Raw genomic sequence first — 215,296 nt, 5'->3', positions numbered from 1 at the left:
CAATAGCTTCCCGAAGGAAATGGAGCGGAAAACGAGACTCGAACTCGCGACCCCCACCTTGGCAAGGTGATGCTCTACCACTGAGCTACTTCCGCATGACGACTTGTTAAGTATATCACATCGGGATTGATATGTCAACGCTGTATTCCGGCGGGCCTTGCGCCCGTCACAGTACTTGATTATAATACCATGACGTCAGAGATTTGTCAAGAAAAAAATGCTGGCCGCATATGCGGTCAGCATTTTTTCTGTAGGGGACGCCTAGAGGGCGTCCCGCCATGGCAGCGGAATCAGGCGGGCCGCCCTTTGGGATGGCCCCTATGATGAACGGCGAACGATAAACGATAAACGACGAACGAACTACGAAATATCTTCCGCCTGTCCGATGAAGCCGCGGACTACGTTGGGGATGGTCAGGTCTTTCGTACCAGCCCCGTAAGCTACGGTATCATAAACGAAATCTTTCGGGCGGACGCCGGCATGGGCCAGGACTTTCACTAAGGCCGCGCCGGTCGGCGTGACCAGTTCTCCTTTGATGTCCGTAGCGTACCAGGGAATCCCGGCCAGGAGTTCCGCCGTTGCCGGTGCCGGTACGGGCATGATACCGTGCGCGCAGCGGACAAAGCCGCTTCCCGCATGGATAGGCGATGCGGCAACCTGTTCGATGCCCAAATACTTCAAGCACCACACCGTACCGACGATGTCCAGGATGCAGTCGATAGCGCCGACTTCATGGAAATGGATCTGGTCGACCGGCACGCCGTGTACCTTGGCTTCGGCTTCAGCCAGGGCCTGGAAGACGGCCAGGCTCTTGGCCTTGATATCTTCATCGATAGGGGCGCTTTCGATGATCTTCGTGATTTCCGGCAGGCCCCGGTGCTGATGGTGGTGATGATGGCCTGTCGTATCGACGAGGTGGCCCTGCCCTTCATCATGATGCTCAGGGTGTTCATGATGGGCGTGTTCATGGCCGTCATGGTCATGATGATGGTGATGTTCGTGGCCATGACCTTCTGATTCGAGGAGAACATTATAATAGATAGATTGGATTCCCAGCTTATTGACGCTGCGGCATACGAGATCATAACCCGTCAGATTCAGCGAAGCCATGGCCTGTTTAAAGGCTTCAAAGGGTACGCCGGCCTGGATGAGCATACCGATGAACATGTTGCCGCTGATGCCGGAAAAACAATCAAGATATAAAGTTTTCATGGAAATCACTCCTCACTTTAAATTTTCATTCATCATCTGGACCGATGCGTCGAGCATGGTCAGTCCCATGGCCGAACCCATGCCCTGGTCGAGGTTCTGGTCCATTTCGACAAAAGGCTTGAGGCCCAGCTTTTTCATCTGCATCTGATGGACCGGTTCCAGATAACGGGCCGAAGCACAGACATAATCATCGATTGTCGGGCATAAGGCGCGGGCGATGAGGACGGCCGAACCCGTAACAGCATTGTCGAAGATGACGAGCAGCTTACGTTGGGCCGCCGAAAGGATGAAGCCGACCATGGCAGCGATGTCCGGAGCCCCGGCGCGGCGCAGGAGGTCCAGCGGATCGGACGCATCGAAGTGGCGCTGGTCGATGATTTGCTTTAATTTCTCTAATTTCTGACCAGACTTCATGTGTTCCGGCAATTCTTCCAGCTGATCCCGGAAAAAGACAGCCGTCAAAATGAAAGCCGTCAGCAAGCCCCGTTCGCCGAGGTTCCCCAAGCCTACAGCCGTATAGCCTTCATCGGCCAGATTCTGGCCGATCTGGAGGCCGCTGAAAAGGGCATCCATCATTTCATCTTCGCTCATGGCATCCTGGCGGGCCCAAAAATGGCTCCCGTGCATGACTTTGAGGTCCTGGACGCCTTGGGATTCGGGAATGTCTTCTTCCAGTCCCATGTCGAGGAGCATGACGCCGGCGCCGATGCGGTGAGCCACCTTATTGATGGGTCCCCGGCCCGTAGCGATTTCCAGGGCATCGGCCTTGCTGTTCTTGCCGTTAGTCTTGTTTTCCCCGCCATCGACAGCATGGTCGGCAGCAAAGACGACGACGGCTTTCTGCAATTTTTCCGGATGCAGCGTCCCTTGGACGCCGGCGATACGGCCGGCCAGGTAGGACAACTTGCTGTCCTGACGAATCGTCAAGCTGGCCAGGCGCTGGTAGCACTCTGCCGTCTTCGCCAAATCCATCGGTTCGATGGCACTGATGATTTGTTCTAATACTTGATCCATAATCCCCTCCGTAAAAGAGTTGAAAAGGAGCTGTCGCAATAAGACAGCTCCTTTTCGAGTTTGTAGTTTATAGTTTTTAGTTCTTTTACTGCAAACTACAAGCTCTATTCTACAAACTATATCTTATATAAAATTCATTATACACGAAAATGTCCAGCATATAAAGTATTATAACGAACGGCCAAATTCGTCTGCATCCATGATGGCCTTTTTGAAGACCTCTTTGGTCATCGGTTCAGGGACGCAGGTCCATTCGGTCAGGGCCGGTGCAGCATCGACGATGGAGTCGACTTCGTCGGCTTTGATGTCGAGGTCAGCCAGGGTCGTCGGATACTGGCACTTCTTATAGAGAGCCGCTACTTGGTCGCGCAGTTCGAACTGCTTGTCGTATGTCAGCAGGACCAGGACGCCAAAGGCGACGATTTCGCCATGGAGATGACCTTCGACGACTTGCGGCAGGACTGTCGAAGCATTGTAGAACATGTGGGCCAGGGACGAATTGTAGTAGTACTCACTACCACCGGTCGTGCAGTTAGAGACGAGGCCCGTACTGATGATAATGTCCAGGACGACCTGCTGCAGGGCATAGGTGATTTTATTGGCCTTGAAATCGTCCAAAGCCTGTTCGCCATACTGCAAGAGCGGTGCCGTGCAAGCCTTGCCGATAGCCCGGCCGAGGAGGACCGTGTGGAAATGTTCAGCTGCACGGCTGGCCAATTCCGATTCACATTCCTTACTCATGGCGTCGCCAATACCAGCCCAGAAGAATTTAAACGGCGAATCGGCAATGATGGCCATATTGATGAAGGTATGGACCGGCGGCTGATCGAGATAATAGTAGCCAGCAAAGGATTTATCGGCCTTGTACATGACTGCCAGGGCTGTCGACGGCGCACAGTTGGAAGCCAATGTCGGGAAGGCAAATAAAGCCTTATCGGCCCGGTCGGCTACGACTTTACACGTATCGATAGCACGGCCGCCGCCGACGCCAAAGATGAGGTCTGCATCCTGGACGGCCTGTTCACGGAGCAGGCGGTCGACGTGTTCATAGGTAGCATCGTCGCCATACCAGAGCACGCCGAGGACTTGCAGATCCGTCTTTGCAATGGCATCGAGGAGCGGCTGTTTGGCTTTTTCCAGGGCCGTCTTGCCGCCGATGATGACGACTTTCTTACCAAAATGCCGGGTAATCTTGCCGATGGCATCATAAGCATGGACGCCAATGGTAAAAGCTGGCAGAACCAGAGTATAGTCAGATTGAGACATGATAAAAACCTCCTGTGATAATGGAAAAAGATGAGTTCAAATGCTATGGTTATTATAGCATTGTCCACTGTCCGTGGCTAGGGTAAAAGGTTTAACTTTTCGATTCGCAATGCCTATGAAAAATCGCTATGTCGGTATTTGTTTATATGACTTTTAGTAATTAAATACATCATTTAGTATGTAAACTAAACATTCATCTCTATATATAGTACGAAAACGCTTACTATAACAAATCGTAATTTAATAATGCATTTTGAGTTATAGTAAATCAGTATACTATGCTGGGTGTACATCTTGCAATTCAGAGAAAGTGCTCTATAATAAGGGAGCGTAATGTAGTGTATACCATTTCCAAGCATTGTACATCGGTATCATTTTGTTTCATACGGAAAGGGTTGCACGCATACTATTTCTCAAAGGAGGTTCTTTTTGTATGAACGGTTTGTATCTCGTTATTATTTCAGCCTTAGTGTTCGTACTGGCTTACCGTTTTTACGGTGCGTTCATCGCTGCCAAAGTCTTGACGCTGAACCAGTACAAAGTCACACCGGCCTTCCGCTTTGAAGACGGTCACGACTACGTACCGACCAACAAGTACGTCGTCTTCGGCCATCACTTCGCCGCTATCGCCGGTGCGGGCCCGCTCGTAGGCCCGGTCATCGCCGCCCAGTTCGGTTATCTGCCCGGCGCCTTATGGATTCTCATCGGTGGTGTCCTCGCCGGTGCTGTCCATGACATGGTCATCCTCTTCTGCTCCATGCGTTACGATGGTAAATCCATCGCCGAAATCGCAAAAGCACAGATTGGCCAGAAGACAGGCGTTGCTACTTCCTTCGCCGTCCTCTTCCTGAATATCCTCTGCATGGCTGGTATGGCCGTCGTTATCGCCAACGCCCTGGCTAACAGCCCGTGGGGTACTTTCACCATCGGCATGACCATTCCTATCGCTATCTTCATCGGCCTCTACATGCAGTTCCTGCGTCCTGGCAAGATCAAGGAAGGCACCATCATCGGCGTCGTCCTCACCTTGCTGGCTGTCGTCGCTGGTCCTGCCGTCCAGGCTTCGCCGACGCTGGCTCCGCTGTTCACGATCAGCCACAACGGCATTTGCATCGCCTTGATCATCTACGGTTTCATCGCAGCTGCCCTTCCGGTATGGCTGCTCCTGGCTCCGCGTGATTACCTCTCTACGTACATGAAAATCGGTACTATCGGTGCCCTGGCTCTGGGCATCCTCGTCGTAGGCCCGCAGATCCAGATGCCGGCAACGACGCAGTTCTGCGCTGGCGGCGGCCCGGTTATCACTGGTGCAGTCCTTCCGTACATCTTCGTTACCATTGCCTGCGGTGCTATTTCTGGTTTCCATTCCATGATTTCCACCGGCACGACGCCGAAGATGCTCATGAACGAACGCTCCATCCTGCCTGTCGGCTATGGTGCTATGGTTACTGAATCTTTCGTTGCTATGATGGCCTTAATTGCAGCCTGCGCCCTCGTACCGAACGATTACTTCGCTATCAACTCGTCGGCTGCACACTTCCAGGCCTTGGGCATCCAGGTCGTCGACCTGCCGCATTTGAACGAAATGGTCGGTGAAAACGTTGCTCATCGTCCGGGCGGTGCTGTTTCCCTGGCTGTCGGCATGGCTTACATCTTCTCGAACCTGCCTGGCCTCGACCACCTCATGAACTACTGGTATCACTTCTGCATCATGTTTGAAGCCCTGTTCATCATGACCATCATCGATGCTGGTACCCGTGTCGGCCGTTACATGCTCCAGGAACTCGTCGGCCATGTATGGCCGAAATTCGGCGACCCGAACTGGAAACCCGGTGCTATCCTCGCATCGGCTTTGATCTGCGCAGCATGGGGTTACCTCGTACTGAACGGCAACTTGTCCACGATTTGGCCGATTTTCGGTGTATCCAACCAGCTGTTGGCTATCATCGCCCTCTCCATTTCGTCGGTTGTCATCTGCTCCATGGGCAAAGCCCGCTACCTATGGGTTACTGGCCTTCCCTGGATTTTCCTGGTCGTCATGATTTTCTGGGCCGACTTCCTGAACATCTTTGAAATCTACCTTCCGAAAGGTGAATGGACGATGTTCACAGTCTCCATCATCATGGCTGTCCTGGTCATCATCGTAGCTATCGGTGCTATCCGTAGATGCATCTACCTGGCTAAGACCGTACCGGCCAGCTACGATACGACAGAAACTGTCGAAGCAGAAGAACTTAAACATCTCCAGGAACTCGTTAAAACGGATAAAGCCGCTCAGCGTTTCCAGGAACTGACGATTGCTCATCACTAAGAGCGAGTATAAAAAGGCTTGTCGCGTATGCGGCAAGCCTTTTTTAGTGGCTAGTGGCTAGTGGCTAGCGGTTCGTGCGAGAGCCCCTACGAACCACGAATCACGAGCCACTTTCAATAATGCATAAAGTGCATTATTGCCCATTGATAATATATTCAAAATTCCCTTTACGCAAGGAAAATAGCTATTTTATAACGTTTCATTATATTTATTATGAATTTTATTCATGCTATTTATGTAATCTTTACTATAAGTAACTTGAATTTTCCCTTCCTTTGTCCTATAGTAAATGTATAAGTACAGTGTATACTTTATTTCTCGTGCGATACACAATTCATATTATACCCATAAGGAATAAGTATAGCTTCGGATCCGTGGGAAGTAGAGTAACCCTACACACAATTTTATAAAGGAGGGATTGTTTTATGAATGGTTTGTATTTAGTTATCATCTCTGCATTAGTATTCGTACTGGCCTACCGTTTCTATGGCGCTTTCATTGCCGCCAAAGTCTTGACGGTCAACCAGTACAAGGTCACACCGGCCTTCCGCTTCGAAGACGGTCACGACTACGTGCCGACCAATAAGTACGTCGTCTTCGGCCATCACTTCGCCGCTATCGCCGGTGCCGGCCCGCTCGTAGGCCCGGTCATTGCCGCTCAGTTCGGTTATCTGCCCGGCGCCTTATGGATTCTCATCGGTGGGGTCCTCGCCGGTGCCGTCCACGACATGGTCATCCTCTTCTGCTCCATGCGTTATGATGGCAAGTCCATCGCTGAAATCGCAAAAGCCCAAATCGGTGACAAAACTGGTCTGGCAACGTCCTTTGCCGTCTTGTTCCTCAACATCCTGGCCATGGCCGGCATGGCCGTCGTCATCGTCAACGCCCTGCACGACAGCCCTTGGGGTACATTTACGATCGGCATGACCATCCCTATCGCCATCTTCATCGGCCTCTACATGCAGTTCCTGCGTCCTGGCCGCATTAAAGAAGGCACCATCATCGGTGTCGCCCTGACTTTGCTGGCCGTCGTCCTTGGCCCGGCCGTCCAGGCTTCGCCGACGCTGGCACCGCTGTTTACGATCAGCGCCAAAGGCATTTCCATCGCCCTCATCATTTACGGCTTCGTAGCTGCCGCCCTTCCGGTATGGCTGCTCCTGGCTCCCCGTGATTATCTTTCGACATACATGAAGATTGGTACCATCGGCGCCCTGGCCATCGGCATCATCATCGTCGGCCCGACAGTCCAGATGCCGGCTATCACCCAGTTCTGCGCTGGCGGCGGCCCGGTCATCACCGGCCCTGTCCTGCCGTATATCTTCATCACCATCGCCTGCGGTGCTGTTTCCGGCTTCCACTGCATGATTTCTACCGGCACGACGCCGAAGATGCTCATGAACGAACGCTCCATCCTGCCTGTTGGCTACGGCGCTATGCTGACGGAATCCTTCGTCGGCATGATGGCTCTGATCGCAGCCTGCTCGCTCGTACCGAACGACTATTTCGCTATCAACTCGTCGGCTGAACATTTCCAGGCCCTGGGCATCCAGGTCGTCGACCTGCCCCAGCTGAATGCCATGGTCGGTGAAAACGTCGCCCATCGTCCTGGCGGTGCCGTTTCCCTGGCTGTCGGCATGGCCTTCATCTTCTCCAACATCCCCGGCCTCGACCACCTCATGAACTACTGGTATCACTTCTGCATCATGTTTGAAGCCCTGTTCATCATGACCATCATCGATGCGGGTACCCGTGTTGGCCGTTACATGCTCCAGGAACTCATTGGCCGCGTATGGCCGAAGTTCGGCGATCCCCATTGGCTGCCTGGCGCTATCATCGCATCGGCTCTGATTTCCGGCGCATGGGGTTACATCGTCCTCCAAGGGAACTTGTCCACTATCTGGCCTATCTTCGGGGTATCCAACCAGCTGCTGGCCATCATCACCCTGGCTATCTCGACAGTTGTCATCTGCTCCATGGGTAAAGCCCGCTTTGCCTGGGTCACGGTTATCCCCTGGGTTTTCCTGACCGTCGTTATCTTCTGGGCTGATTACCTCAACATGTTCAACATCTACCTGCCCAAGCAGGAATGGCTTCTCTTCATCGTATCGGCCATCATGGCCCTCTTGGTCATCATCGTCAGCATCTCCTCTATCAGAAGATGCCTGTACCTGGCTAAGACCGTACCGCCTAGCTACGATACAACTGAAACCGTAGAAGCAGAAGAACTGAAACACCTGGAAGAACTCATCAAGACCGACCCGGTCGCCAAACGCTTCAAAGAACTTACAGTAGATCATCATTAGAAAAAAGGCTTGTCGCACAGCGGCAAGCCCTTTTTGAGTTTGAAGTTTGAAGTTGAAAGTTTGATGTGGAGGGGACAAAATTTAAAAGCCATCGCCTCAAACATCATACATCAAACCTCAAACATTTAAGAAAAAGGGCCCCTGCATGATGGCAGAAGCCTTCGTGCGACAACCCCTTTTTAGGTTGTTCGTTGTTCGTGGCTAGGGGCTAGGGGTTAGGGGCTGACTGCTGACTGCTAATCCCTAACTGCTAAAACGTCTTACCTAATCATTTAACGTTTAACCTGTTTTATTTTTAAAATTTTATTGCAATATGTCTTGACATCGGTCTCCAAATTGCGTACAATGTGTTCAAGCTTCAAGGAACAAGCCGTGAAGCGAAATATTTGTAAATCTAATGACGAGAGAAAGTAGTCTGGACCATTGCTTTCCAGAGAGCTGGCGGCCGGTGCGAGCCAGTACGGTGATACAGATGAAGCTCCTCTCCGAAGATCGACGCTGAACTTTATTAGGCGCCGACGGCATTTCACCGTTACCAGAAACGCGTATGTTGGTACGTTGTAGAGAGTCCGGCTGCAGTAATGCACCGGGAATCAGGGTGGTATCGCGGAATTATACTCCGTCCCTTACAGAAGGGGCGGAGTTTTTTTGTTGGCCTCTTTTGACAAATCTCTAAATCCCAACGATAAAATTTTTATTTTATTCCAAAGGAGATATGTTATCATGGCAAAAGTATTTTATGATCAGGATGTAAACTGGGATGTAATGAAAGGCAAAAAAGTCGCAATCATCGGTTATGGCAGCCAGGGCCATGCCCATGCGTTGAACCTCAAAGACAGCGGCATCGACGTCGTCGTCGGCTTGTATGAAGGCAGCAAATCCATCGCTAAAGCCAAAGAAGCCGGCCTTGAAGTTAAATCCGTTCCTGAAGCTGTAAAAGACGCAGATATCACGATGATCTTGATTCCGGACGAAAAACAGGCTGACGTCTATGCAAAAGAAATCGCTCCGAACTTGAAAGACGGCAGCGCTCTTGCTTTTGCTCACGGCTTCAACGTTCACTTCAAACAGATCGTTCCTCCTTCCACAGTCGACGTCTTCATGGTCGCTCCGAAAGGCCCGGGCCACCTCGTTCGCCGTACTTTCACAGAAGGCGGCGGTGTTCCTGACGTATTCGCTGTCGAACAGGACGCTACGGGCAAAGCTTTCGATATCGCTTTGGCTTACGCCCGCGGCATCGGCGGCACGCGTGCCGGCGTCATCCAGACGACCTTCCAGGAAGAAACGGAAACAGACCTCTTCGGTGAACAGGCAGTCCTCTGCGGCGGCATCTGCCAGTTGATCACCAACGGTTTCGAAACCCTCTGCGAAGCTGGTTATCAGCCGGAAATCGCTTACTTTGAAACCTTCCATGAAATGAAATTGATCGTCGACCTCATGTATGAAGGCGGCATGGCCAAGATGCGCAAATCCATCAGCGACACGGCTGAATACGGCGACTACACCGCTGGTCCGCGCGTCATCACACAGGATTCCAAGAAAGCCATGAAAGACGTCTTGACCGACATCCAGACCGGTGCTTTCGCTAAAGATTGGCTCCTGGAAAACAAAGCCGGCGGCCGCGCTCACTTCCTCGCTATGCGCCGTCAGCACGCTGAACATCCGATTGAAAAAGTCGGCGCTAAACTCCGCGACATGATGCCGTGGCTCCACAACAACGACCAGAACGACTAAGACATAGTTTGAAGTTTGATGTTTGGAGTTTGAAGTAAGTTTCAACATCAAACTTCAAGCATCAAACTCAAGAATATAATTGATAGTAATTAACTTTTCTGCAAGTATGAGTAAGGCTAGAGGTGAATGATGATGAGAATGACAGGTGCAAGGGCTGTGTTGGAATGTTTGAAGCGGGAAGGCGTCGACGTCGTCTTCGGCTATCCCGGAGGGGCTATCCTGCCGCTATACGAAGAAATGTATAAAGACAACTTCCGGCACATCCTTACCGGTCATGAACAAGGTGCGGTCCACGCTGCCGACGGTTACGCCCGCGTTACCGGCCGACCCGGCGTCTGCATCGCCACCTCCGGGCCTGGGATCTGCAACATGGTTACAGGCATTGCCACAGCCAATATGGATTCTATCCCCATGGTCATCATCAGCGGCCAGGTCCCAACGGGCCTCATCGGCCGCGACTCCTTCCAGGAAGCGGATATTTCCGGCATTACGTCGCCCATTACCAAGCACAATTACCTGGTAAAGAATGCCGCTTCTATCCCGCGTGTCCTGAAAGAAGCCTTTTACATTGCGTCGACAGGCCGTCCCGGACCTGTCCTCATCGACATCGCCAAGGATGCCCTGGAAGCAGAAATCGACTTCGAGTATCCCGACACGGTCCACCTGCCCGGATACAGAGTAGAAAGCAAAGGGCAGACCTATGACATAGACCGGGCCGTCGCCATAATCCGCAACAGCCAGAAACCGGTCTTCCTCGTCGGCGGCGGCGTCATCTTGTCGGAAACGACGAAGTATCTCGAAGACATCGTCGATACGACAAAGATTCCCGTCGTCACGACCCTCATGGGCAAAGGAGCCCTGCCAGACTCCCATCCGCTCCACTTGGGGATGGGCGGTATGCACGGCGCTTACGCATCGAACAAAGCCATTTCCGGCTGCGACCTGCTCATCGCTTTAGGCGCCCGCTTTGACGAACGCCTGACCAGCCGGGCCGATACGTTCGCCCCCAATGCCCAGATCATCCATTTTGAAATCGATGATGTCGAAATCGACAAGATCATCGACATCGACTTAGGCGTCAAAGGCGACCTCCGCTGGTCCCTGCCTATTTTCGCTCAGAAATTGAAAGAAGGCTCCTTCGATTACGAAACGGCCTTCTCTGAATGGCGTCAGCACGTCCTGACCCTGAAGAAAGACCACCCCTTCGCGACGCCGCCGCGTCCAGGCTGCATTTCACCCCAGTCAATTTTCGCCGCCGTCCGGGCCATTACCCGCGATGACGACACCGTAGCCATTACCGACGTCGGCCAGCATCAGATGTGGGCCGCCCAATTCTTCACGACAGACGAGCCGAAGCACTTCATCACTTCTGGCGGACTGGGCACGATGGGCTTCGGCCTGCCAGCTGCGGCAGGAGCTAAAGTCGCCTGTCCTGACAAAACAGTTGTCCTCTTTTCCGGTGACGGCAGCATCCTCATGAATTGCCAGGAATTTGCGACGTTATCCCAGTACGACATCGACGTCAAGGTCATCGTCTTGCACAACGATACGCTGGGCATGATCGTCCAGCTCCAGGACTTCTTCTACGACCAGCATTATTCCCAATGCCGGCTCAATAAGAAAAAGGATTTGCCTATGCTCGCCGAATCGATGGGGGTCAAAGGGTACCACATTGAAAAACAGGATGAGTTAATCCCCATCCTGACCGAGGCTTTCGCCCACCAGGGGCCGGCCTTGATCGATATCCGCATCTCTAAGGACGAACGGGTCTACCCGACCGTTCCTAGCGGCAAAGCACTGAGTGACATGATTTTAGGAGGTGACGCCTGATGAGAAAACAGCATCTGGCTATTTTGTCCGACAACAAACCGGGCGTATTGACACATATTGCCGGCCTGATCAGCCGTAAGGCCATCAACATCGAATCGTTGACCGTCGGTTATACGGAAGAACCGGATGTGTCACGCTTCAACATCGTCATCAGCATCGAAGACGACAAAGAATTGAAGCAGACCATCAGCCAGCTGGCCAAGCTCATCGACGTCATCAAGATCATCAACCTCGATGAAGCGCCTTTCATCAGCTACGAACTGGCCATGATCAAGGTCCGCTACGACACGCCGCAGGTCCGCGACGAACTGGCGAGCCTGGCCAATCTGTTCCACGCCAAAGTCGTCGACGTAAACTTGAATTCACTCATCCTCCGCGTCACAGGGCGTGAAGACCACGTCAATGCCCTCATCAAGGTCTTGACTCCTTATGAAATATTAGAAATCGCCCGGACCGGGACCATTTCCCTCTCACGAGGACTCGTCCCCGTCAAGGCGATGTGAAAAAAGAGGCTGCCGCATCTGCGGCAGCTTTTTTTGTGAATACTATCACCTATCTTGATGCCTATATGGTATAATTATCGTATATCATTATAACTCCAAGAGGTGTCTGTCTATGGATTTCGCTGCGGCAATGGTACTCGCTGGAATGATATCCTTTGTACCGCCTACGATTGTGCTTTATCTGGCTTTGAGCCCGGCCCTGTCAAAGCAGGAACGCCGCTATACGGCCTGGTCCTTCGCTATTATTTTGATACTCGAAACGATTCTTTATCTCTATTTCTTTCATATCGGCATGTTCAAAATGGAGTGGCTCTCTTTCAAGAAGATGCTGCTTACCTACTGGCCGCCGCTTCTTTTGGCGACTTTTATCATTTCTCAGCCTTATTTCTACCAGAATCTCTTTGTTGCCGGCATGGAGGGCCTGTATATTTCCTTTCTCCACACGACATGTATGAGCGTGACCATGGTTTTCATCACGAAAGGCGAATTCCTGGACTACTGCGTCCTCTATTTATTCGCCTATTCCCTCGTCTACGTGATTTCGGCACCGCTGCTGCTGAAGTTCTTCCGGGACCTCTTCTTTAAATATCGGACTTTCTCGATGCTGGCCTTCTGGAAATACGCCGCCTGGATACCGATTTTGATCAGCACCTATTCCGCCGTCCTCGCCCTGCGCCCGGGCCCCCTGCCGGAAGACAACATGATTTCCCGTGTCTTCCAGGCCCTTTCGGGTATCTTCATGGCCGTCATCATGTATACCGGCACGCGCCAGATGTCCCATCAGGTCCATACCCAACAGAAATCGCATCTTCTGGGCGCCCAGATGGAAGCCCTCAGCGACTACACGGGCCTTTTACAGGAAATGCAGAAGCGCATGTCCATCTTCCGCCACGACAGCCGCCATCAGCTGCGCCTCCTTTCGGAACTGATCCAGCAGGGCGACGACGAGGCAGCCCTGACCTTCCTCGATACGCTGCATACGGAGCTCCAGGAAACACAGCTGCAGAAGTGGACGAAGAATAAATTCATCAATACTGCCGTCTCGCCGGGACTGGAACGGATGCGCCGCGCAGGCTTTGACGTCACGGTCAGCCTGCCCTTACCGCAAAGCCTGCCTTTTGAAATCGATTTGGGCAGCCTCATGGCCAAAGCCATCCAGATTTTAGAACAGGCCCTGGAAAAGCAGCCCGAAAATCACCGCATTTTCTTTATGGGCAGCCACCGAACGCACGACAGCCTGATTATCATCGTCAAACACTGGATTGCCGAAGACGATGCTGCCGAGGATACCGACTTCCTGCGGTACGAGCCGTATGGCCAGATTGTCCCGGCCCTCAATGCTTTTTCTACAGCTTACGACGCATCCTTCCGCTACGACCTGAAAGAACACATGGTCAGCCTGTACTTGACCATTCCTTATTCTGACTGAGAGGAGGTGCCCGACGCCCATGCTTTATGATATTATGACGGTCATTATCATTACCTTGTCGATTATGCCGCCGGCCATGCTGCAGTACTATGCCTTCGAACCGCTGCTGACAGAACGGAAAAAGCGCCTCGTCCTGGGTGGCTATGCCGTTATTTTACTCGCAGAGCTTTTCTTTTTGCTCTATATGATTCCCTTCGGCCCGTGGAGCCACAGCTACAGCTTTTATAAAAAGCTCTTCACCGTCATCTGGATTCCCCACTTCATCTGGGCCGTCGCCGTCATCCGGCCCTTTCTCTTCCGTCATCTCTACGTCTTTTCCGTGCGCGCGACGCTGACGATTTTCATCCATACCGTACTGGCCCTCCTCTTGCTGGCCTTTTTCCAGGATGAAAGCCGCCCTGTCCTCTCACGTATCATCTATCCGGCACAGTTCTTTTTCTATACCCTCTGCTTCACGGCGGCCATCCCCTGGCTGCGCCGCTATTTTAATGAAATCTTCGTCAAATACTATGAGATCAGTACGCATAAATATTGGAAATACGTTTCTCTCCTGCCCCTTTTCCTGATTCTCGACATGTACCTCACCATGGCGACGTCGGACATCCTGATGATGGACAAAATGCTCCTGCCCCGTACCTTCCTGATGCTGGCCCTGATTCTCCTCGCCTTCAGCATCCGCGCCGGCTTCCGCCAGGCAGACATCCTCATCAAAAACTACGAACGCAGCAACACGATGACCGCCCAGATTCAGACCAGCCGTGCCTATACGCGTTCTCTCCTCCAGTCGCAGGAAGAAATGAAAGAAATCTATAAAAAGCGCAATGGTCTCCTGGAAGAGCTGCGGGTCCTCATCGCTTCCCATGAACGCCAAAAAGCGCTGCACCTGATTGAAGACATCGGTACCGCGCTCAATAAGACGAAACGCCGCCAGTACTGCCAGAACACGCTGGTCAATGCCGCCCTGGCAACGTATCTTACCAGAGCCGAGGAGCTGAAGATTCCCGTCACGGCCCACATCGTCGTGCCTCAGGAAAGAGCCGGCCTCAGCTTGGACATGTCCATCGTCCTTTCGAACCTCATCGAAAATGCCATTCACGCCAGTGAAAAACAGCCGAAAGGCCAGCAGGCCATTTCCCTGCTCACCCTTTACCAGGGCGACATCCTCAGCGTCCTCGTCAAGAACCGCTACGACGGCAAGTCATCCTCGACGACCAGGGCCTGCCCGTAACCAAAGCGAAAGGCCACGGCATCGGCATGAAATCCCTCGACCACTTCCGTCAGACCTACGACGCCAGCGTCCTCTGCACCTACGAAGACGGCTGGTTCTCAACCTACATCCGCGTGCCCTGGGGCGGCGCAGCATGAAAAATTTCTCTGCCATCGGGCAATCCATTTTATCATGTCGTTTGTCGTGAAGGTTTGATTTTTGTAGGGGCGACCGTGTGGGGCGCCCGCGCGAATCTCGTGAATAGCCTCATCCTGTATTTGCGCGAAATTTCGACGAACGCCAAACGAACTACGAAACGCCTACACCCCCGTCCCGTCGAAGGCGGGGATGAAAGCCTCGCTGGCGCTGTCCTTTTCCTGGACGAATCCATCTTCGATGCCGCTGTCGAAAAGGTACTGTTCCGCCTCATCGTACTCTTCGTCCGTCAGGCGCCGATTGATTTCCGGATAGTCCCCAGCCCGACCACAGGGCACGTACTGGCGCATCAAACTGAACAAGACCTGGCCGTCAGCGAAATGGTCCCGCACCCAGTCGATGACAGCTTTTGTATTGTCCAGGCAGCCCGGCAAAATGAGGTGACGGATGACGACGCCCTTCTGGAGGATGCCGTCGTCGTCCATTTCATACGGGCCGACCTGGTCGTACATGTGCAGGATAGCTTCTGTTGCGACCTGGGGATAATCTTCAGCCGCACTGTAGCGCTTAGCCAGGGCCGGATCGAGGTATTTCAAATCGGGCAGATAAATCTGGACCTTGCCCTTGAAAGCGTCGATGGTCGCCGTCGTTTCATAGCCGCCGCAGTTATAGACAACAGGCACGGGCAGGGGCTCTGCCAGACTTTCGAGGATGGCCTTCTTGTACGGCGTCGGCGTAACGAGGTTGATGTTATGGGCGCCCTTTTCGATGAGCTCGCCGTAGATATCCCGCAGGCGCGCCGCCGTAATCGGCACGCCCGTACCGCCCATGGAAATCGTCGTATTCTGGCAAAAACAGCAGCGCAGATTGCAGCCTGTAAAAAAGACGGCTCCCGAACCGCGGGAACCGCTGATGCACGGCTCTTCCCACTCATGCAGGGCCGCCCGGGCCACAACAGGCTGGAGCGGACTGTGGCAAAAACCGGGCAGTACCTGTCCTTCCTGCCGCACTTCTGCCCGCACGACGCCGCACTGGCGCGGACAGTCATTACAAATATATTCCATTTGATTTCCCTCCTGCAAGAAGTTATTTGACGAAAAACAAAATTACAAGTATAATTAAGTCAAAAATAAAAAAGGCGTGCTGACAAACGGTCGCTTCCTCATTTCACGGAATAACCGCCAAAGTTTGGAGAGCTGGGGCGGTTATTTTTTAACGACCGCCTGCCGTTCAGCAACGCCTTACGTTGATTATAACACTATCGTTACAAAAAAGTCCAACATGCATTTATGTTGGGCTTTTTCATTTTTATAACAATTTCCCAGGATTCAAGATACATTTAGGATCCCAAGCTTTTTTCAGGGCCTTCATCAATTCCAGGGCCACGGGGTCTGTGTATTTGGCGAAGAGGGCTTTGCGGGACTGGCCGATGCCGTGTTCACCGGAGATGGCGCCGCCCATTTCGTAGACAGCCGCGCAGGCCTGGTCTTCGAAAGCTGTGATTTTTGCCTTTTCATCGGCTTCGTCGGCAAAGCCCCGGCGCAGGACGTCGAGGTGGATATTGCCGTCGCCGGCGTGGCTGACGCCACGGAAGACGACGCCCGTCTGCGCGCCGATAGCTTTCAGCGACTGCAGAAGGTCTTCCAGCTTATCCGGCGGCACGACGAAATCTTCCATGGCCGCTACCGGGCATTCCGCTGCCGACGCTTCCGTAAAGGCCTTTCTCGCCTTCCAGACCTTGTCGGCATCGGCCATGAAGACTTCCACGGCACCGAGGCTGCGGCAGAGTTCATCAGCCGTGACGCAGTCTTCATCGAGGGTATCTTCGTTCTTGCCATCGAGCTGGATAATCATATAGGCGCCGCCCTCTGGACAGGGCTGCTTTTCCTTGAGCCAGTCCTGGACGACGGCGATGACGTCATAATCCATAAATTCCAGGCACGTCGGCGTGATACCGGCTTTCGGCAGGGCCGTGACCAGGGAAAGGGCCTTTGCAGGCGCCGGGAAGACAGCCAGGAGATTGGCCGTGCACGGCGGCAAAGGCACGAGTTTCAGCGTCAGCTTGGTGATGATGCCCAGCGTCCCTTCGGAACCGATGACGATTTTTTCCAAAGGATAACCGGCAGTCATCTTGTGCAAGCGCTTGCCGAGATGGGCGATTTTCCCTGTCGGCGTGACGACTTCGATGGCATAGATTTGATCCCGCGTCGTCCCGTATTTGACGGCCCGGTTGCCGCCGGCATTGGTCGCCCCGTTGCCGCCGATACAGCAGCAGTCGCCGCTGCAAGGGTCGCCGGCATAGAGCATTCCCCGCTTGCGGGCTTCTTCCTGGATGACAGCCGTAATGACACCGGCTTCGACAGTCATATACATGGCGTCTTCATTGATTTCCAAGATGCGGTCCATCCGTTCCGTACTGACCATGATGCCGCCGCGGCTATCGGCAACGGCACCGCCTTCCAGGCCCGTCCCGGTCCCCCTGGGAATGAGGGGGATGACAACGTCATTGGCCAGGCGGACTACGGCCGCCAGTTCTTCTGTCGTCGCCGGCAAGACGACGACATCGGGCAGACAAGGCTGGCCCGTCCCTTCATCCTGACCGTAGGGAATCCGTTTATCCCTTTCGGTCCAGACATATTTCTCACCGGCAATCTGCTGCAAAGCCGCTACGACTTCCGGCGTTACCTGATTATACTCCATGATACACTTCTTTCTCAGGCATCCTGCCCGAAGATAAATTTAAGATACGATTCTTGGAACTGGCGGTATTTCCGCTTGGCTAAGGGAATCTTATGCCCCTGGATCTCGATATATTCGCTCTTGATGAGGCGAATCGCCGACTGATTGACGACGTAGCCTTTCCCGGGCGATACGAACTGGCCCGGTGCCATGGATTCCAGCATATCCAGGATAGCGGCCAAGGGCTGCCGCGTTTCCAGGACGGAATGGTCCGCCGTATAGACTTTCTGGATATGGCCTTCGCTTTCGATATAGAGGATGGCATTGATTTCTTCCACTTGAATGCCGCCGCCGACGAGGCGGAACACCATCTTGCCGCTGTGGCGCTGGCGGAGGCTGTCCATGACCCGGTCCATGGCTTGCGCAAAGGCCTCCTGTGTAAAGGGCTTGACCAGGTAGTGGGCAGCCCGGACGGCAAAGGCTTCGACAGCAAATTCTTCGCTCGTCGATAAAAAGACGATTTCTGCGCGGCTCTTTTGCTTCCGCATCTCTGCAGCAATATCCGTCCCCAACAAACCGGGCATACAGATATCCAGCAGAACAATGTCGAAATTCCCCTTTTTTTCAAAAGCATCGACGAAATCCATGGCGTTCTCATAAGTAAAAACCTCTATCGGTTCTCGTTTATCCTGGAAATACAGCTGAACTGCCTTCCGGATAAGTTCCAATTGTTCCCGTAAATCATCACAAATCGCAATTCGTACCATCATGACGCCTCCTTTCAATAAACGAGTGTTCTACAAGTTTATTATATCATCACATTTGCCTCAAGCCGTCCGATATGTCACGAAACAGCGCATTTTTGACGCGTAATGGCGTCCGCCAGCATATGCATGAATCCCGTTATCACCGATTGGCGTGAACGGGCTCGCCACGTGCGAGCCCCTTTTGTGGTTCGTTTGGCGTGGTTCGTTTGCCGAAAATTCTCACAGCTGCAAGAAAAATGATATTTTCATACAGCAGATTATTAAAAAATTTAAACCTTCACGGCAAACAAATCACGAACCACGGCAAACCACGTGAAAAAAGGGATTGTGCATGACGGCAAAAGCCTTCGTGCGACAATCCCTTCCCCACACTACAGCACGATGCCCCGCAGGAGCGGCACGATCGTGAACTGATATAATTTCAAAAAGCCGAAGACGCAGATCCCGATGGAAGCCCCGACGATGGCACCGTTGATACGGATCCAGGCCAGGTCTTCACCGACCTTGCTTTCCAGGAACTGATTGAACCGTTTCTTGTCGAAACTGGACAGGACGTCGCGGACGGCGACGGCGATGAGGGAATGTTCATGTTCCAGGATGACGTTACAGGCACGGCGTATCTGTTCATCGAGCCAATCCTTGATTTCCGGGTAGGACCGGCAGTATTCCAGGTAATGGATGAACTGTTCTTCCAGCAAGTCCTTCAGCTCTTCCTTGCCCTTGTCGCCTTTGGTGAAATAATCCTTGGCCGAATTTTGCGTCGCCGTCAGCCACTGCTCGATAGGCAGGGAGTCGACGAACTGGTCCTGCCAGTTCTGGACGCCAAAGACCAGCTGACCGTTCATGGAGTAGAGGAAGAGTTCCAACTTGCGGCACAGCCATTCGCGCTGTTCCCCTTCAGCCTGTTCCCACTGGTCGAGCCATTCGACGATGCCCAGCTTGATATCGCGGGCAATTTTGTGGGTGTCGACGATGCCCAGGACCTTGGTCAGGGTGAGGCTGGACATGGACGAATGTTGTGATTCTTCACGCCACTGGATGATGAGCTTTTCCAAAAGGCTGTCGAAGTCGTCACTGTTGACCAGTTCCCGCACGAGACCGATGGCATCGTTGAACATGTGGCTGTTCGGATCTTCCAGGAGGGAAATGAGGCGGTCCTGGAAAAAGCTGACCAGAGGCTGCTGTTTCAAGTACTTGCGGATATGCGAGGCAATGGACGCCTGTGTGCCGCCCTTCTGGGCATAGCGGTAAGCCCGCTGCGCCACTTCATAGAGGACACTGCGGAACTTTTCCCGGCCGTTCGGGCCGCGCAACCAGCCGACGAGCTTGTCGATGAAAGAAATCTGATAGAGCTTATCCTGCCACATATTGGGCTGGAGCAGTTTTTCCGAAATGATTTTCGTCATGCTGTCGATGATTTCATCGCGGTGACGATAGAGCAGTTCCGTATGATACGGGAAACCCAGTGGTTTTTCAAAGAGTGCCGTAACGGCGAACCAGTCGGCGATACTGCCGATGAGGGCCGATTGGATGACGAAGAACAGCAATTCTTCCCAAACCGAGACATCATGCGTATACCACCAGAGGAAAATGGCGATGAAGCAGACGAAGGACAGGCCTAAAATCGTATTGGCACGCTGTCTGTATGTCATAAGATAGCCCCTCCCTTCACGGCGTACATGACCAGGTAAATGACGGCGCCCAGGATGGCCCCGACGAGCGAACCGTTGACGCGGATCATCTGCAGGTCATACCAGACACTGTTTTCCAGCTGTTCCGCTAAATAATTGCCATCGTATTTCAGGATTTCCTGTTCTGCCGTCTTGCCGAACCAGACCTGGAGGCGTTTCAATTCACGGGCTGCAAAGGCCAGGGCCTGACGGTTCATCTGTTCTACCTGATCCGGGCTTTCACGCCACGATTCCAGCTTGTTGATGACGTAATTGGCAGCCACCTTGCAGACCCGCTTCTGACGGTCCGGGTCCTGGACGTAGCGCTGCCAGGCTTCCTTGGTGTCAGGCCGCGTGACCAGGCTGTTGTACATACGGTTCTTATAGCTGTCGATGCGCTGGCGCCATTCTTCGTTAAATTCGATTTTATCCGTCTGTTTCCATAAATAGCGCAACGCCTGCTGGCGCTGGAGGGAATTTTCTTCCTTGGCTTCTGCCAAAAGGCCCAGGCATTTATCCTGCAAGAGGCCGGCGACGTGGTCCGGCTGGAAGACTTCCATCTTCAAGGCCGCTTTGATGGCCCAGCCGAGGAGGATATTGTGTTTGGCGTACTGGCGCAGGGATGCTTCGTAGATTTCACCGACATAGCGCTTCATCGTTTCGCTGCGCACGAGTTCTTCCAGGTTGAGGATCATGAAATCGAGGAAATCCTTCCCCGATTCGCCGCGCAGGCCGATTTTGATAGCCTTGCTCATGATCGGCGCCAAGTCGACTTTCTCGATAGCCTGGCCGCCGATGCCGGCAAAGGCCTTGACGACGGTCTTCATGTCGATCGTATACAAGAACGTATTGAGTATCTGACCGAAGACGCGTTCTGCCGACTGGAACCCTTTTTCCGTATGGAGATAGTCCAGCGTCGCTCCCAGGATGGGATGATGCTTGAGGACATTGTACATATTGGAAACGGTCAGGATTTCATATTCGATCATATGCCGGGCCATTTCAGCAATGCGTTCCTTACTGTTCGGGATGAGGGCCGTCTTAAAGGAGATGCCCAGCGGACGGCGGAACAAGGCCGTTACGGCATACCAGTCTGCCAGGCCGCCGATGAGGGCTGCCCCGGCCAGATGGGTCAGCAGCCCGCCGACAAAAAAGTCTTGGAAGGGGTAGGCCAGAAGCAGGATGACTGCCGCCGTAATCAGGATATAATTGGCAATCTGGCTGCGTCTGCCCCCATTTATATTACTCGCCATAACTCCTCCTTACTGCCCATCGATGATGACATCGTCGCCATCATGCTGGGGAATCCACAAGGGTACGTCGGGATAGGCCTGTTTGAAGGCAGATGACGGTGTCCAGGGCGTCCCGAAATAATGCATGGGAATGAGGCATTTTGTGACGGAAACGTCTTTGAGGAAACCCGTGACGCCCCATTCACGGGCGCCTTCCAGGCGGGCGTCGACAGGGAAAAAGACGATGTCGAAAGTCTGCCCGGCAAGGTGCTTCATTTCGCGGTCGAAGTTTCCCTTGGCTTCGGCATTGTTTTCATCCGTATCGCCGAGCCAGTGCCACCAGTTCAAGTCGCCGGCATGGAAAATCTTCAAGCCGTCCGTTTCCACCAGGAAAGACCCACCTTCATCGGTCGACCCGTACTGAGTCACTGTCGTATCGCCCAATTCCAGCGTGTCATACAGCTTCATGGCATGGAACTTGTCGGCAGGAATCTCCTTCAGATGCACATCTTCATTGACGATGTACTGGGCGCCGCCAAACTGGCCGATGCTGCGATTGAAATGATCTTCATGCCAATGGCTGACAAAGAACCACAATGGCTTCCTGCCGACTTGGCTATAAGCTTTGACCGTTCCCGATGGATCCTTGTAATAATCAAAGACCAGCACTTTGGAATCGGTTTCGACGGCAAAGCCGCTGTGATTCAAAAAAGTAATCTGTACACTCATATAGTAACCCCCTTATCGGATGTTTAATGGCTATTGCATACTTTTTATTATACCATATATGCGTCATCCGTGTACATGCCGGGAAGGGCTCGTGGTTCGTGGCTAGAGGCGATGGCTTTAAATTTAAAAACATCCACATCAAACTTTCAACTTCCTACTCAAAAAGGAGCTGTCGCGATGCGACAGCTCCTTTTTACTTTCCCTCTGCGATCAGCCCTGATGGAATTCTACGCCCATAGCGCCTTTCGGATGTTTCCAGCTCTTTACGCCTTTGCCGCCGGAAATGACACGGCACGTACCACATTCGAGGCAGCCTTCGTGACTGAAGACCAGTTTGCCGTCATCATAGTGATACAGGTTGGCCGGACATGCCATGACTAAGCGTTTGATTTCTGCTTCGTCATGATAATCTTCGTTGATCAAGATATGGGATTCGTGTTCATCGGTCACGAACTTATCGAAACCCAGTTTATCGTCTACACTCATCTTTGCCATCTTACATCGCCTCCCAAGCTTTCTTACCTAAATCGAAGAGATTAGCCAAGCCGCCGTTGTTTGCCAAAACTGTCAGAGCAATCATAGGCAGAGCGACCGGTGCGCCGCCGTCTACTTTGTAGACCATGCCGGCAAATTCGTCGGCCATCTTCGGGAAATCGTTGAAGATAATGTGATCTTCCAAGAGGCCCGGCAGGTTCTGATACTGTTTCATGAGCTTCATGATGAAGCTTTCTTCTAACAAGGTCTTGTAAATCGAGAGGCTTTCAGCCGAGAAGTCGTTGCGGTTCTTCGCTTTGATGACGGCTTCGCCAGCCAGACGGCCCGATTCGATAGCCAGGTCCATGCCGCGGACAGTGTAGCCCAGGTTAACGACCATCGCAGCCGCATCGCCAGCGACGAGAACGCCGTCGCGGACGAGTTCCGGCATCATCTTGAGGCCGCCTTCGGTGACGAGGTGAGCCGAATATTCTTTCAGTTTCCCGCCTTTGAGGAAAGGAGCGATTGCCGGATGAGCTTTCATGCGTTCAACCATATCCGGTACGCTGACATCGACGCGGCCGATATCGCTGATGGTCGTAACGATGCCCAGGGACAGGCTGTCTTTGTTGGTGTAAATGAAGCCGCCGCCGAGGTTGCCGCCCGTCGGGTCGCCAGCCATCATCCAGGCTGCGCCGTCATTGCCGGTCAGGCCGAAACGTTCGTTGATGACGTCTTCACCGAGTTCGATGACTTCTTTGACGCCGACAGCAACGTCTTTCTGTTCCAGTTCCTGTTTCATGCCGATTTGCTGTGCCAGCAGGGAGTTGACGCCATCGGCCAGGATGACGACATCAGCGTCAAATTCTTCGCCGCCTGTCATGACGCCGACGACTTTGCCGTCTTCGACGACGAGTTCATCGACGAGGAAGCCTTCCGTCAGCATAACGCCGGCTTCTTCAGCTTTATCAGCCAACCATTTATCGAATTTGGAACGCAGTACCGAATAGGACGGATATTTGAGGTTTTCCAGTTTATCCGAACCATACTGGAAGCTCAGTGCACCGCCTTCAGTCATGAGCGACAAGCGTTCCTGCGTAATCTTACGTTCAATCGGAGCTTCTGCTGCGAAATTCGGAATCAATTTTTCCAAGCTGTGTCCATAGAGACGGCCGCCGCTGGAGTTTTTGGAACCGCAGAACTTACCGCGCTCCACCATCATAACATCCAAACCAGCTCTGGCCATTGTCAAGGCTGCAGCAGAACCAGCTAAACCGCCGCCAACCACGATGGCATCAAATTTTTCTTCACTACTCATGTTCTTACCCTCCTTAACCATACGGTTTGCTATCTTAAATTTCCGTTCGTATCTATCGTAACGTCATTGTAAGTCTTTTCATATATCCTTCATTCGACCGCAGGCTTCTTCCCCTTGTGGAGCACGCAGGCCCCGAATAAGCGGCTTTTCATCTGCCTGTCAATCAATCCGGCTTGTCCAAACAAGTCCAGGAGCTCCTTCTTCCTGAGAAAATCCTGTGTCGACCGCCACAGCCAGGTGTATTCCTGCCGATGGCGGAAGCCACCGCCCAGGAGGGGCATGACATACCGGAAGTACACCGAATAAAAGGGCCGGATGACCAGAGAATCGGGGACAAAGGAGTCGAGACAATATACCCAGCCGCCGGGAACGACGACGCGGGCCATTTCCTGCAGGACGCGCAGGTAGTCCGAGGTGTTGCGAAGCCCGAAGGAGATACAGGCTGCCGAAAAGGTATTATCCTCAAAAGGCAGGTTCATGGCATCGCCTTCCTGCCAGACAACGTTCGCCAGCGGCGTGCCTTTTTTACGGGCTACGTCGAGCATAGCCGGGGAAAAGTCAAGGCCTGTGACCTTGAGATCCGGCCGGTGCGCTGCCAGGGAAATAGCGATGTCCCCAGTGCCACTGCACACATCCAGGACACGGCTGCCTTTCGCTGCCTGCTCACAGACAGCTTCGATGAGGCAGTCCTTCCAACGACTTTCCATGCCAAGACTGATGCGGCCATTGGCGCTGTCATAGGTCTGGGAAATCTGCTGGAATACACGATATACCTTCTCCCGTTTTGAAAGCTCAGCCAAAGGTACCACCTCCGAAGAGGACCATCGCGAGTGCTAACAGATAGGCACCGTTGCCAAAGAGGTTGGCAGTGATGATGCCTTTCATCTGTTTCACCCGCCCCTGCGGTTCCAGAGGCGACTGAAGCAGATTGACAAAGGTATGTCGGGCAAACACGATAAAGAAAGCCGGGCTGATGAGGCCCCACCAACCGATATACCATACGGGCAGGAGGCAGATGAGTGCCATCCAGATCCATGCGGCAGCCCGGTACAGGCGGACAGCCTTATTCCTTCCCAAGAGTGCCGGTAAGGTCCGGCGCTTGGCCTGCCTGTCCTTTTCAATATCACTCGTATTATTGGTCATCATGATGAGACCGATACTGATGATGAAGGGCAGAGCCGCAGGCAAAACGGAAAAATCGAAGGTACTGCTTACGGCGGCGACAATTCCCATAGGGATGAGGCCGCCCATGACAAAGCCCGAAACGAACTCGCCAATCGGCAGATAGGATATCGGCAGGATACCACCGGAATAGGTCCATACGGCGATGGCTCCGATGACGCCGATGATCAGCGGCGCCGGTCCGGCTGTGACCAGTGCCGGCAAGGCCAGGAGACCGGCTGCAACTAAGTAGCCAAGTCCCAAAGCCAATGCCTGTCCAGGCTTGATGTTTTCATAAACCAGGACGGCGTCGCTCACCTCGACGTTGTCGTCGGCAGTGTCCGTGCCTTTTACAAAATCAAAATAATCATTCAGCGTATTGACGGCGGACTGCATGAAGACGCAGGCCCAAAAGAGGGTGATGGCCAGCGTCCCCGTAAGGGGGTAGCCCTTCAGGAGGCAATACAGTTCACCGAATACGGCGGGATATACAGAAGCCAGCCAGGTGTGCGGTGCAGCCAGGCGAACGGCCAGCTTAGGTGTCAAACAACGTTGCTGTTCCATTCACACGGCCCCCAGCTTACGTACGATCTTGCCGAGCTGCAGGGAAATATCACTTGACGGCAGGGCTTCGAGGATGTCCTCAGCCCGCTTCTGGTAGGTGTGGATCTGGTTCCACGCGCCTTCCAGGCCGCCCAGGGCTGCGACGATTTCTTCCATGCGGCAGATATCCGCATGAGTCAGCGTCCCTTCGGCGCTCCGTTCCATATAGGGGTGGAGGAGCCGGCGGCCGCCGGGCTGTTCCCGTGCCAAGAGGACCGGCAGGGTATAGATTCCTTCGCGGAAATCCTGGTGGGCTTTCTTGCCAATCATCGAACTATCGGGTACGAAGTCGAGGAGGTCGTCGCGCATCTGGAACATATAGCCCAGACATTCGCCGAAGGACTCGAGCATCCGCGATACCCGTTCGTCACAACCGCTTTCCATGGCACCGATGCGGCAGCAGGCGCGGAACAAGGCGACGGTCTTGCCGTGGATGTTCTGCAGATATTGGTCAATAGTGACGTCCTCTTTATAGCGGCACATGGCCTGGCCGATTTCGCCGGCACACATTTCCTCTACAGCCTGGGCGATGACCATACCTGCCCGGTTCAATCCCTCGCGCATCAAGTAGAAGGTGATGCGGCTCATCAGGAAATCGCCGGCATAGACGGCTGCGTTCTTCCCGTACTTGCTCTGCACCGACGGCTTGCCGCGCCGGACCGGTGCATCGTCGACAATATCGTCATGGATCAGTGAGGCCAGATGGGTCATTTCCACTACGGCCGCCAGTTTATACAACCGCTCCCGCACATCGTCGCGGTCTGTTCCGAACGAGCCGGCCATCAGTACCAGGCGGGGACGAATCATCTTCCCCTGCGAAGAGGCTGCATCATCGAGGACGGCCCCCGTGGCCGTACCTCCAAAGGGATGCTTTGTATATAATTTTATATACTCTTTCACTCTGCGGACCTGGTCATCGCTGATACCGGCAAACAATTTGGGCATAAACTTCCGGGCGCTGGTTTCTAAGAGTGTCTGTTTTATCATCATGCTCTATTTACCTTTCCGGCCAACGTTATTGCCTATTTTTTTTCGCGTTTTTCAACGACGATCTGTGCTGTGTGTTTAACCTGAATATTGTTCAAGCCGCGAGCATCGAGGCCGCCACGGATCTGGAGCAAGCAGCCCGGGCAGTCGACAGCGACGACATCTGCGCCGGAAGCGACGATGTTGTTAATCTTTTCTTCGAGGATCGGAGCCGACATTTCAGGGAATTTAACGGAGTAAGAACCACCGAAGCCGCAGCATTTATCGCAATCGTGCATTTCGATGAGTTCGACGCCCTTGGTAGCTTTCAAGAGTTCACGCTGTTCCTTGGTGACGCCGAGGTAACGGTTCAAGTGGCAGGAGTCGTGATAGGTGACCTTCATCGGTACGCCATCGCCGGTATCCGGCAAGCCGCCGAGCATGGAAACGAGTTTGCAGAAGTCGAAGGTCTTGCTGCGGAGTTCTTCCGCTTTCTTGAGCATTTCCGGATCGTCCTTGAAGAAGTCGACGTAATCGCGGAGTGCATGCGTACAAGTCGGGCAAGCCGATACGATGTAATCGTATTTTTCAGCTTCCATAGCGTTCAAGTTCAATTCAGCAGCTTTCTTGGCGTTTTCAACATCGCCCATATAGGTAGCCGGAGCACCGCAGCAGGCCTGGCCAAGCGGCATTTCTACGATATAGCCAGCCATGTTGAGGGCTTTGACGACGTCCGTTGCAATGTCGACATAGACGAAGTCGAGGAGGCAGCCCGTGAAGATAGCGATCTTGCCCTTCGGGTTAGGAACGTCCTGTTTGATTGTCGGCAGGATGTCGCGGAACGGCTGCGGAGCAATGCTCGGCAGGCTGCGGCCTGCTGTCAGACCGGACAAGAACATCGGCAGATGACGGATCATCGGCTGACCTTTAGTAATCATGCCCTGAGCCACCGAAGCGATACGCAGCATGGAGTGGAAGAGGTGACGGTCAGCAACCGTATCGAGACAGAATTTATGGACCGGATTGAGGCCATCTTCCTGAGCGAATTTCGTACGTAATTTCAGGATCATGCCGGCAATATCGAGTTTGCCGCCGCAGACCGTGTTACACGTACCGCACTGGAGGCAGATGTTCTGGATATCTTTACCGCGTTCACGGCTGTTGAGGAAGCTCGTGAGCAGCGTGCCGATACCGCCGGTGTAAATGGAGCCGCCATATACGTGGCCGCCGACGAGGCGGAAGGCCGGACATACATTCAGGCAGGCTGCGCAGCGGATGCAGCAGAAGATATCTTTGTAATCTTCACTGGCCATGATCTTACGGCGTTCCGGCGTATCGAGGATGATCATGTGGAAGTTCTTGTCTTCCTTGGTATCCTTTTCCGGATCCGTAACGACTTTCGTAGCGCCCGTGTAGAAGGAAAGGTATGCCGTGATGTTCTGGGCTGTACCGTTACGAGGCAGTACTTTGAAGATGTAGCGGATATCGCTCATCTTAGCGACGAATTTTTCAATACCAAAGATATATAAGTGCGTTTTCGGAAGGGTTGCGACCATACGGCCGTTGCCTTCATTCGTCATGGTAATGACTGTACCCGTTTCAGCGACAGCGACGTTGGCACCGGAAACACCCATTTCAGCGCTGAGGAATTTCGGGCGCATGACGCGGCGGGACGTTTTGACTTCTTTCGTGATGACCGGTTCTTCCGGCTGTTTCGTATACGATTCAAAGAGGTCAGCAACGTCTTCTTTAGAATAATGGATAGCCGGCATAACCATGTGGGACGGCGTATCACCAGCAATAGAGTTGATGAATTCACCTAAGTCCGTTTCCTGAGCCGTAATGCCAGCTTTTTCATAGTTCTGGTTGAAGTGCATTTCTTCTGATGCCATGGATTTCGACTTAACGCAAAGTTTGACGTTATTGTCTTTTGCCAGTTTCAAAGCATAGTCCATAGCTTCTTCCGGAGAATGGGCAACGAATACATGAGCCCCGTTGGCTTCCGCATTCTTGATGAATTCGGCCATGACTTCATCCAGATGGTCACGAGCATAAGATTTGACTTCATGGACTTTATCACGAAGTGCTTCAAAGTCATATCCTTTGTAAACTTTCGCACGGTTGCCAGGATAGGCCGTCGTAAACTTCTTCAACGCCTTCTGCAAAGGCGCGTTATCCATGGCGCGCTCGATTTCTTGCTTCAGTAATTCGTTAGACATGTGCTGTTCCCTCCCTTACTCATCTTCTACGACGATGACCGAATACTGACGCGGGCCATGAACCCCTACAGTACCGACGCATTCGATATCAGCTGTCCGGCTCGGGCCGGTGATGATACCAGCGAATTTCGGGAACGGCTTCGTTTCGGCCATGATGTCGATCATGTCATCGAAAGTATCGACGATCTTAGAAAGTTTGACGATGCCGACATAGACGTCCGATACCGTTTCAACGATACGACAGTCGATGTCGTCCTTCATCTGGACAATAGAGCCCAAGTTAGCGATGCCGTAATCGGCTTCGGTAACGCCGCCTTTATCGTCCGGGGCATTCTTGCGGAAGTGATCCGTATCCACTTTGATGCCTGCGGCTTTCAATGCGTCTACAGCGCCGATTTCTTTCAGGAGCGGCGTTTCAACGAGGGCAACTTCATGTGTGTCCTTGTCCTGGAAAATTTTGGTGAGAGTGGCAGCAACGTCTGCTTTTTTGGCGATATAACTTTCGCCGTTGACGCTGGTCAACCCTTTCTGGAATGTTTCATACAATTCTGTCTTTTCCATTTTCACACCTCTTTACTTATAAATTACAACTACAACGAATACTATGAAGTAAAGTATTTACCATAAGTATACCATTTCATGCGTAAAGTGCAATAAGTATAGAAAAATGAGTAATACAAAATGAGAAACCTTGAATATGTACCTATGCTTTTTAGTTATATATCTATTCATTGCTAATATGGTATTCTTTTAGTACTCTATGCTTTTTATAGATAAAATTTTTATAAAAACGGCTTATTACCGCCATATACTTTATTCAACTACACTAAAGCATGTGTTTTTGTAATGATATTTTTATATTTTTAAAATTACATTTAATCATATTAAGCTCATTTTGTGTTATACCATGCCATTGATTGGAGCGAATACAGTTCATATCTACCAAACATGGATATTGTATGCAGACAAATTTAATCAAAAATGATGAGTCTTTATGTATCAACAACCAACAAAACTCCCACTGCTACAAACTACAAACTGCAAATGCCCTTATATAGATATATAAAGAAAGCGATTCTAACGGCCTTTTTGAATAAGATACCAATTTTGTCATCTTTTTAGGATCTTTCTATTGACAAACGTCCTGTGAAGGGGTATCATGTGTTCAACACGAAAACAGAAATGCAATGACCAAAACAAGTACACACAGGATAACGGCACAGAGAGTAAGGGCCATCGGCTGAAAGCCCCTATCGAAGTTGAATGTGATGGAATGCCTTTGGGAGCAGGATGATTGAACGCCAGTAGGTCATCCCGGTTGCCGCCGTTACGGGCATTGAGTGGCAGTCTAAGGACTGCAATCAGAGTGGAACCACGGACCACCGTCTCTGTATGACGGCAGGTCTTTTTTATTTACTTTTTTCACATCACAGGAGGGCGCTACGCCATGTTCAAATCACTTCGCAACGACATTCGCGTCATCAAGGACCGCGATCCAGCCGCTAAGAATACGCTGGAAGTCTTGCTTTGCTATTCCGGCCTTCATGCCATCTGGGCCCATCGCCTGGCCCACTTCTTCTACAAGCATCAGTGGTTTGTCACGGCCCGCATCATTTCCACCATTTCCCGCTTCTTCACGGGCATCGAGATCCATCCCGGCGCCCAGATTGGCGAAGGCCTGTTCATTGACCATGGCATGGGCATCGTCATCGGAGAAACGACGGTCATCGGCAACAACGTTTCCCTCTATCAGGGCGTGACCCTCGGCGGGACGGGTAAGGAAAAAGGCAAACGCCATCCGACCATCGGCGACTACGTCGTCGTCGCCTGCGGTGCCAAAGTCCTCGGTTCCTTTACCGTCGGCGAAGGCGCAAAAATCGGCGCCGGTTCCGTCGTCCTCAAAGAAGTGCCGCCGTACTCGACAGTCGTCGGCATCCCGGGCCGCGTCGTCGTCCAGCAGGGCAAACGCATCAAAGCCAGCCACAGCGAACGCGACGTCGACCTCAATCACAACCGCCTACCCGATCCCATCGAAGACCAAATCATTGCCTTGCAGCATCAGGTAGCCATCCTGCAGCGCCGCGTGGAAATGATGGACCAGCAGCATGATGAACGCTGCATCGGCAAAATGAGGCCTTTGAAATAACCAAATTCGTTGTCACCCCTATACGGAAATGAAAAATCCAGTATAGGCGTACATAAAATCTATACCAAATTGGTATACCTTGCTATATTTTCAATATATTTTGCATTCATCGGGGGATGAATCATAGGAAAAGGAGAGATTCTCATGAGCAAAATCTACACATCTATGTTACAGTTGATCGGCAACACACCGTTATTGAAACCGGAACGTTACAACAACGCCGCTGGCGTCGCTGCTAACCTCTTAGTCAAACTCGACGCTTTCAACCCGGCTGGCTCTGCCAAAGACCGTATCGCCAAAGCCATGATCGAAGACGCTGAAAAGAAAGGCATCCTCAAAGAAGGCTCGGTCATCATCGAACCGACCAGCGGCAACACCGGCATCGGCCTGGCTGCCGTCGCAGCTGCCAAAGGTTACCGCGCTATCTTCACCATGCCGGAAACCATGTCTATCGAACGCCGCAACCTCATCTCCGCTTATGGCGCTGAAATCGTCCTGACACCAGGCAAGACCGGCATGAAAGGCGCCGTCGACAAAGCCAACGAATTGGCTAAAGAAATCCCCGATTCCTTCATTCCCGGCCAGTTTACCAACCCCGTCAATCCGGAAATCCATCGCCTGACGACAGGCCCGGAAATCTACGAAGATACAGACGGCGCTGTCGACATCTTCTTAGCCGGTGTCGGCACAGGCGGTACCCTCTCCGGCGTCGGCCAGTACCTCAAAGAAAAGAAACCGTCTGTCCAGATCATCGCTATCGAACCGAAAGATTCGCCGCTCCTCTCCGAAGGCCATGCCGGCCCGCATAAACTCCAGGGCATCGGCGCCAACTTCGTACCGGAAACCTTGGACACCAAGATTTACGACGAAGTCTTCACGGTCACGACAGAACAGGCTTATGAAACAGCTCAGAAATTCACCGAATCCGAAGGCCTCCTCATCGGTATCTCCGGCGGGGCTGCCCTCTATGCCGCTTCGGAAGTCGCAAAACGTCCGGAAAACGCCGGCAAGACCATCGTAGCCTTCCTGCCGGATAACGGCGACCGTTACCTCACGACGCCGGGCTTCATCCAGCAGAAAACAAAATAAACAAACCATTTTCCAACCAATACCAAAAAAAGGACATGCCGCCATGCGACATGTCCTTTTTTAGCAGTTAGCAGTTAGCTGCGTAGGGGCCGTCCCAGAGGGCGGCCCACTGTGAGATTTTACCATAGCCCATTCGATATAGTGCTGATTATTTTAGCAACGAAGCGATAAATCAAGCAAATACTACTTCGTACTGCAAACATTATACTACAAACTCGAAAAGGAGGCTGCTATAAGGCAGCCTCCTTTTCGGTATATGTAAGAGGGAATATATTGGTACCTATTATTCTTTGCCCATATCGCGGCTGGCCACGATATCTACGCCGAGACCCAGGATATCTTTGACGATGACGTCGCCTGTATGGACCGGGGCTTTGACTTCGACGCTGCGCAATGCTTCGGCACAGTCGAGGATCTTGCCTTTCGGCAGGGTCGTCTTGGATACGACCGGCAGGAGCGGCAGTTCGCCGCCTTCGATGCGGACCGTCGAGGTCAGCATGCGCTGCGGGTCCGTCAGTTCCTGATGGGCATATTTTTCACCGCGCGGGCACGTATTGCCGGTAACGCTGGTAATTTTACCGTCTTCCAGGGTAACCGTAAGCAAGCAGCCCAGCGGGCAGTTGATGCAGTTCAGTTGTTTCGTTTCTACACTCATGTTATGCTTCCTCCTTTACGGAAACGGTCCAATCCGCATGATGGCCTTTGGCTTTTTCAGCCGGTACGTTGACGGCGATCATTTCACTCGGTTTGGCGACGGGGAGGACTTTCGTCAGCAGCGTATCGTCACCGCTCTTGACCGTAAGGCGGACTTTCTTCATCGGTTTGCGGACACGCATGAACAAACGGATCGTTTCGCCGTCTGCCGTAGCGCGGACATGCTGGGGAACGCAGGTGCGGACTTCGTCGATAGCTTCGACTTTTACGTCAGCTACGTTTTCCGGCAGCTGTTCCTGAGCCTTGAGGGCCGCATATTTGCCGGCGATTTCAGCTTCTTCCGATACGAAGTCTACCAGGTCATGGACATGGACGACGTTACCGGCTGCGAAGATGCCAGGGATGCTCGTTTCACGATGCTGGTCGACGATAGGACCATTGGTGAGCGGATGCATAGCCAGCCCTAAGCCGCGGGACAATTCATTTTCCGGGATCAGGCCGACAGACAAGAGCAGCGTATCGCAGTCGATATCGAATTCCGTGCCCGGAATCGGTTTCATATGGTCGTCGACTTTGGCTGCCGTAATGCCATTGACCCGGTCTTTGCCGTGGATGGCCGTAATGGTGTGGGACAGATATAAAGGAATATCATAGTCATACAGACATTGTACCATATTACGGGTCAAGCCGTTCGAGAAGGGGCAGATTTCCAGGACAGCCTGGACTTTGCAGCCTTCGAGGGTCATACGGCGGGCCATGATGAGGCCGATGTCGCCACTGCCGAGGATGACGATTTTCTTGCCCGGCAGATAGCCTTCCATGTTGACCATGCGCTGTGCTGCGCCGGCCGTGAAGACGCCAGCCGGACGGTAGCCGGGGATGCGGATGGCACCGCGCGTCCGTTCACGACAGCCCATGGTAAGGATAATCGTCTTGCCCTGGACTTTCATCAAGCCGTGTGCCGGGCTGACAGCCGTAACGGTCTTGTCGGAATTGACGCTGAGGACCATGGTGTCGACGAGGATTTCGATTTCCGGTTTATCTTTGACCAAGTCATAGCAGCGCTGTGCATAGCCCGGGCCCGTCAGTTCTTCTTTGAAGTGATGGAGGCCGAAGCCGTTGTGGATGCACTGCTGGAGGATGCCGCCAGCTTCGCGGTCACGTTCGAGGACGAGGATTTTTTTAGCGCCATTCTGCCAAGCGCTGTAGGCAGCGGATAAGCCTGCCGGGCCGCCGCCAACGATGATAATATCATAAAGTTGTTCACCCATTATGCTTTACCTCCGCTTTCTTTATCATAGAACATATAAGAATTACGCATTTCTTTCCGTACTTCCGTAACGGGGATGTTCAATTCACGGGACAAGATCTGTGTAACACGCGGTCCGCAGAAGCCACCCTGGCAGCGGCCCATGCCGGCACGGGTGCGGCGTTTGACACCATCGACGGTGCGGGCGCCGACGGGACGATGGATAGCATCGACGATTTCGCCTTCCGTAATCGTTTCGCAACGGCAGATGACGCGGCCATAGCGGGGATCCTTGGCGATGAGGGCTTTCTGATCTGCTTCAGCCATCATGCGGAAGCAGGGCTGAGCCGGACGGCCTTTCTTGTAATCGGTCTTGGCCGCAGCACCGGTTTCAGCGACGATGCCGTCGACGAGGTACTTGGCAATAGCCGGAGCTGAAGTCAGGCCCGGCGACTGGATGCCGGCAGCCTGGATGAGGCCTTTCGTCTTTTCCGACGGGCCGAGGATGAAGTCACCTGTGCTGGATACGGCGCGGACGCCGGCAAATTCCGTAATCGTAGCGCCGACGGGGATGTTCGGAACCAGGCGGCGGGCTTTGTCCAGGATGTCGTCCATACCCGGAATGGTAACAGCCGTGTCGTCTTTTTCACTGTCCGGCATATCCTGGGCGTTCGGGCCGACGAAGACGTTGCCGTGAGTCGTCGCACAGACCAGGATACCTTTGCCCATTTTCGTCGGTGTCGGGAAAATCGGCGAGTAGACCAGATCTTTCTGAGCCGTCTTATCAAAGAGGATGTATTCACCACGGCGCGGATGGATCTGGAAGGAATCATCCCCGGCGAGGCGGCTGATTTCGTCGGCGTGGACACCGGCGGCATTGATGACGTATTTCGTTTCGATAGTGCCCTTATCCGTTTCGACAGCTTTGACAGCGCCATCTTCTACGGTGATACCCGTAACCTGACATTCACGGATGACTTCGGCACCGTTGATGACAGCGTTTTCCGCAAAGGCCAGGGCCAATCCGAAAGGCCAGCAGATACCGGCAGTTGGAGCCCAGAGTGCGCCTTTGATGTCTTTGCTGACATTCGGTTCTTCTTTGCGCATTTCATCGCCGCTGATGATTTTCAGTCCCGGAACGCCGTTGGCATTGCCCCGTTCGAGGAGTTCTTGGAGGACGGCCATCTGTTCATCATCGAGAGCGGCTACATACGAGCCAGACCAGCGGATGTCCAGATCCAATTCGTCTTTCAAATCATGATACATCGCATTGCCTGCGACGTTCATGCGGGCTTTCATACTGCCCGTAGGCGCATCGAAACCTGCGTGAAGGATGGCACTGTTGGCCTTTGTCGTGCCGGCAGCCAGTTCCGGTTCCTGTTCAACCAGGACTGCACGAAGATTGTACTTCGCCAATTCGTGCAAAATGGCTGTGCCGGTAATACCGCCGCCAATTACGACGACATCTGCTTGTTTTGTCATGTTCACAACCTCTTTCTCTGTAAATACCAAGTATCACTATCTTTGATGCCCTTATTATATAAGTTTGTGAAAATAATTGCAAGTCTATTTTTACATATTTTCACATTGTCAACTTATACAATTTTTTCATGGGAAAATATAGAAATATTACCTTTAATGAACGATGAAATTATGTTCAAAATAAATAAGCAAATTTGTAAATCGAGGTAAAGGAGAGGGCTTGCCGAAAAATGACAAGCCCTTTCCTAAAACCATATATAAATAGATTAGAAGACATTCAAAGCCATCGCCACGACGTAGGCAGCAAAGGCACCAGCCAGCGGAGCCAAGACAGGGATCCAGGCATAAGCCCAGTCCGAGCCGCCTTTGCCGGCAATCGGCAGGATAGCATGGGCAATACGGGGACCCAGGTCTCGAGCCGGGTTCATGGCGTACCCGGTAGGACCGCCAAGACTCATGCCCAGAGCCCAGATGAGGATACCGACGATGTACGGCCCAAGGCCAGCAGGCATTGCACCGACTTTATTGGAGAAGATCATCCAGATGACGAACATCAGGAAGAACGTCGCAATAAATTCGCAAAGGAAGTTGGCCGGATAGTTACGGATAGCCGGAGCCGTGCAGAAGATACCGAGTTTTGCCGATTTATCTTCCGTTTCAGCCCAGTGCGGCAGGTATGCCAGCCAGACAATAGCTGCGCCGAGGATACCGCCCAGGATCTGAGCGATGGACGTAGCGAAGAACTGAGGCACCGAATAAATCCCGATCAGGGTCTTGCCCAAGGTAACAGCCGGGTTCAGGTCGCCCTGCGGAGCGCCCAAGGTCGTTGCCGTGTAAACGCCGAGGGTTACGGCAAAACCCCAGGCTGCGGTGATGCAGATCCAGCCGCCATTCTGGCCTTTCGATTTGGTCAGCGTGTTGCAGGCGCAGACGCCGGCCCCAAAGACGATGAGGACCATCGTCCCGAGAAACTCTCCTAATAAGTTGTCAAACATCATGATGCTAGCACCTCTCTCTTAGTCTTCATCGCTGAGCCAGTGCATTGCATGCTTGACAGCTTTGCGCCAGCCTTTGTAGTAACCTGCTGCTTTTTCCGGTTCCATGGTCGGTTCAAAACGGTTCTGGAGTTTCCAGCTCGATACGAGTTCTTCTTTAGAATCCCAGACGCCGACAGCCAGACCAGCCAGATAAGCGGCACCGAGAGCCGTCGTTTCGATGACCTGAGGACGGTCGACAGGAACGCCGAGGATATCGGCCTGGAACTGCATGAGCATGTTGTTGGCAACGGCACCGCCGTCGACTTTGAGGGCAGCCAGTTTGATGCCCGAGTCCGCTTCCATGGCGCCGAGGACGTCTTTCGTCTGGTAAGCCATAGAATCGAGGGTAGCCCGGACGATGTGTGACTTCTTGGTGCCGCGGGTGATGCCGATGATCAAGCCGCGGGCATCCATATCCCAGTAGGGAGCGCCGAGGCCGACGAAAGCCGGTACGACATAGACGCCGTCCGAATCGGGAACGCGTTTAGCGACCCATTCCGAATCGGGAGCCGTATCGATGAGGCGCAGGCCGTCGCGGAGCCACTGGATGGCCGAACCGGCGACGAAGATGGAACCTTCCAGGGCATATTCGACTTTGCCGTCGAGGCCCCAGGCGATGGTCGTAACCAGGCCGTTCTTGGAAGGAATCGGTGTCGTGCCCGTATTCATGAGCATGAAGCAGCCTGTACCATAGGTATTCTTAGCCATACCCGGTTCATAGCAGGTCTGGCCGAAGAGGGCTGCCTGCTGGTCACCAGCGATACCGGCGATGTTGACCGGACCGCCGAGGATGGCCGGATCCGTGCAGCCATAGACTTCACTGGACGGGCGTACTTCCGGGAGCATGCATTTAGGAACGGTTAAATATTCAAGAAGCTGGTCGTCCCACTTCAGTTCTTTGATGTTGAACATAAGTGTACGCGACGCATTGGAGTAGTCTGTGATGTGGACCTGGCCGCCTGTCAGTTTCCAGACCAGCCAGCAGTCGATGGTCCCGAAGAGGAGGTCGCCTTTTTCAGCTTTTTCCCGGGCGCCTTCGACGTTGTCCAAGATCCATTTGACTTTCGTGCCCGAGAAATAAGCGTCGATGACCAAGCCCGTCTTGTCACGGAATTCATCGACCAGGCCGCGGGCCTTGAGGTCTTCGCAAATCGGGGCGGTCTGACGGGACTGCCAGACGATGGCGTTGTACACGGGGTCGCCCGTGTTCTTATCCCAGACGACTGTCGTTTCACGCTGGTTGGTGATGCCGATGGCCGAGATTTCACTGGCTGTCATATTGGCCTGTGCCAAGGCTTCGCGCATGACTTCGACCATGCTGTGGAAAATTTCATTGGCATCGTGTTCGACCCAGCCCGGTTTCGGGAAATACTGGGTGAATTCCTTCTGGCTGACGCTGACGATATGCGATTCATTATCGAAAATAATAGCACGATTACTCGTGGTGCCGGCGTCCAAGGCCATAACATACTGCTTCTCTTGCATAATAAAATTGCTCCTTTCGTCAATGACACTGATATTTTCTTTCGCTACCTGCATAGAGGATTTTCCGTAGGTTCATCATACATCAGACGGCACATTTTTTCAACAAAATATTAACATATTTTCACATTACGTATAGTCGTTGTGAAGGCTATAATTTTTATGCAAAATATAGTATACATAAAAAGTCATATTTGCAGATTGCTTTGCATTTTGCCTTGCATTTACCTGAACAAAAATGCGATAATGAAAAAGAATATATTTGTATTCGCTACTACTTTTTCGTCAGAGGATTATATAAATTTACCATTTTATCTTAAGGATGGATTTGTATGCAACATAATAAGAATAAACTAGCCATCAGCGCAGCCAAATTATATTATCAGTCAGGCTTTAGCCAAGCCGATATCGCCAAGGAATTGCAGCTGTCCCGACCGTCCGTTTCCCGGCTCTTGCAGTACGCCAAGGACATGGGTTTCGTGCGCATCGAAATCTTCGACCCCATCGAAGACCAGGGCCAGCTGGCCCAAAAAGTGGCCTCGGCCTACGGGCTGCGCCAGGTCTGCATCGCCAACGCACCCATCGAAGATGAAGAAGAAGTCAAGAAATATATCGGCCAGCGCGGCGCAGCCTATATCAATGAAATCATCCAGGACGGCGACATCATCGGCGTCGGCTGGGGCACAACCCTCCACAGCCTGTCCCATCAGCTCATCCCCCACCCCCTGAAGGGCGCCCAAATCGTCCAGCTCGAAGGGGGCATCACCCTTTCAACGAGCGAAACCTACGCCAATGAAATCCTGGAAAAATTCGCCAAGAACTACGAAACTATCGCCCAGTACCTGCCCCTGCCGGTCCTCTTCGACTCCAAAGAAGTCAAGGAAATGGTCTACCGCGACCGCCACATCAAGCGCGTCCTGGAACTGGGGCGCAATGCCAACATCGCCATCTTCAGCGTCGGTACAGTCCGCGACAACGCCCTATTCTTCCGCCTGGGCTATGCCGATACCCAAGAAAAAGCCTACCTCAAGAGCCACGCCGTCGGCGACATCTGCTCCCGCTTCTTCGACAAAGACGGCAACATCTCCAGCCAGGAATTGAATGACCGCACCGTCGGCATCGCCCTGGATGACCTGCGCAACAAAGAATACAGCATCCTCCTCTCCGGCGGCGAAGGCAAAATCGCCAGCATCCGCGCCGCCCTGAAAGGCGGCTACGCCAACGTCCTCATCACCGACCAGTTCACAGCCAAGCGCTTGCTGGAGGAGGTGTAAAAAAACGCTGTCGCATAATGCGACAGCGTCTTTTTAGTGGTTAGTTGTTAGTGGCTAGGGGTTAGTGGATGGTTTTAAATTTAAAAGTAGGGGCGCCACAGGGTTATCGGCCCGCTTACGAACCACGAACCACTGGAAAGGGCGTCAGCCCTTTCCCTCACTCCCAGGCACTATCGGGTAATTCCGTGATGCTGGCCCAGGCGTTATTGATGGCGGCGGCCATCATTTTTTTGCCCGGTGGGTCGAGATGGAGGCCGTCCAGAGCCAGTTCGGTCTTGAGTTCGCCGTGGCTGTCAGCCATGCCCGGCGTGATGTCGATGTGGACCTGCGTGTCGATGTAGTCGTTGACTTCGGCAATGGCGCTGCGCCAGTCATCGGCCGTATCCTGGTCGAAGGCGGCCTTGATGTTCTGCGGGTTAAGCGGCGGAATGGTCAGGAAAACCGGTTTGATGCCGTGGCTCAGGCATTTTTTCTTCAGCGTCCGTAAATCAGCAATGACTTCGCCTGCCGGCACGCCGGCCCGGAGGCTGTTGGAGCCGATGAGGATGATGACATACGAGGGCTTGAAAGGCAGGACATCGCGGTCGAAGCGTTCGACGCCCATGGCGCTCGTGTCACCGCTCTGAGCCAGGTTGATCGTCGGGAACATGAGATACGAAGCGTAGCTGAAATCCCAGTCCGTCGGCGAATAAGAAATACTGCCACCGCCATGGCTGATACTGTCGCCGAAGATAGCGACGACGCCCTGTTCGGCAGCCGGATCCAGTTCGAAAGGCAGGGCATCGGAATAGCCGCCGATGGGATTCCCCGCCCCGTCCAGGGCCAGGACGCGCCAGTAGAACGGCTTGTCGCCCATGCGGGCCTTCTGGTCATACTGCTGAGCATACTGAGGCGTATAACTGTCGATGCGATGGATTGACGGTGCCGTGCCGTTCGGGTCTTCCGGCAGGTCGTTGAGGATTTCCACCTCATACTTGGCCGCCCCGGGTACGGCAATCCAGTCGTAGACCGGGTAGAGCAGGGTCTGTCCCGGTCCCTGGTTGAAAAAGGACAAGGGCGTCGGCTTTTCCGTAAAAGGCTGGAAAATATCGACATGTACTTCTTCGACATCCGAGAACTCACTGACGGGACGCCCCTTCAAATCGAGGCCGCGGACGCGCCAGTAAAAGACCTGTCCCAGGAAAGTATCGGGCAAATCCAGTTCCAGTCCTGTCGTATAGGCCTTCTGGTCATCCATGAACGGTTCATAAGACGTACTGGGTTTCCCGTCCGCGTCCTTTTCTTCTTCCTTCTTCAATATCTGCACGTCATACATGACAGCCCCGTCGACACGGCTCCAGCGCAGGATGGGATGGGCATCGGCCGGATCCGTCGCCGGATAATGAAGAGTGACCTGCGGTTTTTCCCGCAAGGCTGGCACGTCATCGCCATCAGTCGTCGCATGCTGCCGCGCTTCTTCCAGGGCCACATCGACGCCATGAGAGTCCGTCGACTGGCGGGCACCGGCGAGGATGCCGACGCCCAGGGTCAAGGCCATGAGGGCCGTGACAAAAGCTATTTGTTTACGCATTTTTCTCCTTCTTCTGTTTCTTATAGCCATACTTATGGGTCCAGGCTTTATTCTGCTTCTGGATTTCCTTCTTGTTCAGCATGGCCGGTTTGGCTTCCAGGGCCGACTGGATATTCTTGACGATGACCGGCTGGTTATCGCCGTCGGCACAGGTCATGACGCGCAAGCCGTTGACGTAGACGTCATCGCCGCGGGACGACACCTTCCACGACGGCTGCTTCTTGTTCATCGCTTCGGTGACGACTTTATCGTCTTTCGTCGCTTCGCCGTAGACATCGTGCGTAGCCCGGGCCAGATTGCCGGCGACCAGGAAAGCCCGACGCCGTGACGAATAGGTTCCGGACACGGCCGGCGTAACAACAGGCTGTGCGTTGACATATACCGTGTTGCCGCCGACCTGGACGTGGTTGCCTGACCACAAGCTCATGCGTCCGGCCAGCTTTTCGATACGGCTCGACATCTGCGGATGGTTGTTCGGGCTGATGATGCGTTTGAAACCTTCCTGCCACAATTCGCCATACTGTTCATAGACGTACTGCATGGACGAAGCGGCGCCACCGACATTATATGCCGTGTTCTTGAAGACATTGAAGCCCGTCGCATCAGCCTGTTTTTCCTGGTCCATAGTGACAAATTCATTGTCGATGTAATTGACGGCTACACTGCCCAAGAGGATGTCCAGGACATCGGCATTGCCGCCGAGGGACACGTCGACGAGGGTCGAAATACCGATACTCTTGAGGACGCCGTTGATGGCATGGCGTTTTTCACCGTGCTGCATTTCATGGCACAGCGTAAAGGCCAGTTCGTCATCATTGAGGGCATCGAGCATCCCCTTATTGACGGAAATGACGCCGCCGATCGTTTCAAAGGCGTTCAAATCCGTCGAGGGATTGGCATAGACATCGTAATTGCGCTTAATCAGGCCCGTCGCCACGAGATTGCGCTGGATATTTTCCAGGCGGTCGCTGTAGGCTTCATTATTGACGACGCCCGTCTTGGCCTGGGTATTGGCCAGCATCTGTTTCTGGTTATTGTTGTCCATCTGGAGCAGCTGCTGTTTTGCCAGGACCATCGTCGCGGCCCCGTAAAGCAAGATCTGCGCCGTCGAAGCGGCCGAAGCCATCGCTGCCGGTGCGATACAGAGGGATAAACTGGCAACGATTGTCGTCAGCCATTTTTTCCATAGTTTCATTTCGATCATCCTTCCTCATCCGTTACGGAAAGCTGTTCCCGGCAGAGCTTCTCCTTCTTCTTTCTCGTCCACTGCTTGATCTGCCATTCCCAATGCATCGCTTCGTGTTTTGTAGGAAAACCCTGGCACCAGGCCAGGGTCACAGGGCGACGGGAACGGGTATACTTGGCCCCTCTGCCGTCATTGTGCGCTGCCACCCGTTTGGCTACATCCAGCGTCCAGCCCGTATATAAAGACTGGTCGGCACAGCGCACCATATACGTATAATACAACATGAAGCACTTAGGCTTCCGTTACGATTTTCACCGTGTTCAAGACGACATCTTCCAGGGGTTTATCTGCAAAATTCGTTTTGACTCTGCTGATACCTTCGACGACATCGTAATCTTTGACGACCTTGCCGAAAATCGAATGATGGTTCTGGAGCCACGGCGTCGGGACAACAGTCACAAAGAACTGAGAGCTGCCCGTATTGGGGCCGGCATTGGCCATAGCCAGGATACCGGGTTCGCTGAAATCAAGGCCCGGACCAAATTCATCAGGGATCGTCTGCTTCGAGCCGCCGCAGCCCGTACCCGTCGGGTCGCCGCCTTGGATCATGAAATCGGCAATGATGCGATGGAAAATCGTGCCATCATAAAAACCGGATTTTGCCAAATTGACAAAATTTTCGACCGTAATCGGAGCTTTGTCCGCAAAAAGTTCAACCGTAAAATCGCCGCGGTTCGTCTGGAACACAGCATAAGTTTTATTGTCTGCCATAGTAAAAGCCTCCCATTTGCATATAATAAGATTAGTATACGTTTATATTACCGTAGAATAGGCAATTCCGCAAGTAGTTAGGGCGCTAAAGCGCCCCAATCGGGGCCTCCGTAGGGGCCGTCCTAAGCCTTTTTGACCCATCGGGTGCCGACCAACGGAAGGCGCAAGACGGTCGCCAAAACGGACAGCAGAGGCTGGACGCCTTGACAGGACGTCCCCTACGAAATCGCATACAGGCGAAAAAAAAAGAGGCTGTCGCATTGGACAGCCTCTTTTGAGTTTAAATCTCTCTTCTACAAACTATAAACTACGGCCTCTTATCCCAAAATCTTTTTGAGGTCAGCTTCCGGCGTGCTGGTCGGAGTGATGTTGAAGTTTTCTACCAAGTAGTTGAGGACATTCTTGGAGACGAAGGCCGGCAGTGTTGGTCCGAGGTAGATGTTCTTGATACCCAAGGAGAGGAGGGTCAAGAGGATGCAGACAGCCTTCTGTTCGTACCAGGAGAGAACCATGGACAAAGGCAGGTCGTTGACGCCGCAATCGAAGGCTTTTGCCAAAGCGACAGCTACCTGGATAGCGCTGTAAGCGTCGTTGCACTGGCCCATATCCATGATGCGCGGCAAGCCGCCGATGGTGCCGAGGTCGAGGTCATTGAAGCGGTATTTGCCGCAAGCCAAGGTGAGGACAACCGTATCAGCCGGGGTCTGTTTAACAAATTCCGTGTAGTAGTTACGGCCCGGACGAGCGCCGTCGCAACCGCCGACGAGGAAGAAGTGTTTGATAGCGCCAGCTTTGACAGCATCGATGACTTTGTCAGCTACGGAGAGAACGGTACCATGACCGAAACCTGTCGTTACCGTGCTGCCGCCGTTGATGCCGGTGAAGTGCTGGTCTTCGCTGTAGCCGCCGAGTTCCAGCGCTTTTTCGATGACCGGTGTGAAGTCTTTGTCTTCGCCGATGTGAGTTACGCCGTCAAAGGAAACGACTTCCGTCGTGAAGACGCGGTCGATGTAGGATTTGCGAGGCGGCATGAGGCAGTTCGTCGTGAACAGGAAAGCACCGGGAACGCCATCAAATTCTTTCTGCTGGTTCTGCCAAGCCGTGCCGAAGTTGCCCTTGAGGTGTTTGTATTTTTTCAATTCCGGATATGCATGGGCCGGGAGCATTTCACCATGAGTGTAAATGTTGATGCCTTTGCCTTCTGTCTGTTTAAGGAGGAGTTCCAAATCTTTCAGGTCGTGGCCAGTAACGACGATGAACGGGCCTTTTTCAACAGTCAAAGGAACCGTCGTCGGAACCGGTGTACCATAAGTAGTCGTGTTGGCTTCATCGAGGAGGGCCATGCAGGTCAAGTTGACTTTGCCTGTTTCCATGACAATCGGGAGAAGTTCATCCATGCCCCAGTCTTCGCCGATAGCCGATAAGCCTTTGACAAAGAAGGAATCGACTTCTTCACTCGATTTGCCGAGCATGAGAGCGTGGTAAGCATAAGCAGCCATGCCGCGCATGCCGAAGAGGATGAGCGATTTGAGGGAACGGATATCTTCGTCAGCGTTCCACATCTGGTTCATGTCGTAGTCAGCTGCGGGAGTGGACGAAAGAGCAGCGGCTTCAGCATGGACTTTATCGACCATAGCCTGGGTCGTCGTCGTATTGAAGTTGACGTTGGTAATGGTCGTGAACATGCCTTCGAGGATGGTACGATAGGTCTTAGCCGTCGGAGCGGCAGTCTGACAGGTACGGGCCAAGCCGACGAGAGCGCCGGTCAAAACATCCTGCAAGCCAGCTTCAACAGCCGATTTGCCACAAACGCCGGCACAACCGGTACAGCCAGTACCCATAGCGGTCTGTTCACACTGGAAACAAAACATCTGTTTTTCTTTTGTCATGGGGAAAACCTCCTATATTATGGACATATAAATGAATGGGTGATTCAAAATTCGCAGCTCTTATCGAGTACACGTAAAGTATAACAAAAAGAAAGGAATATTTCTGTTGCATTTACAACCAAAAGAGAAATTAGTGGCTCGTGGTTCGTGATTCGTGGCTCGTAAAAGCCTGCCATTATACTCGAATGGGCTGTAATGAAATCTCACAACGGGACTCACAAGGCTCCCTTTATAGGGGAGCTGGCCGCCAAAGGCGGTCTGAGAGGTTAAAGGTCGGCCCCTACGCATACTACGCACAAGGCCGTTGGCCGTGTTTTTTTGCGGCCTGCCTCCCAAAATCCACATTATCACATCAAACATCACGCATCAAACATCAAACATCAAAAGGCCCCGCATGATGGCCGGAACCTTCACGCGAAGCCTTCTGGATGGCACTATTTCTTGCCAAGTGCCTGCTGAATCATTTCGCCTTGCTGGGCTACGAGAGCTTCCAGTTTAGCAATCTTTTCGTCTTGTTCTTTCATCTTAGCATCCTGTGCTTTCAGGAGTTCATCTTGTTCTTTAATCTTCTTGGCCATGACCGTCTTGGACGTCGTGATACCGCTGCCACCGCTGCCGAGTTTGAAGCTGACACCGGCGTTGATCATATTTTCACCGCCGCCGAAGCTGCCACCGATGCTGAACATGGTGTTTTCGTTCGGACGATAGTAGGTACCGATAGCGACGGCATTAGCGCCAGCATAGTTGCCGTAACCAGCTGCGAAGTCCCACTTGTTGTCCGGGTCAAAGTCGAGCGGGTGGAGGGCTGCCAGCGCGGCTGCACCAGCACCGACGCGGTTGATGCGGCTGTCCAGCTTGTTGAGCGAATGGCTCAGGCTGTTGATGTTTTCCGCATTGGCAATGACGGCCTGGTTCGTGTTGTAGAGCTGACCGCCATTGACGGCATCTGTCGACGTTTCGGAGATATCTCCTTCAGCCAGGTTGATGATCTTCTGGCTGTTCATGTCGATACCGCTGCTATTGATGGTCGGACCATTGTTGACGGTAATATTTTCAACATTGGTGATGCTCTTACCATTCATGTCGATACCAGTATTATTAATGGTCGGTCCACCATTGTTGATAGTAACACTATCAACTTGAATATCCGGTTTCAGGGAAACGGATATGGTATCCATGCTGCCTGCTCCAGTAACGTTAGCTTTCGTCGAGATATTCGTACCATCACCAGCAATCTTAATAGTTTCACCATTTACGACACTGGCAGCCTGGTTATCATCAGCTTCAAGCTTGATATCTTCCGGAATACTTTCAATTTTCATAGGTTTACCGGTATCTGTTGTCGTTTCTGGAGCAACTTCATTAGATTCTGCCCGATACATGAGGTCCATGACTTTGAACTTCTTAGCGCCCGACGAACCGGATTCGGAACCACTTTCTGTCGAAGTGCTGTCACCTGTCGAAACCGTTACTTTGCCTTGGTTATTGGTAACGCCTTCAATATTAACATTGATTGTGTACTGGTTACCCGTCTTAGCGACACTGATGCCATCACCAGCCTTGATGGAAACTTGCGAATCGCGGATAGCCGATTTGAGCTGACCGACGTTGACTGCATCCATATCATCTTTCCCAGCTAAGACATTGGTGATTTTATGTTTATTGGCATTGATACCACTGGCACTGATATAGGTCGAACCGTCAATTGTGAGAGCATTTGCCGTCAGGGACAAGTTACCGACCTGGAGAAGTCCATCTGTCAATGTCGTATTTTTACCGACTTTGACGCTGCCTTTATTAGCTTCATTCTTGGTTAGGTCGAGATTATCACTGAGGGAGAACGAGAGATTTGCGCCAGCATTGCTGATGATCAGATTGTCATTGCTGCTGGAGAAGTCTACCGTGCCGTCCGGAGCGATGTTGGTCTTGCTAGCTTCTTTACCGTTAGTCGTCAGATTCCAGCCTTTGCCAGCCGTTTCGATAGCTTCGCCAGCTTTGCCTGCAACTTCCTTCAGCTGTTCTTCCGTAGCTGCCCGGCCACTGCCGTTTGCAAAACCGGTGTAATCCGTCGTTTTATTGGTCAAGCCAGTAATCGTAGCCGTTCCGCTACCACCGTTGACCAAGACACTGCCGATACGAGCCGTCGAACCGTTGATGATCGTCTGGTTACCCGTACCACCATCGACTGTAATCGTAGCTCCATCGATTCTCGTTTCATTGGTCAAGCCATTCTTAGCCTGCGAAACCGTCAAGCCGCTGTTGTTGAAAGCCAGCTGGGCTCCGCCCGATTTAGCACTGATGGAACCATCGGAACCGTTGAGCTTAATGGCATTGTCGCCGAGAACGACATCTGTTGCCAAGCCTACGGTATACGTGCTGCTGCCATCATCTGCTTTCGCTTCGTCGACAGTGATATTCTTGCCGTTAGTGACCGTCGTCTTTGCGGCTGCCGCTTTGCTGTCGACTTCTTTCAGCTGTTCTTCCGTTGCGGCCCGGCCACTGCCGTTTGCAAAGCCGGTGTAATCCGTCGTTTTATTGGTCAAGCCAGTAATCGTAGCCGTTCCGCTACCACCGTTAACCAAGACATTACCAATTCGGGCCGTCGAGCCTTTAATCGTTGTCTGGTTACCGATACCGCCGTCGACCGTAATCTCAGCTCCATTGATTCTCGTTTCATTAGTCAAGCCATTCTTAGCCTGGGAAACCGTCAAGCCGTTGTTGTTGAAAGACAACCTCGCGCCGCCCGATTTAGCACTGATGGAGCCATCGGAGCCATTGAGCTTAATGGCATTGTCGCCAAGAACGACATCTTTTGCCAAGCCTACGGTATACGTGCTGCTGCCATCATCTGCTTTCGCTTCGTTGACAGTAATGTTCTTGCCGTTAGTAACCGTCGTCTTTGCTGCAGTCGCTTTGCTGTTGACTTCTTTCAACTGTTCTTCCGTTGCTGCCCGGCCAGATGTTGCAAAACCCGCGTACTTCGTCGTTTTATTGGTCAGGCCACTAATCGTAGCTGTTCCACCACCGCCGTTGACTAGGACGCTGCCGATACTAGCCATCGAACCTTTGATAGTTGTCTGGTTACCGATACCACCGTCGACCGTAATCTCAGCTCCATTGATTCTCGTTTCATTAGTCACGCCATTCTTGGCCTGGGAAACCGTCAAGCCGTTGTTGTTGAAAGACAACCTCGCGCCGCCCGATTTAGCACTGATGGAGCCATCGGAGCCATTGAGCTGAATCGTATCGCCCAAGTTGACATCTTTATTGAGATTGACTTTGTATTCCACAGGTCCATTATCTGTCGTCGAAGTTTCAACGGCCGTGTTCGTCCCACCAATAACTTTCACAGCATTTTTAGCAATATTCTTGATAACGGTATTTCCTTTATTGGTGATATTCGACAGATCCGACTTGGCGATGCCCGTAATCTTGGCCGTGCCATCAATTGTATTGCCATTGCCATCGACGTAGGTCATGGTAACGGAACCATCATTACCTACCGTATAGGTATCGGCTTTGATATGGACATCTTCGCCTTTAGCGATGTTTTGAATCTTTGTTACTGCCGTGTTCGTGATATTGGTGAGGTCCGTATCTGCCAACCCAGTAGCTTCAAATTTAATCTGACCATCTGTTCCGGTAACGGTAATATGGTCACTTCCAACAAAGTTGACTTTCTGATTGACAGCATTGACGTCCTTACCGCCAGCCTGGGCAGTCCAGCTGACATCCGGTTTAATCGTGTAATCGACACCATTAATCGTCAGTCCTGTTGTAGCATCAGTTGACCCAATGGCGCTGACTTTCGAGCCTGTCGTAAAGGTCTTAGAAACTTCTTGTCCATTCGTCGTGTTGGAAATACGGACATAGGTGTCCTTACCACCTGTGCCGCCACCATTAGTAATGGTCAACGTTCCATCGACAGCAGGATTGCTCGTACCATCACCATTACGCATGAGGGAAATGGTTGCCGAAGAATCGTTCGTGCTCATATCTACGGACTTAATATCGTTATGATAGAGGGCAAAGTCATTGTCCCGCAAGACGTTGAGGTCTTTCTGGTATTCGGCTACCCGATAGGTATCCATCGTAGCGCCAGCGTCATTGACTTCAGCGCCCCAATAGCTGTAATAGCTGCCATCAGATTTCTTGACAGTCATCAAGACTTCATTATTTTTACCAAAGACTGTTCCTGTATAGACTTCTGATTCCGAAGCGTTGATGAAGACACCGATTTCCCCATCAATGACATAGATATTGCTATAATCGACAACTTTTCCATTATACGTATATGCGCTAAGGGTAGCGTTCCAAGCTAATTTAGAGCCAGCATCCGTAGTTCTGACAAAGCCCCTAGGCTTGCCACTAGAAACTAAGTCAGCATACCCGTTGCGATAATTCGAAGCGTCGACAACGCCTTTCCAACTGGAGTCTTTGACGATGTAATTCCATTTGCCGTTAACCTCTGTTCCATCAGAATTGCTCACACCAGCATAGGTTCCAGCATTGACTTGCTGCAACGTTTCGCCAACATTGGTCGTCACATTCGTTTGGACATGAGTCGAAGTAACGCTTTCTAAGATATCCGACGGTTTGGCATTTGCATCATCTGTCCAGCTGACATCAGCCCGGCGGCCATTGTCCGACAAGGACGTATAAGGCTGGCCGTCGACTATGGTCAGCGAATAGCCGTTGCGGACCCAATAGATAATAGGCTGATTATATTTATCCTTCATACCACTGTCAACCGTATCGTAGTTTTTTCCATTAAAAGTAGTATGCCATTGACCATTCTGGTATTCAGCTCTTGAATCGCCATCATCAGGACTAGAGAACCTCAATGCGACGTATTGATTCTTTGCCGTTACAGCTCCCGTGCCATCCGCCGCATACGCCGGGACCACTCCGCTTCCTAAAGCCGTCATCCCGCAGAGCGCTAGTACGGTCAAAGTAACTTTCAAACTCGAAGACTTGCCATTCGATGCGCTATGTCTGCCCGATTTCGAGCTAATCAGTTCGGATCCGACTACGTAACAATTGCGAACTGTATTCCATACTACCTTGTAAATCTTATTCATAAATGTTCGCCTCCTTTTTTTCAGCTCCAGAATATTTTACCGTAAAAATGCTTTAATTATTTTTTATTTGTATAGACAATTGTCTTTCTCACTTATAATATAATTAATATGATATAAAATTGTTTCGCTAAATGTTATACTTCCACATGTTCTTTAATAATGTTTGATAAAAACATCAGTTTTAATAACTTCATCCCTTTCTATTTTAGGTTTACATTTTTACATTTCATACATTCGTTATATGGGTTTCTTATCTACTTGCATTATACGATATAAAACGAGGGGATAAGACAAACTTGTCCTAAAATGACGTTTTTTTGTCGCAAGTGGTCATTTTTGTAATTAAAAGATAATGACACTCAAGTACATGGGTAAAAAAGCCGTTCATCGTTCATCGAATCGGGGACCTGACGGTCCCGCCGGTCGCCTCAGACTCAGATGCCGCTGCGCGGCGTCAAACTCAAACTGAAGACATCGCCTCGAGTAACCCTCGGCTCGTGAAAAAATAGTGGCTCGTTGTTCGTGGTTCGTAAAAGCCTGCCATTATACTCGGATAGGCTGTGGTCGAACATCACATCGGGCCGCCCTTTGGGCGTCCCCTACGCATACGGCCACAGGCCGTGTTTTTTTTTGTGCCCTGTGACTGCGTTCATTCCCATTGCCTGACTGCGATTTCGTAGGGGACGTCCCGGAGGATATTCCGGAGGGCGTCCCGCTACGCGCTGAGGGTTTCCCGAAGCGTCGTTGTTAATTTGAGCCTGTCGCGGCGGAACGCCGCATCTGAGTCCGAGGAAAGGCCGTGGTTCGTTGTTCTTAGCTCGTGGCTCGTAAAAGCCTGCTATTATTCTCAGATAAGTTATGGCCAAATATCTCTAGCGGGCTCGCCACGTGCGAGTCCCTACAATATATACCAGAATAGGCTGTGGCAGAATTTCGCAGCGGGCTGCCCCCATCGGGACAGCCCCTACGCACAAGGCCGTTGGCCGTGTATTTTTTTGTGACCTGTGTCCGCGTTCATCCCCATCGCCTGTATGCGATTTCGTAGGGGACGTCCCGGAGGATATTCCGGAGGGCGTCCCGCTACGCGCTGAGGGTTTCCCGAAGCGTCGTTGTTAGTTTGAGTCTGTCGCCGCGTAGCGGCATCTGAGTCCGAGGAAAAGCAGTGGCTCGTTGTTCGTGGCTCGTAAAAACATACCACCATAATCGGATAGGTGTGGCCGAATCTCGCAGCGGGCCGCCCTGCCCGGGACGGCCCCTACGCATGCGGCCGCTGGCCGTATATTTTTTTGCGACCTGCGACCGGCGTCCTTTCATCGTTCTTCGTCCAATTCCCACTGCAAAGGATTATTTTCAATGTATTCCATTATGCGGAACAAATCGGCTTCATTGCGGACTACGTGTTCATAAAATCCACGCTGCCATAAAGAGGAACCATATTTCCGGGATATACGTCCTTTCAATAAGTTGATGAATTGCGACAAACTCATGTCACTGCGATTTTTATTTCCTTGGAGGGCAACGACGAGGTGTACATGATTCGGCATGATAACATATTGAATGATGGAAACAGCATCATATTGATTTCCCATGTCGCATATCGTGCGATTAACGATATGGCCTGCCAAGGTAAATTTTATTTTTTGATTTTCCAACCGGCCTAATATATGAGCTTTGCCTTTGGTACAAATGGTGACAAAATAAAGACCGTTGTTCGTATAATCGTAAGTTGATAATCGTAAAGGTTTCCGCTTCGGCAGCATTACATCACATCCTTTTTTGTTTTTATCATAAAACGAGAATATGAAATAACGATGAGAAACAAATATTTAATCATGAAAATTAATGAGAAAACGATAAGAAAATCCACATCGCCTGGCTGCGATACCGTAGGGGACGCCCAAAGGGCGTCCCGCTACGCGCTGAGGGCTTCCCGAAGCGTCGTTGTCAGTTTGAGTCTGTCGCCGCGGAACGCCGCATCCGTAGGGGACGCCCAAAGGGCGTCCCGCTACGCGCTGGGGGGGCTTCCCGAAGCGTCGTTGTTAGTTTGAGTCTGTCGCCGCGTAGCGGCATCTGAGTCCGAGGAAAAACCGTGGCTTGTTGTTCGTGGCTCGCAAAAGCCTGCCATTATACTCGAATAGGCTATAGCCAAATCTCGCAGCGGGCCGCCCTGCCCGGGACGGCCCCTACGACCGCGGCATATAGCCGCGTAATTTTTCATCGCCTGTATGCGATACCGTAGGGGACGGCCAAAGGGCGTCCCGCTACGCGCTGAGGGTTTCCCGAAGCGTCGTTGTTAGTTTGAGTCTGTCGCCGCGTAGCGGCATCTGAGTCCGAGGAAAAGCAGTGGCTCGTGGTTCGTGGCTCGCAAAAGCCTACCATTATACCAGAATAAGGCTATGGCCGAATATCACAGCGGGACGCCTTTCAGGACGTCCCCTACAAAACCCCGCTTGGGGCATTTTTAACATCGAAAAAGGCTGTCACAGAGTGACAGCCTTTTTCTGTATTGGTATTGGATTGGAAAGCGGATTAATGATTCGCCGGATGGCCTTCCTGAGCAGCTTGTTCAGCCGGTGCAACAGCGCCCGGGACGGGAGCTGCGCCGAGCTGACCGCGGCGAGCCTGGGAGATGATGCTGTGGTTATAGCCATAGCCGAAGTAAATGGCCAGGCCTAACAAGAGCCATACGACGAAGCGGATCTGTGTAACCAGGGGCAGCATGTAAATGAGAACACCGCAGAAGGCGATAGCCAGGAGCGGAACCAAGGGAACGAGCGGACATTTGAAAGCGCGTTCCTGATTCGGGTTCTTCTTGCGAAGGACGATGACCGCAGCCGAAACGATGATGAAGGCACAGAGCGTGCCGATATTGGTCATTTCAGCGACGATGTTGATGGGCAGGAAGCCGGCCGTAATGGCGGTAACGACGCAGACCAGCAGGGAGCTGCGGGCCGGAGTCTTATATTTCGGATGGACATGACCGAAGAATTTCGGAAGCAATCCATCACGGGACATAACGAAGAGGACACGGCTCTGGCCAAAACTCATGACCAGGAGGACCGAAGTGAGGCCGCAAATAGCGCCGACGGAAATGGCTGCAGCGCCCCAATGATAGCCGACGGCCTGGAGAGCGAAAGCAACCGGAGCCGCTGTCGTCTTAAATTCGAGGTACGGAACCATCCCGGTGAGGACAGCCGATACGGCGATGTACAGGACCGTGCAGATGATGAGCGACAAGATGATGCCGCGGGGCAAATCTTTCTGCGGATTCTTGACTTCTTCAGCCGCCGTAGAAACAGCATCGAAACCGATGTAAGCGAAGAAGATGATGGATGCGCCGGCAAAGACACCCGACCAGCCATAAGGCATGAAGGGAACCCAGTTGGCTGCATCGACATGGCTGAAGCCTAAAGCCAGGAACAAGGCGACGACAGCTAATTTGATGGCAACGATGATGTTGTTGACAGTTGCACTCTGGCGGACGCCGTGAATGTTGATGAAGGCGATGACACAGAGGATGAGGACAGCCGGCAAGTTGACGATACCACCGTCATACGGAGCCAGTGTCAAAGCTTTCGGCAGGACGATGCCCAAATTGGTCAGGATATTATTGAAATACCCGGACCAGCCAATGGCGACGGCTGATACAGCAAAGGCGTACTCTAGTATCAGGTCCCAGCCGATGACCCAGGCCCAAAATTCACCGAGAGCGACATACCCATAGGTATAGGCACTGCCGGCAACTGGGACCATGGCGGCAAATTCAGCATAACAAAGGGCGGCACAGCCGCAGGCCAACGCTGCAATGATAAATGAAATGATGAGTGCAGGACCGGAATAGTTGGCAGCGGCAACGCCAGTCAGGACAAAGATGCCTGTACCGACGATAGCGCCGATACCGAGCATAGTCAGGCCAAAAGTACCGAGGACGCGGTTCATACCGCCGTCTTGTTTCGTTTCCGAAATAAACTCACTGATACTTTTGGTTCTAAAGATGTGTTTCGTCATAGAACCTCTCCCCTTATGATTGTAAAGTATCGTTGACTCCCCTATGGATTGACGGAATAATCTGCCGGTCAATCGTTCAACTGCCTTTTATTATACTCGTTCATTTTAATTTGTAAAGCTTTTATCGTTATTTAATTATATTTTTATATTTAAATTTAAAAATAACAAAAATATATTCAATTCAAAAGTTCGTCTAAAATATAATATTAATACACTTTAATCATAGTTATTTTAATCCTTGTTTATTTAAAAAGATTAAATCTTTCTGGTAATCTATATCAAATAATTCATCCGTCTTCTTTGGCCGATAAACCCAGGTCTGGGGACTGCGCAGGAATTGGCGCCCGCCAGTATCACCGTGCAACCGAAGCAATTCCGGCCCATAAATACGGCGGAAAATAGCGGGACTGCAACGGCGTTCGCCGTTATGCATACAGCCCAAAGGTGCACCCGAGGCCAGGAACTGCCGGAGAAAATCGGTAACCGTCTCTGACGTCAGCAAGGGTTGGTCGGCTGGAAAAAAGGCCCAGGCGCCGGCGTCATGACAGGCTTCGACAGCACAGCGCAGCGATGCCGCCATGCCTTCACCGGCCTGGTCGTTCCACACGACGTCGATGCCCTGATCCCGGCAGGCCGAGGCAATGGCCGCATGGGCTGTCACGACGGTCACCTGGCAATCGATGCCGGAACATGGCAAAAAAGCCTGTGCCGCCTGACACAGACTTTTCATTCCATACGTATATAAAGGGCGGCCATGAACGAGTATTTCTAATTTATGGCCGCCAAAGCGCCGGCCAAAGCCGGACGCCATCAAGATCAATGCTATCTTCATTTCGATTCCCTCATTTCTGCTGGATACGCCGTCAGTTTCCCCGGCCGGGACAGCTTCTTCAAGATCCGCTTCCCTGCCTGGCACAGTGCCTCGTCATCGGCCTGGTTGAGGACGACGGTCGTCTTGTCTTTCCAGTCTCCGATACGGGCCAGGCAGCCGGCTTCCACGATATAGGCCAGGAGGCGTTCGGTCACGACCGTTTCCGGATCCAGATTCAAGAGCTCCCAGCGGAAACAGACGTCCCGGACCGGTCGGCCCAGGGCAGACAGCCCGGCCAAGCAGTGCACTTCGCAGGTATTGGCTGGAATGACCGGCTCATGGGGTCCCATGACCTTCAGGGGCAGGCGCCGCGATCCGTCCCCTTCGACGAGGACGACGTCAGCTGCCGTGCATAAACGAAAGTAAACGTCGTCTCCAGGCCAGGTAATTTTCCCATCCGCTCCGTCCTGCCCGACGACGACGATGCCGTCGCGCTGCCACGGGTCCTGCCACCCTGCTGGCAAATCAGCCGGGACAAACCATCGGTCCGGCCGCATCATATGGGTCGTCGTCACGACAGCCACGCGCCGGCCTGCCTCCTGTTCCTGCCGGGCCCGGCTGTAAATCGACGTGGTCTTACCGCCAGCCCCGATATACGTATAGACCGCTGCCGTCATGGCTTGTGGTAGCGGCTCTTTTCTCGGCCTTCCCGCTTGGCCCGGATGGCAATGAGTTCCGCCGCGATACTGATGGCGATTTCTGCCGGTGTCACGGCCGAAATGGCCAGGCCGATCGGCGCGTGGCAGGCGTCGATTTCTGCGGCCGTAAATCCGTCGGCCAGGAGCTTTTCTTTGACAAAGGCCAGTTTACGGCGGCTGCCGATGACGCCGAGGTAATAGGGCTTGATAGCCAGCATCTGGCGCTGGACATCGTAGTCGCCGACATGGCCGCGGGTCATGATGCAAACATAATCGTCCGGCGTCACGCCCAGGTCTGCCGGAAGGGCCTCATAATCGGCCTCATAGACGGCTTCTGCTTGCGGGAATAAGGCCGGGTCGGCAAATTCAGCCCGGTCATCGACGACGGTGCAGGAAAAGCCGATACTGGCCAGGACCGGGACCAGGGCCTGGGAAACGTGCCCGCCGCCGAAGATGAAGACCCGCCCCGGATAGGCCAGAGGTTCACTATACCAGCGGCGCTGGCCGTCGCCGGCCATGCCGGCTACGTTCTGCCGGCACCAGGCGGCATCGACAGCCTGCAAGGAGCCCATCTGGCCGCAGCCTTGTACAGCCCCTTCCCGTACCAGGGCCATGCCCCATTGCCTTTCATCGCTGACATCGAGAGCCAGCCACGACGCCGTCTGCTGGCGCAGGGCCTGAAGGATGACTGACAGCAGGTCCAGCAGCCCCGGTTCAGCCGGGTCGAGATATTGGCAGAACACAGTCAATTCGCCGCCGCAGGCCGCGTTGATGTCTTCTTCGTCGTTGGGATGGAGGATGAGGCGGCGGAAAGCCGATTGCTGCTGGGCCAGGCATTGTTTCCCGGCCTGGATGGCCAAGTATTCCTGATAGCCGCCGCCGACGGTACCGGCCGTCGTCCCGTCAGCAAAGACGGCCTGATGGCTGCCGATGCCCCGCGGCGTCGACCCTTGGCTGGCGACGACGGTCAGCAGGACAGCCGGCTGGCCGGCCTGTAATTCATGATAAAGTCGGTCAAATAAAGTTTCCATAAATATCACCTGTATAAGAGTAAAATATCTTCGCCCCTGACAGATAACCGATCCGGCAGGACAGCCGGCCGTTCCGGTTTGGCAAAGCGCCACCAGAGAGCCTGTGCCCCCGCCGTCTGACCGGCATAGCGGAACTTGACGATCCATTCAAAGGGCTGTTCGATTTCTTCAGTCACGACGATGGGCCGGGCATTTTCGCCGTCACCGCCGTGAAAAGCATGGCCGCGGATGCCGATAGCGCAGAGGTCGTCGCCAACGGGCCGTCCCGTCTGTAAGGTCACCTGCCACGACGGGACAAAGACCGTATCCGCCCCAGCCTTGCGGGCTGCTGCGATGTTCTTGCATCCCGTCAGGACCGCCGCCGCCCGAGACTTGGGGTCGGCAAAGAGCTCCTTCGTCGGCGCACAGGCTGATACGCAGCCGTCATCGAGGACGGCAATGGCCTGACAGAGCTGATAGGCCTCATCGCGGCTGTGCGTTACCAGGACGACGTCTTTCGGGAATTGCTGTAATAAGTCCTTGAGTTCGGTCATGACTTTTTCTTTTAAATAACTGTCCAGGGCGCTGAACGGTTCATCCAGGAGCAGGATGTCCGGTTCATTGACCAAGATGCGGGCCAGGGCGACGCGCTGCTGCTGGCCGCCGGATAACTCAGCCGGTTTCTGCCTTTCCAGTCCCGTCAGCCGCAGTCGTTCCATCATATCCCGGACCTGCTGGCGGGCTTCTCCTTTCGGCGACGCCGTACGGACACCACAGCGGATATTTTCTTCGACGGTCATATTGGGAAATAAGGCATAGTGCTGAAACAGATAGCCCACGCGCCGCTGCGGGACAGGGACGTTGACCTGCCGTTCGCTGTCGAAAAAAGTCCGCGTCCCGACGACGATTTTCCCGGCATCAGGCCTTTCGATGCCGGCAATACACTGCAAGGTCTTACTCTTGCCGCAGCCCGAAGCGCCGAGAAGGCCGAGGATGCCACCTTGATGGCGAAGCTGCACGTCGAGGGAAAAAGACCCCCAGCGTTTATGGATATCCAGTTCGATCATGCCAGGTGTCTCCTTTCGCGGCTGCGCTTTTCAAAGAGATTGACTGTCAGCAGGACGACGGCACTGATAGCGAGGTTCACCAGGACCCAGATGAAGGCGCTGTACTCGTCATTGGTCCGCCATAACTGGTAGACCGTCGTCGAAATAGTCGCCGTATTCTTGGGAATATAGCCGATGAGCATACTCGTCGCCCCGTATTCACCCAAAGCCCGGGCAAAGGCCAGGACCGTCCCGGCGATAATGCCCTGCTTGCAGTAGGGCAGGCGGATGCGCCAGAAAATGAACGTATCCGACAGGCCTAGGGTCTTACCGCTCCAGGCCAGGGTTTCATCGAAACTCTCAAAGGCCCCGCGGGCCGTGCGGTACATGAGGGGAAAGGCGACGACAGCCGACGCCAGGACGCCGCCATACCAGGTCATGACGAAGCGGATGCCCACGTCGTTGAGAAAGATGCCGACCGGGTGCTTCAAGCCAAAGACCAGGAGCAGCAGCCAGCCGCAGACCGTCGGCGGCAGGACCAGGGGCAACGTCAGGACGACATCGAAGAGCCCCTTGAGGACCCGCGGCAGGCGGGCGACGTAATATGCCAGGGCAAGACCGCTAAAGAAGACGAGGACGCAGGAAATAGCGGCAATTCGCAGGCTGTTCCAGAGAGGATACCAGTCCATAAGCAGCCATCCTTAGCCGACGGGGCTGAAGCCGACGCGCTGGAAAACCGTCATGGCTTCTTGGCCCTTGAGGTAATCGAGGAAAGACTGCGCTTCCTGCGGATGCTTGCTGTTCTTCATGACGGCCGCCGGATAAATGACCTGGCCGCACATGGCTTTCGTCGCTTCGTCGACGGGTTTCAATTTGGCACTGAAAGCATCGGTCGCATAGATGACGCCGCAGTCGGCACTGCCCTCGCGGACCTGGGTCGTCACTTCTTTGACATTCGAGCCATACGTGATGTGGCCGGCCTGGGCGATGTCCTGTTCATCGAGATGGTAGAACTTCAAGATTTTCTGTGTATACTGGCCGACAGGGACATCGCTGTTACCCATGACCAGGCGGATAGAGCCGTCCTTCAATTTCGCTGCCATATCGGCAAAATCCTGGATACCCTTGGGATTGCCTTCTGGCGTCACCAGGACGACTTTATTTTCCAAGAGGTCGACGCGGCTGCCGTCCTTGACGAAGTCCAGCTTGTCCGGATTGGCATTGGCGTCTTTCGAGGCGTCGAGCTGGTTCATCTGCTTCTGGGCTGCCGAGATGAAGAGGTCGCAGTCGGCGCCGTTCTGGATCTGCGTCTTCAATGTCCCCGACGAATCGAAGTTAAAGGAAATTTCCACATCCGGATGTTCTTTCTGATACTGGTCAGCAATCTGGTTCATCGTTTCTGTCATGCTGGCCGCCGCAAAGACCGTCAGATGGACTTTATCGCCGTTCCCGCCAGCCTTGTCGCTCTTCTTATCCGGCCCGCAGCCGGCCAGGGCAAAGGCCAGGGTCCCGGCCAAGACCGCTGTGACTACTTTTTTCCACGTCATCATCATGCATCTCCTTTACGCAAAGTAAACTAGTTTATCTATATTTACTTGCGACCGCAATCCCGGACTTCACCGCGCAGCAAATCGAGGCCATGAGGAATCGTATCGAGGAAGACATCCATACATTCCTGGCAGGCCTTGGGGCTGCCGGGCAGGTTGATGATCAGGGTCTTCTTGCGGATGACGCTGACAGCCCGGGACAACATGGCCCGCGGCGTAATCTTCATGGAAGCCGCCCGGATAGCTTCGGCAATGCCCGGTGCCTGGCGGTCGGCAACGGCCAGCGTCGCTTCGGGCGTGACGTCGCGATGGCCAAAGCCCGTACCGCCTGTCGTCAAGATGAGGTCGGCCTGGCGCTGGTCGGCCAGTCGACAGAATTGTTGTTCTAGCGGCCCTTTGCCATCGGGCAGGAGAATCTGTTCAATGACTTCAAAACCAGCCTGTTCCAACCGCTGGGCAATCAGGGGACCGCTAGTATCCTTCCGCAATCCTTTACTGCCTTTATCCGACAAGGTGATGACAGCAGCCTGATAAGGCCGTTTCCCCTTTCGCTGCACTTCGACCATCCTGTCGCCAGGGCGGATGATACCGCCTTCGAGGACGCGGGCAAAAACGCCTTCTCTCGGCATGATGCAGTCGCCGACAGCTTCATAGACGGCACAGTGATTATGACATTCTTTGCCGATCTGAGTGATTTCCAAGAGGACATCCCCACAGCGAAGCAGTGTCCCGACAGGGAGGGACGAAAAATGGAAGCCGTCGACGACGAGATTTTCGCCAAAAGCACCGAATTCCACGTTACCGCCGCGGCGGCGAAAAGCTTCGATACATTCCAAACCGAGCAGGCTGACCTGGCGGTGCCAGTGTTCCGCATGCGCATCGCCTTCGATGCCCCAGTTTACTACGAATTTACCTTCTGGCACAGCCTGTTTGGCAATGCCGCGAATCGTACTGATACAAACAGCATGGACTTTTCCCATTTTTTATCCTCCGATCTGATTCATCGTTTTATGTTCACTAATATGATTCTTTTCAGCAAAACAATGCTTCGCCGGTTTTTCGTAAATAGCGCCGGCTATGGCCCGCTGCAATTCCTGAAAAATAAGATTTTCACGTTGGCCGCTGCGGACAATAGCCCGCAAATCGACGCCGTCGTCATAGCAAAGACAAGGTTTCAAAAAGCCCGTACTCGTCAGGCGCAGGCGGTTACAGGACGAGCAGAAACCATGTGTATTGGCGGCAATGAAGCCGATACGGCCTTGCAGATACCGGCTCTGGTAATACGAAGCCGGCCCATTGCCCCGCCGTTCTCCCGTCGCGGCCAAATCAGGATAGGCCCGGACCAGAAGGGACAAGGCTTCGGCTTCCGATATGCCGTCCAAGGTCGTCCCGAAGCCGATGGGCATGAGTTCGATGAAACGCACATCGATAGGATATGTTCGGGCTAGTTCCGCCAATGGCAAAATCTGATTCCGCGTTTCCGCCAGCAAGACGGCGTTTACTTTGATGTTTACACGCTGAGATATGGCTTCTTTCAAAGCTTGTAATAGGACAGACAAATTTCCGCCGCCTGTTAAGCAAGCGTACTGGCTTGCATCGAGAGTATCTATGCTGACATTGATGCCATCAATGCCGAAGCGTACCAAATCGGGCAGCACTGCCGATAAGAGAAGGCCATTTGTCGTCATGGTGACGGAACGGACACCGTCCATGTCTTTAAGAGACTGCATAAAAGATACGGCCCCCTTCCGCACCAGCGGTTCACCACCAGTAATCTTGAAACGGTCGATGCCCAAAGCCAGAGCCGCCCGGCAGATGAGCATCATTTCTTCATAGCGCAGGACCGCGTCATGGCCGACACTGTCCAAGGCTTCGGGCATGCAGTAACGGCAGCGGAGATTGCAACGGTCCGTCAGGGACAAGCGCAGGTAGTCGATGGTCCGCCCCCACTTATCCTTCATGGTGCTCCCCTCCATCATATTGGAAATGACCGCTCTTGCCGCCGATTTTTTCGACGAGGTGGATACCCTTGATACACATGCGTTTATCGACGGCCTTGCACATATCGTAGACCGTCAGCAAGGCCACGGATACACCCGTCAGGGCTTCCATTTCGACGCCCGTCTTGCCATCGCATTTGACTGTACACCGGCCTTCGATTTCCGAGGTGTCATCATAGAACATAAATTCGACGCCGCATTTAGTCAAATTCAGGATATGGCAGAGTGGAATAAGATCGCTCGTCCGCTTAGCTCCCATGATACCGGCAATGCGGGCCACGCCGAGGACGTCGCCCTTTTTCATGGCGCCGGCTTTGACGGCTTCATAACAGTCACGGCTCATGGCGATACGGCCGCAGGCCACAGCCGTCCGGGCCGTTATCGCCTTGCCGCTGACGTCGACCATGACGGCATCACCCTTACTGTCGATATGAGTAAACTTGTTCACCAGACCACCTACTTTCCAAAACCGCAATTCGGGAAGGTACAGACGGGGCAATTCAGGCACAGGCCGCCTTCACCGAGACCGGCCAGGTCTTCTGCCGTTACCGGGACGTCGGCTATGAGTGACGGCAGGACGAGGTCGAAAATCGTCCGCTTGGCGTACATGACACAGCCCGGCAGGCCGACGATGGGGCGGCCGTCGCCGGCATAAGCCAGGAGGAACATGGCTCCCGGCAGGACCGGAGCGCCGTAGGAAACCATGCAGGCACCGGTATTCTTGATGGCCAGCGGCGTCTGGTCATCGGGGTCGACGCTCATGCCACCGGTACAAAAGACCATATCCATGCCCTGAGCCAGCATATCCTGGATAGCCGCCGTAATGGCCGCCGGGTCATCGGCCAAGGTCGTGTGCATGGCCATGACGGCCCCGTATTCAGCCAGCTTGCTTTCGATGACCGGCGTAAACGTATCTTCAATGCGGCCGTGAAAGACTTCATTACCCGTCGTGACGACGCCGGCCTTTTTTTGACCGAAGGGATGGACGTCCAGGAGCGGTGCCGGACCGGCCGCTTCCTTAGCCGCTGCCATCTTATCCTTCTTGATGACCAGGGGAATGATGCGCGTACCGGCCAGTTTATCGCCCTTACGGACCGGGAAGCCGCCATGGCGGGTGGCAATCATCATTTCTCCCAAAGAATTGACGGCTTTCAACCCGTCGCGCCGGATGGTCAGGACGCCGTCGCAATCGGCGATGAGTTCGATTTTCCCTTCTTTCGGCTCACTGCCATGCATATTCGTCCCCAGGCAGATATCGCGCAGGATGGCCGCGGCTTCATCTTCATGGAGCAAGGTATCGTCTTTTTCCCAGATGTAGACGTGGTCCTTTCCGACAGACAACAGGACCGGGATATCTTCCTTAGTAATCACATGGCCCTTGCGGAAGACCGGGCCTTTGGTGACGCCGCGGATGATCTGGGTAATATCGTGACAGAGGACATGACCGACAGCCTCTTCGGTTTTCATCATTTTCATAACTATCTATCCTTCCATTGTTTGTAATTTCTGCAGTTCATCGTCATTGAACCACTGCTGGAACTGACGGTCTGCCATGGCGTGCAGGGCTTCATCCATCTGTTCATACCGGGCCAGGATGATCTCAGCCTGCCGAGTCAGGACCGACCGGCCGCCGTCTTTGCCGCCGACATAACGGCGGATGAGGGGAAATCCCCAGATGGCCTCGGCATTACGCATGATCGTCCAGGCCTTGGAGTACGACATCGCCATTTCCCGGGCTGCCCCCTGCAGGGAACCGTGACGGCGGACACCGTCCAGCAGTTCTGCCACGCCGGGGCCAAAAGCCCGCTTATCCCCCAGGAGACACAGCGTCACCTTGCAGTGCAGCTTCTCTTTGGCCATAACCCCACCTCCTTCAAGCGTTATTCGTATCTGAAAATAACGATTGTACTTAAACTTATTATACATGAAAATTTGTTAGCTGGCCATACTTTTTTTGTAATTGTATATCCGTCAGTACTCATCATGTTATAATGTACTTATTATGTGTAAAGGATGTGATAGGATGTCAAAAACACGTCGTTCCCCGTCACTGGGCCTAATTGTCCTGGCTGGCGGCCTCAGCACCCGGATGGGCCGCGATAAGGCAGGCCTTCCCTGGCATGACACGGATTTGCTGACAGACCTGCTCCTGCGCAGCCAGGCCTATCCTTTTTCAGAACGCATCATCGCCATCAATCGGCCTTATACACCGCATGAGCTGCCTGCGAAATTAGTCCGCACGGTCCATCTCGTCGCGGACAGTTATCCCGGCTGCGGCCCCTTAGGCGGCCTGGAAGCCGCTTTGCACAGTGGTACCAGCGAGTTCTACCTGGTCCTCTCTGTCGACCTTCCCTTTTACAACTTTGCCCCCGTCCCGGACCTGGTCAAGTTACTGCGGCACCAGCCTGACCTGCTGGCTGTCATTCCCAGGACCGAAAACAAGCAGGACCAGCCCTTGGCCGCCTTATACAGCCGCCAGCTCCTGCCGGCCGTCGCGGACCATCTGCAAAAGGGCGAATACCGCTTACGCCGCCTCTACCAGGCCGTGCCGGCAGCCTACGTGGATGAATCCTTCCGGCCTGCCTTATACCTCAACATCAATACGCCCGAAGCTTATGAAGCCGCCAAAGGGCGCGATGCCAACAGTTGCCGCCAAGTCCCGGTCGTCACCCTGACAGCCCCGGACTCCGGCGACGGCAAGACGACAGCCGCCACGGCAGCCATTGCTGAATTGACGCGGCGCAGCTACCAGGTCGCCTATATCAAGAGCACCCACCATATCGTCACCCGCCAAAAGATTGGGTCCGACACGGACCGGGCCCAAAAAGCCGGCGCCGTCTCGGTCTGTCTCTGCGGCCCGGCCGATGTCCCCGAAGGCCTGTCGAAAGAAGACTATATCCTCGCCCTGTCCCAGCAGCAGCTGGCCGACCTGGTCCTCGTCGAAAGCCGCAGCCACGGACCATTCCCGCGGATTGACGTGACCCAGGCCGACACCGGGACACTGGTCGATGACATCTTATTCCTCACGGGCTACCGTTCGTCGGCGATATAATCGTTTTGTTCTTTTCTTCCTTGCACCTCCACAAAAGAAGTCCTACACTGAGACTAGTAAAGTATATCTTATCCGTGGTATACTAAAAATCTCCAGTTTATTTTTAAGTGAGGTGTTACTATGTGTGCCTATAAAAAAATAGACACCGTCTGTCCCTACTGTGGCACAGGCTGCGTCATCACCTGCACGGTCGACACGGAAGAGAACCGGGTCATCGAAGCCAAAGGCTCGCCGCGCGGTGTCAACAACGAAGGCCGTCTCTGCCTGAAAGGGCTGTACGGCTGGGACTACCTGAACGACCCTCAGATCCTGACTAAGCGGATCCGTAAACCGATGATCCGCAAAAACGGCAAGGGTACGCCCCTCGTCGAAGTATCCTGGCAGGAAGCCATCGAATACGCTGCGACCCGCCTCAAGGCAATCATCAAGGAATACGGCCCGGATGCCGTCATGGGCGCCGGTTCGGCCCGCGGTCCCGGCAATGAGGCCGCCTATATTACCCAGAAATTCATGCGCGCCGTCGTCGGCACGAACAATGTCGACCACTGCGCCCGCATTTGACACGCTCCATCGGTTACCGGACTCGGTGAGTCCGTCGGTGAAGGTGCTATGTCTTTCAGCGTTCCCGAACTCGAAGATGCAGAAGTCATTTTCGATATCGGCTATAACGCGCCGGTCTCGCATCCCCTCGTTGCCCGCCATATCGTCCGGGCCAAGAAGAAGGGCTGCAAGATCATCTGTGTCGATCCGCGCCTAACAGAAACAGGGCGCATCGCCACCATTTATCTGCCTATCAAGGGCGGCACGAACATGCTCTTCCTCAACGCCATGGCCCATGTCATCGTCACGGAAGACCTGGTCGACCACGATTTCATCGAAAAGCATACGACAGGCTTTGCCGACTATGCCAAAGAAGTGGCCCAGGAAAAATACGCTCCGGAAGCCGTCGCTGCGGCAACCCATCTCGACCCCGGCGACATCCGCCGGGCTGCGCGCCTGTTCGCCTCGTCCAAGCACACCATGACCCTCTGGGGCATGGGCATCACCCAGTTCTCACAAGGCGTCGAATGTGTCATCGCCTGCTCCAACCTGAGCCTCATGACCGGCAACTACGGTCATTACGCCACCGGCGTCGGCCCCGTCCGCGGCCAGAACAACGTCCAGGGAACCTGCGATATGGGCGTCCTGCCCAACCAGTATCCCGGCTATCAGGATGTGACCGACGACGCGATCCGCCATAAATTCGAAAGGGCCTGGGGCGTCTCCCTGCCGGCCCATGTCGGCCTGCCCTTGACCTACGTACCGGATAAAGTCCTGCGCGAACCGGACCCGAAAAAACGGATCCATGCCTATTACATCATCGGCGAAGACCCGGCCCAGTCCGACCCGGACCTGCCGGAAATCCGCCGCACCTTGTCGGCCATCGACCTGGTCATCGTCCAGGATATCTTCTTCAACAAGACCTGCGAATATGCCGACGTCGTTTTCCCGGCCACGGCCTGGGGCGAACACAACGGCGTATACACGGCCTGCGACCGCCGCTTCCAGCGTGTCCGAAAGCTCATCGAACCTCAGCCGGGCTGCAAGACGGACTGGGAAATCCTCTGCCTCATGGCAACGGCCATGGGCTATCCCATGCACTATGACAACACCGAACAGATTTGGGATGAAATGCGCTCCCTGTGCCCGAAATTCGCCGGCGCCAGCTATGAAAAAATGGTCGAGAACCACGGCGTCCAGTGGCCCTGTACGGAAGACAGCCCGGACGACACGGGGACGCAGTATCTCCATAAAGACGCCCAGTTCGCCACGGCTGACGGCAAAGGCCATTTCTACTACTATCCCTGGACCCCGGCCAAAGAGCTGGAAAGTCCCGAATACCCCCTGTCCCTGTCGACAGTCCGCGAAGTCGGCCACTACTCCGTCCGTACCATGACCGGCAACTGCCGCCTCCTGGCCGATTTGGCCGATGAACCGGGCTACATCCAGATGAACCCGGAAGACTGCCAGGAACTGGGCATCGCCAACGGCGACCTGGTCCGCGTCGTCTCCAAGCGGGGCCATACCATCACCCGCTGCCAGGAAACAGACCGCGTATCCAAGGGGGCTACGTATATGACCTACCAGTGGTGGATCGGCGCTTGCAATGAACTGACGTCAGCAGCCCTGGACCCGAAGAGCCATACGCCGGAATTTAAATACTGTGCCTGCCGCGTCGAAAAAATCGACGACCAGAAACAGGCCGAACGCGATGTAAAAGCGCAATACGCCGCCATCCGCGCCCGCATGGGCATTGAAGTAAAGGAGGTGTAAACGATGTTTAAACACGTCAAGACAGACCCGGAACTCTGCATCGGCTGCAAGACCTGCATGGCCGCCTGTGTGGCCAGCCATACGGGCAAGGCCCTGTTCGCCCTCAAGCCGAAGAGCTTCGACTTCACACCGCGGGTCCATGTCGTTTACACGTCGAAGGTCACCAAAGCCGTCCAGTGCCAGCAATGCCCGAAGCCGCGCTGCATGGAAGCCTGCCCCTTCCATTGCATCTCCCTGGGGCCGGACTCGGTCGTCATCGACGAAGATGCCTGCCGGGGCTGCGGGAAATGTTCCCGTGCCTGCCCCTTCCAGGCCATCAACATGACCAAGATCTACCACGGTGACACCAAAGGCCGCCCCTTCCGCATCGTCGCTTATAAATGCGACCTCTGCGCCAACACAGAAACGGGAGAACCGGCCTGCATCCCCGCCTGCCCGACGGAAGCCCTGAGTCTCTTCGACCCGGCTGTCGTCGCCGCCCAGCGGGCTAAATTGAAGGCACAAAAAGAAGCCGCCAAAACGCAGGCAGCTTATGAAAAAGCATTGAAAAAAGGAAAGCCATAACCATGGAAATCGTTACGATTACCGAAGCAAGGCGCCGTCTCGACGGCGCCTTGCCTTCCTATAAAGCGAAAATCGAATACGTTACACCGGACCAGGCCCTGGGCCGCATCACAGCCCGGGACATTACGGCGGCCCATGCCTATCCGCCGTACCGCAAATCGCCTTTCGACGGCTACGCCATCCATAGTCATGAAGGAACCACCTATGAAGTCGTGGCCACTATCGGCGCCGGCATCGTCTACGAAGGCCCCGTCGCCGCCGGACAGGCTGTACGCCTCATGACGGGCTGCGCCGTCCCCGGCGACTGCGATACGGTCATCCCCCAGGAATACGTCGATCGCCGCGGGACCCGTATAGAAGTGACAGAAACCATAAAACCCGGCAGCAACATCATCCCTGTAGGCGAAGAATGTAAGCCCGGCGCCATCATCATCCCGGCTGGGACCAAGCTCACAGCCGGCGCCCTGTCCGTCGCCGTGGGCCTGGGAAATGACCGGCTTCCCGTCTATGCCAAACCAGAGGTCCTCTTCCTGACCTCCGGCAGGGAACTGGTCATGCCCGGAGAAGTGCGGCACGACGGCCAGATTTACAACTCCAATGCCTATCTTTTCCGGTCTTTACTGGAACAGTACGGCGCAGCCGTCACCTTCTATCACGTATCCGACGGCCCGGATGACCTGGCCGATGAAATAGCTGCCGTCCGCCGCCTGGCTCAGGGCAAGGACCTCATCGTCAGCACTGGCGGCGTTTCCGTCGGTCTCTATGACACGATGCCCCAGATTTACCAAGACCTCGGTGCCGTCCAGCTTTACAACCGCATCACCATGCGGCCCGGCTCGGCCTCTTACGGCGGCGTCATCGACGATAATGGCCATAGGACACTCATTCTCGGCCTGTCCGGCAATCCGTCGGCCTCGTTCAACGCCTTCCACCTATTGGCCGTGCCCATCCTGCGCCGCCTCAATGGCGAAAGGGCCTGCGAATTTCCCCGAATTACCTGCCGCCTGGGCGACGCGATTCACAAGCAGAACCCTGTCGACCGCTTCGTCCAAGGTCTCCTGACCTACGAACAGGGTCAGCCCGTCTTTACGCCCAATACGACCTTGACGTCCAGCGCCCTGCTTGGCCTCGCCCATACCAATGCCTTGGCATACATAAAAAAAGGAACGCCGACCCTCACGGCCGGCGCCACGGTAGAAGCGCTGTTACTGGAATAATCGTAGGTCCTTCGTCATAACTTCCGACTATACACAGGATTCGCAGAAAACCCACACCAGTACCGACCAATCTATACCCACGATTCTGCGGGTCGCCCGCTATGCGCTGAGGGTCCCCCGAAGCGGCATTGTCAATTTGAGTCTAAAGGCGCGCAGCGCCATCTGAATCCGAAATGGCGTCGATGCAGCGGCGAGCCCGTTGCGCAAGCTAGTCCCTAGCGCCCCCCTTATCCTACATCACGATTCGTTCCTTATGGGCGAAAACCTTAAATGAATCCGGCCGCAAGCCGCAGGCCAGGGTAATCCCGTACTGCTTGGCCAGGGACACGCCCAGGCTCGTCGGCAAGGCCCGCGATGCCAGGAAGCGAACGCCCATGCCGTGGACCTTTTCGATGACCGATTGAGGAACGCGGCCACTGAAGACCAGGACGGCCTGGCTGACATCGATGTGCTGTAACTCGACGAAGCCCCGCAGGCGGTCGAGGACGTTGTGGCGGCCAATATCCTCCGTATAGATGAGGACCTCGTCGCCCTGGACCAAAGCCCCTTCGTGGACGCCGTGCGAAGCATGATGGGCCGTCGACAAGCTATCCAGGAGGCCGCCATAAGAACAGAGCCGGTTCGCCGTAATCGGCACAAAGGGGGCCTTTTCGGGAACCGATGAGGCTCCCGCTTCCGTCGTGACCCAGGCAGCCTCATCGTGCAGGCAGACATGGACCAGCTTACGGCCAGCCGGGACTTTCCCTTCAGCCAGGCAGTAGCCGGCGGCCAGGATATCCACATCTTCCGGCGAAGACACGAGGGTACTGATGCGCTGCCCGTCAAGGTAGAGCGGCGTCATCACTTCGACGGCAATAGACTGCTTCCTTTCCACAGCACCTTGATGATAGTCGATATAGGGTAATTCCCGACACGACGAAAAATGCAAGTCTTTCTTATTGAAATCCATCAAAAATCCTCCCTGCCCATCCAGAGCAGTGCCGTCAGGACAGCGCCGCCGAGGCTGCGGGCTTTGTCAGAAATAGTGAAACAATTATCCCGTTCATCATCCCGCGGGTCGATGTCGGCCATCTTAAAGCCCTGGGGCACGTAATAACCGTTGCGTATCAAACCTCGGACAAACCCCGTCAGCGACGCCGGGACAGCGATTCCCATCGTCTCCGTTACCGTAGTCCCAACAGGAATTGCTTCTTTTGTCAGGATAGCCATAGGCTGTCCTTTTTTTACTTTGTCGCCGATGTGGACCAGGCCGTACACGAAACCAGCTTGGGGACTGTGAATGACGCGCTCCTTGCCGTAGCCGGCAATCAATCCGGGTATCCCCGTATTGGCAATGGCCGTTCCCTGCCAGAGGATGCGCCCCAGCTGATGGCCCCGTTTCGTTTCAATGACGGCATCGACATCGACACCAGCCGTGAATCCTGGGCCTAAGGCAACCGTATGAGGAGCCATTTGACGACTCGTTCCGAGATTCTTCTTAGCCAGGATGGCATCGACGACGGCCCAAGGCTTTAAAGTCGCAATCGATGTCCCCGAAGGATCCACGATGAGGGGAATGTCATCAGCCTCCCACACGGCCTGGACCTCAGCCAGCGACTGACAGCAACGGCACGTCAGATTCTCGACAGTAGCCGTACCATCATAGACGGCTTCACAGAGCGCTACCTGACGCCGGATAGCCGACGGCCGCTCCACTTCCAGCAACAGCAGACGGAACCCAGCCTCATACAAAGACTGGGCCACGCCCGTCGCCAGATCCCCGGCGCCGCGGATAATGACAAGTTTCTCTCTCATAAGACCACCTTTCCACATCAAACATCAAACATCAAACATCAAACATCAAACATCAAACATCTCTATTATAGTACAACTGCTTATACAAAAGACAGCTTTCATTTCTTTTTCCGGCTATACGGCGTCCCTTCTAAGGGCAATGTCGTCTGGAACTGGCCGTTCCATTTGTAGTAGGCCCCGGCTACGGCCGGAGCGGTAGGGATGGACGTGATTTCACCGACGCCGATGGCGCCGTAAGCTACGTCGACGCCTTCTTTTTCGATGGCGATGGCTTCGACATCCGGGGCTTTATCGGCCCGGAACAAGCCCAAGGTCCCAAATTTCGCCGTCGGTTTGCAGTGGTCCAGGGGATATTGTTCCGTCAAGGCATAGCCGCAACCCATAATGGTGCCACCTTCAATCTGACCTTCCAGGCTCTTACGGTTAACGACGCGGCCCACGTCGTGAGCGGCGACCATCTTGCGAATGGTCCCGTCTTCGTTGAGGATGCAGACATGGGTGGCGTAGCCGTAGGCGACATGCGATACGGGATGGGGGACGTCAGCGCCCATCTTGTCGGTCTTGCCCAGGTATTCGCCGACGTATTCCCGACCGTTGAGGACATCCAGGTCGCTCCGGTTGAAGCGGACGGCTGCCGTCGCCGGCGATTCTTTTTCTACCGTTACGCCTTCCAGGTAATCACTGGCATGACTCGTTTCTTCGTAAGGCAGACCCTTGGCGGCAAAGAGGTCGCGCCGCAGCTGGACGGCGGCCCGCCGGGCAGCTTCCCCGGTCAGTGTCGTCTGCCGCGACCCTGATGTCGTACCGGCATCGGGAGCCGTCGCCGTATTGGGCATGTGCCATTTGATATCTTCAATGGGAAGGCCAGCTGCCTGGGATACCATCTGGACTAGGACCGTGCCAACGCCTTGGCCGATACAGGAAGCCGATGAATAGATGTGGACCATATCGTCCTTGATGACCAGGCGGCAGCGGCCATAGTCGGGCAGGCCGACGCCGACGCCGGAGTTCTTCAAGGCACAGGCGATGCCGACATAGGGACCGCTGTGATAATATACATCTTTGACGGCGTCCAGTGTTTCGGCTAAGCCTGTCGACGGATCGGCAATCTGGCCATTGGGCAAAACCTGGCCAGGACGGATGGCATTGCGGTAGCGGATTTCCCAGGGGTCGATGCCGACGAGTTCCGCCAGTTTATTTAAGTTTAATTCCGTCGCAAAAATAGTCTGAGTGACGCCAAAGCCGCGGAAAGCCCCGGCTGGCGGATTGTTGGTATAAACAGCTTTGCCGTCGATATCGATGGTCTGGTAATTATACGGCCCAGCGGCATGAGTACAAGCCCGCTGGAGGACAGGCCCGCCCAAGGAAGCATAGGCCCCGTTGTCGGTCACGGCGACGAGCTTCATGGCCGTCAGTTTCCCCTTTTCATCACACGCCGTCGTCAGGTCCATACTGAACTGATGGCGTTTGGGATGGATGAGGATGCTTTCCTGCCGTGTCAACTTTACTTTACATATTCGTTTACATACATAGGCGACGAGGGCTGCCAAATGCTGGACTGTCACATCTTCCCGGCCGCCGAAGCCGCCGCCGACGAAACAATTCTCGACGATGACTTTGTCTTCTGGAAGGCCCAGCATAAGCGCCGTTTCCCGGCGCGTATCGTAAATGCCCTGATCCGACGAATAGATGAAGACACCGTCATCAAAGGGCATGGCGACGGCACATTCTGGTTCTAGGAAAGCGTGTTCCGTCCACGGCGTCTCAAAGTGATGCGTCACTTTATATTTCGAGGCCGCAATGACAGCGTCGGCATCGCCGCGGACCAGGTGTTCATGGGCCAGGATATTCGTACCGGCCGACGGATGGACCAGCGGAGCCCCTTCTTTCAAAGCGTCGGCGGCACAGGTCAGGGCCGGCAGTTCTTCATATTCGATGTCGACGAGTTTCTTGGCCTGTTCCAGGATTTCCGGCGTTTCCGCAGCCACCAGGGCAATGGCGTCGCCCAGGAAGTGCGTCGTCGAGCCCACAGGGATGAGCGTATCCCAATCGGTCTTCAAGTGGCCGACTTTGACAGAACCCGGGATGTCATCGGCCGTCAGGACACAGACGACACCGGGCAGGGCCTTGGCCTTTTCTGTATGGATAGCCTTGACGACAGCCAGCGGATAGGCGCTGCGGACGGCACTGCCATAACACATACCGGGCAAATCGACGGCATCCAGGTCATCCGTATACTTGCCGATACCCAGGACCTTGGCTTTGACATTGATGCGCTGGCAAGGATCGCCGACACCGCGGTAGCCGCCGCGGACCGGGATTGCCTGGCCTGTGCGCAGCAAGTCCGCAGCCATAGCGATGGCGTCGATAATTTTCTTATAACCCGTACAGCGACAAATATTGTTGCGGATAGCCGCGGCGATTTCCAGCCGCGACGGCGCCGGGTTGGCGTCGATGAGGGCCTTGCCGCACATGACCATGCCGGGGATGCAGAAGCCGCACTGGACGGCGCCGGCTTCGCCAAAAGCATAGACGAAGACATCCTTTTCCCGCTGGGACAGGCCTTCGACAGTCAACACGTGTTTACCAGTCATGCGGCTGACCTTCTGGACACAGGTCTTGGTCGCCTTGCCGTCGATGACGACGGTACAAGTCCCGCAAGCCCCTTCACTGCAGCCATCCTTGACGGATTTCAGGCGCAGGTCGTTGCGCAGGACGTCGATGAGTTTCCGGTCCCCATCGGCCTCTATTTCACGGTTGTTTACCCATAGTTTACATAATTCACTCATAATGCCACCTTCCTAATGATCAAGATTATCTTTCATCGCGGGCCGATGCAACAGGGTTCCATAGCCGCGTTTTCCACAGAATTGGTTGTCTTTTGCAATGATTTCACCGCGAAGCATAGTCAGCCGGATCGTTGCCCGGACGGTCATGCCTTCATATGGCGAATAGCCGCAGGTCGTGTGCAGGTTCTCTTTGGCAAAGGTCCGTTCCCCTTTCGGGTCGATGAGGACGAGGTCGGCATCGCTGCCGGGCAGCAGCGTCCCTTTGCGCGGGTACAGGCCAAAAATTTTCGCCACATTGGCACTGGTGACTTGGACGAACTGTTCCAGGGTCAGCCTCCCTTTCAGGACGCCTTCGCTGAACAACAAGGGCATCCGTTCTTCGACGCCGGATACACCGCCGGGACACTGGCGGAAATCACTGACATTCTCCTGTTTTTCAGCTATCGTAAAGGGACAGTGGTCCGTCGCCACCGTCTGTACAGTCCCCTCTGCCAGGGCCTGCCATAAGGCCCGGTTGTCTTCTTCTTTCCGCAGCGGCGGTGCCAGCATATATTTGATGCCTTCCAGGGGGCCGCCCTGGCGGAATTTATCTTCTGTCAACACTAAGTATTGCGGACACGTTTCACTGTAAATATGGCGCTGCCCCTGGCGCCGGGCCAGGCGTATCTGGTCCAGGCTCTCATGGGCCGACGTGTGGACGATATAGACCGGTGCATCGCCGCAAGCCCGGGCCGCTGCCAGGACATTGGCAACGGCTGAGGCTTCGGCTGCGTTAGGCCGCGTCCTGGCCTGTCCGATAGGCTGCAAATCCTGTGGCCCCAGGGAATCCCGCAGGGCGTTGGTAATACCGTCGCTTTCGGCATGGACCGTAAGCAGTCCGCCATGCTTCTTGATGACCGGCAGGAGCTGCATCAATTCTCTTTCACCGACAGGATAGCCATACGTCGTATAGGCCTTGAAGCTGGGAAACCCTTCGTCGATGAGCTGGCCCAATTCTCGCAGGACCTGATCATCGACGTGCTGGATGACGCCATGGAAGCTATAGTCGACCGGACAGGGTGCCGCCAATTTTTTATACTGTTCAAAAGGATAGCGCAGGGAACAGCCGGCCGGCCCAAAGGCCATATGGTCCAGGATGGTCGTCGTGCCGCCGCAGGCCGCCGCAACGCCGCCGCTGTAAAAGTCATCACAGGCGCGATACTTCGGCGATTGCTGCAAGGCCATATGGGTATGAGCATCGATGCCGCCAGGGCAGACATAGAGGCCATCGGCGTCGATGACTTTTTCATGGCCATTGTGGACAGCCTTTCCCAGGGCCTGAATCTTTCCCTCCCTGACGGTGACGTCAGCCCGGAAATGTTCCCCTTCCAGGCAGACCGTCCCGTTTTTGATGACGTAATCCATGGTTTCCCCTTCTTTCTCTATTCAATCAGCAAATAGCCGTAATCGCGGCAGACCGTTTCCATAAAGGTCCGGATATCTTCTGGTATGGCTTCATCAGCCGTCCCTAAGGTCGTCGACCGGATTTCCCCATCCAGGCGGACCTTGCAGAAGCCGCTGACCTTGTCGATGACGACAAAGCCCTGATTATCACTGTGTTCCAGGTCCTCTTCGTTGGCAAAGAGGGTGAATTTATCTTTATACGGCGCACCGCCCCAGGGACAGAAAGTCCGGCAGTTGCCACATTCATTGCACATATAGTCGACATGGAGGATCTGGGCCTGCATATGGACCGGTACGGCAATAGCCACATTGGCCCGGTTCGGGCAGACTTCCACACAGGCTTCACAGACGCTGTCGCAATGGAGGCAGCGGCCGTCACAACCCGTTTCCGGCGCCGCTTCCAGGAGGCCCCGGCGAGAGTAAACGTCGTTTACATCGGCTGGAATCAGGGTATCGACACTGGTCAGCTGTCCCAAAATGGCTTCCGCCGCCTTTTGGCCGTCGGCGATACATTCGACGACAGACGTAGTCTTGCCGTAATGGCCGTCGCCGATGATCGTCAGCCCGTCGATGGCACTGGCCGGAGTATCACCGATTTTCCCTTTGACGCCGCAGGCTGCCAGGATGACGTCATACCCCTGAAGTTCATCGAGAGAGGCAATCGCCTTGCCGACGACGAGGTGGACGCCCATCTTTTCAATAAGGGCCACATCGCGGTCGATAGCTTCCGGCGAAATCTGGCCTTTCTTTTCACATAAGAAGGTCCGCACCAGGCCGCCCGGTTCATCGTTCTTATCGAAGACGGTCACATCGAAACCGCCGCGGGCCAGGAAATATGCAGCCGACAGGCCGGCAGGACCGGCACCGATGACGGCGGCTTTCTTCCCATTAGACGGCGCAGCCTGCAAGGCCGTCATGACATCGGCATAGCCTTTTTCAGCGGCAATCAGTTTATTGCGCCGGATTTCGACAGGGTCATCGCAGAAATTGCGCGTGCAGCTGTTCATGCAGGTATGGTAGCAGACGGTCCCCGTCGTAAAGGGCAGGGGGTTCTTTTCCAGGATGATCTGCAGCGCCTGGTCATATTTCCCGGCTGCGACGAGGTCCATATAAGCCGGGATATCCTGATGGATGGGGCAGGTCTGGCTGCACGGAGCCATGAAGCAGTCCATCATGGGCAGAGCCCGGTCGTTCTTGCGCTGCTGGGTCTTGGGATCCAGGCGGGTATAGTGGGCATCGCCTTTCGCCTTGGTCAATAAGGCATTCAGGGCATCGACGTTTACACGAGTAAACGACTGACCCATCTTTCCTTCAAAACACTGTGCCAGCTGGGCAAAGCGTTCATAGCCGCCCGGTTTGAGCAGCGTTGTCGCCACCGTGACCGGCCAGATACCCGTCTGGACGATATCGCCGATATTGTGGGCATCGGCACCGCCGCTATAGGAAATCGGCAGGGTCCCGCCAAAGGCTTCGCTCAGTTTTTTGGCCACGTTCATGGCCAGGAAGAACAGGGGCTTGCCGGACATATACATTTCCGTCCCCGGCAATTCATGGCGCGTAATGTCGACGGGGAAGGTATTGGTCAATTTTACGCCAAATACCAGGTCTTCCGCCCGACCGGCTTCCTGTAGGCGCTTGAGCATGGGCACGGCGTCTTCATACTGCAAGTCGGCCTTGAAATGGCTGTCGTCAAAGACCATATGGCCGTAGCCAAGGTCATCCATGCAGTGGCGGACGAAGTCATACCCCAGTAAGGTCGGATTGCATTTGACGAAAGTATTGAGGTGTTTTTCCTTCAGTAAATAGCGGGCGATCCGTTCGATTTCATCGGGCGGACAGCCATGCATGGTCGAGACGGTGACAGAATTGCAGATAGCTGCCGGAATGGCTTCGACGTCTTCGCGGCGGAGCTTCTGGAAGCGGTCCAGATGGGCCAGGAGCCAAGCCTTGCAGTCGGCAAAGGCAGCCGTATGGGACGCATCTTTCAGATTTTCGATGAACGAATCGATCTTCGCCGTCTGGATACCGGCCAGGTCGTAGCCGACGGACATATTGAACTGCATCCCGTCCGGACTCCCTAAGCCGTATTCGACGGCCATGACGTGGACCAGGAACCAGGCCTTGATATATTCTTCCAGGGCCTTCGGTACGGTCAGCTCCGTCGACCATTCGACGTTATAACATTCATCGTCGGCTTTGATGCACGGCTTGGGGACGGGCAGGTCTTCACCGTCGATTTTCTGGACCGTCTTCAGTTCGAAGAAACGGGCACCGGCCACATAGCCGGCAGCGATATTCTGGGCCAGCTGGGTGTGCGGGCCGGCAGCCGGGCCAAAGGGCATTTCCAAAGGACGGTCAAAGATATGATAAGTCCGTTCCGGGTCGGCTTGTACGTGATGGTGGACGCCGAAAATCGTCCCTGTCGGCGCTTCTGTCAGGACCCAGTTCATTAATTTTCCAAAGGGAATAGATGTCATGCGATCACTCATGATAGATTCCTCCTTATAAATAGCCATTAATGCGTCCGGCCAGGGTAGCAGCGCCTTCGCGGATCTTAGCCATCAGGGCTTCTTCGTCGACGCCGATGAGCTGGCGGTTTTCCATGAGTATTTTGCCGTTGGCAATCGTTGTGACGACATCATGCCCGTTCATGCCAAACAAGATGTGGCCGTTGATATTTTCTTCATTCATCGGCGTCGGCGCGATGTAATCCATAACGATGACGTCGGCTGCCGCCCCTTCAGCCAGTACGCCTAAGGGCGCTTTGAAATAGCGGTTGGCAATGACCGCATTGTTATAGAACAACATCTGCGGGACTTCCGTCCAGGCGGCCGTAGCGTCGCAGAGGTGATGTTTGTGGAGAATGTTGGCGACTTTATAGGACTCGATCATGTCGTGCGTATAGCCATCGGTCCCCAGGCCGGTCAGGATGCCGCGGTGTACCAGGTCCATCGTCGGCGGGCAGCCGCAGGCATTGCCCATATTCGATTCCGGATTGTGGACGACCATCGTGTCCGTTTCCTTGATAAGGTCCATTTCATGCGGATTGACGTGGATGCAGTGGCCGAGCAGCGTCTTCGGGCCCAGGATATTCCAGTCATAGAGGCGGTCGATGATGCGCTTGCCGTGCTTTTTCAGGCAATCCTGCAAATCTTCGATGCCTTCGGCGACGTGGATATGATATCCCACACCATCCGGTTTATGTTCCGCTGCCAGGGCCATCGTTTCGTCGCTGATCGTGAACTGGGCATGCATACCCATCATGCCGGCGAGCATGTCCGTCGTATCGGCTTGGGAGTGGCGGATCCAGGCTTCATTTTCCAGGACGGCCTGCCGGGCTTTATCCTGGCCGTCGCGGTCAGAAACTTCATAACAGAGGCAAGAGCGGACGCCCAGTTCCTGTGCGGCCTGGCCGATGGCAAAGAGGCTGTCCTTGATTTCACCAAAGCTGGCATGGTGGTCGAAGACCGTCGTCACGCCGTTCTTGATACATTCAACATACGTTTCCATGGCGCTCAGGTAGGTCAGGTCATTGGTCAAGTGGCGGTCGATGTTCCACCACAATCCGTCGAGGATGTCCAGGAAGCCCTTAGGCGCATAGCCGTTGATATTCAGGCCCCGGGCCATGGCACTGTAAATGTGTTCATGGGTATTGATGAAAGCCGGCATGATGACGCCGCCTTTGGCATCGATGAAGTCCGCATCGGGGAAAGCCCTGCGTATTTCGGCGGTCTGGCCGACGCGGCAGATCTTCATCCCGTCCATGGCTACGGCGCCATCGGGAACATATTGATTCTTGGCATCACGCGTGATAACGTGTCCATTTCCGACGATTAACATATGAATTACCTCCTTCTAACATATGTATAAACCATAATCCGTTATAAGTTCTTGCGTTTTGTTCATGATATTTTTGTCATTCCCGTATCTATCTTAATAGTACCTTCTTCCGACCGACCTGTCAATTTTTTTTTAGCCTAAAAATTTTTTATTATCTTTTTGTTATAACTCGACGGGAAAGATGTTTTTTCGACATACCTTTTTTGGCTTGAAACCGTTGATTTATCGCGAAAATATGATATATTAACAGTACCTAAAAATTTTTTAGCAGGCGAGCTAATAAACTGTTTTGACGGTACGCAAGTTAAGAGAATCGTTGTTTTATAAGAGAGGGGTGCCCCTATGTTAGATGATGTTGTACTGAACTTCTTACGCCATTTGGCCAAAGGCCTGGCTGACCAATTCGGCCCGAACTGTGAAGTCGTCATCCATGACCTGAGCGATAATTACAAAGAAAATTCCATTGTAGCCATTGAAAACGGCCACGTCACCAACCGCAAAGTCGGCGATGGCCCGTCCATGGCCGTCCTCGATGCCCTGCGCAGCGAGCCCGACAAACTCCAGGACCATACGAGTTACCTGACCAAGACTAAAGACGGCCGCATCCTCAAATCGACGACCATCTATATCCGCAATGAAAATCAAAAAGTCATCGGCATCTTCTCCATCAACTACGACATTACGGAATTGATGATGGTTGAAAATGCCATCAAGCCGCTCATCTCCGTCGCTTCCAAAGAAGAACAGGTCAGCCCGATTCCTCAGAACGTCACGGACCTCCTGAACGAACTCATCGAAGAATCGACGCGACAAGTTGGTAAGCCCGTCCCTCTCATGACCCGGGAAGACAAGATCAAAGCCATCAAGTTCCTCAACGACCGCGGGGCTTTGCTGATCACCAAGGCCGGCGACAAAATATCCAAACACTTCGGCATCTCCAAATACACCCTGTACAGCTACATCGACAGCAGTGAAGAGTGAGATTAGTGGCTAGTGGCTTGTGGCTAGTGGCTCGTGGCTCGTGGCTAGCATCGTAGGGGCCGCCCAAAGGGCGGCCCTTTTCCTATGCCCAAATGTAACAGCTTCCTTTCATGCCTTGCAAAAAAAGTGTAGGTGCCTAACAAATTTTTAGCTTTCTCCTATTGCAAATCTGCAAGGTCATGTTATACTCTAGGTATACAAAAACTTTTAGATTTACTAAAATATTTTTTTCAGTTTATCTCAGGAGGTACGGATGATGAAGAAAGATATGAAATGGGCTATGAACCATCTGCCCAAATCAGACGATAAAAATTTACCGATTATGTCCCTCAATGAAATCTCTAAAGCCCGGACATTCCACCAGAGCTTCCCGCAATACAGTGAAACGCCCTTGACTCAGCTCACACAGATGGCCCGGTATTTAGGCTTAGGTTCGATTTTCGTCAAAGACGAATCGTACCGCTTCGGCCTCAACGCCTTCAAAGTCCTGGGCGGTTCCTATTCCATGGCCAAATACATCGCCAAGGAAACGCACCGCGACGTATCGGACCTGCCTTATGAAGTCCTGACTTCGGATAAACTCCGCCAGGAATTTGGCCAGGCCACCTTCTTCACGGCCACCGATGGCAACCACGGCCGCGGCGTCGCCTGGGCGGCTCAGAAGCTGGGCCAGAAAGCCGTCGTCCACATGCCGAAAGGCACGACTCAGACGCGGCTGGAAAACATCAAGAAGCTCGGCGCCGACGTCGACATCCTCGACCTCAACTATGACGACTGCGTCCGCCAGGCGGCTAAAGAAGCCGCTGCCACACCGCACGGCGTCATGGTCCAGGATACGGCCTGGGACGGCTACGAAGAAATCCCTTCGTGGATCATGCAGGGCTACGGTACGATGGCCATGGAAGCTGGCGAACAGCTGAAAGCGCAGGGCGTCGAACGGCCGACGCACATCTTCGTCCAAGCCGGTGTCGGTTCCCTGGCCGGTGCCGTCGTCGGCTACTTCGCCAATCTCTACAAAGACAACCCGCCGAAATTCATCGTCGTCGAAGCATCGGCCGCAGCCTGCCTGTACAAAGGCGCCGCAGCGGGTGACGGCAAGCCCCGCATCGTCGGTGGCGACCTGGATACCATCATGGCCGGCCTGGCCTGTGGCGAACCGAATACGATTTCCTGGGACATCCTCAAGAATCACGTCACGACCTTCGTAGCTGCCGATGACCCCATCACGGTCCGCGGCATGCGGATGCTGGCAGCGCCCCTCAAAGGCGATGCGCCCATCGTATCCGGTGAATCCGGTGCCGTTCCCTTCGGCACGCTGGCTACGATCATGTTATCCGACGAATGTAAAGATATACGCGCTGAGCTCGGTCTCGATGACCGCTCCCAGGTCCTGGTCTTCTCGACCGAAGGCGATACGGATCCGGAACGGTATAAGAATATCGTCTGGCGAGGATTAAATAAATAAAAACATTATATTAAGATATAGGAGTGATTTTCATGACAGTACCGTACGAAAAAATCAAAGAGGCTGCTAAAGGCTATGAACAGGATATGACCCGCTTCCTCCGGGACATCGTCAAATTCCCCGGCGAAAGCTGCGGCGAAAAGGAACACATCGACCGCATCGCCGAAGAAATGCGCAAACTCGATTTCGATAAAGTAGAAATCGACCCCATGGGCAACGTCCTGGGCTACATGGGCACCGGCAAGACCCTCATCGGCTTCGACGCCCATATCGATACCGTCGGCATCGGCAACAAAGCCAACTGGAACTTCGATCCCTATGAAGGCTTTGAATCGGAAACGGAAATCGGCGGCCGCGGCACGTCGGACCAGCTCGGCGGCATCGTATCCGCCGTCTACGGTGCCCGCATCATGAAAGACCTGGGCCTCTTGTCCGATAAGTACACCGTCCTGGTTACGGGTACGGTCCAGGAAGAAGACTGCGACGGCCTTTGCTGGCAGTATATCATCAACGAAGACAAGGTCCGCCCGGAATTTGTCGTTTCTACGGAACCGACAGACGGCGGCATCTATCGCGGCCAGCGCGGCCGTATGGAAATCCGCATCGACGTCCAGGGCGTTTCCTGCCACGGCAGTGCCCCCGAACGCGGTGACAACGCCATTTACAAGATGGCCGACATCCTCCAGGACGTCCGGGCCCTCAATGAAAATGACGCCGCCGACACAACGGAAATCAAAGGCCTGGTCAAGATGCTCGACAAGAAATACAACTCCGAATGGGAAGAAGCCAACTTCCTCGGCCGCGGTACCGTCACATGCTCCCAGATTTTCTACACCTCGCCGAGCCGCTGCGCCGTCGCCGACTCCTGTGCCGTATCCCTCGACCGCCGCATGACCGCTGGCGAAACGTGGCAGAGCTGCCTCGATGAAATCCGCGCCCTGCCGAGTGTCCAGAAATACGGCGATGATGTCAAAGTCAGCATGTACGAATATGCCCGCCCGAGCTACACCGGCCTGACCTACCCCATCGAATGTTACTTCCCGACCTGGGTCATCCCGAAAGACCACAAAGTCACGAAGGCCCTGGAAGAAGCTTATACGTCCCTCTTCGGCGACAGCCGTATCGGTGCCGCTGAAACGGAAGCCATGCGCAAAGTCCGTCCCTTGACGGATAAATGGACCTTCTCGACCAACGGCGTTTCCATCATGGGCCGCAACGGCATCCCCGTCATCGGCTTCGGCCCTGGCGCAGAAGCCCAGGCTCATGCTCCCAACGAAAAGACGTGGAAACAGGACCTCGTCACCTGTGCCGCCGTCTACGCCGCTCTGCCTTCTGTATACACCGATAAATAATCACATCCCATAACGATTAAAAGGAGACTGCCCTATGAAAACCTTACAGGACTACATCGATAAATTAAACGCCCTCAACTTCAAAGATATGTATGAAAACGACTTTTTCCTCACCTGGGACAAGACCGATGACGAACTGGCAGCCATCTGGGTCCTGGCCGATGCCCTCCGTTTCATGCGGGAACACAATATTTCCACCAAAATCTTTGAAAGCGGCTTAGGCATTTCCATCTTCCGCGACAATTCGACGCGTACGCGCTTCTCCTTCGCCTCGGCCTGCAATCTCCTCGGCCTGCAGGTCCAGGACCTGGACGAAAAGAAGAGCCAGATTGCTCACGGCGAAACGGTCCGCGAAACGGCCAACATGATTTCCTTCATGGCCGACGTCATCGGCATCCGCGACGATATGTACATCGGCAAGGGCCATACGTACCAGAAAGAAGTCGTCGACTCCGTCACCCAGGGTTATAAAGACGGCATCCTCGAACAGAAGCCGACTCTGGTCAACCTCCAGTGCGACATCGACCATCCGACCCAGTGTATGGCCGACGCGGCCCATATCATCCATGAAATGGGCGGCCTGGAAAACTTGAAAGGCAAGAAAATCGCCATGACCTGGGCTTACTCCCCGTCCTATGGCAAACCCCTCTCGGTCCCGCAGGGCGTCATCGGCCTCATGACCCGTCTGGGCATGGACGTCGTCCTGGCTCATCCCGAAGGCTATGAAGTCATGCCGGACGTCGTCGACGTCGCCAAAAAGAACGCCGAAAAATCGGGCGGCTCCTTCCGCATCACCCACGACATGGCCGACGCCTTCAAAGACGCCGACGTCGTCTATCCCAAGAGCTGGGCTCCCTTTGCGGCTATGGAAAAACGGACGAATCTCTACGCCGCTGGCGACCAGGCCGGCATCGATGCCCTGGAACAGGAACTGCTGGCTCAGAACGCTCAGCACAAAGACTGGTGCTGCACGGAAGAATTGATGAAGACCACAAAAGACGGCAAAGCCATGTACCTCCATTGCCTGCCGGCCGACATCAACGGCGTCAGCTGTGAAGACGGCGAAGTCGAAGCCTCTGTCTTCGACCGCTATCGCGATTCCCTCTACAAGGAAGCCAGCTACAAGCCCTATGTCATCGCTGCCATGATCATGCTGGCCAAATGCCAGGATCCGGCTCAGACCTTGAAAGCATTAGAAGAACGCGGCATCCTGCGCAAAATGAAATAACCTGACCGTCAAAGGTGCCGGTCCTCCGGACCGGTGCCTTTTTCATTCCCCTATCATGCGTTTTACTCATCATTTATAAAACTTTTGTACACATAAAAGGAGAATTATCATGACCGAGAAAAAGAAACGTATCGTCATCGCCCTCGGCGGCAACGCCCTGGGAAATACACTGCACGAACAGATGCTGGCCGTCAAGACGACAGCCAAGGCCATCGTCGATCTCATCCAGGAAGGCTGTGAAGTCATCGTCGCCCACGGCAACGGCCCGCAGGTCGGCATGATCAACCACGCCATGGCTGCCCTGAGCCGGGAAGATCCGAACCAGCCCAACACGCCGTTGTCGGTCTGCGTCGCCATGAGCCAGGCTTACATCGGCTATGACTTGCAAAATGCCCTGCGCGAAGAAATGTACAACCGCGACATCTTCGACATTCCCGTCGCCACCATGGTCACCCAGGTCCGCGTCGATCCGGAAGACCCGGCTTTCAAGAATCCGTCGAAACCGATTGGCCATTTCATGACTAAAGAACAGGCGGAATACGCCGCCAAAGAATACGGCTACATCGTCAAGGAAGACGCCGGCCGGGGCTGGCGCCGCGTCGTCGCTTCGCCGCTGCCCCAGGAAATCATCGAAATCGGCGCCATCGACACCCTCGTCGAATCGGGACAGCTGGTCATCGCCTGTGGCGGCGGCGGTATTCCCGTCATGCGTCACGGCAACCACCTCAAAGGGGCCAGCGCCGTCATCGACAAGGATTTTGCCAGCGAACGCCTGGCCGAAGACCTCCACGCCGATTACCTCATCATCCTGACAGCTGTCGAAAAAGTGGCCATCCACTTTGGTCAGCCGGACGAACAGTGGCTGTCGGAAATGACCACTGACGAAGCCCGGCAATATATGGCACAAAATGAATTTGCCCCCGGCTCGATGCTGCCCAAAGTCCAGTCCGCCGTCAAATTCGCTGAATCCCGTCCCGGCCGGACAGCCCTGATAACACTGCTCCAGAAAGCCAAAGATGGTATCCTCGGAAAAACGGGGACCCGCATTTACCGAGCCTAAAGGAGGCGCATCATTGTGGAAAAAATGCCTATTTCAAACAGCCGGAGCGCCTCACTCTTTTCCATGGATGGCATCCCTCATTTCTTTGAAGCCCTGCCCCTGGCCTTACAGCACGTCGTCGCCATGATTGTCGGCTGCGTCACACCGGCTATCATCGTCGCCGGTGCCGCCGGCCTGTCCCAGCCCGACCGGGTTCTGCTCATCCAGGCTTCGCTGATTGCTGCGGCTATCGGCACCTTCTTGCAACTCTATCCTATTGGCCGCCGGACAGGGCTCCATTTCGGTGCCGGTCTGCCAGTCATTTTCGGCGTCAGCTTCGCCTACGTACCGACCATGCAGACCCTGGCCAGCGAGTACGGTGTAGCCGCCATTTTGGGCGCCCAGATATTCGGCGGAAGCTGCGCCATCTTAGTCGGCTTAGCCATCCGCCGTATTCGCCATTTTTTCCCGCCCCTCGTAGCCGGGACCGTCGTCTTTACCATTGGCCTGTCCCTTTATCCCATTGCCATCAACTACATGGCCGGCGGCGTGGGCAGCCCGACCTACGGCAGCTGGAAGAACTGGATCGTCGCCTTGTTTACACTCGTTGTTGTGACATTTTTCACAAACTTTGGTAAAGGCCTGCTGCGCCTGGCTTCTATCCTCGTCGGCATCCTAGCCGGCTATATTCTGGCCCTGGCCATGGGCATGGTCCAATTCGACAACGTCATGACAGCCGGGTATTTCGAAATGCCCCAAGTCTTACACTTTGGCTTAGAATTTGACCCGCCTGCCTGCATCGCCATTTCCCTGCTCTTCGTCATCAACTCCATCCAGGCTATCGGTGACTTCTCGGCCACCACTTCCGGAGCCATGAACCGTCAGCCCACATCAGATGAACTGCACGGTGCCATCTTGGGACTGGGGGCGACGAATATCCTCGGCGCTTTCTTTGGCTTCCTGCCGACGTCGACCTTCGGCCAGAATGTCGGCATCGTCACGACGACGAAGGTCATCAACCGGGCTACGCTGGCCCTGGCGGCTATCATCATCCTCATCGCCGGTATAGTTCCTAAATTTTCCGGTCTCTTGACGACCATCCCCTATGCTGTCCTCGGCGGGGCTACGGTCTCCGTCTTCGCATCCATCGCCATGACCGGTATACGCCTGGCCCTGTCCGATGGGGCAACGCCGCGCAACATGTCCATCATCGGCCTGGCCGTCGCCATGGGTATGGGATTGTCAGCCGCGCCGCAATCGCTTTATCTCTTCCCGGACTGGGTGACGACCATCTTCGGCAAAGCGCCCGTCGTCATCGCTTCGATAATCGCCATCAGCCTGAACCTCATCCTGCCCAAACGCCATGGAACGCCTAGTGAGAATCCTTCGGCTCAAGGATCTGACTGATTCCCTGTTGCACGTAATGGATGAATTTCTTGACTGCCGGTGATGCCCCATCCCGACTGGGAATGGCAATGCCAATGGTAATCGTATGGGGCGGATCCATGGGAAGGATAGCCACGCGGCCCTGCCACTGTGCCGTCATGAGGCGATTGTTCATACTGACACCCAGGCCGGCTTCGACCATGCGATAGGTCGTATAGTTATCGATGGCCGTATATCGCGTTTCATAAGAAATATGTTCTTCCTTGAGGATCCGGACGACATCCGTATCCTGCTGCGGCAGTGGTTCAATAAAAGATTCATGACACAACTGCTTCAACGGGTATACCTCGGCTCGTGCCAAGGGATGATTTTCCGGAAGCCACATGACCATTTCATCTTCACATAAGGGAATCCAGTCTCCGGAAAAAGGGCGCCACGTCGTGATACAACAATCGAAGCGCCCTTCTTCCAATCCATCGTACATCACTTTATTGGCGCATTCCTCGATGTGGACGTGGACTGCCGGATAGGCATGCTGGAAAGCCTGTATAATCTGCGGCAGCCAGTTGGCGGCTACACTGAAATAAGAGCCAATGTAAATATCCCCGGCCGTCAATCCCCGGATCTGGGCACTGTACTGCAACAAAGCATCTTCATCACGGATGAGGCGGCGCAGATAAGGGAGCACTGCCTGCCCTTCACGGGTCAGATAAATGCCTTGTGCCGTCCGCCCCAGCAGGGGAAAGCCGATTTCTTTTTCCAGCGATGCAATGGACCGCATGACGCCAGACGGGGTATATCCCAATCGTTCGGCAGCTGAAGAAAAACTGCCCGCCTGGATGACTTGCAGCAAGAGCCTGCATTTTTCCGTATTCATGTCTATCACCTTTGCCTTTTTATCAAAACTATATATATTATTTTGCTATTCTCTCCATACTACTTTTATCGTATCATAAAAGCAAGAAAAAAGTAAGGAGGGACTTTTTCATGAAACAAAGAAATGCAGAAATACTGCTCATCATCGTCATCGCTTCCCGCAGCATTTCCTATCTCCTGTCGAAAATCGGACTGAACGGGATACCGCCTTTAGAATTACTGGCAATCCGCTTCGCCCTGACGACACTTATCCTGCTGCTGCTCTTTCACCGCCGCCTCCCGCTGTTGACGCGCCAGCTATGGAAGGCTGCCGGCCTCTTAGGGACCTTCCTCTTCGCCTGCATGGCCTGTGAACTCATCAGCCTGACGACAATTCCCTCGTCGACAGCGGCCTTCCTGGAAAATACATCCGCCGTCTGGGTCCTGATCCTAATGGCCGTCGTCAGCCACCATTGGCCGGGAAAGCAAGTCCTGACGGCTACGAGCCTGCTCCTTATCGGCATCGCCTGTCTTACCCTGCAAGGCGCCGTTTTCCATCTGGCACCGGGAGAAATCATCTGCCTGACCGGTTCCGTCTTCTACGCCATTTGGATCTGCCTGACCGCCCGCCTGGCCCGGCAGTACGACCCATTGCTGCTGGGGATCTTGCAAATGGGATTCCTCGCCGTGTACAGTACAGTAGGCATGGTCTTATTTGAAAGCCCGGCCGTTCCTGCCGATACGACGACGTGGGGTGCCATCCTGGCCCTGGTCTTCATCTGTTCCGTCTTTGGCTTCACCTTCCAGCCCGTCGCCCAAAAGTATACCAGCGCCGAAAAAGCCGGCCTGTTTACAGCACTGAACCCGCTCATCGCCGCCGTCCTGGGCGTCATTTTCCTGAGCGAAACCTTTACGCCCGTCCAATTAGCCGGAGCCATCTGTATCCTCCTGGGCATCATCATCGTCCAGCTTCCCGAAAAATATCGCTGCAAAACGCATAGCTGTCAAAATGGATGACACCTGCCTTGACAAAACACCTCCGCCCGGCCTATGCTGAATGCGGAGGTGTCTTTATGAAAAAAAATCGTCTTATCGCAGCCGGACTCTTAGGCCTATTGTGGCTTCCCGGCCTGGCACTGGGCCAGGAAGAAGGCGTACAACAAGCCAAGCCAGCAACGGTATGGCAGGACCTGTATTACAGTCGCCAAGAAAAAAAAGACCTCATCATCAGTTCTGATAACAAAGTCCCTCATTCTTTCTACGGCCTGCAGATTGGCGACAAAAAAAGTGACGCCCTGAAAAAGCTGCGTCCAGCCTTCAAATTCATGTATGAACTCAAGGCCATCGGTAACGAATACCTCTTGACCGACGTCGTATACCCGGACTATTACCTGACCCTCATGTTCGACGAAAATGACCGGCTGTTCATGATGATATACCAGGAAAACAAAAAATACGAATTGCAGTAAAAGAACATTTAGAAAAAAGCCATTAGCGGGCGGTCCACCGGACCGCACCCGTAGGGGACGCCTAAAGGGCGTCCCGCCGTGAATCGTGGGTATGACCATTCTGGTATATGGGGCTTTTTTTCACACATCACCTGTCATGAATAGCGTGTACACCATCATTTCAGGCGGGCCGCCCTTCGGGACGGCCCCTACGCACCAGGCCGATGGCCGTATTTTTTTTGTGGGCTGCATTCATTTCCATCGCCTGTATGCGATATCGTAGGGGACGCCCAAAGGGCGTCCCGCCGTGAATCGTGGGTATGACCATTCTGGTATATGGGGCTTTTTTTCACACATCACCCGTCATGAATAGCGTGTACACCATCATTTCAGGCGGGCCGCCCTTCGGGACGGCCCCTACGCACCAGGCCGATGGCCGTATTTTTTTTTGCGAGCCCTATTCATTTCCATCGCCTGTATGCGATATCGTAGGGGACGTCCTGATTAAGGCGTCCCATTGTGAATCGTGGGTATAGCCGGAATTTATGACGAATGACACTCGGTCGTAATACAATCATGAGTCTGTCGCGGCGGTACGCCGCATCTGAGTCCGCGAAAAAAGCCGTGGTTCGTGGTTCGTAAAAGCACACCATCATTCCGAATGAGCTGTGGTCAAATATCACAGCGGGCCGCCCTTCGGGACGGCCCCTACGAATACGGCCACGGGCCGTATGTGTTTATGCGGCTATCTGCGTCTTTTCCAGTTTTGTGCAAAAAAAGACCACCCATTTCTGAGTGGTCTTTTTGTAATCTTCCTACAAAAGGAAGGATTAGAATACGAATACGAACTGAGCACGTGTTTCTTCGCCCGGATCAGCATTGCCATCTTTGGCGCTGGTTGCGAAGGACTGCATGACCTGGAACTGAGCGTTCTTAGCGAAGGTGTAGTCAACGCCGACGCCCCAAGATTTAACGTTGTTCAAGAGGCTGCCTTCTCTCCAGCCATAGGTTGATCCAACAAAGTTGCCATTTGCATCAGCAAAGCCCTGGTCAGCATTGAGGTATTCAACCCAAGCGTCCCAGGATTTCGGCGTAGCAAAGTTAGCAGCACCGTAGGTCAAGCGGCCAACCCAGACTTCCGGGTCGTTGTCTTTGCTATCTGTGCTATTGTATTTTTCGTAGTTGGCCAGGGCATTCCATTTACCGAAATTAGCACTAGCATAAGCGCCCCAAGAATCATCAAAGCCAAAGCTACCTGTACGATCCTTGCCACCAGCAACAGTATAATCGTTGTAGTAAACACCAACTGCCGAACCAGCTGCACGACCGCCGCCGAAGAAGCCATCTAATTCGCCGTAGCCGGTCTTGACACCATCGGTATCCGTAGCCATCGAGCCTTCTTTAAATTTACCATAACCAGCGGTTGCAGCAAATTTGTCGTTGTGATACTGCAACTGAGCGCCGTCGAAGGTATCGCCATAGAGGAAGCCATAGCCGTGGCCATTGCCCATGTCGTATTCATAACGACCTACGAGGAGGTCCCAGTTGTTGCCGCCGAAGTTGTAATCAACGTTGGCCAAGTCCGTATAGATATTGTTATTATCGCTATCGCTAGCCTTGCTATTGTCAGCAAAGCTTATGCTATTAGTGCTAATACCATAAGTAACTTTCGTGCGGTCGTTGACCTGAGCATTAGCGCGGACGCGGACACGGTAGGACCAGGAATCATCGTTCTTCGTAGCTGCATTGACCGGTTTGCCGGCTTTATCTTTGTCGCCTTCGCTCTGGTGGATATAACGGACACGAGCGTCACCAGTCAATTTAACGTTGCCAACGCGGTTTTCCAAAGCGCTTACGCGAACGCCGAGGTTGTTGAGTTCGTCAGCATATTCATCAGCCAGTTTGTTGATGAGGGCGCGCTGTTCGACAGAAGCTTTGTCCATGTGAGCCATAGCTTTGGCGACCATTTCAGCGGCTTCATAACGGGTGATGTTACGGTTGCCCTGGAAGTACTGGCCGTCAACACCCTGGATGATGCCGGCATCAGCCAATTCTACGACGGATTTGTAAGCCCAGCTGTCGGACGGTACGTCGACGAACGGGTTAGCTGCAAAAGCGCACGTTGCGCCAACAGCCATGGTTGCTGCGAGAGCTGCTAATACTTTTGTTTTCATGAGTATTACCCCTTTTCCAAAAATAAGTTTCTTATAAAGTCTTACTCCGTTACAAGCGAGGGACAGAAACATATTTTCTGAGGGTTCATTGGCGAGTTGTCCTAGTTTCCTCTCTTTTACTGCCTCAGACTGTCTATTTCTTCGTACCTCTTTTCACTAGTATACCTGCACAGCACTATACTAGTTCCCTTCCACTATACTCTATTTTGTAAGTTTTGTCAAAATTATGTAAGTTTTTATCACGATAAAAAGTCCTGTAAAGGGCAGAAACAAGCCACGTTTTACGTATTATGCCGATTAGGAATATATATAAAAAAAAGACCACCCATTTCTGAGTGGCCTTTTGCAATCTTCCGGTAAAGGAGAGATTAGAATACGAATACGAACTGAGCACGTGTTTCTTCGCCCGGATCGTTGTTGCCTTCTTTCGCTTCAGATGCGAAGGACTGCATTACCTGGAACTGAGCGTTCTTAGCGAAGGTGTAGTCAGCACCGACACCCCAAGATTTAACGTTGTTCAAGAGGTTACCATTTCTCCAGCTCTGTGTAGAACCAATGAATGCGTGAGTCTTATCACCAAAACCATTGTCGGCATTGAGGTATTCAACCCAAGCATCCCAGGACTTCGGCGTAGCGAAGTTAGCTTTATTGTAAGTAATCTTACCAACCCATACTTCCGGATCATCTGCTTTGCTGTTTTCACTATTGTATTTTTCGTAGTTAGCTAAAGCATTCCATTTGCCGAGGTTCAAGCTACCATAAGCTCCCCAAGCATCATCAAAATTGAAGGACTTATTGCCACTGAAGTCATTGTAGTAAACACCTACAGCAGAGCCAGCTGCACGGCCACCGCCGAAGAAGCCTTCTAATTCACCATAGCCAGTCTTTGTAGCTGCCGAAGCACCATTGTCACCACCCATGACACCTTCTTTAAATTTACCATAGCCAGCAGTAGCAGCAAATTTATCGTTGGTATATTTCAACTGAGCGCCATCGAAAGTATCGCCATAGAGGAAGCCATAAGCACGGCCACCGCCCATATCATATTCATCACGGCCAACTTTCAAATCCCAGTTGTTGCCGCCGAAGTTGTAGTCAACAAAAGCACGGTCCGTAAAGATGTTATTGTCCTTACTATCGCTAGCTGTGCTATTATCAGCGAAGTTTACATTGTTAGTGCTAACGCCGTAAACGACTTTCGTGCGGTCGTTAACCTGCGCATTAGCACGAACGCGGACACGGTAAGACCAAGAATTATCGTTCTTAACTTCACCCTTGCCCTGGTCATCGCTGTCCTGATGGATGTAACGGACACGAGCGTCACCGGTCAATTTAACGTTACCGACGCGGTTTTCCAGAGCGCTTACGCGAACGCCGAGGTTATTGAGTTCGTCAGCATATTCATCAGCGAGTTTGTTGATGAGGGCGCGCTGTTCAACAGAAGCTTTGTCCATGTGAGCCATAGCTTTTGCGACCATTTCAGCAGCTTCATAACGAGTGATGTTACGGTTGCCCTGGAAATACTGGCCGTCGACACCCTGGATGATGCCAGCGTCAGCGAGTTCTACGACGGATTTGTAAGCCCAGCTGTCAGACGGTACGTCGACGAACGGGTTAGCTGCGAAAGCGCAAGTTGCGCCAACAGCCATAGTTGCTGCGAGAGCTGCTAATACTTTTGTTTTCATGAGGATTACCCCTTTTCCAATAAAAAATAAGTTTCGTAAAAAGTCTTACACCGTTACTAGCGAGCGCCGAAACGTATTTTTTCCAAGGGTTCATTGGCGAGTTGTCCTAGTTTCCTCTCTTTTACTGCCTTGAAAAAGGTACTGTTTTTTTGCTCTTTTCGCAGGTGTTGCCTGCGTCCGCACCACACCTGTTGCGATTATTATACAACTTTTTTCGGCACTTGTCAAAATTTAATGCTTGCTGCCCTCTTTTATCATCGTAAAAATCGGCTCAACAAAGCCATTTCCCCTTCATTTTTTAATCGCCATTTTTTAAAATTTAAAGGGTAATTTTGCATAAAAATTTTATTTATGGTTATTTATTCACAGCCCATCGTTTTTCATGGCAGTTCTATCTCAACGGTTATTGACTCTCATTCTTTTATTCTCCAGCCATTGCGACCACGACTGACTTCCTCCCTGTCTCACCTGGTCTTGCACATACTGATAAAATAAAGACACCATTTCGTGTTTTTCATGATAATACGGTCCTTTCCAATCGCCCTGTTTAGGATGGGCCACGTCGTGCGGCGTGTAGTTGCCGCCGATTTCATACTGACGGTAGACGATGTCCTTATAGGGCAGGCCGGGATTTTTGATCATGTCGTACATAACCATGTAAGCCGTCGTCCGGCCGGCTCCGGCTTCGCAATGGAAATGGAGCCAGGCGTCATCCGGCAAGGTGCGGACGAAAGCTAAGAAGGCATCGATTTCGCCCGGCGTCGGCCAAAGATGGTCCGTGTTAGCCAGGCGGACGTAGTGGATGCCTTTGCTGTCTGCCAGTTCCTGTTCTGTCTGGACGCGTCGGACCGCTATGACTCGAGGATGAATGGGCAAATCGCCTTTCCCCTGGTCGTAGACGATGACGTCCTTTCCCAAAACGGCCTGCAAGCGCTGCTGTTCATCAGCCAAGGCGGCCGTCGGAGATTTGCCGATATTGCCCCAATCGTGGCGGCCATACCAGCTAACTGCCGTACCATCGAAGAAGCCATGCGACTCCTGCCGCAAGTCGACATCATAAATGGGGCCTTTCGTCTTTTTCCGCAACGCCTGGACCAGGGCGTCGAACTGGCGGGCCGAAAACTGGCCAGACCCGGAAATACGTAAATCATCCAGGCCTTTCCGCGATGGAACATAAGACGAATCGACTTCCGATGCATATTTATGTTCTACCTTATGAAAAGGTGACTGACACGTGCGGAAATTCCGAGGCAGAGAGGCATCATTTTCCGCATCGACACGCCAGAAATGCCCTTCATAAGCGGCCGGCGCCAAAGCCGGCAAAGGCGTGCGTCCACCTTGAGAAAAAGCGATATTATCGCCATTTCCTTGACCTTGAACAACCATACCCATGGCCGAAAAAACAGCCAGGATAACTGCAATTTTTTTACATCTAATCATAATTTTTCCTTTCGATTGTAATAATTTGTTTTTATGCATTATACGTGTTTAGTAAAACGTGTGAGGGAATATATATAAAAGGGACCTGACCGCCCCGCAAGGCCGCCATTCGTAGGGGACGCCCAAAGGGCGTCCCGCGTGAATCCTGTGTACATCCCCCATGCCACTGCGCGGCGTTAAACTCAAATAGACGACATCGCCTCAGGAAACCCTCGGCTCGTGGAAAGGGCCCCATCCGGGGCCGTCGTAGGGGCCGGCCAAAGGGCGGCCCGCTATGCGCTGAGGGTTTCCCGAAGCGTCATTGTCAATTTGAGTTTGTCGCGGCGGAACGCCGCATCTGAATCCGAGGGAATTTCAACAAAAACACCGCCAATGGTTTCTTGCCCCGTAGCGGTGTTTTGTAATTATTCCTAAATCAATTTATTTTGTTTAGCAAGTTCCTTGATGATGGAAAGTGATAATTTGCTGTACTTTGCTACTTTTTCTAAGGCCATCCCATCCTTCAACATTTCAAGAGCTAATTCCAATTTTCCTTCCCTTCTGCCTTCTTTTCTGCCTTCTTTTCTACCTTTCTCCCATCCTTCTTGTTTGCCTTTCATCAGGCCATCTTCGTAGATTCCTTCTCCTAAGTTGCACATGACTTCCAAATCCCCCTCTTCTTCTTGTGTCAAATCAATCCCAAAATCATTATGCAGGGTCGTAATCTTTTCACTGGCGTTCTTTGATGATTTGAACATCAAATCAAGCAGGTTTATCAGCCGGTCTTTGACTTTGCTGTTTCCCAGATAGACAAAGATGATGCCCATGAGGTCATAATTCTGACAAGGTTCCTTATAGCGGTGCAGCAAATGCTGTTCTTTCAGCTGATAGCGGTTGATAGCGCTTTTTCCCTGCGGGGCTTCCATGCAAATCCAGATGGTATAGACCTTCTTTATTTTATTGTAGTCGCTATTGGTAAATTCGGTTCCTTTTTGTGAAGAAATCAATTAGAAACCGGAACCGTACTGACTTCCGGCGTCCCTTCGATGTAGATATTGGCAATATCGTCGAGGCTGGCCGATTCAAATTCGGGAACCGTCCGTTTCAAGATATAAGCCAGCACCATTTTCTGTGACAAAACGCCTTTCGCTGCTTGATCATAGTCCAACGCGCCCACCAGCTGCTCCTTTACATCCTGCATCATCTCTTCATCCATCGGCCACACCTCCTTGAGTTTATTGTATCAGATTTCAATTTCTTTGTACAACCGGGAAATCGCTCATCGAGAAAAGCTCACCATTATGCCAGAATGGGCTGTGGTTGAATATCACAGCGGTCTGCCCAACTACAGCTGTCCGTTTTGGCAGCCGCATCTGAGTCCGAGGAAAAAGCAGTGACTCGTTGTAAGGACCTCATTTTTTTGCTGGGAATTTCGGATGAATGGTATGGGGGCCAAGCATTTTTTCCATCCAGACAATGTCGTACCAGCGGTCGAATTTGTAGCCGCTGTGGTGAAGCTGACCTGCCAGGATATAGCCCAGGTGCTTATGGAAATTCAGGCTGTCATAGGTAACATAAGGATCATCTTCATCGCGGGGTATAGCAATGCAGGCATTGATGTTTAGGATTCCCATAGATTTCAACGCTTCTTCCAATGCTTCGTAGAGCTTACGGCCAATTCCACGTTTACGTTCGTTTACATCGACGTAAATGCTCGATTCGACCGACCAAGCGTACGCTTCACGACCATAGAATGCATGGGCATAGGCATAGCCGACGACCTGGCCATCTAATTCGGCCACTAAATAGGGATAGTGCTGCGAAATTTCTTGGCGCCGCCGTTCCATTTCTACAGCATCCGGCGCGGTGTACTCGAAGGTAATGGCCGTCTGATTTACGTAATAGGCGTAAATCAGAGCCAAAGCCCCTGTATCATCTCCGCAGGCTTGCCGAATCAAAATGCTACTGTTCATCTGCATCACTCCTTTTTAAGAACCTCTCAGACTGCCTTCGGCAGCCAGCTCCCCTACCATGGGAGCCTTAAAAAAAGACTATGGCATGTTCTCAGAAATTCCATGCCATAGTCCCTGTTCTCAGTATGTGATTATTTCCAAAATTCCCACCAATGATGGTTGGCTTTTTCAGCCAGCTGCTGGCGCAGTTTGTCCCGTTCGGCCTGGACGGTGGCCAATGTTTCCTGGAGTTGTTTGTGTTCGTCTTCGATGAGGCTGCCTTCTTTTTTCAAGCGGTCGACTTCGCTCTGCAGGGAGTCGGCCTGGTCTTTGTTCTGCTGGGCTTCCAGAGCTTTGACTTTGACTTCGGACAATTCGTTCTGTTTGGCAATGAGGTTCTGCTGCAGCGTGATGACCTGCTGCTGGGCCGTGTTGAGGTCCTGCTGGGCTTTGAGCAGTAAAATACGCAGGTTGTGCGATTCTTGCTGGGCATTGGATACTTTTTCGCTTTCAAGTTCGGTAATCGTCGCCTGGTCGTGGAGGCCGCGCAGCTGGTCGAGGATGCGAACGGCTTCGGTGTCGAAGGCCCATTCGCCCTTCTGCATGGTAGCGTGTTCTTCGCCATCATGGTTGATTTCATCCAGATGCTTCTTGACGAACTGGATAATGCCCTGGCGGGTTTTGATATTATAACGGTCCATTAAGTCTCTTGTCGTGATCACGTGTTTTCTCTCCTTATATTTACTCTATCTGTTTCAGCATTTACCTGGCCCATTTCTCTAACCAAAAAAAGGCTTAACCATGCCATCCAGCATAACAGCAACTCGTATAAATATATTTCCTTTAGTTTACATTATTTCAAAGGATAATGCAACGAAAAGGGGGCTGTCGCATGAAAACAGCTCGCATGCGAGGCCCCATTCCTATGTGCAGTTCCGGATACCGGCTTAGATGGAAAGCTGGACGAAATTCTGGCCGAAGCGCAGGTATTCCCCTTGCGGCAGTTTATAGGCCTTGGAAATGGCGTTGGCTTCTGTCGGCACTTCCGGTGTCGTTTCTAATTCATAAGCTTTGGCATAGGCGCCAGTCGTATCACCGGCAGTCAGGCCGGATTTATCGAATTTCAAATCGCTGCCATCGTAAATGCGGATGCCGATGACGATACCGCCCTGGAGGTAGGCATCCATATGATGGCTGTCATAGATCCAGCGGTCCGTCCCCTGGTCTTCTGCAGTGCTGCTCGGCTGGCCATAAGCGGCAGTTAAGTCGGCTTCGGTCATGCCCAGGTATACGCCGCCGATAGATTCATAGCGGTCGGCATTGAGGGAACGGCGCAGAGGCATTTTATTGTCGACGATGAGGTACTGATGGGATTTATGGCCCATGAGATCCATCTTGATGGTCCGGTCGCCAGTCTGTTCATGAATGGTAAAGGTCCCGGTCCGCGGATAGTCATAGGTGCAATCCTTGGGGTCCGTAACGGCACAGCCGTTGATGGTGTTGCCTTCGATGGTCATGACCAGGTTGCCCTTGGTGCTGTACCATTCGCCGGCAGCCGGGTCGAGCCAGTCGACGACATTCTGGTCCGGTGCCGCCTGGGTCGTTGCCGTAACCGTAGCCGTAGCCTGCGGTTCAGCAGCCGTCGTCGTTGCCGTCGTATCTTCGGCTAAGCAGACAGCGGACAGGCTCATGGTCATGAGCGCACAAAGTATCATATTTCTTGCTATTTTTTTCATTTTAATTCGCTCCTCTTGAGTTTACTTCTTTTAATTGTCTATTATACACGGATTTGCTCGAGAAAACAACTCCATCGTAAACGAAGAAGGCTCATCTATTTATTTTTGTTTACCTTCTGTTTCTTCGATTTCTTGACCGCTTTTTTATCTTTTTTCTGCTTCTGGCCAGATTGTACGGCTCCTGTATCTTTCACCGCTTCCGTAGTTTTGACGACAGGTGCCTTGGCCGGAACCGATACGGTGTCGATCAGCGTGCCATCATTCTTCAGAGCACTGACACGAAATTCATCCGGTTCGACCTGGAGCGTCAGGTACATCGGCATATCCGTCGGATTGTAATAGACGACATCTGTCGGCTTCTTTACGGAGCCATCCCACGATTCCGTCCCGGAGCGGCCGGTGGCAATATAGACAGTTCCTTCCGTTGCAGCCTGGTCGTTTTTGATGGGAACCGTCCGTTCATAGCAATGTTCATGCGCTGTGAACACTAAGGGGACGTTATATTTATCGAAGAGGGGCATGAAGTATTTCCCGTTTACATCGAGTTGCCCATCGTAAGGACTATCCCAGGGCGGACGATGCATGAGGACGACCACTCGTTTACCCGCTTTCTGGGCAGCTGCCAAGTCCTTATCGAGCCAGGCCGCTTCATCTTCCATCATCGTCGGCCGCCAGCCGTTCAATTCTTCGTAATCCGTGTTGAGAGATACGTAGTGGACGTCGCCATAATCGAAGGAGTAGGCCAGGCGGTTCTGGTCCTTCGGGCCGCCATACGGTACGGCAAAGAGGCCTTTATAGGTATACGGTTCGGCAAACTGCCAATCCATGCTGTAGGCTTCGTGATTCCCCAAGACCGGCGCAAAGGGGATATGGCTGGTCAGGACATCGGCGTTTTCAAACCAGTCACGCCATTGGAAATAGGCCTGGCCGTTGTCGGTAATGTCCCCCATATTGATGAAGAAAGCCGCATCATCGTTCTGCTGCCAGGCAATCTGTGCCGTCTGCCCCCAAACGCTGTAATCGGTAGACTGGGAATCACCGAAAATAAGGACTTTATATTGATTTAAATCTTCTTTGGTCGTCGAAAACGTGATCCAATCCGTTGCGCCGTCGGCATTGACGATACGGTATTCATATTCCGTCGCCGGCGTCAATTTCTGCATATACGCACCGTACGTATAGGGCGCGGGATTATCGGCGTCGTAAATGGGCGGCCGTTTCCCTTCGGTTACATAAGCCAGCTGGACATCCCCCTGGTCCTTATGGCGGTATTCTACGCTGTAGTCATTACGGTTGCTGTCCGACTGCCAGGAAATCGTCTTGCCCGTGGCGCTGTCCTTGGCGACGATCTGCATCAGATTATCCACTGACATGGCCAGGGCCTGGCTGGAAAATAAAGTAAACGCACTGAGGAGAGCCGCAACGAGATGGCTCTTTTTATACTTCATGTATTTTCACGTCCTTTCTTGTCACAAAATGTATTGTAGCACAATCCCTTGATTTGGCAATCTTTTTGTTGACATCAATTTCCGCATCTCTTATAATGAGTAAATTGTATATTTGTTTACATCGCGAGGGGAGAATAAGATGAATACACTCGATTTACTATTATTGGCCGTCGGCCTGTCCATGGATGCTTTTGCCGTTTCCATCTGCAAAGGCTTGTCACTCGGTAAAATCAGCTGGCGCCATATGGTCCTGGCCGGCCTGTGGTTCGGCATCTTCCAGGCCCTGATGCCGGCTATCGGTTACGGTCTGGGCAGTTTCTTTGCCGATATGATCGACGCCTATGACCACTGGGTCACGTTCATCCTGCTCGGCGCCATCGGCCTCAACATGATCAAAGAATCCTTTGAAGACCAAGAGCACTGCGATGCCTCTATGCGGCCTTATACCATGCTCATGCTGGCTATTGCCACCAGTATCGATGCCCTGGCCGTCGGCGTTACCTTTGCCTTTATGGACATCGATCTGCTCCCCTCGGTCACGCTCATTGGGATAACGACCTTCTTATTCTCGGCAGCTGGCGTCAAAGTCGGCAGTCTCTTCGGGACGCGCTATAAAAATAAGGCCGAATGTATCGGCGGCATCGTTCTCATCCTGATTGGCCTGAAGATATTGCTGGAAGGCTTGGGAGTGTTGTAAAAAAAGGCTTGTCGCATGTGCGACAAGCCTTTTTTCTGTAGGGGCGCCACGTGTGAGCCCCTACGAAATATAAATTATTTTACTTCGTGAATCCAGCCTTCGGGGCCTTCGATTTCGCCCATCTGGATGCCACGCAAGGTCTTGTAGAGTTTCGTCAGGACAGGACCCATTTCATCCATGCCGCTGGGGAGGCAGACTTCTTTGCCGTGGTCGACGACTTTGCCTACCGGGCAGATGACGGCAGCTGTGCCGCAAAGGCCGGCTTCAGCAAATTCGCTGACTTCCGAGAATTTAACCGGACGATGTTCGACTTTCATGCCCAACATATCCGTTGCAATGGTGATGAGGGAACGGCGGGTAATGGAAGGCAGGATGGAGTCCGATTTTGGCGTAACCAAGGTACCGTCTTTCTTGACAAAGAGGAAGTTAGCGCCGCCCGTTTCTTCTACGTACGTGCGCGTAGCCGGGTCGAGGAACATGTTTTCATCGAAACCGTTCTGATGAGCTAAAATGTAAGGATACATGCTCATGGCGTAGTTCAAGCCGGCTTTGATATGGCCTGTACCACGCGGAGCTGCACGGTCGAAGTCAGAAATGCAAATCGTAATCGGTTTTACACCGTTTTTGAAGTAAGAGCCAACCGGTGTGCCGAAGAGACGGAACTGATATTCGTCAGCCGGTTTAACGCCGATGACCGGGTTGGTCCCAAAGATATACGGGCGCAGATAGAGAGCACCGCCGCTTTCAAAGGGAGGAATATAATCCTTGTTGGCACGGACGACTTCGTCGACAGCTTCCATGAACATATCTTCAGGAACCGGCGGCATTTCAAGCCGTTTTGCCGAGTCCATCAAGCGTTTTGCATTCTGGTCCGGACGGAAGGTAACGGTACGGCCGTCTTTGGTCTTGTACGCTTTCAGGCCTTCAAAGACTTGCTGGCAGTACTGCAAAATGCCGGCACATTCATTGAGGACGACATTCGGATCATCCGTCAATTCTCCTTTGCCCCATTTGCCGTCTTTATAATTGGCAACATAACGCTTTGCAATCGGCTGATATTCAAAGCCTAATGCCGACCAGTTAATATTAACATTTGACATAACAATTCCTCCATTTCTTTTATGTACAAAATAAATTTCTAAATATTTTGTACTTATAGATTAATCACTTCCATCTCCTTTGTCAATGGGAGATTTTTTGTTTGCTTATTGTCAACTTATTTATTTTTATCAAAATTGACAATAAGCAAATTGTCGGGTATAATCCAGATTATCGTAAACTAATCTATGGGTAGATATAGGTTTACATTTTCTCAAAGGAGTGATTTCATGGTTTCTTCTGCCCTCTCATCTCATCGCTGGGATACACGTGACCTCGTCTTATTCGCCCTGTTCACAGCGCTCATCGCCATCGGGGCTTTCATCCGCATCCCCGTTCCCTTCTGTCCCTTCACGCTGCAGTTATTGTTCACGACGCTAGCCGGTCTGCTGCTGGGAAGCCGCCGCGGCGCCGCATCCGTCGCGGTCTACGTCTTCTTGGGCCTGATTGGCCTGCCGGTTTTCACCTCTGGCGGCGGCCCGTCATACATCTTCCAGCCGACTTTCGGGTATCTCCTCGGCTTCATCGGCGGCGCCGGCCTGACGGGATATATTGCCCACCAAGTTCCGGTCCCCTCCCTTCGCCGGCTGCTGGCCGCTGATTTCGCCGGCCTCGTCATCGTTTACGCCTGCGGCATGGTCTATTTGGCCTTGATCAACAACGTGTACCTGGGCACGCCAATCAGTTTCTGGACGCTCTTCGTCTACTGCTTCGTCCTGCCCATCCCTGGCGACATCTTCTTGTGTATCGTCGCCGCTTTCCTGGCCCGTCGTGTCCAACGGACCATAGCCGCTTAGAAAGGAGTTCGTTTACTATGAGTAAAGGATTATTCATCACCGGAACGGGGACAGACATCGGCAAGACCTATGTCACAGCCCTGCTCATCAAGACCTTGCGCCAGCATGGCTACGACATTGGCTATTACAAGGCAGCTATCAGCGGCGCCCCGACGGTCGCGGCCAGCGATGCCGGCTATGTAAACGCTACGGCGGGAATCGGTGAAGCGCCGGACCTGCTCTTGTCTTATCTCTACGACCACGCCGTCTCGCCTCATCTGGCAGCCCGCTGGGAACATAAACCTATCGAAAAAGACGTCATCCTCCGGGATTGGCAGCGCGTCACAGCGGCCTACCCGTATGTCACGGTCGAAGGCAGCGGCGGCATCATCTGTCCCCTCCGCGATGACGACCAGGCCTTCTTCCAATTAGAAGATGTCATCTCCTGGCTCCATCTGCCCTCGCTCATCGTCTGTCCGGCCGGTTTGGGGACGATCAACGGCGCCGTATTGACCGCCTTTTATATGAAAGAAAAAGGACTGCCCGTCCAAGGTTTCATCGTCAACCATTATACGGGCAGTCCCATGGAAAAAGATAATATCCGCATGATCGAAAAGCTGAGCCAAAAGCCGGTCTTAGCCGTCGTCGCCGAGGATGACACGTTGCTCCATGCCGATGCAGCCTCGCTCATTTCATTGTACCAATAAAGAAAGGGGATTTACATGAGTTTACTTGAAGCCGATTTAAAATACATCTGGCATCCTGCGCAACAAATGAAGGATGCCGAAGTCTTCCCGCCAGTCGTCATCGACCACGGCAAAGGCTGTTATCTCTATGACATAGACGGGAAAGAATACATCGATATCATCAGTTCCTGGTGGTGCAATCTCCTCGGCCACTGCAACGATGAAATCAACGCCGCCATCAAAGACCAGCTCGACAAATTGGAACACGTCATTTTCGCCAACTTTTCCCACCGCCCGGCCATCGAGCTCTGTCAGGAACTCCTGCCCCTGCTGCCGGAAGGATTGAAACATTTCAACTTCACCGACAATGGCTCTTCATCCGTCGAATGTGCTCTGAAGATGGCTTTCCAATACCAATACCAGTCCGGTCATCCCGAACGGCAGCGCTTCATGTGCCTGTCCGAGTCGTATCACGGCGAGACCATCGGCGCCCTGTCCGTCGGCAGCATGGACCTCTACGCCCGCATCTACAAGCCCATGATGATGAACAATATCCATTTCGATGGCCTCGACTGCTACCGCTGTCCCTATGGAAGGACGCGGGAAACGTGCGACTGTGAATGTTTCGTCGGCGCCGAGAAGGCCTTCGCCGCTTACGGCAAAGAAACGGCCGCCCTCATCGTCGAACCGATCCTGCAAGGCGCGGCGGGCATGCGTATCTACCCGCCGGAATACCTGCGCCGCCTGCGCCGGCTCTGCGATGACTACGGCGTCCTCCTCATCGACGACGAAGTTGCCGCCGGTTTCGGCCGGACAGGCAAGATGTTCGCCATCGAACACGCCGGCGTCAGTCCGGACATCCTCTGTACATCAAAAGGCCTGACCGGCGGCTACCTGCCCATGTCCCTGACGATTACGACCGAGGCCATCTACCAGGCCTTCTACGACGATTTCAAGACGCATAAAGCCTTCGTCCACAGCCATACCTATGCCGGCAATCCCCTGGCTTGCCGGGCCGCCCTGGCCGTCTTGCACATCATGAAGCGCGACGACATATTAAAAAAAGCTGCCGAAAAGAGCATCTACCTTCATGAAAAGTTAGACGCTGCTCTCGGCAGCCATAGCCATGTCGGCGAAATCCGCCACATCGGCCTGATCAATGCGATTGAATTAGTAGAAGATAAAAAGAGTAAACGCGCCTTTGATCCGGAAAAACGGATTGGCTGGCACATTTTCCGAAAAGCCATGGACCTGGGTCTGGTCCTGCGCCCCATTGGCGACGTCATTTACTTCAATCCGCCCCTCACCATCGACGAGCCTACTATGGATGAAGCCGTCCGCCGTTGCCGAGATGCCGTTCATGCCGTCTTAGGAAATGATTAAGCCTTCAAAGCCGCATCCAGAGCTGCTTTGACATGAGCCTTGATGGCGTCATAAGACTGACCCGGCTGGGCTTCATAGAGCTTTTCCGTACCGATGAACATGGACGGGACATAGTAGTAAGAATGGCCTTGTACGACTTCGGGATGTTCCGATTCTTCGTACCAGTCGACGGCTACCTGGCGGTATGCCGGATTTTCTTCGATCAGTTCAGCCACGGCTTCTTTAGCGCCCTTGCAATAGGGGCAGCCATTGAGATAAAAAGCAGTAATATTCTTCAAGGGAATCGTCTCCTTTCGGGGAATAGACAAAGGTTACTGATGACCCCCGCAGCCATGTGTACCACAGTGGTGTTCACCATGGTCATGCTGGTGGTCGTGGTGGCTGCAAGCTACGTCAGGATTGAATTTCAGCGTTCCGTTGAGCAATTCTTTGACGGCATCATCAGCACTGCCCGTGACACCGCCATAGAGGTCGATAGAGGCTTCTGCCAGGCCCTGTTTGGCTCCGCCGCCGATACCGCCGGCAATGACAGCATTGACTTCCTGGGCCTGCAGGAATCCGACTAACGCGCCGTGGCCCTGGCCGTTCGTATCGACGACTTCAGCCTTGACGATATTCCCGTCTTCGACATCATAAATCTTGAACTGCGACGAATGACCGAAGTGCTGGAACACATTCCCATTTTCATACGTAACTGCTATTCTCATCATAACAATTTCTCCTCCAATCTGCAATAACCTGACGGGTCTCCATAGCCCGTCTTTTTTCCGACATATGTCATTAACTTGGTTATAGTATATGACATATGTCATTTTTTGTCAACGTAAAAAGAGGCTGTCGCATTAAGACAGCCTCTTTTTACGTTGATTGTAGGTCGTTCATCGTTTGTCGTAGGGGCGCCCACGTGGGGCGCCCGTTCACGCCAATCGGTGCACGAGCATCTTGCATATACCTGACGGGCTAAAAAACCATCGCATCAAACATCAAACGTCAATCATTCCCGCTTCCCGGCGAGATGACGACGGTCGGTGTATTATTGCCTTTTACGGAATACATGTTATAGACGTAGTCCGGCGTCAGTTCGCCTCTGAGATGGAACAGGGAATAGGCATCGACAGCGTTCATGTAAACGACGTCGCTCTTGACGTAGCCCGGAGCGATGCCATAGGGACTGGTCAGGATGCCCTGCTGGGAGTTCCATTGCAAGTCCAGTTTCAAGGCCGTCGCAACGGCGACAGAAGGCAGATAAATCTGTCCATTTTTGCCCAGCGCCCGTTTCGCCAGTTTATTTCCGTTTACGACCAAGTCGTAGGCTTTGGCAACGTAGGTTACATTGCCGTCGGAAGCGTTTATTTTATCGGAAATATCTTGGAATTCCGCAAAATCTTCTACCCCGTACCCGGCCAAAGCCTTCTTAACCTGAGCTACACTCAGAGACTGCCAGCCGTAGCCATCGGGATAGACATAATACGACACAGTATGGTCCGGATCGACATCGATGACTAACCGGTCATAGTAGACCGTGACCGGCGTCCCGACGGACACATACTGATACAGGTCTTCTACATCGGCTTCGTTCATGCGTACACAGCCATTGGATACGTAGCCGCCAATCGATTCAGGGTGATTCGTCCCATGGATCCCGTAGTTGCCAGAAAAGCCGATCCAGCGGTAACCGATGGGGTTACTCGGGCCGGGCCCGATCTGGACGCTCGTATCATCCGGATCGACCCAGGTCGGATTGACTTCCTTGTACTGGACGGCATAGTAACCGGTCGGCGTCGGCGTCGACGTCTTACCGACACCAACGTGATACATCTTGACCTTCGTATCGCCTTCATAGAGCGTCAAGATACGGCTGGCCAGGTTGATGCCAATTTTCTTTTCTGATGCATTTTCCTGTGCCTCCACCGGTTGAGCCGGCGTTTCCTTTTTCGCTGCGGCTGCCGGTTGAACGGGTTTCGTTTCCTCTGGCGGCGCTGCTGTCGGCTTGATTTCCACTTTGACCGAAAAAGGAGCCGGCCCAGTCTTCAATTCTGGCGTATCTGCCCAAGCAGCCCCGGCCGTCAAGGCCAGGACACAGGTCAGCGCCATCATTCGTTTTAGCAAAAAAATCTCCCCACTTTCATGGCGCTCATGCGCCTTTATTTTTAATTTACATTTGTTTAATCTTCGTTTACATCATCTTTCTGAGCACTGCCATTCAAGATCAAATTGAGGACGACAGCCGTAATACTGCCCAGGGTAATGCCGCTGTGCAAGACGATATTAGCCCACGATGGGAAGCTGTGGAAAAAGTTCGGCGCCGTCAAGGTGATCATGCTGACGCCGATACTGACGGCGACAATCATCAAATTATACGTCCCGTCGAATTTGACTTTACTCAAAGCCCGGATACCGCTGGCAATGACCATGCCGAACATGGCGACACCCGCACCGCCTAAAACAGAATTTGGGATAGAGGCGACGACGGCTGCCATCTTCGGGAACAAGCCTAGGGCGATGAGGATGATACCCGATGCAGCGACGACGAAGCGGCTCTTGACGCGGGTAACAGCGATAAGGCCGACATTCTGCGCAAAGGCGGTATAGGGGAAACTGTTGAGAATCCCACCGATAAAGGTCGATAACCCATCAGCCCGGAGGCAGCGTGCCAAGCGGCTGCGGCCAATCGGACGGCCGACAATGGAACCGATGGCGATACAGTCCCCTGTCGTTTCTACCATAGTAACGATCATGACGACAATCATCGACAAGATCGATCCGATGTCAAAAGTCGGAAAGCCGAAGGAAAAAGGCGTGACCAACCCAATCCAAGCCGCATTGCCGACTTCTGAGAAATTCGTCTGCCCTAAAATCATGGCAATAATCGTCCCACCGATGAGTCCAAGCAGAACAGAAACATTGCTCAAGAACCCTTTGCCGCAACGGTAAATAGCGATGATGATGACCAAGGTGATGAAGGCCAGGAACAAGTTCATCGGTGATGCAAAATCTTGAGCCTTGGGATTGCCTCCGCCCATCCAATTGACGGCTACTGGCAAGAGGGTGATACCAATGATGGTGATGATCGTCCCTGTGACAACAGGCGGGAAAAAGCGGATGAACCGGCTGAAGAAAGGCGCAATGAAGAACGTAAACAGCCCGGCAACGAGAATCGCTCCGTAAATAGCCGTAATCCCGTGCTCTGCCCCGATGAGGATCATCGGCGTAACGGAAGCGAAAGTAACACCTTGAATCATCGGGATCCGGGCACCGATTTTCCAGAACCCTAAAGTCTGTATCAGCGTGGCAATGCCGCAGGAAAATAAGTCGGCATTGATTAGATGGACCAGTTCAGCCGGCGACAAGTGCAAGGCCTGGGCAATGATGATCGGTACGGCTACAGCCCCGGCGTACATAGCCAGGACGTGCTGCAGACCGTAGGCAAAGAGCCGGCCAGCCGGCAGCATTTCGTCAACGGGATGAATCCGTTTAGTCAGGTTTTCATTCATTTCGTAAAAGTCACCTCATGTTCAAAAAAAGCCTGCATCATGGCAAGCGATTTTTCTTTAACAATATACATACCTGTAAAAATAGCAATATCATTTTTATTATACCATTGCCTCAAAGAAAATAAAATATGTAGTTAAATTTTACTCAATCTTTACATATTCTTTTCAAAACACTGATATGGCTCTCATATACTGATTTAAGTACATAGAGGAGGAAATAAAATGTTCAGTATCAGCAACAAACATGAAGAATTTTTCGATTATCTCATGACCAATGCCGAAAATTTCCATCGCGGCGCCATCATCGCCCACGAAGTCATGGAGGACGTTTCGACCATTTCACTGCATCTCAAAGAAATCGTCAAGCTGGAACATACATCAGCCAAGACCAACCAGGAGGTCATCTTCAAATTGTCCCGGGTCTTCATCACGCCCATCGACCGGGAAGATTTCTATAAGCTGACGTGCCAGCTCGAAGACTGCATCGACTCCCTGCAGGGTGCCCTCATGCGCACCAGCATGTATCACGTCACGGAAGCCCCGAAGGCAGCCGTAGCCATGACGGCACAAATCGTCGCTATGGGAGAAGAACTGAAGAACATTTTCTCCCTTTTAAAGGACATCGACCATAACGAAGCCCGGCTCATGCGCCATGCCGAACGACTGAACCGGATGGAATCAGAAGTAGACCATATTTACCGTCAGGAAATTTCCCGGCTGTTCAGCGGAGATGAGGCGGACCTGCTCAATGTCATCCGCTGGAAAGACATCCTGGGGACCTTGGAAGAAGCGGCGGATCACGTCGAAACCCTGGGAAATACCATCAAAGAGGTGACCATGAAATATGCTTGATACGTCACTCATCGTCATGGTCGTCATCCTGGCCCTGGTCTTCGACTTCATCAATGGCTTCCACGACACGGCCAATGCCATCGCCACCTGCGTATCGACGCGGGCCATCCGCCCTGGTGTCGCCATCGTCGGCACGGCTATCCTCAATTTCCTCGGCGCCATGATTTCGACAGGCGTCGCCAAAACGATTGGCGGCGACATCGTCATCTCGCCGACCTTAGTCAATGAAATGATCATCATCGCCGGCCTCGTCGGGGCTATCATCTGGAACCTCCTGACCTGGTGGGTCGGCATGCCTTCCAGTTCATCGCATGCTCTGATTGGCGGCATGATTGGTGCCATCATCGTATCTGCCGGGGTGGCCGCCCTCAACGGCTGGGGAATCTTGAAAATCGTTTTATCCCTCATCATCTCACCCGTCTCGGCCATCATTACGGGCTTCATCATCATGAAGATCATCTTTGCCGTCTGTCATTCCTTCAAGCCGGCCAAAGTCAACCTGGCTGCCAACAGGCTGCAAGTCGTATCGGCAGCCCTCATGGCCTTTTCCCACGGCTCCAATGACGCCCAGAAATCCATGGGTATCATCACCCTGGCATTGGTATCGGGCGGTTTCATTAACAGCCTGGAAGTACCGGACCTGGTCAAATTCCTCTGTGCCCTGTCCATGGCCTTGGGGACCAGCGTCGGCGGCTGGAAAATCATCCGTACCGTCGGAGGCAAAATATTCAAGATGCACCCCGTCCATGGCTTCGCAGCCGACCTCAACTCGGCTGTCGTCATCTTCTCGGCTACGCTGCTGCACCTGCCCGTCTCGACGACACACGTCGTTTCCGGCTCCATCATGGGTGTCGGCTCGGCGCAGCGCGTCAAAGCCGTCCATTGGAGCGTCGCCCGGCAAATGGTCACGGCCTGGGTCATGACCATTCCCTGCACGGCCGTCATGGGCGCCTTGTCGTATGTCATATTGACACAAGTGTTCTTTTAACTAAGGAATCAGGCGGGACGCCCTTTGGGCGTCCCCTACGAAAAAAACGTGTCCCTTGGGACACGTTTTTTTATTTCACTAACTGCTGACTGCTAACCCCTTACTTCACAATCTCGATCTGGTCTTTGAGTTCGTTTTCAAATTTGATGCGGTGAGCTTTGGTGTACAGGCCGGGCATACCGCCGGTGTGCAGGAGGATGACCTGGCGGCCCAGTTTGATTTTCTTTTCTTTGATCATCGACAGGACGCCGGCAAACATCTTGCCCGTGTAGCACGGGTCGAGGAGGATGCCTTCGTGGCGGGCCATGGTGTAAATGGCTTCGCGGACCCGCGGTTCCGGTTCATTGTAGCCCTTGCCGATATAGCCCGTTTCGACGTGGAAGTCGCCGTCAAAATCAAAGCCGTATTCTTCTTTAGCCTGCTGGAAGTACGCCTTCAGTTTTTCCATATCGAAGGGCATGACGGCAATCCCTACCAGCTTCAAGTTCGACTGAATGGCTTTCAGGCCGCAGTATAAGCCGAGATACGTGCCCATGCTGCCGACGGCGACATAGACCGTCGCTCCGTCGATCTGCTGTTCCTTGGCCTGGGCATCGAGTTCGCGGGCACAGTCCATATAGCCCAGCATGCCCGTCGTATCGCTGCCGCCCATGGGAATGAAGTAAACTTGTTCCCCCTTCTTCAATTCGGCAGCCATGACTTTCTTGACCGTTTCTTCGAGCTGGACGTCCTGGTCGCGGCCATCATCATGCTTGAGGACGACGCGGGCGCCGAAGATGCCGTCGAGGAGCAGATTGCCGCTCAATTCGCCGTCCGTATCGCCGACGGCGACGATGATGCATTTCAAGCCGAATTTAGCGGCAACGGCAGCGGTCAGGCGGCCATGATTGGTCTGCGGTCCGCCGACGGTGACAATGGTCGTCGCCTGAGAATTGAGGGCTTCAATCATCAAATACTCTAATTTACGCAGTTTATTGCCACCGCCGCCGAAAGGCGTCAGGTCATCGCGCTTGATGTAGATTTCACGGAATAATTCCTGCGACAAGCCGGACAGGTACTGAAGCGGCGTCGGATTGGGGTCTAAAATAGAAAGTTTCGGTTTCATCGGGATAATCCTCCTTTAGTTTTCTCCATCCTATCACATTTTACGGGAGAAGAAAAGTAAACGAAGTTTACCAGGCGGCGACGCCGCCATCGGCCCGGGGTTCGGTCCCGCCGATGAGCGTCCCCTGTTCATCACGCCAGATGATCTGCCCCCGGCCGTAGGTCTGGATGTCATCCTTGACGACGACGTCGTGACCGCGGCGAAGCAATTCTTCAACGACAGCGGTTGGGAAGGCCCGTTCCATTTCAATCGTCTTGCCGCCGACCCACTGCCAGCGCGGCGCATCCAGGGCGGCCTGGGGATTGAGGTGATAGTCGATCGTATTCAAGAGGACCTGGAACTGCCCCTGGGGCTGCATGAAAGCTCCCATGACGCCAAAGGGCCCTACAGGGCTGCCGTCTTTCGTCAGGAAGCCGGGAATGATGGTATGGTACGATTTCTTTCGCGGCCCGACGCAGTTATCACTGGCCAGATCCATGGAGAAGTTGTGTCCCCGGTCGCTGAGGGAAATGCCATACCCCGGCACGACGATACCCGACCCGAAACCATTGTAGTTGCTCTGGATGAAAGAAACCATATTGCCTTCGCCATCGGCGCTGCACAAGTAAACGGTACCGCCACAGTTTACATCGATGGGCTCCGGCAACAAGGCCTCATCGGCAATGAGGGCCCGCCGCCGGTCGGCATATTCAGGGGACAGCCACTCATCGACAGACGTCTTCATGAAGCACGGGTCGGCGATATACTGCTTGCCATCGCAAAAAGCCAGCTTCATGGCTTCAATCTGCCGGTGGAGCGCTTCAGCCTCATCGCGTTTACTAAAGGTAAACCCGCTGGCAATATCCAGGGCCATGAGGACGACCAGGCCATGGCCGTTGGGCGGCATTTCCCAGACATCATAGCCGCGGTAACTCGTATGAATCGGGTCGACCCACTGCGGCCGGTAGACGGCTAGATCATCTTTGCGGATCAAGCCGCCCGTCTCCCTCGACCAGGCATCAATGGCATCAGCCAATTCTCCGTCATACAGGGCCTGGCAGTGACTGTCCCGCAAAAGTTCCAGGGACTTCGCTAAGTCGGGCAGCTTGAGGATATCGCCGGCTTTGGGCGCCCTGCCGTGCGGGAAAAAGGTATCGAACAATTCCTGGAAAAGCTTCTTCCCCTTATAGGGCACAAAAGCCTTCGCGCTATCAGCCAGCATGGCCGCCAGGTTCGGCATGACGGCATAGCCGTCGCGGGCATAGGCAATGGCCGGTTCAAAGAGGTCTTCAAAGGGAAGGCGGCCAAAACGGCGATGGACTTCAGCCCACGTCGCCGGTGCGCCAGGGACCATGACCGGTTCCCAGCCCCGGAGGGGCACCTGGTCATATCCTCGTTTCAACAATTCGTCCCGCGTCAGTCCGGCTGGCGACCAGCCGCTGCCGTTGATGCCATGCAGCTTGCCCTGCGTCCATATCAGGGCAAAGGCATCGCTGCCCAGGCCATTGCTGGTCGGTTCCAGGACAGTCAGACAAATGGCCGTGGCCACGGCGGCGTCGATAGCATTGCCGCCCTTTTTCAGCATATCCAGTCCGGCCTGGGAAGCTAAGGTCTGAGATGTACAGACCATGCCCCTGCGGCCATAGACGACTTCCCGATGAGATCCATAAGGATACACAGATGCATCAAAATTCATTTCATCCTCCCCTTTTCTAAAAATGACAAGGAAACCTTTATAGAAAGAGTTCGACGAAAATCAGAGAAATCCTTGTTTACACCTTCACGAACGACTTTTTTACCGCTATAATAGTAATAATCAGTCATTTCAAGGACTAATTTACAAGTAAGGAGTAGAGCAAGTTGAAACGGTGTATGTTAATCGTCAACCCTACAGCAGGGCGTGAACGGGCGAAATATCACAAGGATAATTTAAGGCGACAGCTGGAAACGATGTTCGATGAAGTCGAATTGCGGGAAACGCAGAAAGCCGGCGATGCGACGGAATGGGCCAAAGAAGCCGCCCTGACTGGCTTTGACTCGGTATTTTCCATGGGCGGTGACGGGACGCTGAATGAAACAATCAACGGCCTGGCTCAGGCCCAGGACCACAGCACGATCCATTTCGGCTTCATCCCCTTGGGTACGATCAACGACCTGGCCCGGGCCTTGAACATCCCCCTTCATCCAGAAGCAGCCATCGCCATGCTACAGCATTGCAAGACCGTCAAAGTCGACATTGCCAAGGCCAATGACCGCTACTTCGTAAACACCATTGCTGCCGGTATCATGCCCGATGCCGTCGGCCACGTATCGATTGAACAGAAGACACGTCTCGGTCCGCTGGCTTATTTCCTGACCGGCATCAAGGCCATGCAGGCCCACCAGACATCGTTATTCAAGATTACGACGGCCCAAGGATCGACGGTCCACCGCTCGCCCCTCATCGTCGCCATGCTGACCAGTTCCGTCGGCAGTTTCCGCAATCTGGCCCCGCAGGCCCGCGTCGACGATGGAAAGATATGGCTGGGCATCTTCAAGGATTTCAACTACCTGGACCTCATCAAGGTCATCCCGGAATTTTTAGCCGGCCAGCCCCTGACGTCTGAATTGATGACCTTAAAGACCATGGACCAGGTCCGCATCGAGCTGTTGGATAACAGCCATCTTTCCACCAATATGGATGGTGACGAAGGACCGGACTTCCCCTTGGAAATCAAAGTACTGCCCTCATTCCTATCCGTTTACGTACCTGCGTAAACATAAAAAGAAGGTGACGTTTACATGTTCCTTAAAGGAAATTTTCTCTATACGCCGTCGCGGACGGAATTGACGATCCGCGAAAATCAATATGCCCATATCGAAAACGGCATCGTAACGGGCTTCACGACTTCCCTGCCCGAATCGGCGGGGGCGGAAAAAGTCATTGACTACGGCCAGGACATCATCATCCCGGCCTTTATCGACTTGCACATCCATGCCCCGCAGTATATCAACCGCGGCCTCGGCTTCGATGAAGAACTCCTGCCCTGGCTGGAGCACTACACCTTCCCGGCTGAAGGGAAATTTGCCGACCCTGTCTTTGCCCACCGCGTTTACACAGCGTTCCTGGAACGGCTCAAAGCCGAAGGGACCTTGTGTTTCTCTGCCTTTGCGACCATCCATAAAGAGGCGACATGGCAGCTCATGGAACTGGCAGAAACCATGGGCTTCAAGGCCTATATCGGCAAAGTAAACATGGACCGCAATGCACCGGATTATCTTTTAGAAGATACAGACCAGTCCCTGGCCGACACGGAAGAATTGACCGTCCGCTGCCAGGAGGAACTGCACCGCGTCCGCTTCATCGCCACGCCGCGCTTCGTCCCGTCGACAACGGAAAAACTGATGACCGGCCTTGGGCGTCTCTGTGAAACCTACGACTTGCCCGTCCAGTCCCATCTGTCGGAAAATCGGAATGAAGTCGCCTGGGTCAAAGAACTCCATCCGGACCTGCCGTCGTATACTGACGTTTACGACGCTTTCGGCCTCTTGCGGCAAGATAAGACGATTATGGCCCATGCCATCTATCTGTCTGACGAAGAAAAAAGTTTACTTGGCAATAAAGGCGTTTACTTGGCCCATTGCGCTCAGTCCAATGCTAACCTGACCAGCGGCATCATGCCTTTGCGGCGCAACCTGGAACAAGGCTTGACCTGCACCATTGCCAGCGACGTCGCCGCCGGCCATACACCAGCCATGAACAAACAGATTGCCCTGACCATCGAAATATCGAAGCTCCATGCCCTGCAGCACGATACAGAAAAAGCCCTCACCATCGGTGAAGGCCTGTACTTGGCCACCAAAGGACCGGGGCGCTTTTACGGCCGGACAGGCAGCTTTGAAACGGGCTATGCCTTTGACGCCTTGGTCATCCACATGGACGACATGGAAGGCCTGGAACGGACGCCCTTCGAAAAACTCCAGCAATTCATCTACGACGGCGACGACCGCAACATCATCGCCCGCTATGTAGATGGGGAGTTAGTGGTTCGTGGTTAGTAGTTAGTGGCTCGTGATTAGTGGTTCGTGGCTCATGGTCAGCAGTCAGCTGACAGCTGTTCGTAGGGGCCGTCCCAAAGGGCGGCCCGTTGGGCCTTTGTATGATTCGCCTAGCACCCTGACAGGGAAATCGTACATATTCCGGTGCGGGCGCTCCACGTGGCGCCCCTACAAAAAAAAGGGACGTCACACGAAGGTTTATACCATAATGCGAGGGCCCTTTTTCTTAAATGTTTGAGGTTTGATGTATGACGTTTGAGGCGATGGCTTTTAAATTTTGTCCCCTCCACATCAAACTTTCAACTTCAAACTTCAAATTCAAAAAGGGCTTGTCGTCATGCGACAAGCCCTTTTTTATTATTCAGCCGTATACGGCAAGAGTGCGATAGCACGTGCGCGTTTGATGGCAACAGTCAGTTTACGCTGATGTTTAGCGCAAACGCCGGAAATGCGGCGCGGCAAGATTTTACCGCGTTCTGTTGTGAAACGGCGAAGTTTTGCAACGTCTTTGTAATCGATCTGTTCAGCATGATCTACGCAGAAGCTGCATACTTTTCTTCTCGGTTTTCTCGAGCGATCTCTTCTCATGTATAGTTTCCTCCTTCAAGAATTAGAAGGGGTGTGTCTGACCTTTTAGAATGGGATTTCTTCGTCTGTGCTGGAACCCATGCTGTCAAAGCCGGTTCCCGGTGCAGCCGGTTTCGGCTGCGGCGCACTAGCACGCGGTGCCGGAGCAGCCTGCTGGTGTTCTGATCCCATTGTCTGGGCAACGAAGTCGCATACAACTTCCGTGCGGTAGCGTTTCTGGCCATCCTGCGTTTCATAAGAACGAACGGAGATACGGCCCTGGACGAATACACGGCTGCCTTTGGACAAGTTATTGCCACAGTTTTCCGCCAAATTACCCCAAGCAACACAAGGAATAAAATCAGTTAACTCCCGCGGTTCTGAACTGCCGGCCGGAATATACGACCGCGTGCAGGCGACGGTAAACATAGCGACTGCCCGTCCGGTCTTCGTAAAACGGATTTCCGGGTCACGAGCCAAATTCCCTAATAATTGGACTGAATTCATACCTTTGCGCCTCCGGTTATTCGTCGATCTTGACGATCAAGTGTTTCAGAATAGTATCGTGGATCTTGATGACACGGTCGATTTCTTTGATGACGTCAGGTTCGCCTTCAAAGTTGATCAAAACGTAGTAGCCATCAGCCTGTTTTTTAACAGGGTATGCGAGATGACGTTTACCCCAGCGATCTACTTTTTCGATAGTGCAGCCGTTCTTGGTGAGAAGGTTGGATACCAATTCAACGATCGGATCTACTTCAGCTTCTTCGAGCGGTTTTGCAATAAACATGACTTCGTACTTGTTCACGAAATCACCTCCTCTTTTGGACATATGACCCTTCCCGCAGAAGGGTTAGGAGCTTGACACAGTTCAAGCTTATTAAGTATATCATAAGTTGTGAAGAAAAGCAAGAAAAAAGTGATGCTGCTTCCGCAGCATCACTTTTGTGGTTCGTTTGGCGTTTGGCGTTTGCCGAAAAATTCACGCATTCAACGGCAAACGATGAACGACCCACGGCAAACGGCTTTTACTTAAAATATTCCACGCCCGATTTGAAGATCGGCTGGAGTTTGTTGCCAGCAATGTTCTGGAAGACGTCTTCAGCGCTGAAGCGTTCTGTGTGTGCCATCTTGCCGAGGACGCGGCCATCGGGACTGGTAATGCCTTCGACAGCCAGGACGGACTGGTTCGGGTTGTATTCGCTATCATAGGTAGCTTTGCCAGAGAAGTCGACGTACTGTGTCGCAATCTGGCCTTTGGCAGCCAATTCACGGATCTGTTCCGGCGTAGCCACGAAACGACCTTCGCCGTGGGAGATAGCCACGGTATGGACGTCACCGGCCTTGCAGCCGCTGAACCACGGGCTCATGACGGAGACGACTTTCGTTTCGACCATGCGCGACAGATGGCGGCCAATGGTGTTGTACGTCAAAGTCGGGCTGTCAGCCTTCAAAGGCTGTACATGGCCATACGGCAGGAGGCCCAGTTTAATCAGAGCCTGGAAGCCGTTGCAGATGCCGAGAGCCAGGCCATCGCGCTGATAGAGCAGCGTTTCCAGAGCTTCCGACAGGACGGGGTTGCGGAACAAGGTGGCAATGAACTTGCCCGAGCCTTCCGGTTCGTCACCGGCACTGAAGCCGCCGGGGAACATGATGATCTGTGCCTTGGCAATGCGTTTGGCCATTTCATCGATGGATTCTGCCAGATCCTGCGGCGTGTTGTTGCGCAGTACCATGACATCCGTCGTAGCGCCGGCCCGTTCAAAGGCAGCAGCCGAATCGTATTCGCAGTTCGTACCCGGGCAGACGGGGATGAAGACCCGCGGAGTACCGAAAGCTTCGCTGCGGCGCGGACCATACGTCGTGAACAACGGCAGTTCGGCATCGCCTGTGCCGCTTTCGCTCTTGATGGGGAAGACGTGGCTGAGCGGTTTTTCCCAAGCGTTCTGGAGGTCTTTCAGGGAAATCGTCACGCCATCGACGGTCACATCGGCAGCAGCCGTCGTCTTGCCGACGAGGGAGACGTGATCCCGTCCAGCCCATGCAGCAGCCGTAGCGGCGTCGGTTTCGACGAGGATCGAACCATAGCGGAGATTGAACAGTTCCTGTGCAGCAAAGGCCTTGTCGACAGCGAAGCCGATGCCATTGCCGAAGGCCATCTGAGCCACAGCCGCTGCGATACCGCCCTGACCGACAGCATGCATCGCTTTGACTTTGCCATCGAGGACAGCCTGATGGAGGAAATCGCAATGGGCTTTGAAGGTATCGAAGTCCGGCATTTCTTCGCCGTCACGAGGCAGGTCGAAGAGGAGAACTGCGTCATCAGCAGCTTTAAATTCCGGCGAGATGATATTTCCCGTATGTTCCGGTGCAATGGCGAAAGAAACGAGCGTCGGCGGAACGGTGAGGTTTTCAAAGGTACCGCTCATGCTGTCTTTCCCGCCGATAGCAGCGACTTCCATGACCTGCTGGGCCGTGAAAGCACCGAGGAGGGCGCTGACCGGCTGGCCCCAGGCTTTTTCATTCGTTCCCAGGCTCTGGAAAAATTCCTGCATGGTCAGGTAGACTTTCTTGCGGTCGCCGCCGAGGGCAACGAGTTTGGCAATGGACTGGATGACGGCATAGAGGGCACCGTGGAAGGGGCTCCAAATAGCCAGGTCCGGATCATAGCCGTGCGTAAAGATACTGGCTGTCGTCGTGTTGCCGTGTTCCACGGGAATCTTGGCAACCATGCCTTCGACAGGTGTCTTCTGGTACTTGCCGCCAAAGGGCATGAGGACCGTGCGGGCACCGATGGTGCTGTCGAAGCGTTCAGCCAGGCCCTGTTCCGAGGCGATATTCAAGGTCCCCATCGTATCGAGCCAGGTCTTGGCGACGTCTTTGACTTCCGGCGCTTTGAAGAAATCTTTATCTTCCGGAGCGACGACGACGGCTTTGCGATGCTGGGTGACGCCGTTGGTATCGAGGAAAGCGCGGGTAATATTGACGACGTTCTGGTCGCGCCAATGCATGACCAGGCGTTTCGTATCGGTAGCGACGGCGACGATCGTCGCTTCCAGGTTTTCTTCAGCTGCGTATTTCATAAATTCATCGACGTGTTCCGGAGCGACGACGACGGCCATACGTTCCTGCGATTCGGAAATAGCCAGTTCCGTACCGTCCAGGCCTTCGTACTTCTTCGGGACTTTGTCGAGATTGATGTCCAGGCCGTCCGTCAATTCACCGATAGCGACGGAGACACCGCCGGCACCGAAGTCGTTGCAGCGTTTGATGAGGACCGTAACTTCATGGCGGCGGAAGAGGCGCTGGATCTTGCGTTCCGTCAGGGCATTGCCCTTCTGGACTTCGGCGCCGCAGGTTTCCAGGGATTCGACGGTGTGCTTCTTGGACGAACCCGTAGCACCGCCGCAGCCGTCGCGGCCGGTCTTGCCGCCGAGGAGGATGATGATATCGCCAGGAAGCGGTTCTTCACGGACGACATTATTGCGCGGTGCAGCGCCGAGGACAGCGCCGATTTCCATACGTTTGGCGATGAAGCCGGGGTTGTAATATTCCTTGACTTCGCCCGTAGCCAGGCCGATCTGGTTGCCATAGGAGCTGTAGCCCTTGGCAGCGCCTGTCGTCAGTTTGCGCTGAGGCAGTTTGCCGACGAGCGTATCTTTGACCGACTGGCGCGGGTCGCCGGCACCGGTGACGCGCATAGCCTGATAGACATAGGAACGGCCGCTCAAGGGATCGCGGATACAGCCGCCCAGGCAGGTAGCCGCACCACCGAACGGTTCGATTTCCGTCGGGTGGTTATGGGTTTCATTTTTGAAGAGGAGGAGCCATTCTTCTTCGACGCCATCGACATCGACAGGGATGATGATGGTGCAGGCGTTGATTTCTTCCGATTCGTCGAGATTGTCGAGCTTGCCGGCCGCTTTCAGTTCTTTGACGGCAATGGTCGCCATATCCATGAGGGTCTGCGGTTTCTTGCGGTTCAATTTTTCCCGGGTCGTCTTATACGATTCATAAGCGCGCTGGATAGGCGCCGTGAAGGTGCCATCTTCAAAGGAAACATCAGTGAGTTCGGTCATGAACGTCGTGTGACGGCAGTGGTCCGACCAGTACGTATCGATGACGCGGATTTCTGTAACCGTCGGATTTCGTTTTTCTTCATCCCGGAAGTAGGCCTGGACGAATTTCAAATCGTCGAAGCTCATAGCCAGGCCCATGTGCGCCGACAATTCTTTCAGAGCAGCGTCGTCCATGGCGTCAAAACCGTCGATGACGGGAACGTCAGCCGGTTTTTCCCAAGGCATTTCCAGAGTCGAAACGGGATCCAGCGAAGCTTCGCGGGCTTCGACGGGGTTGATGCAATAATGTTTGATTGCAGCGACGTCATCAGCGGATAAGTTGCCCGACAGGACGAGGACCTGTGCCGTGCGGACGAGGCTGTCGTTCTTCATGGTCAGCATCTGCAGGCACTGCATAGCCGAATCGGCGCGCTGATCATACTGGCCAGGCAGATATTCAACGGCCAGGACCGTATCGTCCTTGCCAGCCGGTAATTCATCGTATACGGCATCGACAGGCGGTTCAGAGAAAATCATATTTTTAGCCGCTTCAAAAGCCGCATCATCGAGACCGGATACGTCATAGCGATGGAAAATGTGAATATCGGTCAACCCTTTAATCAACAGGTTTTCCTGTAAATCAGTGAGCAATCGTTTTGCTTCATCAGCAAAAACACCTTTCTTGGCAACATACAAACGTCGGATAGACTGCATGTCATGACCTCCCTCAAAGATAGATAACTTATCATTAGACAACCTTAGTATACCTGTTTTAAAACCATAAGTAAACTTAGAATTTTATTGACTTGCCTATAAAATCGTATTAGACTAGTACTATTATAGTAGACAAAGTTTACCATTTTTCATCACAGGGAGGACATGGAAGTAATGGAAGAATTGAAACAGCGAATTTTACAGGATGGCCTGGTCATCGACAACCGAATTTTAAAGATTGATAACTTTTTGAACCAGCAAATCGATACGGCCCTCATCAATCACGTCGGTCAGGAGTTCGCCCGCCGTTTCAAAGACGTACACATCGACCGCATCGTCACTATCGAATCTTCGGGCATCGCTGTGGCTTATGCCGCTTCCCTGGCCCTGAACAACCTGCCCATCGTCTTTGCCCGCAAGAAAAAATCCCTGCTCACCAAAGGGGAACAGTATACGGCTAAGATTTATTCGTACACCAAAGAAGAAGAATACACGGCTACGATCAGCAAGGCCTATCTCCACGCCGGCGAATCGGTCCTCATCATCGATGATTTCCTGGCCAGCGGCGCAGCGGCTGTCGGCCTGACGGACATCGTCGCTCAAGCCGGTTGTACCGTCGCCGGCATCGGCATCGTCGTCGAAAAGACCTTCCAAAGCGGCCGCAAGACCTTGGAAGACGCCGGCTTCCGCGTCGAATCCCTGGCCCGCATCGCCCGTTTCGAAAATAATAAACCCGTCTTCGTCGAGTAAGGAGGACATGATGCGCGCTCAATTTTTTGACGGCTTTGATTTCGCCACCTATAAATTCAGCATCGTCGCCATCGAAGACGTAGACGAATTTTTTAATATCGAAGAATTTGGCCTTCACCCCATCATGTACAATGAAGCCTGCCTGCGCGGTTATACGGCGATTTTCGGTTTCAACGATGAAAAGATGCTGACTCTCCATAAATTACTGACCAACAACAACGGCATGGAACCACCGGCCATCGACGGCATCCATCCCGTCCCCTTCCATTCGCCGGCAGGGGATCTGAAATATGAGCTCAATCACGTCATGGACTATAGCGGCTCCATCCTCATCGCCAACAGTTTCATCGATAAATATTTCGTCCCCTTCGGCTTCCAGCTCCCTCATGCCTTCCGGAAAGTCTATGAGCTGACCTTCGACAAGGGCTTGTTCGTCAAAGTCCAGGACCATTCCCAAGAAGCACAAGAACTGCGCATCGAATACGAAGAACCGTTGACTTCCAAGAAGAAAATGCAGATTAAATGGGGGAATCTGACACATAAATCGGAAGAATACGGGTTCGACGACGAAACGATTGCGCAGTACATGGACCTCAGTTACGATACGAAATATTTATTTGAGCACCTTTGAAACATAAAATTCACGGACAGCCGGCCATTGGTTCTGCAAGATGAGACCATGGCCGGTTGCGACTGTCTGGATCGGCATGGCGGCGATATCGGCGATGATGGCCTTATCTTCAGTCGAAGCCGGTGCAAAAACCTTTTCAAAATACGGTTCTGCTCCTTTGAGAATGGCTTCTTTCGTATAGCCTTCGTCGACAGGCGTTTCTTCTGCCAAATACTGGCCGAAGAGGTCGTTCGAGAAGAGGATGCCTTCTGAAGCCAGCCAGGTGACCATATTGTCCGGCCAGTGGAGGCCCGGCGTGTGGATGAACTGGAACGTATAGTCGCCTAAGGTCAGGCTTTCACCGTGCTGGACGACGCGGAAATCAGCTGACGGATATTTTTCCTGGAGGCGTTCTTTCGTAGCCGGCGTGCAGTATACGGGCAGGTTGGGGTGACGGTCCAAGACGGCCTGCAGGGCGCCGCTGTGATCTTCTTCAGAGTGGTTGAGGATCAGGGCATCGATCTGGCTGACAGGCAGGACGCTTTCGATATCCTGGATATAGGCTTCGGCGGCTCTGTCGGGAACCGTATCGATGAGGATATTCTGTTTGCCCCGAAGCAGGTAAGATAAGAAAGAAATAGAAATCTTCGGCTTGTTGATGGTCTTGCCAAAGACAAAGATGTGTGGATTCAACGAGTATTTCATAATGAAGACCTCCCGATATGCTCATGTTTTTTCTGGGGAATGTAATAACACTTGTAGATTTCACAGGCATCCATACAGCGGTTACAGCGCAGGCACTTGCTCATATCGACGCGGGGCCGCCGGACACCGTCGGCACAAAGCTCCATGGATAAAGCATGATAAGGACAGATGCTGACACAGCAGCCGCAGCCTTCACATTCTTTCCGATTAAAATAATCAGGTGTAATCAGTTGATCAATATGCGTTTTTTCCATCGTACTCCCCCCTTTGTTCCCCTATACTATAGCAAAAATATCCGAATAAAACTGTTGCAAAAACAACAAAACGGCTTGTCGCATATGCGACAAGCCGTTTTAAGTGGCTAGTGGTTAGGGGTTAGGGGTTAGTGAGCCCCTACGAACTACGAGCCACGAATCACGAGCCACTAATTATTTAATTTCCCCAAGGTCTTGGCGACGATGCGGGTCAGGAGAGCTACCGTATCGAGTTCGACCGATTCGTCGGCGCTGTGGATGTCGTGTGTCGTCGGCCCTACGGAGATGATATCCAGTTTCGGATTCATAGCGAAGAAGTACCCCGTTTCCAGGCCGCCGTGCATGGCTTCGATGCGGGCTTCTTTGCCGGCTTCTTCTTTGTAAACGTCGGCAACGAGGGGAACGAGTTTGCTATGCGGATTTTCTGTCCATGCCGGTTCCGGCGAAGCCAGTTCGATGTCACAGCCTGTCAACTCAGCGTAAACGGGCAGGGTTGTCATCAGTTCACGCAGGCGGGCATCGGCCGAAGCACGGGGGAAGTACTGAATAGCGACATGGTCGTCTTCCGTACGGATGGTGCCGATATTGGCCGACAAATCCGGCAGTTTCGGCAGCATCTGGTTCATGGCGAAGACGCCGCAATGAAGGATGTTCAGCAGGCTGACCAGGTTCTTTGTATCGTCAGCCGAGAAGGTCTGAGCCGGTACGTCGGTGCTTTCGACGAGGAAATGGGCGTTCTTTTCGACTTCGCCGTACACTTCGGCGATTTCAGCCTGTTCTTCACCGACAACCTGTTTAATCGTTTCGCCGGCGTTTACATCGTCGACAACGATGACAGCCGATGCTTCCGACGGAATGGCATTGGCTGCGACGCCGCCGCTGATGGAGGCCAGGACATAGGATACGCCGGCCTGAGCGACGCGGCGGAGAGCCAGGCTCAGAGCTTTGATGGCGTTGCTCTTGCCGTCATTGATGGTTTCCCCGGAATGGCCGCCGGCAAAGTCTTTCGCCGTAATAGTAAACGCCTGTTTACCTTTGGCAGCCTGCCAATGGAGAGGACGGCTGAAATGCGTATGGACGCTGCCGGCCGAACCGACGCAGAGGACATCCATATATTCCGAGTCGCAGTTGATGATGTACTGTACATCCTGGACGTATTTCGGGTCCAAGTGAGTGGCCCCGGTCATGCCCGTTTCTTCATCGACGGTGAAGATGAGACGCAGCGGGCCATGCTGGATATCCTGCTGGATGAGGTACAGCGACAAAGCGACAGCAATGCCGTCATCGGCACCGAGGCTGGTCCCATCGGCATGGAGGATATTGCCTTCACGGACCAGTTTGATTTCACTGGTCAAGGGGTCGAAGTCGACGCCGGGTTTGGCGACGCAGACCATATCCATATGGCCCTGGAGGACCGTAAGCGGCCAGTTTTCGCAGCCCTTGCTGGCGGGGACATTGGCGATGACGTTATATACTTCGTCCTGTGTAACATCGGTTACGCCCAATTCATGGAGGCGGCTGACGATGTAGTCGCTAACGCCTTTTTCGTGGTGGGACGGACGCGGGTGCTTGGCCAGTCCTGCAAATTCATGGATGACTCCTTCAATGATTTCTTGATCGTTCATATGACAAACGCTCCCTTCAAAAAGTATCTGCGATTGATTACTTAATCGTTTATTTATTATACCACGGACGAGGCCTTCGGGGCTACTATCCTCATATGTATACTTTTACTTGCAAAAAAGTAATTATACAGCCCATTTTCCGCCTGTAGTGTACAATTCGGCATATGACGAATTAAAAAAAATTGAGTATAATAGAATTATCAATGAAGTAGTACGTTTTAGTACGCTTAAATTTTTATTTGGGAGGTTTTCTTATGAAACCACAATCAAACTTGACTGTGAACTACCCAAGTATGCCGGAATTGACGGCCCGCGGTATGATCCTCGGCGCCCTGATCACCGTTATCTTTACGGCTTCCAACGTATACCTGGGCTTAAAAGTCGGCTTGACGTTCTCGTCGTCCATCCCGGCTGCAGTCATCTCCATGGCAATCCTGCGCATGTTCAAACATTCCAACATCCTGGAAAACAATATGGTACAGACGCAGGCTTCTGCTGCCGGCACTTTATCTGCAATCATCTTCATCCTGCCGGGCCTGCTCATGCTCGGCTACTGGCAGGGCTTCCCCTTCTGGCAGACCTTGCTGCTCTGCGCCTGCGGCGGTTCTCTCGGCGTCTTGTTCACCATTCCCCTGCGCCGGGCTATGGTCGTCAACAGCGACCTGCCCTATCCGGAAGGCCGGGCGGCTGCTGAAATCCTGAAAGTCGGCAGTGAAATCCGCCGAGAAGAAGCAGCCGGTGAAGACACGAGCAAAAAAGAAACGGGCATGAAAGATATCGTCGGCGGCACGGCCCTGGCCGGCCTCTTCAGCCTTTGTGCCAACGGCTTCCACGTCGTTTCTTCCGAGTTCAGCTATTGGTTCAGCATCGGCTCGGCTGTCACAAGGATTCCGTTAGGTTTCTCGACGGCCCTCCTCGGTGCAGGCTATCTTATCGGCATCGCCAGCGGCATGGCTATCTTAGTCGGTACGCTCCTGGCCTGGTACATCTTCGTCCCCTATCTGACATCGACGCTTATCCCGGCTGATGGTCAGTCTGCAGCAGCTTTTGCCAATGCCATTTGGGCGCAGAAAGTCCGCTTCATCGGCGCCGGCTGCATCGGTATCGCCGCCGTCTGGACCTTGATTCGCCTGGCCAAACCGGTCGTCGACGGTATCAAGATGTCCATCAACGCCCTGCGCGCTAATGACACAGAAGAAAAGAAGGCTCTCCATCATACGGACATCGACATGTCGCCGAAATCGGTCAGCCTGGTCTTCCTGGCCATCCTCATCGGCCTCTTCATCACGTTCTATGCCTTTGTCAGCAATGCCGGCCTTTCCCTGTCGGTAACGATTATGTTCATCGTCGTCGGCATCCTCGTCGCCATCCTCATGGGCTTCTTCGTAGCCGCTGCTTGCGGCTACATGGCAGGCCTCATCGGCACGTCGGCCAGCCCGATTTCCGGTATCGGCATCCTGGGCATCATCATTTCGTCCCTGGTCGTCCTCGGTATCGGCTCTTCGGCCGGCGTCTTCGCCACACTGGAAGGAACGCAGTTCGCGACAGCCTTCGCCATCTTCATTACCAGCGTCATCGTCAGCATCGCTTCCATTTCCAACGATAACCTGCAGGACTTAAAAACAGGTTATATTGTTGGCGCTACACCGTGGAAACAGCAGGTCGCCCTCATCCTGGGCTCGATCATCGGCTCCTTTGCCATCGCTCCGGTCCTGAACCTGCTCTATCAGGCCTATGGCTTCACCGGCGCCCTTCCCCGTGCCGGCATGGATCCGACCCAGGCCCTGGCAGCTCCGCAGGCAACCTTGATGACGACCATCGCCCAAGGTATCTTCAGTGCCAGCCTCGACTGGAACTATATCCTCTTCGGTGTCGGTGTCGGTATCGCCGCCATCATCATCGACCTCATTTTGACGAAAAACACGAAATCCCTGGCTCTGCCGCCACTGGCCGTCGGCATGGGCATTTACCTGCCGCCGACCTTGGAAATCCCTCTGGTCATCGGTTCGGTCATGGGTTACTTCATCCATAAGTCCTTGAAGGCCCGCGCTGCCCGCCGCAGCCCTGGCCACGAAGAAGAAGACGTAGAAGCCTGCAACCATCGCGGCGTCCTCTTTGCTTCGGGCCTCATCGTCGGCGAAAGCCTCATGGGCGTCATCATCGCCTTGCTCATCGTCGTCTCCGTCACCTCTGGCGGCAGCGAAAATCCGCTGGCCCTGGTCGGCAAAGACTTCCAGTCTACGGCAGACATCCTCGGCCTGCTCTGCTTCATCGCTATGATCGTCATCTTCGTCCGCCACATCTTCATCACCAAGTTCAGCCCGGAAGATGCTGAAAGCAAGTAGGAAATCTACCGCTTAGATTAGAATTTCATTAAAATTTCGACAAAATCCTCAAAAAAAGTCCTCGTGCACAATACATTTTGTGGCACGAGGGCTTTTTTTGCATATTTCTTCTTTTGCCATATCAGCGTATAATAGGGGTATCTCGTAGATTAATCCTATGATTACACGTTAAAAGGAGGTCTTTTCTTTGTTCTTTCCCAAACTCGACAAACAATCCCTGACCGATGGCATCGTCATCCCGCAGATGGTCAAAGTCCATCAATCATTCCCTCATACAGATCTGGCCGATCCCGTCGGCGTCCTGAAAAAACAGCTCCTGACCTTGGATACGGCAACGACAGAAGCCCTCAAAGGCAAGCGCATCGGCATCACTGCCGGCAGCCGTGGGCTCCCGCATTATAAGGAAATCATGAAAGCTCTTTGCGATCAGCTCAAAGCCTGGGGTGCCAAGCCCTTTGTCTTCCCGGCTATGGGTAGTCATGCCGGGGCCACGGCCGAAGGCCAAAAAGAGCACTTAGCCCAGTTCGGCATCAACGAAGACTATTTAGGCGTCCCCGTCCTGTCGACGATGGACGTCGTCGAAGTGGCCACACTGGAAGACGGCTTCCCCGTATACTGTGACAAGAATGCCTATGAAGCCGACGGCATCATCCTGTTCAACAAGATTAAACCGCATACGCACTTTAAATATAAACACGAATCGGGTTTGCTGAAGATGATCTGCATCGGCTGCGGCAAGCACAAAGGCGCTTCGACCTTCCACGGCTGGGGCTACGATTCCTTCGGCCCCAACCTGGAACGCGTGTCAAAAGCCTTCTTGCAGCATGTAAACGTCGTTTTCTCGGTCGGCATGGTCCAGAGCCCCAGTGACGACATCGCCGCCCTGGAAGTCATCCCGACCGATAAATTCTTTGAACGCGATGCGGCCTTACAGACCATGGCCAAAGCGGAAATGCCGCGCCTGAAGCTGCCCCACATCGACGTCCTCATCGTCGACGAAATCGGCAAGGAAATCAGCGGTACCGGCATGGACCCAAACATCACAGGCCGGACAGAACGATTCAGCCAGGAAACGGCCTTCCGCGCCTTGGCACCGGATATTGAACGTATCGTCATCCTGGACATTACCGAAGCTTCCCATGGCAACGGCGCCGGCTGCGGCATGGCCGACATCGTCAGCTACCGCTTCGTAAACAAGATGGACTTCTCCTCGGCATACACCAACTGCATTACAGCCAAGTCCTTCCGCATGGCCCTTCTACCTTTATACGGCAACAGCGATAAAGACGCCATTGAAATGGCCATGGCCCATGCCTTCCTGACCGACCCGAACCAGGCCAAAGTCGTCCGCATCAAGAATACACTGAAACTGGAAGACATCGAATGTTCCCTCTCGTGCTTAGAAGATATAAAAAACGATCCGGACATGACAATCACATCCGAACCGTTTACATGGAAGTTTAACGAAGAAGACAATCTGTGGTAAAAAAAGGGCTTGTCGCACGACGACAAGCCCTTTTGAGTATTAAGTTTGCAGTTTTTAGTTTGTAGTGAATGTTTTTAAATTTAAAGCCATCGTCTGCAAACTACAAACTCTGTTCCATCAGCATTTCCGCCACCAGGTCTCTACTACGGCAGTCCCGACATGCCAATAGTAAAGGATGTGATCAGCCAGTTGTGAACAGCGTTTACTGTGGTAAACGACATGGCTGGCCGCAGCTCCGATGAAGAAGCCGCCGATGACGTCACTGACGTAATGGAGCCCGCTGAGTATCCGCGACGAGGCCAGGACGCCTGTCCAGACCAGGGCCGGCAGCCCCCAGGGATTGCGCCGGGCCAGGAGCATCAGGGAAATGGCCAGGCTGTTCATGGAATGGTTGCTGGGAAAGGAAGCGTTGGCCTTATGCGGCACGAGCGCCGCTGCATCGCCGCAGGCGAAAGGCCGGGGGCGATGCCAGATTTTCCCGATGACCCAGGAAACGGAAGATCCCGGGATGACGGAAAACAGGCAGTAAACTAAAGTCTTCCGACGTTTAATCTGTTCCGCTATCGGCCGCGGCCGGAACCACTCAAGCAGGCCATAAAGGATGAACAGCCAATAGCCGAAGCGGGTAATCCAGGTAAGGATACGGAGCCAGGTCCTGCGCCGGGCAATGAGCCATTGGGCGAAGAAAAAGATGGATCGTACCATCGTCGTCTCTCCTTAATAGAAGAATCAAGCTTCTTTTTGAAAAGCCGTGTGCATCGTCCCAGCCACATCGGCCAGGGAAATGCTGCGCATCTTATCTTCCATGGTATCCTGTATTTCATGAAGCCTGTCATCCAGGCCGGCATGAATCGTCTTGCCTACAGGGCACTGGGGACAAGGATGTTCATGAAAATGAAAGAGCGAGTCATTGCCGACACAGTCTACGGCATGGTAAACATCATATAAACTGATGTCAGATAAAGGCTTTTCCAAGGCCGTCCCCCCGGTCCCGCGCTTTACCTGGATCAAGCCAGCTGCCTTGAGCTGGATGAGCAGTTTGCGGATGATGACCGGATTGGTGCCTACACTGCCTGCAATGAAATCACTGGTCACTTTTTCGGTCTTGCCAAAAAAGTCGATGCACAATAAGGTATGGACGGCCATGGTAAACCGACTGGAAATCTGCATAGGGACGACTCCTTAAAGGGCTTTCAATTCGCGGAGGATAGCCAAGTCAGCCGAGCAGGCCGGGCAATCACAGAATTTAGCACCTTTAGCCTGAATGTCTTTAGCATGAGCCAAGAGCTGTTTAGCTCCATCAGCCCCCATGAGCTGTACGGCATGTTCCGAAGCCGCGAAAGCCAGGAGTTCGTCAATTGTCGAAACGCCCTGTTTCAGAGCTTCGACATAAGCCGGCGTAGCAGCATCTTTATCAGCGGCGTCGAGCCAAGCCTGAGCTGCTGTTTTCAAAGCCGGGTTGCAGCTGGGAGCTGCCATCAAATCGTGAGTTTTCGTCGTAACAAATTCTACTGTTTTTGCATCCATGTCAAAAAACCTCCTATAAAAGACGAATCAAAATATCCAGGATAGAATCACCCTGATTACATCCTTATCATACGACATTTTAATTGTAAAGTCAACGGTTACAAATTTTGTATTTTGTTGAACTATTTTAAACTAATTTATTTTCATTTAATATGCCTTCATTGGCTTAGTTATCATATTTTTATTTTATGTATTTTCTTCATTTAAACATTTTCCTCTGGTTGTAAACAGATAAAAAAGGGCTTGTCGCACGACGACAAGCCCTTTTTGAGTATTAAGTTTGCAGTTTGTAGTTTTTAGTGAATGGTTTTAAACTTAAAGCCATCTTCTACAAACTACAAGCTCCGTACTATAAACTTTTACTTTCTAGCAGCTTGGACAGCAGCGATGAATTTTTTGGCCGTAGCCGTGATTTCATCAGCCGTCTTGCCGCCACCGGTGAGGGCACCGCCGGCACCGACGGCGACGCAGCCGGCTTTGATCCAGTCGCCGGCGTTTTCGACGTTGACACCGCCTGTCGGCATGAGCGGAGCCTGCGGCAGGGGGCCGTGGATGGCCTTGATGGCTTTCATGCCCAGGATTTCCCCAGGGAAGATTTTGACGACGTCAGCGCCGTATTCCAAGGCCGTAATGACGCCGTTGAGGGTCGTCGTCCCCGGCATGACGGCGACGCGGTAGCGGTTGCAGAGCTTGATCGTTTCCACGTCCAGTGCCGGCGATACGATGAACTGGGCGCCGGCGAGGATGGCAATGCGGGCCGTAATGGCATCGAGGACCGTGCCGGCACCGATGATGACATCCGGGTTGTCGGCGTACTTCTTGGAAAGGGCTTCGATGACTTCATGAGCCCGCGGCGTCGTGAAGGCCAGTTCGATGGCCGTGACGCCGCCTTTGATGCAGGCTTCGGACATCATCATCGCTTCTTCCGGGGTCTTGCCGCGGACGACAGAAACGATGCCGATTTCTTTAATTTTATTGACAACATCAAGTTTATCCATTGTTCAGAACTCCTTTTTCACACACTTCAGGCGGGCGCCCCACATGGGCGCCCCTACGCATTTAACAGGTTAGTGCTGCGCATCCATGAACGCTTCAAGCTTCTCTCTCGTCGGCAAGCCTTCGTTATCACCGGCGACCTGGATGGCCATGGCCCCGATGGCGGCACCCCGGCGGGCAGCGTCTTCCAGGTTCAATCCGTCGAGGATGGCGCTGGTGAAGCCGACGGCAAAGCCGTCACCGGCACCGACGGTGTCGACGATGTGGTCGACGTGATAACTCGGCACGCGGTATTCCTGGCCGTCGGCCGTGCGGATATACGTCCCATGGCTGCCGCCCATCTTGATGACAACGGTCTGGACGCCGCGCAGCAAGTAGTACCCGGCAATATCCTTTTCGTCTTCCATCCCCGTCAGGATCCGGCCTTCATTGAGGCCGGGCATGACGATGTCAGCATACTGGGCGGCGTCGTTAATGACGCGGGCCATGATTTCCTGGGATTTCCAGAGCATGGGCCGCAGGTTCGGGTCGAAGGAAATGTGCACGCCCTTGCTATGGGCCCGCATCATCAGCGTATAAATCGTTTCCCGGCACGATTCCGACAGGGCCAGGGGAATCCCCGTGACGTGCAGGTGGTCGACGCCGGTCCAGTCGATACCGGCGAGGTCTGCCGGCTGGAAGTGGGAAAAGGCCGTATGTTTACGGATATTGGCTACCTTCGGGTCCCCTTCCAGGACCTTTTCCTTCATCTGGAAGCCCGTCATATGGTCGTCATCGGTCCAGACATAATCGTCATGGATATCATTGGCCTTGAGGAAGTTGCAGATGCACTTCCCAAAAGGGTCGACGCCGACCTTGGAAATATACGACACATCGTTGCCCAGACGAGCCATACCGACGGCATAATTCAATTCTGCCCCGCAGACATGGCGGGAAAAATGTTCCACTTCTTCCAGCGGCCCCATTTCTTCAGCAATCAGCAAGCCCATGGCCTCGCCGATTGTAAGCACTTTACTCATGGTCTGCCTCCAATTGTGCCTTTATTTTATCAATCATGTCCTCATAGGCGGCGTCTGTCAAGTAAACGCGGTCCGGGTTCATGACAAAGGTACTGTTCCATTCAAAATCATCTTTGTATTTCGGCACCAAATGAACGTGGAGATGATGTCCCGTATCAGCATAGGAACCATAGTTTACCTTATTCGGATGGAAAGCCTGATGAATCGCTTTCGCAGCCTTGGCGACGTCGGCAAAAAAGGCATTGCGTTCGTCATCGCTCAAGTCCGTCATTTCACTGACATGGTCCTTATAGGCGACGATGCAGCGGCCGGGGTGGCTCTGTTCCTTGAACAGGACCAGCATACTGACCGATAAGTCGCAGATGTAAATACCGAATTTAGCAAGCGGTTCGCCTTTGACGCAATAACCGCAGGTGTTATCTTTCATGACAAAGCCTCCTTATTCAATCGTACCGTGTTCCCACTTACCATGGTTCAGATCATCGGCGATTTTTTTGAATTTATCGTCGGTCAGGCCATAGAAGAAATAGAGAATGATAGCGGCAATGCCCAGGGCAACGCCAGGATACAAGGTCATTGCGGCTTTGATGCCCATCAGCGTCATTTCACTCTGGACGGCATTGGCGACATAGCCCGTCAGGACCAGGATGCCCGAACTTACAACAGCGGCCAGGGCCTGTGCGATTTTACGGGAGAAGTTGAAAGCCGCATAGGTAATGCCTTCTTTACGGATGCCGTTATGCCATTCGCTGTAGTCGATGACGTCAGAAACGAAAGCCCAGGTGACGCCGTTCGGAATAGCCAGGGCGACGTAGCCGATGGTGACCAAGATGATGAAAGTGTAAATATTGGTCGGAATGACGAAGTTCAGGAGGTCCGCAGCACAGCCGATGAGCAGGCCGCCGATGGCCGTCTTTTTCTTGCCGAACATCTTGACCAGTTTGGGAATGAGCAGGATACCGACGACGGAGCAGCCCATCATGATACCGTTTACAATCGGCTGTAAACCCATATGGCCCAAGTTATACTGGCAGAAGAAAATCATCATCTGGTTATTCGTATTCATGGCCGAAATAGTAAACAAGGTCATCAAAATGATGCACAGAAGCGGTTTATTAGTAAACACGAGTTTAATGTAGTCCGAGAATTTCGCTTTCTGTTCATTCTGAGTATTGCGCTTGACCGGAACATGTTCATGGCAGTTGAAATAGCAAATAGCAAAGCCGATGACGCCGATGATGGACATGACGATAGACGCGGCAAAGAAGCCTTCATGAGGCGATGCGAACATGAGGACGACCGGTACGAAGGCCATGCCGGTAATGAGCTGGGCCCCGATAGAACCGGCCTGACGAGTCGTCGCCATCTGACTTCGTTCTTCGACATCGCGGGTCATGACGCTGGCCAGGGACGAATATGGAATGTTAGTAAACGAGTAAACGAGGCCCCAGGCCATATAGGCACCATAGGCAAAGAGAATCTTACCCGTCGGTGACAAGTCCGGCATGGTAAAGGTAATGACCGTCAAAATGGCCAGGATGACAGCCGAAGCCATCATGACCGGGCGGAACTTGCCGCGGGGCCCGATATTCTTCCGGCCGTCGATGACGGACCCGGCGATAGGATCCATGAAAGCATCGAAAATTTTCGTAAAGGCGAAGATGCCGGCTACGGCGGCTGCCGGAATGGTGCAGACGTCGATCCAGTATTTCGTCAAATATGCCTGGCCTAAGTCGAACATGAAACCGTTGCCAAAGTCACCGAAACCATAACAGATTTTTTCACGCCATGATAATTTCACATGGCCTTCCTTAGAAGCTGCCGTTTCAGTCGTTACGCTCTTGTTCGGCAACGTCCCTTCTTGTGTGCTCATTGCACTCCCTCCTTATAAAGTAACTCCGTTTTTAAATATAGCCAGTTCGTGCTTGTCCAAGGCTTCCGATTTCGCATGGACACGACCTGACGCTACGTCAAGGATATATTGGAAAAGGCGGTCCGCTGCGGCTTCCCGCGATTCCCCTTCAGCAATGGTCCCGGCGTTGAAATCGATCCAATTCCGCTTGAATCCGGCCAGGTGGCTATTGCTGGAAATCTTGATCGTCGGTACCGGGCAGGCAAACGGCGTGCCCCGTCCCGTCGTAAACAGTACCATATGGGCTCCGGCAGCGGCTAAGGCATTGGAGGCGACTAAATCGTTCCCCGGTGCCTGCAGCAGGTTGAGGCCTTTCTTCGTTGCCCTGTCGCCATAGGCCAGGACATCTTCGACGAGAGCCCGGCCACCTTTCTGAACACAGCCCAGGGACTTATCTTCCAATGTCGTGATACCGCCGGCCTTATTGCCTGGCGATGGATTTTCATTGATTTTTTCGCCGTAACTCATGAAATATTCTTTGAAGTGATTGATGAGGCCCACCGTCTTATCAAAGACTTCCTGGTTGCGGGCCCGGTTCATGAGCAGCGTTTCGGCTCCGAACATTTCCGGCACTTCCGTCAAAATCGACGTGCCGCCGGCTGCGATGAGGCGGTTGGAAATCTCTCCGACCAGGGGATTGGCGGTAATGCCTGAAAAACCATCGGAACCGCCGCACTTCAGGCCAATCGTCAGCAGCGAAGCGTCGCAGGGCTGGCGATGGAACTGGCTGGCATAGGCGCAAAGTTCCTTGACAATGGCCGTCCCGGCTTCGATTTCATCTTCCACATCCTGGCAGACCAGGAATTTGACCCGGTCCGGATCATAATCGCCGATGACGTCTTTCATCAAGCTGACCTGGTTGTTTTCACAGCCCAGGCTCAGGACCAGGACGGCGCCGGCATTGGGATTGTGAATCAAGCCACTTAGTATCTTTTGTGTATGGACCTGGTCATCGCCTAATTGCGAGCAGCCGTGGGGATGACTATAGGCATAGATTCCATCGATATTTTCTGTTTTATAGTTTTGCGAAGCCGTTTCAATGGCCCGGGCAATGTTGTTGACACAACCGACGGTCGGGATGATCCAGACTTCGTTGCGGATGCCGGCACTGCCATCTGTCCTCTTATAGCCGAAAAATTCGTATTTTTTTTCACATTTCCAGGGAGAGCGATCCGCCTTTTCCGGTTCGTAGGTATAGTGAAGTAAATCACCGAGTTTACTTTGGACATTCTGCGTGTGGACCCAGGCGCCGACAGGAATATCCACTTTGGCCGTCCCGATGGGGAAGCCGTACTTGATGACGTCTTCGCCTTTGGCAATGGGCTGCAAAGCCACTTTATGCCCGGCCGGGATATCCTGGCAGACCGTAAAGGTCTTGCCGCCTGCCGTGACGACGCTGCCTTGGGCAACGGCGTCGACAGCTACGGCGACATTATCATGAGGGTGGATTTGGAATACGTTCATCGTTTACTCCTTTGTCAATTCGGCAATATGGGCCTTGACGCCGATTTCAGCCATGCGGTCCAAATGAGCCGTAACGGCATCGGCAAAACCGTCGATAGCCGACAGGTCTTCACCCCACCAGTCACTGCGTACCATAATAGCCTTGACGTAATCAGCCGTGCCCTTGCCGGCCTGTTCTTTGACAAAGGCCAGTTTGTCTTCATCATCATGGATTTCATAAGTATTGCCCGGACGCGAGCCGATGAGGCAATGTTCTCCGGCCTGGGTCGTCCGATAGAAGGCCAGAAAAGCCGCAAAGGAATAGGTCAGCCATTTCGGCAGTTTCCCCGTCGCTGCCAGACTGTCCTTAAAGGTCGGCAGGACGCGGGCTTTCCATTTAGAAATAGAATTCAAGGAAATGGCAAGCAAGGCGTGCTTGACAAAGGGATTTTCAAAACGTTCATAGACGGCCTTGGCAAAGGCGACGGCCTTTTCTTTCGGCAGATGGACGGTCGGTACGATTTCATCGAAGACCGTCTGGTCCAGGGATTTGCGGATAATCGGGTCTTCCATGCACTGGCCGACATAGTCGAGGCCGGCCAGATAGGCACCGAGGACCATCGACGTATGAGCGCCGTTGAGGATGCGGACTTTCTGTTCCTTGAAGGCCTGGATGCTGTCCGTAAATTCGACATTGAATTTACTTGAGTTTAAGGGCAGGCGCGAAGCCAGGGCAGGGGCACCGATGACCCAGAGGGAGAACGGTTCAGCCTGGTCAAGCAGGTTGTCTTCATAGCCGAGTTCTGCCTGCAGGGCGTCGATCGAGTCTTTCGGATAGCCGACGACAATGCGGTCGACGAGGGTATCGACGAAAGAGCAGTGCTGGTCCAGCCAGATCTTGAAGCCTTCGTTCAATTTCCACGTGTTTACATATTGGTTTACACAGTCTCTGAGGAGCTTGCCGTTGTTGTCGTTCAGTTCTGTCGGCAGCATGGTCAGGCCTTTGTCGGCTGCGCCTTTATAGAAAGTATAGCGTTCATAGAGGAATTTCGTCAGTTTCGCCGGGAAAGTCGTCGGCGGGCAGTCCGTAAAGGCATCCTTTTCATCAAACGTGATGCCGGCTTCCGTCGTATTGGAGACAACGAATTCCAGCGAATCTTCATGGGCCAGAGCCATGAAGGCGTCGTATTCATCGCAGGCGCTGATGACGGTCTTGACGGAAGTGACGACGCGGTTTTCTTTGTAAACTTTGCCGTCCTGCTGACCGCGCAGGCAGACCGTGTAAATGTCATCCTGCTTGGAGAAGCGGTCCGTCTTGCCCGAACGAGGCATGATGACAGCTACGCTGCCGTCAAAACCGTTTTCTTCATTGGCTACATCGACGGCGTAGTCGACGAAGGCACGCAGGAAGTTGCCTTCACCGAACTGCAGGATACGCACGGGATGCTGCGTTTTTTGATAAAGTTCACTTACATTTTTCATCGTTTACACCTCCGTTTACATCTGAAACTGGAAGTAATTAGCCACGTTGTTATAGCAAATATCTTCGACGAGCTGGCGAAGTGCCTCTTCATCATTCGGATATTCGCCATTTTCTACCAAATTACCGATCCAGTTGCAGAGGATACGGCGATAATATTCATGGCGGGCATAGGACAGGAACGAACGGGAATCGGTCAGCATCCCCAGGATGTTGCCGAAGACGGACAAGTTGGCAATGCTGGTCATCTGGTCAATCATGCCCTGTTTCGTATCGTTGAACCACCAGGCAGCGCCCTGCTGGATCTTGCCGCGGGCTTCAGGGCCCTGGAAAGCGCCGATAATGGTACCGATCATGGCGTTATCGTTCGGCGTCCCGGAGTAGAGAACCGTCTTAGGCAGGATATGGAGTTCGTTAAGATGGTCCAGGAAAGCGATGAGGCCTTTGCAGCAGTTGCCTTCGGCGATGCTGTCAAAACCCGTATCCGGCCCTAATTTGCGGTACATTTCCGAATTGAGGTCGCGCAAGGTGGCGAAGTGAAGCTGCATGACCCAGCCGCGTTTGTAATATTCACCGGCCAGGTAGGTGAGGACAGCCGTCTTATAAGCTTCTGTTTCTTCTTTGCTGATGCTTTCGCCCTTCAAAGCTTTGGCAATGATGGCATCGACCGTCTGTTCATCGGCTTCACGGCAGAAAACATATTCCAGGGCATGGTCCGTAGCCCGGCAGCCCATTTCTTCAAAGAAGGCGATGCGCTTATCCATGGCTTTGCGGATATCGGCAAAGGTCTTGATTTCAACACCCGCAGCCTGACCGAGGCGGGCCATATAATCGGCATACCCAGCTTTATCGACGTTCATCAGCTTGTCCGGGCGCATAGCCGGATAGACTTTGGCACTGCACGTATTTTCATCCTTCAATTTCTGGTGCCATTTCAGGTCGTCTGCCGGGTCGTCTGTCGTGCAGATGACTTTGACGTTGGACTGTTTAATCAAGCCCTGGACGCCCATATCTTTTTCCTGCAGCTTGGCGTTGCAGCGATTGAAGATATCTTCAGCATTCTTTTCGCTCAACGGTTCGGTAATGCCGAAATAGCGCTGCAATTCCAAATGACTCCAATGATAGAGCGGATTGCCAATAGCTCTTGGAAGAGCTTTCGCATATTCGACGAATTTTTCCAGGTCTGTCGATTCTGTACCGGTAACTTTTTCTTCCGGTGTCCCATTGGAACGGATGAGGCGCCATTTATAATGGTCACCGCCGAGCCATACTTCAGTAATGCTGCGGAAGTGGTGATCTTCTGCGATTTCCTGCGGGGAAATATGGCAATGGTAGTCAATAATCGGCATATGTTCTGCATAGTCGTGGAATAAATGCTTGGCTGTCGCCGTATCCAATAAGAAGTCTTTGTCCATGAATTGTTTCATTTTGTCCGTCTCCTCCTAAATATAAGGCCGTTATATCATCGGTCATTCTCAACTTTTATTGTAAGCTCTTACACTTATCTTTACCGAAAGAATACCATGTCATGTTTCAAGTGTCAACATGATATGATTTTTATGTATTAATTTTGAAAAATTAGCCGTTTTTCATGCTTTTAGCTCATAAATATGAATTAAAAATTTACCTTCCTATTCCTTTCGTGCCTAGATATTGCTATTTTTCTATTCCAAATGGTTAAGCGCTTACATTTAAATCGTGGCGATTTCTCATTTATCCAGAAAAAAAGTATGCTATAATGTAAGCAACACAGATTTTTTACACAAAGAGGAACGATTGCTATGAACATCACCATTTACGACATCGCCCAGAAGTGCAATGTATCCATTGCCACCGTCTCTCGCGTCCTCAACGGCAGCACACGGGTCAGCGAAAAGACACGGGCAAAAGTCCTTCAAGTTATGAAGGAAATGGGTTACAAGCCCAATCCCTTCGCCCGGGGCTTAGGCCTCGATTCCATGAAAATCGTCGGCGTCATTTGCACCGATGTGGCCGATATTTTCTATGCCCATGCCGTATCCTTGCTGGAAGACGGCCTGCGGAAACACCATTTCGATGTCATGCTTTCCAATACAGGCAGCGATACGGGCCATAACGGGAAATACATCTCTGACATGGCCGATAAACACGTCGATGCCATCATCACTATTGGCACGCCTTTTTCATCTGAAACCGACGTCCGTCTCCTCTGCGACACGGCCCGGCAGATTCCCGTCATCACCATCAACAGCGACTACCATCAGCCCAACATGTACAGCGTCGTCTGTAACGAAAAAGAAGGCATGAAAATGATCGTTACTGCCTTGGCTGCCAAAAACTGCCACGACATCCTCTATATCTACGACTCCCTCACCTACAGCGGCCGCCATAAGCTCGACGGTTTCCGGCAGGGAATCCGGGATTTGAACTTAACGGAAAAGCCGGAACTCATCCAGCAAATACCACGTACCCTGGATGACACAGAAGTGCTCATCGACCGCTTGGTCGCAGGCGGCATCTCATTCGATGCCATCGTCACCTCAGAAGATATCTTCGCCATCGGTGCCCAACGGGCCGCTTTGCGCCACGGCAAAACCATCCCGGTCATCGGCTGCAATAACTCCATCCTGGCCCAATGCGCCACGCCGACCATTACCAGCCTGGACAACAAACTGACCAGTCTGTGCAATGCCGCCGTCCATATCGTCACCGAACTGACCGGAAAAGAACCGGATTCCGTCCCAGTCCGCACCGAATTTAGTGCCGACCTCGTAGAACGGGAAAGTTTCAGGAGGTGAGAAAAGGGCTTGTCGCGTATGCGACAAGCCCTTTTTGAGTACTAAGTTTGCAGTTTGTAGTTTTTAGTGAACTCTGTACTACAAACTATCTTTACTGGAAATACTCTGGATATTCTTTTTTCAATACTTCTACGTCGCCCATGACCTTATTGATGTGTTCGGTCATGATGCGTTGCGCCATTTCGGTATTGCCGGCAAAGATGGCTCCGACAATGCCTTTATGCTGTTCATAAAGAAGGTTCATCTGCTCAGCGGCATCGCTGACGTTGAGGACGCGGGCCCGAGCATAATCCAGGTTTGATTCCTGGACGATCTGCCAGATATGGGGCTTGCCGCAACCTTCATAGAGCAGGGAGTGCAACGTATTGTCACTCTTGAAAAAGTTTTCTGCATCTTTCGAGGTAATGAATTTCCCCTGCTCGAAAATGCAAAATTCTAGTTTCGTCCGCCACGGATCCGGAAAAGCCTGACAGGCCAATTCTATAATGGCCCGTTCCAAGGTAACCCGGAAAAAGCGGAACTCTGCCAGCTGTTCCGTGTGAATCTTGGACACGAAGGTCCCGCGCTGCGGTAAAATTTCGAGCAGCCCCTTCTGTGACAAACGGATAAAGGCTTCCCGTACCGGCGTCCGGCTGACATTCAGTATGCCTGACAACTCTTGTTCCGACATAGCCGTACCCGGCGGAAGCTTTAAAGACATAATATTTTCGTACAACACGCGATAAGCATATTCCCGCACCGTTTCATTCGGTGCTTTTTCAAACAATTCTAAATTCTCCATAACAACTCCATCATTCTGAAAGTGAACCCTCACCCGACTAAAGTCGGGTGCTTCCAACGACACGATTAAGTTCGTGTCATGCTGTCTTTAGGACAGCGGACTGTCTTTCTACGATAAGGCACTGAACTCAGATAACTTGATGGCATTACGCCACAAGCTCCGCATTCAGACTAAGTAACGTAGACAAGGTGCAGGTGGTTCTCTTAGTACATTGAGGAACTTTTGCCTCAATGCCCAACCTTGCCTTCGCAGGCAAGGATTTTAGGATTTCTCGAATAAAATACCGAGCACCAATGTTATAACTGGCAGACAGGTCACAATGATACCTTTTGCCAGTTTTGAAAGTACACATCGAATAATTGTGTTCGTCTCGCTCGACCTCACCAGAACCGTCGAAAGCAAGTTTTGATGTATTCCATGCACAAACACGACGGACGCGAACCCCATCACGGTGGGCTTTGTCGGCAACGATACGCTGCACAGCTTGTGCCCGCCAATGATGGAGTCTCTGCTTCTTCGAGCCTCGCTTCTTACCCTGAGTGTCGAGATGTTCAAATACAATGACGTCAGCGGAATAGAGCCTAGCTACATCAGCGATGAACTGAGCCGTCTTATGGGCAATGTCAAGGTTTACGCCTTTTGCCTTTGCCCATAACCTCGGCATTTTCCTCGCACCCTGCTGCTGTGCCTTCTTGATTTTGTTCAGCTTATGCCCCAGAGAGTCTTTTTCTCTCGGCAGGGAAAGAATCTTCCTGCCGATGACAGTACCATCTGATAACATAGCGGAACAAGTACAAGCATTGTTGATGCCAAGGTCTACTCCGATGATAATTTGACGGTCAATGGGTTTGTCTTCGAGTTTAACATTTTCCTCGAAGGTAAAATCCAAATACCAGTTCTTCCCCCGTCTACGAAGAGTCGGTACGCACTCCTTGCGGGTTGCACAATGACGTTGGATATAGTCAACGTCAGATTTACGAAGCTGCACATCCAGCCAATCCCAAGTATTTCGAATCCAGACTTTTAGTCTGGCTGTATATGTGCCAGTACGAACAAAGCAGTTGTCTCGATACATAGCGGGGTAGATATACCCTGCAACTGGAATCCCAGGTTCTTTACCTTGCGGATTTTCTTCCCAGTTAGCATAGTTGCTTTTGTAGGAGGACACCTTGCCTACAGCCTCGGTGATAGCCGCACGGCGAAGATAACTTGGGAATTTGCCAAATCTGGAATCGAAATCGTATTTTGGGCAAGGATTCGATTTAGTATGATGAATTACGCACTCAATCGCCCTCTGTTTTTCGAGAGAGCGTTCGATTTCTTTGAGGGCATTCCATTCTTCTAAAGCCACACCAATAAGAAAGTCTACAGCTTGACGATAGATTCCCACGGTGTTAGCTAATGCACTATGCGAATCTCTGATTTTGGTTTTGTAAGTAGTCATTATCTTCATCGCCAAGCCCTCCTTTCTTAATCCTTTTTTCCTTGAGATTTGATGTATTCCCTAACTTGTGCTTCTGTGTTCTCAGAAACAGTCGTTATAAAATAAGACGGGTTCCACAAATGCCCTCCCCGGAGCTTCTTTCTGAGCGTATCACCGTGCTTTTTCATAAGCAGTCGAGCAGACACGCCTTTAATAGCTTTCATTATGTCTGGGATGAAGTGCTGCGGGGAACAGTCTATGAGAATATGTACATGGTCTGTATCTGTGTTGAGTTCCAAAATTTCGAAGTCATTGTCATTGGCTATTTTTTCTAGTATCTGAACAAGGTCTTCGACAATTTCTGGTGTCAGTACCTTATGTCTGTACTTCACACACCAAACGATATGGTAGTGTAAACAATAGACATATCCTCGACCATGATGGGTTTCTATTGTCATATTCTCACCTCCTGCACATATAATAACATATGCAGGAGGAAAACTCAATTATTTAAAGGTTTTATTTGCAATTTTACAATGACATATGCTATGTGTCGCCTAACTCATGACTAAAGTCACGAGTGTGCGGCGACACTTCATCAATACCTTTTTTCTCAAATTCATCTTATTATAAAATAGGCGCAAATCGTATATTTTCAGAAGAAAAAAACACTGATTCCAGCATTAGTAAATTAGTTTATTTAGATTTACATATGTGTAATTAGCTTAATAACTATCTTTTTTATCTCAAATATCATGTAATGTAAACCATTTAGGTGAACTGGTAAACCAATAAAAAACTACACACTATAAAAAAAGACTGGCGCATGATGGCATATCCCTTCGTGCGCCAGTCCCTTTATAAAAGCAACCTCTCAGCCTTCCCTTGGCGGCCATCTCCCCTATCATGAGAACCTTTCATCAAACATCATACATCAAACTTTTATTTTCGGGCAGCCTGGACGGCGGCGATGAATTTCTTAGCTGTAGCCGTAATTTCATCGGCTGTCTTGCCGCCACCAGTGAGGGCACCGCCGGCACCGACGGCAACGCAGCCGGCTTTAATCCAATCACCGGCATTTTCGACGTTGACGCCGCCTGTCGGCATGAGCGGAGCCTGCGGCAGGGGACCGTGGATGGCCTTGATGGCTTTCATGCCCAGGATTTCCCCGGGGAAGATTTTGACGACGTCAGCACCGTATTCCAGAGCCGTAATGACGCCATTAAGGGTCGTTGTCCCCGGCATGACGGCGACGCGGTAGCGATTGCAGAGCTTGATAGTTTCTACATCCAGCGCTGGCGACACGATGAACTTGGCACCGGCGAGGATGGCAATGCGGGCCGTAATAGCATCGAGGACCGTGCCGGCACCGATGATAACATCCGGGTTGTCGGCGTACTTCTTGGAAAGGGCTTCGATGACTTCATGAGCCCGCGGCGTCGTGAAAGCCAGTTCAATGGCCGTAACACCGCCTTTAATGCAGGCTTCGGACATCATCATCGCTTCTTCCGGGCTGTTGCCGCGGACGACAGAAACGACGCCCATATCCTGAATTTTCTTAACAACATCTAATTTATCCATAATTTATCTCCTTTGGAATTCTTCTAACTGGGTTCTTGTCGGCAATCCTTCGTTATCGCCGGCGACCTGAATGGCCATAGCCCCGATAGCAGCACCGCGGCGGGCAGCGTCTTCCAGGTTCAATCCATCGAGGATAGCGCTGGTAAAGCCAACGGCAAAGCCGTCACCGGCACCGACCGTATCAACGATGTGGTCGACATGATAACTGGGTACGTGGTATTCCTGACCGTCAGCCGTGCGGATATACGTCCCGTGGCTGCCGCCCATCTTGATGACGACGGTCTGGACGCCGCGCTGCAAGTAGTAACCGGCAATGTCTTTTTCATTATCCATCCCCGTCAGGATCCGGCCTTCATTGAGGCCAGGCATGACGATGTCAGCATACTGGGCGGCGTCGTTGATGACGCGGGCCATGATTTCCTGGGATTTCCAGAGCATAGGCCGCAGATTGGGGTCGAAGGAAATACGCACGCCCTTGCCATGGGCCCGCATCATCAACGTATAAATCGTTTCCCGGCACGATTCCGACAAGGCCAGGGGAATCCCCGTGACATGCAGGTGGTCGACGCCGGTCCAGTCAATACTGGAAAGGTCGGCCGGCTGAAAGTGGGAAAAGGCCGTATGCTTGCGGATATTAGCGACCGTCGGGTCCCCTTCTCGGACTTTTTCCTTCATCTGGAAACCTGTCATGTGGTCATCATCAGTCCAGACGTAGTCGTCGTGGATGCCATTGGCCTTAAGGAAGTTGCAGATACACTTCCCAAAGGGATCGACGCCGACCTTGGAAATGTATGACACGTCATTGCCCAGGCGAGCCATGCCGACGGCATAATTCAATTCGGCTCCGCAGACATGGCGGGAAAAGTGTTCCACCTCTTCCAGCGGTCCCATTTCTTCAGCAATCAGCAAACCCATAGCTTCGCCGATAGTAAGCACTTTTTTCATAGTAAGCATCCTCATTTCGTTGTGAATAAAACAAATGAGTATAACGCCATCGCATCATACCCATTTATTTTTCCATTCATAAACTACATAGCATCATCCAATTCATTGAGATCCCGGCCAGTCGTATCTTCAGAAACATAGGCTCCAAAGAAACTAGAGAGAGAGAAAACAATAATCATGATAGCCAAAGGAATCCAGCTGCCCATCGTGGCAGCAACAGCAGCAGCGGCAATGATAGGGCCGAAACCGGTAGCAACTAATCCAGCAATTTCTTTTGCCAAGGATACGGCCGTAACACGATGACGGGCACCAAACAATTCAGCCATCGTAACATTTTCTAAAGCAAATAACCCTTGTACGCCTACATTCAATCCAATAACCATGGCAATCGTTAAAACAACAGGGTCCTTCGTTTCAAACAGCAGCATCATAGGAACTGCATAGATAGCCGTAGCTAACGACAAAATCATATACATTTTGCGACGACCAATCTTATCGCCAAGCCATCCCACAAAAGGTATCGTCAAAAACGAAACAAAAGAAGAAATGATATTCGCTTCTGTTGCAACCGTTTTCTGCATTGCCAATACAGTAACAATAAAACCAGCCAAATAAGTCTGCATAAGACCACTATTGCCGGCCTGACCAAAACGCAAGGCCAAAGCAACGATAAAGCTCTTCTTGCCTTTCTTCTGTACTTTCGTCGGAATATCTCCAGCAAGTTGTTTTTCGCGTTCTTCTTCCAACAATTTCTTTTTAGCGGCCATAACGGGGCTTTCTTTAACAAACATCCGAATTAAAATAGCCGCAATCATGACTACAAAGGACGCATAGAACGGAATTCTCCAGCCCCAAGCAATAACTTCCTGTTTATCCATCATAGTCAAAATAATGGTCCAAATTAAATTAGCACATAAAGTACCCGACGATGTACCTAAGCAAACCAAACTAGCGATAAGGCCTCGATTTTTCCTTTCACAGAACTCAGTTACCATAACACCAGCACCACTAATTTCAGCGCCTGCGCCCAACCCTTGGACAATACGTAAAATGACCAAGCCAATAGGTGCTAAAACGCCAACTTCTTGATACGTCGGTAAGAAGCCAATCATCGTTGAGGCTAACCCCATTAAAGTAATCGTAACAAACAAGACCGTCCGACGTCCCATTTTATCCCCGATATGTCCGAAGATAAATGCACCAACTAGTCGAGCTACATACCCAGCACCATAAGTCCCCATGGCCATGATTAACCCCATTGATGGATCAGTATTCGGGAAAAAGATTTCATTAAAGACAATGGCTGCTGCTAAAGAATATAGCTGGAAATCCATAAATTCCATAGCCGTTCCCAACCATCCACTGGCTGCGACTTTTATCATTTCCTTAGTTTCAATTTGATAAGAATTAGTTTGGCTCACTTGGCACCCCGCCTTTCTAGAATACTAACATACTAGTATGTCTAAAGACTTAAAAAGTAAGTACAATCTTCAAAACCTTGTCAGGGTTTTCGTCATTATATTTAAAAGCTTTATCGGCTTCCGTGAAATGGAAGGTATTAGTAACAATAGATTTAGGATCAACTTTTTTATCCTTAAACCAGCTGATAACTTCCGGGAAGCGATGATTATTAAGACGTGTGCCAATAATTTCTAATTCTTTACTCATGATATCCACTTGCCGAAGTGGGAATTCAACAGTAGAGAAGCCTAATACAACAATACGGCCAGCCTGGCTGGGCAGTTTCTGAATACAAGTCTGAAGAATATTAACATTTCCTGTAGCTTCATAAATCAAGTTAAACCCTTCGCCATTCGTGAATTCTTTCATGGCATCTACAATATCAGTTTCTTTACCATTGACTACCATATCCGCGCCCATTTTCTTTGCATCTTCTAAACGGCTTTCAACGATATCCAAGATAGCAACTTTAGCGCCTTTCATTTTAGCGACTTGCAAAATAATCAAGCCAATAGGTCCTGCACCGCAGATGAGAACGGTATCATCTCCCGTCAAACGACCTCTATGTGCTACTTGTGCCCCAATGGAATACGGTTCTACCGTTGCTGCAATTTCCCAAGGGATATCTTTAGGCAGCTGATTCAATTGTTCCTGATCAACAGCTACGTATTCCTGATAGCCCCCATCACGATGTACACCCATAACTTGTAAAGATTTGCAAACATTATGTCGATTAATGTTGCAAGCATAGCAATGGCCGCAAGAAACAACGGGATCTACAGCAATGTGATCTCCTACGGATGCGTTCGTTACTTTACTGCCAACCTTAACGACTTCACCGACAAATTCATGTCCGACGACACGAGGATAGGTAGCAAAAGCATTTTTCCCATGGTAAATTCCTACATCAGAACCACAAATCCCAGCAGCTTTAACTTTTAGCAAAACTTGGTTATCCGTAATTTCAGGTATAGCTCGTTCGACAACAGTAATCTTTTCTGGTTTTTCTACAACAACGGCTTTCATCATACATTCCTCCTAAAAAATTATATAAGTCTAGGTGAAGACCCAATTTATTTCACGTACTTAACCAATGTATTCCGCACAGCATGAGGACCAGCAATGAGTTCATCGAAATACCCTTCGATTTTTTCGCCCAAGCCGACTTCATACAGATTGCTTCCAAATATATCTTTATTGGATAAGATGGATTTCAATTTGCCTTTAGCCGAATCAAGATTTCCCAGAGTAACGCCTTCTAAGGCAGCCTGTAAATCTTTCAGCAAGGGGTCCGGGCTCAGTTCAAAGGGTTTGCCTTCGTCATCGACAGCCAGTAAATAGCGGCACCAACCAGCAATGGCTAAGGGGATATATTCCAAATCTTTAGCTTTATCGCCATAAGCTTTGATGGTTTCGCCAAAGCGGATACCGACTTTCTGTGATGTATCCGAAGCAATACGCTGAGGCGTATCAGGCAGATTGCCATTGGTCAGACGCTGTTCGAGGACTTCTTGAATGAAGTCTTTCGGATTGAGGACGCCCGGATTCGTTACGACGGGCAAGCCTTCTTGATAACCGATTTTTTCGATGAGTCCCTTGATCTGCAAGTCTTTCATTTCATCTGCAATCAGCGTATAACCTAACAAGCAGCCGTATACGGCCATAGCCGTATGCAAGGGGTTGAGGCAGGTGCAGACTTTCATACGTTCGACTCTATCGACAGTATCGCGGTCGGTAAAGATGACACCAGCCTGTTCCAGTGCCGGACGGCCATTGGGGAAGGTATCTTCAATGACAAGATACTGTGCGTTTTCAGCATTGACGAAGGCGGCATAGGTTCCTTTTTCCGTATGAATCAGTTCCGTATCGCCAAAGCCCAGGTCTTTGAGATAATGCTGGACTTTTTCCGAAGACCGCGGCGTAATTTTATCGATCATGCTCCACGGGAAAGTGACTTTCTGCGGATCATTGACATAATCGACGAAGCCTTTGTCAGCAACGCCATTGGCTGCCCATTCATCAGCAAAGGTCAAGACGGCTTCTTTGATTTTGTCGCCATTGTGAGAGCAGTTGTCGAGGCTCAAAAAGGCGAAGGGATAGGCGCCTGCCTGATAGCGGGCATAGGCCAGGGCAGCGATGCAGCCCATGGAACTAGTCGCCTGTTCCGGTCCCTTCTTCATGTCTTCGGCCACAGCCGGGAAGAAGTTGCCTGCATAATCCTTCAATTTATAGCCTTTTTCAGTAATCGTGAAGCTGGCAACCTGTAAGGAAGGATTGGTAAAGATAGCTTTCAGGCGCTGCCAGTCTGCCTTGAAATCGGGCCGGCAGACGACAGATTCCACAACCGAACCGATGACTTCTTTTTCAAAACGGCCATCGGCATACATGGTAACGGCCAGGCTCAAGTTATCGAAGGGACGGTAGACTTTTTCGATGACTTCTTCGTCATACGTTTCGACCGTGATGATGCCGGTCTTGGCCAGTCCTTTATTTAACAGCTGCTGTTGGAGAGCTGCAATAAAGGCGCGGAAAATATTGCCGCCACCAAAATGTACCCACTGTGGAGTCTGCTGGGTAGCTTTCTGTACCGCTTTATCATCGTAAGAATAAAGAGTAATACCGGCTTTTTCCCATTCAGCACTATTCTCTTTCAAGCTTTGCCGATTCAAATGCAACATCGTAAGTTCCTCCTTTTTTATAACTGACCGCACGTGCGGTTAATAGCATCCCATAAGCCACAGATGTAGTTAGCTCCGAGGGCCCGGTCGTAGAGGCCATAGCCCGGGCGGCCTGTTTCGCCCCAAATCATACGGCCGTGGTCGGGACGGATAGGTCCATCGAAGCCGATATCGTAGGCAGCTTTGACGATTTCATACATATCGAGATTGCCGATTTGCGATTTATGCGCCACTTCGTTGAAGACCCACGGTTCATGGACCTGGATGTTGCGGATGTGCAGGAAATTGACGCGCTGCATCTTGCCGAATTTGCGGATGATATGGGGAATATCATTCTGACGATTCGAGCCGAGAGAACCGGTGCAAATAGTGAAACCGTTGCTCGGGCTGTCAACCATGGCTGCGATTTTATCGAGATCATCTTCGTTCTTGACGATGCGCGGCAGGCCAAAGACGGAAATAGGCGGGTCATCGGGGTGAATAGCCATCTTGATGCCGACTTCTTCAGCGACAGGAACGATGGCTTTCAGGAAATATTCCAGGTTCTTGCGCAGGCCGTCTTCATCCATGCCTTCATACTGTTCAAACAAGTGTGACAATTCTTTCAGTCGTTCCGGTTCCCACCCGGGGAGGGCGAAGCCGTTGCTGTTGTCAAGGATTTCCCGGGCCATATCCTGTGGCGTCTTGTTGGCGATGAGATGGTAATCATAAGCCAGGACCGTCGAGCCATCATAAAGAGGTTTTGCTAAATCCGTACGCGTCCAGTCGAAGACGGGCATGAAATTGTAGCAGACCATCTGGATGCCGGCTTTCGCAGCATTGCGCAGGGACGTAATGTAGTTTTCGATATATTTATCGCGGCTCGGCAAGCCCAGTTTAATGTCTTCGTGGACGTTGATGCTTTCTAAATCCTTAAAGACCAGGTTGTGGGCTTCGGCCTGCTGTTTGATATGCAACAGCGGTTCAACGGGCCATACTTCGCCGACAGGAATATCGAACAAAGCACCGACGATGCCGTCCATGCCAGGAATCTGGTCGATCTGCTGCAAGGTAATTTTGTCATCTTTTTCTCCGTACCAACGGAAGGTCATTCTCATAAGGCAATCCTCCAATTATAAAATAATTATAAAATATTTTATTTAATTGATGTTTCTTTTATTTCTTTTCGCAGTTACATACTACCATACTAGTATCCGTTAAGCAAGATACAGGGGTGTGATTTGAATAAGTGGAATAGAAAAATTAAATTCATGATTTTTGCGCATAAAAGGCATAAAAATAGCCAAAAAAAAGCGGGCCGCCCTTTGGGCGGCCCCTACGATTGCGGCTTACAGCCTGCAATAATTACAAAATGATGTTCTTCTGATTTCCGGCTAAGTATGCGTCTATGTTGTCAAAGACAATGACGGCACGTTTGGCCATGGATTCAGCCGTAGCGAAAGCGACATGCGGCGTGACGATGGTATTCTTAGCGTGAAGCAGAGGGTGATTGGTGTCAAGAGGCGGTTCGTTTTCAAAGACATCAATGCCGGCGCCGGCGATTTTACCGCTGTTTAAGGCATCGGCCAAGTCCTGGGATACGACGACAGGGCCACGGGCTTCATTGATGAGGAAGGCTGTCGGTTTCATGTACGACAAAGTTTCTTTATTGATCAAACCCTTTGATTTATCCGTTACCGGGCAATGGAGGCTGACAATATCGGCCTGTTCCATCATTTCTTTCATGGGCAAGTATTTGATCAGTTCCGTATCGGCTTTATGAGAGAAGCCGTTATAGGCGATGACTTTAGCACCAAAGGCATGGACCAGTTCGGCAACGCGATGACCGATGTGGCCAGTGCCGACGAGGGCGACTGTCTTCCCTTCCAGTTCGTTGCCGACAAGGCCGGCCTTCGTGCCTCCAGCACGGCAAGCCGCATCGACCTGGGGAACGCGGCGGAGCAAGTCGAGCATCATGGCGATGGTCAATTCAGCAACGGCAACGGTCGAATAGCCCGATGCATTGCTGACTTTGATGCCTTTTGCTTTGGCAGCATCCAAGGCGACGTGATCAACACCTGTAAAGGCAACGTCGATGTACTTCAGGTTCGGGCAGGCATTGATGACTTCCGCTTTAAGGGGCATGTTGGCGATGATGAGGATATCGGCGTCCTTCGCTTCTTCAATCTGGACGGCTGGGTCATCATTGCGTTCATACGCAGCAAATTCATAGCCTTTTTCCTTCAAGGGTTTTACATACGAATCAAGCAATTCCTGGCTGATACCTAACGATTCCAACAAGACAATTTTCATTTTTAAAATCTCCTTTCAGCATAGGTAATATCTTGATTTAATTATACGCATATACCGATGATTTGTAAGCTATCTATGGGAAATCAGTATAGGTATGCCCTCTATATGATAAAAATATATACTATTCCGCCTCTAAAGCCGCTTGGACTTTCGCACACAGTGTCAATAGCTGCTGACGTTCCGTTGCTGACAATCCCTGCAAGGCCTGTCTCCGATGGGCCGTTACAAAAGGTTCCGCTTTGGCAAACAGGTCCCGGCCGGCTTCGGTCAATTCGATGTACTTACCCCGCCCTTTCTCCATAGGATGACGGCTAATCAGGCCTTTCTTCTCCAGCCGGCTCAACGTGCGCGTAATCGCCGCCGCTTCCACCTTGAAATAACGGATCAAATCGGCCTGGGCAATGCCGTCATTCAAGTGAATGAAGTTCAGGACCATCCATTCCGAGCTGTGAAGTCCTAAAGGGGCTACACAACCGTTCAAAGTCCGGGAAAAAATCCGGGTCGTACAGAATAATTGTCGTATCAATTCATCATCTTTCCGATCTCGTACGTCCATTAGGATACCTCTCAATCTTTATGGATATCGGCGACGGCTCCTTTTCCCACTTTCTGACTAGCCATGACATCGCTGCCATAGCGATAATGACAGAACATGAACAGGACAGCAAAACAAATCATAAGGGCTGTGACACTCCAGTACATGTGGCGATAGCCTACCATACCGGCGATGACACCCAAGACGAGGATGCCCGTGCTGGTACCGATATCGAGCATATTATAGAAGGTCGCGCTGGCGGAACTGCGCCGTTCCGGGCGGACCATATTCAGGATCCACGTCAGCAGGGCCGGGAGCAGCAGGCCGGCACCTAAGCCGTAAAAGACAGAAGCTGCCAGCAAGACCATGAGCGAATGGGCGGCCATGATGAGCAACAACCCGATCAAATACAAGACTGACCCGGGCATGACGACGGCAAAGGCGCCTTTGGCATCGAGGAGACGGCCGCCAAAGGGACGGGAAATGAAGACAAACAGCGTCCCAACGATGAAGAATAAACCGGCATTTTCAATATGGGCTTCTGCAGCCATCATGGCGATATACGTATTGACACTGCCATAGGCGGCGCCGAAGAAAATCGTCAAAATAGCAGGAAGGCCCGTGCCCGTTTCGCAGATGCGGTCACGCAGGGAAGCCTTTTCCGTCACTTCGACGCGGCGGACTTTCTTACCGGCATGACAGAAGATACTGACAAGGACGGCCAAGAAGGAGAAGGCGGCCGACGAGAAGAACAAGGCTGCCGGGCTGATATCATTGAGTAAAAATAAACCGACAGCCGGAGCCAGAGCCATCATGACCGTACTGCCCAAGCCAAAATAGCCAATCCCTTCGCCGCGGCGGCTGGCCGGTATGACATCGGCGACGATAGCCGCTGCAAAAGTCGTGCTCAGGCCAAAACCGAAGCCGTGGAGGATACGGGCGGCTACGATGGCGTGGATACTATCAAACATATAATACGACACGGTGGCTAAAATAGAAAGAGCCAGGCCCAGGTAAAGGCACTTCTTTTTCCCTAAATAGTGGACACCGGTATCCGTGAACAGGCGGATACAAATGGCCGAATAGCCAAAGATGCCGCCAATCAGACCGATTTCCCCGCCAGTAGCCCCTAAACTGGCGGCATAGAGGGTAATGGTCGGCAAGAGAAAATGGAAACCAGCGAATAAAAAGCCATTGGCCAGGACCAAAGCCACGAAATCACGAGTCCATAATCTTTCTTTTATCAATGCAATCGCTCCTTTTTATAATTGACTAGTCAAATTTATTGACGGGATATATCATAGCACTCTTAAATTGACTAGTCAATACTACAGTGAGGCTTTCTGCCATTATGCCGGACGCTTTCATCTCAAAAGTTGTTCGTTCATCGTTCATCGTGACGGCTTATTATTTTTATTTCCATATGACGAACGACCTACGACCTGAGAACGGGCAGTTCATGGGATTCCCACAAGCGGGCCGTCGCCACTGCTGTCCGTTCCGCCAGCTGTCTTGAGTTCATTTCCATCGCCTGTATGCGATATCGTAGGGGACGTCCTGCTAAGGCGTCCCGCTGTGAATTGTAGACATAGCTATTCGGGCAGATGAAGGATGTTTTCACACATCACCCGTCATGCATTACGTGTACACCACCATGACAGACGGGCCGCCCTTGGGGACGGCCCCTACAACTACAAACTACATGCTACAAACTTTATTACAAGGTTTTCAAAGTAAGGTGCGTCGCGTCGAGGAGTTCTTCCATGGACGAGGCGCCGACGATTTCTGCGGCTTTGAGGACGATGTAGGCGCAGGCCCGGGCATCATCCAGGGCCTGGTGATGGCGGAAGGAGTAGCCGAGATAGCCGGCGACGGTATCTAATTTATGGTTCGGCAGGTCCGGCCAGACGCGGCGGGAAATTTCCACCGTACAGGCATAGGATGCCTGGGGCTTTTCCAGGTGATACGTCCGCAGCAGGCTGCGCAGGACCCGCGTATCGAAGACGGCATAGTGGGCGACCAGGATACGCCCTTCCAGGTGCGGCCGGATGCGGTCCCACAGGGCGTCGAACTTCGGTTTATGGGCGACCTGGTCCGGCGTGATGCCATGAATCTGGATATTACCTGGATCAAAACGCATGAAAGGCGGCTGGATCAGAGTATACCCTTCTTTGACACAGCGATCATCATTCATGGTAACGGCTGCCAGGGAGCAGGCGCTGTTGGCATATTTATTGGCCGTTTCAAAGTCAATGGCCGTAAAATCGAGCATAATCTACCTTCCTTTTTTTGACAAACGAACAGATTCTATTTACAATAGCTACAAATCTTATTTCTGCGAGGTATCACCATGACGAACGAACAACGCCAATTCACGGCCCAGGGCCAAACCTTCCCGGTCATCCTGGTCCGAAAAAAAGTGAAAAACATCAATCTCCACGTCCGCAGTGACGGCACGCTGTATATTTCGGCACCGGCCCGTGTCCCTTGGGAATATATCGAAGATTTCCTGCAAAAAAAGACAGATTTCATCGTCCGCGCCATGGATGAGATGGCAGAACGGAAACGTAAATTTCCCATGCTGACCCTCAGCGACGGCGATACGCTCTATCTCGCCGGCCAGCCCTATAAGCTCGATGTCCGCCTGGGACTACAAAACAGCATCCGCCGCAGCGGCCAGACAGTCTTCATGGAACTGGCCGATGATACACCGGTCATGAAACAGAAGCTATACCATAAGCTGCTGCAAAGTCTGGGGAAAAAGCTCTTTCCTGCTAGTTTATCCCGGATGCAGCCCTTATTCGACGGCCTCGCCTTGCCCGACCCGGTCCTGAAACAGCGAGTCATGCGGTCGCGTTGGGGGTCCTGTATGCCCCTCAAAGGCATCGTCACCATGAACACCTACCTGGCTATCATGCCTGAAGAAATCATCGACCACGTCATGCTTCACGAACTCTGCCATTTTCTTCAGCCCAATCACTCCCGCCATTTCTATGATGCCATGACCATCCGCATGCCCGACTGGAAGGCACGGCGCCAAGCCATGACAAAGTATCTGCCTTACTGTGTCTGACGGTCTTTGGGAATCGTCGCAGCCAGTTCGGGCTGGCCGTCTTTAAAGGTCATGATGAAGACATCTTTAATCGCATCATGATTGGCATCGAGAGAAATAGTCCCGGTCGCACCGTCATAATCAATGGTCTTTTCCAACTCCCGGGCTACGTCAGGCGCTTCTGCCGACTGGCAGCGTTCGATGGCTTCGGCCGTCATCATGAAGGCATCATAGCCGAGAGCGGCATAACTGTCCGGCCATTCTCCGTATTTTTCATAGTAAGCCTGGGAAAACCGTCTGGCCGCTTCACTGGCGTCATGACCGGCATAATGGTCCGTATAATAGACCTGGGTCAAATAGGATGTATCGACGTCCCGTTCCATCTTGGGCCCGTTCCAGCCATCGGGACCCAGCAGGGGCTGGGAAATGCCGTGACTGCGCAGCAGCGTAATGGCCGGTATCGTCCAGTCATCGTAGCCGGGAAGATAGATGACATCGACATTTTCTCGCTGCAATAAGGACAGGTATTTGGTCAAATCCTGCACCTCTTCCACGGGGATATAGACGGGGACCTCACCGCCACTGGCGGCAAAGGCACTGCGGAAATATTCGGCCAGGCCCTGGGCATACGTCTTATCGGGATAATAAAAGACAGCGGCCCGCTTGACATGGAGCTGTTTCAAAGCATAATCAGCCATGGCCCGTCCCTGAGAGGCATCGATATAAGCCGCCCGGAAAATATAGCGGTAGACTTCGTGAGACTTCGGATCGACGGTGATATCCGGCTGGGTGCAGGCCGGGCTGATGAGGGGGATCTTCACGGCTTCCACATTAGGTAAGACCGCCCGCGTACAATCCGTCAGGTCCGGCCCGATGATGGCCGATACGTGACGTACTGTCAGCTGCTGGATAGCCGCTTCGGCATCTTCCGGCTTGCCGTGGTTATCTACGGATACAATCTGGACGGGCCTGCCCAACAGTCCGCCCCGGTCATTGACCATATCCTTGGCCAGTTCGATGCCCCGTTCTGTCGAAGTCGAATAGGACATCCCCTTGCCGCTCAAAGCCAGGTTCGTCCCGATGAGGACACCCGTATTCGTCGGAGACAAGATGCATCCACTCAGGAAAAAAGCCATAAAAAGCATACAAAAAGCCAGTATCTCCATGTATCTCTTCATAAAATTCTCCTTCCTGGGGGTAGTGAAAAAGGACTTGTCGTTCTACGACAAGCCCTTTTTTAGTTTGATGTGTGAAGTTTGATGTTTGGTGTCGAGGGACATAAAATTTTCCCATCACCTCAAACTTCAAACATCAAACCCCAAACCTTTGAGTAAAAGGGCCTAGCATAATAACAACTCCCCTTGTATGCTAATCCCCCTACGGCAAGAACAGCAGCGGGTTGGTCGGGGTTCCATTGACGCGGACTTCGTAATGGACGTGCGGTCCCGTGCTGCGGCCTGTACTGCCGGCTAAGGCAACAATCGAACCGGCCCGGACTTCTTGTCCTACCGTAACTAACAGCATGGAGTTATGGCCATAGCGGGTAACGAACCCATTGCCATGGTCGATTTCAACGAGGTTGCCATAACCATCGACCCAACCGGCCATAGTGACTTTCCCGGCTGCCGTCGCCCGGACCGGTGTCCCGTAGTCGACACCGATGTCGATGCCTTCGTGGAAGCCGGAGCCGCCGCCAATAGGATTGCCGCGATAGCCGAAATTGGACGTAATCGTCCCGCTGACGGGCCAGATGGAAGGCGTCGTCGACGTGCTGCTGGCATCGCCCCCTTGGCCGCCGGCCAGGGCTCCTCCCTGGTACTTATGGGTAATCTGCTGCATTTGCCGAACCTGTTCGCCTGCCGTATCGCTCAAGACCGTCTTCAAGGTGATGAAGCTGATGATGCGGGCATTACTGCGGGTTTCCAAACGCGAGGTGGCCAATAACAGGTCATTGTAGCTGGCATGAGAAAGGTCCGGAGATTTCTTCTGTCCCCCTGCTACGCCACCGTCACCTTTTGGGCTGTCACCAGCCCCCGAACCCTTGACCATTTGCCGCAGTTCCTGGTCCAGGGAATCCATCTTATCCATCTTTTCCTGGAGGGATGTCGTCTTTTCACGCATCAATTCCAGCTGTTGTTCATGCAGGGCTTCCTGCGCTTTAGTCTGCTGAAGCGAAACGAACTCGTAAATGCCGATGCCTGCAGCGATTACAATGACGACCACTGCGACAGCACAGGCGCGAACGAGTTTCTTATATTGAGCTGGTGTCACGACCAGGGGCTCCGTCCGGTCCGTTTTCAGGAACGACGGCCACCATGACGGTGTTTCCCAGGCTTTCATTCGTTGGAACCATGATTGCAGGGTGCGCATCCATGGATATATCTTGATGTGGATCTTCACACTTTTCCCCTCTTTATTATTCTTCCAGATCCTTTTGAACGGCCTGCATATCGCCGCTGTAATTCAAGGCATTGTCCAGGCTTTCCCGTTCTTCTTCGCTCATCCCGTAGAGGCATTTCCCTTCAACGATCGGTTTGGCGAAAATACGCGATTCGTTGCGTCCATAGACGCTGGAAAGGCAGAAACCGTCATTCTTCCCGTCGAGGACGGTAAAGGCAAAGCTCAGATTATTGCCGATATTGTCAAAGGCATTATATTTAACGAACCCAATTTTACGGAAACAATGGTTCTGGACAGCCATGATGTCCTTCTGCGTCTGGTGGATCATGTCGAGCGTCCCCTGCAGATTATGCAGTTTGTCGACGTCGTCACGCAGCTTGGATTCGACGCTGGCTCCCGTTTCGTCTTGCATAAAAAAAGTATAATTCGTTTCTAATTTTCTGATTTTCTTGTGTAAAATGACGATATAGACGAGCAAAATCAATAAAATCAGCCCGCCAATACCGGCAAGCGCCATCAGGGCAGCCTGCATATCGACATTCAGCATTTCTTTCCTCCCATGAACATGCAAAAAATTTATATGTGAAACGAAGAAAGAGGGGACGGCGATGGGTCTTCTTTTTCTTCGGTAAGGATCGACAGCAGCCGTTCAAATTCTGCTTCCGAAGAAAAGGAAATCTCGATTTTCCCCTTTTTCCGGTCCTTCCCCACTTGGATGGCAACGTCAGTCCCCAAGGACATCTTCAGCTTATCCTGCAGCCAGGCCAGGTGAGCATCCGGCTCCGGACGAGGCTTGGCCTGGCTCATCAAATGGCGCACCAGGGCCTCGGCCTTGCGGGCCGACAGGTCATGCTTCAAAATGTGCAGGGCCGCTTCACGCTGCAATTTCGCAGAAGGCAGCTGTAAAAGAGGGCGGGCCTGTCCCATGGATAAGCGTCCCGCCGCAATCCATTCCTTGATGTCAGCTGGCAGCTGCAATAACCGGACCATGTTGGCCACGTGAGACCGGCTTTTCCCGACTTTCTGCGCCGTCTGTTCCTGGGTCAAGCCGAAGTCCTTCATGAGCCGCTCATAAGCCAGGCCTTCTTCAATGGCATCCAGGTCCTTGCGCTGCAGATTCTCGACAAGGGCGATTTCAGCCGCTTCATCCGGCGTATACTTGCGGATGATGGCCGGCACCGTTTTCAAGCCGCAGCGCTTCGCTGCCCGCAGCCGCCGTTCGCCGGCAATCAGTTCATACCGGCCAGGTCCTGTCTTTTGGACGACGACGGGCTGGACAAGCCCATGCTGACGGATGGAATCCGCCAAAGCGGCCAGCCCTTGTTCATCAAAGGTCTGCCGCGGCTGATGGGGATTGGGGACAATACATTCTACGGCGATTTCTGCCGGGGCGCCCCGTTCAGCCGGGGACTCGTCGACTGCCACCATGTCCACCTCATTTCTATCAAAATTATTTTTAAAGTCTATATTATAGTATATCGTCTATCCACCATTTAATCAAATATTTATTGCCCCGATTTCATTGATTTTTCTAACAATTTCTATGGTATAATAAGAAGCAAATGTACAGATTCAGAAAGGATGTATAAAATGCCAACATTTACCGACCCCTTGCGGGAAATCGACGCCGCCAGCGTCAAAGAATATGCCTTGCAGCGCGGAGCTGCCGAACTTTCCGATGATTTCGTCCAGGAAGCGTGCCAGCGCGTCATGGAATTGGCCAAACCACAGGCCATCTGCCAGCAGTGCTTCTATGACAATACATCTCATATGGTCCTCTGCGACAGCCCCTTCACCATCAGCAGCCCGACGGCCTGCCAGCGCATCGAAGATTCAGCCATCGTCCTGATGTATGCCGTCACCTTGGGCGAAGCCGTGGAAAAAGAAGTCGATGCCTTGTTCATGAACAAAGACATCACCCGTGGCCTGGCCCTCGATTCGGCCCTGGCCGTCGCTACTGCCGGCTATACGAAACAGCTCGTCGACATGCTCGACGAAGCCGGCGCCGATAAAGGCTATAAAGCCGCCTGGATCATGAATCCCGGTACCGGTGACTGGCCAGCCGGCCAGATGGCCAACATCGCCCAGGCCGTCCACGCCGAACAAATCGGCGTTTCCCTCCTGCCCAGCGGCATGCTCATGCCGAGAAAAACCGTAACCGGCGTCATCGGCCTGAACTTCATCGGCGGCGGCTGCTCCGGCTCGTGCAGCGCCTGCGCCATGGCCGGCCATTGCGGGGAATGATTCGTGGTTCGTGGTTCGTGGCTAGTGGCTCGTGGCTCGTGGCTCGTGGCTCGTGGCTCGTAGGGGCCGTCCCAAAGGGCGGCCCGCTACGCGCTGAGGGTTTCCCGAAGCGTCGTTGTCAGCTTGAGTCTGTCGCGGCGGAACGCCGCATCTGAGTCCGAAAAAACGCAGGTCGTAAAGTCATGCCACATGGACCATATAATGTATTACCGACCGGTCACGGCGGGCCGCCTTTCAGGACGGCCCCTACGGATGCCCCGATTGGGGCGTTTATTCTTGGCGAACCACGAACAACTAACAACTAACAACTTGAAAGGTCCTGCCGCATAAGCGGCAGGACCTTTCACATATTATGGTGTAATTCAGTTGTTTTTAGAAAATCTTTTTGAGGATGATCGTCTGGCTGCGGTTCGGGCCGACGGAGACGATGCCCAGGGGAACGCCCGTGAGTTCGCTGATGCGTTCGACATAGTGGCGGGCTGCTTCCGGCAATTCATCGTACGATTTGCACTTGGAAATATCGGCTTTCCAGCCCGGCATTTCTTCATAAATCGGTTCGACGTTTTCCAGGACGTCGAGGCTGGCCGGATATTCTTTCAGAATCTGGCCCTGATATTTATAACCCGTGCAGATTTTGATGGTATCCAGGTCATCGAGGATATCCAGGCGGGTAATAGCCAGGTAATCGAGGCTGTTCAGCATAGCTGCGTATTTGACGACAGCCGTATCGAGCCAGCCGCAGCGGCGGGGACGACCGGTGACAGTACCAAATTCATGGCCTGTATTGCGCAGGTATTCGCCAACTTCGTTGAGCTGTTCTGCCGGGAACGGGCCAGCGCCGACGCGGGTCGTATAGGCTTTGACGACGCCGACGATATTTTCCATACGACGGGGGCCGACGCCAGAACCGGTGCAAGCGCCGCCAGCCGTCGGATTGGAGCTGGTAACGAAGGGATATGTACCATGGTCGAGGTCGAGCATAGCAGCCTGAGCCCCTTCAAAGAGGACTTTCTTGCCTTCACTGACATAGAGATTGGCCGAATAGTTCGTATCCTTTACATACTGGCGGATCTGGTCGGCATAGCCGAGGTATTCTTTGAGGACTTCATCATAATCGAAGCCTTCGCAGCCATAATATTTTTCAAAGAGACGGTTTTTAAGGTCAATATTGACGCGCAGTTTCTTGGCAAAGACATCGCGGTCCATGAGGTCGCCGATGCGGATGCCTACGCGGTTGACTTTGTCGGCATAGCACGGTCCGATACCGTTTTTCGTCGTGCCGATCTTAGCGTCGCCCTTGAGCTTTTCATCTTCTTCATCAATGCGGATATGATACGGCATGATGACATGCGCACGCGTGGAAATTTCCAATTTGCTGATCTGCACGCCTTTGGAGGTCATGCCTTCGATTTCTTCAAGGAGGACTTTCGGATTGACAACGACGCCGCTGCCGATGATGCAGGTTTTGTCGGAAAAGAGGATTCCCGACGGCAAGAGACGCAGTGCAAAGGACTTATCGTCGACGACGACCGTATGGCCGGCGTTATTCCCACCCTGGGAGCGGATGACGACATCGGCCTTCTGGGCCAAATAATCTACGATCTTACCTTTACCTTCGTCGCCCCATTGGGTTCCGATTACCATTGCTGTAGCCATGTATTCAACATCCCTTCGTGAATTGTAAAATTAACAAACACTTGTATTATATCATACTCGCTTAATGAAGCCAACTAAAAACATCACACTTTACAAAAGGAGCAAAAAACAATGCATTGGCTTATTTCTGCAAATATTGTATAATGTTCAAGATAAACTGAAATTCATTTTATATTACCAAGGAGAGATTTCTACCATGTCATTTGATACATGTCGCATTGGCGGTATTGAAGCGAAGTGCCGCCTTGTCCGTTCTGCTACTTTCGAAGGAATGGGGAATTACGGCCTTCCGACAGAAAATCTGGCCGAAATGTATGAAAACCTGGCTGATGGCGGCGCCGGCCTCATCATCACGGGGATGATGGCGACGAATAAGATGGAACCGCGCCAGCACTGTCAGATACGCATCGACGACGATGAATGTATCGCTCCTTTGTCCCAGGTCGTCGACCGCGTCCACCAGCACGGCGGCAAAATCGTAGCCCAGCTCGTCGTCATGGGCTCAGCCATCCTCATGCCGGAAACGCCGGAAGGCGAAACGCGCATCATCTTCAGTCCCAGCGGCGTCACGGAAAAGGTCGGCAAATGGACCCAGGAATCGCAGGCCCTGACAGTCGACCAGATTCATGAATTGACGGACGCCGTCGCAAAAGCTGCCGCTCGGGCCAAAACGGCTGGTTTCGACGGCGTCCAGTTCCACGGCGCCCACGGCTATTTGGCCAGCAAATTCCTGTCGCCCCATTTCAATACCCGCACCGATGCCTACGGCGGCAGCCTGGAAAATCGGGCCCGCTTCCTTTTGGAATGTATCGCTGCCATGCGTCAGGCCGTCGGCGCCGATTATCCCATCTGGGTTAAATTGAACTGTGCCGACTTCATGAAAGACGGCAGTCTGACCTTTGAAGAAAGCAAACAGGTCATGGCCTGGCTGGCCGACCAGGGCGTCAACGCCATCGAAGTCAGCGGCGGCAATACGTCGTCCCTGCCGCGCAAAGGCCCGATCCGGGCTATCCGCCGCACGAAGGAACCGATGTACTTCAAAGCCTATGCAGCAGAGGCAGCTGCCCTGCTGAAAGGTAAAACCGACGTCGGCGTCGTCGGCGGCTTCCGCACTATAGCCGATATCGAAGAAGCCCTGGAATCGACAGACCTGGCTTTTATTTCCATGAGCCGCCCCTTCCTGCGCCAGCCGGACCTGCCGAACCGCTGGAAATCGGGCGATACGGAACCGGCCCTGTGCATTTCCTGTTCCCGCTGCTTCGGTGCCGAAAACGTAGACTGCATTTTTAATAAAAAAGAAAAAGAAAAACAGGACGCCTAAAAAAAAGGAACTTGCCCCATATATATAGAATAAATAAAAGTAACGGATTATTTTCACAAAAGGGGGCTGCACTATGGCGATTGTCGTCGTCCTTGCCATTTTATTCAGCTGCATACTGCTCATCCTCTGCCTGCCCATTACCTATGCCCTGACCGTCCATATCGGCACGCCCTTCCAGGTCGAAGGCCAGGGAAGCTGGGGCCGGAAGCTGGCCGATGCATCCTGGTCCTATTCCCTGGGCGAAGAACCGCATCACGAGCTGCATACCTGCTGGAAGCGCAGCCCTGCCGTGAAAGAGCCGGTAGAAACGCCGCCCCCGACGCCGGAAGAAGCCAAGAAAGCCTGGGAGGAACTGGAAAAAGAAAGCCAGCACCTCACGTATGAAGACCTGCTCCGCGAAAAAGGGCCGGAGGCCCCGGAATCGACAGAGTCAGGAAGCCCCAAAAAAAAGCCGCCGATATGCCAGCTCCTGCCGGGCATCTTCAATAGCGATTTCTTGGCGGCCTTCTTCACCTGGCTGTCCCGCCTGCTCGGCCATGGCCAGATCCGCCGCTTTACCCTGACCGGCATCATCGGCCTCCCGGAACCCCATGAAACGGGGATGCTGGCCGGCGCCCTCTATGCCATCTGTCCGGGGAGCGTCACAGACTTACAATTCAATTTCGTCGAGGAACAGTATGACTGTACCGTCCGTGCTTCGGGCCGTCTATATCCGGCAGTGCTGCTTCTGTTTACAGCCGTCTTTGCCGCCTCCCGGCCTGTACGCCGTCTATGGGCTGAGTGGCACGCTGTGAACAAGGAGGAAGAACATGGATAACTCGTACATCAAGAACAACTTGGAAGAAATTTTTGAAAGTTTCAAAGAAATGATCAAAGTCGAAACCGTCGTCGGCCAGGCCGTCCACATCGGCGATGCAATCCTGGTGCCTTTCGTCGACGTCACCTTTGGTTTCGGGTCCGGCGGCGTCAATGGCAAGACGGAAAACGGCCGCAGCAGTGCCGGCAGCGGCGGCGGCGCTAAGATGGAACCGGCAGCCATCCTGGTCATCAAAGGCGACCGGGTCGAAATGTTCTCCATCAAGAAAGATGGCTACCAGGCTTCGGCTTTTGAAAAACTCATCGCCATGGCTCCGGAAATCATCGATAAGATGAAAAAGGATAAATATATCTATATCCACGATGATGACGAAGACAAGACAGAAGGGGAAGATGAAAAGGCCTGAAGCCGTGCATGTTGTACTTTAGCAGTAAGTTTGTTATAATATACGAATAGAACATTGTAAGAAAGAGTAATTCAGCCGCTCTGCGGTACAGGAGGAATACATTATGAAACTGAAAAAACAATTGGCATCCCTTGCCGTTATGGGAATGATGAGCCTTGTCGCTGCTTCGTCGGCTTTCGCTTCCGGCGTCGGTTACGTCAACTTCGATACCTTAGTACAGTCCCACAAGGACTTCCCGAAAGTCAGCGCTCAGATGCAGGCTGCTGTCAAAGATGCTAATGAACAGTTCGCTAAAAAAGCTCCGAAAATGAAGACCGATCAGGAACGCCAGAACCTCGGCCGTGAACTCGCTCAGAACCTGAGCAAGCTGGAAAACAAGCTGATCGTCCCCATTGAAAAAGACGTCGTTTCCAAAGTCGACCAGGTCCGCAAGGACAAAGGCCTCGACTGCATCGTAGCCCAGGGTGCCATCATCTCTGGTAACGAAAACGCTACGGACGAAACAGAAGCCGTCAAAGCATTGTTGAAATAAGGATAAAAAAAAGGCGCTGTCGCGTGAAGACAGCGCCTTTTTTTTAGTGGTTCGTGGTTCGTGGTTCGTGGCTCGTGGCGGCCTCATGGCCGCACCGTAGGGGCCGTCCTGTTAAGGCGGCCCGCTCGTCCGACAGTTAGCAATTAGCCGCTAACTGTGGATTGCTAAAAAGGGACACCTGCCCCAGGATTATGCAATTTCACTGTAGGGGCGACCACGTGGGGCACCCGCTCCGGAATATGTATGATTTCCCAATCAGTTTGCTGGGCGAAACACTCACATCCCTAATGGGCCGCCCTCTGGGCCGGCCCCTACGAACTACTAGCCACGAGCCACTAAAAAGCCTTGACATATACCCCTTGTGGGTATATTATAATCACGTACCCCATAGGGGTATTTATTTGAAAGGAGTATTCAATTATGGGCGAAAAGAAAGTCTGTCCTTGCTGCGATACGGAAAAGCATAAGTATCGCAATAAAGAGGGCAAAGAGTATAAATCACTCATTTCCCGTCTGAACCGCATCGAAGGCCAAGTACGGGGCGTGAAAAAAATGGTCGAAGACGATCGCTATTGTATTGATATCCTGACTCAGGTCAGTGCCATCCAGTCGGCCTTAAATTCCTTCAATAAGGAACTCCTGGGCCAGCACATCAAGTCCTGCGTCGTCCACGACATCCGCGAAGGCAAGGACGAAGTCGTCGATGAACTCGTCTGCACTTTGCAAAAACTCATGAAATAAAGGAGTGAGTATTTTGAAGCACGAAAAATTCACCATTACCGGCATGAGCTGCTCCGCCTGCTCAGCCCGCGTGGAAAAAGCCGTCAACAAGCTGGACGGTATCGACAAGGCCAGCGTCAACCTGCTGACCAACAGCATGCAGGCCTCGTATGATGAAAACGTCGTCAGCGAACAAGACATCATCCAGGCCGTCATCGATGCCGGCTATGGCGCCAGCCCGGCTGAAAGCGGCAGCCCGCAGTCGGCCGGTGCGCCCCAGAAAAGCGCATCCGACATTGCCAAGGAAGAAATGAAGGCCATGAAGCACCGCCTCATCGGGTCCATCCTCTTCCTGATCCCGGTCATGTACATCGCCATGCACCACATGTTCTATGAATGGTTCGGCATCCCCGTCCCGGAAGGCTTCCAGTACGTCTTCCACGGAGATGAAAATGCCATTACCTTTGCCTTTACCCAGTTCTTATTAATCCTGCCCATCATGTACTTGAACCGCAAGTACTATGTCAACGGCTTCCGCAACCTCTTCCAGGGTGCACCGAACATGGACAGCCTGGTCGGGCTCGGCTCCATGGCCGCTGCCGTCTACGGCGTCTTCGCCATCTTCCGCATGAGCTGGGGCATGGGCCACGGTGACTGGGCCCTCGTCGCTCAGTACAGCACCAACCTGTACTTTGAATCAGCCGGCATGATCGTCACCCTCATCGACATCGGCAAGTTCCTCGAAGCCCGCGCCAAAGGCAAGACCAGCACCGCCATTGAAAAACTCATGGACCTGGCACCGAAACAGGCGACGGTCCTGCGCAACGGCGTCGAAACGGTCATCCCCGTCGAAGACCTTGTCGTCGGCGATGAAATCGTCATCCGCCCCGGTGAAAGCATCCCGGCTGACGGCGTCATTTCTGAAGGCACGACCAGCGTCGATGAAGCCGCTATTACCGGCGAAAGTATTCCTGTTGAAAAACAAGTCGGCGACAAAGTCACATCGGCTACGATAAATAAGACGGGTTTCATCCACATTACAGCCCGCCGCGTCGGCGCCGATACGACCATCAGCCAGATTATCAAACTCGTCGACGAAGCCAGCGCCAGCAAGGCGCCCATCGCCAAGATGGCCGATACCATCTCTGGCTACTTCGTCCCGGCCGTCATCACTATCGCCATCATTACCGGCCTCATCTGGTACTTCGTCATGGGCGTCGATGCCGAATTTGCCTTCTCGACGGCCATCTCCGTCCTGGTCATCTCCTGCCCGTGCGCCCTGGGCCTGGCTACACCGGTTGCCATCATGGTCGGCACTGGCAAAGGGGCTGAAAACGGCATCCTCATCAAATCTGGCGAAGCCCTGGAAACGGCCCATGCCATCGATACGGTCGTCATGGACAAGACCGGCACCATCACCGAAGGCCGGCCGAAAGTTACGGACATCGTTCCCTTGAAAGGCACAAAAGAAGACCTCGTCGCCATTGCGGCAGCTCTGGAAAAAGGCAGTGAACATCCCCTGGCTGAAGCCATTACGACCTACGCCAGCGAACACCAGCTGACCGGCAAGACGGCCAGCGATTTCAAGGCCCTCTTCGGCCGCGGCGTCCAGGCCGTCATCGACGGCAAGACCTATTATGCCGGCAACACGCGCCTCATGGACGAAGCCCATATCGACACCAAAGCTATCACGGCCAGCCTCAACGCTCTGGCCGACGACGGCAAGACACCGCTCCTCTTTGCCGACGACAAGGAAATCATCGGCATCATCGCCGTAGCCGACGTCGAAAAAACGACCAGCGCCGAAGCCATTGCCGACTTTGCCAAAATGGGCATCCACGTCGTCATGCTCACTGGCGACAACCAGCGCACGGCCGAAGCCATCCGCCAGCGCCTGCACATTCCCCGGGTCATTGCCGGCGTCCTGCCGCAGGATAAAGAAAAACACATCGCCGCCCTCCAGGCCCAAGGCCATAAAGTCGCCATGATCGGCGACGGCATCAACGATGCACCGGCCCTGGCGAAAGCCGATCTGGGCATGGCTATCGGTGCCGGCACAGACGTCGCCATCGAAAGCGCCGATGCCGTCCTCATGCGCAGTGACCTCCTCGACGCCGTCAGCGCCATCCGCCTGAGCAAGGCCGTCATCAAGAATATCAAAGAAAACCTGTTCTGGGCTTTCTTCTACAATATCATCTGTATTCCCCTGGCAGCCGGGGTCCTCTATCCGGCCTTCGGCATCCGCCTCAACCCGATGATCGGCGCCGCTGCCATGAGTCTGTCGAGCTTCACGGTCTGCATGAACGCCCTGCGCCTGCGATTCTTCAAGACGACGCACAGCACTGATGTTTCACGTGAAACATCGGCACAGGAAGCAGATAGCCCTAAAGCCACACAGGCAGCTCCGCAAAATCCGGTTCCCGAAGTGGCAGCGGCTCCGGCCCCGTTCCACTATACCCTGTCCATCGAAGGCATGATGTGCCAGCACTGCGTGGCTACGGTCACGAAAGTCCTGAAAGCCATGGACGGCGTCACCGATGCCGTCGTCGACCTGGATGGGCAGAAAGCCGATGTCTCCGCTGATAAAGCTATTTCCGCAGAGGACTTCAAAAAAGTCATCACCACTGCTGGATATACATTAAAAAATCTTATTACCCCAAAGAAAGAAGAGGATGAAACCATGGAAAAAACTTTGAAAATCGAAGGTATGATGTGCCAGCACTGCCAGAAACACGTACATGATGCATTAGCCGCTATGGACGGCGTCACAGCCGTTACGGTCGACTTGGAAGGCAAAAAAGCCGACGTCACGACCAGCAAAGACATCCCGACGGAAGACTTTGCCAAAGTCATTGCCGACGCTGGCTATGAATTGGTAAAATAAAGGTAAACGTCGTCCCCCTGCCGACTTCGCTGTCCGCCCATATCCTGCCGCCATGACTGCGGACGAACTGCTGAGCCAGGGCCAGGCCGATACCACTGCCGCCGCTCTTGCGGTTCCGCGATTTTTCGCTGCGGTAAAAGTACTGGAAGATATGCTGTAAATCTTCCGGCGCAATGCCGCTGCCCGTATCGGCAATCTGAACCTGCACATAAGACTGTCCCTTCACGGTGACGGCTAAGGTCGAAACGGTAATCGTACAGCCCGCTTCGATATAGCGGATGGCGTTGTTGAGCAGATTATAAATGACCTGATTGATACGGTCCACATCGATAGATACCTTCGGCAAATCCCTGGCCAGGTCCAAATGGACGGCCAGGGATTTTTCGTCGCATAAGGGCTGGAGCATACTGACGGCCCGTTCCAAAAGGACGTTGATATCATGCGGTGCTTTATGGAGCGTCAGCTCATTGATTTCCGCCAGTGACAAGTCCCGCAAGTCCTGGATGAGGCGGCCCATGCGCAAGGTTTCATCTTCCATGGACAAGAGGACCTTCTTATCCGTCGGGATAACATCGTCGATCATCCCTTCCAGATTCCCCTGCAAGATGGCCAGGGGCGTCCGCAGTTCGTGAGCGATGTTGGCAAAGAGACGGCGCCGCATCTTATCGTTTTTCGCCAGTTCCTGGGACATGTCGTTGAAAGTCTCGGTCAGGGTCCCGACTTCATCACGGCGTTCGACGGGAACCGTCTGGCCATACGTACCGGCCTTGACTTTTTGCACGGCGTCGGTCAGAGCTGACAAGGGACGCATGATTTCCCGGACGATAAAATAACTGATGGTGACGCTGACGGCCAGCATGACCAGGCCGACCCACAGCAACGACCGGTGGACGGCCGAGATATAGGTAATTTCCGCCGGCCCATGCCTCATGCCGTGCATCATGCCCATGCCTTGATGGCCATTGCCCATCATCTGGGACATATTCGTTAAATACTGGGAAAAATGGTTGTCCATCTGGTTATTGACCAAGATGAGCAAAATGGCGATGGTCAGGAAGATGAGGATAAAGACCATCCCGGTCAGGCGGATGACGATGCTGTCAGCTTTCTTCATGATTCCCTCCGTCGAATTTATAACCGATGCCGTATACGGTCAGGATATACGTCGGATGGGCCGGGTCGGCTTCCAGCTTCTTGCGCAGGTTGCGGATATGCGTGTCGATAGTCCGTTCATAACCTTCAAAGCCATAGCCGCCCTGTACTTTGTCCATGAGCTGCATGCGGCTGAACACCCTGTCTGGAGCCGAAGCCAGGACTTCGAGGAGATTGAACTCCGTCGGCGTCAGGGACACAGGCTGATTCCCTTTCAAGACGGTAAATTTTTCCTTATCGATGGTCAAATCCCGTATGGTGTACGACGTCGTCTTCTGCAGCACTTCACCGCGGGTCCGCCGCAGCAAGCTGTAGACGCGGGCAATGACCTCCTTGACGTGGAAGGGCTTGGTCACGTAATCGTCACCGCCCATATTGAGGCCGACCAGGCGGTCCGTTTCATCGTCCTTGGCCGACAGGAAAATGATAGGGATATCGCTGAACTGGCGGATACGGCGGCAGACCTCGAAGCCATCCATACCGGGCATCATCAAATCGAGGAGCATAATCTGCGGTTTCTGGTTGCGCAGCGTATGCAACGCCGTCATGCCATCGTGGGCAATATAGACGATGAACTGTTCCTGCTCAAAATAAGATTTTAACAAAGCACAAAGTTTTTCATCATCATCGACGATTAAAATCGAATTCGTTCGCAAAAATTCCACCTCCCTATCATCTTCACAACCAATTTTTTTCTATTTCCCGCTGCAGCCCTTCAAACATGGCGATGTACTTTTCTTTGCTGTCCTTGATGATATTATTGGCAATTTCTTCATTATAAGAATTGACTACATTGTTCCGGTCCCGCAAGGCCTCCAGCCAGCAATCCTCATCGTCAATCAGATTTGCCTGATAAGCCATCTTGATAATCGTCCGCGGTGACCCTATCTTATGCTGGCTATAGCCATTATTTTCCAATACTTCTTTCATGGCTTTCCAAGCCTGTTCAAAACAGATTTCATAAAGAGAAACCATTCCCGTTTGGACGACCGTCGAATAAGGTGGTATTTCTTTTTGTATTTCTTTGAGATTATTCAAGGCTTTGCAGAAATTCTCATACTTTTTCATATATAACGACTCCTTCCCGTTGGATAGCGGCTCGCAGTTCAGGCTGGACCGGTTCATCTAAATCGACGACATCGAACATGAGCAGTGTCGGGATGACCTCATCGACATCGAGAGAAAACCGCGTGACATCTCCACCGCAGACATCCAGGTCAATATCGCTGCGTTCCCAATTATCGCCACGGGCACGGGAGCCAAAAAGAATGACCTTTTGAATATCGTATTGTTTAGCCAGAACGATGATGCCCTCTAAAATCGGCTGCGCCAAATCCATCGTGTTTCCCCCTTTTTATATCAATTATAGCATGAAAAAAGGGCTTGTCGCACGTGCGACAAGCCCTTTTTAGTGGTTCGTTGTTATAGTGGTTCGTGGCTCGTATAATGGCTCCCCTTATAGGGGAGCTGTCAGCTACAGCTGACTGAGAGGTTAAACCTCTCCGGCCCTTCGAGCCACCTCTCCTAACAGGAGAGGCGGCCCGCCCTCTGGGACGGCCCCTACGAAGCCACGAACCACCGAACCACGAGCCACTAAATTTTACATCTTGCTGTGGTCCATCTGGCCATTCATTTGACCGTTCATTTGGTCATGGTTCATCTGGCTATGGTCCATCTGACTGTGGTCCATGGGCATATTACCGTTCATCTGCATCTGCATGTTGTTCTGTTTCGGCGGGACATAACCTGCGAGCTGCGGGTCAGCCATGCCGAAGACCATGGCTAAGTGCGTGAACAGGACGAAGAGAATCATGAGAACGATGTGTTTCTTGATCTTTGCCGTCGAGTCGGAGCTCTTAAAGATAATGCCCAATTCCTGCAAGAGGATGAGGACGGCTGGGATGACGCCTAAGACATAAGCCCAAATAGAAATATAATCAATCGGGCCGCGCCACTGGATAGTCGGCACATACGAGGTGACGATGTACACGGTGGCGACAATGAAGAAGACGCCTAAGATGAGTCCGCAGACGTGGCTCAGGCTGTCCCATTTTTCACTGCGGCTGTCCTTGTAGAGCAAGGAAAAAGCACCAGACGCTAAAATCGTTTCAGCCAATACCATCGGTACCAGCATGAAGAGAATCAAGAACCAAGGTTCATGGAGCGATAAGAGTTCCATGTAGTGAGTCATTACCATATTGTTTTCCCCCTTTGATTAGAACGGCTTACTGTTGTTCGCTATAGGCAGGGCAATCTTGACGGCCCTGACAGCCGCGCTGGCCATCGGCCCGGCAGCCGCGGCGCGGTCCCTGGCAATAACCATTTCCAGTATAGCAGTTATCGTGGTCATCATAGCAGGCCTGCGGCCCCCGGCAATACCCGTTACCGTTGTCATAACATGTATAGCCCGGGCCGTAAGTCCCTGACGATGAACCTTCTGAAGCAGCTGGTGTGGCTGCAAAGGCGGAAAAACCGGCAATTACGACGAGTGCCGCCAATCCGGCTAGGATTTTTTTCTTCATCATGAAAACCTCCTTTGTAGTACCCCTCTGTTTATGCTTTTACTATACCAGAGACGTGCGAAAAAGATGTGGAGGAAATGTGAAGAAAATGTGAAGATTTCCTTAGCCTAAGATGACATTATCGATGAGGCGCGTCTTGCCGATACGGACGGCAATAGCCAAGAGGCTTTCCTGATCGACAGTCTGGATCGGTTTCAAAGCCGGGAAAGAGAAGAGATCGACGTAATCGATAGAAGCCATCGGTTCAGCCTGGATTTCCTTGGTGACGATGGATTTCAGCGTTTCTACGTCTTTTTCGCCGCCTTCATAAGCTGCTTTAGCTTTGCGCAGGCTGCGGGACAAAACCAAGGCTGCCTGTTTTTCTTCCGGCGAAAGGTAAGCATTGCGCGAGCTCCGGGCCAGACCGCTTTCTTCACGGACGATGGGGACCATATTGATGTGGACCGGGAGGTTGAGGTCGCTGACGAAACGGCGGACGACGACGACCTGCTGAGCATCTTTCTGACCGAAGAAAGCTTCATCGGCACGGGTGATGTTCATCAATTTCGTAACGACCGTAGCGACGCCGCGGAAATGGATAGGACGCTGAGCCCCGCAGAGTTTATGGGTAATGTCGCCGTCGACGTTGACATACGTGCAATAACCTTCCGGATACATTTCCAACGGTTCCGGATGGAAGACGGCATCGACACCGACGCTTTCCAACTTCTGGCAGTCTTCATCGAAGCGGCGCGGATAAGCGTCATAATCTTCGTTCGGGCCGAACTGGGTCGGGTTGACGAAGACCGAAGCGATGACGACGTCGCATTTGGCTTTGGCAGCCCGCATCAAGGTCAGATGACCTTCGTGGAGAGCCCCCATGGTCGGGACCAGACCGATGACCTTACCAGCTTTTTTCTGTTCACTAGCAAATGCCTGCATTTCTTTGACAGTACGGAAAATTTTCATGATATTAAGACTCCTTTGGAATATAAATTAATGAGTAGGAACACTCGATTTATCGACAGACAGGGCCCGTGCCTTTTCTTCGGCTTTTTCATCGCGGCGCGAGAAGAAGTTGGCAATAATGGACCCGGAAATATTATGCCATACGCTGAAGATAGCACCAGGAATCGCCGCTGCCGGGTTGAAATATAAGACAGCCAGGGACGCAGCCATACCGGAATTCTGCATCCCCACTTCGATGGCTACTGTCCGGGATTTACGCGAATCGAGACGGAACAATTTGGCCATACCGTAACCCAGGGCCAGGCCAAAGACGTTGTGCAAGATGACGATAGCCGCCATAAGCAGACCGACATCGAACAGGCGCGATGCGCTGAGGGATACGACACAGCCGACGAGGATGACGATGGTGACGACGGAAATGACGGGCATGGCCGGCAGGACCTTTTCGACGCGGCTGGCAAAGAAATGATGAGCTGCCAGGCCGAGCAGGACCGGTACCAGGACCATTTCCGCAATGGAAATCATCATGGACACGAAGGAAACGTGGATCCAGGCGCCTGCCAGGAACCAGGTCAGGGTCGGCGTCACAATGGGCGCCAAGAGCGTCGTCGACATGGTCATCGACACAGACAGGGCTACATCGCCTTTAGCCAGGTAGGAAATGACATTCGATGCCGTCCCGCCCGGGCAGGTCCCGACGAGGATGACGCCAATAGCCAGTTCCGGCGGCAGGGCAAAGAGACGGACCAAGGCCCAGGCCACGAAGGGCATGATGATGAACTGGGCGACGACGCCAATGAGGACTTCCCACGGCCGCTTGAAGACGGTCTTGAAATCCTGAACGGTCAAGGTCATGCCCATGCCGAACATGACGATACCCAGGAGCCAGCCGACATAAGGCTTGACCCACTGCAGGGTCTGCGGCCATACAGCGCCGACGATACCGATGAGGACGACGAAAATGGCCATGTTGTTTACCAGAAAATCACAACACTTTTTCAACCAAAAAACCTCCCTATTGGAATCTGGGGCAAAAGAACAAAAAAACACCTTCCGGCACAGACCGAAAGGTGTCTAAGCGACAAAAATCCATAGTGCAGGTGAAATCTGTAACAATCCCACCTAATCCTTTCTGTCTCGGTCTGAATCAGATCCAAGCAGATGACAAAACCATCTTGAGAAATATCAGAAAAAAGTATAACTCACACCAGGTGATGCTATCTTTTGCCTCGGCCGTATCATACCATATTTAGGAACTCGATGCAATGGCCTTTCTCGCTCATATTGTTTGTAACTATAAACTTTCCTATTTTATAATTTTATAAGTTATATTCATCAATTCACGCCAAAAAATGTGCATTTCAGGTCGCGTTGAATATTTAAGCAAAAAATCACGCTATAATAAGATTGCCAATACAAGTGCTTCCCTATCACGAACAGAAAGGAGGTATCCTATGCGGAAAAAAGTCATCTTTCGCCTTGTCGGTGGCGGCATCCAGGTCGAAGAAATCAATCATATCCTCTTCGTCGAGAGCAACGGCCACGTCCAACAAGTCCATACCGTAGATGGCTCCATGCTGGAAACGCGCCAGTCCCTGCTGGCCATGCTGCAGACCTTTGAAACCCTCGCCCCCGGCCAGTTCGTCTCTCCCGGAAAAGGTTACATCGTCAACCAGTCCGCAATTCACATCATAAAGAGCGAATACATCGAAGTGAAGGGACACAAAATTCCTCTGGCCAAACGGAAATATCGCCAGTTCCAGGAAGATTATTTCAAATTCATCTTCAGCAAAGATGCATAAAAAATCAAAAAAAGCTCGTATTTCATCAGGTTCTATTTTTGTACGCAAAAATAGGGTCGGGGACGAATTTTAATGCAGAAAGGAAGCGAAAATATGAATAGGATATTTAAAGTCATATGGAGTAAAACAAGAAATTGTTACGTCGTAGCCTCGGAATTAGCCAAAGGCCGCACCAAGGCCTCCAGCACAGGAGACAAAACCAAACGCCTGGCCCTGGCCGCCATCACAGCCCTCATGCTCCTCCCGGTCGGAGGATTTAGCTATGCGGCGGATACGACCAAGGTAGAGCCGGCATCTGGCACGTCTACAGCGCCCGTGGAAGTATATACCAAGGCAGGGGCCGATGATACTTTCGTGAAAAAAGGTTCCACCAATGGCCAGAGCCTGACCATTGGTGCCAGCGAGTCCGAAATTCTTTCTACTCATCAATATGTGACCGGTGCGCAGACTACGTATGATGGACAGAATGGACAGGTTGTCACTCAGGCTACCGGGGGCAAGTCCTCCATCAGTTTAAAAGTCGGAAATTCAGAAGACTTAACTTATAATTTTACGAATTATTCTGAGGTAACAACCACAAAAGATGGAGGAACTACTTTTACCTACCATTATGAAGGTGGCGCGCAGACTATTGATGATAAAACTACTATCAAAGGTAATACTGTTACCACGGGCAGAGTCACCGCTTCCAATGGTGTCGTAGATGGAACAACCACTGAAGGGGTCTCTGTTAAGAAGACTAATACCGTGGGCCAGAACCTGAGCGCCCTGGATGACCGCATTACTGCCGTTAAGGACTATGTACTGAATGAAACTGGGAAGAATTATGTGAGCAAGACTGATGCAGCGGTACAGGATGGGGCCGTGGTGAAAGCAGATAAGACCATCGGTGAGAATGTAACCAACCTGGACGCCGCCCTGGCCAAAGAAACCGCCGCCCGGATTGGGGCTGACAAGGCCCAGGATGCAGTCATCCAACAGGTGAACCAAAACGCAGCCAATGGCATTGCAACGCTGGCTACTGCCTACAACAACGAAGTGGCAAGCCGTGAAGCAGCTAACAACGAACTGAATGAACGGATTACCAACGAAGCCAATGCAATCCACGAAACCACGAATAAATTGCAGGGTGACCTGAATACGGAAACGACTGCTCGTGAGGCGGCCGATACGGCGCTGGATACCCGGATCACCAATGTGAAGGAGTATCTGGAAAAACAGACTTCTGACAAGTATGTGAGCAAGGATGATGCCGCCGTACAGGATGGAGCCATCGTGAAAGCGGCCAACACCATTGGCAAAAACGTCACCAACCTGGACGCTGCTCTGGCCAAAGAAACCGCCGCCCGGATCGGGGCTGATGCAGCCCAAGACAAGGTCATTGAACAGGTTAACCAGAATATGGTGGATGGGTTCAATACCATCAATACCAATATGGCCAATGGGTTTGCGGCTCTGAACGCAGCCGACGCCGCCGAAAAAGAAGCCCGCATCGGGGCTGATAAAAAACTGGCGGAAGCCGTGAACAGCGGCCTGAGCCTAAGCGAAGACAACGTGCTGCAAAAGAACACCACTGCCATTGATGACCAGGGCAATGTGACCACCTCCAAGACCGGTGCCAAGGAAATGATCCTGAACAAGGGCAATGACAACCAGATTACCCTGAACGATAAGGGCATCAAAGTAGGCCTGAACAGCACCGTCCAGGACGCCAACGGATTCTATGCCGGCGGCGATACTGCCGCGGCGGCCAAGGCCGCCCTCAACGCGGACGGCAGCATCAAAGGCGCCGATGGCAAATTCACCGTGGATACCGCTGGCAACGTGGCAACCAAGGGTGGTTCCATCAAGACCAATGGCGGTGTAATCCAGACCGGCGGCGGAAATATCAACACCCAGGGAGGGGCACTCCGTACCAACGGCGGTAATATCAATGCAGGCAGCGGTACCATCACCGGAAATAAATTGACAGATGGTGTAGCTTCTCTCCAGAATGGAAATCTGACTACAACCGGCAACATCAATGCCCATGATATCGTTGCGACAGGAGATATTTCGGGTAAAGCCATTACCGGTACCAGCCTGAATACCCAGGGCGGAGACATCAACGGCGGCGCTATTACAGGCACCACCATCACCGGCACTACCGGCGCTTTCGGTTCCCTGATCACTACCGGCAATGCATCGGTAGGCGGGACCCTCTCTTCCAATGGTCTGACCAATACCGGCAATGCAACCACCGATACACTGAAGGTCAATCATAATGCTACCGTAGGTGGCGATCTGGCAGTGACTGGGGACATCACCGGCAAGAGCCTGAATGTTGGGACTGGGGCTATCAGCGGCGGCCAGATTACCGGCACCGGACTGGATGTAGGAGCCGGCACAATCAAGACCACCGGCGCAACGGAAACGGGAACGCTGAAAACCACTGGCAAAGCTGAAATTGGCGGAGACATGACCGTTACCGGCAATACGGAAATGAAAGGCAACCTGGATGTGAAGGGTAATCTTTCTGTAGAAGGCGAATTTAACGCCAAGACTCTGTCCAGTAAACTGGATGAAAACAACTATACCACCATCAACGGTGGAAAGACTCAGTCCATGAATCTGAAGATGGATGCGGCAACGGGTGAAACTAAGGCCAGTGCCTCTACCTTCGATGAAAATGGCAGCAATACCTGGGCGAAAGATGATGATTCCATCGGCAAGAGCACTGTTACTGCCGACAGCATCAGCCAGAAACTTTCGAATACTGGCGATAACCCGACGGCGTATGCAGAATCCACTATGAGCCATGGTACGGACAACAAGTACACCATGACTGATACCGTAAAGGACGGGGACAAGACCAACGTGGCCTTCCAGTCTGCAACGGAATCTAGTGATGTGGTGACGGATGCAAATGGCAATACTTCCACCTTCCGCCAGAGAGTAGACGCCATCCTCCAGGAAATGAATAACGCAGACAATACGAAATCCTCTTCGGTAGAACAAAAATTGGACAGCATCAACAGCAAGGTGACTGACGGGACCAACACCACTTCGATGGAACAGGGAACGACGGATATTACCAATAAGGCGGAACAGGGAACCATTTCCAACATCGCCAAAGATCTGGTGAACACCGCTACCGGCAATATGACCAATACCGTAGGCGGCAAGATGCTGAACGATGTGACCGGCGACATGGAAAACAAAGTGGGCGGCGAACTGAAGACCACCGTAACCGGCAAGGTCACGGAAGATTACAAGTCCGACCTGAGCACGAAGGTGGGCGGCGACGAAACCCATGCGGTAACGGGCAACCAGACCACCACGGTTTCCGGCAACCGTACCGTCAATGTGAAGGGCACCGAAACTGAAAACTTCAATGCCCTGGAGACCAACGTCAAGACCGACCAGAAGACCTCTGTGGGCGGCAACCAGACTACCATCGTAACCGGTAACCAGACCAATAATGTCAGCGGCAGCAAGACCGAAACTGTCAAGGGTTCTGTAACTGAGAAGTACGGCAGCCAGGCAACTACCGTTGATGGCGACCAGAGCACGAACATTGGTGGCAACCAGACTACTGTGGTAGCCAAGGATCAGACCAATACGGTCAGCGGTAACAAGACTGAAACCGTGAAGGGTGCCGTGAACGAAACCTACGGCAGCCAGACCACGAAAGTCAATGGCGACCAGAGCATGACAGTAACCGGCAAGCAGACCAATAGCATTACCGGTGACCAGGTCAACACCATCGGCGGCAGCCAGACTACCACGGTGACCGGCGATGTAACGGAAGACTATAAAGCTAACCTGAGCACCACGGTAGGTGGCAATCAGACCACGACTGTAACTGGTGACAGCAGCCTGACGGCAGAAAACATCACCAACGAAGCGAAGAACAAGATTACCAACAAGGCTATCGATGTAGAAACCGATGCTTCCAGCTCCATCGTCAGCAAGGTTTCCAACGATGCAGGCTCCAACACTTCTACCCAGCTGTCCTATGAGACTAAGGAAGAAATGAGCCAGGCCGATGGCAAGACCGCTTCCTATCTCCGCGGTGTAGCAGAAGAAAAATCCCAGCTCACCGATGTGGACAAGAAGACCACCATCGACACCATTGCTGGTCAGACCAACACCAACATTACGGACGGAACCAATACATCCAACGACTTGCAGAAAGCCGATCAGATAGCTTCCTCCGTCACCGACGGCACTAACACCACGGTTGTGAACCAGGATGCCAAGAGCCTGGCCTCCTCCATCACCGACGGGACCAAGGCCAACAACACCAACAACACCGTGGACAAATCGGAACAGCTGATCAAAGCCAACGATACCCAGTACAGTGCCACCACCAAGACGGCCACCAAGATGGAAGATGCCCTGGTAAGCGGCAGCAACATCATTGACGTCATTAAGGATCTCGATGCTGCAGGCAACCCGCTCATCAGCAGCGCCGTAACGGATGGCACCACCATTACTGGTATCAGCCAGAATGCAAAGGATATTAACCTCAGCGCCGCTGGCGGTACCATCACCAATGATGCCCAGAACATCACCAACAAGGCTGCCGAAACCCTGAGCAATAGTGCCAAGAACATTGCCAATACGACGACGGAAGATATGACCAATACCATTGGCAAGAATCTGAAGACGACTGTTGGCGGCGATATGAGCACCGAAGTAACAGGCAGCCAGAGCACGACTGTTAAGGGCAATCAGAGCAATACCGTTGAAGGAACCCTGACGGAAACCGTGACTGGCAAGGCTACAGAAAACTACAATGGCGGACTGGAAACCACCATTACTGGTGAGGAAAAACACACGGTCAACGGCAACCAGACCAACAATATCACTGGGAACCAAACCAATACCATTGGCGGAGCCCAGACCACCACGGTAACTGGTGACAGCAGCCTGAGTGCCCAGAACATCACCAACACAGCTTCCGAAAAGATTACCAACCAGATTGGTGATGGCTCTGCTGTGAAGAGCGAAATGACTGCTGATGGTATCACCAATACTGCGGAAGGCGGCACCATTTACAACAAGTCGAAAGATATTCTGAATGAAGCTTCCGGCGACATCCTGAACTTTGCTGATGGAGAAATTGGTAACGTAGCCACTAAGATTACTAATATTACCGGCGATAACACAGTGACCAGTGATACCAATGGTACTACCTTCGAAAATAAGGCACACAATACGGCCATTAAAGAAGGGACTGTCACAAAGACCACCATTTCTGGCAACACGATTGAAACGGGTCAGGCTACGATGGATTATGCCGAAGTCATGAAGGACCTCGGTGTCCATGGCAATGCAACGGTTGATCAGAAACTGACTGTCAAAGGCGATTCGGACCTGCAGGGCAATGCAAACGTTGGCAAGAACTTAACTGTCAATGGCATATCTGACCTGAAAGGCAACGTCACCATGGAATCCAACGCTACGGTTCAGAAAGACCTGACTGTAAACGGGACAACGACGACAAATAAACTTGTCGTCAACAATGGCGCAACAGTTACTGGCGGCACGACGACGGATACGCTCCACGTCACCAGCTCGTCCACCTTCGATGGCGCAGCTACCTTTAAAGATGTAGTCACTATGGAAAAAGACCTCAGTGTTGGCGGCAACGCTACGGTTGCTGGCAGCATGACCGCTTCTTCCTACAAGGTCGGTGACAAGACTTACATCAGCGAAAGCGGCATCAACGCCAACAATCAGAAGGTTGTCAACGTGGCAGCCGGTGACCTTTCGGCCAATAGCACGGACGCCGTCAACGGGGCCCAGCTCTATCAGACCAATGAACGCGTCACGGGCGTTGAAAACAAGGTCAACAAGCTGGACAGCCGCGTCGACAAAGTCGGGGCTAACGCAGCGGCACTGGCCAACCTGCATCCTCTCGAATTCGATGCTGATTCCAAGTGGAACATTGCAGCTGCCGTCGGCGGTTACAAAGGCGAAACGGCTACGGCCATCGGCGCCTTCTACCGGCCGAATGAAAACGTCATGGTCAATGTTTCGTCGTCCTTCGGCACTGGCGAAAACATGTATGGCGGCGGCATTTCCCTCCGCATCGGCCAGGGCGGCAACAAGGCAAGACGCAACGCCACGAACGGCTTGACGGAACGGGAAAAAGCGATGCAGAAACAGATCGATTCCCTGACCAGCCGCCTCGATGCCCTCCTGTCGGTCATCAATCCGAATATGTCCAAAGACTTCCCGGACGTTCCGGAAAACCACTGGGCCTATGAAGCCGTAAGCCGCCTCGCTGGCAACGGCGTCATCCAGGGCTACGAAGACGGTAAATACCACGGCGACCGTACGATGACCCGCTACGAAATGGCAGAAATCATCTACAACGCCCTCTCGAAAGGCGCCAAAGCCGAAAAGAAACTGGTAGAAGAATTTAAACCAGAACTCCAGGCCATGGCCGCACAGAAAAAAGCATAGCGTAAAAAAAGGGCTTGTCGCACGGCGACAAGCCTTTTTTCCTCCTCCTTGTATTTTTCTTCATTTTAGCCTATAATAATGTCAATTATTGGCATATTATGTTCCTGTAGATGAAACCAACGTTGCGAATTTTAAATTTTATAAGTTAAAGGAGGATGGAGAGAAAATGTCGATTCAATTGTGTATTGTCATCTTATACATCATTTTATTATTTGCCATTTCTTTCTATGTCAAACGCCGGGCCAGTCAGAACCCGACGGAGTATTTATTTGCAGGCCGTCACTTTTCTTCAGGCCTGGTCGCCGTCAGTATCACCGGCATGGCCGTCGGTGCGGCTTCGACAGTCGGCGTCGCTGAAAGTGCGACGAAAATCGGCCTGGCTGCGGGCTGGTACAATGCGGCCTGGGCTATCGGCGCCATCGTCATGGGTTTCGTCGCTGCCGGCAAGTATCGTTCCCTGAACTGCACGACGATTCCGGAACTCTTTGAACGGAGTTACGACAAAAAAGCCCGCATCATCAGCGTCATCGGCTTGTCCCTGATCATGATCTGCATCACGTCCCTGCAGTACGTCGCCGGCGGTTCCATTTTACACGCCCTCATGCCGGACATCTTCTCCATGCACGCCGGCATGATCACCAGCGCTATCGTCTTCGTCGGCATCACGGCCATCGGCGGTCTCTGGTCCTCCGGGTTATCCAATATCCTCAGTGTCACCGTCATTTATCTCGGCATCATCTATTCCCTGGTCCGCATCCTTCTCCGCGACGGCGGTATCAGCGGCATCAACGCCGCTCTGCCGGCAGCGGACTTCAACTGGTTTTCGCCCATGGGCGGCTTGTCTTTTGCCGTCCTCATCGGCTGGATCATCGTCATGACGACCCAGGCCATCACGGCCCAGGGCCCGGTCCAGATTGCCTGCGGTGCTAAGAATGCCAGCGCCGCCCGCAAAGGCTTCATCCTCGGCGGCCTGCTCATCTTCCCGATCGGCTTCTTGTCGGCTATTCTCGGTCTGGCTGCGAAAGCCCAGTTCCCGGGCATCAACCCGACCATGGCCCTGCCCCAGATCATCATGAGCCTCGACCCGTTCTCGTCAGGTATGACCCTGGCTGCCCTCTGGGCGGCCGATGTATCGACGGCCTGCACGATTCTCCTCGGCGCCGGTACCCTCATCTCTCAGGACATTTTTAAACGTTTTATCAAACCGAATATTTCAGAAATGAGCTATGTCAAAGCCAACCGCCTGATCATCCTCATCATCGGCGCTGGTACGCTGTGGCTGGCCTTCAATGCCGTCGGCATCGTCAAAGTCATGCTCATCGGCCTGAGCCTGACGACGGCCTTCACCCTGGTCTTCCTGTGCACCATGTTCTGCCCGTCCCTGTGCCGCAAGAACACGGCTTTCTGGACGACCCTTGTCGGCATCATCGGACTCTTTGCCTGGCAGCTCTGCCCGCAGATTCGCATTCTGCCCCACGTCATTTACTTTGAATGGGTCATCTGCATCATCACCCTCCTCATCGTCCGCCTCGTAGATAAAACACCCATCAAGATGCCGGAGTTGAAGGAGTAGCAACTAGCAGCTGACTGCTAGTTGCTTGTAGGGGCCGTCCTGTCAAGGCGGCCCGCTTGTGGGAATCCCGTTGAATTGTGGCTCGTGGCTCGTGGCTCGTGGCTCGTGGCTCGTGGTTAGGAGCTCGCAGCCTGTAGGCTGCATCGTAGGGGCCGTCCTGTCAAGGCGGCCCGCTTTTGGGAATCCCGCTGAATCACAGTTCGTGGCTCGTGGCCCGCTTCGGGATATGTACGATTTCTCCAGCAAGTTAACCGTAGGCGGAAGATTCGTACATCCCCAGGAGCGGGCGCCCCACGTGGTCGTCCCTACGAAATATGAACAACGATAAAGGGCTTGTCGCTTGCGACAAGCCCTTTACTTTTTTCCATAAAATAGGTATAATAATAAATATAAATTTATTTTTATTCAATTTCTGGAGGGGATTGTATGGATACGAAAAAATTAGGTGCTGCTTTACTTACGGGTGTCTTGGCTGCGTCCATGCTGGCCGGCTGCGGCAGCGACAAGAAAGATACTGCCAACGATGCGAAAAAGCCGCTTCGCGTCGCCACCAATGCGACGTTCGTTCCTTTTGAATTTAAGGACAGCGACGAATCGTCGGAATACAAGGGTTTTGAAATGGATCTGATCCGCGCCGTCGCCAAAGAAATGGGCCGGGACGTCGAATTTAACAACATCGCTTTTTCGGGCATCATCCCCATCATTCAGCAGGGTGACATGGATATTGCCGCCACGGGCATGACGGTGACCAAGGAACGGGCACAGAAAGTCGCCTTTGCCGCTCCGTTCTACGAATCGAAACTGGTCATCCTGACGCCGAAGAACAGCAACATCCATTCCGTAGCCGACCTGCAGGGCAAGCAGATTGCCGTCCAGATTGGTACGACTGGTGCCAAATACGCGGAAGAACAGGGCTATACAATCAAACAGTTCGACAATAACTCCGAAGCCATTATGGAACTCCAGGTCGGCGGCTCGCCGGCAGCTATCCTCGACAAACCGGTTGCCGATTACTTCCTGACCCAGGACGGCAAAGGAAAATTCGATGTCATCGACATCCCCAATATCAAGCCGGAATACCTGGCCTTCGCCATCAACAAAGACAATAAAGAATTGTTGAAACAAGTCAACGACGCTATGGCAAAACTGAAAGAAACAGGCGAATTCCAGAAAATCTACAAGAAATGGTTCAACACCGATATGCCGAACCTCCCGACCAGCTCGGATGAAGTGTTGAAATAAGTAATAAAAAAGAGGCTGTCTTAATGCGACAGCCTCTTTTTTTTATCACTTGCTCAAATCGAGAGAGCGTACTTTTTCACGGAGCGGCAGGACCGACGGTGGGCTGACGGAGAGTTCGTCTACGCCCATGCGCAGGAACGTTTCGGTCAGTGTCAGGTCTGCACCAAGTTCGCCGCAGATGCCGACCCAGATGCCGGCTTTATGACCGTTTTCGATGGTCATCTGGATGAGCTTGAGGACAGCCGGATGATGGGGATCGAAGAAGGCATCGAGCTTGGTCTGCTGACGGTCGATGGCCAGGGTGTACTGCGTCAAGTCATTAGAACCGATGCTGAAGAAGTCTACTTCTTTAGCCAGTTCTTCACTCATGACGGCAGCGGCCGGCGTTTCGACCATGATGCCGATTTCCATGTCCTTATCATAGGCAATACCTTTTTCATCCAATTCCTGACGGACTTCATTGAGGATTTCTTTGCACCGCTGTACTTCCCAGACGGAAATGATCATCGGGAACATGATGGCAATCTTGCCATAAGCCGAAGCGCGCAGGAGGGCACGAAGCTGCGTCTTGAAGAGGTCGACGCGGGTCAGGCAGATGCGGATAGCCCGCATGCCCATAGCCGGGTTTTCTTCCGGGTCGAGCTGGAAGTAGTCGACTTTCTTATCGGCGCCGATATCCAGGGTACGGATGACGACGGTTTTGCCGCCCAAAGCTTCGGCCGCCTGTTTATAGGCTTCGAATTGCTGGTCTTCTGTCGGATAATCGCTGCTTTCGAGATAGAGAAATTCACTGCGGAAGAGGCCGATGCCTTCGGCATCGTTAGCCAGGACCTGAGGCAGATTGCCCGGGTTGCCGATGTTGGCATAGAGATTGATCTTCTTGCCATCTTTCGTGACCGTCGGGACACCGCGGACCTGTTCCAGGGCGGCGACGCGCAGTTCTTCTTCTTTCTGTTTCTGCTTCATGGCAGCCATCGTTTCGTCATCGGGGTTGATGTAGACCGTACCCGTCGTACCGTCGATGATGGCCGTCATGTTGTCGACGTCATTGTGGAGCTGTGTGCCCGTGCTGACGACGGCGGCAATGCCCAGCGTGCGGGCCAGGATTGCCGTATGCGAATTCGTGCTGCCTCCCGAGGTTACGAAACCGAGAATCTTATCCGTATCGAGCTGCAGCGTTTCGCTGGGAGCCAGGTCGTCAGCAGCAATGATGACGTGGTCATAGTTGCTGAAATCGATGCCAGGGCCGCCACAGAGCTGCTGTTCGACACGACGGGAAATATCCAGGACATCAGCGGCACGAGCCTGCATATAAGCGTCTTCCATGGAACGGAACATTTCGGCAAATTCCTGGGCCGTCTGGTCGACAGCCGCTTCAGCATTCATTTTTTCATCGCGGATTTTCGTTTCGATGCCTTCGACGTAATCGTCGTCATCGAGCATCATCTGATGGACTTCAAAGACAGCCGCTTGTTCTTCACCGACTTTATCTACAGCCTTGACATACAAGTCCTTGAGCTGGCCAATAGCTTCTTCGCGGGCTTTCTGGAAGCGGGCGACTTCAGCTTCGGCATCATCAATAGGCCGTACGGCCGTAGAAATCGTATTGCGATGGAACAGTGCCAAGGGTCCGATGCTGATACCGGAGAAGACACTTTTACCTTTTAACGTCAGCATGTACTTTCCTCCTCAAAGAATTAGAAGTTTTCTTTCAAGAAGGCTTCTACAGCGCTAGCTGCCTGTTCTTCGTCTGCGCCTTCTACCTGTACTTTAATCGTTTCGCCCTGTTTTACGCCAAGGGCCATGATGGTGAAGATTTTCTTCAAATCGCCTTTGCGGGCGCCTTTGAATACGCTGATGTTGGATTCAAATTTCTTCGCTTCTTTAACCAAAAGGCCAGCCGGACGAGCGTGGATACCCTGGGGATCGGTGACAACAAATTCGAATTCTTTCATGACAAATTCCTCCTTTTAGGAAATATAAAATAGTGAGATAAATCTATATTATATAGTGTATACGATTTATAAAGATAACGCAATTAGTCTTGCGGACGTTTTTTGCGGAAAATACCGAGCAGGATAGCTGCGACGATGACGCCGGCGACTAAGGCTGCGATATACATAGGCCAGTTTGTGATGACGCCGAAGACGAAAATGCCACCGTGCGGAGCCGGAAGAGTGCAATTAAAGAGCATGGAAAGAGCACCAGCAACGGCTGCGCCAATAGCGCAGGGCGGGATGACATGGACCGGGTCCGATGCGGCGAAAGGAATAGCCCCTTCGGTAATGAAGGACAGGCCCATGATGAAGTTGGTAATCGTCGACTGGCGTTCTTTCGGCGTGAATTTGCCTTTAAAGAGGAGCATGGCCAAGGCAATAGCCAGAGGCGGAACCATGCCGCCGACCATGACCGAAGCCATGATGCCCGAGCTGACAGCCTGACCGCTGGCACTCATGAGGGATGCCGTGCCGAAGACGTAAGCCGCTTTGTTGATCGGGCCGCCGAAGTCGATGGACATCATGCCGCCGAGGATGAAGCCGAGGACGATGCGGCTCGACGTGGTCATGCTGTTGAGGACATCAAAAAGCCAGGTATTGAAGATGGACGTCGGCGGATTGATGATATAGGTCATGATGACGCCGATGAGGACCAGGCCGAGGACCGGATAGAAGAGGATGGACTTCGTGCCGTCCAAAGCTTCCGGCAGATGGGACAAGGCTTTTTTCAAGAAAATGATGAGGTACCCTGCAATGAAACCAGCAAAGAGGGCGCCGAAGAAACCGGATCCGCCTGTCGTCGCCAGGAAGCCGCCGACGATACCGGGCATGAGGGCCGGCCGTTCGCCGATACTCATGGCGATATAGCCTGCCAGGATCGGCATCATCATGCTGAAGGAAAGGCCACCGACGTTCTTCAGGAAGGCAGCCAGCGGTGTGCCGCTGCCGAAGTTGGCCGCACCGGCGTTGTCCATATCGAAGAGGAAGGCCAGGGCGATGAGGATCCCGCCGCCGATGACGAAGGGAAGCATATGGGATACGCCGTTCATCAGGTGTTTATAAATCTGGCGGCCGACGCTTTCTTTTTCAGCGCTTTCGACGTCGACAGCTTCCGACGAAGAATCATTGCCCTGATAAATAGGAGCCTTGCCGTCGAGGACGGTCTGGATGAGTTCTTCCGGAATCTTGATACCGTTGGCGACTTTCGTGAAGATGACCGGTTTGCCGGCAAAACGCTGGACCGGTACGTCTTTATCGCAGGCGACGATGACGCCGACAGCGCGGTCGATATCGGCCTGGGTCAGGTGGTTCTTGACACCGCCGGAGCCATTCGTTTCGATTTTGATGTCGACGCCCATAGCAGCGGCCTTATTTTCCAAGGCTTCTGCCGCCATGTAGGTATGGGCAATGCCCGTCGGGCAGGCTGTAACGCCGATGACATAAGGACGATCCGACGGAGCTGTCTTTTCCGGTTCTGCCGGTGCTTCTTCTGCAGCGGCTTCTGCGGCAGCTTCGGCTTCTTCTGCTGCGACCTGTTCCGATTCGGCCTTATCGATGATAGCCAGGTATTCTTCCGGCGTCTTGGCCTTCATCAGGTTGTCGCGGAAATCGTCGTCCATGAGCATACGGCTCAAACGGCTCAATACTTCCAAGTGGACGTTGGCACCGCCAGCTGGAGCGGCGATGAGGAAGAACAGGTGAGCCGGTTCGTCGTCAAGGCTTTCGTAGTCGACGCCGTCGCGGACGATCATCGAAGCCAGACCCGGTTCGTTGACGGCTTCCGTCTTGGCATGGGGAATAGCGATGCCTTCGCCGATACCCGTACTTCCTTCCTGTTCACGAGCCAGGACGCGCTGTTTGTACAGCTCTTTGTCGTTCAGGTTGCCGCCGGCAGCCATGAGGTCGACCAGGTGGTCGATGGCAGCGGCCTTGTCGGCTACAGACGCATTGAGGTCGATGCTCTGTTTCTTGAGTAAATCTACAATACGCATTATTTCTCTCCTTCTCTTCTCAACTTTCTACACAAAACTACGTGTTTCTTTATAAGGCCGCGTATACTTCTTTGATATCGTCTTCCGTAGCCAGCCATTCATGGAAAGCCGAAGCACTACCGGCGCTGATGCCCATTTTCAGGGCTTCGTTGAGGTCGCCTTTCGACGCTTCAAAGCCGGCCAGGAAGCCAGCGACCATGCTGTCGCCGGCGCCGACGGAGTTGACCAGCGTGCCATTCGGGGATTGGCGGCGGTATACCTGGCCGTCTTCGCCGAGGAGCAGGGCGCCGTCGCCGCCGAGGGAGACGAGGACGTTGCGGGCCCCCATGGCCTGGAGCTGTTTGGCGCAGACCGTGATTTCTTCATCCGTATGGAGGTCGACGCTGAACAGTTCGCCTAATTCAAAGTTGTTCGGCTTGATGAGGAACGGTTTATATTTGATGACATTCTTCAAAAGGTCGCCCGTAGCATCGACGACGACGCGGATTCCGCGGCCCTGGAGGCGTTTGAGGATCTGTTCGTAAATATCATCGGGGATATCGCTGGGAATACTGCCAGCCAGGACCAGCGTGTCGCCGGCTTTGAGGGCATCGATCTGAGTCAGCAGGGCCTGCAGTTTTTCTTCCGAAATATGCGGTCCCATGCCGTTGACAGCCGTTTCGTCATCGGCGCTGACTTTGAGGTTGATGCGCGAGCAGCCTTCATCGAGGACGATGAAATCCGTATCGCCGCCATTGGCTTTAGCCAGCCGTTCAATTTCCCGGCCCGTAAAACCGGCGATGAAGCCGAGCATCTTGGACGGGATGTGAAGGTTCCCCAGGACGAGGGATACGTTGATGCCCTTGCCGCCGGGATAAATCATTTCCTGTTCGGCGCGGTTGATGTCACCGGCCGTAAAGGTCTTCATGTGGACGACATAGTCTAAGGATGGATTGAACGTAACTGTATAAATCACAGGATATGCACCTCCGTAATCTGCTGATACGGCCGGTAGTCGATGTGCTCTTCGGCCTTTGCCGTAATCAGCGTAACCATTGATAAATCTGCAAAAGTAATGTGCGAAGATAAACCGAATTTACTGGAATCGGCCAGGACGAAGCGGTCCAGGCACTGGCCGACGGCAGCGCGCTTGCAGACAGCTTCTTCATCATCTGGCGTCGTACAGCCGGAATGGGGGGCGATCCCATTGGCTCCGAAGAACCCTTTGGTGAAATGATAGCGGCCGATCATGTCCCGCATTTCGCTGCCGACAATGGCTTCCGTATCGCCTTTGACCCGTCCGGGCAGGATATAGATGCGGCTGCCGCTGCGCCCTAATTTCTGAGCCAGCGGGATGCTGTTGGTCACGAAAGTCGCTTCGGACCCGGCCAGGAAATCGGCCATCTGCTCTGTCGTCGAACCGGCATCGAGATAGACGAAATCATCTTTCTTGATCAGGCTGGCCGCATACTGGGCGATGCGGCGTTTGTCGCTCATATGGATGGAATATTTATCCTGCAGATTTTCCATATCCGCTTCATACGAAGAATCATCGCGCAACGTCGTGGCCCCGCCATGGACGCGGCGCAGACGGCCTTCGCGGTCCAGCGTGAGCAAATCCCGGCGGACCGTCGATTCGGAAATGTTCAGAAAACTTACTAAGTCCTGGACCGAAACGGCACCGCTCGTATTGACAAGACGCATGATTTTTTCATGTCTTTCTTCTGTCAACATCGTATCACTTCCCTTTTATCCTCCTTTGGCCTCATTATACCGTTATATTCAATCAATTTCAATCAAATCCAATCATTATAATCAAAAAGCAATCATTTTCATTCATCTATGCGCCCAGCTCATTAAGTGATTTTATTCACATTTGTAGTAGGGCCGTCCCAAAGGGCGGCCCGTTGTGGGAATCCCGCGAAATGCTGTTCGTCGATATCATTATTCGCCGGCCGCAAAGCCATGCCTCATGGACCAGTTGGGTATATCTTCCATTGTTCACAACGGGACGCCTTAACAGGACGTCCCCTACGCACAAGGCCACAGGCCGTGAATGATTTACCGCTTTCAGCGATGGCGTTCATCGTTCGTCGAAAAAAAGCTGCCGCATAAGCGACAGCTTTTTTCATTGTAGGGGCGACCACGTGGGGCGCCCGCTTCAGGATATGTGAATTTTCCAATCATTTTTCTAGGAGAATCCCCCAATTCCCGAACGGGTCGCCCACGTGGCACCCCTACGATGAACGATTATCCCCGCGCTTCTGCGACCCTGGCGATGCCGTGGCGGGTGCGGTATTTCAGGAAAATCATCAAGGCCAGGGCAGCGACGAAGGCGCCGACGAAGAAGTACAGCGTCACGGCGTAGCTATTGGTATTTTCTTTGATAAGTGACAGGACCAGGGGACCGGCGACGCCGGCAGCCCCCCAGGCCGTGAGGATACGGCCGTGGATGGCGCTGAGGTATTTCGTGCCGAAGAGGTCGCTGAGATAGGCCGGCATGCACGAGAAGCCGCCGCCATAGCAGGAGATGATGAGCAGGACCAGGACCTGGAAGCTAAAGGCGCTGGTAACGCGGGCCAGCTGCCAGAAAGCCAGGATTTCGATAAGGAAGAAGAGGACGTATGTAGCCGAGCGGCCGAGGTAGTCGGATACGGTCGCCCAGGCAATGCGGCCGGCACCGTTCATGAGGCCGATGAGGCCGACCATGGAAGCCGCTGCCAACGGCGACATGCCGACGACGTCCTGGGCCATCGGCGAGGCGACGGACAGCAGGGCGATGCCGCAGGTGATGTTGGTGAAGAAGAGCCACCAGATGGCGTAGAACTGCCAGGTCTTCATGGCCTGGCGGACGGTAAACTGCGGCTGGGCGTCGGCATATTCGACAGTTCCTTCTTTTTCGGCCTTGGCCGGGACGTCACCGGCAGCAGGCGATGCCAGGTAGAGCGACGAAGCCGTCATGATGACCATATAGACGCAGCCGAGGATGATGAAATTGGCGACCAGGCCGAAATGCTGGACCAAGAGCTGCATAGCCGGGCCGGCAATGAGGCTGGCAAAGCCGAAGCCCATGATGGCCAGACCCGTAGCGAAGCCCCGGTTTTCCGGGAACCATTTGACCAGAGTCGATACGGGCGTGATATAGCCCGTTCCCAGGCCGATGCCGCCGATGACGCCGTAAAAGGCGTAGAGCATGGGCAGGCTGTGGGCGTAGAGAGCTGCTGCCGTACCGAACATGGCCGTGACGAAGCAGGTCATCGATAAGAGGCCCGATTTACGGGGCCCGATTTTCTGGACAAAACTGCCCAAAAAGCCGGCCGACAAACCGAGGAACAAGATGGCCAGGGAAAAGGTCCACGTCGTTTCCTTGAGGGTAAATCCCATGGATTCCATAATGGGCTTGGTGAGGACGCTCCAGGCATAGACACTGCCGATACAGAGGTGGAGCCCCATGGCAGACAGGGCGATGAGCCAGCGATTTCGTTTCATTAGACAACACTCCTTGTGAGGAGCCAGGCTGGCGAAAAAAAATACCGGCCGCCTGGCTCAAGAATATGTAGCATACTCTTGCCCAGACGGTCGGCATGAAAGGGTCCGTACAGTTCACGTGGTGACTCCACTTGATTCCGTCAGTCCTGTACGGATCTGCTGATGCGTTTATTATACGAATATGGACAGAGATTGTCAATATCCTTTTTTAGGCGGCCGGCGAAAAGGGAACGTAAGGCTGGCTGGAAACAGCCGGCTTACTTGTCTTAGCCGTATCCGCTTTGGCAGCGGTCTTCACCGTCGTCTTAGCTGCCGTTTTAGCCACTGTCGCAGCCGTTGTCTTTACGGCCGTATCTGCTTTAGCAGGTGCTTTGGCCGCAGCCGTAGAAGCTGCCGCCGTGGCTGCTTCTTTCTTCTGCTGGGAAGCTAATTCAGCAGCCTGGGCCTGTTTTTCCTTGATATCCGACAAGGTCTGGCCTGCCGGTGCCTGGCGCAGGATATAGACGTTTTCTGCCGGTTCGACCGGTTTCAGTACGGAGAAGCCATAGCTCATGAGTTTCTGGGCATCGCCGAAGCGGTCGTCCGAATTCATGATAGAGGCGATGACGGTCCGGCCGTCCTGCGTAGCCGATGCGACCAGACAGGGACCGCCGGCATTGGTCGTACCGGTCTTGATGCCGTTGGCACCGGGGAAGCCGCTGGTCAGGAAATAGTTCGTCGTCGTGCAGTGCTTGGAGCCGCCGTTGATATAGGGCATGTCGTATTCACTGTGGCTGACCATATCGCGAAATTCCGGCAGTTTCATGCCGTAAGCGGCCATCGTCGCCATATCGCGGGCTGTCGAATAGTGGTCGCTGTCCGGCAGGCCATGGGGATTGGCGAAATGAGTATTCGTACAGCCCAGGGCGGCTGCTTTTTCGTTCATCTTGGCGACGAAATCGGCCTGACTCGGCGTAACCGTTTCGGCGACGGCAATGGTGGCATCACAGCCGGATACAGTCATCATACCGGTCATGGCATTGCGCAGGGTGATCTGGTCGCCCGGGTCGATACCCAGGACGGACGCATCGCTTTCGATATCGTAGACATCTTTCGTAATGTTGATAGGCTGATCCAATTTACCCTGTGCCTTGCCCAGTTCGACGCCGAGGATGCAGGTCATGATTTTCGTCGTGCTGCCCGGATAGGCCCGGTCATCGGCATTTTTCGCATAGAGCGTGTCGCCTGTATCGGCATCCATGACATAGGCAGCATGAGCACTGATTTCAGGCGGCTGCGGTGTATCGGCAAAGACAGCAGCCGATACGGTCAGGCAGGCCGCAGCGGCCAGACAGAGGATTTTTTTCAAAGACATAGCGTACACTTCTTTCTCTATAAGGGATTTTTCGCAGCCATCTTTGGCTTGCGGGGATATTTATTGGGGCTTTCCTTTACTTTTTCGATATAGAGGACAGCGCGGACATCGTCCAGGCCCGGCAGGCGGACCGGCCGGACTTCGGCGACTTTGCCGCCCAGGATCTGCAGGGCTTTTTCGCCTTCCGCCAGTTCTTCTTCATACTGGGCCCCTTTGAGGGAAACGAAATAGCCGCCGGTCCGGACGTAAGGCAGGGCCCATTCGGCCAGGATGTTCAGGCGGGCCACGGCCCGGCTGGTGACGATATCGAAGGCACTGCGGTATTCCGGTTTATGGGCCATTTCTTCAGCCCGGCCGTGGAGGAACGAAGCGGTCAGTCCCAAATCACAGACGACCTTTTCCAGGAAAGTCAGCCGCTTCTGCAGGGAATCGAAGAAGGTCACCTTCAGATCCGGCCGGTAAATGAGCAGGGGCAGGCCGGGAAAACCGGCACCGGTCCCCAGATCGAGGACGCTGGCGCCATCTTTGAAATAAGCCGGGTCATAGCAGGACAGGCTGTCGGCCATGTGCTTGATGGCGACGCCTTTCGGATCGGTAATGGCCGTCAGGTTCATGACCTTGTTCGTTTCGACTAAAGCTTCGTCAAAGGTGCAGAACTGTGCCAGCTGGCTTTCTGATACGCTGAGGTCCATGGCCTTCAGGGCCTGTGCTAATTCACTGCGAAACATGATTTTTTTCCTCCCGGCTGTGCTGTTCCAGTACGATGAGCAGGGCCGTGATATCCGCCGGCGAGACGCCGGAGATACGGCTGGCCTGGCCCAGGGACAAGGGCCGGATTTCGTCGAGTTTCTGCCGGGCTTCGGCCGACAGGGTATCGATATCGGCATAGACGATGTCGGCAGGCATCTTCTTCTGTTCCAGGCGGTTCATCTTTTCAACCTGTTCCATCTGACGGCTGATATAGCCTTCGTATTTGATCATGATCTCGATTTCTTCTTCCACATCGGCAGCCAGTTCCGGCAGGTCGAAGACCGTCCGCAAGGCTTCATAATCGACATCATTGCGGCGCAGGAGGTCATAGGCCGTAATAGCCGTGTGAATCGGTGCCGTACCCAGGCGTTCCAGTTTTTCCAGGTTGGCCTTGGACGGCGTGACCGAAATCTCTTTCAAGGCGGCAATGCCCTGTTCGATAGCCTCTTTCTTGGCCGTGAAACGGTCGTACCGTTCCTTCGTGACCAGGCCCAAATCGTAGCCTTTCTGAGTCAGGCGCAGGTCGGCATTATCCTGGCGCAGGATGAGGCGGTATTCGCTGCGGCTGGTCATGATGCGGTACGGTTCATTCGTGCCCTTGGTGACCAAGTCGTCGATGAGGACGCCGATATAGGCTTCAGAACGGGTCAGGATGAACGGATCCTTCCCCTGTATCTTCAAGGCCGCGTTGATGCCGGCCATGAGGCCCTGGGCAGCCGCTTCTTCGTAGCCGCTGGTGCCGTTGGCCTGGCCTGCCGAGAAGAGGCCGGAAATCTTCTTCGTTTCCAGCCATGGTGTGAGCTGTGTCGGATCCAGGCAGTCGTATTCGATGGCGTAACCAGGACGCATGATCTTGACATCTTCCAGGCCCGGAATGGTCCGCAGGAAGGCGTACTGGACGTCAGCGGGCATGCTGGTGCTCATGCCCTGGACGTACATTTCTTCCGTCGATTCACCTTCCGGTTCGATGAACAACTGATGCCGCTTCTTATCGGCAAAGCGGACGATCTTCGATTCGATGGACGGGCAGTAACGCGGGCCGATGCCGGTGATGATGCCGTTACACATCGGCGCCCGATCGAGGTTGTCGCGGATGATCTTATGCGTTTCTTCATTGGTGAAAGTCAGCCAGCAGCATTCTTTGTTGCGGTCCTTGCGTTCCGACAGGAAAGAAAAGGCATGGCCGTCTTTATCGCCCTCCTGTTTGGCCATTTCGTCCGTCCGCAGGGTGCGGCGGTCGACGCGGGCCGGCGTCCCTGTCTTGAAGCGCATGAGCTTGAGGCCCGCCTTGAGGAGCGACCCCGACAGGTCTTCGGCCGAGCGCTGGCCGATGGGGCCGCCGGAATAGGTGCAGGTGCCGATGATGATTTTCCCCTTGAGGTAGGTCCCCGTCGCCAGGATGACGCACTTGGCTTTATAGACTTCGTCCAGTTCCGTCCGGACCCCGATGACGGCGCCGTCTTCGACGAGGAGATCCGTAATCATGAGCTGCTTGACATCGAGGTTTTCCTGGTTTTCCAGGGTCTTGGTCATGGCCAGCTGGTACATCTTCTTATCGGACTGGGCCCGGAGCGAATAGACAGCCGGTCCCTTGCCGGTATTGAGCATCCGCATCTGGAGGCAGGTCTTATCCGTATTGATGCCCATTTCCCCGCCCAGGGCGTCGATTTCCCGGACGAGATGGCTCTTGCCCGGACCACCGACGGCGGGATTACAGGGCATGAGGGCAATATTATCTAAGTTCAACGTCGCCATCAGGGTCTTGGCGCCCAGACGGGCACTGGCCAGGGCCGCTTCGCAGCCGGCATGACCGGCACCGATGACGATGACATCGTATGTATCGACTACAAACATAGTTCCACCCCTTTATTTACCTAAACAGAATCGGCTGAATATTTCTTCGACCATATCGTCGTGAACGGTATCGCCAGTAATCGAACCCAAGAGGTCCCAGGCTTCGCGCAGGTCGACGACGGCACAGTCGACAGGCATGCCGGCTTCGATGGAATCGAGGGCCCGTTTCAAGGCTTCCCGGCTCTGGCGCACCAGTTCGATATGGCGCGTGTTGGTGAGCAGGGCGCTGCCGGCCGTATCGGCATGGGACAACGCCAGTGACAGGAGCTGTTCTTTCAAGGCTTCCAGGCCTTCCCCGGTGCCGGCCGACAAGGACAGGACGGGATGACCATACTGTCCCAGGTCTTTTTCCGCAACGACAGGCGTCAAGTCGCTCTTATTGAGGACGATGAGGACATTTCGCTCCTTCGTGTCCTCCAGGATGGCCCGGTCTTCCTCGGAAAGGGGCCGCGAGCTGTCGATGACGACGAGGATGATATCGGCCTTATCCATGTAGGCCTTGGCCTTGGTGACGCCGATTTTTTCGACTGTATCATCGGTCTCCCGGATACCCGCCGTATCGACGAGGCAGACCGGGACGCCCTTGAGGGAAATCCATTCTTCCAGGACGTCCCGCGTCGTCCCCGGCACGTCGGTGACGATGGCCCGGTCTTCCTGGAGCAGGCGGTTCAGCAGGCTCGACTTGCCGGCGTTCGGCGTGCCGGCAATGGCGGCCATGACGCCGTCGCGAATGATGCGGCCATCGTGGGAAGCTTCCAGCATCTCATCGAGGGACGCCAGCTGCTTGCGGATGGCACCGGCTACATCGGGGACCGTAATGTCTTCCAGGTCTTCTTCAGGATAATCGATAGTCACTTCCAGGCGGGTAATGAAATCGGTCAGCTCATGGCGCATGGCGCCGATGACCTTGGACAGGCGGCCTTCGAGCTGATTGACGGCACTGGTCAGGCCCTGACGGCTCTTGGCCTGGATAACATCCATGACGGCTTCGGCCTGGGCCAGATCGATGCGGCCGTTGACAAAAGCCCGCTGCGTAAATTCTCCGGGATTGGCCAGACGGGCGCCGTGGGCCAGGACCAGGCTGAGGATTTCTTCCAGGGCTTTGCGGCCGCCGTGGCACTGGATTTCCAGTACGTCTTCTGCCGTATAGGAATGGGGGCCCTTCATGATGAGCATCAGTACTTCATCGACAGGGCGGCCGTCATCGGCGACGACGAGACCATGCTGGATGGAACGGTCCCGGCGCTGGGCCAGGGGTTTTCCGGAAGGACTGCGGAAAATGGCGTCGCCGACCGCATAAGCATGGCTGCCGCTGATACGGATGACGCCGATACCGCTTTCCCCCAAAGGAGTGGCAATGGCCGCAATCGTATCGGTCGTATCGTACATAGGTCAATACTCCTTTCATATTCTAAAAGGAGCTGCCTCGATGTGACAGCTCCTTATATAATCCATAAACTAAATACTTATTCCTGGCTATAGATGACGACGTGGCGATAGGGATCCTGGCCTTCACTTTCCGTGCGGACCTGGGGATCGTTCTGCAAGGTCACGTGGATGATCTTGCGTTCATAGCCGTTCATCGGTTCCAGGACGACGCGGTCGCCGCTCTTTTTGACGCGGTTCGCCAGGCGAATAGCCAGCTGTTTCAGCGTTTCTTCGCGGCGATGGCGGTAATTTTCGACGTCGAGCATGATGAAATGACGCGTCGTTTCCCCCTGGTTCGTCGTCAAGTTGGTCAGGTACTGGAGTGCGTCCAGGGTCTGGCCGTGTTTGCCGATGAGGATGCCCAGGTTCTTGCCATGCAGGTGAAGCAGGACTTTATCGGACTTGATCATCTTTTCGATGACGACGTCGATGCCCATGTTCTTGAGGACTTCCTGGAGGAAGGCCTTGGCCTTAGCCGCTGCTTCTTCTGCCGTGAAGGCTTCTTCAGCAGCTTCGGCCGTTTCCGGTACAGCCAATACCGTATCTTCCTGAGGAAGGCTTTCTGCTTCTACGCGGACAGCCGGTTCGGCAGCTTCCGGAGCCGCCGTTTTTTCGGCTTCTTCCAGCTGGCTTTCCATAGCCGGGACGACGGGTACGCCTTCTTTTTCGGTGATACGTACCTTAGCCGGCTTGCTGCCGAAGCCGAAAAAGCCGCTTTTCGGTTCTTCCAAGACTTCGATGTCGACTTCATCTTTCATTCTGCCGAGACGTACCAGGCCGGAACGGACGGCATCTTCAATCGTTTTTCCTGTAGTTTCGATGGTACTCATGCTTCTGATCGTGCTCCTTTTTTCTTGAGGTGGGTCATGAGGTACTGCTGTGCCCACTGGAATACGTTAGAAACAACCCAGTAAATGACCAGGCCGCTGGGGAAATTCAAGCTGATCCAGCCGATGAACAAGGGCATGACGATCTTCATGATCTTCTGCTGCTTGGCCTGTGCATCCGAAGCCGCTACCTGCGCACCGGACATCTGGTTCTGGATGAAATAAGTCGAAACTGCCGACAGTACCGGCATGATATATGTGGGGTCCGGCTGGCCCAGGCTGGGAAGCCATAAGAAGCTTTCGAAAGCCGGGTCATAGGGATATTCCCGTAGAGCATAGAAAATAGCGATGAGGAATGGCATCTGAATGAGGATCGGCAGACAGCCCGACAAGGGGTTGACGCCCATTTCCCGATACAGTTTGGTCATTTCTTCCTGCATCTTTTTCTGATTGCCCTTATATTTCTTCTGTAATTCTTTGATCTTAGGCTGCAAGGTCTGCATGCCTTCCATGGAACGGATCTGTTTCGCCGTAAGCGGTGCCAGAACCAATTTGATGATCAAAGTAAGCATGATAATGGCAGCGCCATAGCTCGGATAGCCTACATTCTGGGTAAATGCATAGCAGTAATTCATGAATGTCGTCATAATACCGCTGAGGACATCCATTATTCCACTGAAAAAGCCCAATACGCTCAACTCCTGTTCAGTTGTAAAAATAGGGATCTACGGTACCGGATCATATCCGCCTTTGTGAAAGGGATGGCATTTTAAAATGCGCCTTAGTGCCAAATAACTCCCTTTGACAGCACCGTACTTCTGCAAGGCCTCGACGGCATAAGCAGAACAAGTCGGATAAAACCGGCAGCACGGCCGGTGAAGGGGCGATATGAACAACTGGTAAAACCGGATAAGGGCTATGAAACACCGTTTCATGTGTCATCACTTCTTCTTTAATACCCTGGCATGCCGGAATAACTGCAGGATGCTGTGTTCTGCGTCTTTGTATCCGGCGTATTTTAAACTGCTGCGGCCAATGAGGACCAAGTCGAAACCATCGCGCAATTCAAACTGGTGCAGGCGATAGACTTCCTTCATCAGGCGGCGGCAGCGGTTGCGTTCGACGGCGCAGCCGATTTTCTTACCCGTTACGAAACCAATCCGGGTCGGCTGTTTCGGTGAGCGCGGCAGGACGTACAGGACGACGCGGCGGTTGACATACGACTTGCCGCGGCGGTATACGAGCTGGTACTCATGATTTTTGCACAGCCGTTGCTCTTTTGTTAGTTCATACATACGTAATTGTCCTAAAAATGCCAGAAAAACAGAAAAATTCCGCCATCCGGAACTTTTCTGTTTATCTCGTAATAATTAAGCAGAGAGTTTCTTTCTGCCTTTCATGCGGCGTTTTTTCAAAACCATGCGGCCGCCTTTTGTCTTCATTCTTTCGCGGAAGCCATGAGTTCTCTTTCTCCACAATGTATTCGGCTGATATGTCTGTTTCAAGCTAGACACCTCCTTTGTCGTCATTGACAGTAAATGAATTTACACCATAACAGGTTAATTATAGTAAGCCAGCTTCTGGCTGTCAAGTCCCATTTTTTAAGCCCTATGCTTTTTGCGTATACCTTCTGTATAAGTATTCCAAGAAAATTTTCTTCCCATAATTTCGGTTTTGTTGTAAAATGTGGATAGATAAATAAGTTGTCAACAATCTATCCACATTTTGTGGATAAGTGGATAAGCCCTCGGAAATTCGATGATTATCGTCTTTCCGCCTTTTTGTGTCCCCCTTATCCCCTTTATCCACAATTCAGGCTATACACATATACACTTTATATGGTACACTCTATGTCACGCACAATTTTACGCACAGATTGGAAGGATTATTATGGACCTGCTCAGCTTATGGGAAAAAATGCTGGCTAACCTGAAACAAGTCTTGCCCAAAGAGATTTTTACCAACTGGTTTGAAGGCAACATCATTCCCTACTCTTATTCTGAAGAAGAGAATCTTCTCATATTGGACACGATGACGAATTTTCTCCGCGATTACGTCAGCAAAAAATATACGGACATCCTGGAGACGGTCGCCCAAGACGCCATCGGCCGCCCGACGCGGGTCCAGCTGATCACAAGCCAGGAAAAGAAACCTGCCGGGGAAAGCCAGTCCGAAGCCGTCGCCGAAACCATTACTCTGCCGTCCAAGCCGGCTGCCACCCCTGCACCGACGGAAACTGTAGTCCCGGATACGCACTCCGTCCCGTCAGGACAGACAGAATGGGTCCAGCCTGAGTTGCCCATCAGTGACGACAATACGGCTCCGATGCCCATCGTCAAAGAAGCCGTTCCCGTCAAACCCGATGAAACCCCTTATAATAATAATTTAAATAAAGATTATACCTTTGATAACTTCATCGTCGGCAACAGCAACCGCGTCGCTACGGCCGTGGCCAAGTCCATTGCAGCGGCACCGGCCCAGAAGTGGAATCCTTTCTACATCTACGGCGGCAGCGGCCTGGGCAAGACACACCTGATGCACGCCATCGGTCACGAACTGCTGAAGAACTTCCCCAATATGCGTCTCCTCTGTATCACCAGCGAAGACTTCGTCAACGAATTTATCCAGTGTATCCAGGACAAGAACACGGAAAGCTTCCGCCGCCGTTACCGCAACGTCGACGTCCTCTTCGTCGACGACATCCAGTTCCTGGGCCGTGGCGATAAAGAAAGCTCGAAAGAAGAATTTTTCCACACCTTCAATAAGCTCTACCAGGACAAAAAGCAGATGGTCTTCACCAGCGACCGGCCGCCACGGGATATCAAGAAATTGGAAGAACGTCTGCGTTCGCGCTTTGAAAACGGCATGGTCACCCAGATTGAACCGCCTGATCTGGAAACGCGTACGGCCATCTTGCGGGCCTGGGCTGAAAAAGAAAATATCACCTGCGACCTGGATGCCCTCAATTATATCGCAGCCAATGTCAGTGAAAATATCCGTAAACTGCACGGCGCCTTTATCCGTGTCCTCCTGGAAGCGTCACAATCCAAGAGCAACGTCACTTTGCCCCTGGTCAAACATGCCATCCACTATATTACGGATGCCCAGGATGAGAAGAAATACATCACCATCGATGAAATCACGACCTATATCTGCCAGCACTATAACATCAATTATAAAGAACTGATGGGCAAGAAAAAGACCAAGGACATCGCTCTGCCGCGGCAGATTGCCATGTACATGTGCCGTGAACTGACGGGGAATACCTATCCCCATATCGGGACAGCCTTCAACGGCCGCGACCATACGACAGTCATGCATGCCTGCTCCCAGATCCGGAAAAAAATCGACAAGGACAGCCATTTCAAGGAGCATCTGGAAAAGATGATGAATGAAATCCGCGGTGTGGATAACTAGGCGGATAAAATTGTACATACATTGTGGATAAGTCGAAAAAAGAAATCCACAGTGGAAATGTGGATAAAAATCAACGTTTTATCCACACGTTGTCCACAGGTGTGGATAGGTTAAAATAGCTGACTTTTTCCACTTATCCACAAATTCACAGCCTCTATTACTAAGACTACTATTTTTTAATTCACATTTAATTAATTTACTCAGCGCAGAAAAGAGGATAACCCATTGAGACTAAAACTGAAAAAAGAAGATCTGAACAAAGGCCTGCAGGCAGTCCAGAAAGTCGCTCAGAACAAAAGCAACAACATATCTTCTGAAAACGGCTTGCTTATCAAAGCCCTGCATGGTATCATCGAGTTCCAGGCCAATGACTACGACATGGGCATCAAGATTACAGTTCCCGGCATCATTGAAGAAGGCGGGGAAGCTTTTATTGCCAATCCGTATTTAATGGAATTGACCCGGCGCCTGCCCAGCGATGAAATCGAAATCATCAAGGAAGATGCCGATACGCAGCTTATGATCAAAGGCGGCAAACTCAAGTTTGAATGTCTGACCATGAATCCCGATGATTTCAATGAAGTCGAAATCGTCGAAAACGGCTATGCCAGCTTTACGACGACGAGCGTCGTCATGAAAGACCTCATCGATAATACGTCCTATGCCTGTGCCACCGACGTGGCCCGGCCGATTTTCATGGGGACTTACCTCGATGTCCAGGGCGACCAGATGACCATGGTCGCTACGGATACGCACCGCCTGGCTTTGAAGACGGCCACCTTGGATGAACCTGTGGATAATCCGCTGCAGGCCGTTATCCCCAGCCGACTGTTATCAGAAATTTCCCGCCAGCTGCCGACGGATATCCCGGAAACGGTAGAAATCACGGCGGTCCGGAATTACCTGGCCGTCCAGTTCGGCAATGTCTACATCCGGACGCGGCTCATCGAAGGGGAGTTCCCAAATTATCGGCGCGTCATCCCGAGTGACTTCAAGTGCGTCGTCACCGTAGACCGGGCGGAATTTACGGGCGCCGTCGAACGCGCTTCCATCGTAGCCAAAGATGCCCAGTACAATGTCATCAACTTCATTGTCGCCGACGATCAGATCAAGCTCATGAGCCAGCATCCCGATTACGGGACCGTCGAAGATTACGTTCCCTGCCATCTGGAAGGCCAGGGCCTGGACATTTCCTTTAACGGGAAATTCATCCTCGATATCCTGAAACATTGCCATGATTCGGAAGTCATCTTGAAATCTAAGGAAAACAGCCCCATGCTGGTCCAGGATAAAGAAGATACGTCTTGTGTATTTGTTGTAACGCCTATGAGGACAAAATGATGGAAACAGTAACTATTACGACCGCGATGATCCAGCTCGACCAATTCTTGAAATGGGCCAGTATTTTACAGAGCGGCGGTGAAATCCGCTTCCTGCTGGACGAAAAGAAAATTTTTGTAAATGGAAATTTATGCACTGCTAAACGCAAAAAACTCTATCCGGGAGACAAAGTCGAAATTAAAGGTATCGGTACGTATTTGATTAAAGGTGAATAATTATGATGATTGAATCGGTCCGGCTCCACCGTTTCCGCAATTATGAGGACGAAGTGATCACTTTTCCCAAAGCCATCATCCTCCTGTACGGGAGGAATGGCCAGGGCAAGACGAATCTCCTGGAATCCTTATATATGGGAGGCATCGGCAAGTCCTACCGGGGCATAGCCGACGCCGACCTCATCAGCTGGAACCAGGACCAGGCCAGCGTCATCATCCAGTTCAGGCGGAGCGAAACGCGGCAGCAGCTGAAGATCATCTTATCGAAGACGGCCAAGAAAGAACTCTGGGTCAATGAAACAAAAGTTCCCCAGAAGGAACTTGTCGGGACGCTCAACGAAGTCCTGTTCTCGCCGGACGACCTGCAGCTCATCAAGGGCAGCCCGTCCCTGCGGCGCCGGTTCATGGACATGGAGATTTCCCAGGTCAGCCGGTCCTATTACCAGGAACTGCTGCAGTATAACCGGGCTATTTCCCAGCGCAATCTCTTGCTGAAGAAAATGAAATATGAAGGCATCCATCCCATCGAGGAATGGGACCGCCAGATTGCCGGCTTTGCGGCCTCGCTGGTAGCCAAGCGGCTTTCGGCCCTGCACAAGCTGGCCTTTCTGGCCGGCGTCCTCCACAAGCGATTGAGCCGGGGCCAGGAGATGCTGGACCTAACATATGTTCAGCCCTACGGCGGCGGCGACCGGAGCCATCAGACCGATCCGGAATGGTACTATACGCTCTTGCAGCGCCATCTGGAAGAAGACGTCCGCCGTCAGGCAACATCCGTCGGCCCTCATCGGGACGACCTCGTCTTTTCCGTCGGCCCGGCAGACCTGCGGAAATACGGTTCCCAGGGACAGCAGCGGACGGCCGTCCTGGCCTTGAAATTATCAGAGCTGGAATACGTCAAGTCCGAGACGGGCGAATATCCCGTATTGCTCCTGGACGACGTCATGAGCGAACTGGACCCGGATCGCCGGCAGGCCTTGCTCGACTTTGTCCGCGACCGTATCCAGACGTTCATTACGACGACGGAGCCGGACATCTTTGCCGGCATGGCCGGGTGTCATCCCATTTGTATTGAAAAAGGGAAGGTGCTGTCTCATGGAGGAACGCAGTCTTGAATTAAAAAAAGCCGGTTTAGCCATACCGAAGGTATTGGAGCAGACCCGGCTTCTTTTGCCCTATCACCTGTACCAGGCCAAACGGGACTGGAAGCAGATTGCAGGCGAACAGATTGCTAAATATTCATATATATTAGATTTTAAGGATAAACAGGTCATCATTGCCGTCATGAACCCGGTCTATATGAATTACTTGTTTATGTATAAAAATAAAATAATAGAGGAAATTAATTCTTATGTCGGGCATCGGGCCATTGCCGATGTCCGTTTTGTCAAAAAAGGAAAGAAGCCGGTCCGGACGGTCTATGAGACCCTGGAAGGCGAGGTGGAAGATGTCTTTCCTAAAGAGACTGTCAGCCAGGTGCGCCTGGATGACGCAACGGTGGCCCATATCCGCCGGGAAACGGCTCATCTGCCAGAAGGACTGCGGGAAAAAGTCGTTCAGCTCCGCTTTGCCCAGGCCAAGCGGAAGAAGGCCTATGAGCTGGAAGGCTTCGCCGCCTGTCCCCGCTGCGGCCGCTGGATGGCGCCTGGCGAAAAGGAATGTCTCTTTTGCCGCAGTGAGGCCCGGCAGGCCTTGAAACGGCAGATCCGTTCCCACCTCGACGACATGCCCTGGCTGTCGTGGGAAGCCCTGGCCGCTTATCTCCAGGTACCGGTGACGGCAGGCGATGTGGAACAGGCGTATAATGAAGTCCGCCGGAACCTGATTTATACGTATATTGAAAAGGTCTATTATGAATACGATACGGCGGCCGATGATTTCACTCTGGCTATGCTCATCACCCGCCGCGTTCCCGGTGAGATTCCGCCGAAATTCATTGAGAACCTCGTTGCCAAATATAGGAGGAAAGACGACCATGTATCTTCACCTGAGCCGTGAGATTTCCATCCCTGCCGGCGATATCGTCGCCATCATCAACCTGAACGGTCATCCGGGCCGGTCCGTCCGCAAGCACCTGTGCCTTCCCCTGGTGGCTGTCGACGGGATACCGGAAAGGGACTGGCGCTGCCTGGTCATCACGGGAGAACAGGTCTTTGCCCTGCCGGTCACGGGGGAAACGATGGTCCGGCGTTATCAGAAGTGTCTGCGCCAGGCAAGGTATGTATTCAAAAATGTTTGAATTTAAGGTATAATAAAGTGTTAGATTGCCTAAATGGATCACTAAAATTGCAAGAAACAGGAGTTGAGAATCTCTATGTCGAAAGACAAAGCTAGATATGGTGCCGAACAGATTCAAGTATTGGAAGGCTTGGAAGCCGTCCGCAAACGGCCTGGGATGTACATCGGCAGTACATCGACACGAGGCCTTCATCATCTGGTCTACGAAGTCGTCGATAACAGTATCGACGAAGCCCTGGCCGGATATTGTACGCACATCGAAGTGACGATCCAGGAAGATAACAGCATTACTGTCGTCGATAATGGTCGTGGTATCCCCGTAGCCATGCATAAGATCGGCAAGCCCGCTGTCGAAGTCGTCCTGACTGTCCTCCATGCCGGCGGGAAATTCGGCGGCGACGGCTATCCTATCTCCGGCGGCCTCCACGGCGTCGGTATTTCCGTCGTCAACGCTCTCAGTGTCTGGACGAAGGTCCAGGTCAAGCGCGATGGCTACTTATGGGGCATTTCTTTCACCCGCGGCGTGACGGACGAACCGCTCCGGAAAATCCGTCCCCTGGAAGCTGGCGAAGAAACGGGGACGAAAGTTTCCTTCAAGCCGGACCACGAAATCTTCCCGGACACGGTCTATGATTTCAATACTTTGAAGACGCGCCTGCGCGAACTGGCCTTCCTCAATAAGGGCCTGCACATCACGCTGACTGACAAGCGCGGCGAAGGCAAGAGCGAAGTTTACTGCTACGAAGGCGGCCTGACGTCGTTCGTCGAATTTCTCAACCAGAGCCATCAGGCCGTCAACCCGACGATCATCAACGTCGACGGCGAAAAGAATAAGGTTATCGTCGATATTGCCATGCAGTACAACGACGGCTACAGCGAAAATATCCTGACCTTCGTCAACGATATCTTCACCGAAGAAGGGGGCACGCACCTGAGCGGCTTCCGGTCCGGCCTGACGCGTACCATCAACGATTATGGCCGCAGTGCGGGTATCATTAAGGAAAATGAAGACAACTTGTCCGGCGAAGACGTCCGCGAAGGCTTGACGGCCGTCATCAGCGTAAAGGTCCGGGAACCGCAGTTCGAAGGCCAGACCAAGACCAAGCTGGGCAACAGCGAAGTCAAGGGCATCGTCGACAATATCATTTCAGATGGCTTGAAGGAATTTTTTGAAGAACATCCGTCCGAAGCCAAGGCTATCATCACCAAGACTATTTCCGCGTCCCGCGCCCGCCAGGCCGCCCGTCGTGCCCGGGAACTGACGCGCCGCAAGAATGCTCTGGAAATCAGCAGCCTTCCCGGTAAATTGGCAGACTGCTCGGAAAAGAATCCGGACCAGACGGAAATCTACCTGGTCGAAGGGGATTCGGCTGGCGGCAGTGCCAAGCAGGGCCGTGACCGCCGTTTCCAGGCCATCCTGCCCTTGCGCGGCAAGATCATCAACGTCGAAAAAGCCCGCCTCGACAAGATCCTGGCCAATGATGAAATCCGTTCCATGATCACCGCTTTCGGTACGGGCATCGGCCAGGAATTTGACTTGAGCAAACGCCGTTATGATAAGATCATCATCATGACCGATGCCGACGTCGACGGCGCCCACATCCGGACGCTGCTCCTGACCTTCTTCTATCGCTTCATGAAGCCCCTCATCACGGATGGCCACGTCTATATCGCCCAGCCGCCGCTCTACCAGGTACGTAAGGGCAAACAGGTCTGGTATTTCTATACGGATGAATCGATGCAGGCCAAACTCGATGAACTGGGCCGCGATAACAACAGCGTCGTCGTCCAGCGCTACAAAGGCCTGGGCGAAATGAACCCGGAACAGTTGTGGGAAACGACGATGGACCCGGAAAACCGGACGATGCTCAAAGTCGAACTGGAAGATGCTGCCGAAGCGGACCGCATTTTCTCGGTCCTCATGGGTGACAAAGTCGAACCACGCCGCAAGTTCATCGAAGAAAACGCCAAGAAAGTCCGCAACCTGGATTTATAAGAGGAGACATTATGCCGAAACTTTCCCGAAAAATCGAATTGTTCACAGAATCGGTCATCGCCCGGATGTCGCGCATTGCCGAAGCTTCCGGAGCCATCAACCTGGCTGAAGGGTTCCCTGATTTCCCGCCTCCTCAGGCCATGTGCGACCGCCTCAGCCAGGTCGCTCAGGAAGGACCTCATCAGTACAGTATGGACCCTGGCGCAGCCAATCTGCGCCAGGCCATGGCCGACTGCCGCCGGCAGTTCACGGGACAGACTATCGACCCGGAAAAAGAAGTCGTCGTCACCTGTGGCGGGACGGAAGCTTTGATGGCAGCCATGATGACCCTCGTCGACCCTGGCGATAAAGTCATCCTCTTTTCGCCTTTTTACGAAGCGTACAGCACGGATGCCCTGCTCTGCGGCGCCGAACCGATTTACGTTTCCCTGCGGGAACCGGACTATACTTTTGATGGCGATGAACTGGAAGCGGCTTTTAAACAGAGGCCGAAAGTCATTTTCCTGTGCAACCCGTCCAATCCCTGCGGCAAGGTCTTCAGCCGCGACGAGTTGCTGGTCATTTCCGGCCTGGCTGAAAAATACGATACTTTCGTCGTCATCGACGAAGTCTATGAACACATCCTCTATGAACCGACGGAATATACGTATTTTTCGACCCTGCCCGGCATGTACGGACGGACCCTCTGCTGCGGTTCCTTGTCCAAGACGTATTCCATCACGGGCTGGCGCCTGGGCTATATCTTTGCTCCGCCGGAAATCACGGAAGCCATCAAGAAGCTCCACGTCTACCTGACCATCAGCGCGCCCAGTCCGCTGCAGGAAGCGGCTATCACGGGCCTTCGTTTCGGGCCGGACTATTACCAGGGTCTGCGGGCCATGTACACGCGCAAGCGGGATTTCGTCATGAAGCACCTCGATGATATCGGCATCGGCCATAATGTACCGCAAGGGGCTTTCTACATGCTCGTCGATATCGGCGGCTATGGCTATGACGACGATGAGGCATTCTGCCGGGATTTGGCGGAAAAAGTCGGCGTCGCCCTGGTGCCGGCGTCGACGTTCTTCATCGAACCGGTCCATCACCTGGCGCGGCTGCAGTTCGCCGTCCGCGACGAAACCCTGGAAAAGGCTATGGAACGGCTCGAAAATATTTCTATCTTGAAAAAATGATCTGCTTTACCCTGTGTATGGGAGGGGATTTCGATGAAAAAATGGCAAATACTCTTGACCAGTCTTTGTTTCACCGTCACGGCCATGACCGCCATGGCTGCAGAGGCGCCGGCAGCTGGCAGTACTGAAAAAACGGCAGCCATCGTCCTGACAGACCCGACGGTCAATGTCAAGAACCTCAATGACTTTTACATCCTGAAAGGGAGTACCTACGATAAGGTCACGGGACTGCTGCAGAATTTGCCGTCCCAGACGACGGGACTCGTTGGCAGCTACTATTTCCGCGTCGATAAGAACCTCGTCGGCGATTACTTCTATCATGTAAAGGCCTATGATACGGCATCTCACGTCCTCATGGGCAACTATTTCGTCGCCAAGGATGAAAGCTGTGCCTGGAAACTGCAGGCCGGCGATGATGCGGCCCTTATCTACGGCAATACGGAAAAACTCATGGACAAAGTCGAAGTCGTCGTCTATCCGAAAAAGATTCCCCTGGGCAGCTACGGCATCATCCGCGTCCACGTACCGGGCATGATTCCTTATGACGTCAAAGCGACGAGTTTGAATACCAAAATCGCCGATATTACGGAAAAAATGAATATCCATCCGCTACAGGCCGGCAAGACCGACCTGGTCATCGACGTGAAGATCGGTGATACTGTACGGACTGTGACCAAGACCCTTACCATCGTCGACGAAGCCGACCGTCATGGGAGTGAATCCTCCCACAGCGGACCCGGTGTGGGCGTCGGCATCGGCATTGGCTGGGGCGGCGGCTGGCACCACCACGGTGGCATCGGCATCGGCGTCGGTCCTTGGTGGTAGCGAGGTAAAAGGAGGGTGTATCTATTGTGGAGTTTTCCCTAGGGAAACAATTTCTCGTCATCATTTTGCTGATTTTTGGCAATGGCATCTTTTCGCTGTTGGAAATGGCCATCGTCAGCTGCCATCAGTCGCGGCTGGAAGCCCTGGCCGATGAAGGCAGCAAATCGGCGGCCATCGTCCTGAAACTGCGTGAAAATCCGAATAAGATGTTTTCCATGGTCCAGTTCGGCATTACCCTGGTCAGCCTGCTCACCGGTGTCTACGGGGGCACGGAAATGGCCGGGCCCTTGTCGAAATACGTCGCCAAGATCCCCGGCCTGGAAAATTATGCCTATACGATCAGCCTGACGGGCATCGTCGCCTTCATCACCTATTTGACGATCATCCTCGGTGAAATCGTACCCAAGCGCATTGCCATCGACAAACCGGAAAAAATCGCCTGTCTCCTGGCCCGGCCGATGCTCTATTTTTCCGTCCTCTGTACACCGGTCGTCTGGATCCTGTCCTGGTCGACGGCAGTGGTCACGAAAATCATGGGCGTCAACAAGCCAGAAGTCCTGCCCGTCACAGAAGATGAAATCAAGCTGCTCCTGGAACAGGGCGTCGAACTGGGGGCCTTTGAAAAAGAAGAGCCGGAACTGGTAGACCGCGTCTTCCGCCTGGCCGATATGGACGTCGGCGATATCATGACCAACCGGACCCAGGTCGATTGGATTGACGTCGAGGACCCGGAAGAGACGATGATGCAGGAACTGGTGGCCTTCAATCACAATACCCTGCCCGTAGGCCGGGGTTCCCTGGATGATTTCATCGGCATGATTTCCGTCAGCGAAATCTTTCAGAAATACTATGCAGCTGTCCGCAAGGAAAAGGACGTTTCTTTGACAGCTATCGTTGAAGAGAGCGTCCACAAGCCGATTTATATTCCCGAATCCATGGACATCATGAAGGTCGTCCACGTCTTTCGCGAACACAGTGTCCATGAAGTCGCCGTTCTCGATGAATACGGCAATTTCAGCGGCATCCTGACGCTGCACGATATCCTGGAAGAATTAGTAGGCATCATGCCGGCCGGTGAAGAAGAAAAGAAAGAAGAAGCGAACCGCATCATCCAGCGCGGTCCCAATGAATGGCTCATGGAAGGCCTGCTGACCATTGAAGAATTCAAGGACTTCTTCGACATCGAAGAGGACCTGCCCGAAGAAGACGAGGACCTCTATAAGACCCTCGGCGGCCTCATGACGTATGGCGTAGGCCGCATCCCGCGGGAAACCGATACGTATGAATGGGAAAATTTCACTTTTGAAGTCATGGATATGGATAACCTGCGGGTCGATAAGATTTTAGTGACCCGCAAGGAAAGCCCGGATAGCGATGAAAAAGCGGAGAAGGGCAATGAAAAATAGTCAGCCTTTAAGAAAGGAAGGTTATATGGAAAGGGAAGAACGCCAGGCCATTTACCAGGTGTCTACGCTGCAGGCCCTGGCCCGCGGCAATTATTACGGCAGCACGGATATGGAAACACTGCTGCTCCATGGAGATACGGGGCTGGGCACGTTTCATGCCGTAGCCGGTGAACTCATCGTCATCGACGGCCACGCCTACCGCGTCTTAGGCGACGAATCGGCAGTAGAAGCGGCTCAGACCGATACAACGCCCTTCGCGACGGTAACGTGGCTGCGGCATCAGGAACCAGTCTTGCTGAAACATCAGCCTTCGATTGAAGCCTTGAAAGAAATCATGACGGAACATGTCCGCCGGCTGGGCATCAACGACGTCTACATCGTCCGCATCGACGGTCATTTCCGCCGTGTGTCGGCCCGGACCGAACTGGAGCAGCAGGAGCCTTATAAGCCCTTTGCCAAAGTCCTGGAAACGGATGAACGCCGCTTTACCTTTGAAAATATAGACGGCAGCCTCATCGGGATTTACATTCCCGACTACTTGAGCGGTGTCAATACGTCGGGCTGGCATTCCCACTTCATTTCAGCGGACCGGAAAAAAGGCGGCCACGTCTTTGACCTGGATCTGGAAGAAGGCCGGGTCATCTTCAACAAAGCCGACCGCTTCATCCTCGACATGCCCCATAACAAGCAGTTCGAACGAGGTGACCTGACAGCAGCTTCACAGGAAGAAATCAAACAGATTGAACAAGGGAAATAAAAAAATAACCTGTCATTAGCATTTTTTTGACAGGTTATTTTTTATTTCGTATAATATCGTCAGGTGTTGTCACGAACAATAGGCGGTTACTTAAGCCCCAGAAATGGGGTGAGGCCCATGGATAATCTGAATATTACATTGTTACTTCTGATTGTCTTATTTGCGGTTTTAAATAAAAAATAATCGCCTTTGCATCTCCAAGCAGTAAGGCGATTATTCTTTAGTGCTATTTGGGGCTGACCCGTTACGGACAGCACCTTTTTCATGTTTATTTTACCCTTTCCGCTAAATTACGTCAAGTTCATTATTCACATTTAGTAGAACGGAGAAATAGATTTTTCAGGACCTCGTGGGGGTCCTTTTTTTCTTTGATGATGGCATGGACGGCTGCCGTAATGGGCAGTTCTACGCCGTATTTTTGGGATAAGTCGAGGAGGGCTTCGGTCGTGCTGACGCCTTCGGCCAGTTTTTTGAAGGGCCTGCCTTCGATGAAGTCCTGGCCGAAGCGGCGGTTATTGCTGTGCAGGGAAAAGAGGGTCGCTTCGTAGTCGCCGAGGTGGCTCAGACCGTAGACGGTCATGGCCTGGCCGCCCATGGCGGCGACTAGGACCGAGAGCTCGTGAGCGCCGCGGGCCATGAGGGCCCCTTTCAGGCTGGTCAGATGGGCGCCGTCGAGCATACCGGCGGCGATGCCCATGACGTTCTTGGCGGCAGCGCCGATTTCGATGCCTAACAGGTCCTGACCATAGTAGAAGCGGATGAGGGGACTGGTGAAGGTATCGACTAAGAAATGGGTCAGGCCTTCATCAGCCGAGGCGATGACCATGCAGTTGGGCATGCCGCTGATGAAATCCTGGACGTGGCCCGGACCGACCCAGACGGCCGTGCGTACGGCCGGTTCCAGTTCTTCGGCCATGACCGTCGTCAATCGTTTGCCGCTCCCTTCCTCCAGGCCCTTCATGGCCAGGACAAAGGGCAGGGATGGGGCAAAGCCGGCTGCTTTCAGATGACGGGCAAAGGAGCGCAGCTGCTGGGCGCTGATGGAGATGATGCAGATATCGGCAGCGTCCAGGGCGGCCTTCAGGTCCGATGTCAACGAGATGGAAGCGGGAAGGCTCAGGTATTCGTTCTTCCGGGTCTCTAAAAGTTCCTGCAAGTGCTGCGAACCGGGACGGCCCCACAAGGTGACGTCATGGCCGATGTGGTCGGCGTACCAGGCGTGGAAACTGCCCCAGCGGCCGCAGCCTAAGACGGTAATCTTCATGGAATACCTCCTTTGAGCTTACAGTTTGGCAATGACGGCGTCGCGGTATTCTTCCGTCGTGGCGCTGCCGCCCAAATCCGGTGTCAGATGCTGTTTTTCGGCCAGGACTTCGTCGACGGCTTTGCGGATCTTGGCGGCAATAGCCGTTTCGCCGATATATTCCAGGAGCATGCAGGCCGACCACAAGAGAGCCGTCGGGTTGGCGATGTGTTTACCGGCGATATCCGGGGCACTGCCGTGGACGGCTTCGAACATGGCATAGTCGTCGCCGACGTTCATGGACGGGAGCAGGCCCAGGCCGCCGATGAGACCGCTGGTCAGGTCGGACAGGATGTCGCCATAGAGGTTGGGCGTGACGATGATATCGAACTGTTCCGGACGCATGACCATCTGCATGCACGTGTTGTCGACGATTTTGTCGTCGCTTTCGATTTGCGGATAATCCTTGGCGATGGTGTGGAAGATGTCGAGGAACAAGCCGTCGCTCATCTTGAGGATATTGGCCTTATGGACGCAGGTAACCTTTTTGCGTCCATGGGCTACGGCGTAGTCGAAAGCGGCCTTAATGATGCGTTCACTGGCCTTGCGGGTGATGAGCTTGATGGCGTGGACCGTGTCTTCATTCATCTTGTATTCGACGCCGATGTACAGGTCTTCCGTGTTTTCCCGGAAAGTGACGATGTCGACGTTGGGGAAGGGCGTCTTGACGGCCGTATTCGATTTGGCCGGACGGATATTGGCATAGAGATCGTATTTGTTGCGCAGCGTGACGTTGAGCGAGCGGAACCCCTTGCCGATAGGCGTGGTGATTGGCGATTTCAGCAGGAGATGGGTCTTTTCAAACGAAGCGAAAGCGTCGTCCGGGATAAGGGCGCCGTGACGTTCATATTCGGCAGCGCCGACGTTGAAAATTTCATAGGAAAGGGGAGCCTTGGTGGCGTCGAGGATTTGCAGGACAGCGTCGGTGATTTCCGGGCCGATGCCGTCGCCTTTGAATACGGTAATTGTCTTCATGATTTATCTGTCCTTTCTGGGAATATAATCCATCAGGTCGCCGACGTATTTCGCTGCCGGACGGACGATACGGTTATCATACAGCTTGTGTTCGATGTTGTGGGCCAGCCAGCCGACCATACGGCTGATGACGAAGAGCGGTGTATAGAGGTCGCGCGGGATGCCCAGCATATTGTAGGCGAAGCCGCTGTAATAATCGACGTTGCTGCACATGTTGACGCCTTTTTCTTCTTTCAAGGTCTTCATGGCCAGCTTTTCGAAGCGGTTGTAGAAGCGGAAGATATCGGTCATGCCTTTTTCCTTGGCCAGGATGCCGCAGTAGTGGCGCATGATTTCGGCGCGCGGGTCCGACAAGGTGTAGACGGCGTGGCCGAAGCCGTAGACCAGGCCATCGTGACAGCCTTTGAATTTCTTATTGAGTATCTGGTGGATGACGTCGACGATTTGTTCATCTGTGGCCTTAATGCCGATGGCGTCGATGACTTGTTCCATCATCAGGGAGACGCGGATGTTGGCGCCGCCGTGACGCGGTCCCTTGAGGGCGCCGACAGAGCTGGCCATGCTGGAGTAGAGGTCCGTATCCGTCGACGAGACGACGATATTGGTGAACGTCGAGTTCGTGCCGCCGCCGTGGTCGGCGTGGAGAAATAAGAGGAGATCCAGGAGCTGCGCTTCTTTCGGCGTGAACTTGCTGTCCGGCCGCAGCATGGACAAGATGTTTTCAGCCGTCGAATAGTCCTTGCGGGGATAGTGGATGACCAGGCTCTTGCGGTTGTAATAATGGACTTTGGACATATAAGCGTAGACTGCAATGGACGGCAGTTTGCTCATGATGTTCAGGCCCTTGCGGAGAGTCTGGTAGACGTCGGTGTTATCAGGATCGGGATCGTAGTTATAGAGGGTCAGCAGGGCGTGCTGCAGTTTATTCATTAAGTTCTTGCCGGGCAGGCGCAGGAGGTTCATTTCCAGGAAGTCGTCCGGCAGGTCGTAGCCGTTTTGTAAAACCTTGCAGAAGGCATTCAGTTCATCTTCAGTCGGCAAATAACCGAAGAGGAGGAGAAAGCTGGCTTCTTCGTATAAATAGCCTCTATAATTTTCCACTTTAGCCAGCTCGCGAATGTCGATGCCGCGATAGTACAAGACGCCGTCGCAATCGACTTTTTGGCCTTTTTCGTCGCGCTGGTAGCCGACGACATCGGCAATGCGGGTCAGGCCGACGAGGACGCCAGTATGATCTTCATTGCGCAGGCCGCGCTTTACGCCGTACTTGGTGAACCATTCGCGGGGAATCTGTGTGTAGTTCTGTGACTTGCCATAAAACTGGGCTAAATAAATATTTTTGTCCAAGATGATTCCTCTCTTTCCTGCAAGTATGAATATGGAAGAATAACTTATAAAATATCGGTTATCTACGAATATTCATAAAGTTTATTTTGGGAATGATTTTTAACATATTCCTACAAAGTATAAGTTATTATAGCATAATTATGGAGAAAGTAAAATGAAAATCGCGTAAAGTATAAAACGTTTTAAGGGTAGCCATGGCCGTTTTAATTATGATATAATATTTACTGAAATGCTTAAATTTTTATATTGTGAAAATGGATTGCATTGTTTTCACGATGAGAAAAGCCATCGCCCAGGCGGTGACAAAGGAGGGCTTGGAATGATTCAGTTATATGATGGAGGCGCGTACCTGGTCCACGGGACAGATGTCGTACCGGAACAGGATGTGGCCAAACTCAGACAGCTCACAGGCAAGACTATTTCGAAAGAAGAAGGGCGGAAGGGGACCATCGCCTATTCTATCTTGAAAAATCACAATACATCAGGGTCCATGGAACACTTGAAAATCAAGTTCGATGCCATGGCTTCCCATGACATTACCTTTGTCGGTATCATCCAGACGGCAAAAGCCTCGGGAATGGAAAAATTCCCGCTCCCGTATGTGCTGACAAACTGTCACAATTCGCTCTGCGCCGTCGGCGGCACGATTAATGAAGACGACCACGTCTTCGGATTGTCGGCAGCCAAGAAATATGGTGGCATCTTTGTTCCGCCTCACGTTGCCGTCATTCATCAGTACATGCGTGAAAAGATGGCCGGTTGCGGCCGCATGATCATCGGTTCCGACAGCCATACGCGCTATGGCGCTTTAGGGACCATGGCCGTCGGCGAAGGCGGCGGCGAGCTGGTCAAGCAGCTCCTGTGCGATACCTATGATATCGCCTATCCTGGCGTCGTCGGCGTCTACTTGACGGGGAAACCGAGCCCGGCCGTCGGCCCGCACGACATTGCCATCGCCATCGTCGGTGCCGTCTTCAAGAACGGCTATGTCAAGAACAAGGTCATGGAATTCGTCGGTCCTGGCGTCGCTTCCATGACGACGGATTACCGCAACAGCGTCGACGTCATGACGACGGAGACGACCTGCCTGTCGTCGGTATGGCGGACCGATGAAGACACGAAGGCCTATCTGACCCAGCACGGCCGCGGCGATGCCTATAAGGAATTGAATCCGGCCGACGTCGCCTACTATGACGGTATGATTTACATCGACCTGAGCACGATCAAGCCGATGATTGCCATGCCCATGCATCCCAGCAACGCCTTTACTATTGATGAGCTCAATGCCAATCTGGAAGATATCCTCCACGAAACAGAAGAAGCCATCAACGGCCGCATGAGCAATAAAGATTTGAAATACAGCCTGACCGATAAGATCCAGAACGGGAAACTCCAGGTCCAGCAGGGCGTCATCGCCGGCTGTGCCGGCGGCAACTACAGCAATGTCATGGCTGCCGCCCACATCCTGAAACAGGCTTCCTGCGGCAATGGCAATTTTACCCTCGATGTCTATCCGTCGTCGCAGCCGGTCTACCTCGACCTGGTCCGAAAAGGCGCTGTCGCCTCCCTCCTGGAAGCCGGTGCCATCTTCAAGACGGCTTTCTGTGGCCCCTGCTTCGGTGCAGGCGATACGCCGGCCAATAATGCCTTCAGCATCCGCCATACGACGCGTAACTTCCCGAACCGTGAAGGCTCCAAGCCGGGCAACGGCCAGTTCGCTTCCGTCGCCCTCATGGATGCCCGTTCTATCGCCGCGACAGCAGCCAATGGCGGTGTCCTGACCTCGGCCGAAGGCTATATGGACGACTACGTCGAAACGCCTTATGATTACGATGACCAGCCCTATGCGACTCGCGTTTACCAGGGCTTCGGCCAGGCCGATGAAGGCGCTTCCCTGGTCTATGGCCCGAACATCAAGGATTGGCCGGACATGGAACCCCTGGCTGATTCGGTCCTGCTCAAGGTCTGCTCGAAAATCCTCGACCCGGTCACGACGACAGACGAACTCATCCCGTCTGGCGAAACGTCGTCGTACCGGTCCAACCCCCTGGGATTAGCTGAATTCACCTTGTCCCGCCGCGATCCGGAATACGTCGGCCGGGCCAAAGACGTCGACAAAGTCGAACGGGCCCGCCTGGCCGGCGACTGCCCGGCTGGTATCGATCCGGCCTTGAAAGACGTCTTTGCCGTCTTGCGCGCTCATTTCGGCGACGTTTCTATGAAGGACGTAGAAATCGGCAGCATGATCTACTGCATCAAGCCCGGCGACGGTTCGGCTCGCGAACAGGCTGCCAGCTGCCAGCGCGTCCTCGGCGGCCTGGCCAACATCTGCCAGGAATATGCGACTAAGCGCTATCGTTCCAACGTCATCAACTGGGGCATGCTGCCTTTCCAGATGGAAGGCGAACCGGACTTTGAAATCGGCGATTACATCTATGTACCGGACATCAAGAAATCCCTTGACGGCGACATGAAAGCCATCAAGGCCTATGTCGTTGGCAAGGACTTGCGCGAATTGTCGCTGTACATTGCTCCCATGACGGACGATGAAAAGAAGATTGTCAAAGCCGGCTGCCTCATCAATTACAATAAGAACCGCTGATTATTCGTCGAAGGTATCGGGAAAAGCGCGGATCCCCTCTTTAGGGGACGTGTGGTAGTGATTTTTCCAGGCCCGGTAGAACGTCGAATAATTGGTGAATCCGCAGTCATAGCAGATTTCCGTCAAAGCCCGCCCCTCCTGCATGAGGTGGCGGGCTTTTTGCAGCCGTTTCGTCGTGATGTAGCTGGCAGCGGTCATGCCCGTCTCGGCCTTGAAGAGGTGCATGAGGTAATCGGGACTCATGAAAAAGGCCGCGGCCAGGCTGGAAATGGACAGGTCGCCGCTCAGGTTTTCTTCGATATAGGCCAGGATGCGGCGTATCTTCTCATTCTGATGGCCTTTTTGGACGACGTGGAGCTTGTCTTTCTGAAGGGCCCGCGTCAGGTGGATCATGAACTCCGTAAACAGCGTTTCCTGCAGGAGCGGGCTTTCCGGGCCCATGTCGGCCCAGGCCCGGCGCAGGCGGCACGATACATTGTATAAATTGTCCGCTTCCTGGGGCTGGCGCAGGATGGGGGCGTTTTCCCGCGTGAATATCTGCCCGGCCGGACAGCCGCGGCGTTCATAGCCCTGTAAATAAGATGGAGAAATATAGGCTATGATGCGTTCGTAGACGGCATCGCCATAGATGATAGGGCGGTGGATCCTGCCGGCCGGGATGACGACGATGTCGAAGGGCTGCAGGTCGTAAGCCGTCCCTTCTACGTCATACGACACATGGCCCCGGAAGAAAAGGGTAATCTTGTCGAAGTCGTGATAATGATAGGGGCAGGTCCACTGCCGCTTGTCCGAGAGATGGAAGAGTTTCAGTTTTTCTGCTAAATAACCGGTTTTCTGAGCCATGGCCGTGTCACCTCGCCTGATATACGTATAACAGGATTTGCAATATAAACAGCATTATTTTCATATATTTGCCACTTTCCGCTATTGTATAATAACAACTGTAAGGATTCAAGTAAGCAATGAAATCAGAAATAGATATTTTTTATGGAGGACTCAACTATGAAATTCGTAAAAATGCACGGTTTAGGCAATGACTTCGTCTTTTTGGAAGATAAGAACGGAGCTGACAAGGATTTTTCCCAGCTGGCCATCAAGATGTGCGCCCCTCATACGGGCATCGGTGCCGACGGCATCATCGTCATCGTGCCGAGCGATAAAGCCGACGTCCGCATGCGCATCATCAATGCCGACGGCAGTGAAGCGGAAATGTGTGGCAACGGCATCCGCTGCTTTGCCAAATACGTCTACGA

186 protein-coding genes, 1 tRNA gene, 1 pseudogene, 1 riboswitch and 2 other annotated features (1 of these 191 running past the window's edge) are annotated in these 215,296 nt (G+C 52.9%); of the genes and pseudogenes, 61 read left to right on the top strand and 127 right to left on the bottom strand.

The window, feature by feature from the left end:
* Positions 1-20: 20 nt before the first annotated feature.
* The 4 genes from NOS26_RS04820 to NOS26_RS04805 all read right to left on the bottom strand — a co-directional run bounded on the left by NOS26_RS04820 (position 21) and on the right by NOS26_RS04805 (position 3,492).
* Positions 21-95: transfer RNA gene (locus tag NOS26_RS04820), tRNA-Gly, on the bottom strand.
* A gap of 265 nt (positions 96-360) precedes the next feature.
* Complete coding sequence (locus NOS26_RS04815; RefSeq protein ID WP_014015633.1) at positions 361-1,212, bottom strand: LarC family nickel insertion protein; 852 nt, start codon at positions 1,210-1,212, stop codon at positions 361-363.
* A 12-nt stretch (positions 1,213-1,224) separates the two neighbouring features.
* Complete coding sequence (locus NOS26_RS04810) at positions 1,225-2,226, bottom strand: nicotinate-nucleotide--dimethylbenzimidazole phosphoribosyltransferase (RefSeq protein ID WP_014015632.1); 1,002 nt, start codon at positions 2,224-2,226, stop codon at positions 1,225-1,227.
* Positions 2,227-2,394: 168 nt separating this feature from the next.
* Entirely contained in the window at positions 2,395-3,492 is a 1,098-nt protein-coding gene (locus NOS26_RS04805; RefSeq protein WP_027895381.1) for an iron-containing alcohol dehydrogenase family protein, read from the bottom strand.
* Positions 3,493-3,925: 433 nt separating this feature from the next.
* On the opposite strand from NOS26_RS04805, the gene NOS26_RS04800 reads away from it, so the two are divergent.
* The 8 genes from NOS26_RS04800 to NOS26_RS04765 all read left to right on the top strand — a co-directional run bounded on the left by NOS26_RS04800 (position 3,926) and on the right by NOS26_RS04765 (position 14,967).
* Positions 3,926-5,803: a carbon starvation protein A gene (locus tag NOS26_RS04800; RefSeq protein WP_072983089.1), complete on the top strand. Its 1,878-nt coding sequence runs from the start codon at positions 3,926-3,928 to the stop codon at positions 5,801-5,803.
* 425 nt (positions 5,804-6,228) lie between these two features.
* Entirely contained in the window at positions 6,229-8,106 is a 1,878-nt protein-coding gene (locus NOS26_RS04795; RefSeq protein WP_022497078.1) for a carbon starvation protein A, read from the top strand.
* 388 nt (positions 8,107-8,494) lie between these two features.
* Positions 8,495-8,736: a binding site (T-box leader), on the top strand.
* A 93-nt stretch (positions 8,737-8,829) separates the two neighbouring features.
* Positions 8,830-9,840, top strand: coding sequence for a ketol-acid reductoisomerase (gene ilvC, locus NOS26_RS04790; RefSeq protein ID WP_072983091.1), 1,011 nt, complete (start codon positions 8,830-8,832; stop codon positions 9,838-9,840).
* A gap of 132 nt (positions 9,841-9,972) precedes the next feature.
* Positions 9,973-11,670: a biosynthetic-type acetolactate synthase large subunit gene (gene ilvB, locus NOS26_RS04785; RefSeq protein WP_074787341.1), complete on the top strand. Its 1,698-nt coding sequence runs from the start codon at positions 9,973-9,975 to the stop codon at positions 11,668-11,670.
* Positions 11,670-12,173: an acetolactate synthase small subunit gene (gene ilvN / locus NOS26_RS04780; protein WP_022497076.1), complete on the top strand. Its 504-nt coding sequence runs from the start codon at positions 11,670-11,672 to the stop codon at positions 12,171-12,173. The genes ilvB and ilvN overlap by 1 nt, the downstream gene beginning before the upstream one ends.
* Positions 12,174-12,285: 112 nt before the next feature.
* The gene (locus tag NOS26_RS04775) at positions 12,286-13,602 is read left to right on the top strand and encodes a hypothetical protein (RefSeq protein WP_072983096.1); all 1,317 of its coding nucleotides are present in this window, start codon (positions 12,286-12,288) and stop codon (positions 13,600-13,602) included.
* A 19-nt stretch (positions 13,603-13,621) separates the two neighbouring features.
* The gene (locus NOS26_RS04770) at positions 13,622-14,830 is read left to right on the top strand and encodes a GHKL domain-containing protein (protein WP_072983099.1); all 1,209 of its coding nucleotides are present in this window, start codon (positions 13,622-13,624) and stop codon (positions 14,828-14,830) included.
* 26 nt (positions 14,831-14,856) lie between these two features.
* Positions 14,857-14,967 carry a hypothetical protein gene (locus NOS26_RS04765; RefSeq protein WP_143073065.1) on the top strand — a complete coding sequence of 37 codons (111 nt, stop codon included), beginning with the start codon at positions 14,857-14,859 and terminating at the stop codon, positions 14,965-14,967.
* 162 nt (positions 14,968-15,129) lie between these two features.
* Here NOS26_RS04765 and NOS26_RS04760 read toward each other — a convergent pair whose 3' ends face one another.
* From NOS26_RS04760 to NOS26_RS04700, 13 genes are all read right to left on the bottom strand, one after another.
* Entirely contained in the window at positions 15,130-16,029 is a 900-nt protein-coding gene (locus NOS26_RS04760) for a radical SAM protein (RefSeq protein ID WP_072983101.1), read from the bottom strand.
* 244 nt (positions 16,030-16,273) lie between these two features.
* Positions 16,274-17,665, bottom strand: a complete 1,392-nt coding sequence (locus NOS26_RS04755; protein ID WP_072983104.1) for an FAD-binding oxidoreductase — start codon at positions 17,663-17,665, stop codon at positions 16,274-16,276.
* Between the two features lie 14 nt (positions 17,666-17,679).
* Positions 17,680-18,414 (bottom strand): LytTR family DNA-binding domain-containing protein, encoded by a 735-nt coding sequence (locus NOS26_RS04750; RefSeq protein ID WP_230579070.1) that lies wholly within the window; start codon positions 18,412-18,414, stop codon positions 17,680-17,682.
* Positions 18,415-18,782: 368 nt separating this feature from the next.
* Positions 18,783-20,063: a DUF445 domain-containing protein gene (locus tag NOS26_RS04745; protein WP_036203002.1), complete on the bottom strand. Its 1,281-nt coding sequence runs from the start codon at positions 20,061-20,063 to the stop codon at positions 18,783-18,785.
* Positions 20,060-21,334, bottom strand: a complete 1,275-nt coding sequence (locus NOS26_RS04740; RefSeq protein ID WP_014015617.1) for a DUF445 domain-containing protein — start codon at positions 21,332-21,334, stop codon at positions 20,060-20,062. Before NOS26_RS04740 ends, NOS26_RS04745 begins: the two co-directional genes overlap by 4 nt.
* Positions 21,335-21,343: 9 nt before the next feature.
* Complete coding sequence (locus NOS26_RS04735) at positions 21,344-22,042, bottom strand: MBL fold metallo-hydrolase (protein ID WP_072983106.1); 699 nt, start codon at positions 22,040-22,042, stop codon at positions 21,344-21,346.
* Positions 22,043-22,252: 210 nt separating this feature from the next.
* Positions 22,253-22,537: a 4Fe-4S dicluster domain-containing protein gene (locus NOS26_RS04730; protein ID WP_014015615.1), complete on the bottom strand. Its 285-nt coding sequence runs from the start codon at positions 22,535-22,537 to the stop codon at positions 22,253-22,255.
* A gap of 1 nt (position 22,538) precedes the next feature.
* Positions 22,539-23,834: an FAD-dependent oxidoreductase gene (locus NOS26_RS04725; protein ID WP_014015614.1), complete on the bottom strand. Its 1,296-nt coding sequence runs from the start codon at positions 23,832-23,834 to the stop codon at positions 22,539-22,541.
* An 89-nt stretch (positions 23,835-23,923) separates the two neighbouring features.
* Positions 23,924-24,643 (bottom strand): ubiquinone/menaquinone biosynthesis methyltransferase, encoded by a 720-nt coding sequence (locus tag NOS26_RS04720; RefSeq protein ID WP_232501484.1) that lies wholly within the window; start codon positions 24,641-24,643, stop codon positions 23,924-23,926.
* The gene (locus NOS26_RS04715; RefSeq protein WP_072983111.1) at positions 24,627-25,559 is read right to left on the bottom strand and encodes a prenyltransferase; all 933 of its coding nucleotides are present in this window, start codon (positions 25,557-25,559) and stop codon (positions 24,627-24,629) included. The genes NOS26_RS04720 and NOS26_RS04715 overlap by 17 nt, the downstream gene beginning before the upstream one ends.
* The gene (locus NOS26_RS04710) at positions 25,560-26,588 is read right to left on the bottom strand and encodes a polyprenyl synthetase family protein (RefSeq protein ID WP_014015611.1); all 1,029 of its coding nucleotides are present in this window, start codon (positions 26,586-26,588) and stop codon (positions 25,560-25,562) included. It abuts the gene before it with no gap.
* A 32-nt stretch (positions 26,589-26,620) separates the two neighbouring features.
* Complete coding sequence (ldhH, locus tag NOS26_RS04705) at positions 26,621-28,783, bottom strand: L-lactate dehydrogenase (quinone) large subunit LdhH (protein ID WP_036202996.1); 2,163 nt, start codon at positions 28,781-28,783, stop codon at positions 26,621-26,623.
* 15 nt (positions 28,784-28,798) lie between these two features.
* The gene (locus NOS26_RS04700; protein ID WP_014015609.1) at positions 28,799-29,344 is read right to left on the bottom strand and encodes an LUD domain-containing protein; all 546 of its coding nucleotides are present in this window, start codon (positions 29,342-29,344) and stop codon (positions 28,799-28,801) included.
* 617 nt (positions 29,345-29,961) lie between these two features.
* Positions 29,962-30,176, top strand: a binding site (T-box leader).
* A gap of 54 nt (positions 30,177-30,230) precedes the next feature.
* Between NOS26_RS04700 and cysE the strand changes: the two genes are divergently transcribed.
* Positions 30,231-30,929, top strand: coding sequence for a serine O-acetyltransferase (cysE, locus tag NOS26_RS04695; protein ID WP_014015608.1), 699 nt, complete (start codon positions 30,231-30,233; stop codon positions 30,927-30,929).
* A 144-nt stretch (positions 30,930-31,073) separates the two neighbouring features.
* Positions 31,074-32,018 carry a cysteine synthase A gene (cysK, locus tag NOS26_RS04690; RefSeq protein ID WP_014015607.1) on the top strand — a complete coding sequence of 315 codons (945 nt, stop codon included), beginning with the start codon at positions 31,074-31,076 and terminating at the stop codon, positions 32,016-32,018.
* A gap of 283 nt (positions 32,019-32,301) precedes the next feature.
* Here the strand turns inward: cysK and NOS26_RS04685 are convergent, their stop codons facing one another.
* The 5 genes from NOS26_RS04685 to glpK form a co-directional block, all read right to left on the bottom strand.
* Entirely contained in the window at positions 32,302-32,673 is a 372-nt protein-coding gene (locus NOS26_RS04685) for a DUF1667 domain-containing protein (RefSeq protein WP_014015606.1), read from the bottom strand.
* Between the two features lies 1 nt (position 32,674).
* Positions 32,675-33,943 (bottom strand): NAD(P)/FAD-dependent oxidoreductase, encoded by a 1,269-nt coding sequence (locus NOS26_RS04680; RefSeq protein WP_255917349.1) that lies wholly within the window; start codon positions 33,941-33,943, stop codon positions 32,675-32,677.
* Positions 33,943-35,403, bottom strand: a complete 1,461-nt coding sequence (locus NOS26_RS04675) for an NAD(P)/FAD-dependent oxidoreductase (protein WP_255917347.1) — start codon at positions 35,401-35,403, stop codon at positions 33,943-33,945. Before NOS26_RS04675 ends, NOS26_RS04680 begins: the two co-directional genes overlap by 1 nt.
* Positions 35,404-35,669: 266 nt before the next feature.
* The gene (locus NOS26_RS04670) at positions 35,670-36,401 is read right to left on the bottom strand and encodes an MIP/aquaporin family protein (RefSeq protein WP_014015603.1); all 732 of its coding nucleotides are present in this window, start codon (positions 36,399-36,401) and stop codon (positions 35,670-35,672) included.
* 18 nt (positions 36,402-36,419) lie between these two features.
* The gene (glpK, locus tag NOS26_RS04665; protein ID WP_014015602.1) at positions 36,420-37,925 is read right to left on the bottom strand and encodes a glycerol kinase GlpK; all 1,506 of its coding nucleotides are present in this window, start codon (positions 37,923-37,925) and stop codon (positions 36,420-36,422) included.
* Positions 37,926-38,254: 329 nt separating this feature from the next.
* Between glpK and NOS26_RS04660 the strand changes: the two genes are divergently transcribed.
* Positions 38,255-39,196, top strand: a complete 942-nt coding sequence (locus tag NOS26_RS04660) for a sugar-binding transcriptional regulator (protein WP_014015601.1) — start codon at positions 38,255-38,257, stop codon at positions 39,194-39,196.
* A 157-nt stretch (positions 39,197-39,353) separates the two neighbouring features.
* Here the strand turns inward: NOS26_RS04660 and NOS26_RS04655 are convergent, their stop codons facing one another.
* The 20 genes and pseudogenes from NOS26_RS04655 to NOS26_RS04565 all read right to left on the bottom strand — a co-directional run bounded on the left by NOS26_RS04655 (position 39,354) and on the right by NOS26_RS04565 (position 62,673).
* Positions 39,354-40,766, bottom strand: a complete 1,413-nt coding sequence (locus tag NOS26_RS04655; protein ID WP_014015600.1) for a GDSL-type esterase/lipase family protein — start codon at positions 40,764-40,766, stop codon at positions 39,354-39,356.
* A complete protein-coding gene (locus tag NOS26_RS04650) occupies positions 40,759-41,961 on the bottom strand; it encodes a M48 family metallopeptidase (RefSeq protein WP_014015599.1) in 1,203 nt (400 codons plus the stop codon). The genes NOS26_RS04655 and NOS26_RS04650 overlap by 8 nt, the downstream gene beginning before the upstream one ends.
* Positions 41,962-41,966: 5 nt before the next feature.
* Positions 41,967-42,236: a GIY-YIG nuclease family protein gene (locus NOS26_RS04645; protein ID WP_014015598.1), complete on the bottom strand. Its 270-nt coding sequence runs from the start codon at positions 42,234-42,236 to the stop codon at positions 41,967-41,969.
* A 7-nt stretch (positions 42,237-42,243) separates the two neighbouring features.
* Entirely contained in the window at positions 42,244-42,723 is a 480-nt protein-coding gene (locus tag NOS26_RS04640; RefSeq protein ID WP_014015597.1) for a peptidylprolyl isomerase, read from the bottom strand.
* Between the two features lie 317 nt (positions 42,724-43,040).
* Positions 43,041-44,612: a hydroxylamine reductase gene (gene hcp, locus NOS26_RS04635; RefSeq protein ID WP_014015596.1), complete on the bottom strand. Its 1,572-nt coding sequence runs from the start codon at positions 44,610-44,612 to the stop codon at positions 43,041-43,043.
* A 434-nt stretch (positions 44,613-45,046) separates the two neighbouring features.
* Positions 45,047-49,351 (bottom strand): S-layer family protein, encoded by a 4,305-nt coding sequence (locus tag NOS26_RS04630; RefSeq protein WP_255917346.1) that lies wholly within the window; start codon positions 49,349-49,351, stop codon positions 45,047-45,049.
* Positions 49,352-49,570: 219 nt separating this feature from the next.
* Positions 49,571-49,693: pseudogene (locus NOS26_RS11715) on the bottom strand (ESPR domain-containing protein); the annotation flags it as partial.
* A gap of 1,310 nt (positions 49,694-51,003) precedes the next feature.
* Complete coding sequence (locus NOS26_RS04625) at positions 51,004-51,453, bottom strand: transposase (protein ID WP_072983130.1); 450 nt, start codon at positions 51,451-51,453, stop codon at positions 51,004-51,006.
* Positions 51,454-52,222: 769 nt separating this feature from the next.
* Positions 52,223-53,701, bottom strand: coding sequence for an amino acid permease (locus NOS26_RS04620; protein ID WP_014015590.1), 1,479 nt, complete (start codon positions 53,699-53,701; stop codon positions 52,223-52,225).
* Between the two features lie 226 nt (positions 53,702-53,927).
* Positions 53,928-54,533 carry an NTP transferase domain-containing protein gene (locus NOS26_RS04615; RefSeq protein ID WP_014015589.1) on the bottom strand — a complete coding sequence of 202 codons (606 nt, stop codon included), beginning with the start codon at positions 54,531-54,533 and terminating at the stop codon, positions 53,928-53,930.
* Positions 54,530-55,189, bottom strand: a complete 660-nt coding sequence (gene yqeC, locus NOS26_RS04610; protein ID WP_014015588.1) for a selenium cofactor biosynthesis protein YqeC — start codon at positions 55,187-55,189, stop codon at positions 54,530-54,532. Before yqeC ends, NOS26_RS04615 begins: the two co-directional genes overlap by 4 nt.
* Positions 55,186-56,241 carry an XdhC family protein gene (locus NOS26_RS04605; protein ID WP_014015587.1) on the bottom strand — a complete coding sequence of 352 codons (1,056 nt, stop codon included), beginning with the start codon at positions 56,239-56,241 and terminating at the stop codon, positions 55,186-55,188. Before NOS26_RS04605 ends, yqeC begins: the two co-directional genes overlap by 4 nt.
* A gap of 5 nt (positions 56,242-56,246) precedes the next feature.
* Complete coding sequence (locus NOS26_RS04600) at positions 56,247-57,287, bottom strand: sulfate/molybdate ABC transporter ATP-binding protein (RefSeq protein WP_014015586.1); 1,041 nt, start codon at positions 57,285-57,287, stop codon at positions 56,247-56,249.
* Positions 57,284-57,955 (bottom strand): molybdate ABC transporter permease subunit, encoded by a 672-nt coding sequence (gene modB, locus NOS26_RS04595; protein ID WP_014015585.1) that lies wholly within the window; start codon positions 57,953-57,955, stop codon positions 57,284-57,286. Before modB ends, NOS26_RS04600 begins: the two co-directional genes overlap by 4 nt.
* Before the next feature lie 12 nt (positions 57,956-57,967).
* Positions 57,968-58,819 (bottom strand): molybdate ABC transporter substrate-binding protein, encoded by an 852-nt coding sequence (gene modA, locus NOS26_RS04590; protein ID WP_255917345.1) that lies wholly within the window; start codon positions 58,817-58,819, stop codon positions 57,968-57,970.
* A 38-nt stretch (positions 58,820-58,857) separates the two neighbouring features.
* A complete protein-coding gene (locus NOS26_RS04585) occupies positions 58,858-59,793 on the bottom strand; it encodes an MOSC domain-containing protein (RefSeq protein WP_014015583.1) in 936 nt (311 codons plus the stop codon).
* A gap of 3 nt (positions 59,794-59,796) precedes the next feature.
* Positions 59,797-60,774: a GTP 3',8-cyclase MoaA gene (moaA, locus tag NOS26_RS04580; protein ID WP_014015582.1), complete on the bottom strand. Its 978-nt coding sequence runs from the start codon at positions 60,772-60,774 to the stop codon at positions 59,797-59,799.
* The gene (gene moaC, locus NOS26_RS04575; RefSeq protein ID WP_255917344.1) at positions 60,764-61,261 is read right to left on the bottom strand and encodes a cyclic pyranopterin monophosphate synthase MoaC; all 498 of its coding nucleotides are present in this window, start codon (positions 61,259-61,261) and stop codon (positions 60,764-60,766) included. The genes moaA and moaC overlap by 11 nt, the downstream gene beginning before the upstream one ends.
* 8 nt (positions 61,262-61,269) lie before the next feature.
* A complete protein-coding gene (locus tag NOS26_RS04570) occupies positions 61,270-62,289 on the bottom strand; it encodes a molybdopterin-binding protein (protein WP_169013929.1) in 1,020 nt (339 codons plus the stop codon).
* Positions 62,290-62,295: 6 nt separating this feature from the next.
* Positions 62,296-62,673 (bottom strand): winged helix-turn-helix domain-containing protein, encoded by a 378-nt coding sequence (locus tag NOS26_RS04565; RefSeq protein WP_014015579.1) that lies wholly within the window; start codon positions 62,671-62,673, stop codon positions 62,296-62,298.
* A gap of 163 nt (positions 62,674-62,836) precedes the next feature.
* On the opposite strand from NOS26_RS04565, the gene NOS26_RS04560 reads away from it, so the two are divergent.
* The 4 genes from NOS26_RS04560 (at position 62,837) to NOS26_RS04545 (ending at position 67,959) form a co-directional block, all read left to right on the top strand.
* On the top strand, positions 62,837-63,865 hold the full coding sequence (locus NOS26_RS04560; protein WP_169013928.1) for a molybdopterin-guanine dinucleotide biosynthesis protein MobB: 1,029 nt from the start codon (positions 62,837-62,839) through the stop codon (positions 63,863-63,865).
* A gap of 120 nt (positions 63,866-63,985) precedes the next feature.
* Positions 63,986-66,178, top strand: coding sequence for a formate dehydrogenase subunit alpha (fdhF, locus tag NOS26_RS04555; RefSeq protein ID WP_169013927.1), 2,193 nt, complete (start codon positions 63,986-63,988; stop codon positions 66,176-66,178).
* Between the two features lie 3 nt (positions 66,179-66,181).
* A complete protein-coding gene (locus NOS26_RS04550; RefSeq protein ID WP_014015575.1) occupies positions 66,182-66,742 on the top strand; it encodes a 4Fe-4S dicluster domain-containing protein in 561 nt (186 codons plus the stop codon).
* Positions 66,743-66,744: 2 nt separating this feature from the next.
* Positions 66,745-67,959, top strand: a complete 1,215-nt coding sequence (locus tag NOS26_RS04545) for a molybdopterin molybdotransferase MoeA (protein WP_169013926.1) — start codon at positions 66,745-66,747, stop codon at positions 67,957-67,959.
* Between the two features lie 232 nt (positions 67,960-68,191).
* Here NOS26_RS04545 and NOS26_RS04540 read toward each other — a convergent pair whose 3' ends face one another.
* From NOS26_RS04540 to ssnA, 6 genes are all read right to left on the bottom strand, one after another.
* The gene (locus NOS26_RS04540; RefSeq protein ID WP_169013990.1) at positions 68,192-68,908 is read right to left on the bottom strand and encodes a formate dehydrogenase accessory sulfurtransferase FdhD; all 717 of its coding nucleotides are present in this window, start codon (positions 68,906-68,908) and stop codon (positions 68,192-68,194) included.
* Positions 68,908-69,753 carry a selenium-dependent molybdenum cofactor biosynthesis protein YqeB gene (yqeB, locus tag NOS26_RS04535; RefSeq protein ID WP_169013989.1) on the bottom strand — a complete coding sequence of 282 codons (846 nt, stop codon included), beginning with the start codon at positions 69,751-69,753 and terminating at the stop codon, positions 68,908-68,910. Before yqeB ends, NOS26_RS04540 begins: the two co-directional genes overlap by 1 nt.
* A 98-nt stretch (positions 69,754-69,851) precedes the next feature.
* Positions 69,852-72,542, bottom strand: a complete 2,691-nt coding sequence (xdh, locus tag NOS26_RS04530) for a selenium-dependent xanthine dehydrogenase (protein WP_255917343.1) — start codon at positions 72,540-72,542, stop codon at positions 69,852-69,854.
* A gap of 12 nt (positions 72,543-72,554) precedes the next feature.
* On the bottom strand, positions 72,555-73,946 hold the full coding sequence (hydA, locus tag NOS26_RS04525) for a dihydropyrimidinase (protein WP_255917342.1): 1,392 nt from the start codon (positions 73,944-73,946) through the stop codon (positions 72,555-72,557).
* A gap of 17 nt (positions 73,947-73,963) precedes the next feature.
* Positions 73,964-76,474 carry a putative selenate reductase subunit YgfK gene (gene ygfK, locus NOS26_RS04520; protein ID WP_169013986.1) on the bottom strand — a complete coding sequence of 837 codons (2,511 nt, stop codon included), beginning with the start codon at positions 76,472-76,474 and terminating at the stop codon, positions 73,964-73,966.
* Between the two features lie 13 nt (positions 76,475-76,487).
* On the bottom strand, positions 76,488-77,825 hold the full coding sequence (gene ssnA / locus NOS26_RS04515) for a putative aminohydrolase SsnA (protein ID WP_169013985.1): 1,338 nt from the start codon (positions 77,823-77,825) through the stop codon (positions 76,488-76,490).
* Between the two features lie 342 nt (positions 77,826-78,167).
* On the opposite strand from ssnA, the gene NOS26_RS04510 reads away from it, so the two are divergent.
* The 6 genes from NOS26_RS04510 (at position 78,168) to NOS26_RS04485 (ending at position 85,297) form a co-directional block, all read left to right on the top strand.
* Entirely contained in the window at positions 78,168-78,806 is a 639-nt protein-coding gene (locus NOS26_RS04510; RefSeq protein ID WP_014015567.1) for a transcriptional regulator, read from the top strand.
* A gap of 256 nt (positions 78,807-79,062) precedes the next feature.
* Complete coding sequence (dpaL, locus tag NOS26_RS04505) at positions 79,063-80,271, top strand: diaminopropionate ammonia-lyase (RefSeq protein WP_041647094.1); 1,209 nt, start codon at positions 79,063-79,065, stop codon at positions 80,269-80,271.
* Between the two features lie 32 nt (positions 80,272-80,303).
* Entirely contained in the window at positions 80,304-81,623 is a 1,320-nt protein-coding gene (locus NOS26_RS04500; protein ID WP_169013984.1) for a YgeY family selenium metabolism-linked hydrolase, read from the top strand.
* A gap of 34 nt (positions 81,624-81,657) precedes the next feature.
* Positions 81,658-82,851: a knotted carbamoyltransferase YgeW gene (ygeW, locus tag NOS26_RS04495; RefSeq protein WP_255917340.1), complete on the top strand. Its 1,194-nt coding sequence runs from the start codon at positions 81,658-81,660 to the stop codon at positions 82,849-82,851.
* A 109-nt stretch (positions 82,852-82,960) separates the two neighbouring features.
* Positions 82,961-83,911, top strand: coding sequence for a carbamate kinase (gene arcC, locus NOS26_RS04490; protein ID WP_014015563.1), 951 nt, complete (start codon positions 82,961-82,963; stop codon positions 83,909-83,911).
* A 24-nt stretch (positions 83,912-83,935) separates the two neighbouring features.
* Positions 83,936-85,297 carry a uracil-xanthine permease family protein gene (locus tag NOS26_RS04485; RefSeq protein WP_041647413.1) on the top strand — a complete coding sequence of 454 codons (1,362 nt, stop codon included), beginning with the start codon at positions 83,936-83,938 and terminating at the stop codon, positions 85,295-85,297.
* Here the strand turns inward: NOS26_RS04485 and NOS26_RS04480 are convergent.
* Positions 85,263-86,153 (bottom strand): LysR family transcriptional regulator, encoded by an 891-nt coding sequence (locus NOS26_RS04480; RefSeq protein ID WP_014015561.1) that lies wholly within the window; start codon positions 86,151-86,153, stop codon positions 85,263-85,265. The two genes, NOS26_RS04485 and NOS26_RS04480, sit on opposite strands and share 35 nt — an antisense overlap.
* 110 nt (positions 86,154-86,263) lie before the next feature.
* Here NOS26_RS04480 and NOS26_RS04475 point away from each other — a divergent pair, with 110 nt between their 5' ends.
* Positions 86,264-87,148, top strand: a complete 885-nt coding sequence (locus NOS26_RS04475) for a DMT family transporter (RefSeq protein ID WP_014015560.1) — start codon at positions 86,264-86,266, stop codon at positions 87,146-87,148.
* Positions 87,149-87,204: 56 nt separating this feature from the next.
* Positions 87,205-87,600: a hypothetical protein gene (locus tag NOS26_RS04470; RefSeq protein WP_014015559.1), complete on the top strand. Its 396-nt coding sequence runs from the start codon at positions 87,205-87,207 to the stop codon at positions 87,598-87,600.
* A gap of 809 nt (positions 87,601-88,409) precedes the next feature.
* Here the strand turns inward: NOS26_RS04470 and NOS26_RS04465 are convergent.
* The 9 genes from NOS26_RS04465 to NOS26_RS04425 all read right to left on the bottom strand — a co-directional run bounded on the left by NOS26_RS04465 (position 88,410) and on the right by NOS26_RS04425 (position 97,993).
* A complete protein-coding gene (locus NOS26_RS04465; RefSeq protein ID WP_074787156.1) occupies positions 88,410-89,753 on the bottom strand; it encodes an S-layer homology domain-containing protein in 1,344 nt (447 codons plus the stop codon).
* 368 nt (positions 89,754-90,121) lie between these two features.
* On the bottom strand, positions 90,122-91,438 hold the full coding sequence (locus NOS26_RS04460; protein WP_074787159.1) for an S-layer homology domain-containing protein: 1,317 nt from the start codon (positions 91,436-91,438) through the stop codon (positions 90,122-90,124).
* Positions 91,439-91,834: 396 nt separating this feature from the next.
* The gene (locus NOS26_RS04455) at positions 91,835-92,878 is read right to left on the bottom strand and encodes a protein tyrosine phosphatase (protein WP_074787161.1); all 1,044 of its coding nucleotides are present in this window, start codon (positions 92,876-92,878) and stop codon (positions 91,835-91,837) included.
* Positions 92,879-93,288: 410 nt separating this feature from the next.
* Entirely contained in the window at positions 93,289-93,783 is a 495-nt protein-coding gene (locus tag NOS26_RS04450; protein ID WP_074787163.1) for a hypothetical protein, read from the bottom strand.
* A gap of 77 nt (positions 93,784-93,860) precedes the next feature.
* Positions 93,861-94,073 carry a hypothetical protein gene (locus NOS26_RS04445; RefSeq protein WP_014017025.1) on the bottom strand — a complete coding sequence of 71 codons (213 nt, stop codon included), beginning with the start codon at positions 94,071-94,073 and terminating at the stop codon, positions 93,861-93,863.
* Positions 94,074-94,269: 196 nt separating this feature from the next.
* Positions 94,270-94,830, bottom strand: coding sequence for a GNAT family N-acetyltransferase (locus tag NOS26_RS04440; RefSeq protein ID WP_169013466.1), 561 nt, complete (start codon positions 94,828-94,830; stop codon positions 94,270-94,272).
* A gap of 131 nt (positions 94,831-94,961) precedes the next feature.
* Positions 94,962-95,531: a kinesin gene (locus NOS26_RS04435; RefSeq protein ID WP_255917338.1), complete on the bottom strand. Its 570-nt coding sequence runs from the start codon at positions 95,529-95,531 to the stop codon at positions 94,962-94,964.
* 225 nt (positions 95,532-95,756) lie between these two features.
* The gene (locus NOS26_RS04430) at positions 95,757-96,545 is read right to left on the bottom strand and encodes a hypothetical protein (protein WP_014015555.1); all 789 of its coding nucleotides are present in this window, start codon (positions 96,543-96,545) and stop codon (positions 95,757-95,759) included.
* 95 nt (positions 96,546-96,640) lie between these two features.
* Positions 96,641-97,993 (bottom strand): metallophosphoesterase family protein, encoded by a 1,353-nt coding sequence (locus NOS26_RS04425; protein WP_014015554.1) that lies wholly within the window; start codon positions 97,991-97,993, stop codon positions 96,641-96,643.
* 139 nt (positions 97,994-98,132) lie between these two features.
* Between NOS26_RS04425 and NOS26_RS04420 the strand changes: the two genes are divergently transcribed.
* Positions 98,133-98,690 (top strand): manganese efflux pump MntP family protein, encoded by a 558-nt coding sequence (locus tag NOS26_RS04420; protein WP_014015553.1) that lies wholly within the window; start codon positions 98,133-98,135, stop codon positions 98,688-98,690.
* 74 nt (positions 98,691-98,764) lie between these two features.
* Here the strand turns inward: NOS26_RS04420 and NOS26_RS04415 are convergent, their stop codons facing one another.
* Positions 98,765-99,790: a branched-chain amino acid aminotransferase gene (locus NOS26_RS04415; RefSeq protein WP_014015552.1), complete on the bottom strand. Its 1,026-nt coding sequence runs from the start codon at positions 99,788-99,790 to the stop codon at positions 98,765-98,767.
* A 228-nt stretch (positions 99,791-100,018) separates the two neighbouring features.
* On the opposite strand from NOS26_RS04415, the gene NOS26_RS04410 reads away from it, so the two are divergent.
* From NOS26_RS04410 to bioA, 3 genes are read left to right on the top strand one after another with little or no spacing between them, the layout of a single operon-like run.
* Positions 100,019-100,585: a biotin transporter BioY gene (locus NOS26_RS04410; RefSeq protein ID WP_169013465.1), complete on the top strand. Its 567-nt coding sequence runs from the start codon at positions 100,019-100,021 to the stop codon at positions 100,583-100,585.
* A gap of 17 nt (positions 100,586-100,602) precedes the next feature.
* The gene (gene bioD / locus NOS26_RS04405) at positions 100,603-101,271 is read left to right on the top strand and encodes a dethiobiotin synthase (protein ID WP_022497247.1); all 669 of its coding nucleotides are present in this window, start codon (positions 100,603-100,605) and stop codon (positions 101,269-101,271) included.
* 15 nt (positions 101,272-101,286) lie between these two features.
* On the top strand, positions 101,287-102,633 hold the full coding sequence (gene bioA / locus NOS26_RS04400; RefSeq protein ID WP_014015549.1) for an adenosylmethionine--8-amino-7-oxononanoate transaminase: 1,347 nt from the start codon (positions 101,287-101,289) through the stop codon (positions 102,631-102,633).
* Here the strand turns inward: bioA and NOS26_RS04395 are convergent.
* The 4 genes from NOS26_RS04395 to NOS26_RS04380 all read right to left on the bottom strand — a co-directional run bounded on the left by NOS26_RS04395 (position 102,630) and on the right by NOS26_RS04380 (position 106,127).
* A complete protein-coding gene (locus tag NOS26_RS04395) occupies positions 102,630-102,911 on the bottom strand; it encodes a glutaredoxin (protein WP_169013464.1) in 282 nt (93 codons plus the stop codon). The genes bioA and NOS26_RS04395 overlap by 4 nt on opposite strands.
* A 33-nt stretch (positions 102,912-102,944) precedes the next feature.
* A complete protein-coding gene (locus tag NOS26_RS04390; RefSeq protein ID WP_014015547.1) occupies positions 102,945-103,343 on the bottom strand; it encodes a NifB/NifX family molybdenum-iron cluster-binding protein in 399 nt (132 codons plus the stop codon).
* Positions 103,344-103,623: 280 nt separating this feature from the next.
* Positions 103,624-104,742: a L,D-transpeptidase family protein gene (locus tag NOS26_RS04385; protein ID WP_255917337.1), complete on the bottom strand. Its 1,119-nt coding sequence runs from the start codon at positions 104,740-104,742 to the stop codon at positions 103,624-103,626.
* A gap of 56 nt (positions 104,743-104,798) precedes the next feature.
* The gene (locus NOS26_RS04380; protein ID WP_014015545.1) at positions 104,799-106,127 is read right to left on the bottom strand and encodes a nucleobase:cation symporter-2 family protein; all 1,329 of its coding nucleotides are present in this window, start codon (positions 106,125-106,127) and stop codon (positions 104,799-104,801) included.
* Between the two features lie 222 nt (positions 106,128-106,349).
* On the opposite strand from NOS26_RS04380, the gene NOS26_RS04375 reads away from it, so the two are divergent.
* Together NOS26_RS04375 and NOS26_RS04370 are read left to right on the top strand one after the other, a co-directional pair.
* Entirely contained in the window at positions 106,350-106,979 is a 630-nt protein-coding gene (locus NOS26_RS04375) for a DUF47 domain-containing protein (RefSeq protein ID WP_014015544.1), read from the top strand.
* The gene (locus NOS26_RS04370; protein ID WP_014015543.1) at positions 106,972-107,967 is read left to right on the top strand and encodes an inorganic phosphate transporter; all 996 of its coding nucleotides are present in this window, start codon (positions 106,972-106,974) and stop codon (positions 107,965-107,967) included. The genes NOS26_RS04375 and NOS26_RS04370 overlap by 8 nt, the downstream gene beginning before the upstream one ends.
* Positions 107,968-108,067: 100 nt before the next feature.
* On the opposite strand, the gene NOS26_RS04365 is transcribed toward NOS26_RS04370, so the two are convergent.
* On the bottom strand, positions 108,068-109,072 hold the full coding sequence (locus NOS26_RS04365) for a 1-aminocyclopropane-1-carboxylate deaminase/D-cysteine desulfhydrase (RefSeq protein ID WP_014015542.1): 1,005 nt from the start codon (positions 109,070-109,072) through the stop codon (positions 108,068-108,070).
* Between the two features lie 67 nt (positions 109,073-109,139).
* A complete protein-coding gene (locus tag NOS26_RS04360; protein ID WP_169013461.1) occupies positions 109,140-110,747 on the bottom strand; it encodes a gamma-glutamyltransferase family protein in 1,608 nt (535 codons plus the stop codon).
* 176 nt (positions 110,748-110,923) lie between these two features.
* Between NOS26_RS04360 and NOS26_RS04355 the strand changes: the two genes are divergently transcribed.
* Both NOS26_RS04355 and NOS26_RS04350 read left to right on the top strand, forming a co-directional pair.
* A complete protein-coding gene (locus NOS26_RS04355) occupies positions 110,924-111,808 on the top strand; it encodes a diacylglycerol kinase family protein (protein ID WP_080596480.1) in 885 nt (294 codons plus the stop codon).
* A gap of 24 nt (positions 111,809-111,832) precedes the next feature.
* On the top strand, positions 111,833-113,089 hold the full coding sequence (locus tag NOS26_RS04350; RefSeq protein ID WP_169013460.1) for an amidohydrolase family protein: 1,257 nt from the start codon (positions 111,833-111,835) through the stop codon (positions 113,087-113,089).
* A gap of 357 nt (positions 113,090-113,446) precedes the next feature.
* Here NOS26_RS04350 and rpsR read toward each other — a convergent pair whose 3' ends face one another.
* From rpsR to NOS26_RS04330, 4 genes are all read right to left on the bottom strand, one after another.
* On the bottom strand, positions 113,447-113,677 hold the full coding sequence (gene rpsR / locus NOS26_RS04345; RefSeq protein ID WP_014015538.1) for a 30S ribosomal protein S18: 231 nt from the start codon (positions 113,675-113,677) through the stop codon (positions 113,447-113,449).
* A gap of 45 nt (positions 113,678-113,722) precedes the next feature.
* A complete protein-coding gene (locus NOS26_RS04340; protein WP_014015537.1) occupies positions 113,723-114,163 on the bottom strand; it encodes a single-stranded DNA-binding protein in 441 nt (146 codons plus the stop codon).
* Positions 114,164-114,179: 16 nt separating this feature from the next.
* Positions 114,180-114,464: a 30S ribosomal protein S6 gene (rpsF, locus tag NOS26_RS04335; RefSeq protein ID WP_014015536.1), complete on the bottom strand. Its 285-nt coding sequence runs from the start codon at positions 114,462-114,464 to the stop codon at positions 114,180-114,182.
* Positions 114,465-114,684: 220 nt separating this feature from the next.
* The gene (locus NOS26_RS04330) at positions 114,685-118,428 is read right to left on the bottom strand and encodes a phosphoribosylformylglycinamidine synthase (protein ID WP_255917336.1); all 3,744 of its coding nucleotides are present in this window, start codon (positions 118,426-118,428) and stop codon (positions 114,685-114,687) included.
* A 174-nt stretch (positions 118,429-118,602) separates the two neighbouring features.
* Between NOS26_RS04330 and NOS26_RS04325 the strand changes: the two genes are divergently transcribed.
* Positions 118,603-119,178, top strand: a complete 576-nt coding sequence (locus NOS26_RS04325) for a xanthine phosphoribosyltransferase (protein WP_014015534.1) — start codon at positions 118,603-118,605, stop codon at positions 119,176-119,178.
* Positions 119,179-119,188: 10 nt separating this feature from the next.
* A complete protein-coding gene (locus tag NOS26_RS04320; RefSeq protein ID WP_014015533.1) occupies positions 119,189-119,809 on the top strand; it encodes a hypothetical protein in 621 nt (206 codons plus the stop codon).
* Here the strand turns inward: NOS26_RS04320 and NOS26_RS04315 are convergent.
* From NOS26_RS04315 to pepD, 3 genes are all read right to left on the bottom strand, one after another.
* Positions 119,792-120,493 (bottom strand): FprA family A-type flavoprotein, encoded by a 702-nt coding sequence (locus NOS26_RS04315; RefSeq protein WP_014015532.1) that lies wholly within the window; start codon positions 120,491-120,493, stop codon positions 119,792-119,794. The two genes, NOS26_RS04320 and NOS26_RS04315, sit on opposite strands and share 18 nt — an antisense overlap.
* Positions 120,490-120,747, bottom strand: a complete 258-nt coding sequence (locus NOS26_RS04310) for a 4Fe-4S binding protein (RefSeq protein WP_014015531.1) — start codon at positions 120,745-120,747, stop codon at positions 120,490-120,492. Before NOS26_RS04310 ends, NOS26_RS04315 begins: the two co-directional genes overlap by 4 nt.
* A gap of 170 nt (positions 120,748-120,917) precedes the next feature.
* Positions 120,918-122,372 (bottom strand): beta-Ala-His dipeptidase, encoded by a 1,455-nt coding sequence (pepD, locus tag NOS26_RS04305; protein ID WP_014015530.1) that lies wholly within the window; start codon positions 122,370-122,372, stop codon positions 120,918-120,920.
* A gap of 254 nt (positions 122,373-122,626) precedes the next feature.
* On the opposite strand from pepD, the gene NOS26_RS04300 reads away from it, so the two are divergent.
* Both NOS26_RS04300 and NOS26_RS04295 read left to right on the top strand, forming a co-directional pair.
* Positions 122,627-124,717, top strand: coding sequence for an OPT family oligopeptide transporter (locus NOS26_RS04300; protein ID WP_014015529.1), 2,091 nt, complete (start codon positions 122,627-122,629; stop codon positions 124,715-124,717).
* Between the two features lie 187 nt (positions 124,718-124,904).
* Positions 124,905-126,203 carry a lactate racemase domain-containing protein gene (locus NOS26_RS04295; RefSeq protein ID WP_014015528.1) on the top strand — a complete coding sequence of 433 codons (1,299 nt, stop codon included), beginning with the start codon at positions 124,905-124,907 and terminating at the stop codon, positions 126,201-126,203.
* A gap of 117 nt (positions 126,204-126,320) precedes the next feature.
* Here NOS26_RS04295 and NOS26_RS04290 read toward each other — a convergent pair whose 3' ends face one another.
* From NOS26_RS04290 to uxaC, 10 genes are all read right to left on the bottom strand, one after another.
* A complete protein-coding gene (locus tag NOS26_RS04290) occupies positions 126,321-126,908 on the bottom strand; it encodes a phosphatase PAP2 family protein (RefSeq protein ID WP_014015527.1) in 588 nt (195 codons plus the stop codon).
* Between the two features lie 24 nt (positions 126,909-126,932).
* Entirely contained in the window at positions 126,933-127,373 is a 441-nt protein-coding gene (locus NOS26_RS04285; protein ID WP_014015526.1) for an Rrf2 family transcriptional regulator, read from the bottom strand.
* Positions 127,374-127,385: 12 nt separating this feature from the next.
* Positions 127,386-127,730 carry a hypothetical protein gene (locus NOS26_RS04280; protein WP_014015525.1) on the bottom strand — a complete coding sequence of 115 codons (345 nt, stop codon included), beginning with the start codon at positions 127,728-127,730 and terminating at the stop codon, positions 127,386-127,388.
* A gap of 359 nt (positions 127,731-128,089) precedes the next feature.
* Complete coding sequence (locus tag NOS26_RS04275; RefSeq protein WP_014015524.1) at positions 128,090-128,728, bottom strand: bifunctional 2-keto-4-hydroxyglutarate aldolase/2-keto-3-deoxy-6-phosphogluconate aldolase; 639 nt, start codon at positions 128,726-128,728, stop codon at positions 128,090-128,092.
* Between the two features lie 69 nt (positions 128,729-128,797).
* Positions 128,798-129,745: a sugar kinase gene (locus NOS26_RS04270; protein ID WP_014015523.1), complete on the bottom strand. Its 948-nt coding sequence runs from the start codon at positions 129,743-129,745 to the stop codon at positions 128,798-128,800.
* The gene (locus tag NOS26_RS04265; RefSeq protein WP_014015522.1) at positions 129,738-130,172 is read right to left on the bottom strand and encodes an HIT family protein; all 435 of its coding nucleotides are present in this window, start codon (positions 130,170-130,172) and stop codon (positions 129,738-129,740) included. Before NOS26_RS04265 ends, NOS26_RS04270 begins: the two co-directional genes overlap by 8 nt.
* A 12-nt stretch (positions 130,173-130,184) precedes the next feature.
* Entirely contained in the window at positions 130,185-131,618 is a 1,434-nt protein-coding gene (locus NOS26_RS04260; RefSeq protein ID WP_014015521.1) for a glycoside-pentoside-hexuronide (GPH):cation symporter, read from the bottom strand.
* Positions 131,619-131,630: 12 nt separating this feature from the next.
* Positions 131,631-133,121 (bottom strand): UxaA family hydrolase, encoded by a 1,491-nt coding sequence (locus NOS26_RS04255; RefSeq protein ID WP_014015520.1) that lies wholly within the window; start codon positions 133,119-133,121, stop codon positions 131,631-131,633.
* Between the two features lie 3 nt (positions 133,122-133,124).
* Positions 133,125-134,582, bottom strand: coding sequence for a tagaturonate reductase (locus NOS26_RS04250; protein ID WP_255917335.1), 1,458 nt, complete (start codon positions 134,580-134,582; stop codon positions 133,125-133,127).
* A gap of 15 nt (positions 134,583-134,597) precedes the next feature.
* Entirely contained in the window at positions 134,598-136,007 is a 1,410-nt protein-coding gene (gene uxaC, locus NOS26_RS04245) for a glucuronate isomerase (RefSeq protein ID WP_014015518.1), read from the bottom strand.
* A gap of 354 nt (positions 136,008-136,361) precedes the next feature.
* On the opposite strand from uxaC, the gene NOS26_RS04240 reads away from it, so the two are divergent.
* Positions 136,362-137,357 (top strand): LacI family DNA-binding transcriptional regulator, encoded by a 996-nt coding sequence (locus tag NOS26_RS04240; RefSeq protein ID WP_014015517.1) that lies wholly within the window; start codon positions 136,362-136,364, stop codon positions 137,355-137,357.
* Positions 137,358-137,448: 91 nt separating this feature from the next.
* Here the strand turns inward: NOS26_RS04240 and NOS26_RS04235 are convergent, their stop codons facing one another.
* The 13 genes from NOS26_RS04235 to NOS26_RS04175 all read right to left on the bottom strand — a co-directional run bounded on the left by NOS26_RS04235 (position 137,449) and on the right by NOS26_RS04175 (position 151,325).
* Positions 137,449-138,138 carry a GntR family transcriptional regulator gene (locus NOS26_RS04235; RefSeq protein ID WP_027895783.1) on the bottom strand — a complete coding sequence of 230 codons (690 nt, stop codon included), beginning with the start codon at positions 138,136-138,138 and terminating at the stop codon, positions 137,449-137,451.
* A 145-nt stretch (positions 138,139-138,283) separates the two neighbouring features.
* Positions 138,284-139,591: an IS200/IS605 family accessory protein TnpB-related protein gene (locus NOS26_RS04230; protein ID WP_095340370.1), complete on the bottom strand. Its 1,308-nt coding sequence runs from the start codon at positions 139,589-139,591 to the stop codon at positions 138,284-138,286.
* 17 nt (positions 139,592-139,608) lie between these two features.
* Entirely contained in the window at positions 139,609-140,019 is a 411-nt protein-coding gene (tnpA, locus tag NOS26_RS04225) for an IS200/IS605 family transposase (RefSeq protein WP_095340369.1), read from the bottom strand.
* 484 nt (positions 140,020-140,503) lie between these two features.
* Positions 140,504-141,142, bottom strand: a complete 639-nt coding sequence (locus tag NOS26_RS04220) for a bifunctional 2-keto-4-hydroxyglutarate aldolase/2-keto-3-deoxy-6-phosphogluconate aldolase (protein WP_095340368.1) — start codon at positions 141,140-141,142, stop codon at positions 140,504-140,506.
* Between the two features lie 3 nt (positions 141,143-141,145).
* The gene (locus NOS26_RS04215) at positions 141,146-142,087 is read right to left on the bottom strand and encodes a sugar kinase (RefSeq protein WP_095340367.1); all 942 of its coding nucleotides are present in this window, start codon (positions 142,085-142,087) and stop codon (positions 141,146-141,148) included.
* A gap of 83 nt (positions 142,088-142,170) precedes the next feature.
* The gene (locus NOS26_RS04210) at positions 142,171-143,508 is read right to left on the bottom strand and encodes an MFS transporter (RefSeq protein WP_218831710.1); all 1,338 of its coding nucleotides are present in this window, start codon (positions 143,506-143,508) and stop codon (positions 142,171-142,173) included.
* Between the two features lie 49 nt (positions 143,509-143,557).
* Positions 143,558-144,577 (bottom strand): zinc-binding alcohol dehydrogenase family protein, encoded by a 1,020-nt coding sequence (locus tag NOS26_RS04205; RefSeq protein WP_204904155.1) that lies wholly within the window; start codon positions 144,575-144,577, stop codon positions 143,558-143,560.
* A gap of 44 nt (positions 144,578-144,621) precedes the next feature.
* Positions 144,622-146,226: a mannitol dehydrogenase family protein gene (locus tag NOS26_RS04200; protein WP_095340365.1), complete on the bottom strand. Its 1,605-nt coding sequence runs from the start codon at positions 146,224-146,226 to the stop codon at positions 144,622-144,624.
* A gap of 17 nt (positions 146,227-146,243) precedes the next feature.
* Positions 146,244-147,323, bottom strand: a complete 1,080-nt coding sequence (gene uxuA, locus NOS26_RS04195; RefSeq protein ID WP_095340364.1) for a mannonate dehydratase — start codon at positions 147,321-147,323, stop codon at positions 146,244-146,246.
* Between the two features lie 247 nt (positions 147,324-147,570).
* Positions 147,571-148,518, bottom strand: a complete 948-nt coding sequence (locus NOS26_RS04190; RefSeq protein ID WP_022497062.1) for a 2-hydroxyacid dehydrogenase — start codon at positions 148,516-148,518, stop codon at positions 147,571-147,573.
* A 121-nt stretch (positions 148,519-148,639) separates the two neighbouring features.
* Positions 148,640-149,074, bottom strand: a complete 435-nt coding sequence (locus NOS26_RS04185) for a MarR family winged helix-turn-helix transcriptional regulator (protein ID WP_014015512.1) — start codon at positions 149,072-149,074, stop codon at positions 148,640-148,642.
* Between the two features lie 11 nt (positions 149,075-149,085).
* Positions 149,086-150,300, bottom strand: a complete 1,215-nt coding sequence (locus NOS26_RS04180) for an MFS transporter (protein ID WP_027895786.1) — start codon at positions 150,298-150,300, stop codon at positions 149,086-149,088.
* Positions 150,301-150,770: 470 nt separating this feature from the next.
* Positions 150,771-151,325 (bottom strand): 3'-5' exonuclease, encoded by a 555-nt coding sequence (locus NOS26_RS04175; RefSeq protein ID WP_014015510.1) that lies wholly within the window; start codon positions 151,323-151,325, stop codon positions 150,771-150,773.
* 78 nt (positions 151,326-151,403) lie between these two features.
* Here NOS26_RS04175 and NOS26_RS04170 point away from each other — a divergent pair, with 78 nt between their 5' ends.
* Complete coding sequence (locus tag NOS26_RS04170) at positions 151,404-152,126, top strand: M48 family metallopeptidase (protein ID WP_027895787.1); 723 nt, start codon at positions 151,404-151,406, stop codon at positions 152,124-152,126.
* Here NOS26_RS04170 and NOS26_RS04165 read toward each other — a convergent pair.
* The 4 genes from NOS26_RS04165 to NOS26_RS04150 form a co-directional block, all read right to left on the bottom strand.
* On the bottom strand, positions 152,114-153,283 hold the full coding sequence (locus NOS26_RS04165) for an ABC transporter substrate-binding protein (RefSeq protein ID WP_074787180.1): 1,170 nt from the start codon (positions 153,281-153,283) through the stop codon (positions 152,114-152,116). The genes NOS26_RS04170 and NOS26_RS04165 overlap by 13 nt on opposite strands.
* A gap of 199 nt (positions 153,284-153,482) precedes the next feature.
* Positions 153,483-154,445, bottom strand: coding sequence for a peptidoglycan DD-metalloendopeptidase family protein (locus NOS26_RS04160; protein WP_255917334.1), 963 nt, complete (start codon positions 154,443-154,445; stop codon positions 153,483-153,485).
* A 76-nt stretch (positions 154,446-154,521) separates the two neighbouring features.
* The gene (locus NOS26_RS04155; RefSeq protein ID WP_014015506.1) at positions 154,522-155,052 is read right to left on the bottom strand and encodes a DUF4446 family protein; all 531 of its coding nucleotides are present in this window, start codon (positions 155,050-155,052) and stop codon (positions 154,522-154,524) included.
* A 29-nt stretch (positions 155,053-155,081) separates the two neighbouring features.
* Positions 155,082-155,933 carry a ParB/RepB/Spo0J family partition protein gene (locus NOS26_RS04150; RefSeq protein WP_014015505.1) on the bottom strand — a complete coding sequence of 284 codons (852 nt, stop codon included), beginning with the start codon at positions 155,931-155,933 and terminating at the stop codon, positions 155,082-155,084.
* A 162-nt stretch (positions 155,934-156,095) separates the two neighbouring features.
* Between NOS26_RS04150 and NOS26_RS04145 the strand changes: the two genes are divergently transcribed.
* Positions 156,096-156,749 (top strand): hypothetical protein, encoded by a 654-nt coding sequence (locus NOS26_RS04145; protein WP_014015504.1) that lies wholly within the window; start codon positions 156,096-156,098, stop codon positions 156,747-156,749.
* Positions 156,750-157,121: 372 nt separating this feature from the next.
* Here NOS26_RS04145 and NOS26_RS04140 read toward each other — a convergent pair whose 3' ends face one another.
* Positions 157,122-158,405 carry an adenylosuccinate synthase gene (locus NOS26_RS04140; protein WP_036205197.1) on the bottom strand — a complete coding sequence of 428 codons (1,284 nt, stop codon included), beginning with the start codon at positions 158,403-158,405 and terminating at the stop codon, positions 157,122-157,124.
* A 196-nt stretch (positions 158,406-158,601) separates the two neighbouring features.
* Between NOS26_RS04140 and NOS26_RS04135 the strand changes: the two genes are divergently transcribed.
* The 6 genes from NOS26_RS04135 to NOS26_RS04110 all read left to right on the top strand — a co-directional run bounded on the left by NOS26_RS04135 (position 158,602) and on the right by NOS26_RS04110 (position 165,085).
* Complete coding sequence (locus NOS26_RS04135; RefSeq protein ID WP_255917333.1) at positions 158,602-159,726, top strand: NADH:flavin oxidoreductase; 1,125 nt, start codon at positions 158,602-158,604, stop codon at positions 159,724-159,726.
* A 73-nt stretch (positions 159,727-159,799) separates the two neighbouring features.
* Complete coding sequence (locus NOS26_RS04130; RefSeq protein WP_014015501.1) at positions 159,800-160,543, top strand: hypothetical protein; 744 nt, start codon at positions 159,800-159,802, stop codon at positions 160,541-160,543.
* A complete protein-coding gene (locus NOS26_RS04125) occupies positions 160,536-160,949 on the top strand; it encodes a GerW family sporulation protein (protein ID WP_014015500.1) in 414 nt (137 codons plus the stop codon). The genes NOS26_RS04130 and NOS26_RS04125 overlap by 8 nt, the downstream gene beginning before the upstream one ends.
* A 103-nt stretch (positions 160,950-161,052) precedes the next feature.
* The gene (locus NOS26_RS04120) at positions 161,053-161,481 is read left to right on the top strand and encodes an OmpH family outer membrane protein (RefSeq protein ID WP_014015499.1); all 429 of its coding nucleotides are present in this window, start codon (positions 161,053-161,055) and stop codon (positions 161,479-161,481) included.
* Positions 161,482-161,901: 420 nt separating this feature from the next.
* Positions 161,902-162,222 carry a metal-sensing transcriptional repressor gene (locus NOS26_RS04115; RefSeq protein WP_014015498.1) on the top strand — a complete coding sequence of 107 codons (321 nt, stop codon included), beginning with the start codon at positions 161,902-161,904 and terminating at the stop codon, positions 162,220-162,222.
* 13 nt (positions 162,223-162,235) lie between these two features.
* Positions 162,236-165,085, top strand: coding sequence for a heavy metal translocating P-type ATPase (locus NOS26_RS04110; protein WP_255917330.1), 2,850 nt, complete (start codon positions 162,236-162,238; stop codon positions 165,083-165,085).
* On the opposite strand, the gene NOS26_RS04105 is transcribed toward NOS26_RS04110, so the two are convergent.
* The 8 genes from NOS26_RS04105 to NOS26_RS04070 form a co-directional block, all read right to left on the bottom strand.
* Complete coding sequence (locus NOS26_RS04105) at positions 165,051-166,199, bottom strand: cell wall metabolism sensor histidine kinase WalK (protein WP_255917328.1); 1,149 nt, start codon at positions 166,197-166,199, stop codon at positions 165,051-165,053. The two genes, NOS26_RS04110 and NOS26_RS04105, sit on opposite strands and share 35 nt — an antisense overlap.
* Positions 166,186-166,902, bottom strand: coding sequence for a response regulator transcription factor (locus NOS26_RS04100; protein WP_234025990.1), 717 nt, complete (start codon positions 166,900-166,902; stop codon positions 166,186-166,188). The genes NOS26_RS04105 and NOS26_RS04100 overlap by 14 nt, the downstream gene beginning before the upstream one ends.
* A 13-nt stretch (positions 166,903-166,915) precedes the next feature.
* Positions 166,916-167,305, bottom strand: a complete 390-nt coding sequence (locus NOS26_RS04095; RefSeq protein WP_022498244.1) for an HI0074 family nucleotidyltransferase substrate-binding subunit — start codon at positions 167,303-167,305, stop codon at positions 166,916-166,918.
* Entirely contained in the window at positions 167,292-167,576 is a 285-nt protein-coding gene (locus NOS26_RS04090; RefSeq protein ID WP_255917327.1) for a nucleotidyltransferase domain-containing protein, read from the bottom strand. The genes NOS26_RS04095 and NOS26_RS04090 overlap by 14 nt, the downstream gene beginning before the upstream one ends.
* A 261-nt stretch (positions 167,577-167,837) precedes the next feature.
* The gene (locus tag NOS26_RS04085) at positions 167,838-168,434 is read right to left on the bottom strand and encodes a DUF6803 family protein (protein WP_255917326.1); all 597 of its coding nucleotides are present in this window, start codon (positions 168,432-168,434) and stop codon (positions 167,838-167,840) included.
* 28 nt (positions 168,435-168,462) lie between these two features.
* A complete protein-coding gene (locus NOS26_RS04080) occupies positions 168,463-168,762 on the bottom strand; it encodes a hypothetical protein (protein WP_255917325.1) in 300 nt (99 codons plus the stop codon).
* A 99-nt stretch (positions 168,763-168,861) separates the two neighbouring features.
* Positions 168,862-169,707 (bottom strand): pantoate--beta-alanine ligase, encoded by an 846-nt coding sequence (panC, locus tag NOS26_RS04075; RefSeq protein ID WP_255917324.1) that lies wholly within the window; start codon positions 169,705-169,707, stop codon positions 168,862-168,864.
* A gap of 27 nt (positions 169,708-169,734) precedes the next feature.
* A complete protein-coding gene (locus NOS26_RS04070) occupies positions 169,735-170,709 on the bottom strand; it encodes a bile acid:sodium symporter family protein (RefSeq protein WP_255917323.1) in 975 nt (324 codons plus the stop codon).
* A gap of 452 nt (positions 170,710-171,161) precedes the next feature.
* Here NOS26_RS04070 and NOS26_RS04065 point away from each other — a divergent pair, with 452 nt between their 5' ends.
* The 4 genes from NOS26_RS04065 (at position 171,162) to NOS26_RS04050 (ending at position 180,780) form a co-directional block, all read left to right on the top strand.
* The gene (locus NOS26_RS04065) at positions 171,162-171,509 is read left to right on the top strand and encodes a LytTR family DNA-binding domain-containing protein (protein WP_014015488.1); all 348 of its coding nucleotides are present in this window, start codon (positions 171,162-171,164) and stop codon (positions 171,507-171,509) included.
* A 93-nt stretch (positions 171,510-171,602) separates the two neighbouring features.
* Entirely contained in the window at positions 171,603-177,965 is a 6,363-nt protein-coding gene (locus NOS26_RS04060) for an ESPR-type extended signal peptide-containing protein (RefSeq protein WP_255917322.1), read from the top strand.
* A 166-nt stretch (positions 177,966-178,131) separates the two neighbouring features.
* Positions 178,132-179,538, top strand: coding sequence for a sodium:solute symporter family protein (locus NOS26_RS04055; RefSeq protein ID WP_014015486.1), 1,407 nt, complete (start codon positions 178,132-178,134; stop codon positions 179,536-179,538).
* Between the two features lie 426 nt (positions 179,539-179,964).
* Positions 179,965-180,780: a basic amino acid ABC transporter substrate-binding protein gene (locus NOS26_RS04050; protein ID WP_014015485.1), complete on the top strand. Its 816-nt coding sequence runs from the start codon at positions 179,965-179,967 to the stop codon at positions 180,778-180,780.
* A 45-nt stretch (positions 180,781-180,825) separates the two neighbouring features.
* On the opposite strand, the gene ptsP is transcribed toward NOS26_RS04050, so the two are convergent.
* From ptsP to rpmH, 15 genes are all read right to left on the bottom strand, one after another.
* Positions 180,826-182,457, bottom strand: coding sequence for a phosphoenolpyruvate--protein phosphotransferase (gene ptsP, locus NOS26_RS04045; RefSeq protein WP_014015484.1), 1,632 nt, complete (start codon positions 182,455-182,457; stop codon positions 180,826-180,828).
* 20 nt (positions 182,458-182,477) lie between these two features.
* Positions 182,478-182,735, bottom strand: a complete 258-nt coding sequence (locus NOS26_RS04040; protein ID WP_014015483.1) for an HPr family phosphocarrier protein — start codon at positions 182,733-182,735, stop codon at positions 182,478-182,480.
* Positions 182,736-182,818: 83 nt separating this feature from the next.
* Positions 182,819-184,768 (bottom strand): fructose-specific PTS transporter subunit EIIC, encoded by a 1,950-nt coding sequence (locus NOS26_RS04035; RefSeq protein ID WP_255917321.1) that lies wholly within the window; start codon positions 184,766-184,768, stop codon positions 182,819-182,821.
* Positions 184,769-184,817: 49 nt separating this feature from the next.
* Complete coding sequence (gene pfkB / locus NOS26_RS04030; RefSeq protein ID WP_036205058.1) at positions 184,818-185,723, bottom strand: 1-phosphofructokinase; 906 nt, start codon at positions 185,721-185,723, stop codon at positions 184,818-184,820.
* Positions 185,720-186,481, bottom strand: coding sequence for a DeoR/GlpR family DNA-binding transcription regulator (locus tag NOS26_RS04025; RefSeq protein ID WP_014015480.1), 762 nt, complete (start codon positions 186,479-186,481; stop codon positions 185,720-185,722). Before NOS26_RS04025 ends, pfkB begins: the two co-directional genes overlap by 4 nt.
* Before the next feature lie 516 nt (positions 186,482-186,997).
* Positions 186,998-188,236, bottom strand: coding sequence for an OFA family MFS transporter (locus NOS26_RS04020; protein WP_014015479.1), 1,239 nt, complete (start codon positions 188,234-188,236; stop codon positions 186,998-187,000).
* 73 nt (positions 188,237-188,309) lie between these two features.
* Positions 188,310-188,394: riboswitch (ZMP/ZTP riboswitch) on the bottom strand.
* Positions 188,395-188,444: 50 nt separating this feature from the next.
* Positions 188,445-189,590, bottom strand: a complete 1,146-nt coding sequence (locus NOS26_RS04015) for a D-alanyl-D-alanine carboxypeptidase family protein (protein WP_014015478.1) — start codon at positions 189,588-189,590, stop codon at positions 188,445-188,447.
* A 17-nt stretch (positions 189,591-189,607) separates the two neighbouring features.
* On the bottom strand, positions 189,608-190,318 hold the full coding sequence (rsmG, locus tag NOS26_RS04010) for a 16S rRNA (guanine(527)-N(7))-methyltransferase RsmG (protein ID WP_255917320.1): 711 nt from the start codon (positions 190,316-190,318) through the stop codon (positions 189,608-189,610).
* Positions 190,305-192,194, bottom strand: a complete 1,890-nt coding sequence (mnmG, locus tag NOS26_RS04005; RefSeq protein WP_255917318.1) for a tRNA uridine-5-carboxymethylaminomethyl(34) synthesis enzyme MnmG — start codon at positions 192,192-192,194, stop codon at positions 190,305-190,307. Before mnmG ends, rsmG begins: the two co-directional genes overlap by 14 nt.
* Positions 192,195-192,206: 12 nt before the next feature.
* Complete coding sequence (mnmE, locus tag NOS26_RS04000) at positions 192,207-193,583, bottom strand: tRNA uridine-5-carboxymethylaminomethyl(34) synthesis GTPase MnmE (protein ID WP_255917317.1); 1,377 nt, start codon at positions 193,581-193,583, stop codon at positions 192,207-192,209.
* Positions 193,584-193,660: 77 nt separating this feature from the next.
* Positions 193,661-194,452 carry an RNA-binding cell elongation regulator Jag/EloR gene (jag, locus tag NOS26_RS03995; RefSeq protein ID WP_014015474.1) on the bottom strand — a complete coding sequence of 264 codons (792 nt, stop codon included), beginning with the start codon at positions 194,450-194,452 and terminating at the stop codon, positions 193,661-193,663.
* Positions 194,449-195,117, bottom strand: coding sequence for a YidC/Oxa1 family membrane protein insertase (locus NOS26_RS03990; protein ID WP_036205049.1), 669 nt, complete (start codon positions 195,115-195,117; stop codon positions 194,449-194,451). The genes jag and NOS26_RS03990 overlap by 4 nt, the downstream gene beginning before the upstream one ends.
* A gap of 57 nt (positions 195,118-195,174) precedes the next feature.
* Positions 195,175-195,384, bottom strand: a complete 210-nt coding sequence (yidD, locus tag NOS26_RS03985) for a membrane protein insertion efficiency factor YidD (RefSeq protein WP_071821835.1) — start codon at positions 195,382-195,384, stop codon at positions 195,175-195,177.
* Between the two features lie 6 nt (positions 195,385-195,390).
* Entirely contained in the window at positions 195,391-195,744 is a 354-nt protein-coding gene (gene rnpA, locus NOS26_RS03980; RefSeq protein WP_014015472.1) for a ribonuclease P protein component, read from the bottom strand.
* A gap of 75 nt (positions 195,745-195,819) precedes the next feature.
* Positions 195,820-195,954 carry a 50S ribosomal protein L34 gene (gene rpmH, locus NOS26_RS03975; RefSeq protein ID WP_020310268.1) on the bottom strand — a complete coding sequence of 45 codons (135 nt, stop codon included), beginning with the start codon at positions 195,952-195,954 and terminating at the stop codon, positions 195,820-195,822.
* Between the two features lie 385 nt (positions 195,955-196,339).
* Between rpmH and dnaA the strand changes: the two genes are divergently transcribed.
* From dnaA to budA, 11 genes are all read left to right on the top strand, one after another.
* Positions 196,340-197,866 carry a chromosomal replication initiator protein DnaA gene (gene dnaA / locus NOS26_RS03970; protein WP_014015471.1) on the top strand — a complete coding sequence of 509 codons (1,527 nt, stop codon included), beginning with the start codon at positions 196,340-196,342 and terminating at the stop codon, positions 197,864-197,866.
* A 225-nt stretch (positions 197,867-198,091) separates the two neighbouring features.
* On the top strand, positions 198,092-199,207 hold the full coding sequence (gene dnaN, locus NOS26_RS03965; RefSeq protein WP_014015470.1) for a DNA polymerase III subunit beta: 1,116 nt from the start codon (positions 198,092-198,094) through the stop codon (positions 199,205-199,207).
* Positions 199,207-199,422, top strand: coding sequence for an RNA-binding S4 domain-containing protein (locus tag NOS26_RS03960; protein ID WP_027895809.1), 216 nt, complete (start codon positions 199,207-199,209; stop codon positions 199,420-199,422). The genes dnaN and NOS26_RS03960 overlap by 1 nt, the downstream gene beginning before the upstream one ends.
* A gap of 2 nt (positions 199,423-199,424) precedes the next feature.
* Positions 199,425-200,537, top strand: a complete 1,113-nt coding sequence (gene recF / locus NOS26_RS03955; RefSeq protein ID WP_014015468.1) for a DNA replication/repair protein RecF — start codon at positions 199,425-199,427, stop codon at positions 200,535-200,537.
* A complete protein-coding gene (locus NOS26_RS03950; RefSeq protein ID WP_255917316.1) occupies positions 200,518-201,420 on the top strand; it encodes a DUF721 domain-containing protein in 903 nt (300 codons plus the stop codon). Before recF ends, NOS26_RS03950 begins: the two co-directional genes overlap by 20 nt.
* Complete coding sequence (locus NOS26_RS03945) at positions 201,398-201,661, top strand: hypothetical protein (RefSeq protein WP_014015466.1); 264 nt, start codon at positions 201,398-201,400, stop codon at positions 201,659-201,661. The genes NOS26_RS03950 and NOS26_RS03945 overlap by 23 nt, the downstream gene beginning before the upstream one ends.
* A 75-nt stretch (positions 201,662-201,736) precedes the next feature.
* Positions 201,737-203,656: a DNA topoisomerase (ATP-hydrolyzing) subunit B gene (gene gyrB / locus NOS26_RS03940; protein WP_014015465.1), complete on the top strand. Its 1,920-nt coding sequence runs from the start codon at positions 201,737-201,739 to the stop codon at positions 203,654-203,656.
* Positions 203,657-203,667: 11 nt separating this feature from the next.
* Positions 203,668-204,828, top strand: coding sequence for a pyridoxal phosphate-dependent aminotransferase (locus tag NOS26_RS03935; RefSeq protein ID WP_255917315.1), 1,161 nt, complete (start codon positions 203,668-203,670; stop codon positions 204,826-204,828).
* A gap of 33 nt (positions 204,829-204,861) precedes the next feature.
* Positions 204,862-205,653 carry a hypothetical protein gene (locus NOS26_RS03930; protein WP_255917314.1) on the top strand — a complete coding sequence of 264 codons (792 nt, stop codon included), beginning with the start codon at positions 204,862-204,864 and terminating at the stop codon, positions 205,651-205,653.
* Positions 205,654-205,679: 26 nt separating this feature from the next.
* Positions 205,680-207,059 (top strand): hemolysin family protein, encoded by a 1,380-nt coding sequence (locus tag NOS26_RS03925; RefSeq protein WP_022498268.1) that lies wholly within the window; start codon positions 205,680-205,682, stop codon positions 207,057-207,059.
* A gap of 25 nt (positions 207,060-207,084) precedes the next feature.
* Positions 207,085-207,816, top strand: a complete 732-nt coding sequence (gene budA / locus NOS26_RS03920; RefSeq protein ID WP_255917313.1) for an acetolactate decarboxylase — start codon at positions 207,085-207,087, stop codon at positions 207,814-207,816.
* 304 nt (positions 207,817-208,120) lie between these two features.
* On the opposite strand, the gene NOS26_RS03915 is transcribed toward budA, so the two are convergent.
* From NOS26_RS03915 to NOS26_RS03905, 3 genes are read right to left on the bottom strand one after another with little or no spacing between them, the layout of a single operon-like run.
* Positions 208,121-209,080, bottom strand: a complete 960-nt coding sequence (locus tag NOS26_RS03915; protein ID WP_255917312.1) for an NAD(P)H-dependent glycerol-3-phosphate dehydrogenase — start codon at positions 209,078-209,080, stop codon at positions 208,121-208,123.
* 18 nt (positions 209,081-209,098) lie between these two features.
* Positions 209,099-210,094 (bottom strand): isocitrate/isopropylmalate dehydrogenase family protein, encoded by a 996-nt coding sequence (locus tag NOS26_RS03910; RefSeq protein WP_170101342.1) that lies wholly within the window; start codon positions 210,092-210,094, stop codon positions 209,099-209,101.
* A gap of 3 nt (positions 210,095-210,097) precedes the next feature.
* Positions 210,098-211,441, bottom strand: a complete 1,344-nt coding sequence (locus NOS26_RS03905; protein WP_014015458.1) for a citrate synthase — start codon at positions 211,439-211,441, stop codon at positions 210,098-210,100.
* 319 nt (positions 211,442-211,760) lie between these two features.
* On the opposite strand from NOS26_RS03905, the gene NOS26_RS03900 reads away from it, so the two are divergent.
* Entirely contained in the window at positions 211,761-214,043 is a 2,283-nt protein-coding gene (locus tag NOS26_RS03900; RefSeq protein WP_255917311.1) for a hydratase, read from the top strand.
* Here NOS26_RS03900 and NOS26_RS03895 read toward each other — a convergent pair whose 3' ends face one another.
* Positions 214,044-214,886, bottom strand: coding sequence for an AraC family transcriptional regulator (locus tag NOS26_RS03895; RefSeq protein WP_255917310.1), 843 nt, complete (start codon positions 214,884-214,886; stop codon positions 214,044-214,046).
* Between the two features lie 159 nt (positions 214,887-215,045).
* Between NOS26_RS03895 and dapF the strand changes: the two genes are divergently transcribed.
* On the top strand, positions 215,046-215,296 hold the start of the coding sequence (dapF, locus tag NOS26_RS03890) for a diaminopimelate epimerase (RefSeq protein ID WP_036205034.1). It continues 589 nt past the right edge of the window; the window shows 251 of its 840 coding nt (coding positions 1-251); the start codon lies at positions 215,046-215,048; its stop codon lies off the right edge, out of view.

The sequence above is a fragment of the Megasphaera sp. SC8-1 genome (genome assembly GCF_024436295.1).
GTDB lineage: Bacteria > Bacillota > Negativicutes > Veillonellales > Megasphaeraceae > Megasphaera > Megasphaera elsdenii.
The sequence above is the reverse complement of the archived record's forward strand: the minus strand, read 5'-3'. Positions and strand labels throughout refer to the sequence as shown.

Bases quoted from the DNA above. Each gene is read 5' to 3' on its own strand.
- NOS26_RS04815 (WP_014015633.1), bottom strand. From the start codon at position 1,212: ATGAAAACTTTATATCTTGATTGTTTTTCCGGCATCAGCGGCAACATG.
- NOS26_RS04810 (WP_014015632.1), bottom strand. From the start codon at position 2,226: ATGGATCAAGTATTAGAACAAATCATCAGTGCCATCGAACCGATGGAT.
- NOS26_RS04805 (WP_027895381.1), bottom strand. From the start codon at position 3,492: ATGTCTCAATCTGACTATACTCTGGTTCTGCCAGCTTTTACCATTGGC.
- NOS26_RS04800 (WP_072983089.1), top strand. From the start codon at position 3,926: ATGAACGGTTTGTATCTCGTTATTATTTCAGCCTTAGTGTTCGTACTG.
- NOS26_RS04795 (WP_022497078.1), top strand. From the start codon at position 6,229: ATGAATGGTTTGTATTTAGTTATCATCTCTGCATTAGTATTCGTACTG.
- ilvC (WP_072983091.1), top strand. From the start codon at position 8,830: ATGGCAAAAGTATTTTATGATCAGGATGTAAACTGGGATGTAATGAAA.
- ilvB (WP_074787341.1), top strand. From the start codon at position 9,973: ATGAGAATGACAGGTGCAAGGGCTGTGTTGGAATGTTTGAAGCGGGAA.
- ilvN (WP_022497076.1), top strand. From the start codon at position 11,670: ATGAGAAAACAGCATCTGGCTATTTTGTCCGACAACAAACCGGGCGTA.
- NOS26_RS04775 (WP_072983096.1), top strand. From the start codon at position 12,286: ATGGATTTCGCTGCGGCAATGGTACTCGCTGGAATGATATCCTTTGTA.
- NOS26_RS04770 (WP_072983099.1), top strand. From the start codon at position 13,622: ATGCTTTATGATATTATGACGGTCATTATCATTACCTTGTCGATTATG.
- NOS26_RS04765 (WP_143073065.1), top strand. From the start codon at position 14,857: ATGAAATCCCTCGACCACTTCCGTCAGACCTACGACGCCAGCGTCCTC.
- NOS26_RS04760 (WP_072983101.1), bottom strand. From the start codon at position 16,029: ATGGAATATATTTGTAATGACTGTCCGCGCCAGTGCGGCGTCGTGCGG.
- NOS26_RS04755 (WP_072983104.1), bottom strand. From the start codon at position 17,665: ATGGAGTATAATCAGGTAACGCCGGAAGTCGTAGCGGCTTTGCAGCAG.
- NOS26_RS04750 (WP_230579070.1), bottom strand. From the start codon at position 18,414: ATGATGGTACGAATTGCGATTTGTGATGATTTACGGGAACAATTGGAA.
- NOS26_RS04745 (WP_036203002.1), bottom strand. From the start codon at position 20,063: ATGACATACAGACAGCGTGCCAATACGATTTTAGGCCTGTCCTTCGTC.
- NOS26_RS04740 (WP_014015617.1), bottom strand. From the start codon at position 21,334: ATGGCGAGTAATATAAATGGGGGCAGACGCAGCCAGATTGCCAATTAT.
- NOS26_RS04735 (WP_072983106.1), bottom strand. From the start codon at position 22,042: ATGAGTGTACAGATTACTTTTTTGAATCACAGCGGCTTTGCCGTCGAA.
- NOS26_RS04730 (WP_014015615.1), bottom strand. From the start codon at position 22,537: ATGGCAAAGATGAGTGTAGACGATAAACTGGGTTTCGATAAGTTCGTG.
- NOS26_RS04725 (WP_014015614.1), bottom strand. From the start codon at position 23,834: ATGAGTAGTGAAGAAAAATTTGATGCCATCGTGGTTGGCGGCGGTTTA.
- NOS26_RS04715 (WP_072983111.1), bottom strand. From the start codon at position 25,559: ATGGAACAGCAACGTTGTTTGACACCTAAGCTGGCCGTTCGCCTGGCT.
- NOS26_RS04710 (WP_014015611.1), bottom strand. From the start codon at position 26,588: ATGATGATAAAACAGACACTCTTAGAAACCAGCGCCCGGAAGTTTATG.
- ldhH (WP_036202996.1), bottom strand. From the start codon at position 28,783: ATGTCTAACGAATTACTGAAGCAAGAAATCGAGCGCGCCATGGATAAC.
- NOS26_RS04700 (WP_014015609.1), bottom strand. From the start codon at position 29,344: ATGGAAAAGACAGAATTGTATGAAACATTCCAGAAAGGGTTGACCAGC.
- cysE (WP_014015608.1), top strand. From the start codon at position 30,231: ATGTTCAAATCACTTCGCAACGACATTCGCGTCATCAAGGACCGCGAT.
- cysK (WP_014015607.1), top strand. From the start codon at position 31,074: ATGAGCAAAATCTACACATCTATGTTACAGTTGATCGGCAACACACCG.
- NOS26_RS04685 (WP_014015606.1), bottom strand. From the start codon at position 32,673: ATGAGTGTAGAAACGAAACAACTGAACTGCATCAACTGCCCGCTGGGC.
- NOS26_RS04680 (WP_255917349.1), bottom strand. From the start codon at position 33,943: ATGGGTGAACAACTTTATGATATTATCATCGTTGGCGGCGGCCCGGCA.
- NOS26_RS04675 (WP_255917347.1), bottom strand. From the start codon at position 35,403: ATGACAAAACAAGCAGATGTCGTCGTAATTGGCGGCGGTATTACCGGC.
- NOS26_RS04670 (WP_014015603.1), bottom strand. From the start codon at position 36,401: ATGATGTTTGACAACTTATTAGGAGAGTTTCTCGGGACGATGGTCCTC.
- glpK (WP_014015602.1), bottom strand. From the start codon at position 37,925: ATGCAAGAGAAGCAGTATGTTATGGCCTTGGACGCCGGCACCACGAGT.
- NOS26_RS04660 (WP_014015601.1), top strand. From the start codon at position 38,255: ATGCAACATAATAAGAATAAACTAGCCATCAGCGCAGCCAAATTATAT.
- NOS26_RS04655 (WP_014015600.1), bottom strand. From the start codon at position 40,766: ATGCGTAAACAAATAGCTTTTGTCACGGCCCTCATGGCCTTGACCCTG.
- NOS26_RS04650 (WP_014015599.1), bottom strand. From the start codon at position 41,961: ATGAAACTATGGAAAAAATGGCTGACGACAATCGTTGCCAGTTTATCC.
- NOS26_RS04645 (WP_014015598.1), bottom strand. From the start codon at position 42,236: ATGTTGTATTATACGTATATGGTGCGCTGTGCCGACCAGTCTTTATAT.
- NOS26_RS04640 (WP_014015597.1), bottom strand. From the start codon at position 42,723: ATGGCAGACAATAAAACTTATGCTGTGTTCCAGACGAACCGCGGCGAT.
- hcp (WP_014015596.1), bottom strand. From the start codon at position 44,612: ATGACAAAAGAAAAACAGATGTTTTGTTTCCAGTGTGAACAGACCGCT.
- NOS26_RS04630 (WP_255917346.1), bottom strand. From the start codon at position 49,351: ATGAAGGATAAATATAATCAGCCTATTATCTATTGGGTCCGCAACGGC.
- NOS26_RS04625 (WP_072983130.1), bottom strand. From the start codon at position 51,453: ATGCTGCCGAAGCGGAAACCTTTACGATTATCAACTTACGATTATACG.
- NOS26_RS04620 (WP_014015590.1), bottom strand. From the start codon at position 53,701: ATGACGAAACACATCTTTAGAACCAAAAGTATCAGTGAGTTTATTTCG.
- NOS26_RS04615 (WP_014015589.1), bottom strand. From the start codon at position 54,533: ATGAAGATAGCATTGATCTTGATGGCGTCCGGCTTTGGCCGGCGCTTT.
- yqeC (WP_014015588.1), bottom strand. From the start codon at position 55,189: ATGACGGCAGCGGTCTATACGTATATCGGGGCTGGCGGTAAGACCACG.
- NOS26_RS04605 (WP_014015587.1), bottom strand. From the start codon at position 56,241: ATGGAAACTTTATTTGACCGACTTTATCATGAATTACAGGCCGGCCAG.
- NOS26_RS04600 (WP_014015586.1), bottom strand. From the start codon at position 57,287: ATGATCGAACTGGATATCCATAAACGCTGGGGGTCTTTTTCCCTCGAC.
- modB (WP_014015585.1), bottom strand. From the start codon at position 57,955: ATGGACTGGTATCCTCTCTGGAACAGCCTGCGAATTGCCGCTATTTCC.
- modA (WP_255917345.1), bottom strand. From the start codon at position 58,819: ATGATGATGACGTGGAAAAAAGTAGTCACAGCGGTCTTGGCCGGGACC.
- NOS26_RS04585 (WP_014015583.1), bottom strand. From the start codon at position 59,793: ATGGGAAAAGTCCATGCTGTTTGTATCAGTACGATTCGCGGCATTGCC.
- moaA (WP_014015582.1), bottom strand. From the start codon at position 60,774: ATGAAGGATAAGTGGGGGCGGACCATCGACTACCTGCGCTTGTCCCTG.
- NOS26_RS04570 (WP_169013929.1), bottom strand. From the start codon at position 62,289: ATGAAAATGATGAAAACCGAAGAGGCTGTCGGTCATGTCCTCTGTCAC.
- NOS26_RS04565 (WP_014015579.1), bottom strand. From the start codon at position 62,673: ATGGCCAAAGAGAAGCTGCACTGCAAGGTGACGCTGTGTCTCCTGGGG.
- NOS26_RS04560 (WP_169013928.1), top strand. From the start codon at position 62,837: ATGTCAAAAACACGTCGTTCCCCGTCACTGGGCCTAATTGTCCTGGCT.
- NOS26_RS04550 (WP_014015575.1), top strand. From the start codon at position 66,182: ATGTTTAAACACGTCAAGACAGACCCGGAACTCTGCATCGGCTGCAAG.
- NOS26_RS04545 (WP_169013926.1), top strand. From the start codon at position 66,745: ATGGAAATCGTTACGATTACCGAAGCAAGGCGCCGTCTCGACGGCGCC.
- NOS26_RS04540 (WP_169013990.1), bottom strand. From the start codon at position 68,908: ATGGATTTCAATAAGAAAGACTTGCATTTTTCGTCGTGTCGGGAATTA.
- yqeB (WP_169013989.1), bottom strand. From the start codon at position 69,753: ATGAGAGAGAAACTTGTCATTATCCGCGGCGCCGGGGATCTGGCGACG.
- xdh (WP_255917343.1), bottom strand. From the start codon at position 72,542: ATGAGTGAATTATGTAAACTATGGGTAAACAACCGTGAAATAGAGGCC.
- hydA (WP_255917342.1), bottom strand. From the start codon at position 73,946: ATGGATTACGTCATCAAAAACGGGACGGTCTGCCTGGAAGGGGAACAT.
- ygfK (WP_169013986.1), bottom strand. From the start codon at position 76,474: ATGAGTGATCGCATGACATCTATTCCCTTTGGAAAATTAATGAACTGG.
- ssnA (WP_169013985.1), bottom strand. From the start codon at position 77,825: ATGTTAATCGTCGGAAATGGACACGTTATCACGCGTGATGCCAAGAAT.
- NOS26_RS04510 (WP_014015567.1), top strand. From the start codon at position 78,168: ATGTTAGATGATGTTGTACTGAACTTCTTACGCCATTTGGCCAAAGGC.
- dpaL (WP_041647094.1), top strand. From the start codon at position 79,063: ATGAAGAAAGATATGAAATGGGCTATGAACCATCTGCCCAAATCAGAC.
- NOS26_RS04500 (WP_169013984.1), top strand. From the start codon at position 80,304: ATGACAGTACCGTACGAAAAAATCAAAGAGGCTGCTAAAGGCTATGAA.
- ygeW (WP_255917340.1), top strand. From the start codon at position 81,658: ATGAAAACCTTACAGGACTACATCGATAAATTAAACGCCCTCAACTTC.
- arcC (WP_014015563.1), top strand. From the start codon at position 82,961: ATGACCGAGAAAAAGAAACGTATCGTCATCGCCCTCGGCGGCAACGCC.
- NOS26_RS04485 (WP_041647413.1), top strand. From the start codon at position 83,936: ATGCCTATTTCAAACAGCCGGAGCGCCTCACTCTTTTCCATGGATGGC.
- NOS26_RS04480 (WP_014015561.1), bottom strand. From the start codon at position 86,153: ATGAATACGGAAAAATGCAGGCTCTTGCTGCAAGTCATCCAGGCGGGC.
- NOS26_RS04475 (WP_014015560.1), top strand. From the start codon at position 86,264: ATGAAACAAAGAAATGCAGAAATACTGCTCATCATCGTCATCGCTTCC.
- NOS26_RS04470 (WP_014015559.1), top strand. From the start codon at position 87,205: ATGAAAAAAAATCGTCTTATCGCAGCCGGACTCTTAGGCCTATTGTGG.
- NOS26_RS04465 (WP_074787156.1), bottom strand. From the start codon at position 89,753: ATGAAAACAAAAGTATTAGCAGCTCTCGCAGCAACCATGGCTGTTGGC.
- NOS26_RS04460 (WP_074787159.1), bottom strand. From the start codon at position 91,438: ATGAAAACAAAAGTATTAGCAGCTCTCGCAGCAACTATGGCTGTTGGC.
- NOS26_RS04455 (WP_074787161.1), bottom strand. From the start codon at position 92,878: ATGATTAGATGTAAAAAAATTGCAGTTATCCTGGCTGTTTTTTCGGCC.
- NOS26_RS04450 (WP_074787163.1), bottom strand. From the start codon at position 93,783: ATGGAAGCCCCGCAGGGAAAAAGCGCTATCAACCGCTATCAGCTGAAA.
- NOS26_RS04445 (WP_014017025.1), bottom strand. From the start codon at position 94,073: ATGGATGAAGAGATGATGCAGGATGTAAAGGAGCAGCTGGTGGGCGCG.
- NOS26_RS04440 (WP_169013466.1), bottom strand. From the start codon at position 94,830: ATGAACAGTAGCATTTTGATTCGGCAAGCCTGCGGAGATGATACAGGG.
- NOS26_RS04430 (WP_014015555.1), bottom strand. From the start codon at position 96,545: ATGAAAAAAATAGCAAGAAATATGATACTTTGTGCGCTCATGACCATG.
- NOS26_RS04425 (WP_014015554.1), bottom strand. From the start codon at position 97,993: ATGAAGTATAAAAAGAGCCATCTCGTTGCGGCTCTCCTCAGTGCGTTT.
- NOS26_RS04420 (WP_014015553.1), top strand. From the start codon at position 98,133: ATGAATACACTCGATTTACTATTATTGGCCGTCGGCCTGTCCATGGAT.
- NOS26_RS04415 (WP_014015552.1), bottom strand. From the start codon at position 99,790: ATGTCAAATGTTAATATTAACTGGTCGGCATTAGGCTTTGAATATCAG.
- NOS26_RS04410 (WP_169013465.1), top strand. From the start codon at position 100,019: ATGGTTTCTTCTGCCCTCTCATCTCATCGCTGGGATACACGTGACCTC.
- bioD (WP_022497247.1), top strand. From the start codon at position 100,603: ATGAGTAAAGGATTATTCATCACCGGAACGGGGACAGACATCGGCAAG.
- bioA (WP_014015549.1), top strand. From the start codon at position 101,287: ATGAGTTTACTTGAAGCCGATTTAAAATACATCTGGCATCCTGCGCAA.
- NOS26_RS04390 (WP_014015547.1), bottom strand. From the start codon at position 103,343: ATGATGAGAATAGCAGTTACGTATGAAAATGGGAATGTGTTCCAGCAC.
- NOS26_RS04380 (WP_014015545.1), bottom strand. From the start codon at position 106,127: ATGAATGAAAACCTGACTAAACGGATTCATCCCGTTGACGAAATGCTG.
- NOS26_RS04375 (WP_014015544.1), top strand. From the start codon at position 106,350: ATGTTCAGTATCAGCAACAAACATGAAGAATTTTTCGATTATCTCATG.
- NOS26_RS04370 (WP_014015543.1), top strand. From the start codon at position 106,972: ATGCTTGATACGTCACTCATCGTCATGGTCGTCATCCTGGCCCTGGTC.
- NOS26_RS04365 (WP_014015542.1), bottom strand. From the start codon at position 109,072: ATGAAACCGAAACTTTCTATTTTAGACCCCAATCCGACGCCGCTTCAG.
- NOS26_RS04360 (WP_169013461.1), bottom strand. From the start codon at position 110,747: ATGAATTTTGATGCATCTGTGTATCCTTATGGATCTCATCGGGAAGTC.
- NOS26_RS04355 (WP_080596480.1), top strand. From the start codon at position 110,924: ATGTTAATCGTCAACCCTACAGCAGGGCGTGAACGGGCGAAATATCAC.
- NOS26_RS04350 (WP_169013460.1), top strand. From the start codon at position 111,833: ATGTTCCTTAAAGGAAATTTTCTCTATACGCCGTCGCGGACGGAATTG.
- rpsR (WP_014015538.1), bottom strand. From the start codon at position 113,677: ATGAGAAGAGATCGCTCGAGAAAACCGAGAAGAAAAGTATGCAGCTTC.
- NOS26_RS04340 (WP_014015537.1), bottom strand. From the start codon at position 114,163: ATGAATTCAGTCCAATTATTAGGGAATTTGGCTCGTGACCCGGAAATC.
- NOS26_RS04330 (WP_255917336.1), bottom strand. From the start codon at position 118,428: ATGCAGTCTATCCGACGTTTGTATGTTGCCAAGAAAGGTGTTTTTGCT.
- NOS26_RS04325 (WP_014015534.1), top strand. From the start codon at position 118,603: ATGGAAGAATTGAAACAGCGAATTTTACAGGATGGCCTGGTCATCGAC.
- NOS26_RS04320 (WP_014015533.1), top strand. From the start codon at position 119,189: ATGCGCGCTCAATTTTTTGACGGCTTTGATTTCGCCACCTATAAATTC.
- NOS26_RS04315 (WP_014015532.1), bottom strand. From the start codon at position 120,493: ATGAAATACTCGTTGAATCCACACATCTTTGTCTTTGGCAAGACCATC.
- NOS26_RS04310 (WP_014015531.1), bottom strand. From the start codon at position 120,747: ATGGAAAAAACGCATATTGATCAACTGATTACACCTGATTATTTTAAT.
- pepD (WP_014015530.1), bottom strand. From the start codon at position 122,372: ATGAACGATCAAGAAATCATTGAAGGAGTCATCCATGAATTTGCAGGA.
- NOS26_RS04300 (WP_014015529.1), top strand. From the start codon at position 122,627: ATGAAACCACAATCAAACTTGACTGTGAACTACCCAAGTATGCCGGAA.
- NOS26_RS04290 (WP_014015527.1), bottom strand. From the start codon at position 126,908: ATGGTACGATCCATCTTTTTCTTCGCCCAATGGCTCATTGCCCGGCGC.
- NOS26_RS04285 (WP_014015526.1), bottom strand. From the start codon at position 127,373: ATGCAGATTTCCAGTCGGTTTACCATGGCCGTCCATACCTTATTGTGC.
- NOS26_RS04280 (WP_014015525.1), bottom strand. From the start codon at position 127,730: ATGGATGCAAAAACAGTAGAATTTGTTACGACGAAAACTCACGATTTG.
- NOS26_RS04275 (WP_014015524.1), bottom strand. From the start codon at position 128,728: ATGGATAAACTTGATGTTGTCAATAAAATTAAAGAAATCGGCATCGTT.
- NOS26_RS04270 (WP_014015523.1), bottom strand. From the start codon at position 129,745: ATGAGTAAAGTGCTTACAATCGGCGAGGCCATGGGCTTGCTGATTGCT.
- NOS26_RS04265 (WP_014015522.1), bottom strand. From the start codon at position 130,172: ATGAAAGATAACACCTGCGGTTATTGCGTCAAAGGCGAACCGCTTGCT.
- NOS26_RS04260 (WP_014015521.1), bottom strand. From the start codon at position 131,618: ATGAGCACACAAGAAGGGACGTTGCCGAACAAGAGCGTAACGACTGAA.
- NOS26_RS04255 (WP_014015520.1), bottom strand. From the start codon at position 133,121: ATGAACGTATTCCAAATCCACCCTCATGATAATGTCGCCGTAGCTGTC.
- NOS26_RS04250 (WP_255917335.1), bottom strand. From the start codon at position 134,582: ATGAAAAATGTAAGTGAACTTTATCAAAAAACGCAGCATCCCGTGCGT.
- uxaC (WP_014015518.1), bottom strand. From the start codon at position 136,007: ATGAAACAATTCATGGACAAAGACTTCTTATTGGATACGGCGACAGCC.
- NOS26_RS04240 (WP_014015517.1), top strand. From the start codon at position 136,362: ATGAACATCACCATTTACGACATCGCCCAGAAGTGCAATGTATCCATT.
- NOS26_RS04235 (WP_027895783.1), bottom strand. From the start codon at position 138,138: ATGGAGAATTTAGAATTGTTTGAAAAAGCACCGAATGAAACGGTGCGG.
- NOS26_RS04230 (WP_095340370.1), bottom strand. From the start codon at position 139,591: ATGAAGATAATGACTACTTACAAAACCAAAATCAGAGATTCGCATAGT.
- tnpA (WP_095340369.1), bottom strand. From the start codon at position 140,019: ATGACAATAGAAACCCATCATGGTCGAGGATATGTCTATTGTTTACAC.
- NOS26_RS04220 (WP_095340368.1), bottom strand. From the start codon at position 141,142: ATGGATAAATTAGATGTTGTTAAGAAAATTCAGGATATGGGCGTCGTT.
- NOS26_RS04215 (WP_095340367.1), bottom strand. From the start codon at position 142,087: ATGAAAAAAGTGCTTACTATCGGCGAAGCTATGGGTTTGCTGATTGCT.
- NOS26_RS04205 (WP_204904155.1), bottom strand. From the start codon at position 144,577: ATGATGAAAGCCGTTGTTGTAGAAAAACCAGAAAAGATTACTGTTGTC.
- NOS26_RS04200 (WP_095340365.1), bottom strand. From the start codon at position 146,226: ATGTTGCATTTGAATCGGCAAAGCTTGAAAGAGAATAGTGCTGAATGG.
- uxuA (WP_095340364.1), bottom strand. From the start codon at position 147,323: ATGAGAATGACCTTCCGTTGGTACGGAGAAAAAGATGACAAAATTACC.
- NOS26_RS04190 (WP_022497062.1), bottom strand. From the start codon at position 148,518: ATGAAAATTGTCTTGTTGGAATCGTTAGGTATCAGCCAGGAATTGCTT.
- NOS26_RS04185 (WP_014015512.1), bottom strand. From the start codon at position 149,074: ATGGACGTACGAGATCGGAAAGATGATGAATTGATACGACAATTATTC.
- NOS26_RS04175 (WP_014015510.1), bottom strand. From the start codon at position 151,325: ATGCTCGATTTTACGGCCATTGACTTTGAAACGGCCAATAAATATGCC.
- NOS26_RS04170 (WP_027895787.1), top strand. From the start codon at position 151,404: ATGACGAACGAACAACGCCAATTCACGGCCCAGGGCCAAACCTTCCCG.
- NOS26_RS04165 (WP_074787180.1), bottom strand. From the start codon at position 153,283: ATGAAGAGATACATGGAGATACTGGCTTTTTGTATGCTTTTTATGGCT.
- NOS26_RS04160 (WP_255917334.1), bottom strand. From the start codon at position 154,445: ATGAAAGCCTGGGAAACACCGTCATGGTGGCCGTCGTTCCTGAAAACG.
- NOS26_RS04155 (WP_014015506.1), bottom strand. From the start codon at position 155,052: ATGCTGAATGTCGATATGCAGGCTGCCCTGATGGCGCTTGCCGGTATT.
- NOS26_RS04150 (WP_014015505.1), bottom strand. From the start codon at position 155,933: ATGGTGGCAGTCGACGAGTCCCCGGCTGAACGGGGCGCCCCGGCAGAA.
- NOS26_RS04145 (WP_014015504.1), top strand. From the start codon at position 156,096: ATGCCAACATTTACCGACCCCTTGCGGGAAATCGACGCCGCCAGCGTC.
- NOS26_RS04140 (WP_036205197.1), bottom strand. From the start codon at position 158,405: ATGGCTACAGCAATGGTAATCGGAACCCAATGGGGCGACGAAGGTAAA.
- NOS26_RS04135 (WP_255917333.1), top strand. From the start codon at position 158,602: ATGTCATTTGATACATGTCGCATTGGCGGTATTGAAGCGAAGTGCCGC.
- NOS26_RS04130 (WP_014015501.1), top strand. From the start codon at position 159,800: ATGGCGATTGTCGTCGTCCTTGCCATTTTATTCAGCTGCATACTGCTC.
- NOS26_RS04125 (WP_014015500.1), top strand. From the start codon at position 160,536: ATGGATAACTCGTACATCAAGAACAACTTGGAAGAAATTTTTGAAAGT.
- NOS26_RS04120 (WP_014015499.1), top strand. From the start codon at position 161,053: ATGAAACTGAAAAAACAATTGGCATCCCTTGCCGTTATGGGAATGATG.
- NOS26_RS04115 (WP_014015498.1), top strand. From the start codon at position 161,902: ATGGGCGAAAAGAAAGTCTGTCCTTGCTGCGATACGGAAAAGCATAAG.
- NOS26_RS04105 (WP_255917328.1), bottom strand. From the start codon at position 166,199: ATGAAGAAAGCTGACAGCATCGTCATCCGCCTGACCGGGATGGTCTTT.
- NOS26_RS04095 (WP_022498244.1), bottom strand. From the start codon at position 167,305: ATGAAAAAGTATGAGAATTTCTGCAAAGCCTTGAATAATCTCAAAGAA.
- NOS26_RS04090 (WP_255917327.1), bottom strand. From the start codon at position 167,576: ATGGATTTGGCGCAGCCGATTTTAGAGGGCATCATCGTTCTGGCTAAA.
- NOS26_RS04085 (WP_255917326.1), bottom strand. From the start codon at position 168,434: ATGGTAATGACTCACTACATGGAACTCTTATCGCTCCATGAACCTTGG.
- NOS26_RS04080 (WP_255917325.1), bottom strand. From the start codon at position 168,762: ATGATGAAGAAAAAAATCCTAGCCGGATTGGCGGCACTCGTCGTAATT.
- panC (WP_255917324.1), bottom strand. From the start codon at position 169,707: ATGAAAATTTTCCGTACTGTCAAAGAAATGCAGGCATTTGCTAGTGAA.
- NOS26_RS04065 (WP_014015488.1), top strand. From the start codon at position 171,162: ATGCGGAAAAAAGTCATCTTTCGCCTTGTCGGTGGCGGCATCCAGGTC.
- NOS26_RS04060 (WP_255917322.1), top strand. From the start codon at position 171,603: ATGAATAGGATATTTAAAGTCATATGGAGTAAAACAAGAAATTGTTAC.
- NOS26_RS04055 (WP_014015486.1), top strand. From the start codon at position 178,132: ATGTCGATTCAATTGTGTATTGTCATCTTATACATCATTTTATTATTT.
- NOS26_RS04050 (WP_014015485.1), top strand. From the start codon at position 179,965: ATGGATACGAAAAAATTAGGTGCTGCTTTACTTACGGGTGTCTTGGCT.
- ptsP (WP_014015484.1), bottom strand. From the start codon at position 182,457: ATGCTGACGTTAAAAGGTAAAAGTGTCTTCTCCGGTATCAGCATCGGA.
- NOS26_RS04040 (WP_014015483.1), bottom strand. From the start codon at position 182,735: ATGAAAGAATTCGAATTTGTTGTCACCGATCCCCAGGGTATCCACGCT.
- NOS26_RS04035 (WP_255917321.1), bottom strand. From the start codon at position 184,768: ATGCGTATTGTAGATTTACTCAAGAAACAGAGCATCGACCTCAATGCG.
- NOS26_RS04025 (WP_014015480.1), bottom strand. From the start codon at position 186,481: ATGTTGACAGAAGAAAGACATGAAAAAATCATGCGTCTTGTCAATACG.
- NOS26_RS04020 (WP_014015479.1), bottom strand. From the start codon at position 188,236: ATGAAACGAAATCGCTGGCTCATCGCCCTGTCTGCCATGGGGCTCCAC.
- NOS26_RS04015 (WP_014015478.1), bottom strand. From the start codon at position 189,590: ATGTCTTTGAAAAAAATCCTCTGTCTGGCCGCTGCGGCCTGCCTGACC.
- rsmG (WP_255917320.1), bottom strand. From the start codon at position 190,318: ATGTTTCGCAGTGAATTAGCACAGGCCCTGAAGGCCATGGACCTCAGC.
- mnmG (WP_255917318.1), bottom strand. From the start codon at position 192,194: ATGTTTGTAGTCGATACATACGATGTCATCGTCATCGGTGCCGGTCAT.
- mnmE (WP_255917317.1), bottom strand. From the start codon at position 193,583: ATGTACGATACGACCGATACGATTGCGGCCATTGCCACTCCTTTGGGG.
- jag (WP_014015474.1), bottom strand. From the start codon at position 194,452: ATGAGTACCATCGAAACTACAGGAAAAACGATTGAAGATGCCGTCCGT.
- NOS26_RS03990 (WP_036205049.1), bottom strand. From the start codon at position 195,117: ATGGATGTCCTCAGCGGTATTATGACGACATTCATGAATTACTGCTAT.
- yidD (WP_071821835.1), bottom strand. From the start codon at position 195,384: ATGAAACGGTGTTTCATAGCCCTTATCCGGTTTTACCAGTTGTTCATA.
- rnpA (WP_014015472.1), bottom strand. From the start codon at position 195,744: ATGTATGAACTAACAAAAGAGCAACGGCTGTGCAAAAATCATGAGTAC.
- dnaA (WP_014015471.1), top strand. From the start codon at position 196,340: ATGGACCTGCTCAGCTTATGGGAAAAAATGCTGGCTAACCTGAAACAA.
- NOS26_RS03960 (WP_027895809.1), top strand. From the start codon at position 199,207: ATGGAAACAGTAACTATTACGACCGCGATGATCCAGCTCGACCAATTC.
- recF (WP_014015468.1), top strand. From the start codon at position 199,425: ATGATGATTGAATCGGTCCGGCTCCACCGTTTCCGCAATTATGAGGAC.
- NOS26_RS03950 (WP_255917316.1), top strand. From the start codon at position 200,518: ATGGAGGAACGCAGTCTTGAATTAAAAAAAGCCGGTTTAGCCATACCG.
- NOS26_RS03945 (WP_014015466.1), top strand. From the start codon at position 201,398: ATGTATCTTCACCTGAGCCGTGAGATTTCCATCCCTGCCGGCGATATC.
- gyrB (WP_014015465.1), top strand. From the start codon at position 201,737: ATGTCGAAAGACAAAGCTAGATATGGTGCCGAACAGATTCAAGTATTG.
- NOS26_RS03935 (WP_255917315.1), top strand. From the start codon at position 203,668: ATGCCGAAACTTTCCCGAAAAATCGAATTGTTCACAGAATCGGTCATC.
- NOS26_RS03930 (WP_255917314.1), top strand. From the start codon at position 204,862: ATGAAAAAATGGCAAATACTCTTGACCAGTCTTTGTTTCACCGTCACG.
- budA (WP_255917313.1), top strand. From the start codon at position 207,085: ATGGAAAGGGAAGAACGCCAGGCCATTTACCAGGTGTCTACGCTGCAG.
- NOS26_RS03915 (WP_255917312.1), bottom strand. From the start codon at position 209,080: ATGAAGATTACCGTCTTAGGCTGCGGCCGCTGGGGCAGTTTCCACGCC.
- NOS26_RS03910 (WP_170101342.1), bottom strand. From the start codon at position 210,094: ATGAAGACAATTACCGTATTCAAAGGCGACGGCATCGGCCCGGAAATC.
- NOS26_RS03900 (WP_255917311.1), top strand. From the start codon at position 211,761: ATGATTCAGTTATATGATGGAGGCGCGTACCTGGTCCACGGGACAGAT.
- NOS26_RS03895 (WP_255917310.1), bottom strand. From the start codon at position 214,886: ATGGCTCAGAAAACCGGTTATTTAGCAGAAAAACTGAAACTCTTCCAT.